Origin of the sequence: Mesorhizobium sp. M8A.F.Ca.ET.202.01.1.1, assembly GCF_004791595.1 — a bacterium.
In the GTDB taxonomy this organism is placed as follows: domain Bacteria; phylum Pseudomonadota; class Alphaproteobacteria; order Rhizobiales; family Rhizobiaceae; genus Mesorhizobium.
This window is the reverse complement of the sequence record NZ_SRUN01000003.1, coordinates 1-229,154: the sequence shown is the minus strand read 5'-3', so window position 1 is coordinate 229,154 and position 229,154 is coordinate 1. Positions and strand designations below refer to the sequence as shown.

Sequence of the window (229,154 nt, the reverse complement as noted above, 5' to 3'; positions counted from 1 at the left end):
ACCGCCGCCGAAGAAGGCCGCGAGGAATCCGCCGGATTTCTTGCCGCTGCCGCCAGCGCTGGCCATTTCGATATTCGGTGTGCCGGAACCCTTGCGCGACTTGTAGGAGGCGAGCGCCTGTTCATAGCCGGGCAGCGGCCGGCCGTCGCTCGGCACATGCAGCGTCTTGCCATTGGGGAACAGGCTGACCAGTTCCTGGCGGCTGATGCCGGGCCAGTGGCGCACATTGCCGACATCCATGTGGACGAATGGCGACCCGGAGGTCGGGTAATAGCCGACGCCGCCGCCCTGCATCTTGAGGCCGATGTTGCGCAGCTTCTTCAGCGGCACGCCGGGAATATAGAAATCCATCGCCTTGCCGAGCATATGCTGGCTCTTCTCGGCGACACCACGGCTGCGGCTGCGCAGCATCGAATTGGTCGACGGCGAACGGTAGCCGCAGACGACCTGGATATAGTCGGTGGCGCCGCTTTCGCGATACGCCTCCCAGACCAGATCCAGCAGACGCGGGTCCATCTTGGTCGGCTCGTTGCGGCGCCAATCGCGCAGGATGATGTTGATCTTCCTCAGGCCCTCGGGAACGTAGCGGCCATTGCGCTTGTAGACGATCTCGGCCTTCTCGTGCGTGTGGAGGTGGTAGAGCTTCAGCGAACGAACTTCGGCCTGGGCGCCCGTGGCGGCCGCGGCAACAAAACCAAATGCGACAATCACCGCCGCCAACCATCTCGGCCAGACGCTCAAATGATAGTGCCGCCCGTTTGTGAGTCGTTCGATTCTGTTCAAATCAAAAGGCCTTGCAGGCTGCCGTTTGTCCCCGGATTTGCCCAAACGGACGTGTCGTTTTCACATCCGAATATCGATCCTAATGGTTAATCATCGCTTATTGAAGCCAAAATGCGGTAACACCGTGGCGATATCCCGTCAAAAATTGTCCGCACGGTTTCTTGGTAAACCGCTGGTTTAGATCAGGATTCCGGCTTTGGCCGAACACGATCTGTTACCATTGGCCTCAATGCGTGAACAACACCCCATCGAGTGCCGCCTCCGACTCGCCATAGTCCGGGGAAGGCACTCTGTCAGCCCACATAATGACGAGGGAAACTGGTCCAGGCCTTGCGGTTCAGGAAGCAAGCCTGTCGACGCGGCCGGTTTCCGGGTCGATGCCGTATTCCTTGAGCTTGCGGTAAAGCGTCGAGCGGCCGATGCCGAGCCGGCGGGCGACCTCGCTCATCTGACCATTGTAGTGATCGATGGCGAGCTTGATCATTTCGAGTTCGACATCGGCCAGCGCACGCACATTGCCGCGCTCGTCGAGCGCCCGCAGCGTGCCGAAGCGGGGCTGCGCCCCGGCCGGATGCACAGGTGCCGGAGCGGCCTCGTCGGGGACAACGTCTTCATCGCGCGGCGCCAGCGCGGGGGCAGCCCCGCTTGCTTCTAACGTGTCGTCCGCTTCGAGTTTGACGGTGCCTTCCACCTGCGCCCGGATCTGCGGAAAGTCATCCGCGCTCAACACATCGCCTTCGCACAGCACCGAGGCGCGGAAGACGGCGTTTTCGAGCTGCCGGATGTTGCCGGGCCAGTCATAGGCTTGCAGCACGCCAAGCGCCGCCGCCGAAATGCCCTTCAGCCGATGGCGCGGGTCGGCCGGCGCCACCTTTTCCATGAAATGCGTGACCAGATGGGGAATGTCGTCGCGGCGGTCGCGCAACGGCGGCACGAAAATCGGGTAGACGTTCAGCCGGTAGAACAGGTCCTCGCGGAACTTGCCGTCCTTGACCTGCTGCAGGAGGTTGCGGTGCGTCGCCGAAATCAGCCGGATGTCGACCTTGACGGTCGAGCGGCCGCCGACCGGATCGACCTCGCCCTCCTGGACGGCGCGCAGCAGCTTGACCTGCACGTCGAGCGGCAGGTCGCCGATCTCGTCGAGGAACAGCGTGCCCGTATGCGCCTCGACGAATTTGCCGGTGTGCTTGTCGGTGGCGCCGGTGAACGAGCCTTTCTCGTGTCCGAACAGGATGGATTCCACCAGATTGTCGGGAATGGCGCCGCAATTGACCGTAACGAAGGGTTTCGAGCGGCGGTCGCCGCTGCCCTGGATCGCACGCGCCACCAGCTCCTTGCCGACGCCGGATTCGCCCTCGATCAGGATCGGAATGTGGGAAGCCGCCGCTTTCTGGCCAAGGCGTATCACCCTGTCCATGGCCGGACTATGGGTGATCATGTCCCTGAAGGTCAGCAGCCCGCCGCGTTTGCGCGACGTGCGCTTGACCTCGCCCTCGATCGCTTCGACCTTGAGCGCATTGGAGATCGAGGCCTGCAGCCTGTCGGGCGAAGCCGGCTTGACGACGAAATCGAAAGCGCCGTGGCGCATCGCCGAAACCACGGTTTCGATGCCGCCCTGCGCTGTCTGCACGATGACCGGCACGCTGATGTCGCGCTCGCGCATCGCCTTCAGCACGCCGATGCCGTCGAGACCGGGCATGACAAGGTCGAGGATCACAACCGAGACATCGCGGGCGCCAGGCCCGTCGAGAACTTCGAGGCCGGCGGCACCGCCATCGGCGACGATCGCGGTATGGCCGAACCGCGTCACCGCCGCCTCGAGCAGCCGGCGCTGCACGGGATCGTCATCGACTATGAGTATGGAACCTGTCATGACTGTCTTGGTCTGCCCGCGCCCGAATTCCCCATGGATCATCTTGGCACAGGGTTCTAAATAAGGTTTCAAAAAACCCGGTGAACGAATTCCTTAGGATTTGACCGGCTTCTCCATTCCCGTTGAGTCTGGCTCCCTAATTCCGGCCACTTGATTCAAAGCGGCCAGTCGATTCAAACAAGGCCGGTTGATTCAAAAGGCCAGTTGATTCAAAGAAGGTATGTCGATGCGCATGATGTTTGATCGGCGGATTGCGGCGCCAGCGTCCGGTCAGGGCGCGGCCAGGCTTGGCGATCTGCCGGAATGGAATCTCGCCGACCTTTATGCCGGCATGGAGGCGCCGGAACTGAAGCGCGACATTGCCGAAGCGGCCGCCGACGCCATCGCATTCGAGGCCCGCTGGAAAGGCACGCTCGCCGCCGAGGCCGGGCGCGGCAGTGCCGGCCGACTGGGCGAGGCGCTGGTCGCCTACGAGACGCTCGAGGAACTGATCGGCCGCATCGTCTCCTATGCCGGCCTCGTCTATGCCGGCAACACCGCCGATCCGCAGCGCGCCAAGCTCTATGGCGACATCCAGGAGAAGATGACCGACGCCAGCGCGCATCTGCTGTTCTTCGCGCTCGAGCTGAACCTGATCGACGATGCGGCGATCGAAGGCGCGCTGGCCAGCGACCCCGCCTTTGCGCATTACCGCCCGTGGGTGCTCGATCTGCGCATGGACAAGCCCTATCAGCTCGAGGACCGCGTCGAGCAGCTTTTCCACGAAAAATCGATCACCGGACGCGGCGCCTGGAATCGCCTGTTCGACGAGACGATGACCGATCTTCGCTTCGATATCGACGGCGAGGAACTGACGCTGGAGCCGGCCCTCAACCGCCTGCAGGATGCCGACGGCGAGGTCCGCCGGCGCGCCTCGGAGGCGCTAGCCACCACCTTCCGCAAGAACTTGCGCACCTTCACGCTGATCACCAATACGCTTGCCAAGGACAAGGAAATTTCCGATCGCTGGCGGGGCTTCGAGGACATCGCCGATTCACGCCACCTCGCCAATCGCGTCGAACGCGGCGTGGTCGATGCGCTGGCCACCGCCGTGCGCGAGGCCTATCCGCGCCTGTCGCACCGCTACTACGCCATGAAGGCGCGCTGGCTCGGCATGGAGGTGATGAGCCACTGGGACCGCAACGCGCCGCTGCCGGAGACGCCGCAGGCGGTGATCGGCTGGGACGAGGCCAGGAACACGGTGCTGTCGGCCTATCACCGCTTCTCGCCCGAGATGGCCGAGATCGCGCGCACCTTTTTCGACCGCAACTGGATCGACGCGCCGGTGCGCCCGGGCAAGTCACCCGGCGCCTTTGCCCACCCGACCGTGCCATCGGCTCACCCCTATGTGCTGCTCAACTACATGGGCAAGCCGCGCGACGTGATGACGCTGGCGCATGAACTCGGGCACGGCGTGCATCAGGTGCTGGCCGCCGGCCAAGGCGCGCTGATGGCCTCGACGCCGCTGACGCTGGCGGAGACGGCATCTGTCTTCGGCGAGATGCTGACCTTCCGTTCGCTGCTCGAGCGGACCACCGACCGGCGCGAGCGCAAGGCCATGCTCGCCCAGAAGGTCGAGGACATGATCAACACGGTGGTGCGCCAGATCGCCTTCTATGAATTCGAGCGCAAGGTGCATGCCGAGCGCCGCAACGGCGAACTGACATCCGACAGGCTCGGGCAGTTCTGGCTGGAGGTTCAGGCCGAAAGCCTGGGACCGGCGATCAAATTGCGCGAGGGCTACGAGGTATTCTGGACCTACATCCCTCATTTCATCCACTCGCCCTTCTACGTCTATGCCTATGCGTTCGGCGACTGCCTGGTGAACTCGCTCTATGCGGTCTACCAGAATGCCGAGCGCGGCTTTCAGGACAAGTATTTCGAGATGCTGCGTGCCGGCGGCACCAAGCATCATTCGCAGCTTCTGGCGCCATTCGGCCTCGACGCAACCGACCCCGCCTTCTGGCAGATCGGGCTCGGCGTGATCAGCGGCCTGATCGACGAACTGGAAACGCTGGACGATTGAGACGCCTCTGGCCGGCCAAGAACAGTTTAGCCGGAATGCATGTTTGGGCCTCGCTATTCTTGCCTTAAATATTTGTTCTTGAAGAACTCTCCACGGACGTTTTCCCATAGCTTTCCGCAAGCTCTATGGTAGCTTTCCTTTAAGCTCAGCCGGAGCGCATGCGGATCGGCGAGGGAAAGTCTCCGCCAGCCGTGCGCTCAGGCGAACGCGACAAGGCCGTTGGCCATGGGCAAGCAAAGCCGATCGCCGACAGCTCGAACCGAAGCCGGCTGTTCCGTGTATCAGCGGAACCATCATCGAGTAGTCCCTCGCCGAAGGTCATGACCCCGCGGCAGACGGATCTGACTGGAGAGAGACAATGGGCACTTTTTTCTACGTGGTCCTGGCGTTCCTGGTAGGCGTGTTGGTCGGCTGGTTCATCTGGGGGCGTCTGCGCGGAGAACTCGACAGCCTGCGCGGCGACCTCGATCGCACCCGCAGCGAGCGCGACAAGCTGCGCGCCGACAGCGACCGCCTGACCGGCGAACTCAATGCATGCGGCAAGACCCGCTCCGACCTCGAGCGCCAGCTGCGCGAAGCACAGGCCTCGTCGGGCGCCGGCGGAGCAAAGGCGTCAAGTCAGCCACCGGCAGCCCTGATGTCGACGCCTGCCGTTGGTAAATCCGCTCCGGCGACAGCCAAGCCAGCCGCGGCGAAGGCCGCGCCGGCAAAAGCGGCGCCGAAGCCCGTGGCGGCCAAATCCGCAACCGCTTCGGCACCGGCGGCCAAGGCACCGGCGGCCAAAGCTCCGGCGGCCAAGGCTCCGGCGAAGACCTCGGCCGCGCCCAAGGCAGCGCCCGCCGCCAAAAAAACGGCACCGGCAGCTGCCAAGCCGGCGTCGGGCAAGCCCGACAATCTGCGCCGGCTGATCGGCATTGGCCCGGTCAACGAAAAGCTGCTCAAGGCGCAGGGCGTCACCACCTTCGCCCAGATCGCCGCCTGGACATCCGCCGACATCAAGCGGATCGAGGACGTGATGAACTTCGACGGCCGCATCGCGCGCGAACGCTGGATCGAGCAGGCCAAGCTGCTTGCCGCCGGCAACGAGGCCGAATTCGCCAAGCAGTTTCCGACAGCCGGAACCGCCAGCAACACCTGAGCGGTGGATCCAGGGATCATGTGAGCGGCGGCGCCAAGGGCGCCGCCGCTTTCTTTTTTGCCGGCAAGGTTCGATCCGGCAAAGGTCGGCTTTGAGGGACAGGGTGCCGTTCCCTCGATTGCGCGCGCACGCCCCCCCATATAGAGCGATCGTCGGCTACATCGATCCCGGTTCCCATGTCCCTGCCCGCCGCAATTTTCCGCAACGACGAAAGCGCGCGCCAGCTCGTTTTCGAGCGGCCGGCCGATATCATCGTCGCGCATCAGGCCAAGGACTTTCCGGCGGCGTTGCAAGCGGCGCAGGCCGCGCACGACGCCGGCAAATGGCTGGCCGGCTATTTCTCCTATGAGGCCGGTTACCTGCTCGAGCCGAAACTCGTTCCCCTGCTGCCCGGCCGGCGCCGAGCCCCGCTGGTCTGCCTCGGGGTCTTCGATGCTCCTGATGAAGAAGCCGTGCCGCCGCCAAGCCCGCCCACCAATGGCCCGATCTTCGATGCAAGGGCGATGTGGTCGTTCGAGGATTACGAGAAGCGGTTCTCGCGTCTGCACCAGCACATCAGGCAAGGCGATTGTTACCAGGGCAACCTCACCTTTCCGGTGCACGCGCAATGGTCGGGCGACCCGCTCGCCGCCTTCGACGCGCTGACCGAACGCCAGCCTGTGAAATATGGCGCGCTGGTCGCGCTCGGCGATCCCATCGTTCTGTCGCGCTCGCCCGAACTGTTCTTCGAGATCGATGCGGCGGGGAGGATCGAGACGCATCCGATGAAAGGTACCGCACCGCGCGGCGCAACCAGGGACGAGGACGAGCGGCAGAAGAATTTCCTGCGTAACGACGAGAAGAACCAGGCCGAAAACCGGATGATCGTCGACCTGCTGCGCAACGACATATCGCTGATCAGCGAGGTCGGCACGCTGGAGGTGCCGGAATTGTTCCGCATCGAGACCTACCCGACCGTCCACCAGATGGTGAGCGACGTCAGGGCCAAGCTGCTGCCCGGCCTCGGCATACGCCAGATCTTCGCGGCGCTGTTTCCCTGCGGCTCGATCACCGGCGCACCGAAGATCCGCGCCATGGAGATCCTGCACGATCTGGAGGGCACGCCACGCGACGTCTATTGCGGCGCCATCGGCTGGATCGCACCCGGCGGCACGATGCGCTTTTCCGTGGCGATCCGTACCATCTCGCTCTTTGCCAGCGGCGAGGCCATCTACAATGTCGGCGGCGGCATCGTCTTCGATTCGGTCGCGGAAGAGGAGTACCAGGAGTGTCTGCTCAAAGCCCGCTTCGCGACGGGGACACCGCCGGTTTCGAGCTGATCGAGACCATGCGCTGGGAACCCGCCTCGGGTTTCCTGCGCCTCGATCGCCATCTTGCGCGCCTTTATGGCTCGGCGGTGGAGCTGGGCTTCAGCTATGATCCGCAAAAGGTCGGCGAGGCCCTGAGCGGCGCGGTCAACCGATCGCCCATCGCCATGCGCACGCGGCTCGCTCTGTCGCGCAATGGCGAGACCAACGCCTCTGCGCAACCGTATGAACCCCTTGCCGCCGACAAGGTGTGGACGCTGCGGCTGGCACGGACGAGGCTCGATTCGAGCAACATGCTGCTGCGCCACAAAACCAGCCGGCGGCAGCTCTACACCAATGCCCGCTCCGAATATCTCATCACCCAGGCCGATGAGGTGCTGCTCGCCAATGAGCGCGGCGAGATCTGCGAAGGCACGATCACCAATGTCTTCGCCGATTTCGGCAACGGCATCCTGGCGACGCCCCGACTCGATTGCGGCCTGCTGCCTGGCGTATTGCGAGCCGTGCTTCTGGATGAAGGCCGCGCCAGTGAAGCGATCTACAGCTTGGATGACCTGAAATCCGCCAAGGCGCTGTTCGTCGGCAATTCGCTGCGCGGACTGATCCCGGCAAGACTGATCTGAGGCATGACGTCCCTACCCGCCCACACGCCCTATGATGGCTCGTCGAAACTCTTCACCATCGGGCTGAAGCCGCTCGACCCCGCGAACTGGATCGAGGTCGACGGTCACCTGCTACCCTATCTCGCCGAGAAGCGCCGGCTCTATGCCGAGATCCCCGAGCGGGTTTTCGTCGAGGAGGGCGGCACGCGCGCCGCCCAGCAGGAGGTGCTCGAATTGCTCGGCGCCTACCTGCCGGAAAGATTCCCCGACATCCACCAGCGCGGCGACGCGGGCGTTGCGGTCGTGGGCGTGACGAGCCATCCCGCCATCTCTTCCAGCCTCGCCGGCGCGCCCTTGGTCGCGGCCTCGCTGCTCGTCCAGGAAGACCTCATCCTCATGCGCCGCGACGACAGCGGCTGGCGTCTGGCCGCGGGTTCGCTGTGCTTCCCCTCGTCCTGGGCGCTCACCGAAAAATTCGGTAAGCCGCTGCAGCAGATCCACGAGCCGGTGCCGGGCTTCGGCCCGGGCACAAGGCCGGCCGACCTCATCAACCGGATGTTCGATGGCCTGCAGGGCCAGGCGGTCGAGCGTTACAATTGGTCGATCCAGTCAGGGGACGCGCTCTACCATCCGCTGTCCAATGTCGAGCGCATCGACCGCGCCACCAGCCGGCCGACACGTTTCCCCGACGGTGACGTCAAGGCGCACGCCTTCATTCGGGTGGAGCGCCAGACGCTGCGCAAACTGCCCGCCTCGCGCGATATCCTGTTCACCATCCGCATCCATCTCGACCCGCTCGCCGTGCTGGCGCGGCACCCGGACCGGGCGACGCTGGCGGCGTCCTTCGCCGCCCAACTCGAAGCGCTCGATATCGCCCAGCTCGACTACAAGGGCCTGACATCGGATCGCGATCGGCTGATCGCTGTCCTTAACCACATGGCCAAGGACGCGTAGTCGCGGGTTGGCGCTTTTCGCTGGTTTATGACAATGATCTGTGATGTAGCGCATGGCCGTTGGGCGAAAATGCCCGGCTTTTGCACGGGGTTGCTCGGCTTTTGCACGGAGTTGCCCGGCTTTGCACGCAGTTGAAGGAGTGCTCGATAAAATGGCGAATGAAAACTGGCCCGTTTACGGTGAGATCACCGGCCCCGTGGTGATGATCGGCTTTGGCTCGATCGGACGCGGAACGTTGCCGCTCATCGAACGCCATTTCAAGTTCGACAAGTCGCGCATGACGGTCCTCGACCCGCGCGATACCGATCGCAAGCTGCTCGACGAGCGCGGCATCGCCTTCGTCCAGGAAGCGGTAACCGAGAAGAACTACAGGAAGCTTTTGACGCCGCTTCTGACGAATGGCGCAGGCCAAGGCTTTTGCGTCAACCTGTCGGTCGACACCGGCTCGGTGGACCTGATGCGGCTCTGCCGCAAGCTCGGCGTGCTTTACATCGACACCGTCGTCGAGCCCTGGCTTGGCTTCTATTTCGACGCCAAGGCCGACAATGCCAGCCGCACCAACTATGCGCTGCGCGAAGCGCTGATCAAGGAAAAGCACGACAAGCCCGGCGGCGCGACGGCAATCTCCACCTGCGGCGCCAACCCCGGCATGGTGTCCTGGTTCGTCAAGCAGGCGCTGGTCAATTTGGCCACCGATCTCGGCATGGAATTCTCCGAGCCCGCGCAGGACGACCGGGAGGGCTGGGCGAAACTCATGAAGAAGGCCGGCGTCAAGGGCATCCACATCGCCGAGCGCGACACCCAGCGCACCAAGAAGCCCAAGCCGATGGATGTGTTCTGGAACACCTGGTCTGTCGAGGGCTTCATCTCCGAAGGATTGCAGCCGGCCGAGCTCGGCTGGGGCACGCACGAGACCTGGATGCCGAAGAACGGCAAGAAGCACAAGCACGGTTCCAAGGCCGCGATCTATCTGGAGCAACCGGGCGCCAACACCCGCGTGCGCTCCTGGTGCCCGACGCCGGGCCCGCAGTATGGCCTGCTGGTGACGCACAATGAGGCGATCTCGATCGCCGATTTCTTCACCGTGCGCTCCAAGAAGGGCAAGGTTCAATACCGCCCGACGTGCCACTACGCCTACCATCCCTGCAACGATGCGATGCTGTCGCTGGACGAGATGTTCGGTGCCGCCGGCAAGCCGCAGCCGGTGCACCATGTGCTGGACGAGAACGAACTGGTCGACGGTGTCGACGAGCTCGGCGTCCTGCTCTACGGCCACGACAAGAATGCCTACTGGTACGGTTCGCAGCTGTCGCTCGCCGAGGCGCGCAAGCTGGCCCCCTATCAGAACGCCACCGGCATGCAGGTCACCTCGGCGGTTCTGGCCGGGATGGTCTGGGCGCTGGAAAATCCGGCCGCCGGCATCGTCGAGGCCGACGAGATGGACTACAAGCGCTGCCTCGACGTGCAGTCGCCCTATCTCGGACCGGTCAAGGGCTATTATACCGACTGGACGCCGCTCGACAGGCGCCCGGGCCTCTTCCCGGAGGACCTCGACCGCAGCGACCCGTGGCAATTCCGCAACATCCTCGTCCGATAGCATCGCGCGGACCCTATGCCATTGCCTTGCAATCGCCCGGAAATCGGGCGATTGAAGGGATGCGGCCTGGAGTGGCGAGTGCGTCCCGTTGGACGCATAAGCACACCCCAGCACTTTGGACGTTCGCGTCGCGCTTTCCAGAAATCGGCCCGATTTTTGGACCCGACGCGTTTGGAGAGGATTTTATATGACTATTGCGCGCAAAGTTCTTTCTATGGGCGTGGCGGGCGCCGTTGTCTCGATGCTCGCTGCCTGTACCACCAGCGGCCCCGGCGAGCCGCCGATGGCAACCACGCCGAAAGGCGTCGAGGGGTCCTGGATCGATGCCAAGGGCACCGGCCTGTCGACCTTCAACGGCGGCAAGTTCACGACCGTCGCTACCGACACCGGCCAGAAGCTGGCCGATGGCAGCTACACGATGACCGGCGCCACTTCGGTGCAGATCAACGGCACCTCGCTGATCCGCCAGACCGGCGTCAGCTTCAACTGCCTGCTGGTGTCGACCAGCCAGCTCAACTGCACCAGTTCGGGCGGCCAGAATTTCGTGCTGACGCGACGCACCTGAACCCCGCGAACATCCGCTTGCTCAAGGACGGCGGCCATTGGCCGCCGTTCTTTTTATGCCGGCAAAGCTCACCTGGATTTCTGCTTGCGTCGGCCGGAACGCGATGGGAACATGATCGAAACGCTGGCTGTTATATCCCAGTCAAGTAGGGGCGTTAGACGCCTCGGATCAGCCTGCCGGGAGACGAAGATGAAGAAGCTTGTCGCCATTGCCGCCCTTTCCGCGTCGACGCTTGGCCTGTCGGCCGGCGTATCCTTTGCCGACTACACACTGAACATCCTGCACATCAATGACTGGCACAGCCGCATCGAAGGCAACAACAAATATGAGTCGACCTGCTCGGCCGAGGAGGAGACCAAGGGTGAGTGCATCGGCGGCGCCGGTCGGCTGATCACCGCGATCGCCCAGGAACGCCAGAAGCTGGAAGGCCAGAACGTGCTGTTGCTCAGCGCCGGCGACAATTTCCAGGGTTCGCTGTTCTACACCACCTACAAGGGCAAGGTCGAAGGCGAGTTCCTCAACGACATGAAGTTCGACGCCATGGCGCTCGGCAACCATGAATTCGACGATGGCGAAACGGCGTTGGCGCCGTTCCTCGACATGATCAAGTTCCCCGTGCTCGGCGCCAACGTCAAGGCCAACGCCCAGTCCAAGCTCGGCGACCGCGTCAAGCCGTCGATCGTCGTCGAGGTCGGCGGCCAGAAGATCGGCATCATCGGCGCCGTCACCAACGACACGCCCGAACTCGCCTCCCCCGGCCCCAACATCACCATCGAGGACAACGTGAAGTCGATCACGGCGGAGGTCGACAAGCTCAAGGGCGAAGGCGTCAACAAGATCATCGCCGTGACCCATATCGGCTATAACAGGGAGCGCGACGTCATTGCCAAGATTCCCGGCATCGATGTCGTCGTCGGCGGCCACAGCCACACGCTTCTGTCCAACAGCGACCCGAAGGCGGCTGGACCCTACCCGACGATGGTCGACAACCCCGGCGGCTACAAGGTGCCTGTGGTGCAGGCGGCGTCCTATTCGAAATATCTCGGCGAGTTCAAGGTCGTGTTTGACGACAATGGCGTCGTCAAATCGGCGAGCGGCGACCCGATCCATCTCGACAAGTCGATCACGCCCGATCCCGCGGTGCTCGCCCGCATCAAGGAGCTGGGCGCGCCGATCGAGGCCTTGAAGAACAAGGAAGTGGCCGAGACCACCGACGTGATCGACGGCAGCCGTGAGAACTGCCGCGCCAAGGAATGCGCGATGGGCAACCTCGTCTCCGACGCCATCCTCGACCGCGTCAAGGGACAGGGCGTCGAGATCGTCATCTCCAACGGTGGCGGCCTGCGCGCCTCGATCGACAAGGGCACCGTCACCATGGGTGAGGTGCTGACCGTGCTGCCGTTCCAGAACACGCTGGCGACCTTCCAGATTTCCGGCAAGGACCTGGTCGCCGGGCTCGAAGGCGGGCTCAGCCAGATCGAGGACGGCGCCGGCCGCTTCCCGCAGGTGGCGGGCCTCAAATATTCCTTCGACAGGTCGGTCGCGCCCAATGCCGGCCGCGTCAAGTCGGTGGAGGTGATGGAAAACGGCGCCTGGACGCCGATCAATCCCGACAAGGACTATCTGGTTGCCACCAACAACTATGTCCGCCAGGGCGGCGACGGCTACAAGGTGTTCGCCGAAAAGGCCAAGAATGCCTATGATTACGGCCCCGGTCTCGAACAGGTGGTTGCCGACTATCTAGGCGCCCACCAGCCCTATACGCCGAAGCTCGACGGCCGCATCACCGAGATCGCGGCGACGGTCGCGGCGGCGCCTGCCGCCGAGCCGGCAAAGCCTGCCGAACCAGCAAAGCCCGCGGCGCCGGCACCGGCCGAGGCCGCCAAACCGGCTGAACCGGCAAAGCCCGCCGATGCCGCACCGGCGATGCCTGAACTGCCTGCCAACTCAGGCGATATCGCCAACACGCCGCCAGCCATATCGACGGAAAACGCGCCTCCCCCACCGGCCCCGCCGGCACCTGCCGAACCGGCAAAGCCTGCCGAGACTGCCCCAGCCGCTCCCGTCCCGGCGGCATCCGCGCCCGTCGAGCCGGCAAAGCCCGCCGAAGCCGCACCGGCCACTGGCAGCCATGTCATCGTGACCGGCGACACCTACTGGGATCTGGCGAAGAAGGCCTATGGCGACGCGACCAAGTGGAAACTCATCTATGAGGCGAACAAGGATCAAAGGCCGCATCGGCTTGTGCCGGGCGCAACCCTGACCATCCCGGCGAAGTAAGGTCATTTCGCTTTCGGCGCGGACACCCGCCGGGGAAACCTGGTGGGTGTTCGCGTTTCGGGCCGTAAAGGCGGTATGGTGCGGCCAGACGCAGCATTGAAAACCAGCGCGCCATCGCTAGTTTCACGCCGTGTCCGGAGAACCCTTATGACGCCTACCAATATTGTCGACCCCAAGACGGTCAAGCCGGTCGGCCTGACGACGGGGCACGCGCCGGCCAAGGCCGGCAAGGTCGGCGTCATGCTGGTCAATCTCGGCACGCCCGACGGCACAGAATTCAAGCCGATGTGGCGCTATCTGCGGGAATTCCTGTCCGACCCGCGTGTCATCGAGCTCAACAGAGCGATCTGGTATCCGATCCTCTACGGGTTGGTGCTGACCACGCGACCGAAGAAGTCGGGCGCCAACTACGCCAGGATCTGGAACCGGGAGAGGAACGAGTCGCCGCTGCGCACCTACACGCGCGCGCAATCCGAAAAGTTGACCGAGGCATTGCGCGGCCTGCCAGGCGTGGTCGTCGACTGGGCCATGCGCTACGGCAACCCTTCCACATCAAGCGTCGTCGAAAGGCTGGTCGCGCAAGGCTGCGACCGCATCCTTTCATTCCCGCTCTATCCGCAATATTCGGCGACGACGACGGCCACCGCCAATGACCAGTTGTTCCGGGCGCTGATGAAGATGCGCGCGGCACCTGCCGTCCGCAGTGTGCCGCCCTATTATGATGAGCCCGTCTATATCGAGGCGCTGGCCAGTTCGATCGAACGACACCTGGCGAGCCTCGATCTCGAGCCGGAGGTGGTCATCACCTCCTATCACGGCATCCCGAAACCCTATTCCGACAAGGGCGATCCCTACCAGGCGCATTGCCTGGAAACGACGCGGCTGCTGCGCGAAAAGCTCGGCTGGGACGAGAACAAGCTGATCACCACCTTCCAGTCGCGTTTTGGCGCGCAGGAATGGCTGCAGCCCTATACCGACAAGACGGTGGAGAAACTCGCCAAGGACGGCGTCAAGTCGATCGCCATCGTCAATCCCGGCTTTTCCGTCGATTGCATCGAGACGCTGGACGAGATCGGCCGCGAAGCTGCCGAGACCTTCCATCATGCCGGTGGCGAAAAATTCGCCCATATTCCTTGCCTCAACGACAGTCCGGAAGGCATGGCGGTGATCGAAGCGATGGTACGGCGCGAGCTGTCTGGCTGGGTCTGACGCCGGAACCACCGCCACTCCGGGGCGTTGACGCGCACCTTCCGGAGACGTGGATGCCGCGCAAACTCGACCTCAGAACCGGCCGGCCTGTCTGGTCGGCCTATCGCGCGCCCGCGGTGCCGACCGACAGTCTGACCCGGGACGTCAAGACCGATGTGCTGATCATCGGCATGGGGATCAGCGGCGCCATGATGGCCGAGGCGCTGACAGCGGACGGTCACTCCGTGGCGTGCATCGACCGCCGCGGACCGCTGAAAGGCTCGACGGCGGCAACCACGGCGCTGGTGCAGTTCGAAATCGACCAGCCGCTTTCAATTCTGTCGAGAATGATTGGCAAGGCCGAGGCACGGCAGGCCTGGCGACGCTCGCGGCTGGCCGTTTCCAATCTCGCCGCCCGCGTCACCGAACTCGGCATCACCTGCGGCCTGAGCCGAACCCAATCGCTCTATCTGGCCGGCACTGTGCTCGGCCCCCCGGAATTGCGTGAGGAAGCCGAAGCGCGCCGGCAAGCTGGCATCGCCGCGACCTATCTGACCCCTCGGCCGCTCGCCGAGGCGTTCGGCATCGACCGCGATGGCGCCATTCTCAGCCATGGCAACATCGCGCTCGACCCGCGCAAGTTGACGGCAGGACTGCTGCTCAAGGCGCTCGGGCGCAAGGCTCGTCTCTACACGCCCGTCGAAGCGACGGCGATCAAGGACAGTGCCGACGAGGTGGTCGTGGCAACCAGGGACGGCCCCACCATTACGGCGCGGCATGTCGTCCTGGCCACCGGTTACGAACTGGTCGACATCGTGCCGGCGGCGGCCCACCAGATCATCTCGACCTGGGCGATCGCGACGCGCCCACAGCCACGAAAGCTCTGGCCGTGTGCGACGTTCATCTGGGAGGCGTCGGATCCCTACCTCTATGTCAGGGCGACCACCGACGGCCGGGTCGTATGCGGCGGTGAGGACGAGGATTTCGTCGACGAGACACAGCGAGACGAACTCATCCCCGACAAGAGCGAACGGATTGCCGAAAAGCTTGGCAGGCTGTTGCCGCATCTCGACACCAGGCCCGAATTTGCCTGGACCGGCTCCTTCGGCACGACGACCACTGGCCTCCCTTGCATCGGCGCCATTCCCAGGCATCCGCGCATCCATGCCGTGATGGGTTATGGCGGCAACGGCATCACCTTCTCGCGCATCGCTGCCGAGATCGTTCCGGCCTCGATCCGCGGGCTTGAAGACACGGATGCAAGCCTGTTTGCCTTCAACCACTGAGTGCATACTCGCAAACAATCCCTCATCACCTAATTGTAACGTTGCTGAAACACACTTAAGTCTTTGGTGAAGTCGGCTGCGTGGGAATGGCTCGCGCGGCCTGCCTCTGAGGGAGAACCAAATGGATTACAGTGGTTTCGATATTGCGGTCGTTGTTCTGGTCGCGCTTGTCGTGCTGGTGCTGTTCAAGGGCATCAAAACAATTCCGCAGGGATACAACTATACCGTCGAACGCTTTGGTCGTTACACCAAGACACTGAGCCCCGGCCTCAACCTCATCACACCATTCGTTGACCGCATCGGCGCCAAGATGAACATGATGGAACAGGTGCTCGACGTTCCGAGCCAGGAGATCATCACCCGCGACAACGCCATCGTCGGCGTTGACGGCATCGCTTTCTACCAGATCCTCAACGCGGCACAGGCCGCCTATCAGGTTGCCGGCCTGCAGAACGCCATCCTCAACCTGACGATGACCAACATCCGTACTGTAATGGGCTCGATGGACCTCGATGAGCTGTTGTCCAACCGCGACGCCATCAACGAGCGCCTGCTGCGCGTCGTCGACGAAGCGGCGCATCCGTGGGGCATCAAGATCACCCGCGTCGAGATCAAGGACATCAACCCGCCGGCGAACCTGATCGAATCGATGGGCCGCCAGATGACCGCCGAGCGCAACAAGCGCGCGCAAATCCTGGCCGCCGAAGGCCTCAAACAGTCGCAGATCCTCGAAGCCGAAGGCCGCAAGGAAGCCGCCTTCCGCGACGCCGAGGCGCGCGAACGCTCCGCCGAAGCCGAAGCCCGCGCCACCCAGGTGGTGTCGGAAGCGATTTCCAAGGGCGACGTGCAAGCGCTGAACTACTTCGTCGCCCAGAAATACACCGAGGCCTTGACCAGGATCGGTTCGGCCACCAACAGCAAGGTCGTGCTGATGCCCCTGGAAGCCTCCTCGCTGATCGGCACGCTCGGCGGTATCGGCGAGATCGCCAAGGAAGTCTTCCGCAGCGAAGGCACGACCGGTGCGCAAAGGCAGGCAGCGCGTCCGCCTGTCGTCAGGCCCTCCGAAAACTGAGATAGGCCACGCTCATGATCGACCGCATCGTTTCTGAACTCGGCCCGTGGAACTGGATGGTTCTGGGCTTCGTGCTGCTGGTTGTAGAGGTCATCGCGCCGGGTTTCTTCATGCTTTGGATCGGCATCGCCGCCCTGATCGTCGGCGCGGTGTCGCTGCTGATCTGGGATGCCGCCATCTGGACATGGCAGGTCCAGGTGCTGCTGTTCCTCGTGCTGTCGCTGGTTTCAGCCTTTGTCGGCAAGAAACTCATGGGCGGACGCGACCAGCCGACCGACCAGCCCCTACTCAACCGCCGTGGTGCGCAGATGATCGGCAGGATGGCGACACTTGCCGAACCGATCCGCGACGGCCGTGGCCGCATCAAGCTCGGCGACACGCTGTGGCGCGTTTCCGGCCCGGACCTGCCCGCCGGCACCCAAGTCCGCGTCACCGCCGCCGCCGACACCGATCTGGAATTGACGGTGGAGCAGGTCTGAATTTCAGCTCGCCATTACCTGAATGCCGCCGACGCGCAGGTGTGCTGAGATTCAGGTCAGGGCGAGTCGAAAATGGCTGATGCCGAGAACCGGAGCGGAGCGTACTTTTCGTACGCGAGCTCAGTTCTACTGCGACGCAGTAGAACGGGGAAGCCCAGGGATCAGCCATTTGCAGGCCGACCTCACCTGAATATCAGCGCACCTCAGGCTGCGCCGATGCGCAGCAGGTCGTGAAAATGCACCACGCCCAGCGGCATGTTGTTCCTGGTCACCACCAGTGCGCCGATATTGTGCTCGTTGAGCAGCGCGATGGCCGTACCTGCTAGCGTCTGCGGGTCGACCGTCTTGGGTGTGCGGGTCATCACCTCGTCGACGATGACATCGGCCAGGTTACGGTGCAGGTTGCGCGCCACATCGCCGTCGGTGATGATCCCGGCCAATTCGCCATTCGCGTCGACGATCAGGACGCAGCCGACCTTCTTCTGCGACAACGTCATCACCGCTTCCGGCATCTTGGTGCCGACGACGGCCAGCGGCATCTGGTCGCCGACCCGCATGATCTCGGAGACCATGGTCAGGTTGGCGCCAAGCTGGCCGCCGGGATGGAAGGTGCGAAAATGGTCCGGCGTGAAGCCGCGCGCCTCGAGCAGCGCGATCGCCAGCGCGTCGCCGACGACCAGCTGCAGCAGCGTCGATGTTGTCGGCGCCAGGCCATGCGGGCAGGCCTCGGGGGTGCGTGGCAACAAAAGCACGACGTCGGCCGCGCGCGCCAGCGCCGACGTCTCTCCAGAGGTGACGGCGATGAGCGGAATGGAAAACCGCCGGGAATAGGCGACGATACCCATCATCTCCTTGCTCTCGCCCGACCACGAGATCGCGATGATGGCATCGTCCTTGGCGATCATGCCGAGATCACCATGATTGGCCTCGGCGGGATGGACGAAGAAGGCAGGCGTGCCGGTGGAGGCCAGCGTCGCCGCGATCTTCGAACCGATATGGCCGCTTTTGCCGACACCGGTGACGATGAGCCGGCCCTCGATCTTCGAGATCATGTCGACGGCATGGGCAAAGGGTGCCGCCAGTCCGTTCTCGAGCGCCTCGGCAAGGGCCGCGATCCCGGCCTGCTCGGTTGCCACCGTTCTCAGCGCCGATTCGATCGACGCTTGCCTGTCCAGGGGCTTCTTATCGAGAGGTCTCGCATGCATGGCTGATGCGCTTAGCGCTTTGCCGCCCGCCTGTCCAACAGAAATGGCCTTCCGCATGACGGCTGAATGTGTGCGGCAATTTGGGACAACGACAAGGATCAAAACGGAAGGCACGACGCGGACCCGCATTGTCGCCCGCGGAAATCGCGTTTGAACCGGGGACGCGCGCGGCCTCAACCCTCCGTTAACCATCCCCATTTACGGTTCGGTAAGTATGGCGCGCATGCGCCGCGCGAGCAGTGGTGGCGATGTCCGGGGTCCAGCCAGAAAAATCGAGAGGACGACGGGGCAACGCGGTCTGCGCCTTGCTGCTTGCGACCAGCGTCCTTGCCTTGCTGCGTCCTGCGCCACTCCAGGCCCAGGAAACGGAACTGCGTGGAGAAGTGTCGGAATCGGCGATCCTGTCCGACCAGCAGCGCAAGGCAAGAAACCTTGTTCTTGCCCAGCAAGCGGCGGCCAATGCTGCCGCGCAGGACGATGCGTCGGCGCGCACCTATCTGCCGGCCAGCGCCGGTGCCGTGCCTGACGATACCGACGCCGCGAACTCGACCACCAGCGTCTTCGACCCGCCCCAGGCCAGTGACGATATCTCCGCCGACGCACCGACGCCGCCCAAGCCGCGCCGCACTTCGGCCGCCAGGCAGAACGCGGCCGACAAGGCAAAGGACAAGGCTGCCGACAAGTCCAAGAAGAAAAAGGGCACCACGGCGGCTACGGATCCAACCACCACCGCCACGGCGACCACCACGGCGAGGACCGACGATACCGACAACACCGCGGCGGACCAGGAAGCGGCCAACCGCCGTGCACTCACCATCGACAGTGTGGACAGGCAGAAACTCGACGCCGGCGCCGAGCGCACCGCTGCGATCGAAGGCCAGAACAAGAAGCCCGAGGACGATCCGTTCGCCGCCACCGGTGTCAAATGGGGCTCCTTCGTCATCCGGCCGACCATCGAACAGGGGCTGACGGCGACGACGAACGGCGATTCGAGCAGTGCCGGCACGTCGGCGCTGCTGTCCGAGACGGCGCTGCGCTTTACCGCCGCTTCCGACTGGCGCGAAAACTCCGCGACCATCGACGGCTATGGCAATTTCCGCGAAACCGTGTCGGGCTACCCGGTTCACGATGCGCAGGGCCGCATCGAAGGCCAACTCAATGTCGACCTCGACAAGGAATTGCGCGCCATCGCCAAGCTCGGCTACGAAGCCGTGCCGGAATCGGCGTCTTCGCCCGATGCCATTGCCGGCGTCAGCACCCAGCCGCTGCGGCAGACGATCGATGGCAGCATCGGCGTCGAGAAGGCCGTCGGCAAGATGCAGTACACGTTGACCGGGGCGGTCTCACACGACTTCTACGGTGACGCCAAGCTCGCCGACGGCACCTCGCTGTCGCAGAAGGATCAAGACAACACGCTCTACACGGCAACCTTGCGCACCGGCTACGAGATTTCCCCGGCGCTCACGCCCTTCACCGAAATCGAGGTCGGCCGCCGGGCCTATGACCAGCGCATCGACGATGAAGGCTTCGAGCGCTCCTCGACGCGCCTCGGCGCCCGCGCGGGCCTGCAAGTCGACATGGGCGAGAAGCTGTCGGGTGAATTCTCGGCCGGCTGGCTCAGGGAAGCGATCGACGACAAAAGCCTTGAAGCGATTTCGGGTGCCACCGTCGATGCCGATCTAAAATGGTCGCCCGAACGCGGCAGCACGATCGGCCTGACTGGCAAGACCACTGTCGAGACCACGACCACATCAGGCGAAAGCGGCGATATCCTCTACTCCGGACGCCTGACGGGCGAACGCGTGATCCGATCCAATCTCACCGCGAATGCGGCACTGGGCCTGGACTGGCGCGACTATGTCGGCATCGACGGCCATGACAGGATCTTGAGCGCCGAGGCCGGCCTGACCTGGTGGCTGAACCGCTATGCCGGCCTCACCACCCGCGTAAGAACCGAAAAGCTGACCAGCAACCTGCCCGGCCGCGACTACACCGCCAACAGCATCTACCTCGGCATGAAAGTGCAGCGCTGAACGCGTATGCACTTCGTCATCCTGGGGCGTAGCAAGGAGCGAAGCGACCCGGCGCAGACCCCAGGATCCATGCAGCGACTTATGGGTCGCCTCTGCGGTGATAGGCCTGGAGCATCTCTCTGGCTCCTGCTTCGCCGAGGATGACGAAAGTATGGGGCTTAAAACGCTGCTCCGCGCCGTTCTGATGGCTTCATCTCGTCGAGAAGCGTGCGGATCACGCCGGCCATGCTCTGGTTCATGTCGTTGCGCCACAGCGCGAAGGCGACATTGGCCTCGACAAAACCTTCCGGCGAGCCGCAATCGAAGGTGCGGCCCTGATAATGATAGCCGTAGAAGGCTTGCTGCTTTTCCAGCTTCAGCATCGCGTCGGTGAGCTGGATTTCGTTGCCGGCGCCCTTCTCCTGGCCTTCGAGAATTTTGAAGATCTCCGGCTGCAGGATGTAGCGGCCGTTGATGTAGAGGTTGGAGGGCGCTGTGCCGGTCTTCGGCTTTTCCACCATCTCGGTGATGCGGAAGCCGTGATGGGTGTCTTCGCCGCGGCCGACAATGCCGTATTTGTGAGCCTCCGCCGGGTCGCATTCCTGCACGGCGATGATGTTGTTGCCGGTTTCCTCGTAAAGTTCGACCATCGCCTTCGTGCAGCTCTTCTCCGACTGCATGATCATGTCGGGCAACAACAGCGCGAACGGCTCGTCGCCGACCAGTTCGCGCGCGCACCAGACAGCATGGCCGAGACCCATCGGCACCTGCTGGCGGGTGAAGCTGGTCTGGCCCGGCGCCGGCTGCAGCCGCTGCAGGCGGGCAAGCTGCTCGTCCTTGCCGCGCTGTGCCAGCGTGTCATAGAGCTCGAACTGGATATCGAAATGGTCCTCGATGACCGCCTTGTTGCGGCCGGTGACGAAGATGAAATGCTCGATGCCCGCCTCGCGCGCCTCATCGACGACATACTGGATGACCGGCCTGTCGACGACGGTCAGCATTTCCTTGGGAACGGCCTTGGTGGCCGGGAGAAACCGGGTGCCGAGGCCGGCGACCGGGAAAACTGCCTTGCGAACTCTCTTCATGCTTCCAATTATCCGTTTGCTGGCCGGCTCCGCAATCCCGTCTCGCGACATTTTCACGCCGGAATTGAAGATTACTGGAGCGGCTGAGGGAAACTTCCACCGGTTAAAGCATCGAGGTGTCTTTTCGTTCCAGGCGACGCCTATGGTAAACTAATTCCTAACCCGGTTCGGCGATGAATGGTCTTTCCTGAGACAAAGAAGGAGGAAAAGATGTCCGTTCGCAATGCCGCAAAACGTTTCAGCAGCGTCATGACGGCCGCAAGCCTCTCGCTCGCTTTGCTCATTCCCACCGGGCCGGCCTTCGCCGACGCCGGGTTCCGGCAATGGGTCGCCGGCTTCCGCGCCACCGCCGTGGCCGGCGGCGTTTCCGCCGCCGTCTACGACCAGGCCTTCCGGGGGATCAACGAGCCCGATCCGGTGGTGCTGGAAAAGGCCCGCACCCAGCCCGAATTCACCGCACCCGCCTGGGATTATTTCGACAACCGCGTCCATGACCAGTCCGTCGCCGTCGGGCAGCAGATGGCGAAAAAGTGGAAACCTTGGCTGGACAGGATCGAGGCGAGGTTCGGTGTCGACCGCTACGTGCTGTTGGCCATCTGGTCGATGGAATCGAACTATGGCGAGATCCTCAAGCGCGACGACATCATGCGCAATGTCGTCCGTTCGCTGGCGACTTTGGGATATGGCGACCCGAAACGTTCGAAATACGCCCGCACCCAGTTGGTCGCGGCGCTGAAGATCCTGCAGAGCGGCGACATCGACGAAAGCCACCTGATGGGCTCCTGGGCGGGTGCCATGGGCCAGACCCAGTTCATCCCGACCAGCTACCAGCATTATGCCGTCGACATGGACGGTAACGGCAAGCGCGACATCTGGAATTCCATTCCCGATGCGTTGGCGACATCGGCTAACCTGCTCAAGAAGAATGGCTGGCAGGCTGGCAAGACCTGGGGCTACGAAGTCACCTTGCCGGCAGGCAAATTGCCGGGCGGATCGAAGACGCTGGCGCAATGGCAGGCGCTCGGCGTCGCCAGGGCCAGCGGCAAACCGTTCAAGACCCTTACCGACAAGGCGACGCTGAAAGTGCCGGACGGCCGCGGCGGACCGGCCTTCCTGATGATCAGGAATTTCTCGGTCATCAAGGCCTACAACAATGCCGACAAATACGCGCTCGCTGTCGGTCTGCTTGCCGATGAGATCGCTGGCGGCAACGGCCTGGTGCAGGACTGGCAGCGACCTTTCACCAAGCTCAGCTTCGAGGAAAGGCAGGAGTTGCAGAAGCGACTTTCCCAGCATGGCCTTTATGATGGCAAATTCGACGGCAAGATCGGTGACGGCTCGAAGACGGCCATCATGGCTTATCAGGCGAAGGTTGGCTTGGCCCAGGATGGCTATCCGAGCTTGGAAGTGCTGAAATGGCTCAGGCAAAAATAAAACCTGGCGTAGTTGAGTAGGGAGGGGGCGATTGGTTTGGCCTGCGCGCATCGGGACGGTCGTTCGTCGCACGCCGGTGCTGATTCTGGCCTTCGCCGTGCTCGCCATCGCTGTGGCCGGCGCCGTCCACGCCCCAGCCATGGCGCAGGAGCAGCCGCAGCAGAGCCGCGGCTGGTCGTTGCGCGACCTTCTGTTTCCGCGCCGCAGCGAGCGGGTAGAGCCGCCACTGGACATCCAGAAGGCGATACCCAAGCCGAAGAAGAAACCTCGTGCGCCTCGCCCACCCGAGGAGCCTGCAACGCCCGTGGCCGAAAAAGCGCCGGACGCCCGCACCGTCCTTGTGGTCGGCGACTTCATGGCGGCGGGTCTGGCCGAGGGTCTGGACGAAGCCTTCGCCGAGAATACCGGCGTCAGGATCGTTGACCGCAGCAATGGCTCGTCAGGCTTCGTGCGCGATGATTTCTACAACTGGCCCGAACAGATCAAATCGCTGATCGAAACCGAAAAGCCCGCCGCGGTGGTCGTCATGCTAGGGTCTAACGACCGCCAGCAGATGAAGGTCGGGGACGTACGCGAGCAGCCTCGTTCCGAAAACTGGACCAAGGAGTACGAACACCGTACCGATGAGTTCGGCAAGGCAATCGCCACCGCCAAGGTGCCTTTCCTATGGGTGGGCATGCCGGCCTTCCGGGTGCCGAAGATGACCTCGGACATGCTGGCCTTCAACGACATCTACCACAAGGCGGCCGAAAGCCACGGCGGCGAATTCGTCGATGTCTGGGACGGTTTCGTCGACGAGAACGGGGCCTTCATTACCAGCGGCCCCGACATGAATGGCCAGCCCGTGCGGCTGCGCGCCGATGACGGCATCAACGTGTCCAAGGCAGGCAAGCGCAAACTCGCCTTCTACACCGAAAAGTCGCTGGTGAAGATCCTTGGACTGGCCGCGCCGGGAAGCGTGGCACCGACGGCGGCGCCGGCGGGCGCACCGGTCGAGGCGCCCGGTTCGGCCGCCGCCCCCATCGTCATCGATCGCACCCAACCCATGCTGCTCAGCGATCCCGCGCTCGACGGCGGCACCGAATTGCTCGGCGCCGCCCCACTGCCGAAGGCCGATCCAGCTCTTCCCGGGGAAAGGTTGGTGATCGAGGGCAAGGCGCCGGAAGCTTCGCCCGGACGCGCCGACGACTTTTCCTGGCCGCCGAAGGCAAGTCCGGCAGCCGCGGCCGCGGCCGCCGATACCACGACGGCGATTACCCCTTAACGCGGCAGGACGGTCGTCCCCATCAGCGCCTCGTCGATCGAGCGTGCCGCCTGGCGGCCTTCGCGGATCGCCCAGACGACCAGCGACTGGCCACGGCGCACGTCGCCCGCCGCGTAGAGCCGGTCGACGCTGGTCCTGTAGTCGCGGTCATTGGCCTCGACATTCCTGGAACGGCGGCTGTCGGTGGTGATCTTCATCTCACCCTCCAGTTCCGCCGCAACGCCTGCCGTCGCCGGTCCGGCAAAGCCGATGGCGATGAAGGCGAGATCGGCGCGGATGACGAATTCGGTGCCGGCGATCGGCTTGCGCTTCTCGTCGACCTCGCAGCATTTGACGCCCGTAAGCTGGCCTTCCTCGCCGATGAATTCGAGCGTCGCCACCTGGAATTCGCGCTCCGCGCCCTCGGCCTGCGAGGACGAGGTGCGCATCTTGGTTGCCCAGTAGGGCCAGACGGCGAGCTTGTCTTCCTTCTCGGGCGGCTGCGGGCGGATGTCGAGCTGGGTGACGCGCACGGCGCCCTGGCGGAAGGCGGTGCCGACGCAGTCGGAGGCGGTATCGCCACCACCGACGACAACGACATGCTGGCCACCGGCGATGATCGGATGCGACGGCCATGCCACGGACTGGATCGGCTCACCGCCGACGCGGCGGTTCTGCTGCACCAGATAGGGCATCGCGTCATGCACACCGCCGAGATCATCGCCGGGTATCCCGGCGGCGCGCGGCGTTTCCGAACCGCCGCAATAGAGCACGGCATCATGTTCTGCGAGGAGTTCAGCCACGGGCTTGTCGACGCCGACATTGACGCCACAGTGGAAGGTCACCCCCTCGCCCTGCATCTGTTCGATGCGCCGGTCGATATAGTGCTTCTCGATCTTGAAGTCGGGAATGCCGTAACGCATCAGCCCGCCTGGCCGGCTCTCTCGCTCATAGACATGCACGTCGTGGCCGGCGCGGCCGAGTTGCTGGGCGGCCGCCATGCCGGCCGGGCCGGACCCGATGATGGCGACCCGCTTGCCGGTCTTCCTTTCCGGCGGATAGGGCCTGATGTGGCCGGTCTCATAAGCCTTGTCCGCGATCGCCTGCTCCACCGTCTTGATGGCGACAGGAATGTCCTCGAGGTTCAGCGTGCAGGCTTCCTCGCAAGGTGCCGGACAGATGCGGCCGGTGAACTCCGGGAAGTTGTTGGTCGAGTGCAGGTTGCGGATCGCGTTGTCCCAGTCCCTGTTGTAGACGAGGTCGTTCCAGTCGGGGATCTGGTTGTGGATCGGGCAGCCGGTCGGCCCGTGGCAGAACGGAATGCCGCAATCCATGCAGCGCGCGGCCTGTTTCTCGACCTCCTTGTCCGACATCGGCAGCGTGAATTCGCGGAAATGCCGGATGCGGTCGGAGGCCGGCTGGTACTTGTGCACCTGCCGGTCGATTTCGAGAAAGCCTGTTACCTTGCCCATAGTCCAGTTCCTGCTGTCCAGATGGTGCGGTTTTCGCCGCACCCGTTAACCTCTTGAGGCAGCCATGGCAACCTTGAGCCCGAGGTCAAACTGTCGATGAAGGGGCCGGGAAGCCTGGGCTCCCCGGCAATTCTCAATAATCTATTCGGCCGCGACGCCCATGCGCATGCGTTCCATCTCGATCAGCGCGCGGCGGTATTCGACCGGCATGATCTTGCGGAATTTCGGCCGGAACGTCGCCCAGTCGTCGAGGATCTCGCGGCCGCGCACCGAACCCGTATAGTGCACGTGGTTCGAGATCAGCTGGTAGAGCCGTTCCTCGTCATGGCTGGTCATGTCGCCGGAGACGTCGACGCGGCCCTTGTGGTCGAGGTCGCCGCCATGGTGCAGCAGCTTTTCCATCAGGTCGTCTTCTTCCGGAACCGGCTCCAGCTCGACCATGGCCATGTTGCAGCGCTCGGCGAAATCGCCCGCCTCGTCCAGCACGTAGGCGACGCCGCCCGACATGCCGGCGGCGAAGTTGCGGCCGGTCTTGCCGATGACGACGACGACGCCGCCCGTCATGTATTCGCAGCCATGATCGCCGACGCCTTCGACGACGGCCGCCACGCCCGAATTGCGCACCGCGAAGCGCTCGCCGGCGACCCCGGCGAAATAGGCCTCGCCCTCGGTCGCGCCATAGAGCACCGTATTGCCGACGATGATGGAGTCGGCCGCGACGATCCTGGCTTCTTGCGGCGGCCGGATGACGATGCGGCCGCCCGACAGGCCCTTGCCGACATAGTCGTTGCCGGCACCGACCAACTCGAAGGAAACGCCGCGTGCCAGGAAGGCGCCGAAGGACTGGCCGGCGGTTCCGGTGAGCTTGACCTGGATCGTGTCCTCGCGCAGCCCCTTGTGCTTGAAGCGCTTGGCCACCTCACCCGACAGCATGGCGCCCGTGGAACGGTCGACATTGCGGATGTCCACCTCGATCTTGACCGGTTGCTTGGCCTCCAATGCGGGCTTGGCCAGTTCGATCAGCTTGCGGTCGAGCACATCGTCGATCGGGTGCTTCTGCCGTTCCGTCCAATGCACTGCTTCATGCGGCGCATCCGGCTTGTAGAACATCTTCGAGAAGTCGAGCCCGCGCGCCTTCCAGTGCTGGATCACGTCGCGCTTTTCCAGAAGGTCGGCGTCCCCGATGATCTGGTCGATATGGGTAAAGCCCATTTCGGCGAGCAGCGCCCGCACCTCTTCCGCCACGTAGAAGAAGAAGTTGATGACGTGCTCGGGCGTGCCCTTGAAGCGCTTGCGCAGCACCGGGTCCTGCGTCGCCACACCGACCGGACAGGTGTTGAGATGGCACTTGCGCATCATGATGCAGCCGGCCGCGATCAGCGGCGCGGTCGAGAAGCCGAACTCGTCGGCGCCGAGCAGCGCGCCGATGATGACGTCGCGCCCGGTGCGCAGGCCGCCGTCGACCTGCAGCGCCACGCGTGAACGCAGGCCGTTCAACACCAGCGTCTGATGCGTCTCGGCAAGACCCATCTCCCACGGGCTGCCGGCATGCTTGAGCGAGGTCAGCGGCGAGGCGCCGGTGCCGCCATCATAACCCGAGATGGTGATGTGGTCGGCGCGCGCCTTGGCGACGCCGGCGGCAACCGTGCCGACACCGACTTCCGACACCAGCTTGACCGACACGTCGGCCGCCGGATTGACGTTCTTCAGATCGTAGATCAGCTGCGCCAAATCCTCGATCGAATAGATGTCGTGATGCGGCGGCGGCGAGATCAGGCCGACGCCCGGCGTCGAGTGCCTCACCTTGGCAATGGTCGCGTCGACCTTGTGGCCGGGCAATTGGCCGCCCTCGCCGGGCTTGGCGCCCTGCGCCACCTTGATCTGCATGACATCGGAATTGACGAGATACTCGGCCGTCACGCCGAACCGTCCCGAGGCGACCTGCTTGATCGCCGAGCGTTCCGGGTTCTTGCCGCCGCCAGGCAGCGGCAGATAGCGGTCGGCCTCTTCGCCGCCCTCGCCGGTGTTCGACTTGCCGCCGATCTGGTTCATGGCGCGCGCCAGCGTGGTGTGCGCTTCCCTGGAGATCGAACCGAACGACATCGCCCCGGTCGAGAAGCGCTTGACGATCTCGGCTGCCGGCATGACGTCGTCGAGCGCGACCTTCTTGCGCCCGCTCTCATCCGCCAGCTTGATCTTGAACAGGCCGCGGATGGTCTGGGCGCGGGCCGTCTGGCTGTCGATCTGCGTCGAATACTCCTTGAACGTGTCCCACGAACCCTGGCGCACGGCGTGCTGCAAGGTGGCGACCGCGTCGGGCGACCACATATGCGCCTCGCCGCGCATGCGGAACAGATACTCGCCGCCGACCTCCAGGCTGTTGCGCAGCACCGGATCGCTGCCGAAACCGTCCGTGTGGCGGCTGACGGTTTCGCCTGCGACCTCATCAAGTCCGACGCCTTCGATCAGCGTCGCGGTGCCGGTGAAGTACTGCTGCACGAAATCGGTCTTCAGCCCGATGGCATCGAAGATCTGCGCGCCGCAATAGGACTGATAGGTCGAGATGCCCATCTTGGACATCACCTTGAGGATGCCCTTGCCGATCGACTTGATGTAGCGCGACACCACTTCATAGGCGTCGACCTCTTCCGGCAGCTCGCCGCGCTTGTGCATGTCGAGCAGCGTGTCGAAGGCCAGATAGGGATTAATCGCTTCCGCGCCATAGCCGGCAAGGCAGCAGAAATGATGCACCTCGCGCGGCTCGCCGGATTCCACGACCAGGCCGACCGCGGTGCGCAGGCCCTTGCGGATCAGATGGTGGTGCACGGCGGCCGTCGCCAGCAGTGCCGGAATGGCGATGCGGTCCGGCCCAAGCTGGCGGTCGGACAGGATGATGATGTTGTAGCCGCCGGCGACCGCTGCTTCGGCCCGCTCGCACAGACGTTCGACGGCGCCCTGCATGCCGGCAGCACCCTCGCTCGACCCATAGGTGATGTCGATCGTCTTGGTGTCGAAACGGTCCTCGGTATGGCCGATGGAGCGGATCTTTTCGAGATCGCCGTTGGTCAGGATCGGCTGGCGCACCTCGAGCCGCTTGCGGCGCGAATTGCCGACCAGGTCGAAGATGTTCGGCCGCGGTCCGATGAAGGACACCAGGCTCATCACCAGCTCCTCGCGGATCGGGTCGATCGGCGGGTTGGTGACCTGGGCGAAATTCTGCTTGAAATAGGTGTAGAGCAGCTTCGACTTGTCCGACATCGCCGAGATCGGCGTGTCGGTGCCCATCGAGCCCACTGCTTCCTGGCCCGTGGTCGCCATCGGCGACATCAACAGCTTGGTGTCTTCCTGGGTGTAGCCGAATGCCTGCTGGCGATCGAGCAGGCTGACGTCCTTGCGCAGCGCGCGCGGCTCCACCGGCTTCAAATCTTCCAGGATGAGCTGCGTGTTGGAGAGCCAGGTCTTGTAGGGGTGCCTGGTCGCGATCTCCGACTTGATCTCCTCGTCGGGGACGATGCGGCCCTTGGCCAGGTCGATCAGAAGCATGCGGCCGGGCTGCAGCCGCCACTTCTGCACGATCTTCTCCTCCGGCACCGGCAGCACGCCGGCTTCCGAAGCCATGATGACGCGGTCGTCATCGGTGACGATGTAGCGTGCCGGACGCAATCCGTTGCGGTCGAGTGTAGCGCCAATCTGGCGGCCATCGGTGAAGGCGACCGCCGCTGGCCCATCCCACGGCTCCATCAACGCCGCATGATACTCGTAGAAAGCTTTGCGGTCGGCATCCATGAGCTTGTTGCCGGCCCAGGCTTCCGGGATCAGCATCATCATGGCGTGGCTGAGGCTGTAGCCGCCCTGGAACAGGAACTCGAGTGCATTGTCGAAGCACGCCGTATCCGACTGGCCATCGTAGGAGATCGGCCAAAGCTTCGAGATGTTGTTGCCGAACAGTTCGGAATCGACCGACGCCTGGCGCGCCGCCATCCAGTTGTTGTTGCCGCGCACCGTGTTGATCTCGCCATTGTGGGCGACCATGCGATAGGGATGCGCCAGCTTCCACGACGGGAAGGTGTTGGTCGAGAAGCGCTGGTGGACGAGGATCAGCGCGGTTTCGAAACGCGGGTCCTTGAGGTCCTTGTAGTAGGCGCCGACCTGATAGGCCAGGAACATGCCCTTGTAGACGATGGTGCGCGCCGACAGCGACACGCAATAGGCGCCGATGTCCTTGTTGTCGTTCTCGGCGTAGATGCGGCCCGAGATGACCTTGCGTAGCAGATAGAGCCTGGCCTCGTATTCCTCGTCATCGATGATATCGGCCGTGCGGCCGATGAAGACCTGGCGGTGGAACGGCTCGGACGCGACGATGTCAGGCGCCTTCGACAGCGACGAATTGTCGACCGGCACGTCACGGAATCCGAGCAGCGGCAGCCCCTCGGACTGCGCCGATTCGGCGATGATCTCTTCGATATGGGCACGAAGGATGGCATCCTGCGGCATGAACCAGTGTCCGACGCCATACTGACCGACCGGTGGCAGTTCGATACCTTGGGCCGCCATCTCCTCACGGAAAAAAAGATCCGGAAGCTGTACCAGCACGCCGGCGCCATCGCCGACCAGCGGATCGGCGCCGACGGCGCCGCGATGCGTCAGGTTCTCGAGCACGGCAAGCCCGTCCTTGACGATCTGATGCGACTTCACGCCCTTCATGTTGACGATGAAGCCGACGCCGCAGGCGTCATGCTCGTTGCGCGGATCGTAGAGCCCCTGAGCGGTGAGGCCGCCGGTAGTCGCGCGATTTTTGATGGAGGTATTTTTGACGGCGGCCGCTTTCGTCTGCGCGGCCTGGCCGTTCGTCGCAGAGAGCGTCAATTCCGTCATCGTTCTATCCTCCGTTCCGCGCCACGTGGCATTGGCCTGCGGGCGCTGGTTTGCCTTGGCGAGCACTTGGGCTCGCCCTTCATTCTTGCGGCACGTCTTGCGAAATCGCCGAACCAGGCGGCGCGCCGCTGGTTCCTATCCGGTATCGTACAGGCCAGAGCTGGTCCGTCCACCTGTCGCTCGCGGCAAAAGCCGGAGTGGCCTAAACGATACGCCAATCCAGCCAGTTTTGTGCGACAAAATAAGACAGCACTACTGTCCTAAATTTTTATGACAGAAATCCAGAACCCATACAAGACCGATTCACAAAAAACTTGGCCGCGTCGCGACACAAAATTTCGTGAGGTGGCTGCAAAACGTAAGCTTCGGTCTGTGAGGGCGCCGCCGGCCCGACACTGGCTTTACCCGTTTTCTGGTGGCTGGCTCTTGCGGGCGGACCATGAAACCGGTCAAGGTCCCGGCGATTTTCCCAACACAGGCAGACGCATGTTCTTCGCTTCCGACAATTGGGCAGGCGCCCACCCAAGCATTGCAGCCGGCCTCTCGGCCCATACCGCCGGCTTTTCGACCGCCTATGGCGACGGTGCGCTCGACCAGGCCGTCTACCGGCGCTTCAGCGAGATTTTCGAACGCGAGGTGGCCGTGTTCTTCGTGGCGACCGGCACCGCCGCCAATTCGCTGTCGCTGACGACCTATAACAAGCCAGGCGGCATTTCCTTCGCGCACCGCGAATCGCATGTTATCGAGGACGAGTGCGGCGCGCCGGAATATTTTTCCGGCGGTGCGCGGCTACACGCGGTCGACGGCGCCCTGGGCAAGATCGAACCACACAATCTGGACAGGGCTATCGGCCGTTTCGCCGGCGAGGTGGTCCATTGGGGCCGGCCGATGGCCGTTTCGATCACCCAGTCGACCGAGGTCGGCACAATCTATGGCCTGGCCGAGATCGAAGCGATCTCGGCGATCGCCAAGCGCCATTCTGTGCCGCTGCACATGGACGGCGCCCGCTTTGCCAATGCGCTGGCCGCGCTCGACACCACGCCAGCCGAAATGACGTGGAAACGCGGCGTCGACATCCTGTCCTTCGGCGGCACCAAGAACGGCTGCTGGTGCGCCGAGGCGATCGTGCTGTTCGATCTCGACCGCGCTGGGGAATTGGCCTTTCTGCGCAAGCGAGCGGCACAGCTGTTTTCGAAGTCGCGTTTCGTCGCGGCGCAGTTCGAAGCCTATTTCAAAGACGGGCTGTGGCTCGACACCGCAAGGCATGCCAACGCCATGGCAGCGCGCCTCGCGGCGGCGATCGAGGATTCGGCCTCGGCCAAGCTGGCGTGGCTGCCGCAGGCCAACGAAGTCTTCGCTGTGATCAAGAAAACGCAAGCCGAGAAACTGCAAGCGGCCGGCGCGGCCTTCTACGACTGGCACAGGCCGCACGGCTTCGACGGTCATATCGGCGAGGACGAGCTGCTCTATCGCTTCGTCACCAGTTTTGCGACGACCTCGGAGGAAGTCGACCGCTTCGGCCAGTTGATCGCCGGCTAACCGGTGTCCCGGGCAACAAAAAAGCGGCGCCTTTCGGCGCCGCTTTCCGTCTCGGGAGGAGACTTTAGACTTTAGGCAGCGGTCTTGGCCTCGATCTGCTTGGCCTTGGCCGGAGCCGAGGTGATCGCGATCTTGCGCGGCTTCAGCTCTTCGGGAATGTTGCGCTTGAGGTCGACGAAGAGCAGGCCGTTCTTCAGCGCGGCGCCGACGACTTCAACGTGATCGGCAAGCTGGAAGCGGCGCTCGAAGGCCCTGGAGGCAATGCCGCGATAGAGCAGCTCGGAGCCTTCGCCGGTGCCCTCGTCCTTGCGCTCACCCTTTACGGTCAGCACGTTGCGGTGGGCTTCGATCGAGATCTCGTCATCCGAGAAGCCGGCAACCGCCATCGAGATGCGGTAGGAATCCTCACCAGTGCGCTCGATGTTGTAGGGCGGATAGGTCTGCGCGCCATCGGGCTGGGCGAGCGAATCAAGCATCGTGAAGAGACGGTCGAAGCCGACGGTCGAACGATAAAGCGGGGAAAAATCAACGTGACGCATGAGGTGTTCTCCTGTTGAGCAACATGGTTTGCGTATGGCCGGTGCGAAACCCGTGAGCGGCGTTTCGGGAGGACCAGCGGCCCCGACATTGGCGGCCGCAATCCACATCTGGGGAGCGCTTGAAAGCATTTCAAGTTTCGTTTGACCGGAAAAGAATGAGGCGGCCAGCCTTTGATGAACGGCAGATGAACCGGCGCTTCGGCGCCCGTTCAGACAGCCGCCGCTAAAGTGGCTCTCAAGATCAAGGATTGGCGGCGCCGGTTTTCCAGAGGTGCCGCAACGAGGCCGAACCGGGTGTTAACGTCCCTTCCTCCCGGATCGACAGGGGCCGGAAGCGCGCTCAAAGCCGCTTCCGGCCTTCCCCGTTGCGGTCCTCCACAAGCCGGATTTGCTTTGCTTTTGACGTATTGGCGTCTATCACCTTGACGAGGCCAGCCGCGACAGGCTGGCGCGCAAAGACGCCGAGCACAAAGCGCCGAATGACGGATCTTTTCCACGACGCCCCTCTTTTTCACGAAGTTGAAGGCAATCCGCGACCGGAAAACGCCACAGGCGGCTTTTTCACCACGCGCGACGGCAAGAAGATACGTTACGGCCTGTTCGCAGCGGTGGCGCGTCCAATGCGCGGCACCGTTGTGCTGCTTGGCGGCCGCAACGAGTGCATCGAGAAATATTTCGAGACCATCCGCGACCTTGCCGCGCGCGGCTTCGGTGTCGCCACCCTCGACTGGCGCGGCCAGGGCGATTCCGACCGGTTGATCCGCGATCGTCAGCGCGGCTATGTCAGGTCGTTCCGCGACTATACGGCCGACTTGGAGCAGTTCTTCGAGGAGATCGTGCTGCCGGACTGCCGCGGACCCTACTACATCCTTGCCCATTCCGCCGGCGCTGTGATCACGCTGCTTGCCGCGCCGTCGATGGTCAACCGCGTGCGGCGCATGGTGCTGATCGCGCCATTCCTGACATTGCCCGACCTGCCGGTCTCGATACGGACGGTGCGCCGGGTCTGTTCGCTTTTCTGCGCCCTGGGGCTCGGCAGGCTCTATGCCGCGTGGGGTCCACGGCCGAGACACACCCTACCCTTCGAAGTCAACAAGGTGACGTCGGATCCACAGCGCTATCGCCGCAACACGCGCATCTATGAAGAATATCCGCAACTGGCGCTTGGCGGGCCGACGATCCGCTGGCTGCAGGCGGCGGCGAAGGCCTCTGAAGCCATCAGCGACCCCGACTTCATGGCCCGCATCCAAGTGCCTCTGCTGATCATCGCCGCCGGCGCCGACCAGGTCGTCTCGACCAAGGCGGTGGAAAAATACGCCAGAAGCCTGAGGCTCGGTTCGCTGTTGATGATCGACGGCGCCAAGCACGAGATCCTGCAGGAAGTCGACCTCTACCGCGAACAATTCCTCGCCGCCTTCGACGCCTTCGTCCCCGGCTCGGACGATCCGACGGCCTGACCAGTGCCTTAGGTCTCTTCGAGATAGCCTAGCTGACACCCCGTTGTCAGGAGGAGCGCACAGGCCAGGTCCCCAGTAGGCAAACTGCTAAAGATTCTGACAGTCCGCGGCAGCTCCGGAATGCTCATCTGCATGCGTGGAATTGAAAGCTATGGAGATGAGATCATGACCGAGAAAACCTGCGCTGCCTGCGATTGCCAACTGGACGCCAACCCGATCCGCGTGAAGGTCGGCGGCAAGACCGTCGAGGTCTGCTGCGAGGAATGCGCGCAGGCGCTGAACGAAGCCGGCGCCTCGGCGGCCGGCACGGGCGAGGATTGAGCGATGCGCCCCGACCACACAACCGTACACGGCCTTGCCGGCCGGGCGCCGGCAGTCCGCGCAGCGACCACCAAGCAGTCATTGCGTGCCCACTGTATTGCGGCGGCAAGATGGTTCGGCCGCCAGATGGAGAAACGAAGGAGCCGCCTTGCCTTGCTCGAAATGAGCGACGAACAGCTCAAGGACATCGGTCTTTCGCGTGGCCAGGCCTATGCGGAATTCAGGCGCCGCTAAGCGCCTGTCGAAAGTCTCCTGACAGGACTGGGCAGTCCGTCTGCGTAAAGTGGTCTCCGCAATTCCGGACTCGTTTCCGGCGCGAGGAAAGAGCGCAACGGACATGTCGCAATTCACGGTGCAGCCGCTTCTCGACACCGGCACCGTCAGGGTCAGGGACGTCGTCTGCGGCGGCGAGTGCCGGCACAGGAGCGATGAGGAATGCACCGCGGCCACGCATCTGGTGTTTCCCTATCGCGGTGTCTTCGTGCGCCATGTCGGCCGCAACGACGCGGTGGCGGAAGCCAATCAACTGCTGTTCTTCAATGAAGCCGAGCCTTATCAGGTCAGCCATCCCATCGAGGGCGGCGACGCCTGCCTCGACCTCGTCATCGAGGACGGTCAATTGCGGGAGCTGGCGCCGAAGGATCAGCTTCGCTCCGGCGGCACGCTGGCGTTTCGTCGTCAGCGCCGGCGCATCGACCCGCGCGCGCAGGCGCTGGTGGCGCTGCTGCGCCACAGCCTGAGCCGCAAGGTCGCCGAAACGCTGGAGGCCGAGACGCTCGCCCTGACACTGGTACGGCGCTCGCTTGGCGAGCGCACCTCGCATGTCGCGGGCGCCAGCCCTGGCCGGCAGAAACTGGTCGACCGCGCCAAGCTCGTGCTGTCGTCGGACCTGTCACGGCGCTGGACGCTGGCCGGGATTGCCGTCGAGGTCGGCGTTTCGCCGGTCTACCTGACGCAGGTGTTCCAGCAGGTCGAAGCCATGCCGCTCTACCGCTATCATCTGCGCCTGCGGCTGGCGCGTGCGCTTGACCTGCTTGGCCGTTACGACAATCTGACCACGCTGGGCATGGATCTCGGCTTCTCCAGCCACAGCCATTTCAGTGCCGCGTTCAAGCAGGTCTACGGGCGTACGCCGGCGGAATTCCAGCGTTCGATACGGTCGCGCTGACCGCAGGCGATGTCAGCCGCGCAGGGCAGCCATGGCGGCGGCATGAAGCTCCGGTGTCGCCGCCGCCAGCACATCACCGCCATTCTCCGCCGGCCCGCCGTCGAAGGTGGTGACGACACCGCCGGCCTTCTCGATGATCGGGATGAGCGCGACGATGTCGTAAGGCTTCAGGCCGGGATCCGTGACGATGTCGACGCTGCCCGAGGCGATCATGGCGAAGGCATAGCAGTCGGCGCCGTAGCGGGCGAGTTGGACCTGTTTCTCGAACGCGTCATAGCGCGTGCGCGCTTCGCCCTTGAACAATGCCGGCGTGGTGGTGAACAGCGTCGCCTCATCGAGTTTTGTCGTCTTGCGGGTCGACAGTTTTCGCGGACCGCCCGGTCCCTCGTAATGCGAGCCGGATCCATTGGCGTAGAACAGCTCGCCGGTGAAGGGCTGCGCCATCATGCCGGCAACCGCGTCGCCGTCGACCGTCAACCCGACCAGCGTCCCCCACACCGGCAGGCCGGAGATGAAGGCGCGCGTGCCGTCGATCGGATCGATAACCCAGACATGCCGGCTGGAGATGTTCTCGCTGCCGTGCTCTTCGCCCAGGATACCGTGATCGGGATACTCGGCCGATATCAGCGCCCGGATGGCGCGCTCGGCCTCGCGGTCGGCCTCGGTGACCGGATCGAAACTGCCCTTTTCCTTGTTGGCGACCGCGCCTTGGGCGCGAAAGCGCGGCAAGGTCTCAGCCGCTGCCGCTTGCGCGATACGGCGCATGAAATCGACGCTGATGTCCAACTGATTCTCCCGCGTTGCAGCATGCCCAGACAGTCGTTTGCCGTCACTTTCGTGCCAAAACAAGGGTGTTCGAGAATTTTCCGGCAGCGACACCTGTTGCTGAAATGTCACGTTTCTGTCAACGAAACGCAATTTCCACATCACTCTGAATTAAAAAAGCCTGAACGTCGCTTGACATTTGTGCGCTGCACAATACCCTCATTCTCGGATAGGGTTTCCTGTCCATGCCCTCCTTGGGCGTTTCCTCCCTAGACTTCGACCGTATCGTGCAAACGATGCGGTCTTTTTTTCAGCCGCTCCCGAAGCGTACCGCCCAAAACCACACGAGGGATCTTCGGGCAGTCGCACGCATGGAACAAGGCGTGATCTTCACTCCGCGGCCAGCGGCAGGTCGATGAAATGGTGATCCGGCATCGCCATCAGGTCGGCCGAAAATCGCGTCAGATCGTCGGCCAGCGCGTCGAAGCCGGCGGCTTTCTCGAATGTCCGCTCATTCATGTAGAGCCCGCGATTGACCTCGATCTGCAGCGCATGCAGATGACGCGCCGGGCGGCCGTAATGTTCCGTGATGAAACCGCCGGCATAAGGCTTGTTGTGAGCAACGGTATAGCCCATCGCGGTCAATAGGCCGATCGCGGTTTCGGTCAGGGCCGCGGTGGCCGAGATGCCGAAACGGTCGCCGATGATGAAATCCGGCCGCAGCCCGTTGTCGCCGACACGGATGCTCGCCGGCATCGAATGGCAGTCGATCAGCACGGCAAAGCCGAAACGGGCGTGGGTCCGGGTCAAAAGCCGCTTCAGCGTTTCGTGATAAGGCTTGTAGACGGCTTCGATGCGGGCAACCGCCTCGGCGAGCGGCAAGCGGCCCGCATAGATGTCGAGCCCCTCGCCCACCAGCTTCGGCACGGTGCCGAGCCCGCCGGCCACGCGCGCGGAGCGGATGTTGCAGAAGGACGGCACCGGCTCGGCGAACATGCGCGGGTCGAGTTCCCATGGCTCGCGGTTGACATCGAGATAGGCACGCGGAAAATTTGCCGCCAACATCGGCGCACCCAGCGCCACGGCGCCGCCGAACAGCTCGTCGACATAGCAATCCTCCGAGCGGCGGATGGCGTTGCGATCGAGCCTTGCCATGGCAAGGAAGCGTTCAGGATAGTAGCGGCCGCTATGCGGTGAATTGAAGAGGAAGGGGACGCGCTGCTCGGCGCCCGACCGGATTTCGAAGGGTGGAAAGACCGAAAAATCCTCGGCTGCCGTCTTCAATTTGAACGAACCCGAAAACACCAGTGCATCATGGCATGAAACTGCCACCTTGCTGGCCGCATGTCCAGCATTTCAGCCGTCGTGCCGCTTGGCAAATGTGGGGCAAGCGCGTCGGTGTTCACTTGATGTTTACTCTCACCTCCTCATATACAGGATGGTTAACGGGCCTGCCCCTCGGCAGTCTCGGCGGGTGATTCGGACGGGACAACATGGCACGCATTCTTCTGGCGGAAGACGACGACGATATGCGTCGGTTCCTCGTCAAGGCGCTGGAGCGCGCCGGTTATCAGGTCAGCGATTTCGACAACGGCGCCAGCGCCTATGAGCGGCTGCGCGAAGAACCATTCTCGCTGCTTCTGACCGACATCGTCATGCCGGAGATGGACGGCATCGAATTGGCGCGCCGCGCCACCGAGATCGACCCCGACCTCAAGGTCATGTTCATCACCGGTTTCGCCGCCGTCGCGCTGAACCCGGATTCCAAGGCGCCGAAAGACGCCAAGGTGCTGTCCAAGCCCTTCCACCTGCGCGACCTCGTCAACGAGGTCGAGAAGATGCTGCACGCGGCCTGAGCCGCCTTCCGCAAGCCGCCGGGTCAGTCCACAGCCGCGGCGAGACGACGTGTTTTTCCTCTTTTCCTGCTATTGACGCGCCTGACCAAAAATGGTGTATGCGCGGCTTCGGATGGGCGTGTAGCTCAGCGGGAGAGCACTGCATTGACATTGCAGGGGTCACAGGTTCAATCCCTGTCACGCCCACCATCCAGATCCAAACCAGCTGAGTCGAAGAGATAGGGCGTAAGGCCTGGCCGCCGCTGCGTGCCCTGATTCCCCCACTGCCCTATTCCCTCATCGAATCATTGCGGTGTCGGGTCAGGCTATTCCCAGGCCTGTCAGCGAGTTTTGCGAAGGGGCAAGCCACAACACTCGAGTTGGCGGCCGCGGCCAACCTGTGTGCCACTCAGACGCCCGCGACGGCGCAGAGGCTCTTCATCCTGGCAACCGCCATCTCCGGGTCGGCCAGCAATCCAGCCTGATCGGCAAGGCGGAAGACTTCGGCATAATGGCGGATGCCGCGCGCCGACTGCATGCCACCGACCATCGCGAAATGGTCCTGGTGGCCGTTCAGCCAAGCCATGAAGACAATGCCGGCCTTGTAATATTCGGTCGGCGCCTCGAAGATTTTTCGCGACAGCGGCACGGTCGGCGCCATCAGCGCGTCGTAGCCGGCACGGTCGCCGTCAGCCAGCTTCGCCAGCGCCGCATTGGCAACCGGCGCGATCGCGTCGAAAATGCCGAGCAGCGCGTGCGAGTGGCGCTTGCCGTCTCCGGCGATCAGTTCGGGATAGTTGAAGTCGTCGCCGGTGAACATGACGACGCCGTCCGGCAGCCGGTTCCTAAGCGCCACCTCCTTGCCGGCGTCGAGCAGCGAAATTTTTATCCCTTCCACTTTTCCGGCGTGGCGTTCGATGATGGCGACGACGGTGTCGAGCGCGGCCTCGAAATTCCCGCTGCCCCAATAGCCTTTCAACGCCGGGTCGAACATGTCGCCCAGCCAGTGCAGGATGACCTTGCCGGAGGCCTGAGACAGGATGCGGTCGTAGACACGCGCATAGTCGTCCGGGCCCTTGGCGACGGCGGCCAGCGCGCGGCTGGCCATCATGATCGCCTTGCCGCCTTGCCCTTCGATGAAAGCGAACTGCTCCTCATAGGCGGCGATCACATCATCCAGTGTCCTGGCCGACGCCGGCGCCAGATGGTCGGTTCCGGCGCCCGAGGCGAGGTCGGCGTCAGCGACGGTCCTCGCCTCCGCGATTGATCGGCGGATCAATTCCCTCGCGCTCCGCCAATCGAAACCCATGCCGCGCTGCGACGTGTCCATCGCCTCGGCGATGCGGAAGCCGAGCCGCCAAAGATGATGGCGAAACGCCATCGTCCTATCCCAGTCGACAACCGGCCGCGACCATGGATCGGTCATTTCCAGGGGATCGGCGACGACATGCGCGGCGGCATAGGCGATGCGCGGGAACCGTGCGCCGATCACCGGCTGGACCGGCTGTCCGACAAGCGCGTAGCGTGTGCTGCGGCCACCCGCGCCGGGCAAGGCAATGTCCATCGATCTCTCCGTTTTCGGCATTTACTAAATGGAACGTTCCAATAAATCAAGAACCTTTAAGATTCGAAAGCGGCCGCCGACCAATGCTGCGTTGCAACACATGAAGCCTTGAATGGTATATCGTTGGACCACGTATGATCGCCTCGCTGGATCGAGAAAAAATCCCGATTGACTCATCCACGGAGCAGGGATTAGAACGTTCCAATAAATTCGATTGAGAAAACCGGGAGGAGACATCTGGATGGCCAGCCGCGCCAAGGCGACGATCTTCGACATCGCCCGCGAGGCAGGCGTGTCCAAATCGACGGTGTCGCTCGTGCTCCAGGGCAGCGGGCTGATCCGCCCCGAGACCGCGGTCAAGGTTCGCAAGGCGATCGAGGATGTCGGCTATGTCTACAATCGCGGCGCCGCCAATCTGCGCAAGGCCCATTCCAACGTCATCGGCATGGTCATCAACGATCTCACCAATCCGTTCTTCGCTGAACTGGCAGTGGGCATGGAGCGCGTCTTCCAGTCGGCCGGCATCGTGCCGTTCATCGCCAACACGGCGGAGAACCCGGTGCGCCAGGAAGAAGTGTTGAAATCGCTGATGGAGCAAGGCGTCGCCGGCCTCATCGTCTCGCCGGCGCGCGGCACCACGCCGGGTGCCTTCCGGCGGCTGGAGATGGCGGGCGTTCCGGTCGTCTTCGCCATGCGCCGCTTGCCGGAAAGCCGCATCCCGGTGATCACGCCCGATAATCATCGTGGCGCCTATCTCGCCACCGCTCATCTCGTCGGCAAGGGGCATCGCCGCCTGGCCTTCTTCGGCGGCTCGTCCGACCTCATCGTCTATCATGAGCGCTTGGGCGGCTTTCGCGAAGCCTGCGAAACGCTTGGCATAGACCCCCGCGACGCGCTCATCATCGAGGGCGAGACCAACCGCAAGGGCGGCATGGCCTGCCTGGAGACGTCGCTCGCAATGGCCGAGCCGCCAACGGCGGCGCTCTGCTTCAACGATGCCGTCGCCTTCGGTGTCATGCTGGCGCTGCGCAAACGCGGACTTGAGCCGGGCGCGGATTTCGCCGTCGTCGGCTTCGACGATGTGGTCGAGGCCGAACATTACATGCCGGCGCTAACCAGCGTCGCGGTGGACTCCGCCGGTCTCGGCGAACGCGCGGCCCACGTCATGATCAAGATGATCCAGTCGCGCACCACGCGCGCCGAGGACCATATCGGCGCCGTCAATCTCGTGGTCAGGGAAAGCTGCGGCCCAGATCGCCGCACGCGAAACAGGCCCGCGGCAACGGGAGCCGCAAGATGAGCATCAAATGGGGGCTGATCGGCGCCAGCACGATCGCCCGGCAATTCATGATCGACGCCGTTCGCGCGCAAGCCGATGGCGAGATCGCGGCTGTAATGAGCTCCAGCGAGGAACGCGCCGCGGCCTATGCAAGGGAAAATGGCATTCCGGCCGCCGTATCAAACCTCGATGCCTTGCTCGGATCCGACATCGACGCCGTCTACATCTCGACCACCAACGAACTGCACCTCGAACAGGCACTCGCCGCGATCGAGGCAGGAAAGCATGTGCTGTGCGAGAAGCCGCTGGCGCTGACCAGCGACGACGCGCGTAGAATGGTCGCCGCGGCCAAGGCCGCGGGCATTGTGCTCGGCACCAATCACCATCTGCGCAATGCCGGGGCTCACCGGGCGATGCGCGAGGCGATTGCCGCCGGCCGCATCGGCCAGCCCATTGCCGCGCGGGTCTTCCATTCCGTCTACCTGCCCGAGAACCTGCAGGGTTGGCGCATCGCCAGGCCCGAGGCCGGCGGCGGCGTGGTGCTCGACATCACCGTGCACGATGCCGACACGCTTCGCTTCGTGCTTGGCGACGATCCGGTCGAGGTTTCCGCGTTCACGCAATCGGCCGGCATGGCCGGCAGCGGGTTGGAAGACGGCGCCATGTGCATCTGGCGCTTCAAGTCGGGCCTCATCGCGCAATCGCATGAAGGCTTCACCACCAGATTTGCCGACACCGGTTTCGAGGTGCACGGCTCGCAGGGTTCGCTGATCGCCCGCAATGTCATGACGCAGAAACCGGTCGGCACGGTGACGCTGCGCACCGCGGGTGGCGAGGAAGAATTGAGCTTCGACCGCGACAACCTCTATGCCAGGTCGGTGGGCCGGTTCCATGCCGCGATCCGTGGCGAGGACCAGCCCTCCGCCACCGGCGAGGACGGCATCTGGTCGCTCACAGCGGCCGAGGCGGCATTGCAGTCGGCCAATTCCGGCAGAGCCGTCAAGATCGACCCGAAACTCGGGAGCATGAATTGAGCAAGGTCGTTTCATCGGCGCAGGCAGCCAGCCTGATCAAGGACGGCATGGTCGTCTCGGTGTCCTCGTCGAGCGGTCTTGGCTGTCCGGACGCCGTGCTCGCCGCCATCGGCGAACGCTTCGACAGCGAAGGCCATCCGAAGGACATCACCACCCTGCATCCCATCGCCGCCGGCGACATGTATGGCATCAAGGGCATCGATCATCTGGCCAAGCCCGGCCTGTTGAAGCGCACGCTGTGCGGCTCCTATCCGTCGGGGCCCTCCTCGGCCGAACCGCCGCAGATCTGGAAGATGATCGGCGACAATTCCGTCGCCGCCTATAACGTGCCGTCCGGCATCCTGTTCGACATGCACCGCGAGGCCGCCGCCAAGCGGCCGGGCGTGCTGACCAAGGTCGGCCTCGACACTTTCGCCGACCCGCGCCACCAGGGCTGCGCCATGAACGCCGCCGCCGGCGAACCGATCGTCTCGGTGCAGCAATTCGACGGCGAGGAATGGCTCTATTTCCGCGCCATCGTGCCGCAAGTCTCGATCATCCGCGCCACCACGGCGGACGAGCGCGGCAACCTGACCTACGAGCATGAGGGCGCCTATCTCGGTGGGCTGGAACAGGCGCTCGCCGCCCGCAACAATGGCGGCATCGTCATCGCGCAGGTCAAGCGCGTCGTCGAGAACGGCACGCTGAAGCCGCATGATGTGCGCGTGCCGGGCGTGCTGGTCGACCATATCGTCGTGGCGCCCGACCAGTTACAGACGACGCTGACGCCTTACGATCCGGCGATTTCGGGTGAGATCTTCCGGCCGCTGTCGACCTTCCGCAACGCGGAGATGAACGTCCAGAAGGTGATCGCGCGCCGCGTCGCCATGGAGCTGCGCGACGGCATGGCCGTCAACATAGGCTTCGGCATCTCGGCCAACGTGCCGCGCATCCTTCTGGAAGAAGGCCAGCACGGCAAGGTCACCTGGGTGATCGAACAGGGTGCCGTCGGTGGCGTGCCGCTGCTCGACTTCAAGTTCGGTTGCGCCTCCAATGCCGAGGCGATCATGCCCTCGCCGCACCAGTTCATCTATTTCCAGGCCGGCGGCTTCGACGCCTCGCTGCTCTCCTTCCTGCAGATCGACCGCCACGGCTCGGTCAATGTCTCGAAACTTTCGGCGCGGCCGCATGTCACCGCCGGCGCCGGCGGCTTCGTCGACATCACGTCACGGGCGAAGAAGATTGTTTTCTCTGGCTTCTTCAACGCCGGGGCAAAGCTCTCGCTGGCCGATGGCGGCATTCGCATCGATGCGGAGGGCAAGGTCAAGAAAGTCGTCAATGAGGTTGAGCATATCTCCTTCTCGGGCAAGCGTGCCGTCGCTCAAGGGCAGGACATCACCTATGTCACCGAGCGCTGCGTGATGAAGCTGACGCCCGATGGGCTGATGGTGACGGAACTGGCGCCCGGTATCGACCTCGAGCGCGATGTGCTGGCACAGGCCGAGATCCCGCTCAACGTGGCCAATGACCTCAAGGTGACGCCGGCCGCGCTCTACCAGGATCGGCCGATCGGCCTGTCACTCAATGGCGGCGCCTCGCTTGGAGGCGCGCATGGCTGAGCGCCTCGTCACCTTCGAGCGGGATGGCGCGATCGGCATCGTCACCTTGCGCCGGCCCGAAAAATTCAACGCGCTCGACATCCCGATGCTGCGCGCGCTGGAGGCGGCTCTCGATGAGGCGGAAAGCGCCGAAGATGTCCGCGCCGTCCTCATATGCGGCGAAGGCAAGGGATTTTGCGCCGGCGGCGATGTCGAGGCCTGGGGCGGCATGAGTGCCGCAGATTTCCAGGTGCAATGGGTGCGCTACGGCCACCGTGTCTTCGACCGGCTGGCACGGCTGCGGCAGCCGACCATCGCCGTTCTGTCCGGCCATGCTCTCGGCGGCGGGCTGGAACTGGCTGTCGCTTGCGATTTTCGCGTCGCCGAAACCCAGGTGAAGCTCGGCTTCCCCGAGACCTCGATCGGTGTCGTCCCCGGCTGGTCCGGCACGCAACGCGCGGTGCGCCGCTTCGGCGCCCAGACGGTGCGTCGCATGGCTGTCGGTGGCGAGATTTTTCTGGCGGCTGAAGCGCTCGTGCTTGCCATCGTCGACCGCGTCGTCGAAACCGGCAAGGCGTTAGACGAAGCCAAGGCCTGGGCTGGGAAAATCGCCGAACGCGGGCCGCTGGCGACCGAAGCCGCCAAGCTGATGATCGCCGTTGGCGAAGGCGAGGAAAGCGCTGCCGCGACCGAAGCCCTGGCCAGCGGTTTCATAGCGCTCACCGGCGATCTCAAGGCCGGCGTCGGCTCCTTCAAGACCAAGCAGAAGCCCGTGTTTTCGCGTTCCTAGGACAGAGTGGAAATCACATGAATGCACCTCTGAAGATTTCCATGCCCGCCGAGGCTTCCGCCGCGCCCAAGGCGTACAAGCTGCTGATCGACGGCAAGCATGTCGATGCCCGCGACGGCCGTATGCTGGAACGCAAGAGCCCCGGCCACGGCTTCACCGTTTCACACTATGCTCAGGCAGGGGCTGCCGAAGTGGAAGCCGCGATGCAGGCCGCGCACAGGGCGTTCGAGACCGGTCCTTGGCCGCGCATGAAGGCGGCCGAGCGCGCCGCGATCCTGCTCAAGGCGGCCGACCTGATCGAGGCCCGGCTGGAAGACATCGCCCGCCTCGATGCGCTGGAATCCGGCAAGCCGATTACCCAGGCGCGCGGCGAGATTGGCGGCGCCGTCGACATCTGGCGCTATGCCGCCTCGCTTGCCCGCACGCTGCATGGCGAGAGCTACGCCAATCTCGGCGACGCCATGCTGGGCGTCGTGCTGCGCGAGCCGATCGGTGTCGTCTCGATCATCACGCCGTGGAATTTCCCGTTCCTCATCGTCAGCCAGAAACTGCCTTTCGCGCTGGCCGCCGGCTGTACGGCCGTGGTCAAGCCGAGCGAGATGACGTCGGCCTCGACCTTCGTGCTCGGCGACATCCTGATGGAGGCTGGCCTGCCCGCCGGCGTCGTCAACATCCTCGCCGGTCTTGGCGCCGATGTCGGCGCGCCAATGGTCAGCCATCCCCTGGTCGAGATGGTGTCGTTCACCGGTTCCACCCGCGTCGGCAAGATGACCATGGCGGCGGCCGCGAATTCCCTGAAGAAGGTTTCGATGGAACTCGGCGGCAAGAACGGCCAGATCGTCTTCCCCGATGCCGATCTCGAGGCGGCCGCCGATGCAGCGGTGTTCGGCGGCTTCTTCAATGCCGGCGAATGCTGCAATGCCGGCAGCCGGTTGATCGTGCACGAAGCGATCGCCGACGATTTCCTGGCCGCCGTGAAGGCGTTGACCGCAAAGGTAGCCGTGGGCGATCCACTCGATATCAGGACCAAGGTCGGTGCGATGATTTCCTCCGACCATCTGGCCAAGGTCACCGATTACATCGCGGCCGCCGCGAGTGACGGGGTCCGCATCTACAGCGGCGGCGGGCAACTCCCTTCCAATGCCGGCCAATATCTCGATCCGACGATCTTACGCAACGTCACCGAAAACATGGCCGTCGCCCGCGAGGAAGTGTTCGGGCCGGTGCTCTCGGTGCTGACTTTTGAAACGATTGAAAAGGCGTTGCACATCGCCAACAACACGCCCTATGGTCTGTCGGCGGGTGTGTGGAGCGCCAGCATCGACACCTGCATGTCGGTGGCGCGGGGCGTGCGTTCGGGGACGGTCTGGGTGAACACGTTCATGGAAGGTTATCCAGAACTGCCGTTCGGCGGCTACAAGCAGTCGGGCCTGGGCCGCGAACTCGGCAAGCGCGCCGTCGAGGACTATACCGAGGAAAAGACAATCCAGTTTCATCGCGGCCAGCGCACCGGTTGGTGGGTCGGCTGAGTTGGGAGACCCCGGCGGCATCCGCCGGTCACGTGAGTTGCAACAAGGGAGGAAGTACATGTTGCGCAAACTGCTTATCGGAACGGCTCTCGCTTCGGGCCTGGCTTTCGCGGCCCATGCCGAGGACGTCAAGGAAGTGCAGATGCTGCATTGGTGGACGTCGGGCGGCGAAGCGGCTGCCCTCAACGTGCTCAAGCAGGATCTGGCCAAGGAAGGCTATGCCTGGAAGGACGTGCCGGTGGCCGGCGGCGGCGGCGATGCCGCCATGACCGCGCTGAAGGCGATGGTCGCGGCCGGCAACTATCCGACCGCCTCGCAGATGCTCGGCTATACCGTGCTCGACTATGCCGCGGCCGGCGTGATGGGCGACCTCACCGAGACGGCGAAGAAGGAAGGCTGGGACAAATCGGTTCCGGCCGCCCTGCAGAAATTCTCCGTCTATGACGGCAAGTGGGTCGCCGCTCCGGTCAACGTCCACTCGGTCAACTGGCTGTGGATCAACAAGGCGGTGATGGACAAGATCGGCGGCGCCGAGCCGAAGACCTTCGATGATTTCATCGCCCTGCTCGACAAGGCCAAGGCGGCCGGCGTCACGCCGCTCGCGCTTGGCGGCCAGAACTGGCAGGAAGCCACCATGTTCGATTCCGTCGTGCTGTCGACCGGCGGGCCGGAGTTCTACAAGAAGGCGATGAACGACCTCGACGACGCCTCGCTCAAGTCCGACACGATGAAGAAGTCGTTCGACAACCTCGCCAAGCTCGTCACCTATGTCGACCCGAACTTCTCGGGCCGCGACTGGAACCTCGCCACCGCCATGGTCATCAAGGGCGATGCGCTGGTGCAGGTCATGGGCGACTGGGCCAAGGGCGAGTTCCACGCCGCCAACAAGACCCCGGGCACCGACTTCCTCTGCTACCGCTTCCCGGGCACAGACGGCTCGGTGATCTACAACTCCGACATGTTCGGCATGTTCAACGTCCCCGACGACCGCAAGGCGGCCCAGGTCGCTCTGGCCACAGCCACGTTGTCGAAGAGCTTCCAGTCGGCCTTCAACGTCGTCAAGGGTTCGGTTCCGGCCCGCACCGACGTGCCTGACACCGACTTCGACGCTTGCGGCAAGAAGGGTATCGCCGATCTGAAGAAGGCCAATGAAGGTGGCACGCTGTTCGGCTCGCTAGCCCAGGGTTATGGCGCGCCTCCGGCTGTCGCCAATGCCTACAAGGACGTCGTCTCCAAATTCGTCCACGGTCAGATCAAGACCTCGGACGAGGCCGTGACCGAACTGGTCAAGGCAATCGACGACGCCAAGTAAGCATTACGCACAAAAACACCTTCCCCGCTCCGGCGGGGAAGGCTTCCGGTCCGTGAGGCCGGTCGGCCGGACGCCGACGGGAGGAACCCCATGAGCACAGTTGCGACAACCCAGATCAAGCTGACGCCGGAGCATGCCCGCCCGCGCACCTCGGTGCGCGGGCGCCTGCAGGACGCCTTGCCCAAGATCGTGCTGGCGCCGAGCTTCGCCATCACCGTCGTCTTCGTCTACGGCTTCATCCTGTGGACGATCTACCTGTCCTTCACCAACTCCAAGACCTTTCCGTCCTACGCCATAACCGGCGCGCGCGCCTACCAGCGGCTGTGGAACTGGACCTTCGACACCGATCCGCCGTCGAGCTGGTACACATCGATCACCAATATGGGCATTTTCGGCTTTCTCTACATCTTGATCTGTCTGGCGCTCGGCCTGTTCCTGGCCATCCTGCTCGACCAGAAGATCCGCGGCGAAGGCGTCTTGCGTCCCATCTACCTCTACCCGATGGCGCTCTCATTCATCGTCACCGGCGTCGCCTGGAAATGGTTCCTCGACCCTGGCCTCGGCCTCGAGCAGACGCTGCACCAATGGGGCTGGACGAGCTTCCATTTCGACTGGATCAAGAACAAGGATTTCGTCATCTACACGGTGGTCATCGCCGGCGTCTGGCAGGCCTCCGGCTTCATCATGGCGATGTTCCTGGCCGGCCTGCGCGGCATTGACGGCGAGATCATGAAGGCGGCGCAGATCGACGGCGCCACCACCTTCCAGCTCTATCGCCGCATCGTCATTCCGCTGCTGCGGCCGATCTTCCTGTCGGCCTTCATCGTGCTCGCGCACCTTGCCATCAAATCCTACGATCTGGTCGTGGCGCTGACCAGCGGCGGTCCCGGCGGCTCGGCATGGCTGCCATCCAATTTCATGTATGAATACACCTTCAAGCGCAACGAAATGGCCGTCGGTTCGGCAAGCGCCGTGATCATGCTGATGACCATCGTCGCCATCATCGTGCCCTATCTCTATTCGGAATTGAGGGAGAAGCCGCGATGAGCGCCGTGACCACTCCCGCCCGCCAGGCCAGCGGCGGCATGAACGTCAAACTCGTCAACCGCATCGTCATCTACGGACTTCTGGCGCTGTTCGCCCTGTTCTATCTGATGCCGCTGTTCGTCATGCTGGTGACCTCGTTCAAGACCATGGACGAGATCCAGAACGGCAACATGCTTTCGCTGCCCAAGGCGCCGACCTTCGATCCCTGGCTGAAGGCCTGGGGCGAGACCTGCGTCGGCCTCACCTGCGCCGGCATCAAGGGCTATTTCTGGAACTCCATCAAGATGGTGGTTCCCGCCGTGCTGATCTCGACCATGCTCGGTGCGCTCAATGGCTACGTGCTGACCAAATGGCGTTTTCGCGGGGCGACGCTGGTGTTCGGGCTGATGCTGTTTGCCTGCTTCATTCCGTTCCAGTCCGTTCTGTTGCCGATGGCGACGATCCTGGGCAGCGTCGGCCGCTTCGGCGTGACGCTGCAAAACTCGATCGGCACCAGCTTCGGCCTCGGCAATTCGACGGTCAATCTGGTCTTCGTCCACGTCGTCTACGGCATCGGCTTCACCACGCTGTTCTTCCGGAACTATTACGAGGCGTTCCCGACCGAACTGGTCAAGGCCGCCCAGGTCGACGGCGCTTCGTTCTTCCAGATCTTCCGGCGCATCATGCTGCCGAACTCGATGCCGATCTTCGTCGTCACCGTCATCTACCAATTCACCAACATCTGGAACGACTTCCTGTTCGCCTCCGCCTATGCCGGCACCGGCGATGCGATGCCGATGACGGTGGCGCTCAACAACGTCGTCAACACCTCGACCGGCGTCGTCGAATACAACGTCAACATGGCGGCGGCGATGATCGCCGCACTCCCCACCCTTCTCGTCTATGTGCTCGCCGGCCGCTATTTCGTGCGTGGCCTGATGGCGGGCGCGGTCAAAGGATAACCCAATGGCTTTTCTGGAAATTGATGGTCTGAGGAAGCGTTTCGGCCAGGTCGAGATCCTGAAAGGGATTAACCTCGAGCTGGAAAAAGGCGGCTTCCTGGTGCTGGTCGGTCCTTCCGGCTGTGGCAAGTCAACCTTACTCAACACCATTGCCGGACTGGAGACGATCACCTCTGGCGATATCCGCGTCGACGGCCGCACCATCACCGATCTTCATCCGTCCAAGCGCGATATCGCCATGGTGTTCCAGAGCTATGCGCTCTACCCCAACATGACGGTCGCCGGGAACATCTCCTTCGGCATGGAAATGCGCGGCGTGCCGGCCGACGAGCGGCAGAAGGCGATCGACAAGGTGGCCAAGATCCTGCAGATCGGCCATCTGCTGCAGCGCAAGCCGAGCCAGCTCTCCGGCGGCCAGCGCCAGCGCGTCGCCATGGGCCGGGCGCTGGTGCGGGACCCCAAGCTGTTCCTGTTCGACGAGCCGCTGTCCAACCTCGACGCCAAGCTGCGCGTCGACATGCGCATTGAGATCAAGCGCCTGCATGCCACCACGGGTACAACGATCGTCTATGTCACCCACGACCAGATCGAGGCGTTGACGCTGGCGACCAAGATCGCCGTCATGCGTGACGGCGAGGTGCAGCAATTCGGCACGCCGGCCGAAATCTACAACAACCCCAGCAATGTCTTCGTCGCCGACTTCATGGGGTCGCCGGCAATGAATCTGATCCCGGCCACCATCGGCGGCAATGGCGGCGATCTGGCCGTCGTGCTCGATCGCGAGGCACGCCAGCCGATCACCTTGCCGATGGCCAACGCGCCGGCCGGATTGTCGGCATTCAAGGGCAAGCCGATCATCTTCGGCGTCCGCCCGGAGGCGCTTACCGATCCCGAAGGCGCGGAACGCAACGCCTCGCAAATCGCCACCGCCGATTGCCATATTGAGGTGGTGGAACCGGCCGGTTCCGACACTTTCGCCGTCACCAATCTCGGCGGCAAGGGCGTGGTGGCACGGCTGCGCGCCGATGCCAACATCCAGCCGGGCACCAGCACGCCACTGGCCTTCAACCTGACCAAGGCGGTGTTCTTCGATCCGGCGACCGAGAACCGTATTCGCTGATGCGTCTCGCCAAAAGTGGATCCGGTTTTGGGGCAACGACATGCATCAAAACAAAGGACCTGAAGCGCGTCGCATGTGTCAATTCAATCGCGGCGCGCTTTAGGTGATGGCAAACCCCGATATCGTCATCATCGGTTCCGGCATCGGCGGCGCCACGATCGCTGCCGGTCTGGCCGGCAGCGGCGCCTCCATCCTGATGCTGGAGCGCGGCGAACCCTTGCCGGCGACCCCGCATGCGCGCGACACGCGCTCGATCTTCGTCGACGGCCACTACCGGCCGAAGGAGATGTGGCGCGAGGCCGGCGGCGGCGCCTTCAACCCAGGCAATTACTACTATGTCGGCGGCAACTCGAAATTCTTCGGCGCGGTGCTGATCCGCTATCGCAAGCAAGACTTTTCCGACATGGAGCACTTTGGCGGCGTGTCGCCGGCCTGGCCGTTTTCCTATGACGAATTCGAGCCATGGTATTCGAAAGCAGAGCAGCTTTTCCGCGTGCGCGGCGCGCTGGGCGAGGATCCAACCGAGCCATTTCATTCGGTTCCCTATGCCTTCAAGCCGGTGCCCGACGAGGCGCCGATCGCGCGTGCCCGCGCCGAGCTCAAGGGACTGGGCCTGCATCCGGCCTCCCTGCCACTCGGCGTCGACATAGAGACATGGCTGAAGGAGGGCAGGACCGGCTGGGACGCCTTCCCAAACACGGGCCAGGGAAAGATGGACGCGCAGACCGCACCGCTGGCAGCGGCATTGACCGATCCGAACATCAAGCTCGAGACCGGCGCCTATGTCGAATATCTCGAGACTGCCCCGGACGGCAAATCCATATCCGCCATACATTATCGCCAGAACGGCGAGCTGAAAAAGCTGTCGCCGAAACTGGTCATCCTGTCGGCCGGCGCGGTCAATTCAGCGGTCATCCTGCTACGCTCGCCCTCACCCGGTAATGGCAAGGGGGGCGACAAGGGCCTGGCCAACCGCTCCGACCAGGTCGGGCGCAATTTCATGAACCACAATTCGAGCGCCATGCTGGCGATCGATCCGCGCCGCAGGAATGATGCCGTCTACCAGAAGACGCTGATGCTGAACGACTACTATTTGTCCGACGGCAAGGGCGGCAAACCGCTCGGCAATGTCCAGCTTCTCGGCAAGATCGACGGCAACATGCTAAGGGCCAATGTGAAGCGGGTGCCGAAATTCGCGCTCGATTACATGGCCAGCCATGCCGTCGACTGGTACCTGATGTGCGAGGACCTGCCCGATCCCGAAAGCCGCATCATGGTCGACGGGAAGGACATCGTCATGCAGTGGCGGCGCTCCAACATGCAGTCGCTCGATGGGCTGACCAAGGTGATGCGCGCGAATTTTCGCGCCTGCGGTTATCCCATCGTGCTGTCGCGCCCTTTCGACAAGCGTACGCCCTCGCACCAGTGCGGCACGGTGAAAATGGGCGACGACCCGGCGACATCGCCGCTCGACCCCTTTTGCCGCGCCTTCGATCACCAGAACCTGTTCGTCGTCGACGCCAGTTTTCTGCCGAACTCGGCGGCGGTCAATCCGGCGCTGTCGATCGCCGCCCAGGCGCTACGGGTGGCGGACCATATCCGCAAGAGCGAACTAGCATGACCGGTTTGCGCCGCCCCTCATCCGCCTGCCGGCACCTTCTCCCCGTGAAGGACGGGGAGAAGGGACCTGGCCGCAACGCCGGCGACCTTTTTGCAGCGCTGGCGATTGGCGAAAGCGGCGATGACAGCGTCCTTCTCCCCGTCACTATACGGGGAGAAGTGCCCGGCAGGGCGATGAGGGGCAGCGCTAGCATTCGCAAGGCTAGCGCCCCATGACGCGCCCTGCCGCCATAGTCACCGGCGGTGCACGCGGCATTGGATTGGCCTGTGCCGAGGCGCTCGCCGACGCAGGCTTCGATATTCTTGTCGCAGACCTAGCCGACCAAGCGCCGGCCAATCTCGCCGCCAATATCACCGCGCGGGCTGCAAAATTCGCCTATATCAGATGCGACATCGCCAATCTCGAAAGCCACGCCGACCTCGTCGATATCGCCATGCGTGCCTTCGGCCGCATCGACTGCCTGGTCAACAATGCCGGCATCGGCGCCGTCGTGCGTGGCGACCTGCTGGATCTCAAACCCGACAATTTCGACCGCGCGCTCGGCATCAACCTGCGAGGCACCGTCTTCCTCAGCCAAGCCGTCGCCAAGGCGATGCTCCGCCAGCCCGGCGATCATGCGAAATCGATCATCACCATCACATCGGTCAGCGCCGAGATGGCCTCTCCAGAACGCTCCGAATATTGCATGTCGAAGGCAGGGCTTTCCATGTGGGTGAAGAACCTCGCGCTCAGGCTCGCCTCGGAAAACATCGGCGTGTTCGAGCTGCGGCCGGGCATCATCCGCACCGACATGACGGCGGGCGTGACCGCCAAATATGACGCGCTGATCGAAGGTGGATTGGTGCCGGCGAAACGCTGGGGCGAAGCCTCCGACATCGGCGCCATGGTGGCGGCGCTCGCTGCCAGCAGACTGGGCTTTTCGACCGGCTCGATCATTAATGTCGACGGCGCGCTCTCGGTGCCGCGGCTGTGAACGGATGAGACAATGACCGACTATATCATCGTGGGCGCCGGTCCGGCCGGCTGCGTTCTGGCCAACCGGCTGAGCGAGGATCCCTCCAATTCCGTGCTGCTGCTCGAAGCCGGCGGCAAGGACTGGCACCCCTATATCCACATGCCGGCGGGTTTCGCCAAGATGACCAAGGGCATTGCCTCCTGGGGCTGGTCGACCGTGCCGCAGAAGCACATGAAGGATCGCGTCTTCTGGTACACGCAGGCCAAGGTGGTCGGCGGCGGCTCCTCCATCAATGCGCAGATCTACACGCGCGGCAATGCCCGCGATTACGACGCCTGGGAGAAGGAGGAAGGGCTGGCCGGCTGGGGCTACCGCGACGTGCTGCCCTATTTCAAGCGCGCCGAGAACAACCAGCGTTTCGCCAACGATTTCCACGGCGACCAGGGCCCGCTCGGCGTGTCGAACCCGATTTCGCCGCTGCCGATCTGCGAGGCCTATTTCCGCGCCGGCCAGGAGATGGGTATCCCTTTCAACCCGGATTTCAACGGCGCTGCCCAAGCAGGCGTCGGCTATTACCAGCTGACCCAGAAGGATGCCCGGCGCTCTTCCGCCTCGGTCGCTTACTTGAAGCCGATTCGCGCCCGCAAGAATCTCACCGTCAGGACCGACGTGTTGGTCACCCGCATCGTCGTCGAGAAAGCCCGCGCTGTTGGCGTCGAGGTTGTAGATAAGCCGGGGGGTGAGACAAAAATCCTGCGCGCCGACCGCGAGGTGATCGTCTCGTCCGGCGCCATCGGCTCGCCGAAGCTGTTGATGCAGTCGGGCATCGGCCCGGCCGACCATCTGAAATCGGTCGGCGTGACGCCGGTGCACGATCTGCCCGGCGTCGGCTCCAACATGCAGGACCATCTCGACCTGTTCGTCATCGCCGAATGCACCGGCGATCACACCTATGACAATTACGCCAAGCTGCACCGCACGGCCTGGGCCGGCCTGCAATATCTGCTGTTGAAGAAGGGTCCGGTGGCTTCCAGCCTGTTCGAGACCGGCGGCTTCTGGTACGCCGACCCGACCGCCGCCTCGCCCGACATCCAGTTCCACCTGGGTTTGGGATCCGGCATCGAGGCCGGCGTCGAGAAATTGAACAACCCGGGCGTCACCTTGAACTCGGCCTTCCTGCGCCCGCGCTCGCGCGGCACGGTGCGGCTGAAAAGCGCCAACCCCGCCGACCATCCGCTGATCGACCCCAACTACTGGTCCGATCCCTATGACCGCGCCATGTCGCTCAAGGGACTGCGGCTGGCCCGCGAAATCATGCGGCAGGAGGCGCTGGCCCCATACGTGCTGCGCGAGGTGCTGCCCGGCCCATCGCTCGCCGGCGACGATGAACTGATCGACTATGCCTGCCGCACGTCCAAGACCGACCACCATCCGGTCGGCACCTGCCGCATGGGCCATGACGAGATGGCGGTGGTGACGCCGGATCTCAGGCTGCGCGGCATCGACGGCTTGCGTGTCTGCGACGCATCGGTGATGCCGCGTGTGCCTTCTTCCAACACCAATGCGCCGACCATCATGGTTGGCGAAAAGGGTGCTGATCTGATCCTTGGCCGCGAGCCGCTGGCGCCGGCGGTGTTTTCCGGCAATCACGCTGCTTAGGGAGTGGTAAAATGATCAGACACTGTGTTTTCGCCAGATTTCGTAGCGATGTGTCCCCGACCGAGCGCACGGCCATCCACGCCGACCTCGAGGCCTTGCGACAGGTGATCGAAGGCATGGAGACGGTTCATTTCAGCGCCAATGCCAGTCCGGAGCCTTTCGCACGGGGTTTCACCCATGGCTTCACCATCGACTTCCGCGATGCCGCGGCGCGCGACGCCTATCTGGTGCATGAGGCTCATCAGCGTGCCGGCGCCCGGCTGGTCGCGGCCCTCGAAGGCGGCACGGACGGATTGATGGTCTTCGATCTCGACCTTACGAAAAAGTGACCGCCGACCTTTCGAAAGCCGGCTGATCGCTGTTCTCTTTTGCCGACAAGGCGACATATCGTTCCTTTGGGGGCACCAAAGGAGGATGCCTTGAATCTCACTGCCGAGCAGAAGAAAACCGTTCTGGCCTCGTTCCTGGGCTGGACGCTCGACGCTTTTGATTTCTTCCTTCTGACATTCCTGCTCACCGATATTGCGAGTGAATTCCAGACCGATGTCCCGGCAGTCTCGAAGGCACTGTTCCTGACCTTGGCGACGCGCTTCATCGGCGCGTTCTTCTTCGGCATGCTCGCGGACAGATACGGTCGCAAGCCGATCCTGATGCTCAACATCGTCAGCTACTCGGTGATCGGGGCGCTGGCCGCCTTCTCTCCCAATCTCGGCATTTTCCTGGCGTTGCGTGCCCTGTTCGGCATCGCCATGGGCGGCGAATGGGGGCTCGGCTCCTCGCTCGCCATGGAGTCCATTCCGCCGAGCGCGCGCGGCATGGTCTCGGGTATCCTGCAATGCGGCTATCCCGCCGGCTACCTGCTGGCGGCGGTAGTCTATGGCTTGCTCTACCAGCAGACGATCGGTGGCTATACGATCGGCTGGCGCTTCATGTTCCTGCTCTCCTTCATCCCGGCGCTGATCGTACTCTTCATCCGCTCGCACGTCCCGGAATCACCCGCCTTCGTCGAGGCGCAGAAATCCGTCAAGCCGGGGCTTCTGGAGACGCTGCAGAAGCACTGGGGCGTCGCGCTCTATGCCGTGGTGCTGATGATGTTCTTCAATTTCTTCAGCCATGGCACGCAGGATCTCTACCCGACCTTCCTGAAGAAGCAGCATGGCTTTGATCCGCATACGGTGAGTTGGATCACCATCGTCGCCAATATCGGCGCCATTGTCGGCGGCCTGGCGTTCGGCGCGCTGTCGGAGAAGATCGGCCGCATCAATGCCATTACTTTGGCCTGCATCATCGCCCTGCCGGCCATCCCGCTATGGGCCTACAACTCAACGCCCTTCATGCTGGCCATCGGCGCCTTCATCATGCAGGTCGCGGTCCAGGGCGCCTGGGGCGTCATCCCGGTGCATCTCAACGAGCTTTCGCCCGGCGCGGTGCGCGCGACCTTGCCCGGCTTCATCTACCAGGCCGGCAATCTCGCCGCCTCTTATGGCGGTCCCTATCAGGCGGGGATCGCCGAGGCGCCCGGTGGCAGCTATGGCTACGCGCTGGCGCTGTTCGCCGGCGTGGTCGCCGTCTGCATCATCGTCGTCATCCGCTTCAGTCCGGAGCGGCGCGGCCAGGTGATGACCGTGCTGGGTTGAGGACGCTCACCCCAGCCGGAGCGCGATCACTCCGGCGACAATGCTGAGCGCGGCCGCACCGCGCCAGCCCGTCATCTTCTCGCCGAGCGCGTAGACCGAGATCATCATGGCGAACAGGATCGAGGTCTCGCGCAATGACGCCACCGAGGCGATCGGCGCCTTGGTCATGGCCCACATCACGATCCAGTAAGCCGCGCCGGAAAGCACGCCGGTGAACAGCCCGGTCTTCCAGTCGCGCGCCAACACCGGCAACGCCTTGGGCCCCCGGAAAACGAGGCACAGCACCAGCGCCCCAAGCGCATCGCAGATGAACAGCCAGGCGGCATAGCTTTGCGCGGTTGCCGCCAGCCGCGCGCCGCTGCCGTCGGACAGGGTGTAGCTGGCAATGAACACCGAGGTGCCGAAGGCGAAGCCGACCGCCCGCAGGTTCAGCTTCTCCAGATGCGCGCCGCCGCGAAACGACATCACCAGCGTGCCGGCCGACAACAGCAGGATGCCGACAATGGCGAGCGGCGCCGGCACCTCGGCGACGACGAACATGCCGCCGACCGCGGCCAGCAGAGGGGCCGTGCCGCGCGCCAGCGGATAGGTCTGGGCGAAATCGCCGGCCTGGTAGGCACCGATGAGGAAAGTGCGGTAGCCCATGTGGAAGATCACCGAGGCGATGATATAGGGCCAGACTTCCGCCTTCGGCACCTCGACAAAAGGCAGCACCACGAGGCCCGCGACCCCCATGCCGAGCGTCATCAGCGTGATCGACAGGAAGCGATCGAGATGCACCTTGACCAGCGCGTTCCAGATCGCATGCATGGCGGCGGCGGCAAGCACCGCGAAGAAGACGAAAAGCGTCATATGGGGCTCATCGACCTCCCGGGCCGAATGGCGTTTCGAGATCGATGTCGACCCGGACCGGGAAGTGATCGGACGCCACCTCGCCGATATCGGCGCCGATCGATTTCACCCGCCCGGCCAACATACCACCGACGAAGCAATGGTCCAGCCGGCGCTTTGCCAGCCTGCCGTCGATGATCTTCTCATGCGTGTGGAAATCACCAGCCGGTTCGACCGCCACGGCTGCGGCATCGACGAAGCCGCCAAGATAGGCAGCACCCCGATGGTAGGGCGTGCTGCCGACGATGCGGCGGTGTTCGGCGCTGCCCGGCTCCATGTTGAAATCGCCCAGCCAGATCGCCGCCGGTGGATTTTCCGGCTCTGATTCTCCATGCGTCCAGTTGCGCGAAGGCTCGTCATCGGTGCCGCTCCACGGACCGCCTTCCGATGGCGCCCGGCGGTGCTCGGCCAAGAGATAATCAATCTGCTCCAGCCGCTCTTCCGCCGCGATGTGCGCGAGATGCAGCGAAAGCACCCTGACCGGCCCTGCCGGCGTGCGGATCATGCATTCGAGCGCGGCGTTGCGCGTGTTGAGCGGACGCAACGTGCGGCGCATCGGCAGCGCGTGCAACCGCGACCAGACAATCGGCAGTTTCGACAGAACCATGGTGCCGAACTGCCGGCGCCGGTTGACCAAATGGCCGTCCCGCCATTCGCTGGCATCCATGTCGAAGGCCGGGCCATACACCCAGTGATAACCAGGCAAAAGGCGTGAAAGCATTTCCGCCTGGTCGTCGAAATTGCTGCGCTGCCAGTGCCGCTCGATCTCCTGCAAGGCGATGATGTCGGCGCCGGCGACAAGGCGCGCCGCGCGCGAAAGATCGTAGCGCGTGTCGCTGCCGAACCCGTACTGGATGTTGTAGCTGACCAGCTTCATTGCTTATCCGGCTCACTTCTCGGCGTTGGCAGTAACGGTTCGGTCGATTGCTTGCAATGTGCAGGAAGACGGACGGGGCTTGGGCCAGCAGGGCGGTTGAGACTCGGTATCTGCTAGTCGGTGGTCAGCGGCTGGAAGCGGCCGGCGGGCGACGCCGCCAATTCCGCCCAGTCGATCTCTTCCTCCAGCCGGTGATAGGCCTCGTCACCGATCGTGCCATTGCTGCGCAGTTCCTCCAGCGTGTCGCGCTGGCGGTTGATGGCATAAAGGCGCAGCCGGTCGTATTCGGTCGCGGCCTGCGCGTCGTCGGGGTTTTCAGCGATCACACGCTGAGCCTCATACTGCTCGCGCACGACGGCGGCCGCCGCCGAGGTCTTGCGGTTCAGCACGTCCAGCGCTGCCTGCATGATGGCGACGCGCGCCTTCGCCACCTCATTGTCGACGGTTCTGTCCTTGTCGAAGTTGATCCAGCGCAGCAGCGGCTTTAGCGTCATGCCCTGCAGCACCAGCGTGCCCAGAACCACCGCGAAGGCGGCGAGCACGATCGGATCGCGGCCGGGAAAATTGGCCGGCAGCGCAATGGCCACGACCAGCGTCACCAGCCCGCGCATGCCGCACCAGCCGACGAGAACGGCGCCTCCGAAAGTCGGCAACTCCCGCCTTGCCTCTTTGCCGCCGAAGCGGGCAATCCATCGGATGATCGCGACGTAACTCGCCACCCAGGCAAGACGTGCGACGATAACGACGACCAGCACCGTTGCGGCGAAAAGGAATGCTTCGCCTTGCCCGTCTCCGGCCAGCCTGCCGACGATCGTGCGTGCCTGCAGGCCCATCAGCACGAACGCCAGCACATTGAGCACGAACACCGCCGACTCCCAGACCGAATAGGTGCTGACGCGGCGTCTCGCCGACGAGTGGCGCGGTCCCCTGCGTGCAATGGTCATGGCATAGACGACAATGGTGATGATGGCGGAAAGACCGAGCTTGTCGGCGATGATCCAGACGGCAAAGGTTCCGGCAAACTGGACCACGGTGCTGCTCGCCGCATCCTCGATGCGGGTGAGCGCCAACAGCGACACGCGGCCAAACAGATAGCCCGCGACAAGACTGCCAATCGTCGCCAGCAGGATCACCGGAATGGCGTTGCTCAGCATGATCGATCCCAGCGCTGCCGAAACCGCCAGCCGATAGATCAGCAGCGCCGTTGCATCGTTGAGCAGGCTCTCGCCCTGCAGTATGGCGGTGATGCGGTGCGGCACCTTGAACTGGCCGAGCACCGCCGATGCCGCCACCGCATCCGGCGGCGCGACGATGGCGCCAAGCGCGACCGCCGCCGCGATCGGCAGTCCGGCCATCTTCCAGCCGACGAAGGCAACCACGACGGTGGTGAAGACCACAGCGCCGAGCGCCAGCAGCACCAGCGACAGCCGGTAGCGCTTCAGGTCGCGCAGCGACGTGTCAAAGGCGGCATCGAGCAGCACCGGCGCGATGAACAGGGCAAGCGCCAGTTCCGGATCGATCTCGATCACTGGGGCGCCCGGCACGAAGGCAATCGCGACGCCGGCCAGGGCCAGCAGGGACGGATAGGGAATCTCCAGCCGTCGCGACAACGCCGTCAGCGCGACGGCGGTCAAAAGCAGGACGAGGGTCAGTTCAAAAAGAGCCATGGGCGGTTACTTCTGGAGACCGGATTGCCGACGCGGATATTCCCGCAAGATGCGGTGGATTGGCCATCAAACTCAAGCCCTCTGGCCGCACGTCTCAAACCGCCTCCTGCCCCGCATGATCCTCGTCGGCTGCTCGGGATATCATGGACGCCGCGAAAGGCATCGTCGAAAAACATCGCCGGGCTGTAACACGCATGTAAACGGTGGCCCTCTGTGAGCGTGACGGGCCTCCATGAAAGGCCGCACGCCCATCAGAAAGCGTGGCACCCTGATGTGGATCGGTTCCGCTGGGGCGAAATGACGCCCTAAGAGAGGCGTTGGGACCCCTTGCGGCGCGCTTGATGTTGTATCTGGGTACGAGCAGCGCACTCGTTGGCACGTTGTTTGGAGGGGTTGGAACTGTTATGGTCCGTACCGAGGCTCGGCCCAGCGACCACACACAGCAAGGCAGCATGCAGACCGCCGGAAGGACCCTTACGCGGCGCACGCCGAAGCAGCAACGCTCGCGGCAGACCGTCGACGTCGTGCTAGAGGCGGTACAGCTTGTAGCCAAGCGCCACGGGACACTGGCGATTACCACCAATCGCATTGCCGAGGCCGCCGGCGTCAGTGTCGGATCGCTGTATCAGTACTTCCCCGACAAGCGCGCGATCTTCACAGCTCTTCACGACCGGCACGTCGATGAGGTGCGGCGGGTCATCAAGCAGACGATCACCGACTGCGCCTCGGCTTCGCTGGAGGAATTCGCGCGCGAACTCGTCCTGGGCCTGGTGAACGCGCACGCGGAAACTGCCGAACTGCACGACGTTGTCGCGTCCGCTGTTCCGCACAGCGCTCTCGGCTTCAAGAATGCGCTGCATCAGACCTTCGGACAAGTCCTGTCACGCGCCGAGGACCCGGAGCGGTACAGCCTCGACGAGACGGAGCGGATGCTTTTTGTCCTACCTCGCATGGTGGAAGCGCTCGTGCACGGAGGACAGCACGCGCCCCTCTCGCGCGATGGTGCAAGGAGCGAGGCAATCCGCACCGTACTGGTCTACGTGAATTCCTTTCAGGGCAGCGCTCCGAAAGACTACTGAAACGACGCGGTATTCTCGGTGGCCCACTGGTCGAACGGGATTGGTTCCCGTCCGGTTATCTGCTTTACGCCATCCGTCACTGTATCAAGCCGGCCCTCGCGCACCGCCCGCCAGATGTCCACGAGCGCATCCGCATAGGCGCCTTTCCCGGCCCATTCGACCGTGCGTGCGTATGCCTGACCGTCCGTTATTTCCTCGAAGCGAACGGGCCTGCCGATGGCTCTACCGATCGTATCCGTCATCTCCCCATACGACAGCGCCTCAGGGCCGGTGATCACAAGTGCCTGGCCGTCGTAGTCGCGTGTGGTCAGGGAGGCTGTGGCGACGGCAGCGATGTCGTCTGGATGGATGAATGCGATCTTGCCCCCACCCGTGGATGAGCGCAGCACGCCCTCTCGGCGGATGGACTCCGACCAACCGAAGGCGTTGGACATGAATCCGGCTGCTTGAATGAATGTGAACGCCACCCCGCTCTCCCGAACGGCATTCTCGCCCCGTGCATGCCACGGACCGGTGCCGATTCCGGTTCGCACGTCTAGCGTGGAGAGCTTGACCACATGTCGGACGCCTGCGCGGTTGGCAGCGAAGGAGACCGCGCGATCTCGCTTCTCGAGATCCAATCCATCCGTGACGAGGAATATCCCGTCGACTCCAACCAGCGCCCTGCCCAACGAGGGACCTGGATTCTCGAGGTCTCCGACATGAATGTCGACCTGGTCGCAGAAAAGGGCTTTGGCCCTCTTCGTGGAGCGGACAAAAACGGACGGGCGTGCCCCCGCATTAATGAGGCGCTGAACTACCCGGGCGCCGATGTTTCCCGTAGCGCCGATGACCAGGTATTTCACTTGAGTTTGCTCCAGCCACGGATCACCTCGAACGCCATTTGCTTCTGGCCAGCCAAGGTGAAATGCAGACCGTCGCTTATGAGGAAGTCCGAAGGAGGCGGGCTCCCCAAAATAGAGAAGGCGTCGATGACGGGCCCGTCGCCGTCGCGAATAATCTTGGCGACTCGCTCAAGATCTTGGTTGCGGAACCGAACCCCGAACCTGGCAAGGCCCGGATGCGTCGCGACCTGCGCTTCGTTGACCGCTGGCGGGGTGATCCAAACGCAGCTCGCCTTGGTCTCTCGGGAAACGCGCTGGCGCAACTCCGCGATGTTGCGCGCGGTCTCCTCGTGATGGACGAGTGTCTTGGTGGGGTGTGGGCCCTGCGTGCGCGCATCATTGGTACCGAACAGGAAGAGGATCCAGTCGGGCCGGGCATCGGTAATCTCTCTGACACGCACAAGACCGTGCGTGGTCGTCTCGCCCGCCACCGCGCTGATGGTCAGCGAAATCTCCTCGGCACCTCGGCGCATCGTCAGCATTTCCCTCAGGATCACCGCCCAGGACTGGGGCTCGGATGTCAAGCTGTCGCCGAACACCACTACTTTGGCCCCTCTGCGAAGCGGAAGGCGATCGACCATCGATGCCACGGCCTGGTCCGCAAGCAGGGCGCTAGCCGCTTCCGAGGCCTCCTTTTGCATGCGGCCAAGTTCGGCCGCGTAAACCTCGACCGGAAGGCCAAGTAGCGCTGCATGAGCGTCCTGGCCGAAATTCGCACCTCCGGGGAGGGAGGCCAGACTCCGCTCGGGTTGGATGACCTTCAAAAGCCAGTTCACCTGTTCATTCGACATCGATTCACCTCGCACCTGAATTCATCCGCACAGGTGATAGATAGCCGCGTCCCAGGAACGCCGCTACTCGCGTTATCGGGTCGATAAGGATTTGAAAATACTGATAAATTTTGCAACATCCGGAGTCTTCATCAGGTTCCAGCTCCTGCGGACACCGCTCGCTTTCACCGCTGACAGCCGACAACCAGGGGGACTTCATCGACCCGTTGCACGACATCGCGTACTCACAAACGACATTCGCGCCCGCGAAGTAGAGACCTGGAAGTGTTGGCGAGCCAGGTGAACGGATCGACGCCGCTCATCTTGGCGGCCTGCAGGATCGTGGCGATCGTCGACCCTGTCTGCCACCGCCATCAGACCCGGCGAAGACCGCATTCTTGCGTTTGATTGTGTGGGGCCGAATGGCGCGATCCACCGTGTTCGAACCGATGTCGAGACAGCCGTCGGCGACGCTCATCCCGGGCTGGTTTCGCTGGCGGGCTCCTAGCGGGAGGCCGGCAATTGCAGGCCGGCTCACCTGAATATCCGCTGAGCTTAATGCAGCACCAGCATATCGCTCGACGAGAACGAAATCTCGGCCTTCTCGCCGACTGCGGGCGGCGGGGTGGCGGAGTTGTTGAACGTGTCGAGCGACACCATGTTGCCGCCGATGCCGACGCGGACCCGGATCACCGAGCCGAGAAAATGCACTTCGGAAATCTCCCCCGTGAGGCTGGAGTCGCGGCCCGGCTGGCGGCCGAGCGAAATCGCCTCGGGCCGCAGCGCCAGCGACAGCATGTCGCCGGACTTCGAGCCGTTGAGCTTGCCCTTCAGTTCGACTTCCTGGGTGTTGACTTGCACCTTGCCGGACGCGGCGTCGGTGACCTTGCCCTCGAGCACGTTGAGCGTGCCGACGAAATTGGCGACGAACTTGGTCGCCGGCCGGTTGTAGATCTCGAACGGCGTGCCGACCTGCTCGGCCTTGCCGCCATACATGACCGCGATGCGGTCGGAGATCGACAGCGCCTCTTCCTGGTCATGGGTGACGAAGATTGTGGTGATGCCGAGCCGCTTCTGGATCGAGCGGATTTCCTCGCGCAGCGACACGCGCACCTTGGCGTCGAGCGCCGACAGCGGCTCGTCGAGCAGAAGCAGCTTCGGCTTCGGCGCGATCGCGCGCGCCAGCGCGATGCGCTGCTGCTGGCCGCCCGAGAGCTGGTAGGGGTAGCGGTCCGCCATCTGCGGCAGCTTGATGATGCCGAGCATCTCGGCGACACGGGCATCGATGTCCGCCTTGGGCATGCCCGCGACCTTCAGCCCGAAGCCGATGTTCTGCGCCACGGTCAGGTTCGGGAACAGCGCATAGGCCTGGAACACCATGCCGACATTGCGCTGGTTGGGCTTCAGCCTTGTGATGTCCTTGCCGCCTACGACGATCTTGCCGGCGCTCGGCTCCTCGAAGCCGGCCACCATGCGCAGCACCGTTGTCTTGCCGCAGCCGGATGGCCCGAGGAAGGAGACGAATTCGCCGCGCTCGACATCGAGATTGAAATCCTCCACGACCGTGGTGGCACCGAAGGATTTTCGAACGTGCTGGATGGAGAGGAACGGGTCGGCCATGGCTTTTTCTCTCAGGTCAATTCGGGCGGTTCGCCGATTTCGGCGCGAAGTGGGACAGGATCTGGATCAGCGACATGCAACCCCAGGTGATGGCGAAGGCAATGATGGCAAGGGCTGCCGGCTCATAGGCCCGGTTGGCGCCGATGTTCTGCAGATACGGGCCGAAGGCCGGCCGGTTGAGCAGGCTCGCCATGGTGAATTCGCCGATGACGATCGCGAACGTCAGGAACGCGCCCGACAACACGGCGATCAGCACGTTGGGCAGAATGACGCGGCTTATGATCGTACCCCAACCTGCGCCCAGGATCTGCGCCGCTTCCGTTAGTGTGCGCACATCGATGGTCCGGAGGCCCGTATCGACAGCTCGATACATATAGGGCAGCGCCAGCGTCGCATAGCCGATGACCAGCAAGGCATTGGTGCCCGTGTCGGTAGCCAGGAACGGCAGCGGTGAATTCGAGCCATACATCCTGATATAGCCGAAGACGATGACGATGGCCGGGATCACCAGCGGCAGCAGCGTGATGAATTCGACGATCGGCCGGAGCTGCGGCAGGCGAAGCCGTATCCAGTAGGCAGCCGGCACCACGATGAGCACGCCGAGGACGATGGTGAAGACGGCGGCAAGCACCGAATAGCCGAACGTCGCCTGGAAGCGTGCGTCGCCCAGTACAACCTTGTAGGCGTCAAAGGAATAAACGCCGCGCCGCATGCGCATGGAGAACTCCACCGTCGCGATCAGCGGAATGAAGAAATAGGCCGCGCCCAGCGCAAAGACGACCCAGGCCCAGAACCTGCCAGCCTTCATTTGAGCCACCTCTCGGAGCGGGTGCGGAACCAGATGTAAAAGACATTGGCAAGACCGGTAATCAGGATCATGCCGAAGGCTATGGCATAACCGAGATGGGCATTGTGCAGCACGTCGCCACGGATCTGCGCATAGAGCAGGATCGGCACGATGTTGAGCGACGAGCCGGTCAGCGCATAGGCGGTGGCTATGGCACCGAAGGCGTTGGCGAACAACAGGATCACGGTGCCGAGGAAACTCGGCCAGATGACCGGAATGACCACCATGCGCCAGTACTGCGACATGGTCGCGCCCAGCGTTGCGGCGGCTTCGCCCCATTCCTTCTTCAACCCATCTATGGCCGGCACGATGATGACCACCATCAGCGGAATCTGGAAATAGACATAGGTCAACGTCAAGCCCCAGAACGACAGGATGTTGAAGCCGTGTGCGTAGATGTTGAGGCCGAACAGGGTGTTCAGGATCACCGTCGCAAGGCCGAGCCGGCCAAGCGTGGCGAGGAAGGCGAAGGCCAGCGGCACGCCGGCAAAATTCGAGGCGACGCCGGAAAACGTGAGTGTCGCCGAGCGAATCCAGTCTGGCAGGCCGCCGCGCACGATGGCGATGGCAATCGCCAGCCCAGCAAAAGCGCCGATCAGCGACGAGGCCAGGCTGACCTTGATCGAAATCCAGTAGGCGGCGACGATCGACGGCTGCGCCAGTTCCGCAATATTCTCGAAGGTGAACTCACCTGCATCGTTCTGGAACGCGCCCAGCATCAGGTAGAGCGTGGGCAGGATCAGGAACATGATGGCGAAGATGAAGAACGGCGCGACGCCGAGCCATTGCGTCGGCAGCTTGAGGCTACGCGCCTCGGCGGGAGGCGCGGTCTTTCCGGCAACAGCGTGATCGGAAAATGAGAGATCGGTCATGCGCCGGCTACCGTCTTCAAGAGGAAAAACCGGGCAGCCGTGAAGCCGCCCGGTGGATTTCAAGTCTTACTTTACATTGGCGCCGACAACGGCGTCCCAGTTCTTGGTGATGGCTTCCTTGGCCTTGCCCTGCTCGTCGAGCGTCGGGAACACCGCGGCCGCATAGGACTCGGCCGGCGGCAACTTGGCCAACACGTCCGCCGGGATCTTGCCGTTCTTGGCAAGATCGTTGAAGCGGATCGGGTGGCAATAGCCCTTCAGCCAGGCGACCTGGCCTTCGTCGGAATAAAGGTATTCCAGCCAGAGCTTGGCCGCGTTCGGATGCGGCGCGAAGGCGCTGATCGCCTGCACGTAGACGCCGGCGACCACACCGGTCTTCGGCACGACGACGTCGACGGGCGGGTTGCCCTTCAGTGTGTCACGGCCGGCGAGCGCGTTGTAATCCCAGGTGATCAGGATCGGGGTCTGACCCTGGGCGAGCGTGGCGGCCTTGCCGATGACCGGCACGAAATTGCCGGCGGCGTTAAGCTTCTTGAAGAAGTCGAGGCCGGCGGTCCCGGCAGCTTCACCAGCGGCCGCACCAGACGACAGACCAGCGGCATACACCGCCTGGATGGCCTGGTTCGAGGCGCGCGGGTCACCGGCAAGGGCTACCGAGTTGGCGAATTCCGGCTTCAGGAGGTCGGCCCAGTCCTTCGGCGATTCCTTGATCAGATCCTTGTTCACCTGGAAGGACAGCACGCCGTAATAATCGCCGGTCCAGAACCCTTCCGCATCCTTGGCGCTGTCGGGGATCGAGTCCCAGGTCGACACCTTGTAAGCCTGGATCAGACCATCCTTCTTGGCCGACGGGCCGAAGGAGAGGCCGACGTCGATGACGTCGGGAGCCTGCGGGCCCTTGTTGTCCTTGTTGGCCTTGATCGCCTCGACCTCGTCGCCGGAGCCGGCATCGGGGTTGAGCTCGTTGATGGTGATTTCCGGATACTTCGCCTTGAAGCCGGCGATGACGTCGCCGTAGCCGCACCAGTCATGCGGCAGCGCGATGGTGGTGAGCTGGCCTTCAGCCTTCGCGGCCTTGACGAGATCGTCCAGCGAAGCCGCGGACGAAATCACCGACGACACCATCAGGGTCGCGGCCGAAAGGGAAAGTACTTTCCCCGTGAATTTGAACATGTGTCCTCTCCGTTGAACTGGCGCCGTTGGACGCCTGCGATGCGGTATCGTTTTCGTGTGACAGCCAGATGAAAGCTTTGTGAAACCAGCCGCCAGCAGCACGAAAAGTTAACTCTTTTTAACCGGCTGTAGCAATTAGCCACCCCTTAATTTTCCGGCTAATCATTAATGCGCCTGTCTTTCCCCGCTTCCCCTTTCCTTTCCCCTCGTTTCCCAACCAAATTTCCGCATCCCGAAACCGGCCTCAGACCGTCCCGGCGATGGCGTTTTCGAGCAAGGTCAGCGCCGCCTTCTTGGTCAGCTTGACCGGGTTGCCGCCGGCCGTCGGATCGACCACCGCCATGTCGGCGATCAGCCCCTTTCGTTTCTTGTCCATGTCCAGCCCCTTGATCAGGCCCGGCAGCGCGTGCGGCACCTTCAGTTCCTTGCGCAGCTTGATGACAGCCTTGGCGAAGCCGTCGAAACCACCCTTGATGCCGCAATAGGCAGCGAGCCGGCCGATGCGCTCCTCGATGGAGTCGCGGTTGAAGGCGAGCACATAAGGCATGAACACCGCATTGGTCATGCCGTGATGGGTGTCGTAGAGCGCGCCGATCGGGTGCGACAGCGAGTGGATGGCGCCCAATCCCTTCTGGAAGGCCGTGGCGCCCATGGCAGCGGCGCTCATCATATGCGCGCGGGCGACGAGGTCCTTGCCGTTGGCGAAGGCCTTGGGCAGGTTCTCGAACACCAGCCTGATGCCTTCGACGGCGATGCCGTCGGCCATCGGATGGTAACCGGGTGCGCAATAGGCCTCCAGGCAGTGGGCGAGCGCGTCCATGCCGGTGCCGGCGGTGATGAAGCCGGGCATCCCGACCGACAGCTCCGGATCGGCGATCACGATCGCCGGCAACAACTTCGGATGGAAGATGACCTTCTTGGTATGCGTCTCCTCATTGGTGATGACGCCGGCGCGGCCGACTTCCGATCCGGTGCCGGCGGTGGTCGGCACCGCGATGATCGGCGCGATCGCGTCGGAATTGGCGCGCGTCCACCAGTCGCCGACATCCTCGAAATCCCACACCGGACGCGTCTGCCCCGCCTGGAAGGCGATCAGCTTGCCGAGGTCGAGGGCCGAGCCGCCGCCAAAAGCGATGACACCGTCATGCCTGCCCTTCTTGAACACGGCGATGCCGGCGGTGAGGTTGGACTCCACCGGGTTCGGCCTCACTTCCGAAAAGACGCCGTAAGGAACCTTGGCGTCGTCGAGAATCCTGAGCGTCGAGGCGACGACCGGCAGTTTGGCCAGCCCCGGATCGGTGACGAACAGCGGCCGCTTGATGCCGGTCGCCGCCAGCACTTCAGGCAATTCCGCGATACGCCCGGCGCCGAAGCGAACGGTGGTGGGGTAGTTCCATTTGGAGATGAGCTTGGACATTTTTTGTCTTTCGAAAATCAGATGGCTTCACGCAGATGGAATGATTTCGGCCTCGTCAGATTGTCGTAGCCGATGGCCGACAGCCCGGCGCCCTTGCCGGTATCCTTGACGCCGGTCCAGACCAGCGCCGGATCGAGGTAGTCGCAACGGTTCATGAACACCGTGCCGGTCTCAACGCGGTCGCCGATCGCCACCGCGTGCTCGGTGTCGCGCGTCCAAATCGAGGCCGTCAGCCCATAGGCGCTGTCGTTCATGAGCGCGATCGCCTCTTCGTCGTTGCGCACCTTCATGATGCCGACGATCGGGCCAAAACTTTCCTCGCGCATGACGCTCATCTGGTGGTCGACTCCGGTCAACACCTCGGGCGCCAGATAGGGCGAGCCGGGCTGGTCGTTGGCCACCTTCATGTTGATGTGCGCCACCGCACCCTTGCGCAGCGCCTCGGCCTTCTGCTCGCGGATCAGATCGGCAAAACGCGCCTGCGCCATCGGCCCCATCGTGGTTGCCTCGTCGAGCGGATTGCCGACGACATAGTTCCTGGTCTCGGCGATGAAGCCCTCGATGAACTCGTCATAGACCTTTTCGTGCACATAGACGCGTTCGATGCCGCAGCAGCACTGGCCGGAATTGAAGAAGGCGCCGTCGACCAGATTGGCCACCGCATGGTCCATCTTGGCATCGGGCAGTACATAGGCCGGATCCTTGCCGCCGAGCTCGAGGCCAAGCGTCATGAAGGTACCCGCCGCCGCCTTCTCGATGGCGCGGCCGCCGCCGACCGATCCGGTGAAATTGACATGGTCGATCTTGCCCGAACCCAGCAGCTTTTCGGTCTGGGCGTGATTGAGAACGACGTTCTGGAACACGCCCTTGGGCAGCCCGGCCTTGTCGAAAGCCTGTTGGAAGCGCTCGCCGACCAGCAATGTCTGCGCCGCATGTTTCAGGATGACGGCATTGCCGGCCATCAGTGCCGGCACGATGGTGTTGACGGCTGTGAGATAGGGATAGTTCCATGGCGCGATCACCATGACCACGCCCAGCGGATCCTTCTTCACATAGCGGCGGAAGCCGTCCTTGGGATTGGAAGCCGGCACGGATTTCAGCGCCGCCTCGGCGATCTCGACCATATAGGTGGTGCGCTCCTTGACGCCGCCGAACTCGCCGCCATACCGAACCGGACGCCCCATCTGCCAGGCGATCTCCGGCACGATCTCGTCTGATTTCGCAACCAGCGCTTCGAGCATCGCCAGCATGTACTTGCCGCGCTCGACGATCGGCGTCTGCGCCCACTTCTCCTGCGCCGCCTTGGCACGCTCGACCGCGGCATTGATCGCCTGGTCCGTCGCGACCGGACGCTCGGCATAGATCGAGCCGTCGATGGGAGATTTCAGTTTGACCGTTTCGGTCATCGTTTAAGTCCTCGCACTTCTGTAACAATCGAAAAATCACATGGCTTGGCGCTGCCCCTCATCCGCCTGCCGGCACCCTTCTCCCCGTGTAGCGACGGGGAGAAGGGAAACGCTCCAGCGCTGGCATCCCTCTCTCACCGTTCTTCACGGGGAGAGGGTAAGGGTGAGGGACGGCGCTAACGTCGTGGCAATCTAGTACCGCTCGAACCCCCTGTGCAGTTCCCAATCCGTGATACGGCGGTCGTATTCGAACTGTTCCCACTTTGCCGTGTGGACATAGTGTTCGAGCACATCCTCGCCGAGCGCCTGCTTCAGCATCTTCGACTTGGCCAGCGTCTCGGTGGCATCGCGCAGCGTCTTTGGGATCTCCGGCAGGCGCGAAGCCTGGTAGGCATCGCCGACGAAAGGTTTTTGCAGTTCAAGCTTCTCGTCGATGCCGGCCAGACCGGCCGCGATCAGGGCTGCAAAGGCAAGATACGGATTGAGGTCGGCGCCGCCGATGCGGCATTCCATGCGGATGCCCTTGGTGCCCTCGCCGCATAGGCGGAAGCCGGCGGTGCGATTGTCCTCGCTCCACATGATCTTGGTCGGTGCGAAGGTGCCGGCCTGGAAGCGCTTGTAGGAGTTGATGTAGGGCGCCAGGAACCAGGTGAATTCCTTCGCATACTTCAACTGTCCGGCCGCCCATTGCTGGCCGAGTGTCGACAAGGTCCAGTCGGCTTGTCTGTCGAAGAACAGCGGCGTCTTGCCGTCGGCGCTCCACAGCGAATTGTGGATGTGGCTGGAATTGCCGGCGAGGCCGTAATTGTACTTCGACATGAAGGAGATCGCCTTGCCTTCGGACTCGGCGATCTCCTTGGCGCCGTTCTTCAGGATGACGTGGCGGTCGGCCATGTCGAGCGCTTCGGCATAACGCACGTTGATCTCTTCCTGGCCCGGACCCCACTCGCCCTTGGAATTCTCGATCGGAATGCCGGCGGCTTCCATCTCGTTGCGAAGCCGGCGCATGACGCCTTCTTCCTTGGTGGTGATGCCGATCTGGTAGTCGCCGATATAGGGCGACGCGGTGTCGAGACCCTGCCAGTGCTTCTTGCGGGCGGAATCGTAGGTCTCGTTGAACAGGTAGAATTCGAGCTCGGAAGCGAAATAGCCGATATAGCCACGCTCCGTCAGCCGCTTCACCTGCTTCTTCAATATGGCGCGCGGCGAGTGCGGCAGGTCGTCATGGGTATGGTGGTCGAGCACGTCGCAGATCACCAGCGCCGTCTTTTCCAACCAGGGAATACACCGCAGCGTCGCAAGGTCCGGCTTCATGACGAAATCGCCATAGCCCTTCGACCAGCTTGCTGCCTTGTAGCCCGGCACCGGCTCCATATCGATATCGGCCGCCAGCAGATAGTTGCAGCCATGCGTTTCGTCATGTGCGGAATCGACGAAGTACTGCGCCAGGAATCGTTTTCCCGCCAGTCGGCCCTGCATGTCGACGATGCATGCCAGCACCGTGTCGATCTCGCCATTGGAGACCGCTTTCTTCAACTGATCGAACGAGAAATTTCCGGCCATTCCTTTGGCACTCCAGCGCTTGGTCGTTTCGGGCTTGTCATATTGAACGAGTGCAAAAGCCGTGGCGAGAGAACCCGCCACGGTTTGATTGGCTGTTTAGGCGGATTCGCCGACGGCCTTTTCAGCGGCTGCGATGGTCGCCCTGCGCTTGGCGAGTGCCGCCTCGCCAATGGGCGGCCCCTGGAAGCGGCGATTTTCAACGGCGAACCACAAGACGACGAGCAGAATGATCAACCCAATCGCATAATTGATCAGGATGTCGAAGGGCGGCTGGATGCCGGCATACATCAACACCAGGACACCAAGCACGGTGATGATGGCGAACGGCTTTGACCAGATGCCGAGCCGGAATGGTCCGAATTCGGTCCAGCTCTTTCCTTCCGCAAGAAGTCCGGCTGCGATCGGCATGGCATAGGAGACGTAGAGGAAGAGAGCGCAGCCGGCTGCAAGCGCCGCGAAAGCCGGCGAATAGAGCGTGGCGGCGATCGACAGCACGACGCCGAGCCAGATAGCCGGAACTGGCGTGCGCCAGGTCGGCGAAACCTGCTTCCACAAAGACGACCCCGGCAGACCCCCGTCACGCGAAAAGGCGAAGATCATACGCGATGTCGAAGTGAGGCCGGCCAGCGCGCACAGATAGTTCGACAGCACGATGGCGATGCCGAGCAGAGCCTTGAGCCAGGTTGGCGCCGGCAGATTGTTGAACAGGTTGAACCAGGCATTGCCGCCGTCCTTGGCGGTCGCCACGAGATCGGGGCTCGCAAGGACGAAGGAGACCGCCATGACGAAACCGAAGACGAGAGACCAGAGGACCGCGTGGATCATGCCCCTGGGCACCGCAACGCGGGCATTGTGTGTCTCCTCGGCAGTGTGCGCCGAGGCGTCGAAGCCGGTGATCGTGTAAAGCGGGTAGAGAAGGCCGATCAGGAAGGCCACCAGCGCCGTGCGGGCCGTCGGAACATAGCCGCCCCCGAGATCGCCGGTCGTGTTGACGAAGGTCGTCAGTCGCGAAAGGTCGAAACCATGCGCGCCCCAGATCAGGAAGGTCAGCGTCAGCACAACCGCAACGACGAGGATGAGGTAGCCGGAAAAATCGGTCAATCTCGTTGTCGTCTTGATGCCGAGATGATTGAACAGACCTTGGGTGACGGTAATGATCACGACAGCCACCGTCTGCTGCCAGAAGCCCCAGGTCGATGTGTCCCAGCCGAAGATCGGACCTGCGACGAGCCCTTGAAACAGCAGGTAGACGCCGACATTCACCGAGGCGACCACGAAGATCAGGCCGAGCAGGTTGATCCAGGCCGTGGCCCAGCCCCAGCCGCGACCGCCCAGGATCGACGACCAGTGATAGAGGCCGCCGGCGGTAGGATAGGCCGAGCCGATCTGGCCCAGCGAAGCAGCGACGACAAGGGCGAAGACGCCCCCGATGAGCCAGCCGATGGTCGCCTCGAAACCACTGCCGGTGGCCATCGCCAGCGGGAAAGACGTAATGCCGCCCGCCAGGATGCAGATAATCGAGAAGGAAATGGCGAAGTTGGAGAAGCCGCTCATGCGGCGAGCCAATTCCTGGGCGTAACCCATACTGTGAAGGATTTTTGTGTCCTCCGACTTGTCGGAGTGATCAGGTGTTGTCATGTCAGAATTCCCCTCTTGGTTCTTAGCTGGCCGATTGAACTGACTTTCCGACTGCGCTTCGTCGAGAGCCCTTGGCCTCCTCTGGCTCCAGATTCAAAAAAATGCCCGCAAGCAAATCCGCCCATTTCCGCTGCCCGGTTTCGCCGGAGATTTCATCGTTGCGGATTTCGATCATCGCGCAGGACAACCCGCGCGAGCGCGCATGCCGTTCGAGCGTGAAATAGACGCGGTCGGCAGGCGAATAGGGTTCGTTGACGCCGACGGTGACGCCGGCAAGCCGCTGCAGTGCGCCGATCAGCGGCGCCGCCAACCGGCGATCCTCGTCATGGATGATGCCGATATGCCACGGCCGGTTGCGGCCCTTGTAAACCGGCGTGAAGGAATGCACGGAGACTAGCCGGGTCTCCTGGCCGCGCGCCAGCCTGTCTTCGATAATTCCCGCAATCGTGTCGTGGAATGGCTGCCATGACAAGGCGACGCGCTGCGCACGCTGCTTGTCCGAAAGGCCTGCATTCCCCGGTATGGCTGTGGTTTCGCTGACCGGCGGCACCAGGTCCGGCGCATCGAGCGGCCGGTTGCAGTCGATGATCAACCGCGAAATGCGGGTTTCGACCAGCGTCGCGTCGAGCGCCTGCGCCATGCGCAGCGCAACCGGCAGCGCGCCGGGATCCCAGGCGATGTGGCGCGACAGGTCCTCGGTCGCGAGGCCGAGCGTGCCGAATTCGGCCGGCAGGAAATTGGAAGCGTGGTCGCAGGTCAGTACGAAGGGGCTCGATCCGCCGGGATTGGTCACCCCCACGGTATCAGACGATGCAAGGCTGGCGGGCCGTGCTTTCTCCATACTCTGCCGTCCCCGGGGAGCGCTGTATCGTATGTTACGTATTTTGCCTCATTGCGTCCCTACGGATGATTTCATACAGTTTGTCCGGCTTTGTCAAATGCGATCTGGGGAAAAGACCATCGGCCGGGCCAAGGGTGGGGAAAACCATGATTTCCAACATTGCCGAATTGATCGCCGACCGCATCGGCACCATGCCCGCCGGCGAACGACGAGCGGCCCAGACGCTGATCGCGAGCTATCCGATGATCGGCCTGAAGACGGTCGCCGAATTCTCGGCCGCGGCCGGTGTCTCCTCGCCGACGATCCTGCGCTTCGTGGCCCGGCTCGGCTTCCAGAACTATCCGGAATTCCAGTCGACCCTGCAGGACGAACTGGCGGCGCAATTGCAATCGCCGGCGATACGGACCCTCAACCCGCCCTCGCCCGGCGGCGGCACGGTCTCTCCGATGCTGGAAGCGACGCTCGACAATATGCGCGAGACCTTCCGCCACCTCTCCGACAGGCAGCTTGCCGATATCGCGGCGCGGCTTGCCGACCGGCGTGGCAAGACATTTCTGATCGGCGGCCGCTTCACCGACCCGCTGGCACGTTACATGGCCGCCCATCTTGCCGTTATCCAGCCCGATGTTTTTCACCTCGCCGGCCAGGAGAGCATGTGGCGCGACCGGCTGATCGACATGGGCAAGCGCGATGTGCTGGTGATCTTCGACATCAGGCGCTACCAGGACAGTCTCGTCCGCTTCGCCGAGAAGGCGCACCAGCGCGGCGTCCAGATCGTACTGTTCACCGATCAATGGCTGTCGCCGATCGCCCGCTTTGCCCGTCATGTCATCGCCGGACGAACCGCCGTGCCTTCCGCATGGGATTCTTCGGCGGCGCTTTTCGTCGTCGCCGAAACGCTGATCGGCGCCGTCACAAGACAACTCGAGGCCGACGGCGCCCGGCGCATCCGCGAGATGGAAGGCCTGCGTTAGGCGGATCCCGGCCAAATCGCATCCGTCCCGACGGGGTGTCCCGACTTCACGTTACCGAGATTTAATGTGCACGATCGCGTGATAATTGCCATAAACCGCTGATATGCGAGGTGCGGCGTGGCCGGATTTCGCCGCCCGCCCGTACCGTCGCTGTGCCGCTCCTTCGGGAAGGGGCTGACGATTCCTGGAAACCGGAGTGTCGATGCGCACCTCAAAGCAAATTGTCGTTGCGCTTGTGATCGTGGTCGTCGCTGCGGCTGCCTGGGCGCGCTTCTATCCCGGAGCTCCCGAAGTGCTGGCGCGTTGGGGGATAGACTGGGCCTATGCGGCGACGCCTCCGGCCGGAAACAGTGCGGCCGGCGCGAGACAGGCTGGCAATCGCAATAGCCCCCGGCAGGTCGACGTCGTCGCCTTGCCTGCCGGCACGGCCACCATCAACGACCGCCTGCAGGCGATCGGCACCGGCCGCGCCAACGCCTCGGTGACCGTCAATCCCTATAGTTCGGGCCGCCTTGCCGATCTGCTGGTCGAATCCGGCAGCCATGTCGACAAGGGGCAGATCATCGCCACGCTCGATTCCGAGACGGAGATCATTGCCCAGAACCGGGCCAAGCTCGCCCTGCAGGACGCACAAGCCAAGCTCGACCGCGTCAAGTCGCTGCGCGCCTCCAACGCCGCCACGCCGGTCGCGGTCGCCGATGCCGAAGTGGTGCTGGCCGGCGCCAAGCTGGCGCTTCAGGATGCCGAGCTTGCGCTGCAGCGTCGCTCGATCCTGGCGCCGATATCGGGCACCGTCGGCATCCTGCCGATCTCGGCCGGCAACTACGTGACCAACCAGTCGGCGATCGCCACGCTGGACGACCGGTCCTCCATCCTGGTCGATTTCCAGGTGCCCGAACGCTTCGCCGCCGCCGTCAAGGTCGGCGCGCAATTGACGGCGACGCCGATCGCCAATCAGAGCAACGCCTATACCGGCACGGTGTCGGCGATCGACAATCATATCGACGAAAAGAGCCGCACCCTCCTGGTCAAGGCCAAGATCGCCAACCCAGCCGACTCGCTGCGCGCCGGCATGTCGTTCTCCATCACCATGAAATTCCCCGGCGAGACCTATCCCGCCGTCAGCCCGCTGGCGATCCTGTGGGGATCGGACGGTGCTTATGTCTGGCAGGTCGAGGACGGCAAGGCCAGGCGGTTGCCGGTTCGCATCATCCAGCGCAACACCGAAACCGTGCTGATCGACGCGGAGATCAGCCGCGGCGACATGGTTGTCACCGAGGGCACCCAAAATGTCAGCGAAGGCGGCGAGGTTCGCATCGCCGGCCAGGAGCAGCGCGCCGCCACCGCCGCGGAAGGCTCATGACCGGACCCGTCAACGCCGGCAGCGATACCGGCTTCACCGCCCTGTTCATCCGCAGGCCGGTCATGGCCTTCGTGCTCAACGTCCTCATTGCGGTTGCCGGCCTTGCGGCCTTCTACGGCGTCGAGATCCGCGAATTGCCCGACGTCGATCGTGCCGTGGTCACGGTCTCCACCACCTTCGAGGGGGCGGCGGCCGAAACCGTCGACCGCGAATTGACCGACACGATCGAGGGCGCCGTCGCTCGCGTCTCCGGCGTCAAGTCGATTTCATCATCCTCCTCATTCGGATCGAGCCGTGTCACCATCGAGTTCAACGACGGTGTCGACCTCAACGTCGCCGCCTCGGATGTGCGCGATGCCGTCGGCCGCGTTGCAAACCAGATGCCGGATACGGCCGATCCACCGCGCATCGTCAAGGCCGACGCCAATTCCGACGCGGTGATGCGGCTGGCGGTGACTTCGGACACCATGTCGATCCAGGACATGACGGTGGTGGTACAGGACCAGATCGAGGACGAATTGGCCGCCGTCCCGGGCGTCGCCGACGTCCAGGTCTATGGCGACCGCGACAAGATCTTCCGCATCGACGTCGACCAGAACAGGCTCGCCAGCCTTGGCTTCACGGTCGCCGACCTCAGGGCGGCGCTCGCCTCCGTCGCCTTCGATTCCCCGGCGGGGTCGATCACCACGACCAACCAGGACCTGATCGTCCGCACCACGGCCGACGTGACGACGCCTGCGGAATTCGAAAACATCATCATCGGCGGCACGACGCGCATCCGCGATGTCGCGACCGTCACGCTCGGCCCCGATGTCGGCCAGACCACGCTGCGTTCGGACGGCAAGACCGGCATCGGCATCGGCATCATCCGGCAGGCGGAATCGAACACGCTGGACATTTCGACCGGCGTCCAGGCCGCTGTCGCCAAGCTGCAGGCGAACCTGCCCAACGGCATGTCGATCAAGATCACCAGCGACGACGCCGTCTTCGTCAAGGGTGCCGTGCACGAGGTCGAGATCGCGCTCGGCCTGTCGGTCACCATGGTGCTGATCGTCATCTACGTCTTCCTGCTCGACTGGCGCGCCACGCTCATCCCGGGCCTGTCGATGCCGGTCGCCATGATCGGCACCGTAGCCGCCATCTATCTGGCCGGCTTCTCGATCAACATCCTTACGCTGCTCGCTTTGGTGCTGGCCACCGGCCTTGTCGTCGATGACGCCATCGTGGTGCTGGAAAACATCGTGCGACGGCGCAATGAGGGCATGGGGCCGCGCGCGGCCGCCGTGCTCGGCGCACAGGAAGTGTTCTTCGCCGTCGTTGCCACCACGCTGACGCTGGTCGCGGTCTTCGTACCGATCTCGTTCCTGCCGGGACAGACCGGCGGCCTGTTCCGCGAATTCGGCTTCGTGCTTGCGATGTCGGTGCTTCTGTCCTGCGTGGTGGCGCTGACGCTTTGCCCGATGCTTGCCTCGCGGATGCTGACCAGCGCGTCGCTTCACCACGAAGGTGGCCACGGCATCGGCGCGCGCATCGGCGGCGTCCTCAATGCCGGCTACAAGCGTGCGCTCCATGCATGTCTCGACGCGCCGTGGATCGTGGTTCTGGTCGCGGTGCTGTTTGCCGGCATCGCCTTCACGCTGTTCGGCACGATCCGCCAGGAACTGACGCCCACCGAGGATCGCGCCGCCGTGCTGTTGCGCATCAACGCCCCGCAAGGCGTCAGCCTCGACTACACCACGCAGCAGATGCAGAAGATCGAGCGGCTGATCCAGCCGATGCGCGATTCCGGCGAGATTCGCTCGACCTTCGAGAACGCCGGCCAGAACGGTTCCTACAACTCGGGCTTCATGGTGATGACGCTGGCGCCGTGGGACGAGCGAAGCCGCAGCCAGCAGGAGATCATGGGCGAGATCAGCCAGCTGACCAAACAGGTGCCCAGCGTGCGCATCTTCCCGGTCCAGCCCAACAGTCTCGGCATCCGCGGCGCCGGCAACGGCCTGCAGTTCGCTCTGGTCGGCAACGATCGCAAGGCGCTCGGCGATGCGGCGGTCAAGATCATAGCCGAGATGCAGAAGGATCAGCGCTTCCAGACGCCACGCCTGTCGATCGACCCGACCCAGCCGCAGCTGGCCGTGGCCATCGACCGTGAGCGCGCTTCCGACCTCGGCATCGACATATCCGGGCTCGCCAACACCATGCAAGCCATGCTCGACGGCAACGACGTCGTCGATGTCTACATCGCCGACCGCAGCTACGGCGTGAAGCTGGTCTCGACCACCAATCCGATCAACGACCCGACCGATCTGGAAAATGTCTTCCTCAAGACGGCGGATGGCCGCTTCGTGCCGATGTCGACCATCGCCACGCTGACCGAACGCGCCGTGCCGCCGTCGCTGTCGCGCGAACAGCAGCAGCCTTCGGTGGCAATCACCTCCAACCTCTCAGGCAATTTCGCGCTTGGCGATGCGCTGACGCGTGCCGAGGAGATCGCCACGCCGCTCCTGCCGCCCGGCAGCCGCATCCTGCCGCTGGCCGAAGCCGCCACATTGGGCGAAACCAACAGCGCCATGGTCACCATCTTCGGCTTCGCCCTGATCATCATCCTTTTGGTGCTGGCCGCCCAGTTCGAGAGTTTCGTCAGTGCCGTCATCATCATGGCGACAGTGCCGCTCGGCCTTGCCTGCGCCATTTTCGCGCTGCTGCTGTCGGGCACCAGCCTCAATGCCTACAGCCAGATCGGCCTGGTGCTTCTGGTCGGCGTCATGGCCAAGAACGGCATCCTGATCGTCGAATTCGCCAATCAGCTGCGTGATCGCGGCCTGGGCGTACGCGAAGCGATCGAGCAGGCCTCCACCATCCGCCTGCGGCCGGTGATGATGACGATGATCTGCACCATACTTGGCGGTGTGCCGCTTGTGCTGGCCGCCGGCGCGGGCGCGGAGGCACGCGTGGCGCTCGGCTGGGTGATCGTCGGCGGGCTTGGCCTGGCCACCGTCTCGACGCTGTTCCTGACACCGGTCGCCTATCTCCTGCTTGGCCGCTTCGTCACGCCGAAGACCCATGAGGAAGCGCGGCTGAAGCGCGAACTCGAGGAAGCCGCCTACACCAATGTGGAACCGGCGGAATAGAGATAGCTATTTCAGCAGCCGACCTTCGATCGACCAGCGCGCGGCAAGGAAGTTCAGCACAGCCGCCACGATGACCCCGCCGATCTTTGCCGGCCACACGCCGGTGATGCCGGCGAAGAGTGCGATCGACAGGCTGGAGACGCCGAGCGAAATCAGCGCCCCGGCCGTGACAAACCGCAGGAAGGCGTCATGCAGCCGGATGGCGTGATTGCGCTCGAACGACCAGAAGCCATTGGCCACGAAAGAGAAGATGACGGCGATCGACCACGAGAGGACGTTGGCGGCAAGCGGTGGGACGTGCAGCTTGAGCAGCAGGGAAAAGCCGGCAAGGTCGATGGCCGTGTTCACCAGTCCGACAAGCGCGAAACGGGCGATCTTGCTGCCGGTTGAACGCTGGGGTCGATCGGCTCCGCTCATCCCTTGCCGTCCATGATCTCGACACCGGCGCGGGCCAGGCTCGCGCCGAACGCATCCGAGGCCAGCACCCCGAATTCCACTTCGCGCACGCCTTGCATCGGGTCGCGCGCGCGCAGTGTTTCGTCGACATGGCCGGGGTGGCACATGAACAGCCCATGGTCCGGCAACGCTTCGACCGCGGCCTTCAGCAATGGCGCAAATTTTTCGGGTTGCCGCCAGTCGTAGATGCCGGCGAGCGGCTTCCAAACGGCAAAGCCGGCGCGCTGCATCGATTGATTGAAGCCGGCGGCCACGGCAGCGATTGCCGCGATCTTCGAAGCGACGGCGGCATCGCCAAGCGCCGGAGCGCCGCGCAGCACCGGCCTGCCGGCGGCGTCGGGAAAATACGCCCGCAGCCATCCGCGCACGACGGGCAGGAAATGCACGTGCTGATGACCATCGATGAAGTCGGGCTTGCGGCCGACCGCCTCGACGAACCGACTGTACTGCGCGTCGAGTTCGGCATGGACATCGCGCTTGTCGATCCGGCCGCGCAGGACCGGCAGGGCGAGCGAACGAAGCGGCGGCAGCCGGCCCTCGGGCGCCAGGCTCGACTTGCCTGTGACGGCCGGCTGATCCGTAAGTGTCAGGTGCAGCCCGATCGCCGCATGGCCGCACAACGGCCTGATACGCGCCGCCGCCCCGGCCCATTCCGGAAAACCGGTCATGCAGCTGGTGCCGGTCAGCCGTCGCCGGTCGAGCAGGTCTAGAATTCCGGCGCAAACCCCTGGCGCCAGGCCGTAGTCGTCGGCGATCAGGCGAATGCGCCGCGTCATATGCCGGACGCGCCTGGCGGCCTGTCCGAGACGTCGCTGCGCACGACATCGCGCACGATGTAGACCGGCCGGTCCTTGCTCTCCGACAGCGTGACCCAGACATATTCGCCGATCAAACCAAGCAAGGTCAGGTTGAGGCCACCCAGCAGGACGACGGCGACCATCAGGCTGGGATAGCCAGGCACGGCGATGCCGTAGAACATCACTTCGAAGAACACCTTGGCGCCGTAAACGATGCCCGCCAGCGCCGCCAGCATGCCGCTCAGGCTGATGATGCGCAGCGGGATGACGGAAAACGACGTAAAGCCTTCCAGCGAAAAGGCGATCAGGTTGAGCCGGCTCCATTTCGACGTGCCGACAGCCCGGTTTTCCGGCGAATAGGGTATGGCTTTCTGGCGGAAGCCTGCCCAGGCGAACAGGCCCTTGTTGAAGCGCCGCTTGTCGCGCAGGCTGGTCAGCGCGCGCGCGACGGTACCGCGCATGACGCGAAAATCTCCCGCGTTCTCGGGGATATCGAAACGCTGGCTGCTGTTGATCAGGCTATAGAACAGCTTCGCCAGCTGGCTGCGCCGCCAGCTGGCCTCGCGCCGGTCGTTCTGGGCGTAGACGACGTCGATATCGGGATGCTTCACCAACTCGGCAATCATCTGCAGGCTGATGTCCATGGAATGCTGCAGGTCCGAATCCATGATCAGCACCATGTCGCCGCGCGACTGGTCGAGGCCGGCGAGCACCGCGACCTCCTTGCCGAAATTGCGGCTGAGGCGAACGATCTCCCAGGAGCCCGACAGCGCCAGCGAAAACCGTTCGGCGCCATCGTCGCGACTGCCGTCGTCGACCAGGATCTTGTGGACGGCCATGCCGAAACGGCTTGATACCGCTTCCTCGAGCCTGTCGAGCAGCGCGGCAAAGGCCGACGCCGATTGCGCCTCGTTGAAGAAGGGCGCCACGATATCGAGTTTCTGACGCAACTCAGCCATGTGCGACGGGTCCGACATTCGCCATCTTTTCGCTCGCCTTGGCCCAGAACCACCAGATCAGCGGACAGACGATGAAGGTGACCGCGAGCGGCCGGAACCAGGGGAAGAAGAAATCATGCATGTGGCGCTCGACGCCCGTCAAACCTGTGACGAACAATACCATCGACAGCACCGAAGCCAGGACGCCGCCACGCTCGTCCCGCCACAGTGTGGCGATAGCGAGGCCGGCAGGCACCGCGATCATGGCGTAGGTATTTGGCTCGACGCGCGGATTGAAGACGCACATGTAGAAGGCGGCCGTCAGGAAGATGGCCAGTCCCGCCATTCCAGGCTGGAGCTTGCGGTCGAACCAGAGAACGGTCGATAGCGTAAGCAATGCCACGACGACACGCACGATCGTGGCGGCGAATTCAGGCATGGGTAGGCCTGCCGACGTGAAAGGCGCCGTGAAGTCGGTGGGCACAAAATGGCCGGACTTGTCGACCGCCATGGAGGTCAGCATGCTGGCGAAATCACCGTACTGCTCGTTGAGGTAGCCGGCAGGTGCGAAAGCATATGGAATGGCGAGCACGAACAGCACCGCCAGCACGAGCACGGGTATCAGCCGCAGGCGCAGGGCTCCCACCAACAAAAGCATGATGATCGCGGTCGGTTTGGCAATGATGGCGACCGATGCCCAGAAGAAGGTCTCGGCGCGCCGCCCTTCGAGCGCCGACAGGGTCAGGAGCCAGCAGGCGCCGGTCAGGAGGATCGTCGCCTGGCCGTTGCGGATCGCACCCAGCGCCATCGGCAAGGCAAGGAAGAGCCCGAAGGAGAGCAGCCACGTCAATTCCCCGCCACCGAGCTTGCGCACCTGGCGCATCGCGGCGAAGGTGAGCACCGCAAACCCCAGTACGTGCCACACCAGTCCGCCCAGATGCGGACCGAGCTTCAGCACCGGAACATAGAGCGCGGCAAAGGCCGGCGCGTATAGATAGCCCATCTCGGACTGGAGATTGTACAGTGGCTGGCCGCTGAGGAACGCCTCGCTGCCAAATCCGTAGGCCTGCATCACCGTGCGCGTGTAGGGCGACCATAGCACCATCCCGAGGACGACCAGGAATGCCCCGACCCACAGGCTCAGCCCCAAACGGTCGAAAACCGGCTTGGAAATCGTCATCAATACACCCCGCACGCCATTGGGGGAGACGCCTCAGCCTGGCGTCGTCCCGGCATTCGATGGCGGCGGCATATCACGGACAAAGCGGCGCGGCATAGGGGGGTCGATGGCGCAAGCGGCGATCCGGCCGGTCCGATGGCAGCCGGACACGTGAATGTGTCGACCATCGAGAGCAAGGTCACCGTTTCAAGGCCGGATGAAAACCTTGCCGTTGGGCTTGGCCAGTTCCGCCGGCAAGCGCGCCATTGTCTCGGCCAGCGGAATGACCGCCGTCACGTCGGTCGACCAGCGTCCATCGGAAAACCGCTTCTGCGCCTCGAGAATCGCCGGACCACGGCGATCGCGGAACTGACGCATCCATTCGCTCAGCCAGAAGCCCTCGATGTGCTTGTGCTGGAAGATCAACTGGCCGGGCTCGCGGATGACCGTGGCCTCGGGATCGAGCCGGCCGTAGATGATCCAGCGCGCCCGTTTAGGCATCGCATTGAAGATCGCCGAAGCCAGCGGCCCGGTGACCGCATCGAGGAAGATGCGCGGCTGTTCGGCCTTCATCACCTCGCGCAGGGTGGTCTCGAAATCCGGCGCCTTTTCGTTGAGGACACGCGCCGCGCCAAGCTCTTTCAGCAACGCGATCTGCTCGTCGCGGCGCACGGTGACAACAGGCCGGAACCCCTCCTCCCTGGCCAGGCCGATGATCAGCTTGCAGAGCTGGCTGGCGCCTGCGGTCATGATGAAGGCCTTCTCGCCTTCCTGTTTGACGATGTCGAACATGGCAATCGCGGTCAGCGGATTGACGATCATCGCGGCGCCATCCTCGTCGCGCACCGTATCGAGGAGCGGAATGCAGGCCGCCGCCTCGGCGACCGCATATTCAGCCCACGAGCCCCAATTGCTGAGACCGGTGGCGAAGGCGACCCGCTTGCCGATGAGACTCCTGGGATAGGGCTCCTCCCCGCCCGCGACGACTGTGCCGACACCTTCGAAGCCCGCCGGCTGGCCCTTGGCGCGCGGCTGCCCGTACTGGCCCTTGATGAAGGCGACATCCGATGGATTGATCGAAGCCAGACTGACCTTGATCAGCACCTGGCTCGGTCTGGGCGCCGGCACGGCGATGCTTCCCGGCTCGAGATACGGCTCCATCGCCTCGAGCGCACTGCCGCTCGGTGTCCTGGTATAGCCGTCGCCGACCAAGAGCAGCGCCTTCATTTCGGAGGGGATTGTCATCAGTGAGACTCCTTGGTTGCCGCGGGAAGAACCGTATGTGGCCAGCCTAACTGCCGCTCAGACCTTCTCCTGCGTGTATTTCTTCAGCTCCGTCCGCGCCACCTGGCGGCGATGGACTGCGTCAGGTCCGTCGGCGAGGCGCAGCGTCCTCAGATGTGTCCACGAGCGCGCGAGAGGCGTGTCCTGGCTGATGCCTTTTGCGCCGAACATCTGCACCGCCTCGTCGGTGACCTTGAGCGCCACGCGTGGCGCGATGACCTTGATCTGGCTGATCCAGGGGGCCGCGGCCCGCGCGTCGCCCTGGTCGATCATCCACGCCGCCTTGAGGCAGAGCAGCCGGGCCATTTCGATCTCCATCCGGCATTCGGCGATGATGTCGAAATTGGCGCCGAGTTTCGCCAGCTTCTGGCCGAAGGCCTCGCGGCGCACGGAACGCTGGCACAGCATTTCCAGGGCCATCTCGGCCTGGCCGATGGCGCGCATGCAATGATGGATCCGGCCCGGCCCGAGCCGGCCTTGCGCGATCTCGAAACCCCTGCCCTCCCCGAGGATCAGGTTCGACGCCGATACCCGCACATTGTCGAAGCGAAGATGCATGTGGCCGTGCGGCGCGTCATCGTCGCCATAGACCTGCATGGCGCGGACCTTGGTCACGCCTTTCGTGGCCGAGGGTACCAGGATCATCGAATGGCGGCGATGCTGCGGCTCTTCATCGCCGCCGGTCCGCACCATGACGATATAGATGGCGCAGCGCGGATCGCCGGCGCCCGACGCCCACCATTTCTCGCCGTTGAGCACATAGTCACCGCCCTGCCGCTCGCAGCGCATGGAAATGTTGGTGGCGTCGGAGGAGGCGACATCCGGCTCCGTCATCAGATAGGCCGAGCGGATTTTTCCGTCCAGCAGCGGCTCGAGCCACTCCAGCTTGTGCTCGGCCGAGCCGTAGCGTTCCAGAACCTCCATATTGCCGGTGTCGGGCGCGGAGCAGTTGAAGGTTTCGGCGCCGAGATGTGCCTTGCCCATTTCCTCGGCCAGATAGGCGTATTCGACGGTGGACAGGCCGTAGCCGCGTTCCGAACCGGTCAGCCAGAAGTTCCACAGGCCGCGTTCCCGCGCGGTCTTCTTCAGCCCTTCGAGAATCTCGCTCTGGCGCTTGCTGTAGACCCAGCGGTCGCCGGCCTTGCCGACTTCGCCGAGGAACTCCTTGTCAAGCGGCATGATCTCGTCGCGCACCATGGCCGCGACGCGTGCGTGGATCGGCTTCAGCCGCTCGGTCATGCCGAGATTCATCTGCGTCATCGGTCGCTAACCCTTCATGCACGCCAGGCATTTTATCCGTGGCAAGGATGACCGTACTTCGGATAGCCTTGTCAACGCGAACTGTTTTGCCCGCGGGCGGGGCAACGGTGCGGAGAATTTGGATGAGCCACCTGGACGAGCTGTTTTCGGTTGCCGGCAAGACCGCGCTGGTAACGGGAGCGGCGACCGGCATCGGTCGCATGGCGGCAACCGCGCTGGTCAAGGCCGGCGCCAGCGTGATGATCGCCTCGCGCAAGGGCGAGGACTGCATCAAGGTCGCCGGCGAACTGAACGGACTTGGCGCCCCGGGCCGGGCGGAAGGCTTTGCCGGGGACGTTTCCAGCGAGGCTGGCATTGCCGCCCTGGTCGGCGAGGTCAGGGCGCGGACCAAAGAACTGCATATCCTGATCAACAATGCCGGCGTGTCCTGGGGCGCGCCGCTGGAAAGCTTTCCCTACCACGCCTGGGCCAAGGTGTTCGGCGTCAATGTCACCGCCGTCTTCCATCTGACCCGCGAATTGCTGCCGCTGCTCGATGCTGCTGCCAGCGACGCCGATCCGGCCAGGGTGATCAATCTGGGCTCGGTGATGGGCACGCAGCCGCTGGCCGACGACGCCTATTCCTACACCGCCTCCAAGGCCGCGGTTCACCATTTGACGCGCATGCTGGCGCTCGAATTCGCCGGCCGCCGCATCACCGTCAACGCCTTCGCACCAGGCCCCTTCCAGAGCCGCATGACGGCCTTCGCCACCGGCACGGACGAACAGGCCAGGCATGTCGGCAGCCATGTCCCGATCGGCCGCATCGGCACACCGGATGACATTGCCGGCGCAACGCTCTATTTGTGCAGTCGTGCAGGCAGCTATGTCACTGGCGCCATTCTGCCGATCGACGGCGGGCAGTCGGTGCAGCATGGGTTGACCTTGTTCAAGGAATGACATTTTCCGGCCGCAGAAGCCGGAGGTGAACTGGAGGACATGAGCGTGGAACCGATCAGTCTCGATGTGCTTCTGGCCAGTGTCGGCAAGGAGGTCGGCGTTTCACCCTGGCGGGTGGTCACGCAGCGCATGATCGACCAGTTCGCCGACGCCACCGACGACCATCAGTTCATCCACTGCGATCCGGAACGGGCCAAGCGCGAAACGCCGTTCGGCGGCACCATCGCGCATGGCTTCCTGTCGCTGTCGCTGCTGTCGGCCATGACCTTCGAGACCATGCCGCCGCTGGAAAACGGCAAGATGGGCGTCAACCATGGCTTCGATTCGCTACGCTTCCTGGCGCCGGTGAAGACCGGCGCGCGCATCCGCACCCGTTTCGTGCTGGCCGACGTCAAGGTCAGGCCGTCGGGCTGGGTGCAGACGGCGCACGACGTGACCATCGAGATCGAAGGTTCGAAGAAACCGGCGCTGACCGCCCGCTGGCTGACGCTGACCTTGATTGAACGCCAGCCCGAGACGGCATGAACGAACCGAACGCGCTCGACCAGGCGGCCCTCGCGCCTTACCTCGAGGCGCACATCCCGGGCTTTTCCGGGCTCGCGGCAATCGAAAAATTCAAATCCGGCCAGTCCAACCCGACCTATCTCCTGACGGCTGAAAGCGGCCGTTACGTGCTGCGCGCCAAGCCGCCAGGCCAACTCTTGAAATCGGCGCACCAGGTCGACCGCGAATTCCGGGTGATGAAGGCGCTTTCGGACACCGCCGTGCCGGTGCCCGAAATGCTGCATCTGTCGGCCGAGGACTCGCCGATCGGCCGCATGTTCTACGTCATGGATTTCCTCGACGGCCGCATCTTCTGGGATCCGGCGCTGCCCGAGGCCCGCGGCAACGATGAGCGCGCCGCGATCTACGATGCCATGAACGCCACGCTTGCCGCCCTGCACGACGTCAACGCCGAGGCCGTGGGCCTCGGCGATTTCGGCCGCCCCGGCAATTACTTCGAGCGCCAACTGGCACGCTGGACCAGCCAGTACCGCGCCTCGGAAACCAGCGCGATCGGCGACATGGACCGGCTGATCGAATGGCTGGAAACCCATATGCCAGCCGATGATGCCAGGGCTGCGCTGGTGCATGGCGATTACCGGCTGGACAATCTGATCTTCGCGCCGGACCAGCCTAAGGTGCTGGCGGTACTCGACTGGGAACTGTCGACGTCAGGCCACCCCTTCGCCGACATCGCCTATCAATGCATGCAATGGCGCCTGCCGCATGCCTCGGGTTTTCGCGGCCTGGGCGGCATCGATCGCTCGGCACTCGGCCTGCCCTCCGAGAAGGACTATGTCGCCGCCTATTGCCGGCGGCGTGGGCTGACCGGCATCGGCAACTGGACGTTCTTCCTCGCCTTCTCTTTCTTCCGGCTGGCGGCAATCTGCCAGGGTGTCTACAAGCGCGCGCTCGACGGCAATGCTTCCAATCCGGAGAAGGCCAGAACCTACGGCGAGGCGGTGAAATTGCTCTCGCATCTCGCCGCCAAACTGATCGACAAGCAGGCGTAAGAGGGAGACGGGATGGCCGCTTCGAAGGAGGAACGGTGCTGATCACGGGTGCCGCCGACCCGGCCACTCCCTCACGACCGGCATGACGCCTGCCGCTTGGGAACCCGTGGCGCCCTTGTTCGTTTCCGTACAGCGTATATAATTTAGCCAGGCACCAACCAGACAAGGGCAACAGACTTGCCGCTGAGCGTCCAGAAGCGCCGCGAGAAACAAAAGGCCGAACTGCGCTCGGAGCTTGTCGAGGCCGCACACAAGCTCGTCCAGGAAGAAGGCTATGAAGGCCTGACCATCCGCAAGCTGGCCAAGCGGGTCGGCTATGCGCCGATGTCGGTTTATTCCTACTTCGCCGACAAGCAGGACATCCTCTTCGCGCTGGCCGAGGACGCGTTCGAAACGCTCGCCCGTCGCATCGAGGAGCACCCGTCCGACGATCCGATCGAGGCCTTGCAGGCGGTGATGACCGAATATGCCGCCTTCGGGCTCGGCAATCCCAATGAGTACCGCACCGTCTTCATGACCGAAAAGACCAAGCTGCCGGAAGGCAGGAGCTACGAAGACATGGAGGAAGGCAATCCGGCGATGAAGGTGCTGATCAGCAGGGTCGAGGCCTGTGTCGCCGCCGGCAAATTGCACGGCGATCCGCGCGCCATTGCCACCATGCTGTGGGCGGTCGGCCATGGCACGATCTCGCTGTTGATCACTTTCCCCTTCTATCCCTTCGGCGACGCGCAGGCTTTCGTGAAGCGGATGTGCGACTTCACCCTTGCCACGCTCAGCACGCAAGACGTGCCGCCGTTGACCGAAAAACCGGTCAACTGCTGAGCGCCCGCCCTTTCGGTTTCGCAGATTTCCGCGCCGACCTGGCACCCAAATCGGCGTCGAATTTCTTGGTTAACAAAAAACTACCGTACGTGTACGATTCTCCCTTGAACTTCGCGATCGACGGACGTATTTGTACGAAGTAACGTACATGTACGGAACAAATTCGCCCGTCGAACACGGAGACTGACCATGAAAAAGACACTCCTCACCCTCGCCGCCGTGCTGGCACTTTCGGGTTCGGCTTTCGCCGCCGGCACCAGCCAGCCGGTCAAGCACCCGACAGCGGCGACCTGCGTCGACACCAAGACCAATGTGAAGCTCGATTGCGCTTCGACCGGTTCGGTCGACAAGAAAGCTTCCACGGAAGCCACGACCAGCGGCAAGGGCCCGCGGCTCGGGATCACGGTGAACCCGTGGATCATGCCGAGCGCCTACTGAGATTTCGGCCTACCAAGATTTCGGAAAGTCGGTTCTGGCCGGCCCAGCCGGGCAGATGGTGATTCAGGCGATCGAGACCGGCAGCTTGGTCGCTGAACTTTCGAAGGCCGCATCGATCAGCTTCTGCATCTCGGCGGCGCGCCGGAACGACGGATCGCCGTTTCGTCCCGTGTCCAGCGCATCGGCGAAGCGCTGGGCATTGTGCTTGACGTCAGGCGGCGTCAACGTCCGCCAACGGTGCAGATCGACGTCATCACCCAGGCAAGCGGACAGCCGCGAAACCTTGCCGTCGGTCTCGACCTTGATCGCGCCCTTGGTGCCGTGCAGGGCCAGCGACAAATCATTGCCATGGCCTGTCGTGTAGCGGCTGGCCATGATCGTGGCCAGCGCGCCTGAGCTGAGCCGCGCCGTTATCGCCAAGCTGTCATTGACGTCGAGCACATAGTCGCCGACGCGGTCGCCCTCGGCCTTCGGAAACGTCACCAGATCGGCATGCAGGGAGACGATATCCTCGGCCGCCCCATAGGTCGCGAAGTCGAGGATATGGATGCCGACATCGCCCAGCACGCCTGTCGAACCGTGCCGGCTCGACAGGCGCCACAGCCATTTGTCGTCGACCCGCCAGTCGCCCCAGAACTTGCTGACCAGCCAGCTTTGCCTGTAGCTGGCCTCGACGTGGCGCAGCTCGCCGATCTCACCGGCCCGCACCATGCGCCGCGCCTCCTGGATCACCGGCGTGTTGCGATAGGTCAGGTTGACCATGTTGACGAGCCCGGCCGCCTCGGCGGCTTCGCTCATCGCAAGCGCATCGGCATGGTTCGGCGCCAGCGGTTTTTCGCAGAAGACATGTTTCCCGGCGGCCAGCAGGGCCAGTGTCGTCGCCTTGTGAACCTGGTCCGGCGTCGCGTTGATGGCGGCATCGAACTCGCCCCAGGCGATCGCCGCTTCGAGGCTCTCGAAGAAAGTGCCTATTTTGTTGGCGGCGGCGAACGCTGCCGCGCGGCCCGGCAGACGATCGACGCAAGCGACGATGGTGCAGCCCGGGACCTGACCGAACTCCTCGATATGGTGTGCGGCGATCCAGCCGGTGCCGAGCAGAAGCAGGCGGTGCATCAGCTCAACCCCTTGTCACCGTCGGCATGCAGGCGCAGGCCTTTCTGGACGATCTTCTCCTTGGCCTTGTCCGTCGGCACATTCGGCGCGTTGGTGATGCCGGCCCAAGCCGGGGCCGGATTGTGTGCCCAATGCACCGCGTTGCGCAGCACCTGCTGAACGCCTTCATTGTGATAGATCGGATAGGTCTCGTGGCCCGGCGAGAAGTAGAAGATCTTTCCGGCGCCGCGCTGATAGGTCAGGCCGGAGCGAAACACCTCGCCGCCCTCGTACCAGGAGATGAACACCGTCTCCAGCGGCTCGGGCACCGCGAACGGCTCGCCATACATTTCCGTCTCGCCGATCTCAAGGCATTCGCCGATGCCTTGCGCGATCGGATGGCCGCGATTGATCGCCCAGACCCGCTCGCGCTCGCCCGCCTCGCGCCATTTCAGCGAACAGGGCGTGCCCATCAGCCGCTTGAAAATCTTCGAGTAGTGGCCCGAATGAAGCACGATCAGCCCCATGCCTTCCCAGACCCTCTTCTGGACGCGCTCGACGATCTCGTCTCTGACCTCGCCATGCGCCGCATGCCCCCACCACAGCAGTACATCGGTGGCGGCCAGCCGCTGCTCGCTCAGGCCGTGCTCAGGCTCCTGCAAGGTCGCGGTGGTCGCCTCGATGCCCTTGTCCTGGTTGAGCGCCGCGGCGATCGTGCCGTGCATGCCCAGCGGATAGAGGTCGCGCACGGCGGCATTGCTCTGTTCATGGACGTTTTCGCCCCAGACTATGGCTTTAACAGGCATTTTTCCTCTCCAAAGCGCTTTGAATATCGCATCTTCGGAGGTGTTGGGAAGATGCCTTCAACCGGAATCTGCTAAATCAGGGCTTGCGGGTTTTGCGTCCGGCCACCGTCTTGGCCTTGCCGGGCTTGGCGGGTGCACCGGGGATCGCCGAACTGGTGATGGACACCGGATCACTGGCAGGGAACGTATCCTCGAGGCCTTCCTCGAGTTCCTCTTCGGTGTCGGCCTCTTGATGCCGCTCATGTTCGAGCGAACGGACCGCCGCGGTTTTCGGAGATTTCGGCGCGGACTTCGACGGCATCGGCATTTCTCCCTCGACTTGTCGCCGCACAACGGACGTGGGCGGCAAACGTTCCGAGGTCAGCCGGCGGCGTCGCGGGCTCCCTCGGACAGGAAAGTAAAGACATAGTCCGAGAAGGAACGCCAGCACTCGACCCTGAAGGCGTCCTCGGCCGTGCGCAACAGCACGATCTCGGCCTTGCCCAGGATGGTGCGCGAAGCGGCGCCCACCGGGAAGGCCTCGAGCGACAGATCCTGCGGGCAGCCCGAATTGATCGCGGCTTCCGCCGCCGGACCGGTGACGGATATCGCGATGTTGCGATGTGAGATACCGACCGACGAGTGCAAGGCGGAAACCTCCGCGCAATCGGCGAGCGGGTCCTTGCCGGCCTCGTCGATGACAAGCCACTCGTCCGGCCCAAGCCACAGCGCCGTACGCCCGCCTTTCGACGCCGAGGTTTTCGGCTGCTTCGGCAAGGTCACGCCGAGCGCCTTCGACAGGGCGGGGACCGAAGCCTCCGGCGCACGCAGCGAAATGCGCTCGGCCGGTGGCAGCACTTCGACCTTGGCACCTGTTGCGGAGACGGTGCGCCCGGCCAATGCCGAACGCCGCTCTGCCGAGGGCGAAGCCGTCGCGGCCGTCCTTGCAGCAGCCTTAGCCATTGAGGCGCCCTCCCGTCTCGTCAAAGAACACCATCCCGGTAACCTCCACTTCGATCACCCCGTTCGGCATCGGCACGTAGAGCGTATCGCCCATCCGGTGACGTCCGCCGGCGACCAGCGCCAGTGCGATGGAACGGCCGCAATTCTGCGACCAATAGCTCGAGGTGACGTGGCCGATCATCTTCATCGGAATCGCCTGCTTCGGGTCCTCGACGATCTGGGCACCCTCTTCCAGCACCACCTTGGGGTCCTTGGTCTTGAGGCCGACCAGTTGCTTGCGGCCCTTGGCCACCAGATCCGGCCGCGCCATGCCCCTGATGCCGACGAAGTCGACCTTCTTCTTGCCGACCGCCCAGTCGAGACCGGCATCGTTTGGCGTGACCGTGCCGTCCGTATCCTGGCCGACGATGATGTAGCCCTTCTCGGCGCGCAGCACATGCATCGCCTCAGTGCCGTAAGCGGTGGCGTCATGCTTCTGGCCCTCGGCCCACAACGCTTCCCAGACCGCCTGGCCATAGTCGGCCGGCACGTTGACCTCGAAACCGCGCTCGCCGGTGAACGACATGCGGAACAGCCGTGTCGGCACGCCGCAGATCTTGCCTTCGCGCACCGACATATGCGGCAGCGCCTCGTCAGACATGTCGATGCCTTCGACCAAAGGCGCGATGATGTCGCGCGACTTCGGCCCTTGCACCGCAATCACCGCCCACTGTTCGGTGATCGAGGTCAGCCAGACATTGAGATGCGGGAACTCGGTCTGGAGGTAATCTTCCATGTGGTTCATGACACGCGGCGCGCCGCCGGTCGTCGTCGTCACATGGAAGCGGTCCGGCGCCAGCCGGCCGACGACACCGTCATCATAGATGAAGCCGTCCTCGCGCAGCATGATGCCATAGCGGCAGCGGCCTGGCTCCAGCTTCTCCCACGGGTTGGTGTAGAGCAGTTCCATGAACTTGGCCGCATCCGGGCCGACCACTTCGATCTTGCCGAGCGTCGATGCATCGAACAGCCCGGCCTGGTTGCGGACGGCGACGCATTCGCGGTCGACCGCCGCATGCATGTCCTCGCCGGCTTTCGGGAAGTACCAGGCGCGCTTCCACTGGCCGACATCCTCGAACACCGCGCCTTGCGCCTCGGCCCAGGGATGGATCGCGGTCTTGCGGGTCGGGTCGAAAAGCGGGCCGCGCGCATGGCTGACGATCGCGCCGAAGGTGACAGGTGTGTAGGGCGCGCGGAACGTGGTCAGCCCAACCTCGGGGATTGGCTTGCCCAGCGTCTCGGCGGCGATCGCCAGGCCGTGCATGTTGGAAGTCTTGCCCTGGTCGGTCGCCATGCCGTTGGTGGTGAAGCGCTTGACGTGCTCGATCGAGCGCATGCCCTCATGCACCGCCTGGCGGATGTCCTTGGCGGTGACGTCGTTCTGGAAATCGACGAAGGCCTTGACCGTCGTGTCCGGCCCGGCGCCGGGTGCCGCACCCAGCATGCCGCGCGACCAGCTCTCCGAGGCATCCACCTTCGGCTTGGTGCCCTTGGCTGTCTTGGCGCCGGCATCCTTGGCCGCCTTGGCGCCAGCCGCATAGGCCTCGTCGACCGTTGCCGACAGCCCGTCGGTGCCGTTGCAGGCGCCGACCGAAATGCAGTCCTGCGCGTAAGTGCCCGGCACGAAGCGCTTGGTCTCGTCATTGAAGGCGACCTTGCCGCGCGACTGCGAGAACAGATGCACAGACGGCGTCCAGCCCGCCGACATCAGGATCGCATCGACGGGAACAGTGCGTTCGCCGCCGCCATTCTTCGGCTGCACCGTCATCGACGACACGCGCAACTTGCCGCCGGCGCGGATCACCGCGCGACCGAAATTAATCTCGATGCCGAGCGCCCTCGCCTCGTCGATCACCGGGCCGGTCGGGTTGTCGCGCAAATCGACGATCGCCGCCACGTTGACGCCGGCCTTCTTCAGGTCGATCGCGGCCGCATAGGCCGAATCATTGGCGGTGTAGACGCCGACATTCCGTCCTACCGCGACACCGTAGTGGTTTAGGAAGGTGCGCGCCGCGCCCGCCAGCATGATGCCGGGCCGGTCGTTGTTGGCAAACACCATGTGGCGCTCGATGGCGCCGGAGGCCAGCACCACGCGCTTGGCGCGGACCTGCCAGAGCCGCTCGCGCGGCAGGTCGTGGCCGGGGGCCTTCAAATGATCGCTGACGCGCTCGACCAGGCCGACGAAATTCTGCGCGTAATAGCCGAACGCCGTCGTGCGCGGCAGCACGCGGACATTGTCCATCGCCCTCAGCCTGGCGATCGCCGCTTGCGCCCAGGCAAAGCCGTCCTGGCCGTCGATCTTGGCGCCGCTCTCGAAGCGCAGGCTGCCGCCGAATTCGGCCTGTTCGTCGGCGAGGATGACGCGCGCGCCGGTCTCTGCCGCGGCAAGTGCCGCCGCGATACCGGCCGCACCGCCGCCCAGCACCAGCACGTCACAATGCGCGTAGCGCGAGGAATAATGGTCGGGATCGGGCTTGTCGGGCGAAACGCCAAGGCCGGCGGCTTCGCGGATCTTCGGCTCGTAAAGGCTCTTCCAGGCGGCCTTCGGCCACATGAAGGTCTTGTAGTAGAAGCCGGCCGAAAACAGCGGCGATGCCAGGTCGTTGACGGCGCCGACATCGAAGGACAGTGACGGCCAGCGGTTTTGCGAATTGGCAGCGAGCCCGTCATAGAGCTCCTGCACGGTGGCGCGCACGTTAGGTGTCTTGCGCGCGTCATCACGCACGATCTGCACCAGCGCGTTGGGCTCTTCCGCGCCGGCCGACAGAATGCCGCGCGGGCGGTGATACTTGAACGAACGGCCGACCAGATGCACGCCGTTGGCCAGCAACGCCGAGGCCAGCGTGTCGCCCTCGATGCCGGTGTAGGACTGGCCGTCGAAGCTGAAGCGGGCGGTCTTGGCCTGGCTGAGGCGCCCGGCGCCGGAAATGCGCAACGCGCCGCTCATTTCGCAACTCCCGGCAGCTTGGAAGGCTTGGGCTCGCCGGCCTTGTAGGTCATGACGAACTTGTCGGTGACGGTGTCACGCACCGCGTTGAAGAAGCGCGCGCAGCCGTGCATGTGCCGCCAGCGCTCATAGATGATGCCCTTTGGGTTCGACCGGATGAAGAAGAACTTCTCGAAGTCGTCATCACTCTCGCCTGATATGTTGGCCGAGCGCGCTATATGCGCCTCGCCGGCGTTGCGGAATTCGAGCTCCGGGCGCTCTTCCTCGCAATAGGGGCAGCGGATGAGAAGCATCGTGTTTGATCCTACAATTCGCCGTGGCCGACGCGCGCGCCGGCGGGTTGATCGCAAAGCTTTTGGCCCATGGCCATGAACGGGGCGACGAGCCGCAGCCGCTCCTCGACGCTTGCCGCGGCACGAAACAGATCGCGGTTGGCCATGTTGCCGAGCGTCAATTGCAGCGGGTCGGTGGTGACGATCACGCCACGCGGCGTGAAGTCCTCGTCCTCATCCAGCTCGGGCGGCCGGCCTTCGAAGAACATCACCACTTTCTGGCCGCCACTCCAGACGCAGGTGAGCGTCCCCTCATCGACCGAAAACGGCCATCCGGCTTCGTTGCCGGCGCGCGCAATCGGCTGCAGCCGCACCTCCGCCACTGTCGGAAAATGGAACATGCCTTGTTCCCCCGCCAGCATCAGCGGCATAGCGACAGCCATCTGCGCCATCATCAGTGCGCCACCGCCGCCGCCGCCGCCTCGTCGATGAGGCGGCCGGTGCGGAAGCGTTCGATGGTGAAGGGCGCATTGATCGGATGCGGATCGTCCTTGGCGATGGTGTGGGCAAAGACATGGCCCGAGCCCGGCGTCGCCTTGAAGCCGCCCGTGCCCCAGCCGCAATTGACATAGAGGCCCGGCACCGGCGTCTTGGCCAGGATCGGCGAGCGGTCGGGCGTGACGTCGACGATGCCGCCCCACGAGCGCAGCATCTTCATGCGCGTGAAGATCGGGAACATCTCGCAGATGGCGTCGAGCGTGTGCTGGAGAATGTGAAGCCCGCCGGTCTGCGAATAGGAGACATACTGGTCGGTGCCGGCGCCGATCACCAGTTCGCCCTTGTCGGACTGCGAGATATAGGCGTGCACCGTGTTCGACATCACCACGCAAGGCACGACCGGCTTGATCGGCTCCGATACCAGCGCCTGCAGCGGATAGCTTTCCAGCGGCATGCGCACGCCAGCCATGTTCATGATGACGGAGGAATGGCCGGCGGCGACCACGCCGACTTTCTTGGCGCCGATGAAGCCGCGCGTCGTATCGACGCCCATGACCGCGCCATTGGCGGCCCGCTTGACGCCGGTGACCTCGCAGTTCTGGATGATATGGACGCCGCGAGCCGAAGCGCCGCGCGCATAGCCCCAGGCGACCGCGTCGTGGCGCGCCGTGCCGCCGCGGCGCTGCAAGGCGGCCCCGACGACCGGATAGCGCGCGTCCTTCGAGGTGTTGAGCGGCGGGCAGAATTCCTTGGCCTGCTCCGGCGTCAGCCATTCATTGTCGATGCCGTTCAGCCGGTTGGCGTGGACATGGCGCTTCAGCACCTGAATGTCGTGCACATTGTGCGCCAGCATCATGACGCCGCGCGCCGAATACATGACGTTGTAGTTGAGCTCCTGGGAGAGCCCGTCCCACAGCTTCAGCGCATGGTCGTAAATGCCGGCGCTCTCGTCATAGAGATAGTTGGAACGGATGATGGTGGTGTTGCGCCCGGTGTTGCCGCCGCCCAGCCAACCCTTTTCCAGCACCGCGACATTGGTGATGCCATGCACCGTGGCGAGATAATAGGCGGTGGCCAGGCCATGGCCGCCCGCGCCGACGATGATGACGTCGTATTCCTTTTTAGGCTCAGGCGAGGACCATTGCTCCTCCCATCCCTTGTGGCCGCGCATGGCCTCTCGGGCGATGGCGAATACAGAGTATTTCTTCACGGTCCAGCCTCGCAAATGGCAGCCGGGCGTTCATCATCAAGCCCCGGCGCGCGAGGTGTATCACTAGCGAAACGGCGCTGCTATCCTTGCGCTGTTTGCGACGGCGCTTGCCGTTTTGCGCCGCGCTGAAAAAGAGGTATCCCGCCTGGCTCCGATGATTGCCTTCAGTAACACTTCTCCCTGCCGGGGATTCGGAGAATGATGATGGGCAGCGCCTGGTGGAATCTGACATTGCGTTTCCTGCTGGAGATGGCCGCCCTGCTCGGCCTTGGCATGGCGGGCTGGCATTTCTCGGACGGAGCGTGGCGTTGGGTCCTGCCCATTGCCTTGCCGCTCGCCGCAGCCGCGGCATGGGGTACCTTCGCGGTCCTCAATGATCCGAGCCGTTCAGGCCGGGCACCGGTGCCTGTGCCGGGCGCTGTCAGGCTGGCGCTGGAATTCGTCGTCCTGTTCGGCGGCGCGGCGGGTTTCCATCTGGCAGGCCATGCCGCCACGGGCATCATCATGGCCGTGCTGATCGTCATCAGCTACGCGTTCTCGCTAGACCGTCTGGCATGGCTGCTTCGGCAATAGTTGGTGCAAACCTCTGCACGTATCGGGTGGCTGCTGTACCGCCAACCTGCGATCAAGCATCCGATCGCCGGCAAGGCTGGCGCGAAGGACAGGGATGCCCAGACATGCTCGCACTTTCCAACAAGATCGCCATCGTCACCGGTGCCAGTTCCGGCATCGGCCGCGCCACCGCCAAACTGTTCGCCGAGGAGGGCGCCAGGCTCGTCATTTCCGCCCGCCGCCAAACCGAGCTTGATGCGATCGCCGCCGAAATCGAGGATGCCGGCGGCACGGCCGTCGCTCTCGCCGGGGATGTCACCGACGAGACCTACGCGAAAGCCCTCGTCGAGCTGGCGGTCGGCAGCTTCGGTGGACTCGACATCGCGTTGAACAATGCCGGCCCTGTCGGACTGATGGGACCAGTCCCCGACATGTCGGCACAGACATGGCACGGGACGATAGACACCAATCTGACCAGCGCCTTTCTCGGCGCGAAGTATCAGATACCGGCCATGCTGGAGCGCGGCGGCGGCTCACTGATCTTCACGTCGAGCTTTGTCGGTTACACCGCCGGCATGCCGGGCATGGCCGCCTACGCCGCCGCCAAGGCAGGTCTGATCGGATTGACGCAGGTGTTGGCCGCCGAATACGGACCGAAGGGACTGCGCGTCAACGCGCTGCTGCCGGGCGGCACCGACACACCAGGCGCGACGACGACCACGCCCGAGGCACGCGCCTTCGTCGAGGGCCTCCATGCCCTGAAGCGCATGGCGCAACCGCAAGAGATCGCCCGCTCCGCGCTTTACCTGGCCTCCGACGCCTCGAGTTTCACCACGGGAACCGCGCTTTTTGCCGATGGCGGCGTGTCGATCAGCCGGACGTGAAGGATTTTTACGGGAACAGGCCTGTTCGTCGTTGTGACGCAGGCCGCCGGTCTTGCTTTTTCGGCGCGATTTGGCGATTCCGTTTCCTGTCGAAACGGGTCTTCTTGCCAAGACGGGTCCTGGAACCATGATGCTGATCCGAACCTATGTCGCGCAGAGCGCAATCGAAGGCGTCGGCATGTTCGCCGCCGAGCCGATCCGCAAGGGCGCCTCGATCTGGCGCCTCGATCCGGATTTCGATCGGCTGATCCCGATGGAAAAATACGAGGCGGCCTCGCCGCCCCTGAAGGAACTGCTCGACCGTTACGCCTATCCGAGCCCGGACAAGCCCGGCTTCATGGTCTATGAGGTCGACAATGGCCGCTTCATGAACCATTCGGCGACCCCGAACACCGATTTTTCGCGCTATGGCGGCGCCACCGCGACTCGGGATATCGCCGTCGGCGAGGAGATCACCTGTGATTACGGTGAGTTCTTCGAGGATTTCGAGCGGTTGCACCTGGCCACGGCGTAACGGCGCCCTATCTCCAGGCGACCGTGGCAATTTGGCTGCCGTCCGTCATTTCGACTGTGGACAGCGAGGCTTGATTCTGCTATCAGCCGCCACAATTCGTGGTGTCGAGCGCCGCGGAGGCTTGTGGCTATGGCTGCTTGCCTGTTGATATCAAACCCGAAAGACAGGATTGCCCGTGCAGGTACTCGTCCGCGACAATAACGTTGATCAGGCGCTTCGCGCGCTGAAGAAGAAGATGCAGCGCGAAGGCATTTTCCGCGAAATGAAGATGCGCGGCCACTACGAGAAGCCTTCCGAGAAGCGCGCCCGTGAAAAGGCCGAAGCCGTTCGCCGCGCCCGCAAGCTGGCCCGCAAGCGCGCACAGCGCGAAGGCCTGCTGCCGATGACCCCGCGTCCGGTTGCTGCTGGCGGTGCCGCCGGCGCAGCGCGTCCGCCGCGCTGATTATCGCCAATATTTCGTCCTTTTCGAAGGATACCAGGGTGGCGCGATGCGGAATCGCCGCCACCCTTTTATTTTGATTGTGACCCGGCCCGGAGGGGGAACCGGACCTGAACGACGGCGCAAGTGAGGACAGGGCAGACATGAACGCAACAAGCGTGGAGCGCGGAACCGCATTGCGTGGTTTCGCCCTGACAGCGGCCCTGCTTTCCGGACTGGTACTTGCCGGCTGCCAGACATCGGGCCCGGCCGGCGAATTCAACAACATCGACAAGGCGCAAGGGTCGAGCGAGAACATCTCCTCGCTGTCCGCTGTCATCCAGCGCAATCCCCAGGATCCCGAAGGCTACAATGTTCGTGGTTCGGCCTATGGTCGCGGCGGCCAGTACCAGGCGGCGCTCAAGGACTTCAACCAGGCCATCCAGCTCAATCCGAATTTCTATCAGGCCTATTCGAACCGCGCGCTGATCCAGCGCTTCCTCGGCAACCAGGAAGCGGCGCTGGCGGACTACAACCGCTCGATCCAGATCAACGGCAATTACGACGCCGCCTATATCGGCCGCGGCAATCTCTACCGCAAGGCGGGCCGCACCCAGGATGCCTTCAACGACTTCCAGAAAGCGATCCAGCTCGACACGACGGACGCCCGTGCCTACCACAATCGCGGCCTGATCTATCAGAGCCAGGGCCAGCACAAATTCGCCATCGAGGATTTCTCGACCGCCATCTCGCTGGCGCCGGATGCCGCCGAGCCCTACAACGGCCGTGGCCTCTCCTATCTGGCGACCGGCGACGAGGACAATGCCTTCTCCGACTTCAATATGGCCATCAAGCTCGATGGCCAGAACGCCGAGGCCTGGGCCAACCAGGCGCTGATCTACGAACGGCGCGGCGACAAGGCCAAGGCGGCGAAGGCCTATCGCGAGGCCGTGCGCCTCAACCCCAGCTACCAGCCGGCCAAGGACGGCCTCGCCCGCGTCAGCTGACACTGGCTCCGCAGGCCCGCGCCAAGCGCCCCACTGCATCATGTGCGTGTCCGAAAGGACACGCGGCGCGTCGGATCGCCATCAAACCGGCAACCCTGTGTTAACCGCGGTGGCAAGCCGTTAACCTTTGCCTTGTTCGCGCCAAGTTTTCAGCGGAACGGTCGCGGGACCCGAGACGTTATTGAAGACTGACTGCGAAAGGACCCTCCCATGATCAAGAAACTCGTCTGCGCCGCCGCCCTTGCAACGACCGTATTCGCCGCCGCCCCGGCCAGCGCCGGCAGGCTGCAACTCGGCACGCTCGACTGCACCATCGATGGCGGCACCGGCTATATCGTTGCGTCCAACAAGGGCGTGTCCTGCGTCTTCCGGCCCCATCATCACGGGCCGTCGGAAATTTATACCGGCGTCATCTCGAAGCTCGGTGTCGATGTCGGCAAGACGCACCAGGGCCAGCTCGTCTGGGCGGTTTTTGCCGCGACGCGCGACCGTGACGCGGGCGACCTTGCCGGTAGCTACTACGGCGTCAACGCCGAGGCGAGCGTCGTGACCGGCGGCGGCGCCAACCTGCTGGTCGGCGGCTTCGACAGCGCCTTCATGCTGGAGCCGCTCAGCGTCCAGGCGCAGACCGGCGTCAACCTCGCCGTGGCGGTGACCTCGCTGGAACTGATCCACTCGCTCAAATAAGAGGTTTGGAGCCTCGGCTCCAGACCCTTCACTCTACGGCGCGGAACCGGATAGGATGGTTCCGCGCCGTTTGATTTTTGGGGGACGCCATGCCGAGGACAGCCATCGCCGCTGCCATGATCGCAACCATGCTTGCCGGCACGGCACAGGCGCAAGACCAGGGCGTGGAGCTCGGCACGCTTGAATGCGCCATATCAGGCGGCACCGGCTTCATCTTCGGCTCGAGCAAGGATTTGAGCTGCACCTTCACCCCGGCCGACAAGAGCTTCGCGCCGGAAGCCTATTTCGGCGCCGTCAACAAATATGGCCTTGACATCGGCACGACCAAGCAGGCGGTGATGCGCTGGCTGGTGCTGACGCCGCTGAAGAACATCTACGCGCCGGGCGCATTGGCGGGTGACTATGTCGGCGCCAGCGCCGAAGTGACCGCCGCCGTCGGCGCCGGCGCCAATCTGCTGGTCGGCGGCTCCTCGCAGGCCTTCACCCTGCAGCCGCTCAGCCTGCAGACGCAGACCGGCATCAATCTCGCCATCGGCGTCAGCCAGTTCCAGCTGCGCAGCACCGAGAACTGATCGCCAGCGATCCATCCAGGACGACACTGGCCCAAACATATCTCGAAAAAATCGCTTGAGCTCAACTGAGGTTGAGGTTCTACAAGCCCGTCCCGTGCAAGGCCGCGTCTCGACGCGGCGCGCATGGTCCTGCCGGAAGCCTCGCGCTGGCCTCTGGCACCATGCGGCTGCAGCAAGATATGCAAAGCAGGGATGGACATGACTGAAATCAGCACAAAGAAGGTCGATTGGCGCGCCTTGTGGGCGAGCGGAGACCTCGCGCGCTTCTGCTTCATCAGCCTCGGCATCCTGCTGCACGCCACCAATGAGACGATGGTGGCGACGGTCATGCCGGCCATGGTCGGCGAACTGGCCGGCGTGCAACTCGTCGGCTGGTCGCTGGCGATCTACGAACTCGGCGCCATCGTCGCCGGTGCCGCGGCCGGACGGCTGGTCAGCTATGTGGCGCTGCGCACCAACATGGTGGTCGCTGCGCTACTTTACGCCGCCGGGGCGCTGATCTGCGCCGCCTCGCCTTCGATGCAATTGTTCCTGGCCGGCCGTCTGATCGAGGGGCTGGGCGGCGGCGCGCTGGTGTCGCTGGCCTTCGTCTCGGTCGAGCGGCTGTTTTCGCGTGCCATCTGGCCGCAGCTTTTCGGCATCATGTCGGCGATCTGGGGCGTCGCTGCCTTCAGCGGTCCCCTGCTCGGCGCTGTTATGACCGAATTGCTGTCGTGGCGCTGGGCCTTCGGCATCTTCACTCTCGGCGGCACCGCCATGGCGCTGGCAAGCTTCCTCGTGCTCGACACACCGGAAGCGACAAGGCCCAGCACCGGAGCCGGCAAGGCGCCGCCCTTCCCGTTCATGGCGCTTGGCTGCCTTGCCATCGCCGTGGTGCTGATTGCCTCGGCCGGCGTCGACATCGCCCTGTTGCGTTCCTCGCTGCTGATCGTGCTGGGCCTCGCCGGGCTGGCGTTGTTCTTCTACATCGACGCGCTGAAACCGCGCTCCCGGCTTTTCCCGGCGCGGCTGTTCTCGTGGCGCACGCCAGTGGGCGCCGGCATGACCATGGTCGCCGCCTTTTCCATCGCGACCTGCTCCTTCGGCGTCTACGGACCGCTGCTGCTGACCAGCCTGCACGACATTCCGCTGCTGACCACCGGCTACATCATCGCCGCCGAATCGATCGCCTGGTCGATCCTGTCGATCCTCGTCGCCAACGCGCCGCCGCGGCGCGAAAGGCTGATCATCGTCTGCGGCGCACTGATGATCGCGGCGGGCATCGCCGGCTTCGCCTACACGATACCGCTGGGCTCGATCCCGCTGATCCTGGTCTGCGCCCTGTTGCAGGGCGGCGGCTTCGGCATTTCCTGGCCGTTCCTGACCCGCGTCATCGTCGCCTCCGCCCCGGACGACGAGCAGACCATTGCCTCGGCCGCGGTGCCAACCATGCAGCGCATCGGCTATGCCGTGGGTGCCGCCCTTGCCGGCATCGTCGCCAATGCCAGCGGTTTTTCGCAGGGCCTCACCCATGACGCGGCCGCTGATGTCGCGAGCTGGCTGTTCCTTGCCTTCGTGCCGCTCGGCATTCTTGGCTGTCTCGCCGCCTTGCGGACATCGGCGGCGGCAAATCGGCCGCTCGCGGTCATCGGCTGACGCCGGTTCCGGCGGACGGGTTGTTCACTCGACGCGCAGGCGATAGCCGACACCGGTTTCGGTGGTGATGTAGCGCGGCTGGTCGGGGGTTTTTTCGATCTTCTGCCTGAGCTGGCGCACATAGACCCTGAGATACTGCACGTCGGTCGAATCGTCCCAGATCTGCTTCAGGATGAAGTGGTGGGTGAGCACCTTGCCGGCGTGCTGCACCAGGATGCGCAGTATGTCGTACTCCTTCGGCGAGAGCTTCACCTCCCGGTCCTCGACCCTGACGATGCGCTTGACCAGATCGACGCTGAGGTCTCCACTCTGGAAAACGGGCTTCTCGCCCTGTTGCTGGAACTTGTGCCGCAACGCCACGCGGATGCGGGCCACCAGTTCGTTCATGCCGAACGGCTTGGTGACATAATCGTCGGCGCCGAGTTCGAGCGCGCTGACGATGCCGGCCTCGTCGGTGCGGCTGGAGAGGATGACGACAGGAATGTCGATGCCCCCGTCACGCCATTGGCGCAGGAGGTCATGCCCCCCCATGCCGGGCAGGCCGAGATCGAGCAACACCAGGTCGGGCTTTTCCTGTTCGATCAGCTCGATCGCCACCTTGGCGTTCGGCGCCTCGCTGACCGCGTAACCCTGGCTGGCGAGGCCGACCCGCAGCAGCTTGCGGATCGGCGGCTCGTCATCGACAACCAGTATCCTGACATTGGAATTGGTCATCGAGGCTGATCCTCGCCGGGCTCGTCGCCGCCATTGCCGACATCGGGCAATTCCGCCGGCACCGGCATCCGGATGGTGAAGGCGCCACCGGAGCGGTCGGTCCGGTTGGCGGCCGTGATCGTGCCGCCCATCGCCTCGACGAAGCCACGGCAGATCGACAGGCCGAGCCCGGTGCCGGCGCGCACCTGATCACCCTTGCGCACCCGGTAGAAAGTGTCGAACACGCGTTCAAGGTCCTGCGCCGGAATGCCCGGCCCCTCATCCATGATCTGCACGACGACGGAGCCATTGTCGGTCCATCCCTGGACGCGGATCGTCGAGCCGGGCGGCGAATATTTCGAGGCATTGTCGAGAAGGTTGAACAGGACCTGCTCGAACAGCACGGGATCAAGCCTAAGCATCGGCAAGTCGGGCGGAATATCGACCTCGATCTTGTGTTCGCTGGTGATCTTGCGGGCGCGGTCGAGCGCCGTGCCGACGATATCGCCGAGATAGTGGAGGGCGTAGTTCGGCTCCATCGCACCGGACTCGATCTTGGTCATGTCGAGCAGGTTGGCGATGAAGCGGTTCAGCCGTTCCGATTCGTCGATCACCGCCGACAGAAGCTCCACCCTGTCCTGCTCGGGCAGATCAGGCGCGAACTCCTTGAGTGTGCCGGCCGCTCCCATGATGGCCGCGAGCGGCGTCTTCAGGTCATGCGAAATCGAGGTCAGCAGGGCCGAACGCAACCGGTCGGCTTCGGCGGCGAGCTTGGCGCGGTCGACATCGGCGACGAGCTGGACGCGTTCGATCGCCACCGCCGCCTGATCGGCCAGCGCGTCGAGCAGCCGCTGCTGTTCGGGCGTCAAAAGCGGACCTTGCTTGTCATTGTCGAGGCCGACGACACCGATTGCCGTGCGCCCCGTGCGCAAGGGGAGATAGAGGCGCTTGGCGCCGGGCAGCGTGTCGGCGCCGCGTCCCGCGGCACGGTTGTGCTCCCAGGCCCAGCGGGCGGCGGCGATGTCGGCCTCGGCCAGCGTGTCGTCGGGCGGATAGCCTGCCTTGACCGTGATCGTGCCGTCTTCCGGCAGCAGCAGCACCACGCGCAGCTTCAGCATCGAGGCGATCTGGAAGGCGGTGGCCCAGAGCACGTCGTCGAGCGTGCCGGCGCCGGCGAGCTTCTTGGAGAAGAGATAGATGTCCTCGGTTGCCCGCGCTCGCGAGCGGGCGGCGGCGGCCTGACGCTGCACGCGCGCGGTGAGATTGCTGGCGATCACCGCGACGGCAAGGAAGACGGCGAGCGCGACGATGCTCTCCGGATCCCGGATCGTCAGCGTGTAGCGCGGCTCGAGGAAGAAATAGTTGAAGGCCAGCGCGCTCAGGAAGCAGGCATAGAGCGCCGGCCACAGGCCGCCCGCCACCGCCGACGTCAGCACTCCGAGCAGGAAGACGATCGCCAGGTTGCGGACATCGAGAAACTGGTCGAGCGCCGTGGTGACCGCCAATGAACCGGCGACATAGGCGGTGGCGAGCAGATAGGGCCAGACCTGGAACTGCCTCTGCTCGGCCGCCGCCTTGACCCGCCTTGCCGACGCCTCGGTTTCGCGCTCGGTGCCCGAGATGACATGGACGCTGATGTCGCCGGCGTTGCGGATCAGATCATAGGTGAGCGACCCCTCGATAAGTTCCCGCCAGCGCGACCGGGTCGGCCTGCCGACGACGATGTGGGTGAAATTGTTCGCCGTCGCATGGCGCACGATGTCCTGCGCGACGCTCTGTCCCGGAATGGTCGTCACCTCGGCGCCGAGCTGCTCGGCGAGGCGCAGGAGCGTGGCGAGCCTGTCCTTGTCGTCCTCGGACATGCCGGCCGAGCGCGGCGTGTCGACATGAAGCGCCGTCCATGGCGCACGAAGCCTGTCGGCCAGCCTGCGTGCATAGCGAATGCGGGCTGCCCCGCCTGGACGCGCATCGACGCAGACGAGCACCCTTTCGCCCGCCGCCCACGGACCCTGGATGGCGTGGGACTGCATGTGGTTGAGCAACTGTTCGTCGACGCGCTGGGCGGTACGGCGCAGCGCCAGTTCCCGCAACGCCGTCAGATTGCCTGGCGAAAAATAGTTCTCGACGGCACGCTGCGCCGTGTTGGGGAAATAAACCTTCCCCTCCTCCAGCCGCTTGATCAGGTCGTCGGGCGTCAGATCGATGATTTCAACATCGTCGGCCCGGTCGATGATGGAATCGGGAACGGTCTCGCGCACCCGGACCCGGGTGATCTGGGCGACGACGTCGTTCAGGCTTTCGACATGCTGGATGTTGAGCGTCGTATAGACGTCTATGCCCCGCGCCAGGATTTCCTGGACGTCGAGGTAGCGCTTGGGGTGGCGGCTGCCGGGCGCATTGGTGTGGGCGAGTTCGTCGACCAGGACCAGCGCCGGACGCCGGGCAAGGATGGCGTCGATGTCCATCTCGTCGAGGACACGCCCCTTATAGTCGACCTTGCGGCGGGCAATGACTTCATACCCCTCGACCAGGGCCTGGGTTTCCTTGCGGCCATGCGTCTCGACCACGCCGATCACCACGTCGACGCCGTCGGCCAGCCTGGCACGGCCCGACATCAGCATCTCGTAAGTCTTGCCGACACCAGGTGCCGCGCCCAGGAATATGCGCAGACGGCCGCGCCCTTCCCGCTCGGCATGCTCGAGCAGCGCGTCGGGGGATGGTCTGTTTTCGACGTTGCTTCTGTCGTCCGGCATCGGGTCCGATCATGAATGGCGCCGGGGACCGTGTCGATCCCCGGCGCCTGCCATCAACTATTTCGCTGCATCCAGCGCCAGGTTGAGAGCCAGCACATTGACCGCCGGCTCGCCGAGCACGCCCAGTTCCCGGTCCTCGACCTGGCCGTCGACGAGCGCCTTGACCTTGGCCTCGTCGATGCCCCTGGCCTTGGCCACGCGCGGAACCTGGAAATAAGCGGCCTGCGGGCTGATCTGCGGATCAAGGCCGCTGCCGGATGTGGTCACAAGGTCCATCGGCACCGGCGCGTTCGGATTTTCCGCCTTCAGCTTCTCGGCATCGCCCTTGATGCGCTCGATGAGCTTCGGGTTGGTCGGGCCGAGATTGGAACCGCCTGAGGCGCCGGCATCATAGCCATTGCCCGCGGCCGAAGGCCGTCCGTGGAAATATTTGTCGCTGGCGAAGGCCTGGCCGATCAGGTCGGAGCCGATTACCTTGCCGTCCTTCTCGACCAGGCTGCCATTGGCCTGGCGCGGGAACAGCGTCTGGGCGATACCGGTCATGCCGATGGGATAGACGAGCCCGGTCAGCACGGTGAAGAAAACGATCATGATGATCGCGGGTCTGATTTGCTTGAGCATCGGAACGATCCTTATGCAAGGCCAAGGGCGGTGACCGCCATGTCGATTATCTTGATGCCGGCGAACGGCACGACGATGCCGCCGAGGCCGTAGACGAGAAGATTGCGGCTGAGCAGCGCACCGGCGCCGATCGCCCGGTACTTCACACCGCGCAGCGACAACGGGATCAGCGCGATGATGATCAGCGCGTTGAAGATGATGGCCGACAGGATGGCGCTCTGCGGCGTCGCCAGGTGCATGATGTTGAGCGCCTGCAGCGGGCCGGTCGTCTGGCCGGGCGCGACGTAGAAGACGGCGAACATGGCCGGGATGATGGCGAAGTACTTGGCGACGTCATTGGCGATGGAGAAGGTCGTCAGCGAACCGCGCGTCATCAACAGCGCCTTGCCGATTTCGACGATCTCGATCAGCTTGGTCGGATCGCTGTCCAGATCGACCATGTTGCCGGCCTCGCGGGCGGCGACCGTGCCGGTGTTCATGGCCACGCCGACATCGGCCTGCGCGAGTGCTGGCGCGTCGTTGGTGCCGTCACCGCACATGGCGACCAGCTTGCCCTTGGCCTGCTCGTCACGGATCAGCTTCAGCTTGTCCTCGGGCGTCGCCTGGGCGAGGAAGTCGTCGACGCCGGCTTCCGCCGCGATGGCTGCCGCCGTCATCGGATTGTCGCCGGTGATCATCACCGTGCGGATGCCCATGCTGCGCAGTTCGGCGAAGCGCTCGCGGATACCGCCCTTGACGATATCCTTCAGGTGGACGACGCCGAGCAGGCGCCCGTCCCGCTCGACCGCCAACGGCGTACCGCCCGATTTGGCGACCTCGTCGGCGATCACCTGCAGGTCGCGCACGGTATCGCTTCCGGGCCGTATGCCATGCGTGGCCGATGTCGGCTGGCTGACATAGGTCAGGATCGAATCGACCGCGCCCTTGCGTACCGAAGAGCCTTCTATGTCAACGCCGCTCATGCGGGTCTGCGCCGTGAAAGGCACGAACGTGGCATGCAACGTCGCCATGTCGCGGGCACGGATGGCATATTTCTCCTTGGCCAGCACCACGATCGAGCGGCCTTCCGGCGTCTCGTCGGCGAGCGAGGCAAGCTGTGCCGCGTCGGCCAGTTCCTGCTCGCTGACGCCCTTGACCGGGCGGAATTCCGTCGCCTGGCGATTGCCGAGCGTGATCGTGCCGGTCTTGTCGAGCAGCAGCGTATCGACATCACCGGCGGCTTCCACGGCGCGGCCCGACATGGCCAGCACATTGAAGCGCACCAGGCGGTCCATGCCGGCAATGCCGATGGCTGACAGCAGCGCGCCGATCGTGGTCGGGATCAGCGTCACGAACAGGGCGACGAGCACGGTCACCGAAATGTAGCCACCCGAGTAGGAGGCAAAGCTCGGGATCGTTGCGGTGGCCAGCACGAAGATCAGCGTCATGCCGACGAGCAGGATGTTGAGCGCGATCTCGTTCGGCGTCTTCTGGCGCTCGGCGCCTTCGACCAGCGAGATCATGCGATCGAGGAAAGTATGGCCGGCGGCGGCGGTGATGCGCACGCGGATCCAGTCGGACAGCACCTGCGTGCCGCCGGTGACCGCCGAGCGGTCGCCGCCGGATTCGCGGATCACCGGCGCGGACTCGCCTGTGATCGCCGCCTCGTTGACCGACGCGACGCCTTCCACCACCTCGCCGTCGGACGGGATGATGTCGCCGGCCTCGACCAGCACGATGTCGCCGACCTTCAGACCGGTGCCGGGCACCAGCTTGAACCTGGTGCGATCCTCGCCCGTCAAAAGCTTGGCCTGGGTTTCCGTGCGCGCCTTGCGCAGCGAATCCGCCTGCGCCTTGCCGCGCCCTTCGGCGACGGCCTCGGCGAAATTGGCAAACAGCACCGTGAACCACAGCCAGATGATGATCTGCAGCGTGAAGCGCAGATCGCCGCCGCCGGTGACGAGGTCCTTGACGAACAGCACCGATGTCAGCGCCGACACGACGGCGACGACGAACATCACCGGATTGCGCGCCAGCGTGCGCGGATCGAGTTTGCGGAAGGCACCGCCAATGGCAGGCCACAGGATGCGGGCATCCATGATGCTCGCTGATTTTGACTGGCTCATTTTGAAGCTCCGGCTTCAGTGTTGGTGTGCGGCGCCGATTGGTCGGATGCCGAAAAAAGATGGGGAAGCCCGTAGGCCAGCAGCCAAAGCGCGATCATGGCGCCGGCAAGTCCGAGAAAGGTCGACATGGTCGGGAAAGGAGGCGGCAGCCCCTCCTTCCCCGGTTCGGGCCGATGCCTGACATGGCGGCGCTTGTTGCTGAACCAGGACATGGCTACCTCAGAATGTCTGTCCATGGATCATCGCCAGGTGCTCGACAACAGGTCCGACGGCAAGGGCCGGGAAGAAAGTCAGTCCGCCGACGATGACGATGACGCCGACCAGCAGCCCGACGAACAGCGGACTATCGGTCGGGAAAGTGCCGGCCGAGGCGGGCACGGTCTTCTTCGCCGCCAACGCGCCGGCGATGGCGAGCGCCGGGATGATGACCAGGAAACGGCCCATTAGCATGCCGATGCCGATGGTGATGTTGTACCAGGCCGTGTTGCCGGTGAGGCCGCCGAAGGCCGAGCCGTTATTGGCCGCCGCCGAGGTGTAGGCGTAGAGAATTTCGGAGAAGCCGTGCGGCCCGCCATTGGCGATCGAGGCCACCGCGCTCGGCAGCACCACCGCGATGGCCGTGAAGACCAGCATCGCCAGCGGCAGGCACAGTATGGCCAGCATCGCCATCTTGACCTCCTTGGCCTCGATCTTCTTGCCGAGATATTCGGGCGTGCGGCCGACCATCAGGCCGGCGACGAAGACGGCAATCAGAATGAACATCAGCATGCCGTAGAAGCCGGCGCCGACACCGCCGACGATGACCTCGCCGAGTTGCATGTTGATGAGCGGGATCATGCCGCCAAGCGCGGTGAACGAGTCATGCATGGCGTTGACCGCGCCGCAGGAGGCGGCCGTGGTGATGACGGCGAACAGCGCCGACAAGGCGATGCCGAAACGGGTCTCCTTGCCTTCCATGTTGCCGCCGTCGATGCCCAGCGCGTGCACCAGCGGATTGCCCGCGGCTTCCGCCCAGTAGCAGACGGCGACGCCGGCGATGAACAGCACGCCCATCGAGGCAAGGATCGCCCAGCCCTGGCGCTGGTTACCGACCATGCGGCCGAAGACGTTGGTCAAGGCAGCGCCGACGACGAAGATCGACAGCATCTGGATCAGGTTGGAGATGGCGTCGGGGTTCTCGAAGGGATGTGCCGCATTGGCATTGAAGAACCCGCCGCCATTGGTACCGAGCATCTTGATGGCGACCTGCGAGGCGACCGGGCCGAGCGCGATCGTCTGCCTGGCGCCTTCGAGCGTGGTGGCATCGACATAAGGCCCGAGCGTCTGCGGCATGCCGAGCCAGACATAGACAAGGGTGAGCACGATGCAGAGCGGCAAAAGCACGTAGAGCGTGGCGCGCGTCATATCGACCCAGAAATTGCCGATCGATTTTCCCGAAGCGCGGGCAAATCCACGGATCAGCGCGATGGCGATGGCGATGCCGGTGGCCGCCGAAACGAAATTCTGGACCGTCAGGCCGGCCATCTGCACGAGGTAGGACATCGTGCTTTCGCCGCCGTAGTTCTGCCAGTTGGTGTTGGTCATGAAGCTGGCGGCGGTGTTGAAGGCGAGCGCCGGGTCGACCGCGCTCATGCCGGCCGGATTGTAGGGCAGGCTGCCTTGCATGCGCTGCAGGAAGTAGAGCACCAGGAAGCCCGCCAGGTTGAACAGCAGCAGGGACACCGCATATGTGGTCCAGTGCTGTTCCTCACGATCGCTGGTTCCGCAAATGCGGTAGAGTCCGCGCTCGAGCGGGCCGAGGACCGGCGAAAGCGGCGTGCGATCGCCGTTGAAGACGCGGTGCATGTAGCCGCCGAGCGGCTTCACCAGCAAAACGAGGATCCCGCAGAAGATGAGGATCTGTATCCATCCGTTTATGGTCATGATGTAGCTTCCGTGCACCGGTGGACTAGAAACGCTCTGGGCGAATGAGGGCGTAGGTCAGGTAAGCGAGCAGGAACAAGGTGACGCCGCCACCGAGGATGTAGTCGACAAGCATGGTTCGATCCTTCCGCTTAAATTCTGCCGCAGGCTCTGACGTAGGCGAGGGACACGGCGAAGAACAAAACTCCGATCCCGAGCATGATAATGTCCATTTTGCCTGTTCCTTGTGCTTTGTACTTCGTGCCTTCCTGGAAAGGCTCGCAATACCATGACAACCCCCGCCGCATGTTCATTGACGTGGCACCAAATCTTGGTCGTGCGAATATGGACCCGATCGCCATAAAGGTTCGAGACGGCGCGGGGCGCAAAGAAATAGGAATTTTATAAAGGTTTCCCGCGCGGGCTCGATTGCCCGGCCGGGGTCTGTCGGCAGTGGGCGGCCTCAGCGAGAGCAGGCGCCCCGCGACCACGGCGCGCCCGGAAAGCTTGCCCTTGTTTGTTGGAACTCCTGACCGGCCCACATCAGGTTCCCGGTCCACCAGTCATGGCCGCCGGTCAGTGCTTTTGCCAACAACACCGTGGCTTCCTGTTTCAGCTCGGATCGTAAATTCTCCCAGCCTTGATGCCGATCAAGGGGGCTCGCGGCCTTCTCCGCTATCAAACCGTGATGATCGAGAACTCAACCTCTCCAACGTGGCGTGGCCGGGGCCAGCCCTACTGGTCGCGACCGGCTATCGAGGCGCTGCAGGAATGCCGCTCTCGGCCTGCCGGGCTGACTTCGACCGAGCCGCGCAACGAGGATGCCCGCTCGGTTGCTCACCGACAGGGTGCGTCGGCCTTATCGGCTGGGCCGGAGATGGAGGCGACGGAGGCGCACCGAAGGTGAGCGGCATTTTCACGACAATTGCGCGGCGCTTCACCCCGTTTAAGCCGATGGCCGACGCGATACGCGCTGGCGAGAAGTTTCCCAATTTTGTCCGGCGCGCCAGCGGCATGCATCAGGTCTATGTCAGCGTGATCGCAATCTCGGTTGCCTTGGCTAACTTTATCCCCATCGACCTGCAGAGACGGGTCGTCGATGGGGCGATTGCCGACAAGAACGTACGGGCGCTCCTGATGCTCGGCGGCCTGTATCTAGCGGCTATACTCCTGCATGCGGGGTTGAAATACGCACTGATCGTCTATCAGGGCTGGCTCGGAGAGAGCGTGGTGAAGACGGCGCGCGATCAACTCGCTCTCGTCGCCACGCAAAGGTCAGCGCGCGAGCACGCAAGGAGCGGTCAGACCGCCAGCATCATCGGCAACGAGATCGACTATGTTGGCGGATTTGTCGGCACCAGCATCTCTGAATGCGTGGTCAACGTCACGATGATGATCTCCGTCGTATCTTACATGATCTACATGCAGCCGGTGATTGCTCTGGTCAGCGGCGTATCACTCCTGCCGCAGATCCTGCTTGCGCTTTACATGCAGAAGGACCTGAACACACTCGTGGAACGGCAGGTCGTGCTGGTCCGAAGGCTTGGCAACCAGGCAGTCAATTCCTTCGCCAGCCACTCGACGAAGCGCCGGGCAGCCTTTCGCACCATACGCACCATCTTCAGCAACCGCCTTGAATTCTATTTGTTGAGATTCGGGCTGAAGACGTTGCTGAACATAGCCAACGCGGCTGGGTCCCTGATGGTCCTGATCGTTGGCGGCTATCTTGTCATCCGCGGGCAGACGACGATCGGCACCGTCGTCGCCTTCATTTCGGGCTTCCAACGCTTGTCGGAACCCACGGGGGAACTTCTCGACTTCTATCGCGCGTATTGGCAAGCGAAAGTGCAATTCCGGATGATCGTCCAGTGGGTCGACGGCAATCATCCCTCGCAAACCGGACATTCCAGCGCACAGCCGGAATTGAATCGATGATCTAGTTAGCCTGGCCAGCGGCTGGTGCTCCGCAGCACAAGCCGAACGCATAGTGAACTTATTGGCGAAGCACCATATGAAGCACGTCTGAGCGCGCCGTGTAGGAGAGCCCATTCGGCATGTCGCAGGTGAAGCCGCCCTCCGCATCCGGGCGGCTACATCTTGACGGACGACCCAAATTTCAAGCGAAATACACCACGACGGTTTTCCCACAGACCAAAGGGGAATTTGTGGTCGACCTGGAAGGGACCTTCAAGGCGATGGCTGTGGGCCGCAAGGGCCTGTCCCGCAACTGACCTACAGCCGCCGGTGCAGCCGACCGGATAAGTCGCATCGACGGCAAGGTCTAAGCGTTCCTTGAAAGACCATCGAGGGCGACGCGATCGAACGCCGATTGATCTCGCGCAATTTGCGCTTAAGCCATACCTAATACAATCGTCCTGCTATCGACTTTGCGCAAAGGACGCATCTTTGACCGCCAGGCCTTCATCGCCTTCGTACAGAAATGGGCAACTTGGCCCTGACGACCTTCCCAGCGCCGCCTGTCGTCTGCCGGCGCAAGCGGACAGGCTCGCTCCCGGCTGGCTTCCCACGGGCAGCCGGAGCGTCCGATGAGCAAAGCACTGCGCACTCGAATTTGTATTCTGCTGTCGGCCGGCATTGCGATTTTCTTTTGGGCACTGCTTGGAACCTCCTTGGCACAGCAGTCTCCGGCCGGCTTGCCGCCTGAAAAGGCACGGCAGTTCCTCAACCTGCTGTCCGACCCTGAGGTGAAGCAATGGCTCGAAGGAAAGATACCGGCAGCCGCCGAGGAACCGCCTGCCGCATCGCTAGAAGGCACGATCGCGAGTTGGGAGGGAGCCGTTCGCACACGTCTCGCCGCGCTCGCGGATGCCATTCCCCGCATCCCGCAGGAGTTGGCCAACGCCGCCGGCGTCGTCTCGCGCGACGTGAATTCAGGCAGGCCCGGCCTTGTGGTCCTGATCCTGGCAGTTCTGATTGTCGTCGGCTTCGGCGCCGAGTGGCTGGTCCGCCGGGCTTTGGCGCCGGGCACTTCCGAGGCAACGATTGACCCCGGAAAGGCGGTTCTGTCCGAGGTCGCTGCCTTGCTGACATTTGCCCTAGCCAGCATCGGCTCGTTCCTCGCGTTCGAATGGCCGCCGCTTCTGCGCAAGATCGTGCTGACGCTGCTGCTCGCCTTCATCATCTTTCGCGCTATCCGCGCGATAACAAAGTCTCTGCTGGCGTTGGGGTCTCCCATTGAGGGTGACCCTAGCGATCAGCGGGGCGGCAGCCGCGAGGCGGGTCAACGCTTCTGGCAGCAACGCGTGAGCGCGGTCGCCGGGTTTTTTTTCTTCGGCTGGGCGATTGTCAGCATCATGCCGGCCCTTGGCTTCTCGCCCGACATGCTGCGGCTCGTCGCGCTCTCGTTCGGGCTTGGCCTGCTGGCCGTCGGCTGCGACACCGTTTGGCGGCGGCCTAGCACGCCAGCCTCACCGATCAAGAATTGTCTGCTTACGCTCTATCTGGTTGTACTTTGGCTAGTCTGGGTCGCGGGGCTGCTCGCATTGCTGTGGATCGGTTTGTACGCGCTGCTCCTGCCTAGCGTGGTGCGCGGCGTCGGTAATGTCTCGCAAGCGGTCGCCGGCACCGCCAAGCGCAGTGGCGCCGTCGGCGTGGCGCTCAACGTATTTATCGTCAGAGGCGCTAGGGCGGGGGTCATTGCAGCGGCGATCGTTTGGCTCGCCTACCTCTGGCGTCTTAGAGCAGTGGCCTTTGCTCACGACGAGATGGGCGCTCGCATCATATCCGGATCGCTTAACGCCATTGTCATATTGATGGTCGCGGATCTGTTCTGGCAGCTCGCCAAGGCCCTAATCGCCTATAGAATTGAGGCATCGAGTCTGGCCAGTACGGATCCCCATCATGCGGCACCCCAGGCGGATCCGCACGATGCAGCACGTGCAGCCCGCCTGCGAACTCTCTTGCCGATCTTTCGCAACGCGCTCGCCGTCCTCATCGGCGTCGTGGCAGTACTAAGCATCCTGGCCGGGTTAGGCGTGCAGATCATGCCTCTGATCGCTGGCGCAGGTGTGTTCGGCGTGGCCATCGGCTTCGGCTCGCAGACGCTTGTGAAGGACATGCTGAGCGGAGTGTTCTACCTGATGGACGATGCGTTCCGGGTGGGGGAGTACATCCAGAGCGGGTCATACAAGGGGACGGTCGAGTCCTTCAGCCTGCGCTCGGTCAGGCTGCGCCACCACCGCGGCCCCGTCTATACCGTTCCGTTCGGCCAGCTCGGCGCGATCCAGAACATGAGTCGCGACTGGGTGATCGACAAGATAACGATCGGCGTGACCTACGATTCCGACGTCGAACTCGCGCGCAAGCTGGTTAAGAAGATCGGACAAGAGCTGGCGCAGGACCCCGAATTCGCGGCCGACACGATCGAGCCGCTGAAAATGCAGGGCATCGACGCGTTCGGCGATTTCGCCGTCCAGCTCAGTATGAAGATGACGACCAAACCGGGAACGCAGTTCCCGATCAAGCGCCGGGCCTTCATGATGATTAAGAAGGCCTTCGAGGACAACAACATCAAGATCGCGTTCCCGACGGTGCACGTCGAGGGCGGCGATGCCGCCACCGCTGCCGCCGCACAGCAGCAGATCGCCAAAATGAGCCAGGCTGAAGCAGCGGCCTGTCAGGCCTAGACCACGCACGGCATTGACTGTCGATCCTGAGGGTTAAGTCGGATCCCGAAACGAGGCCGGTTCATCTTTGCCCAGGCACGCCAGCGAGTAGGACGAATCGACGCGAGCTCCGGTCACCACATTCCTCCACCCCATCGACCCCTTCTCACACGGAATCACAAGCGGATGCACGCCGTCCTTGTCCCTGTTTAACCTGCCTGGGCTTCTTCGCATCAAGATCACGACGGATCGCCGCAATCAGCTCGTCCAGTGAGAGGGGCAGTTCATTTTCCGACAGCGTTGCTGCGTTTCTGCAGTACATCAAGTCGGTGGCTAGTCGGTTGTTCGAGGATTGATCCGGTGCCAGATGACGCTTGCAATCAAGGTGAATACACCGGAAGCCGCATTGATCTTGTCAATATATTACAACATCGTCAATTGCCGTTATCCACGCCGGCGGCGTCAAAATGGTGGACGCGTCGCGCTATCTGAAAAGACGTCAGGTCTCTTTTTCTACGTCATTGTTGGGAATGCTCTAATTTAGTATCTTCGCTGTTGGTCATCAGCCCCGCGGTCGTTGAAAAGCCCGAACTTCTGATACGATCTTGGCTTGTGGGCGCCGACTGGCATTGGCCGCTCCGGCGGCGGCGATTTCACACGCTGGCGCTCTGCGTTAAAACTCTGCGGCTGCAGCCAATGGCCGAGATGGGGAATATTGCCCAGCGGGCGGTCACTGCGCGAGGCATTTGCGGCCCATTGCCATTGCCTTGTAAGTCCCCTTCAGATCGACAACGAAGGTCCCCTTGGTTTCCGGAAACACGATCATTTCATATTGCTTCGCTACGTCGCGCTTGAAATTCGGGTCGTCTGTCAAGATGTAGCCACCAGAATATCCGCCCTTGAGTTCGCCGCTCGTGGTGATGGCCACACCACTATAAAGATGGCCAGCGATGGAGACGAAGATTTCCGACTGGGCCCCGTTCTGAAGGCCGATATCCGCCTTCGTGAACACGCCGAGATACCCGACCTCCTGATTTGCGGTAACGCCCATTTGCACCGAACTTGGCCCATCCTGGCGCACGATCAAGCAATCTCCGCGGGTTTGATTTGCATAGACCGTCCAGCCCTCCACGTCGTCCCCGTATCGGACAAGCACATCGCTGGCCTTGGGAAGGGGATTTTGTGTTTGTGCGTAGGCTGCCATCGCAGACAAAAGTGCTACTGAAGTTGCCGTGATAAGTGTCATTAAATTTCGCATGGAAGTGCCTTTCCTTTATCTGCCGTTCTCTGCTCATGAACGTCCGCGCTGGCGTCTCAGCATGGGGCTTTTCCCTTCGCGGACTGCAATTCGGCTGGTGTCTCAAAGGGCTTGTATATCGCGTGAGCCCAGAGGCAGTCGGTAAGTTACGTGGGCAAGCATGTAGATTTGCGGACCACTAGTTGGACAGGCCCGTTAGCTCGTTGGCTTAGATCGTGGTCCATTTTTGGTCCTGCGCTGAGCAACCCCGGTTGAGCATGATCGCCTGTCCTCGACTATCGAAGCGTAGACCTTCTCCTAGTCATCGATCATGCGGGACGCGCTGAAGGCACATTGTTGTCGCTCCTCTGCACTGATTGACGCGAAGGTTAGCGGACGTGGCGCGCGCACGCGCGTAGCATCTGGTAACCTACTCCCGGAACAGCCACACCATGCACCATGGTGCCTTGAGACTTGCCGGTGATCAGACGAGTTCCATCGACATACTGCAAGACTTGTCTGCCGGGCCGAATAACAGTCTTTGCGAGTGCTGGCGTCAGGCGACGACAGCGTTTGATGAAAACGGTATCAAACTCGCGAAATCCGTACTGGCTCAGAGCTCTGCCGGACCGCAACAGGAAGCAGTGGTCAGTGCGGCTGCGACGCAACAGACCGTCACCGCGCAACGGAAGGAGGCGGCGGCGTGATACTTTGGATCGCCGCGCGATGTAGCATCTGGTATATTCGGTGCGGCCAAGGGCTGCTCCGCTTTGCGAGGCCCCAGCCAGCCATTCAGCAGCTTTCGTTCACTACTGACTTTTCGGCCGCTGGGCCGGGAGCGGGATACTGGCGGCTGTATCCAATATTGCTTCGATCTCCTTGGCCAGGTCGTTGACCAGCGCTAGGTATTCGGCGCGACGCTCATCACGCTTTGGTGTGTCGGAATTCTCCCAACGCAGGGCCGCTCTTTCGGCGTCAGCAAAATCGATACACAGCGAGCGGAAATCCTCATCGCGGACGGCGAGGTCCTCGATCGCGCGCTTTCGCAAGGGAAAGCGCCGTTGGGCCGCCTCGATTTTTTGATCCATATCAATGACGCCCATTCCGCCGTCGGTGCAATGGAGTATAGGCGTGCCGCAGCAGTTGCGGGCGTAGGTTACTGTAGCCGACGCCGGACCATATGGAATCGTACATAGTCTTGGACGGAATGGAATGCGGGGAGTACTCTACTTAAGCAGTTTCTAATTTACCTCCAAAGCCGATGCCCTACGGCAGGTCGGGACGGCCCTCAAGGTGGGGCAAGAGGGGTTCTGGAATGAACGTCTTTAATCCTGGGGTTGCAGCGCTAGCCCTGACTTCGGCACTCCGACTGCCACCCTCTCCGGAGGAGGTCCGCGCCGAGCTTGAGCGCATTCTCTCAAGTCCTGAGTTTTCGGTGCCGGCGCGCGCTTGTGCTTTCCTACGCTACGTCGTGGAAGAAACGCTCTCTGGGCGCGCTACGCGGCTCAAAGGTTATTCGATCGCCATCGAGGTTTTCGACCGGGACGAAAACTTCTCGCAGGACGATCCGGTGGTGCGGATCGAGGCGGGTCGGTTGCGCCGCGCGCTTGAGCGGTATTACCTGCTGTCCGGATGCACCGATCCGATCCGCATCGAAATCCCCAAGGGCGGGTACGTTCCCGTTTTCAGCTGGAACGTCTCGAACGCAGTCGAACTCACGCCAGTCGGGCCTGCAGCGGCTCCCGAGATTTCGAAAGCGGCTTCGTTTTCATGGGAACGCGTGCATTGGCTCGCCACGGCAACGCTCGCAGTCGTCGTCTGCCTCACCTTTGCATATTGGGCCTCCAGCCAGCTGGTGTCGCAGACCTCCCTGCCCTCGGCGCGGGCGGCCGATCCCGAGGGACCAACGCTGGTGGTCGCGCCATTCGCCGATCTCGGCGGAGGACCGGAAGCCAAGCTATATGCGATGGGGCTTACCGAGGAATTGCTGAGCATCCTGCCGCACTTCAAAGAACTCACGGTGTATGGCCGCGAGACCTCAGAGGCTTTGCCACCGCAAGTCGCCCCCTCGCACATCCAGCAACTCGGAGCCAGTTACCTTCTGACCGGCGGGGTGCAAATCTCCGGCGCGCGAATCCGCGTCACAGCCCGTCTGATCGAAACCGAAAACGGCGCGATCCTGTGGTCTCAAACCTACGACGACGATTTTCGTTCCCGCGATATCTTCGCCATTCAATCCGATGTCGCCGCCCAGGTTGCAACAGTAGTAGCTCAGCCCTACGGCGTCATCTATCAGGCCGACATCGCGAACGGCCCGCCCGATGATCTCGATGCCTACCGTTGCACGCTTCAATTTTACGCCTATCGCACCGAGTTGAGTGTCGAACGGCATGCGGCCGTCCGCGACTGCCTTGAGAGCGCCGTCGCGCGCTTTCCATCCTACGCTACCGCCTGGGCGATGCTGTCGATTGCTTACGTCGACGAGGACCGGTTTGGCTTCAATGCACGAAAGGGCGCGCCCACATCGGCTGAACGTGCACTCGCTGCAGCGCGTCGGGCGGTCGAGCTGAACTCGGACAATATGCGCGCACTTCAGGCGTTGATGACGGCGTTGTTCTTCAATCAGCAATGGGCTGAGTCGATGGAGATCGGGGAACGGGCACTGGCACTCAATCCCAACGATACCGAGTTCCTCGGCGAATTCGGCACACGACTGGCACTTGGAGGGCAATGGCAGCGTGGGGCGGAGCTTGTGCAGCTAGCTCTTGACCGCAATCCGGGGGCCGGCGGGTACTACCACACGGTGCTCGCGCTCACAGCCTATATGCAGCATGACGACCAAAAAGCCGTGGCCGAGATCCGGCAGGCCGATCTCCAGAAACTCCCAATCTTCCATGTGGTAGCGACCGCCATCTATGCACAGGCGGGGATGATGGCGGAAGCAACCCGGGAGGGAGCAATATTTATGAAGATGAGCCCAGCGTTCATCCCCAACATCGAGGCCGAACTCATGAAGCGCAACATCCAGGCAGCGGATCGGGCGCGCATGATCGCGAGCCTTCGCAAGGCAGGCTTGCCCGTGCCGTCGGACGCGCCGTCAGGCTCCTCAGTGCCTGCCACAACATCTGATATGCCGTCGATCGAGTAAGTGCGGGCTGAGCGTCGATCTGCGTTCTCGCGCTGGTAGGCCGCCACGGCACAAAAGTAGCGACCATAACAGAACCTACCCGATGTTACGGGTGCTCCTCCGCTTCCTCAACTAATACTGAGGCACCTGGAAGGAGGCACTCACATGAAAAGAATACCACGAAAATCAAGGCGACTCGCCGCCGCATCTACAGCGGCGATGATCTTGGCGATTGGGTGGGGAGCGCCCGCGACAGCGGACGACGCAGAGGCCAAGAGCATGCTCAAGGCGATGTCCGATTACATGGCGGGCGTGAGTTCCATTTCCTTTGGATACGACACCAACTTCGAGGTCGTCACCAAGGACCACCAGAAGCTTCTGTTCGCGAGTTCGGGGATGGTCGACCTCAGCCGGCCCGACAGGATCCGCGCCACCCGCAGTGGCGGTTTCGCCAATGTCGAGATGATCTTCGACGGCAAGACGCTGACGCTGCTGGGCAAGAACGCCAACCTTTACACGCAGGCCGAGGTGCCTGGCACCCTGGATCATCTGGTCGATGAGTTGCGGGACAAGTTCCACCGGCCTGTTCCCGGCGCAGACCTGCTTATGTCGAACGTCTACGAGGAGCTGATGCGCGACGTGACCGACGTCAAGGACCTCGGCAGCGGCGTGATCGGCGGCACCGAATGCGATCATCTGGCGTTTCGGACCAAGGAAGTAGACTGGCAGATCTGGATCGCCCAGGGCGAGCATCCCTATCCCTGCCTCTATGTCATTACCAGCAAGAAAGTCGATCAGGGGCCGCAATACAGTGTTCAGATCAGAGACTGGAAGACCGGCAGCGATGTCGCGGCCGATGACTTCGGCTTCAAGAACGGGACCAACGCCAAGAAGGTCGATGCGAAGGAACTGACCGACACCGATGAACTGCCCACACAGTTTTCACCAGAAGGGACCAAATAATCATGACAGCGAAACTGAAAAACATCCTGCTCGCCGCCACCGTCGGGCTGATCGGGCTCGGAGCCTCGGAACGGATGACAGTCACCGGTTCCCACACCCTTATGTCGACGGCCGAAGCCATCGTCGGGCGTCCGCTCACGCCGGTCAGTGTTGCCGGGGTTGCGAGGCGTACGGTGCGGCGCTGCGCGGTTGGTATGTATTACTGTTAAGTCGCGCCTGCTGCGCAACCTGAGGCACAGATTTCCAAGCTGGTCTCATAAGGGCGAGTCCGCGCACCAGGGCGGAACAGGTTTATGACGTCCTCCGGTGCCAGACCATCACTTCATCAGAGTTCGAGATGAAGGACGAGGCACCAACCCTCGCGTGCCGCAGGTCGCTTGGGCATGCTTCCCTCACAGAACATACCCGATGCTACGGGTGTGTTTCCACTTACAGACTACGATGTGGTGACGAGCTTTAACCGGAGGAACCACAATATGCGCAGTTCTGCTTTCAGGTCCATTCTTCTGAGTGCGACCATCCTCGGCCTGGCGGCACCGGCATTTGCTGATGATGACATTGGTGCGCTATCACCGGAGAAGGCAGCGAAGGTCTTTGCCGCGAAGCCGATCTATTCGCCCTATGCTGGCCGAAATTTCCCTACCCGGCCGTTCTTCGGCGACACGCACCTTCACACCGGAGCATCTTTCGATGCGGGTGCGTTCGGCGCGCGGCTGACACCGCGTGATGCCTATCGCTTTGCGCGAGGCGAGGAAATTACGGCGTCGAGCGGTCAGCCGGCCAAGCTGTCGCGACCGCTGGACTTCCTGGTCGTTACCGACCACTCAGACAACATGGGCATGTTTCCGGACCTGTTTGCCGGCAAGCCGGAAGTCATTGCCGACCCGCAAGCCAAGACCTGGTACGATATGATCAAGTCAGGACAAGGCGGCGACGCTGCGATCCAGATCATCCAGGCCTTCAGCGCGGGAACGATTCCGAAGAGCATGATGTATGGACCTGAAACCCGCCCCTACAAAAATGCGTGGCAGGATACGATAAAAGCGGCGGAGGAATACAACGATCCGGGCCGTTTCACTGCTGTCATCGGCTATGAATGGACGTCCAACACGGCGGGCAACAATCTGCACCGCAACGTGATCTTCCGGGATAACGGCGACAAGGCCGACCAGATCGTGCCCTACACGACTTTGAAGCCCCTCGGCAGCGACAATCCGCGCGATCTGTGGAAATGGATGCAGGCCTATGAGGACAAGACGGGCGGTAGCGTGCTGGCCATCGCCCACAACGGCAACCTTTCCAATGGCCGTATGTTCCCGCTAATCGAGTCCTTCACCAACAAGCCGGTGGACAAGGAATATGTGGAGCAGCGCGCAAAGTGGGAGCGGCTCTATGAGGCAACCCAGACCAAGGGCGACGGCGAAACCCACCCGACGCTTTCCCCAAATGACGAATTTGCCAATTTCGAACGGTGGGACTTTGGCAACCTTGATGGCAGCGCGGCGAAGACACCCGATATGCTGGAGTTCGAATATGCGCGCTCAGCACTGCGGAATGGTCTCAAGCTCGAGGCCGAGCTTGGCACCAACCCCTACAAGTTCGGCATGGTCGGCAGTTCCGATGCTCACACCGGCCTCTCCGCGCTGGAAGAGGAAAACTTCTTCGGCAAGACCACGCCACAGGAGCCGAGCCCGGAGCGCATGTTGAGTACATTCTTCACTAATCCAAAAACGAAGATAAAGGTCATGGACTGGCAGGTCAGCGCCTCGGGTTATGCCGCGGTCTGGGCGACGGAAAATACCCGTGAAGCTCTTTGGGACGCCATGCAGCGCAAGGAAACCTATGGCACCACGGGACCGCGCATGGCTGTGCGCTTTTTCGGCGGCTGGGATTTCGAGCAGGCAGATGCAGAGACCCGCAATCCGGGCGCTATCGGCTATGCCAAAGGCGTGCCCATGGGCGGCGACTTGACGGCAGCGCCAGAGGGCAAGGTGCCGACGTTCCTCGTCGCTGCACTTAAGGATCCGATCGGCGCCAATCTCGATCGTTACCAGATCGTCAAGGGATGGCTCGATGACAAGGATCAAACTCATGAGCAGGTCTATGACGTAGCTTGGGGTGGCGACCGCAAGTTAGGCGCAGATGGCAAGCTCCCATCGGTTGGCAGCACGGTGGATGTCGAAAACGCTACGTGGAAGAACACCATAGGCGCCTCGGAACTGATTGCGGTCTGGAAGGACCCTGCATTTGATCCAAAGCAGAAGGCTTTCTACTACGGTCGCGTCATCGAGATCCCGACGCCGCGCTGGACCGCCTACGACGCCAAGCGCTTTGGCACGAAGCCACTGGAGGGGACACAGATGACTGTGACGGAGCGCGCCTACACGTCGCCGATCTGGTACACGCCTTGAATGTCACTCTGGAGTTGACCTGAAAGTTCGGTGCGGCCGCCTACCGCCGCACCACCCTGCTTGTCCTTTGCCAGCGGAGCCAATCATCTTGCTGAAACGTCTGCTGAGAGAGCCATTAGCGCACTTCATCATTTTGGCTCTGGCCATCTTCTCGGTGTATGGCCTGCTCAACCGCGGGGGAGCGCAAGCGCCGGATCGCATCATCGTCACGGCGCCCAAGATCGAACAACTGACTGCAATCTTCGGCAAGACCTGGCAGCGACCTCCGACGGCCGAGGAATTTAAGGGACTGGTCGACGACTACGTCAAGGAAGAGATCTACGTCCGCGAGGCATTAGCCTTGGGGCTCGACAAGGATGACGCTGTCATTCGCCGCCGCCTAAGCCTGAAGATGGGGTTTATGAACGACTCCATCGTCGATGCACAAACGCCGACTAGTGGTGAGCTTGATGCCTATCTGAAGGCTCACCCCACCGTATTCGAGATCGAACCGATGCTGGCCTTCCAACAGGTTTTCCTCAACCCGGACCAGCACGGCGACAAGACCGGGCAGGACGCGGCCTCCATATTGAAGACATTGGCGACAAATCCCGCGACCGATCCGACGATGTTGGGTGACGTGTCGTTGCTTCCCGTGGAGCTGCCCCTGACAGGCAAATCATCGATAGGCCAGACTTTTGGGACGGATTTCGCCGAAGCGCTCGACAAGGCAACGCTAGGCCAGTGGACAGGTCCCGTCACATCAAGTTTCGGACTTCATTTGATCAAGCTGTCAGAGCGTAGACCGGGCCGCTTGCCCGCGCTCAACGAGGTGCGCGATGACGTGGTGCGCGAGTGGGCGAATGACAAGCGCAAGGAATTCGAAGAGCGCCGACTTGAGGAATTGCTGAAGCGATATGCGGTAGTGATCGAGTACCCCGCAAAAACGAGCGCCATCCGATGATTCGCTTCGCAGCGCTATTGACGGTTCTTCTGCAGCTGTTCCAATCCGCACCCGCAGCAGCACACGAGATGCGCCCCGCTTATCTCGAGATGCGGGAGACGGAACCCGATGTATTTGTGGCGGTATGGAAAGTGCCGGCCCTAGGCGACAGGCGGCTCAGCCTCTACGCGCGTTTGCCGGAAACATGCAGGGCGGAGAACGAGCCGACGAGATCCATCGATGGCGGTGCCTACATGGAGCGATGGACCGCCGCATGCGACGGCGGTCTGAAGGGCCATGAGATCACCATCGACGGCTTGCGCTCAACCCTGACCGACGCGCTGATCCATATTACCTACCGCGATGGGACGACGGAGATTGCCCGCCTCAAACCAGATATGCCGAGCACTGTCATCAAGGGCGCTCAGGCCAGCTTTGAGGTGGCGGAAACCTATTTCCGGTTGGGTGTTGATCACATCCTGTCCGGCATCGACCACCTTCTATTTGTGCTGGCTCTCATGCTGCTGATCCACAATCGATGGACGCTCGTGAAGACAATTACTGCCTTTACGATTGCCCACAGTATCACGCTTGCAGGGGCGGCTTTGGGTTACTTCAGCCTACCGCAGAAACCCGTGGAAGCCACCATTGCGCTTAGCATTGCCTTCGTGGCCAGCGAACTCACCAAGATCAAGCCAGCAGAAAGGCGGCTTTCCGAGACCTATCCCTGGATGGTGGCCTTCGCTTTCGGTCTTCTTCATGGCTTTGGCTTTGCTGGTGCGCTCAAGGAGATCGGACTTCCACAGGTGGATGTGCCGCTTGCTCTTCTCACCTTCAATCTGGGCGTCGAAGCAGGGCAAATGCTTTTTGTAGCGGCGGTACTAATCGCCTTCAGAATTGTTACCACCCGGATCACCATTCCGATTGTAGCTGCGCGGAGCACTGCCGCCTATCTGATCGGCACAATGGCTGCAAGCTGGCTCATCACACGACTTGCCGGCTTTGTGGTCTAGATCGGATGACTGAAACTGGTTCCGAACTCGGGTTAAGCGTCGCGTTGATTGGCGAGAAACGTCGCGAGCCCTCGGGGATCGGAGCGATCTTGGTCATGGCGATGTCGCGTCTCGGTCGTCCTGTGGATTTCCCGGATCAGAATGAGATGGCGGCCACTCCATGTCGGCACCGCTGAGAACCCCAGTCGAGAATTCCAAACGGAACGCAGCAGTTGGAGAACAGAATGAAACAGAAACAAGTTGAATGGGCTTCATGCGGACGTTGCTCTATGTGGCTGCCCAAACGCAGATGACTCCGCCCCGAGGTGGGAAATGGAGGTCTATGCAGGTCAGGCGAACGCTGGACCGTTGCGGGCGACCAAATCGGATGGCGTTTGGGGTCAAAACCCAATCACCTGAACTACCGAGTTCGACCCTAAACGGAAGCTCGTTCGCGCTCGGCCAGGAGCGAGAGGCCATCCGCTGAAGGCAGCCGGGCAGAGCCTCAGCCAGATCGCTGCTACCCTCACACGACAAGCGGACGCAGGACTGGCCTGCGCCCCGGCCGAAGCACTGCCCGGCCTATTTATTTGGAAACAGTAGTGTAATACCCGTGCGGAAGCCGAAACCATCTGGCCCATTGTCGGGGCTTTCCGCCCAGTAGCGCACACCGGCGAACAGGCTGATCGGCTGCTTGTCCATCACCACCAGCTTCGAGACTTGGAAGTTGATCGGGACCGACCATTGCTGCGCCTCCCAATTGTAGGTGCTCTCGGTGTTCAAGCTGAACGTCCAAGCGTCCTTCGTCGTGTAGGAGACGAAAGGCTGCAAGTAGGTGGCGTTGATGTCGCTGCGGTCGCCGTCGCCGGCAAACGACCAGATGTGGTTCGCCAACATACCCACCGTCCATCCGTCCTTTTGTTTCAACACGACGGCTGTCGGACCAGCTCCCCATTTTTCTCCACCAAGCAATTCGTCGGTCGCCGTCGGAAAGAGGAACACCGGGCCGACACCCCAGATGATCCCATTTGCGGTCGGTTTCTTGGGCGAGAAGAACAGACTCTGGCTGATGTCGCCGAGCCCGAACTGATTGCCGGAAGGCCCGGCAATATCGTGCTGGTAGGCGACGGGCAGGATGGTGCGGGAGATGACGTTCCAATCGTCGTTGAGCGAGAACGGAATGACCGGCTGGATGTTGACATAGCCCTTGTCGCCATCGTTGGGACCATAGCCCTGGTCCCAATTGAATTGGAACGGCACGCTGATCAGCGAGGCGATCGGGTTAGACAGCTTCTTGGCGAGATCCTGGGTATCCTCGGCCCAAGCGGCACTGCAGACGAGCAAGCCTGAGGCGAGCGTAGCCGCCAGCCGAATGGCCCATTCGGACTTCATTGACATCGGCAACCCCCTCTTCGCATGCCGACCAGCCTAAGGGGACCGACCCCGGATAGACAGTAGAACACCGTCAATGCTGGGTATGGTCCACACTTTTGTCGATGGGTGTGTTCCTCGAACGCCGCCCCGCAATCAATCGCTTGTCTTAGGTCGATGCAGGCGGCATGGAGCTTGCGACTGAAGCGCCGGTCATGAGAGCGGAACAGGGCGATCATGACCATGCTATGCGCTGGGCAAAGTTGGAACCAGATCGTTGAGGACATGGAGTGTTCCCGCGCCACGGTCAAGCCGGCCAAGCGGTTTAAGGAGGCCTCGGGGGCACAGTCTACCCCCCCCTCAGCCTCGCCACGTCACTCAGCTCACCTTCTTGACAGGCGGGATGGTCCACGAACCGTCAATGATCGAAGGGTCGCTCTCGTTTGGCCAGTAGGTCCGCATCATCAGGACGAACTTGCCCTTGGGCGCAGGCAGCCAGTTGGCCTCCTTGTCTGCTCCAGGGCTCTCGTTCTGGATCAGGATGTCAATGGAACCATCGTCATTGGCTTTCAGCGGCTGGCGGGCGCTGATAGAATAACGGTTGAGCGGGTTGTCGACGAAGAAGTAATCCGCGTCGTACATAGTCACTGACCAGAAGCCTGTTACCGGAGGGGTTAGACCCTTCTTGAAGGTCAGGACGTATTTGTCCGAACCCGAATAGGCCCTGTTGATCAAGTCGCCATGCGACTTCATGGAGGTCGGATAGATCGCGTCCTGCGGACGATTGGCGCCAAGGCCAATGGCGGTCACGAGCGCGCGCTGGATATAGTTCGTGCCGTAGATGCCGGTCTTGGTTGTGAAGCCCCAGCCATTGATTTGCTTCACGTCGCCGTCACTGAACTTGAAGTGCAGCATGATGCGGTCGAAGGCGATCTGCGGGACGCGCGTGGCGAAGGCAGGATTGAACTTCGTCTTGTCGAAATCCTGCCCCGGCACGATGCCGATTTGTGCCATTTTTTCCACCATCGGTGCGTCAGCCTCCGTCGGCGGATTGGTCTTCATCAGTTCGGCGAGCAGCGTGAAATACTCGACCGCATCCATCTTGTTGACTTGATCGCGGACCGCCGTTTTCATGTCGATCGACTGGTCGACCTTGCCGGGAGGCGGCGTCCATTCCTTGCCGTGGGCGCTCAGCGGATAGAGCTTTACCTCGTCCTGCACCTTGTGAACTGCCGCATAGTCCTCGGGCGTGCCTGTGCAATAGATGCGGCCGAGCAGCCAGACGATGCTGGTCGGCGATTTGTACTGCTTGACCCCGTCCGGCAGCGTGCCTTCCCAGCCAGGGCCGGTAACGGCAAAGGTCTGCGCGCCTGTTCCGGTGGTCCGCTTTCCCGGCACGTCGAAGACCGTCGTCCAGCCGTCGAGCATGGGGAACAAGGCGTAGCGGTCCTGCAAGTCCGGCAGGCTGACGACCCAAGGCTCCTTGCCGACGTCCAAGAAGGCCGTGGTGTACAGCGTGTCGGCGTTGGGAGCCGTCACATCCCGGAACTGTGCATTAGGATATTCGCGCACCTTGATAAGATTGCCCATCGGAGCCTTGGTTCCCTTGGGTTTGGCAACATTTGTTATAACCCGGCGAGTCATCTCCATCGTGACCAGCGGATAGCCGTAAGTGTAAGCCTCGACCGCGAGGCCGAAATCATCCGATCCTTCCATCAGATCTCCAACCAGACCCTCTGCGTGGCCACTCGTGGGCCTCTGCGAAGTTGCAGCAAGCAGACCTAAGCCGCCAAGCGAGACGGCGCGACGCGATATGTTCATAGCTGGCACTCCGAGTTTTGACGTGTGTTTGACGCTACGGCACCATGCATCGAGAAACTAGGTGCTGCATGTATCTTACGGGATCATACAGGCGTCGATTGTCGTGAAAGCAAACAAGGTCGCGCACCAGCACGTTAAGTGTCAAAAGCCGCGCAGGGAGAGTTCCCCGCCTGGCGCCGAAGCTCCTTGATGAGGCTGGCACAAGACCGTTGAATGCCGCTGGGGTCGCGCAGCTTACGCCTCGCGTACCAAGCGGTTGCTGAGGAAAGCCGGCTTCACGTCGACTGATCCACTGGCACGAGCTGCCCAGTCTGCACGTAGCATACAGTTAACTACCTTCCCCATAAGAGGGGAATGCTCCAGCATCGTGCCAAGGCAGAAGGTATTTGCCGGGACTGGCAGCACGACTCGCTGGCAGCCACCCTGAAATCGCTTGGAGGACGATAATGGAACGCAAGTTTCCGCGCAGGCGCGCCGGCGCCGGCATTGTGGCCGCTATTGCGCTTCTCGTCTGCTCCAGTCCCGCCTCCTTCGCGGCCGCCCAGAATAAGACAGTCGCCGCGGATAGCGGCACGGGCGCCCAATCTCCCGAACCGCTTGACGAGGATGAACTTGAAATCCTGGTAGCGCGCATCGCACTCTACCCCGATGAACTTGTCGCACTTATTTGTGAGGCGTCGCTGTACCGGCTGCAGATTGTAGAGGCGAGCCGGTTCCTGGATCAGGTGGCCAAGAAATCGGACCTGAAACCCAAAGAAAGCTGGGACGGCAGTGTAATCTCGCTGCTCAACTATCCCGAGATCATTAAAATGATGAGTGACGATCTGGATTGGACCCAGACGTTTGGCGACGCGTTAACGTATCAGCAAAAAGACGTACTGGTCGCGATTCAGCAGTTGCGCGACAAGGCGGAGGCCAAGGGCCGACGACAAGGTCACGGTTGTCGAAGAGAACAACAATGTCGTTATCCGGTCCGCGAGTACGGACACGATCTATATCCCGCGGTATGAACCGGCCATGCCGTACGCTACCGCTTATCCCCTTGCGCCGATTGCCTACTGGGCTAAAAGTCCCGACAGCGGACCCGACGGCTTCGGCTTCCGCACGGGAATTACCCTGCTGTTCCCGAAGTAGGCTCAACACTGTCCGTGACAGCCACGAGCAATGGACCGCTACGAATGAAGAACGACCGGAAGCCGATATCCATTAGCTGAGCCGCGCGAATACGTATATGTTGTCACTGCGGCGCAAGACGTTCGCATCGGACAAGAAGTAAAAGACGGATTTTAGAGGGGACTTCGATATGGGAATCATCCGAGCTCTCGTGCCGGCTTTGGCGGGGATAGCGGCAGTGCTGGTTGCGGCGCCGGCGATCGCGGCAGACCTTGCACCTCCCGAACCCACACCTGCACCCGCGCCGGTCTGGACCTTCACGGCAGAGCCCTATTTCTGGATGGCAGGCATGAACGGCAGGGTCGGCGTCAGGGGCCTGTCGCCGGCGGATGTCAATGTCGATTTCAGCCAGATTTTCAACCACATCGATTGGTCTCCCCCGCCGGTCATGCTTGCCGGTGAGGCGCGCAATGGCCGCTACGCTCTATTCACCGACTTCATATACCTGGGACTCGAGGCCGATGGCACATCGCCCGGCCCGTTGGCTGCTCTTTCGGCCGAAGCGAAGATGAACATGGTGCTGTGGACCTTCGGCGGCTCCTATCGGGTCGTCGACAATGGCACCGCGACCTTGGACGTTCTGGCCGGCGGACGGCTCTGGTACCTGGATACGGATTTGACCGTTACCGGCCCTCTCGCCACGAGGGAGGCCAGCGGTAGCAAGACTTGGGTCGACCCTCTGATTGGTGTGGCCGGCAATGTTGCTCTCGGCAACGGATTCGGCCTCCATGGCGAGGCGGATGTCGGTGGCTTCGGTGTCGGCGCCGACATCGATTGGCAGGTGCTGGGCACGCTTCAATACCGGTATAGCGATTCGGTCACGCTGGAAGCGGGCTATCGCTACCTTGCCGTAGACTACGACAACGACGGATTTGTATTTGACGTGGCAATGCAGGGACCAATCATCGGCGCCAAATTTCGGTTCTGATCGGATCGGTGATGGCAGGTCAAATAGATCGCGATCGCGTATTTGAGGTAAGGAAGCAAGAGCATCGCGAAGTTCGCTATGGCGGTTTCGTGCTGATCGTTTTCGCTCCCGGTAGCAGGGGCGGCCTTCTCGACCCGAGAACGCAATGTTCTGGTCGGTGGGAAGGAAGCTCCTCGTCTATGCGGGGCGCAAGATCACCACAAACTCCCTCGCGATGAAGTTTCATTTTAGCTAGGTGTGAGCTTTCAGGAGGTTGCTCATTCGGCCCCGACCGAGAAAGCGGAGATTGTCGAAGCTTCAGTGATTCTCGAAGGACGAATGAACATCCACAAGAATGCCCGTCTGACGCCGCTGCGTCGAGAGGAGATGGCCGCGACGTTGTTGAATGCCGTCTTTCCAAAGCCGATGCGGCGCAGACATACGGGGTGACGGCGAAGGTGGTGGCGCGCTGGGTGGAGCGCTTCCAGATCGGGGGAAGCGCCGGCATGCTCGACCATTCCTCGCGGCCCAAGACAAGTCCGAGGCGAGCCGTAGCCGCGGTGGCAGATGAGATTGTGCGCTGCGCGGGCAGCGCCTGACCGGCAAGCACATTGCTATGCAAACCGGCGTGTCCGAAGCGACGGTGGGGCGAGTGCTGGCACACGCCGGACTGTTACGGCTGAAAGACCTGGTACCGGCCGAGCCGGCGCGTCGCTATGAGCGCGAGCGTCAAGCCAATCAGCCTGTGCCCGGGAGTGGTGCTCTATTGGGCTGAGCGCTCGGGAGCGAGCCCTGACAGATTCAGTTTCCGCACCGTCGTTACACTCCTACTCGCAAAGAAATAAGTCCGAAGCCAACCAGCAGAGAATACCAGATGCTACGAGCGCCATGCATTTGCATCAAGTATCAAAGCGGGGCTGCTTTCGAGCCGTGCATTCGCTTGGGGACAACTTCGAAACGGGAGGGGAGTTTGGGAAATTGTTTTGTGAGCCTATCCAAAGTCAGGCATGTCAGCGGCGTTTTGTTGGCGTCGGCTTTGGCTGCCCTGTTCTGGGGGTGCGCGTCCCGTCCGACGAATGTGCTGTTGCCAGTGGCCGAAACGTCCCCTTCGGCTAGCAAGGTGGAGATGTTGGTGGCGACGACCCGCAGTCGTTCCTCCAATCCGGCTGAGATGTTTACGGGCGAGCGCGGATTGGCCCCCTCGTTCGCGGAGATTACAGTGTCGATTCCTCCGGCATCGGTTCGCAAGGTCGGCGAGGTCGCGTGGCCCAGGAAACTTCCATCAAACCCGGCAACCGATTTCGCGGTCGTTCAGACCGAAGATTTGACCGTCCAGACTGCGAAGGGATGGCTCCACGCGTCTGTCAGGAAAAGCCGGGACCATAGTGTTTTGGTCTTTATCCATGGTTTTAATAACCGATTCGAAGATTCGGTTTATCGTTTTGCGCAGATCTCCCACGATACAGGCACCGACAGCGTGCCCATCCTGGTCACCTGGCCTTCTCGTGGGAGCGCACTTGCCTATGGATATGACCGCGAAAGCACCAACTACACCCGCGACGGCCTCGAACTGTTGTTCCAGTTTCTCGCGCGCGATCCAGACGTAAAGGAAGTCTCGATCCTCGCTCATTCAATGGGCAACTGGCTTGCGTTGGAATCTTTGCGCCAGATGGCTATCCGCAACGGCGGCCTGCCGGCGAAATTCAAGAACGTCATGCTGGCTGCCCCTGACGTCGATGTCGACGTGTTTCGCACGCAAATTGCCGACATGGGCAAACAGCACCCCCAGTTCACCCTTTTTGTTTCGCAGGATGACCGCGCGCTGGCGATTTCAAAACGGGTCTGGGGCGATATCCCGCGGCTCGGTTCAATCAACCCGGAGCAGAGCCCATACAAAGAGGAATTCGCGAAAAACAATGTAGTGGTCATCGACCTGACCAAAGTCAAATCCGGAGACAAGTTGAACCATGGCAAGTTCGCCGAGTCACCCCAGACCGTCCAACTGATTGGGGCTCGAATTGCCGGCGGCCAGAATCTCACCGACAGTAGGGTTGGCCTGGGCGACACGATCATTCAGGCAACGACCGGGGCGGCAGCAGCGGCGGGCAGCGCGGCGGGGCTGGTGATCGCGGCACCCGTGGCAGTGATCGATCAGAACACCAGGGAGAACTACGGCCGTCAGGTCAACGCTCTCGCAGGTTCCCAGAACAGCCAGAAAGCGAAGGCTGGCAAGAATTGCGTTGTCTCCGCTCCGACTATCCAAGATTGCAGGAAATAGCCATTCGGCGAAGCCAAGTGGCAGTACTGAAGCCGATGAAGGACAGACCATACGCATCTGCAGGAACGGCGCTGCGTTCCGTCCGGCTGAAAAGGGGGGAATGAATGCGTGGCGTCGCGCGAATCTCAATTGCGATCATCCTTTCACTAGTCGTTACAATCTTGACCGCCTGGGCCGGCCTTGCGATGTGGTACCGCCTGCCTTTCGCGGAGCCCGGACGGGCAGTGGCCTGCATCCTGTTCATCTTGTTCGGCTTCACCATCATCATCGCGCTCTTCAGCCGGATCCGCTTCCGGGCGCTCGCAGTGTTTGTGGCTGCGTTTGCTGCGGTTCTGGTTTGGTGGAGCACCATCAAGCCTTTGGCCGACGCCGACTGGGCGCCCGATGTCGCCCGTCAGGTAACCGGCACCTACGACGGAAATCGGTTGACGTTAAAAGACGTGCGCGCCTTCGAATGGCGCAGCGACACCGATTTCACCGAACGCTGGACAACGCGGACGTACGATCTCTCCAGCATCCAGACCGTCGACCTCTTCATGTCTTATTGGTCTGGGACCAGAATCGCCCATGTCATCATGAGCTTCGGCTTTGCAGGAGGTGACTATCTTGCCTGGTCCATCGAGGTGCGGCGGCGTCGCGGTGGCGAGTTTTCGCCCATAGCAGACCTGTTCAAGAGCAATCCCCTGGTCATTATCGCGGCCGACGAGCGTGACGTGGTCGGCGTCAGGTCGAATGTCCGAGGAGAGGACGTCCAGATCTATCGACTAAAGGCGTCGCCTGACGCAGCCCGGACGCTCCTTCTGGAATATCTCTCTGACGCAAATGCGCTTTCCGCGGCTCCAAAATTCTACAATTCCATCACGACGAACTGTACGACGACGATCGTCAAGATGATGCGAGCGGTCGGTGACGTGGTCCCCCTCGACTGGCGCCTAATCGTCAACGGCTATCTGCCCGATTATGCCTATGCACGGGGTGCACTCGACACCCGCATGCCATTGTCAGACTTGAGAGCACTAGCCCACATCGACGACCGCGCGCGGAAGTCAGGCCTTTCGCCAGACTTTTCAAGACTAATCCGTATTGGCGTGCCGTCTCCGTCTCGAAGCGGGTACGCCCCTTGAAGTGCTATATCTCGATTGTCGAAACTGAATCAGTAGGCCAGATGTCGGCCTAAAGAAGCTGCTGAAGCGATGCGGAATCGCGTCCCCGCCGCAGGATACCGGAACAAAGTTCGTGTCGGAAAGAAGGTGCCCGCATTACCCAAGGCGCCACCGCGGCGGCCGCAAACGGGCGATCGGGACTAGAGCGCCGATGCTGGTGCCGCTGAGTGCCGACGAGCGCTGACTTCGTATCGGACCAGCCCACCGACGGGCGCCGCTTCCGCATCATGATCTCGATGAGTCCAAGATATCGTTTTATGATGGGAATGGCGCCCCGGCCGGATGTCTCATGCCGTCGCAGCTGCCTAAATCAATAGCATTCTGCATGATGGGCTCTTTGGCGGGTAAATTCTGAATTTCACTATAAGCTGTTGTTTTTGTTGATGGTATGGCGGAGAGAGCGGGATTCGAACCCGCGTTACGGTCTCCCGTAAACACACTTTCCAGGCGTGCGCCTTCAACCACTCGGCCACCTCTCCGTCCTTGCATTTTTCACGACGGCCGGTTTCGCCGCGCGGGTTGGGGACAATGCAGTCCCTTCAGGGAGCCGGTACGCGATATCAGCGCCGTGGGTGCCGCCAACCAGCAAGCACCTTCCCCTCGCACCTGAGCCGTCAAAGCAACAGGCGCGGGGCTCATCTAGTCGATCCCGCGCCGAATGCCAAGCCATAACGGCAGTCTATTCGCTTTGCCGGCCACACAGTGCTTCGCGAGGCCGCCGCGGCATCCGTTTCGAGGTGCCGACGCCCCGAATGATGTGCACAGGCAAGGCCGCAAGACCGGCCGCGCTTGACTTCGCCGCCGGCCACCTGTCGAGTGACGCTGAGGCTTTGCGGGGGCATCGTCCGGACATGACATCAAGCAGTGAACAACCGGGTAGCGGGCAGGCGCCAGTCGGGCGGCCAGGCAACGACCTGTCTTATGTCCCGGTGGGTTGGCTCATCTTCGTCATGGCGTGGTCGGTCTACGGCCTGGCCTCGGCCTGGTGGCTGACCGGCGACTCCGGCCTGCCGGACAGGATCTTCTATTTCCTCCTTGGCGGGCTTGCCGTCGACATCATCACCATCCTGTGGGGGCTTTACCTGCTCGGCCTTGCCTTTGGCCGCTCGGCGCGCTTCCCGCGCCAGTTCATCATCTGGCAGGCGGCGACCATCGTCTGGGTGCTGGCGAGGCAGGCCTATGTGCTTGCCGTGCCCGATTTCGTCTTCTCCGCCAGGAGCCAGTTCATCGGCGGCGCCGAAATCGCCATCGGCCTGCTCTGCATCTATCTGCTGCGCCGCGGCTCCGGCGCCGAAGGCGTCTATGCCAGGCCTCCGACCGAAGCGCCGTCGGTCTTCGTTTCCATCGTCGCTGCCTTGCTCGGCATCATCCTGGGCGCGGTCATCGGTGCGGTTGGCGGCTTCCTGGCTGGCTCGGTGATTGCCGATGTCGCCGAGGTCAGCTGCTTCGAGGGCGGCTGCGGCTACTTCGCCGCCTTCATCGGCTTGGCCGGGCTGGTGGTCGGCGCCATTGCCGGCGGCATTCTTGCCGTCTGGCTCGTTCACCGCCGCGGACGCAAGCCAGTCGCATAGGGTTCAGCAAGCGCGAACCTTCAAATTCGCGTATCGCGATTGCGGACAAACCGCACGCATTCTATTTCTGGTTCGGGACATGTGCCGGAGGCTCCTGGTCAGCTCCAGGATGAACCGGGGGAGAGCCTTGATGTTTCGCTTCGTCTTTCGTCTTGCGGCCATGGTCGCGCTGTCGGTTTCCGTCATCATGGCGGTGCTCGACACGACGCGCACGGTGGCAGCTTCGGCCCTCGTGCTGACCCCGCTCAACGCCAGCTGGCTGGCTGTCTCGCCGGACACGCGGGCGGCCTTCGAAACCTATGTTCGCGCCAAGGCCAGTCCGCTGCTGTGGGATGGCGCCATCGCCTGGGTGCTCAACCAGCCGGGCTTTGCCGTCTTCGCGGTGCTGGCCTTCCTGCTTTACGCCATCGGCTACCGGCGGCAGCGGCGCACGGGACAGTTCGCCGCGAACTGACCCATCGGCATCGCCCGCGCCATTCCGGCCACCTCCCGACGGCTTGCGAGCAAGGATCGGATCGCGGCGCGGCGTGCCCATGGCATGCTTTTCCAAAAGGTCAAAATTCCGCGTGAATTTTGTTTCGGGCCGTGCCAGATTGCCCGGGAGCGGGAGGGGAATACACTCCTGGCTAACGTCGTTTGCCTGCCGGAGAACCGGGCAGACAGGCGGTGCGTAACGGAAAAAATAACCGACAGGGTGTGGATCACATGAAACGTATCGTTCTCGGCCTCCTGGCCGCAACCGCAATGGTTCTTCCGGCTTTCGCCGCGGATGTCCAGCCGGCCATCCTCTATGATCTGGGCGGCAAGTTCGACAAATCCTTCAACGAGGCGGCCTACCACGGCGCCGAGAAATTCAAGACCGAGACCGGCGTTGCATATGTCGAGTTCGAAGTGTCGAACGCCTCGCAGCGCGAGCAGGCGCTGCGCCGCTTCGCCGAGGACGGCCGTAACCCGATCGTCATGGCCGGCTTTGCCTGGGAGGACGCCCTCAAAGCGGTCGCAAAAGATTATCCCGACCTGAACTTCGCCATCATCGACGATGCCGTCGACCTGCCCAACGTCCGTTCGCTGGTGTTCAAGGAGAATGAAGGCTCCTATCTCGTCGGCATCCTGGCGGGGATGGCCTCGAAGTCCAAGAAGGTCTCCTTCATCGGCGGCATGGACATCCCGCTGATCCGCAAATTCGAATGCGGCTATGTCGGCGGCGCCAAGGCGGCAGGCGCGACCGATGTCATCCAGAACATGACCGGCGACACGCCGGCTGCCTGGAACGACCCGGCCAAGGGCGGCGAGATCGCCAAGACGCAGATCGACCAGGGCTCCGACGTGGTCTACGCCGCGGCCGGCGGCACCGGCGTCGGCGTGCTGCAGGCGGCGGCAGATGCCGGCAAGCTCGGCATCGGCGTCGATTCCAACCAGAACGGCCTGCAGCCCGGCAAGGTGCTGACCTCGATGATGAAGCGTGTGGACGTCGCCGTCTACAATGCCTTCATGGACGGCAAGAACGGCACCTTCAAAGGTGGCGTGCAAAATCTCGGCCTCAAGGAAGGCGGCGTCGACTACGCCATGGACGACAACAACAAGGCGCTGGTGACCGACGAAATGAAGGCGGCGGTCGAAAAGGCCAAGGCCGACATCATCGCCGGCAAGATCCAGGTGCACGACTACACAGCCGACAACGCCTGCCCCTATTGATCGGCGGCACCATACGGCAATGACTGGAACCGCCGGGCAACGCCCGGCGGTTTTGTGTCGGCCTACAGCTTGCCGGCGAGATAACCCAGCGCGAAGGCCGCGATCAGTGCCATAGCGACCACGTACCCACGCTTGCCGCCCAGCGCGTGCACGCGAACGCCGTACGGCTGTCGGGACAGGCTTCGGATCACTGTCGGCGGTTTGGCATCGTTGCCGCCCAGGCCAACGCTGCGCATTTGCGGCAATTCGGCGAGGCGTTGCGTGACTAGCGCCCAATGATTGGCGCCGGCTGGTTTTTCGGCACGGTCGAAAACATGCATGCGTTCGGCGAGTTGCACCACCGCGTCGCGGAAGGCAGGGTCGATCTCGAGATCGCGCTCGGCCCGCTCGCGCTCGGCATCGTTCATCAGGCCCAGCACATAATCGCCGGCCCTTGCGATGCGGTCGCTTTCACCGGCCATGGCCAGGACCCTCCCCTTCTCCTCACCAGTGTGGCGGTTTGGTAACCGGCACATCCGGTGCCGCCTGCTCTTCAAGGGCCAGGAAGCGGTCGGTCAACGCATCGAGCTTGCGCTGCATGCGTTCGATCACCTTCCACTGCTCGGCAATCTGGCCCGACAGTTCCTCGATGGTCTTCTCCTGCTCGGCGGCGCGGATTTCCAGCGTCGTCAGCCGGTCGGCGGGCATGATCATGCAAAGTCCCCAGTTCGTACCGCGACACCTTGCGCCGCAACGTCAAATCGACCTCGCCATATTAGCGAATGCGAGAGCTTCGGCCACGTTCGAAATTGACAAGCGCGCGCGGATTTGTCGAGAGTGGACGCTGCTCCGGACAATTGGCATGGGCGGATGGTCATGCTAGGCATTTTGACCAAGCGATAAAAAAATAAGAGTGGGACAGGCTGCATGGCGCAAGCCGCAATCGAACTGACAGGCATCAACAAGAGTTTTGGCGCGGTGCGCGCCAACCGCGACATCAATCTGGAGATCGCGCGCGGCACTATTCACGGCATCGTCGGCGAGAACGGCGCCGGCAAGTCGACGCTGATGTCGATCCTCTACGGTTTCTACCAGGCCGACAGCGGCGAGATCCGTGTCGGCGGCAAGCCGGCGTCGATCAAGACCCCCAACGACGCGATCGCGCTCGGCATCGGCATGGTGCACCAGCATTTCATGCTGGTCGACAATTTCTCGGTGCTGGAGAACATCATCCTCGGCGCCGAAACCGATGCGCTTCTGAAGAGCAGCATCGCCAAGGCGCGCTCCGAGCTTGACCGGCTGGAACGCGAATACGGGCTGGAAGTCGATCCCGATGCGATCATCGAGGAACTGCCGGTCGGCCTGCAGCAGCGCGTCGAAATCCTGAAGGCGCTTTATCGCGGCGCCGAAATCCTGATCCTCGACGAGCCGACGGGCGTCTTGACCCCGGCCGAGGCCGACCACCTGTTCCGCATCCTCAGACAGTTGAAGGAACAGGGAAAGACGGTGGTATTGATCACCCACAAGCTGCGCGAGATCATGGCCATCACCGACACCGTGTCGGTCATGCGTCAGGGCACGATGGTGGCGACCCGGGAGACCAGGAAAACCACCGTCGAGGAGCTGGCCGAGCTGATGGTCGGGCGGCGCGTCTTGCTCCGGGTCGAAAAGGGCGACGCCGAGGCCGGTGCCGTCAAGCTCGCGGTCAAGAACCTGACGGTCAGGGATTCCCGCGGCGTCACCATGGTCGACGACGTCTCCTTCGACTTGCGCGCCGGCGAGATCGTCGGCATCGCCGGCGTCGCCGGCAACGGCCAATCCGAATTGCTCGAGGCGATTTCCGGCATCAGGCACGCCGTTTCCGGTTCCGTGATGCTCGAGGGCAAGCCGATCGATCTCACCGGCAAGGCCGATCCCGGCGAATTGCGTGACCGCGGCCTCGCCCACGTGCCGGAAGACCGCCATCATGTCGGGCTGGTGCTGGCTTTCGAGGAAAACGAGAATTCCATCCTCGGCTACCACGACGATCCCCGTTACCTCAGGGGACCGTTCCTCAACATCGACGCCATCATGGCCGATGCCAAGGACAAGATCGAGAAATACGACATTCGTCCCGGCAATCCGCGCCTGAAGACGGCCAATTTTTCCGGCGGCAACCAGCAGAAGATCGTGCTCGCGCGCGAAATCGAACAGGACCCCGGCGTGCTGATCGTCGGCCAGCCGACGCGCGGCGTCGATGTCGGCGCCATCGAATTCATCCACAAGCGCCTGATCGCCATGCGCGACCAGGGCAAGGCGGTGCTGGTGGTCTCGGTCGAACTCGACGAGATCCGTTCGCTCTCCGATCGCATCCTGGTGATGTTTGCCGGCCGCATCGTCGGCGAGCGCGGCCCCGAGGCGACCGAAGGCGAGCTTGGCCTGCTGATGGCCGGTGTCGAGCATCAGGAGGCCGCGCAATGAGCACGCCTTACGCCAAATTGCCGGCCTGGGCCGACTACGGGCTGATCCCGCTGATCAACCTGTCGGTCGCCTTCATCGTCGCCGGCTTCGTCGTCATGCTGGTCGGCGAAAACCCGTTCCGCGCCGCCGTCATCCTGGTCGAAGGCGCCTTCGGCAAGGGAACGGGCATCGCCTTCACCCTCTTCTATGCCACGACCTTCATATTCACCGGGCTTTCGGTGGCGGTGGCGGCACATTGCGGCCTGTTCAACATCGGCACCGAGGGCCAAGCCTACATCGCCGGCCTCGGCATCGCCATCGTCTGTCTTTCCTTCGACAGTACACTGCCCTGGTGGCTGACTTTTCCGCTGGCCATCGTGGCCTCGGCGCTCGTGGGCGCGTTGTGGGCGTTGATCCCCGCCTACCTGCAGGCCAAGCGCGGCTCGCACATCGTCATCACCACGATCATGTTCAACTTCATCGCCGCCTCGATCATGGTCTACCTGCTGGTCGGTCCGCTGAAACCGGCAGGGTCGCAGGCGCCGCAGACGCGCAACTTCCTCGCCGGCGCCGAACTGCCGAAGCTCAACTGGATCATCGAACTGTTCGGCGCCAAGATCCGCTCGGCCCCGCTCAACATCTGCTTCCTGCTGGCGCTGGCGATGGCCTTCCTGGTCTGGCTGCTGATCTGGCGCACCAGGCTCGGCTACGAGATGCGCACCTATGGCCACAGCCCGAAGGCGGCCCGCTATGCCGGCATTTCGGAAACGCGCATCATCATCACCGCCATGATGATCTCGGGCGCGCTGGCCGGCATGATGGCGCTCAACCCGGTGATGGGCGACCAGCACAATGTCGCGATCGACTTCGTCTCGGGCGCCGGCTTCGTCGGCATCGCGGTGGCGCTGATGGGCCGCCTGCATCCGGTCGGCATCGTGCTGGCGGCGATCCTGTTCGGCATGCTCTACCAGGGCGGCGCCGAACTCGCCTTCGAGATGCCGGCGATCAGCCGCGACATGATCGTCATCATTCAAGGCCTGGTCATCCTTTTCGCCGGCGCGCTCGAGCACATGTTCAGGCCCTATATCCAGGCTCTGTTCGCCTCGTTCAGCCCGAAATCGGTGGGCATGCAGGCTGTCAACGGGAAGGGCGCCTGAGATGGACATCTTCAACGCAATCATCCAGGTGCTGGACTCGACCATCCGCCTGTCGGTGCCGCTGCTGCTTGCCTGCCTCGCCGGCCTCTATTCGGAGCGGGCCGGCATTTTCGACATCGGCCTCGAAGGCAAGATGCTGGTCGGCGCCTTCGCGGGGGCTGCCGCGGCTTCCGTGTTCCACTCGGCGCTTATCGGTCTCGGCATGGCGGTCCTGATCTCTGTCGCTTTCGCGCTGGTGCACGGCTTTGCCTCGATCACCCATCGCGGCAACCAGATCGTTTCGGGCGTGGCGATCAACTTCGTCGCCGCCGGATCGACCATCATCCTCGGCCAGGCCTGGTTCCAGCAGGGTGGCCGCACGCCGGCGCTGCAACCCGGCGAGCGGTTCGAGGCGATCATCTGGCCTGGCGCCGACGCGGCCAGGGACGTGCCGATCATCGGCCCGATCTACGCCGAACTGATCTCCGGCCATTCGATCCTCGTCTATTTCGCCTTTGCGATGGTGCCGTTCACCTGGTGGGTGCTGTTTCGCACGCGCTTCGGCCTCAGGCTGCGCGCGGTCGGCGAAAATCCGGCCGCGGTCGACACGGCTGGCATCTCGGTCGCCTGGCTGCGCTATCGGGCGCTGATCTGCACCGGCATCCTGACCGGGTTCGCCGGCGCCTATCTTTCGATGGTGCAGAATGGCGGCTTCGTGAAGGACATGACGGCGGGCAAGGGCTACATCGCGCTGGCCGCGCTGATCTTCGCCAAATGGAAACCGGTCAACGCCATGTTCGCATGCCTGCTGTTCGGTTTCCTCGATGCGGCGTCGATCCGCCTGCAGGGGACACCGCTGCCCATTGTCGGCAAGGTGTCGGTGCAGTTCATGCAGGCGCTGCCTTATGTGCTGACCGTCATCTTGCTCGCCGGCTTCATCGGCAAGGCCATCCCGCCGCGCGCCGGCGGCGTGCCTTACGTCAAGGAACGCTAGGACAAGACTCCCCACGCCGGGTTTTGGACACGATCATCGGAGAGAACACCTGAATGTCGCATGATCTGTTCGAAGCGGCCAAGGCCGCCATGGCCAAGGCCTATGCGCCCTATTCGAAATTCCCGGTGGGTGCCGCCTTGCGCACCGAGGACGGGCGCGTCTTCACCGGCGCCAACATCGAGGTCGCCTCTTATCCCGAGGGCTGGTGCGCCGAGACCACCGCGCTTGGCCACTACATCATGGGCGGCGGCGGCAAGATCGTGGAAATCGCCGTCCTTGCCGAACGCATGGCCAAATGCTCGCCGTGTGGCGGCTGCCGTCAGCGGCTGGCCGAATTCTGCCGCCCGGAAACGAAACTCTACCTCTGCGACAACACCGGCGTGGCCGAGACCGTGACCATGGGCGACATGCTGCCCTATGGCTTTCGCGGCGATATCCTCAAATGACGCGTTGGCTCACATGCAAAGCTGGCTCAAATGAAGCGTAGGCCGAGATGACGGAAAAAGCGCTGGACCATCTTATCGAAAGGCTGGACGGCCTGGCGCCGTCGACCGCGCTGGTGCTGGGTTCGGGGCTGGGCGACCTTGTCGACCGGATCGAGGATCCCATCCGCGTCTCCTATGCCGCCCTGCCCGGCTTTCCCAGAAGCGGTGTCAGCGGCCATGCCGGCGAAGTGGTCGCCGGGCTGTTTGCCGGCGTTCCGGTGCTGATGTTGTCCGGCCGCGCCCACTACTATGAGCATGGCAACGCCGCGGCGATGCGGCCGGTGCTGGAAGTGCTTGCCGGCATCGGCATCACGAAACTGATCCTCACCAACGCAGCCGGCTCGGTCGATCCGGACATGCCGCCGGGCTCGGTGATGCTGCTCACCGATCACATCAACTTCTCCGGCACCAATCCGCTGATCGGCGAGCCGAGCGACCGCCGCTTCGTCGGCCTGACCGAAGCCTACGATGCCGGCATCCGCGACGCGATCGAACGCGCGGCCAAGGCGACAGGCACAGCGCTGCACAAGGGCGTCTATATGTGGTTCTCGGGGCCTTGCTTCGAGACGCCGGCCGAAATCCGCATGGCGCGCATCATGGGCGCCAACGCCGTCGGCATGTCGACCGTGCCGGAAGTCATTCTCGCCCGGTTCCTCGGTCTGCGCGTCGCCGCCTGCTCGGTCATCACCAATTTGGCCGCTGGCATGACCGGAGCCGAGCTTTCGCACCAGGAAACCAAGGACATGGCGCCGGTTGGCGGATCGCGGCTGGCAACGGTGCTGCAGCGCGTGTTCCGTGACGGGCTGCTGGAGAGCTGATGCTTCCACAGGAAATCATCCGTCACAAACGCGACGGCCACAGACTGGCGCCTCACGAGATCGCCGCCTTCATCGACGGCGTGACGTCGGGCACCGTAACCGACGGCCAGGTCGCGGCCTTCGCCATGGCGGTGTTCTTCAACGGCATGAACCGCGACGAGGCCGTGGCGATGACGCTTGCCATGCGCGATTCCGGCGACGTGCTCGACTGGTCGGATTTGCCAGGCCCCGTCACCGACAAGCATTCGACGGGCGGCGTCGGCGACAATGTCTCGCTGATGCTGGCGCCGATCGTCGCCGCCTGCGGCGCCTATGTGCCGATGATCTCGGGCCGAGGCCTCGGCCATACCGGCGGCACGCTGGACAAGATGGATGCCATTCCCGGCTACACCAGCCAGCCCGACATCGCGCTGTTCCGCAAGGCGGTGCTGGAAACGGGCTGCGCCATCATCGGCCAGACCGCTGATCTGGCACCCGCCGATCGCCGGCTCTACGCCATCCGCGACGTGACCGGAACCGTGGAATCGGTGCCGCTGATCACGGCATCGATCCTGTCGAAGAAGCTCGCGGCGGGCCTGCAATCGCTGGTGCTCGACGTCAAGGTCGGCAACGGCGCCTTCATGGAGAAATCCCGTGATGCGACCGCGCTCGCCAACAGCCTGGTCGAGGTCGCCGGCGGCGCTGGGCTGAAGGTCTCGGCGCTGATCACCGGCATGAACGAACCGCTGGCCTCGGCCGCCGGCAATGCGGTCGAGGTGCGCAATGCCGTCGATTTTCTGACCGGCCGCTTGCGTGACCGGCGGCTGGAGGATGTGACGCTGGCGCTTGCCGCTGAAATGCTGCAGTCGGCGGGGCTGGTATCGTCCAACCAGGACGGCATGCGTCGCGCCACCGAGACGCTGGCCAGCGGCCGTGCCGCCGCCACCTTCGCGCGCATGGTGACCGTGCTTGGCGGTCCGGCCGATTTCATCGAGAAGCCGGAAAAATACCTGCCCGAGGCGGCAACGGAATTCGCCGTCAAGGCGACGACAGAGGGTTTCGTCACGAATATAGCCACCCGCGACATCGGCCTCGCCGTGGTCGGGCTGGGCGGCGGGCGCACCCGGCCCGACGACAAGATAGATTCCGCCGTCGGCATCACCAGGCTGCTGCCCATAGGCGCGGAAGTAAAAGCCGGAGACGCGCTAGCGCTGATCCATGCCCGCTCACCGTCCGATGCCGAAGCGGCAGCCGCGGCGGTGCTTTCAGCCTATGCGATCGGTGCTTCGAAGCCGTCCGCCGACAAGTCGGTCATCCGGCGGATTCTGCCGCGCGGCTGACTGCACCCTACTGAACCAACAGCAGCGTGCCGTTCTCGGCCTGGTATTTGCCGAGCCGATTGAGAAAACTCATGCCGATCAGGTTGGTGCCCAGTGCCTTGTCGTCGAGCACGATCGCCTGCACTCCGTCGACGCTGATGCTGCCGATCTGCAGGCGGTCGATCATCACCACGGCTGCCTTGATGGTGCCGTTGGCGGTGTTGACCTCGTGGCTGAAATCGGAGGGATTGAGCGACAGCCCGATCCGGCGTGCCGTCGACATATTGACCGCCACCAGCGTCGCACCGGTGTCGATCATGCCGTCGACCTGACGGCCGTTGAGCCTGAAGGTGGACGAAAAGTGTCCGCGCCCGTCCGCCGCAACCACGACCTTGCGGCCGGTTGGCAGCGGCGCCACCGGCTTGTCGGGAGCGGACGCCAGGCTGACCTCGGGTTGCGTCTCGGCCCCAGGCTTGGCCGTTACCGTCGATCTCAGCAGGTTTTCGAATATTCGCGGATTCGACTGGTAGACAACCGGGATCGATGCCGACGCACCGGCAAAGAGGCTGAGGATAAGGAGCTTGCGCAGCATGGATCGGCCTCGCCGCATGACCCCGAAAATCGAGATCGATTTTCGGAAAGGCTCATGCGCAAAAACAAAGTGCTACAGCGTCCTTTTGTGCGTCCGAATGGACGCACGGCGCTGTAGTGAGAGCCGATTCATTAGCGCTGGATGGTGTTTGTCGCTTTAACGCGTGCCGAAACCGCGTCTTTGCGTAAACATTTGGTAAATCATACCAAGCACTTTGCTTGGTATTACTTCGTCCCGTACATGCGATCGCCGGCGTCGCCGAGACCAGGCATGATGTAGCCCTTCTCGTTGAGCTGGCGATCGATGGACGCGGTGAAGACCGGGACATCCGGATGTGCCTTGGTAAAGCGCTCGATGCCTTCGGGCGCCGCCAGCAGGCACAGGAAGCGGATGTTGGTGGCGCCGCGCCCCTTCAGCTTATCGATCGCCGCGATCGCCGAATTGGCGGTCGCCAGCATTGGGTCCACGACGATCACCAGTCGGTCGGCGAGATCGCTCGGCGCCTTGAAGAAATATTCCACCGCCTCCAGTGTTTCGTGATCGCGGTAGAGGCCGATATGCGCGACACGTGCCGCCGGCACCAGGTCGAGCAGACCTTCGAGCAGGCCGTTGCCGGCGCGCAGCACCGAGGCGAACACCAGCTTCTTGCCCTCCAGCGTCGGCGCTTCCATCTCCTCGATCGGGGTCTCGATGGTGGTGGTGGTCAGTTCGAGGTTGCGGGTCACCTCATAGCCGAGCAGCAGCGAAATCTCGCGCAGCAATCGCCGGAAGCCGGCGGTCGATGTCTCCTTCTTGCGCATGATGGTCAGCTTGTGCTGGACAAGCGGATGGTCGACGACGGTGACGCCCTTCATGATGTTCTCCTGATGCGGTGTCGCCCGAAACCGCGCGCATGGACCCTTTCGGACCTGTCGCGCTTCAAGCTGCTTGGGCGAACCCTAGCGGTATTGGACCGGCCAAGGAACCGCTTGGCCCGCATCGACCACAGCTTTGTCGGAAGAAATCAGCGAGCGGCGCTGTTCAGCCGGCCAAGAAGCGCTGCTTTGGTCTTGCGGTCGACGAAAGCCGCCTCGATAGCCGTCCTGGTGACCGCGGCGAGCGCTTTCTCATTCATCGCGAAATGCTCGGCGGCGATGTCGTATTCGCGCTTCAGCGAGGTCCAGAAATAGGGCGGGTCGTCGGAGTTGAGCGTCACCTTGCAGCCGGCCGCCTGCAGGGCCGGAAACGGATGATCGGCGAAACTGTCGAACACCTTGAGCGCGATGTTGGAACCGGGGCAGCACTCCAGCACGACGCCCTCGTCGGCGATGCGCCGGACAAGGTCGGGGTTTTCGATGGCGCGCACGCCATGGCCGATGCGCGATGGGCGGATATGGTCGAGTGCCGCCTGGACGGTCTCCCAGCCCGTCAGTTCGCCGGCATGGATGGTGATGCCGAGCCCCGCCTCGCGGGCGATCTCGAACGCCCTGACATAGTCTTCCATGTCGCCCATGCGCTCGTCGCCGGCGACGCCGAAGCCGGTGACCAGCGGATGGCCGCAGCGCGCCGCGAAGCGTGCCGCCCGCTCTATCGATTCAACGCCGACATGGCGCACGCCGGTGACGATCATGCGGCCCTCTATGCCGGTCTTGGCCTTGGCGCGCAGCATGCCTTCGCCGAGCGCGTCGGTGTAGGCCTTGGGTGACAGCCCGGCTTTCGTCGCGTGGTCCGGCGAGGTGAACACCTCGGAGTAGATTGCCCCGTCGCGGGCCAGGCTGGTCAGATAATGGTCGGCCAGCCGCGCATAATCCTCCTCGGTCCGGAACAGGTCGGCGGAAAAGTCGTAGGCCGCCAGAAAGGAGGTGAAATCGTGCCAGACGAAGGAACCGTTCTGGATATAAAGCGAGGTATCCTTGCCGTATTTCTGCGCCTGCCGGATGACGAGCTCGGGCGCCGCTGCCCCTTCAATGTGGCAGTGCAGTTCCGCTTTCAAAGGCATTCAAACATCCCGTCGGTCAGTCCAGGTCTTGAAAACCCACCACCTGGAAGCGCGGCTGAACACCGCGCCTTAAACAATAGCGCCCGCATCATCGATCGGCTATGGTCCCGCCGGTTTTATGACGGATCAAAAAAATGTCAGTTGAGAGAACCACGGCCGCCGGCGGCATGGAAACCTCCTATGGTTTCAAGCGTGTAGGGGAAGGCGAGAAGCAGTCCCTGGTCAACGATGTTTTCCACAAGGTCGCCAACCGCTACGACCTTATGAACGACCTGATGTCAGGCGGCCTGCACCGGCTGTGGAAGGACGCCATGGTCGCCTGGCTCAATCCGCCCAAGCGCGCCGGCTGGCGCGTGCTCGATGTTGCCGGCGGCACCGGAGACATCGCCTTCCGCATCGTCGATGCCAGCCATGGCCATGCGCATGCCACCGTGCTCGACATCAACGGCTCGATGCTCGCCGTCGGCCGCGACAGGGCTGAAAAGAAGAGATTGTCCGGCAACACCGACTTCGTCGAGGCCAACGCCGAGGAACTGCCGTTCCCTGACGCCAGTTTCGACGCCTACACCATCGCGTTCGGCATTCGCAACGTCCCGCATATCGACGTGGCCCTGGGTGAGGCGTTCCGTGTGCTGAAGCCCGGCGGCCGCCTCCTGTGCCTGGAGTTTTCCGAGGTCGAGATGCCGCTGCTCGACAAGGTCTACGAAGCCTGGTCGTTCAATGCCATTCCCAAGATCGGCAAGATGGTCACCGGCGACGGCGAGCCCTATTCCTATCTGGTCGAATCGATCGCGAAATTCCCCAATCAGCAAAACTTCGCGGCGATGATTTCCCACGCCGGCTTCGAGCGCGTCTCCTTCCGCAACTATTCCGGCGGCATAGCGGCCCTGCATTCGGGCTGGAAGCTTTGAAGCCGTCGCCCATCTCCTGCACGCGACGCGCCTTGCTCCAGTTCGATGAACCGGTGGGGCGGACGCGGCCATGAGCACCGTCAGCGCGGGATTCCGGCTCATACGGGCCGGTTGGGTGCTGGTGCGCGAGGGCGTCGTCGCTGCTCTGCCCGGCGAGGAACTGTCCGGCCTGCCCAAATTCGGCTGGCGGCTGGCGCGGCTGTTCACCCGCCGCCGCGCGCTCGCCTATGAGCGCAGCGATCGGCTGGCGAAGGCGGTGGTCCGGCTCGGCCCTTCCTACGTCAAACTTGGCCAGTTCCTGGCGACGCGGCCCGATGTCGTCGGCAACGACATGGCGCTCGATCTCGCCATGCTGCAGGACAAAATGCACACCTTCCCGAAGGCCGAAGCGATCGCGGCCATCGAGGCCTCGCTCGGGCGCAAGGTGGGCGATCTCTATGCGCGGTTCGGCGATCCCGTTGCGGCCGCATCCATCGCCCAGGTGCATACCGCCGACACCATGCAAGACGGCGTGGCCACCCAGGTGGCGGTGAAGGTGATCCGGCCGGGCGTTCGCCGCCGCTTCTTCCACGATCTCGAAAGCTATTTTCTCGCTGCTCGCCTGCAGGAAAAATACATCCCTTCCTCGCGCCGGCTGCGGCCGGTCGAAGTGACCGAGACGCTGGCCCAGACCACCAGGATCGAGATGGACCTGCGCCTCGAGGCGGCGGCACTCTCCGAACTCGGCGAGAACACCAGGGATGACCCCGGCTTCCGTGTCCCAACCGTCGACTGGGAGCGCACCGGCCGCGACGTGCTGACCATGGAATGGGTCGACGGCATCAAGATGAACAACATCGCCGGCCTCGAAGCCGCCGGCCATGACCTGAAGGCGATCGCCGCCAACCTCATCCAGTCCTTCCTGCGCCATACGCTGCGCGACGGCTTCTTCCACGCCGACATGCATCCGGGCAATTTGTTCGTCGAGGCAAACGGCACCATCGTCGCCGTCGATCTCGGCATTGCCGGGCGCCTCGGGAAGAAGGAGCGCCGCTTCCTCGCCGAAATCCTCTACGGCTTCATCACACGCGATTATCTGCGCGTCGCCGAGGTGCATTTCGAGGCCGGCTATGTGCCGCGCCAGCACAATGTCTCTGCCTTCGCGCAGGCGATCCGTGCGATCGGCGAGCCGATCCACGGCCAGCCCGCCGAAACGATTTCGATGGCCAAGCTTTTGACGCTGCTGTTCGAGGTGACCGAACTCTTCGACATGGCGACGCGGCCTGAATTGATCCTGCTACAGAAGACCATGGTGGTGGTCGAGGGCGTGGCGCGCACGCTCGACCCGGCCTTCAACATGTGGAAGACCGCCGAACCGGTTGTCGGCGGCTGGATCGCCGGTAACCTCGGGCCGCGCGGTCTTATGGTGGATGCCCGCGACGGAACCAAGGCGCTGCTGGCGCTGGTGCGCCAGGCACCGGAGCTTGCGGCGCGCACTGACCGGCTGTCACGCGAAATCGACCTGATGGCGGAGCACGGGCTGCGCTTCGACGAGACCACCGCCCGCGCCGTCGGCAAGGCCGAGGCGCGCTACAGCCGATCCGGCCGCGTGGCGCTGTGGGTGATCGCGCTGACGCTGGTCTATATTGCCTGGAAGCTGCTTTAGGCCTCCGAGGGGGCCGGCGGCTTGCGGCAGTTTGATTGCATTGCTATCATCGCTATCAGGCAAGATGAGTAGAGTGCAATCATATGGCCAGCATCACCATCCGCAACCTTGACGATGAGGTCAAGGAACTGCTGCGCCGGCTGGCGGCGGAAAACGATCGCTCCATGGAAGAACAGGCGCGGGTGATGATCCGGGCCGCTGTCGACGGCCAGATCGGCCCGGTAGGCCGTCTCGACCAGATCGAGAAAGCCCTCCACGAACTGGCCAATTCGCAAGGCACCCCGGCGTCAGCCTTGGCAGGCAAGAGCTTGCCGCGAGGCACGCTTTCCAACAAACGCATTCTGCTGATCATCGGCGGCGGCATCGCCGCCTACAAGGCGCTCGACCTGATCCGCAGGCTGCGCGAGCGTGGTGCGGCGGTGCGGGTGGTCATGACGTCGGCGGCGCGGGAATTCGTGACGACGCTGTCGGTCGGCGCGCTCTCCGCCGACCATGTCTTCACCGACCTGTTCGACCGCAACGATGAACACGATGTCGGCCACATCAGGCTGTCGCGCGAAGCGGACCTCCTGGTGGTGGCGCCCGCCACCGCCGACCTGATGGCCAAGCTCGCCAATGGCCACGCCAACGATCTGGCCTCGACCGTGCTCATCGCCACCGACAAGCCGGTGCTGATGGCCCCGGCGATGAACCCGAAGATGTGGTCGCATCCTGCCACCCGCCGCAACCGCGCGACATTGGGCAAGGACGGCATCGCCTTCGTCGGCCCCGCCAAGGGTGAGATGGCCGAGAGCAACGAGGCCGGCGAAGGTCGCATGGCCGAACCGCTGGAGATCGTCGCAGCGGTCGAGGCGCTGCTCGATGCCGGCCCCAAGCCGCTAGCGGGGCGCAAGATCATCGTCACGTCAGGCCCGACACACGAGCCGATCGATCCCGTGCGCTATATCGCCAACCGGTCGTCCGGCAAGCAGGGCCACGCCATCGCCGCGGCATTGGCAAGGCTCGGCGCCGACGTGCGCCTCGTCACCGGCCCCGTCGCCATTGCCGATCCGGCCGGGGTGAAGACCGTCCATGTCGAACGGGCGCAGGAGATGCGCGACGCGGTGGAACAGCTTCTGCCCGCCGACGCCGCGGTGTTCGTCGCCGCCGTTGCCGACTGGCGCACCGAGAATTCGGCCGGCGAGAAGATCAAGAAGGCCGCGGGCGAAGGCCCGCCTATGCTGCGCATGGTCGAGAACCCCGACATCCTGGCGGGCGTCGGCCACCACAAGCAGCGACCAGGCCTGGTCGTCGGCTTTGCGGCCGAGACACAGGATCTCTTGCGCAATGCCGAGGCCAAGCTCAGGAAGAAAGGGGCCGATCTCATCGTCGCCAACGATGTGTCGCATACCAGCGGTATCGGTCCTTCAGGTGTGATGGGCGGCGATCGCAACCGGGTGCGGATCGTGTCGAAGGCCGGCGTCGAGGAATGGCCTGAAATGACCAAGGACGAAGTGGCGGCGCGGCTCGCCGCGCTCATCGCCGAGCGGTTGAAAACGATCATCGTCTGACAAGTGTCGGCGCAAGCATTTACCGCCAACACCCTGTCGCTTGCGGTGACGGTCTAAGCCGTCAGTTGGCCAAAAGCTCCGCGGTGCGGGCAAGCGCCCCACCGAAGCCGTTGAGCGGAATGGAAAAGCTTACGACTTGCCCCGTATCCGCCGCGAACGCATCGATCTTGAGCGTGGTGCCGTTCTTGAGCAGCGGCGTGACATTGGCATCGAACGCCACCGGCACGAGGCAGCCGACCACCTGGCAGGTGTTGAACGGCAGGCTGCCGTCGAGCTTCTGGTCGTCTATGGTCAGCGTGACGCCCTTGGCAAGCGCCAGGCCGAACGGCAGGGCAAGGGTTCCGGTCGCATCCTCGCCGGTCTTGCTCGACAGCTCGATCGCCAGCAGCCGCTGGTTGCTTTGCTTGTTGAACTGCTGGTGCGACAGGCTACAGACCTTGTTGGTGCCCGATATCTGGCAATTGACCGTCCAGTCGCCATGGGTTTCGGACAAGGCCGAAGCGCCGCCGGGCAGCTGCGGCGCGTCAGCCGCGGCGGGCGGCGTTGCCGTCACCTTGTCGCTCTTGGTTTGCGCCGCCATGGCCGGCAGGCCTGCGATACAGGCAGCACCCAGCACGGCTGCGAAATACGCGTATTTCCTCATCAAGATCTCTCCCGCCGGGCTCCGCCTCGAGCCAGTCTAGAAACTGACCTTGAGAGACGCGCTGACTGCATTCTGTTTGACCGTTTCCCCGAAGGCGCCACTATACCTGACGGACATGCCGACGCCATTGACGCCATTCAACTCGAGGCCGGCGCCGACCCGATAGAGCGGCGAATCGATCGCCTCCGTCAAGTGCAATGCCGGGTTGCCGGGCAGATTCTCCGCAGCCGCGAAGCGTCCTTCGATCTCCCACTCCTTGGTTGAAAACTCCACCCCAGCCTTTCCATAGAGGCGAAGGCTGGCAATGTCGCTGAGTGCGATGTCGGTTCCAATTTCGAGCGCCGGCGTCGCCGCATAGAAGGTGTCCGCCGATCCGTCGAAGTTGAAACCGGCAGCCGACCCCTCTTCCTTTCCCGAAACACGCAGCCAGCGCGCGTCGAACTGCAAGGTCGGCTGCAGGTAGAACGCGCCCATCTGTTGCGTGAAGCCAAGCCGTGCCGAGCCACCGAACTGAGCGGTCTTCTGCGTGTAGGTGACGCTGTTGCCGATCCCGGGCAGCATTTCCTCGTCCAGATAATCGCCGATCAGCGTTTCGCCGGGAATGAAGAATGCCGGATCGATATGGGTATCGCGTTCGCCCTTGAAGGAGCCGGTGCCGCCACCGAGCGCGAAGTCGATGAAGTAATTCTTGTCGGCGTACTTCGCCAGCGCATAGGCCTGCCAGGCCTCGCCGGTGGTTTGTGACAGCAGTTCGCCGTTGAAGTCGATTTTGGAGTCGAACTCCGTCCGGCCGATGGTGGCGCCGAGCGACCAGTTCTGGCCGACCTCGCCGATACCGCCAAGCGACATGGTCTTCAGGACATCGTCGCGGCTGGTGGTCCCGGCGCCTGAATCCCGGCTGTATTCGGCCTGCGGACTGATCGTCGCCCAGATGCAGCGGCCGTCGGGGTTCTTGTAGGCGGGCACGCCGGTGCACTCGCGCGCCGCTTCCAGCATCATGTCGGCTTCGCGGTTGATCATATCGAACGTATGCACCGCATAGTGCGGCGTCAGTCGCGTCAGCGCGGCGCCCAGTTCCTGCTCATTGGGCAGGAAGCGCAGCATGTTGATCAACCGTGCCATCGGATTGTCCGGGGTCGATGCCGCCTCGACCTCGTCGAGATACTGCGCCAACTGGAACACGCCCGGATCGGTGGTGCCGGAACCGGGATCCTGCGCCAGTTCGAGGAAGGTCGGATTGTCGGCGTAGAGAACGAGATCGGTGCCGTTATCCACCTTGAACTGGAAGTTGAAGCCCACTGCCGGATGCAGGGTTTTCGCCTCGATGCCGGAATCGGTCATCGCCGAACCTTTGGCCACCACATATTCGGTGAACAGCTTGTCGATCGTGAGGAAGTTCAACGGAGCCTCGCCGTTGAAGTCGCCAGCGCCTGTCAGCGCCAGCGCATCGGTGATCTGGTTGTTGAGGTCCACGTCGGTGACGAAGTCGCCGGAGAGAACCTGCTTGAAGCCGCCGCCGACATCCACTTTCGCAACCACGCCGATGCCCTGGTTGGTATAGAGCCCATCATTGGTGAACAGCCCGCCGCCGAGATCGATGGTCTTGAGGCCGACCATCGAGGAATCGGCGAAATTGTGGAAGCTGTTGGTGCCGCCGCCGAGATCGATGTTGCCGATGACGCGTCCCAACGTGTCGGCCGCCTTGGAATTGTCGACATGGTCATCGCCCGACGTGCCGGTGATGGCGAGCGGGCTGAAATCGTCCAGCAGCGATTCCAGGATCGCGTTTGTCGGCACCACCGGGCCGGGCGCAAGCAGGAAAGCCTGAAACGCCTGGAACTGCGCTGCCTGGATCTCGAAAGTCGGCGTCGCCCCCATAGCGTAGAGCAGGCTGTGGTTGGTCAGCGTGTTGTCGGCGCCGCCGACGAGCATCGCCGCGACACCGGTTCCGGCCCCACCGATCGTATATTGGCCATTGAGGTTGATGGTGATGTTGCCCTTGGCGCCCTTGGCCGTGCTCTCGCCATAGACAGCCACCGAATCCGCGCCTTGTGCGAACAGGCTGTCACCCGCCGTCAGGTCGACGGCATGGGCGTCGCCATCGCCGGTCGCGCTCTGCCCGAACATGGCATAGGCACTCGCGCCCTTCACCCAGACCCGGCTGTCGGTGCTGGCGGATGCCGCCGCGGCATCGCCGATGCCACCTTGCGAGCCGGCGGCCGACTGGCCCATGCCGAGCGAATTCGTGCCGCCGGCGCCACCGCCGCCACCAACCGCCTGGGCGACGATGCCGTGACCACGGTCGCCATCGGTCTCGATCGCGCCCGACTGGATGATGGTCACCTTGCCGCCGGTGCCCTTGGTGCCGCCGGGCGTGTTGAAGCCGATGGCATTTGGCCCGCCGCCATCGTCGTCGGCGCCAAAGCGGCCGAAGCCAGCACCACCGATGCCGCCGCCGCCGCCCACCGACTGTGCGATGATGGCGATCGAATCCTTGCCGGTCGTGGTGATCGTGCCGGTGCGGATGACGGTGACGTCGCCGCCATCGCCGCCTTTGCCGCCGACACCACCAATGGCCAACGCGTTCGAGCTTTTGCCCTTGGCGTCACCGCCATAGCCGCCACCGCCGCCGACCGATTGCGCGACCACGCCATGCGCGCGTTCGCCATGGGTGATGATGGTGCCGGAAACGGTGACATCCACTTGCCCGCCATTGCCGCCATTGCCGCCGAAGCCTCCAAGCTGCAGCGCGACCGATTCATCCCCCGCCGTGTCTGCCGACACCACGCCGCCATAACCGCCGCCGCCGCCGATGGACTGGGCGAAGATGCCGAGTGCGCCATCCTTCCAGGTCTCGATGGCGCCGTCATTGTTGACGATGACATGGCCGCCATTGGAGCCGTCGCCGCTTGGCAACGAGGCCGCGCCGCCGATCGTCATGTCGGCCTTCGAGGCGTTGGCCGCGGCACCCGATGCGCCGCCACCACCACCGACCGACTGCGCAAAAATACCGTGCGAGAGGTAGCCCAGGGTGGTGATCTTGCCGTGGTTGTCGACCGTCACGTCACCCCCGCGGCTGCCTACTCCACCCAGGCCGCCGATTGCCAGGGACACAGACGTCTCGGCGCTGCCCGTCTCGGTCGAACCGGCACCGGCGGCACCGCCGCCGCCGCCAATCGACTGCGCGAAGATGCCATAGGAATTGTCGCCCTTGGTCAGAATCTCGCCCGTGTCGAAGTTCGTGACATGAACGAAATCGCTCTTGCCGCCGTCGCCACCGGCTCCGCCGAGGCTGAGCGTAATGGCCACATTGGAGTCCTTGGCCGAAGTGCCGGAAGCGCCGCCGACGCCGCCGCTGCCGCCGATCGACTGCGCCATGATGCCGTGCGAATAGGCCGCCTCGGTGTGGATGTAGCCGCTGTTTTCGACGACGATCTTGCCGCCGTCGCCGCCGACCTTGCCCGATCCGCCGAGCGAGAGGTTGACGCTGACTTCCGAGTCATCGGTCTTTCCGGTGCTCTCGCCGGCACCGCCGGCGCCACCGCCGCCACCCACGGACTGCGCGAAGATGCCGATCGAGCGCTCCTGCTTGGTCCAGATTTCGGCCGTCCCAAGATTGAAAACGTCGACCTCGAAGCCACTGCCGCCGCCGCCGCCCGCCCCGCCGAGCGCGCCGCCGATGGCATATTTGCCGAGAACGCCCGATGTCGCCGAACCGCCGACGCCACCACCGCCGCCGATGGAGTTGGCTGAGATGCCGTAGGAATCGGCGCCGTCTGTGACGATCAGGCTCCGGTTGGTGACCGACACGGTGCCGCCATTGCCGGCGCCGCCGGCGGCAAGGCCGATGGCCGCGCCGATGCCCACGGATGTCTCGCCCTCGCTGCCGCCACCGACGATCTCCTCGTCGGTCGAGGCCGCTCCGCCGCCGCCGCCGCCGCCGCCGACCGACATGGCTAGTATGCCTATCGAATTGAAACCCTGGGTCCGGATCACGCCGGAATTGTCGACATGCACGCCGGCACCGATGACATTGCCGCCGCCATCAAGGCGGAACATCGCCGCATCGTTTCCGGACCCGCCTTTGCCGCCGATGCCGACATTGACGGTGACGCTCGTCTCGCTGGTGCCGCCCAGATGGAATGCCTTGGCGTTGCTCGCGCCGCCCATGCCGCCGCCGCCGCCCAGCGACTCCGCGACGATGCCCGAGGAGAAATCGCCCGTGGTCGTCAGGTTGCCGCTGTTGATCACGTCGACCGCGCCGGAAGTATTGCCTGTGCCCCCGCCGCCGCCGACACCGACATTGACCGCGACGTTGACCCCCTCGCCGCCGCCGAGATCGGCGGTCGCGCCATTGGTCGAGCCGCCATTGCCGCCGCCGCCGCCGATCGACTGAGCCATGATGGCCGCGCTCATGTCGCCGGCGGTTTGCACCGTCAAGGCGTTGTGGACGAGCACGTCATCGCTGACATTGCCGTCGCCGCCACCGCCGCCGATGCTGACCGTCGCATTGATGGCGACATCGTTGCCGTAACCGCCGGCCGCCCCCCAGGAATCGCCGCCATTGCCACCACTGCCGGCGACCGATTGGGCAAGAATGCCGACCGCCTGATAGCCACTGGTGACGATGCTGCCGCCACCGTTCAGGCCAGTGTCGACCGTCACCAGGTCGCTTCTGCCGCCATCGCCGCCCCAGCCGCCAACCGTAACACCCAGGCTGACACTGGCGTCGGTGCTGACAGCACCGGTGATTGTGGTCGCCCGCCCGCCATTGCCGCCGCCGCCGCCGATCGACTGCGCGACGATGCCGCCCGACCCGACCGCATCGGTATCGGCAATGATGTTGCCGTCCGCCTTGACCGTAACCTTGCCGCCAGGGCCGCCGTCGCCGCCAGTGCCGCCAATCGACACACCCACGGCGGCGGAGAAATAAAGACCGCCGCTGAAGGCGCCGGAATAGGCATTGCCGCCATTGCCGCCGCTACCGCCGACTGACTGAGCAAGAATGCCCTTGGAGCCGGCTCCCGCCACGTGAATGTCGCCCTTGTGGGTGACCGTGACCTCCTTGCTTAGATTCGCGTCGCCGCCACCGCCGCCAAGCGCCACGCCGGCCGCGCCGAACGCGCCAACGGCAACGGCCCCGGTGCTGCCGCCATTGCCGCCGCCGCCGCCGACCGACTGCGCCAGTATGCCATTCGAGAGCGCGCCCTTGGTTGTGATGTTGGCGTTGTTGATAACCTCGACGACGCCACCCGCGCCGCCACCGCCGCCCGCGCCGCCGATGCCGACGGCGGCGAAAAGCCCGCCGGCCACGGCAAAGCCGCCGTCGCCGCCGGACCCACCGACCGACTGCGCGAAGATGCCGTTGGACAGGTCGCCACCCGTATCGATCTTGCCGGAGTTGTTGACAAACACCTTTTCGCTCGTGCCCGCCGAGGCGCCGGTACCGCCCAGCGAGAAGGACGGGCCGCCCAAGGTGACGCTGAAGCCGCCAGACCCCCCACCGCCGCCGATCGATTGTGCCAGGATACCGTGCGACTGGTAGCCCCCGGTGCTGAGCGCGGCCGCGTTGATGACGTCGACCGTGCTGGAAACGCCGCCGCCTGCGCCCTTTCCGCCGATGCCGATGTTGACGCCGGCACCGAGCGCGACGACGCCGCCACCGTTGCCGCCGCCACCACCGATCGACTGTGCCACCATGGCCGAAGACCGCTCGCGTGTCGTGGTGACGGAGCCGCCATTGTCGGTGATCTTGACCGCACTGGCGTCGCCCGCAACGCCGCCGCTGCCGCCGATGCCGACAGACGCGGCCAAGCCGAGGCCACCGACGAAGCTGCCATTGCCGCCACCGCCGCCGATCGACTGGACAAGGATACCGATCGAATCGGCACCCGCGGTTTTGACGACGGAATTGTCCGTAAAGAAGCTGGCGGCCATGCCTTTGCCGCCGCCCGCGCCGCTGCCGCCCACGCCGACATTCACGCCCAGGCTGCCGCTGATCACCGCGCCGGCATTGCCGCCGCCGCCGCCAATGGACTGCACGATGATGCCGGCCGACCGATCGTTGGACGTTGTCACGCTGCCATTGGAATGCGCATCGACAACGCCGCCATCGCCGGCGGCGCCGCCACTGCCGCCAACGCCCACGGAAACGATGGCCGAGACGGCGATCGAAAAGCCGCCATTGCCGCCGCCGCCGCCAACCGACTGCACGATGATGCCGGCCGAATCCGCGCCATGCGTCGTCACATCGGACTGGGTGCCGTTGAAGGTGACCGCATCGCCGGTGCCGCCGCCGGCGCCTTTCCTGCCGATGCCGACACTGACGCCGGCGCTGCCTGCGACGCTGCCGCCGCCATTGCCGCCACCGCCGCCGATCGACTGCGCGATGATGCCGGCGGAGCGATCCTGGAATGTTTCGACGCTGCCGCCGGTCGTCATGTTGACCGTGCCGCCCTTGCCGCCCGGGCCGCCTTCGCCTCCGACGCCGACCGAGATAAGCGCGGAGATCGACAACGCAAACCCGCCATTGCCGCCGCCGCCACCCACCGACTGGGTCAGGATGCCGGTCGAGTCGGTGCCGTGCGTCGTCACATGCGAGGTGCCGACATTGTAGATGACGTTACCGCCGGCGCCGCCCGCGCCACCCTTGCCGCCGATCGAGGCCGAAACCGCTCCGCTGACCGTATAGCTGCCGCCCCCATTGCCGCCGCCGCCGCCCACCGATTGCGTCAGTATGCCGATGGCCGAGATTCCGCTCGTCTCGACCGTTGGACCGCCGGCGGTCTGCTGGACGTTGACGTCGCCGCCATTGCTGGCCGCACCGCCGGAACCGCCGACGCCGACCGCGACCACGGGGCCGCCGGCGATGGCGAAACCGCCATTGCCGCCACCACCGCCGATCGACTGGATGACGATGCCGATCGCGCCGTCGCCGCTGCCGTCGGCGCCGGTCTTGATCGAGCCCCCGAGATTGCCGAAGACACTGCCGCCCTTGCCGCCGCCGCCGCCGGATCCGCCGAGTGCGATCGATCCGATCGCGCCGCCGCCGTCGCCGCCACCACCGCCGACCGATTCAACCAGCATGCCGATGGCGCCGACGCCGTTGGTGGTGATGGAACCCATGTTGGTGCCGGTCGCTGTGCCGCCATTGTTTCCGTCTTGGCCCGAGCCGCCGCCGCCGAAGAAGCCGAAGGCTCCGCCGCCATCTCCGCCACCGCCGCCGACGGACTGGATGACCATACCGCTGGCGAAGTCGCCCATCGTGGTGATGTTTCCGGAATTCTTGCCATCCGCCGAGCCGCCGATGGTCGGTACGCCGCCATTGCCACCGCCACCGTTGATAATTCCGGTTCCCTGCGCTCCGTCGCCGCCGGAGCCACCGGCCGAACGAACCAGGATTCCCTTTGCAAAGGCACCTTGCGTGTGAATGTCGCCTGCATTGTCCGCCGACGCCGAGCCACCATTGCCGCCGGAACCGCCATCTCCACCTTTGCCGGATCCGATGCCGCCGACGGCGGTGCCGCCATTGCCGCCATTGCCGCCACTGGCGTTGACGGTGATACCGTTCGCCAGGTCCGCTGTCGTTGTGATGTTGCTGGTCGATGTGGTCGTCACGGTCGCGGTGCCGCCGTCGCCGCCCCTGCCACCGGTTCCACCGTTGATCAGCAGCAGATGGAAGGCAAATCCGCCATTGCCGCCATCGCCGCCGCTTGCATTTGCACTGATGCCGCTCGCGGAGGTGCCACTGGTCTGCAATTGGGCCGTATTCGTGATATCGACGACGCCACCCTTGGCGCCGTTGCCGCCATTGCCGCCATCGACCTCGAAGAAGGGAGGGACAATGGTTGGCTCGACGGTCGAGCCCCCATCGCCGCCCCTGCCGCCAACGGCGCTGCCGACAAAGGCGCTGCCGACGCTCGATTGCGGATCATTATTTGTGTAGTTGACCGGTCCGGTGGGTGGATGGCCGTCGTCCGCATCGGCATCGCCGATCACATTTGCGCCGTTGTCTCCGGGCGCACCGTCGTGATTGATCACGACCTGCGCATGGACCGGGCTTGTGTGGAGAAGGGCAAAACCGCTCAGAGCCGTGGCGCCAAGCAACAGGGTCAGCCGCGCTGCCATGACTGCCAGACGAGGGTTTCCGGCCACCGGAGATTCTGCAACCAGGGGAAGTCGGCTTCCCGCCAGGATCGGCATAAAGGAACGGCGTCCGACCGCTTCGCCGTCAAAATCCGCGCACTCAAAGTCCGCGCACTCAAAAGAGCGCCTTGAGAACAACGCCATGCACTTAGCCCCCTTAGAGCAGGCGCTCCCAATCCCTCCTTGAGTTAGGCGCCCCCGCCACGGTCAGTCCACGCAATAAAATGCCGGCACTTTGCAATAAGGTTCAATGCATTGAGGCCAGCAGTCCGCAGTCCCGCTTGTGAAGTACTGGCTCAATTAGAATACATAAACTTGCGCCAGAAGGAACCGAAAACTTACGTAAGGGACACTGACCAAAGCCATCTGCTTTTCATAGTCGTCATATGACGGCAATCTGCGTCCCGGGACTAGGTGGCAGTCAGTACTCGGGTGCGGTTGGTGTGAGGGCGATCACCATTCTCGCCATGGCATCGCCGGACAAACACCCTATATATCCGGCGTGATGAGATTTTTTGCAGGAATGGGCGGGTGTGCATGCGTCGTTCATCGATGATTTTCGCATTGGCGGTGCTGGCTGGGGCGGCTTCCGCTGGCTTTGCATCGCCCGCTTCCGCGCAGGTGATCAATCCAGCGGCCAGAAACAATGTGATCATCCAGCAGAATGATCTGCAGGCCTTGCAGAACCAGGTTCAGCGGCAGCAATTTCAGCAGCAGCAACAGCAGTATCGTGCCCAGGATCGCGTCATCGTCCAGCAGCCGCCGCCTGTCGTTCCGCAGGTCAGGCCGAGCTGCCAGACGCAGATAATCGGCAACACCGCCGTCAGCACCTGCCGCTGACAGACGGCACCTTCTTTTATTTAGCCGACTTACATGATAGGGCACTTTGGGTGCCCCCGCGGTCGTTTGGATTTTGCAAAGGCATCGCATCACGCTAAGGGGCATTGCAGCGACTGGATTGTTAAGATGGCAGCCACCAAGAAAAAGGCCGTACGCCAGGCCAAGAAAGGCGAAAGGATCCGCCAGGTGGCGGCGATTCCCTTTCGGCTGAACGCGCGCGGAGACATCGAGGTGATGCTGGTCACGTCGAGAACGACGAGACGCTTCATCGTGCCCAAGGGGTGGCCGATGAAAGGCAAGAGCGGGCGCAAGGCAGCCACTATCGAGGCGCTGGAGGAAGCCGGCGTGCGTGGCAAGACGCTGAAGCGGCCGGCGGGCACCTATTCCTACTGGAAACGCCTGGCCAACCGCTTTGTCCGCGTCGACGTCATCGTGTTTCTGCTGGAAGTGACGGAAGAGCTCGCCGACTGGCAGGAAGCCAAACGGCGGCAGCGGGCATGGCTGGCGCCGGCCGACGCCGCGATGCTCATCGACGAGCCCGATCTCTCGACGCTGGTGAGCACCTTGACGCTGCCCGAGCCCACGACGCTCGTGCGGCCATAAGCCTCAATTCTCGATGCCCTCGTCCCCAGGAACCGGCCGCGCCGGCGGGCCACTATAGGCCCACAGCCATTCGCGCGGCAGCGGCCCCTTGTTCCGCTCGGCCTGCTGCGATTGCTCCCAGGCATGCGCCAGGATGCCGACAGACCGCGACAGCACGAAGAGGCCACGCGTCAGCGGCGGCGGAAAGCCGAGTTCGCCGTAGATGACGGCGGTGGCGCCATCGATGTTGAGCGGGATTTTTTTGCCCTTGCGCCGCGCGACATCGGCCTCGACCGCCTCGGCGATGTCGGCGTACCGTCCATTGACGACGCCATGCGCGGCAAAATCTCTGACCAGTTCCAGCAGGCGCGGCGCGCGTGGATCGACAGGATGGAAGCGATGGCCAAGCCCCGGCACGTAGCCCTCTTCCTCCGCGAAGAACCGGTCGAGGCGTGCCGAGACCGCCTTATTGAGGGCAATGCCGCCCTCGAGCGCCACGGCAATATCGCCATAGATGGAAAGCGCCTGCTCGCCGGCTCCGCCATGCACGTCGCCAAGCACATTGATGGCAGAGGCCATGGCGCTGTTGATGCCGACGCCGCAGGTTGCCGCCATGCGGGCGATGGCGATCGACGGCGCCTGCGGCCCGTGGTCGACGGCCGCCCCCAAAGCGATGCCGAGCAGTGCCGCCTGGTCCTCGCTGGGCAGTTCGCCACGCAGCATCAGCCAGATCATGGCGGGGAAGCTGACACGACCGATCAGGTCCTGGATCTCGTAGCCGCGCAGCCGGATCATGCCGGGGCTCATCTCGATGATGCCGGTCCGCCACCATTCCTCACCGCGCTCGCGGCCTGTTTTCTTCTCCACGCCGCTCATGCCTTGGCCTTTGCCTTGGCGCGCGGCGGCAGGCCGGCGAACACCTCGTCCATGTGCTCGCCCAGCACCGGCGGCGGCCGTGTCGGCAACGGTGCCGTGCCGTCGACCATGAACCCGCCGCGCAGGACGGTGAGTGGCCCGTCCATGCCGGCCACATCCTCGAAACGAGCCGTCACCTGGCGCTCGAGCACTTGTGGTTCGGTTAGCACTTGCGGGATCGTCAGGACCCTGCCCGCCGGCACGCCGGCTCGATTGAGCGCCTCTTCCCAAACCGCCGCCGGCGCACTTGCCAGAGCGTCCTCGATCTCGGCCTTGAGCGCCGCGCGGTTCTTCTTGCGCGTCTCGCGCTCGGCAAAGCGTGGGTCCGATGCCAGGTCCGGCCGTCCGATCAGCCGGCACAGCGTCACGAACTGCTCCTGCTTGTTGGCGGCGATGTTGATGAGCCCGTCGCTGGTGCGGAAGGCGCCGGAGGGAGCCGCGGTCATATTCTCATTGCCCATCGGCTTGGGATCGACTCCTGCCGTCAGATAGTTGGAGACAGGCCAGCCAAGTGCGGAAAGCGTGCATTCGAGCATCGACACGTCGAGGAACGCACCCTCGCCCGATGTCTTCTGCCTGACCAGTGCGGCGGCGATGGAGAACGCCCCGACCAAGCCGCCCAGCGTGTCGGCAACGGGATAACCGACGCGCAGCGGCGCGGTTTCCGGCGTGCCGGTTATGCTCATGATCCCGGAAAGGCCCTGGACGATCTGGTCATAGGCGGGGTTGTCGCGCATCGGCCCGCTCTGTCCGAAACCCGATATCGCGCAATAGACGAGGCCGGGCCGCACAGCCTTCAACACATCGTAGCCGAGGCCGAGGCGCTTCATCACGCCGGGGCGAAAATTCTCGACCAGCGCGTCGGCGCTGGCGACCAGGTCGAGGAAGCGCTCGCGATCCGCCTCTTGCTTGAGGTCGAGCATGACGGACCGTTTGCCGGCGTTCTGCGCCAGGAACGACGCGCCCATGCCGGCGCCGTTGAGCTTTGGCGAACCGCCGAGCTGGCGCGCCAGGTCGCCGCCTTGCGGCCCTTCGACCTTGATCACGTCGGCTCCCAGCAAGGCCAGCTGATAGGCGCAGTAAGGCCCGGCGAGCACATTGGTGAGGTCGAGGACGCGGATACCGGAAAGCAGGTCTGTCATATCTTTTCAAATCGCTCAGGCATCGCCCGGCACATGTTCGGGCCCGCGCCGGCGCCGGTGCTCGATGAAGGCCCAGACATGCGCCCCGACAAGGCCGATGAAGGCGAGCGTCAGCAAGGTCAGCGACAGTGGATGCTTGTAGAACACCGACCAGTCGCCGTTCGATATGGTCATCGCGCGGCGGAACTGGGTTTCGGCGAGCGGCCCCAGGATCATGCCGATGATGACGGGCGCGGTCGGGAAGTCGAACCGCCGCATCAGAAAGCCCGCGGCCCCCAGGAGATAGAGGATGACGAGATCGATCGGCGACTGCGAGATGCCATAGGTGCCGACAGTGGCGAACACCAGAATCCCGGCATAAAGCTGCGGCGCCGGGATTTTCAGCAGCCGCACCCACAGCCCGATCAGCGGTAAATTGAGGATGACCAGGATGACGTTGGCGATGAACAGGCTGGCGATCAGGCCCCAGACAAGGTCGGCCTGTGTCGTCAGGAGCAGCGGCCCGGGATTGATGCCGTAGCTCTGGAAGGCCGACAGCATGATCGCCGCCGTCGCCGAGGTCGGCAGACCGAGCGTCAGCATCGGCACCAGCACGCCTGCCGCGGACGCGTTGTTGGCGGCCTCGGGCCCGGCAACGCCTTCGATGGCGCCGACCGTTCCGAATTCCTCCTTGTGCTTCGACAGTTTCTTTTCGATCGCATAGGACAGGAAGGTCGGGATCTCTGCGCCGCCAGCCGGCATGGCGCCGATCGGAAAGCCGATCGCGGCGCCGCGCAGCCAGGCTTTCCACGAACGCCCCCATTCGGCCGCCGTCATGTAGAGCGAGCCTTTCAGCGGCACGATCTCGTCCTTGCCGGCATAGCGGCGCGAGGCCATGTAGAGTGTCTCGCCGACCGCGAACAGGCCGACGGCGGCGATGATGACGTCGACGCCGTCGAGCAGTTCGGTCATGCCGAAGGTGAAGCGCGGCTGGCCCGTCTGCAGATCGACGCCGATCATGCCGATTACGAAGCCGGCAAACAGGCTGGTCAAACCCCGCACCGACGATGAACCAAGCACCGCCGAAACGGTGATGAAGGCCAGCACCATCAGCGAGAAATATTCGGCCGGGCCGAAGGCCAGCGCGAACTTGACCACGACAGGCGCCAGGAAGGCGACGCCCAGCGTGCCGAGCGTGCCGGCGACGAAGGAGCCGATCGCCGAGGTGGCGAGCGCGGCGCCCCCGCGGCCGGAGCGGGCCATCTTGTTGCCTTCCAGCGCGGTGACGATGGTTGCGCTCTCGCCTGGCGTGTTGAGCAGGATCGACGTCGTCGAGCCGCCATACATGGCGCCGTAATAGATGCCGGCGAACAGGATGAAGGACGCCTCCGGCGCCACCTGGTAGGTGATCGGCAAGAGGAGCGCGATGGTCAGTGCCGGCCCGAGGCCGGGCAACACGCCGATGGCCGTGCCGAGCGTGGTGCCGAGCAGGCACCACAAAAGATTTGTCGGCGAGAATGCGACCGCAAAACCGTGTGCGAGATGGCCGAGCGTTTCCATGGTCTCAGCCTCCCAGCGTGCTGGTGAAGGCGTCGATCACCGTATTCAACTGGTTCTCGATGAAGCCGGCGCCGATGTTGACGCCGAGCGCCTTGGCGAAGCCGAAATAAGCCGCCAGCGCCAGCACCAGCCCGGTAAGCACATCGCGCAGCGTGTGCCTGCTGCCGAAGCCGTAACAGACCAGAACGAACATGATGACCGATGCGGCGGTGAAGCCAAGCGGCTGGATGAGCAGCAGATTGGCCAGAAGACCGATGACGACGAAGCCCATCGCCTTCCAGTCGGTCGAAGTTTCCTTTTCCTCCTCCGGCTGCCAGCCGCCGCGAAGTGCGGCGAGGATGAGCAGCAGGGAGAGCACCACGAGGCCGACCATGGTGAGATAGGGAAAGACAGTCGGACCGACCTTGGAATAGAGCGGCGACACCGGGATCGCCAGCGTCTGCCAGGCGACAGCCCCGGCGCAGGCCAGAAGGCCGATGCCGATCGACAATTCCGGTACGGCAAGGCGTGGGGGCGCCGCCGGCTGGTTGATGGTGCTCATGAACGTCCTCCCCGTTATGGCCGAGACCGGCGGCAGCCCGCAGCCAGCCTGCACCGTACCTTCACCTTTAGACCGATCGCCTCCCTGCGGTCGGCTGCGATTGAAAAATGAGGGGCGGCGCGAGCCGCCCCTTGGGGAAAAATCAGGCGAGACCGAGATCCTTGAGGATGGCCTCGATGCGAGCCGAATCCTCGGCGACGAATTTCGCATAATCGTCGCCGGTGAGCAGGATGGACGTCCAGTTGCGGTTCTTGCATTCGCTCGCCCATGCATCGCTCTTGGCCATGGTCTCGACCAGCGTGATCATCGCCGCCTTGTCGGCATCGGAAACGCCGGGTGGCGCGAAGACGCCGCGCCAGTTGAACAGTTCCACATCAATGCCGGCTTCCTTCAGCGTCGGCGCGTCGATGCCGTCCTGGCGCTTGTCGGCCGAAATGGCGAGCAGCCTGAGCGCGCCGGCCTTGACCTGCTCGGAGAACTCGCCGAAGCCGGAAATGCCGGCCGCGACCTGGTTACCGAGCAACGCCGACAAGGCCTCGCCACCGCCCGCGAACGGCACGTAGGAAAGGCTGGGGGCCGGAACGCCGACCGTCTTGGCGATCAGGCCGAACAGGATGTGGTCAGAGCCTCCGGCGGAACCACCGGCGACTGGAACCTTCGTCGGATCGGCCTTGAGTGCCGCGACGAAATCGGCGGCCGTCTTGAACGGCGAGTCCGCCGGCACCACCAGCGCCTCGAACTCACCGGTGAGACGGGCGATGGGAGTGACTTGGGTCAGGTTGTTGGCTGCCTTGTTGGCGATGATGGCTCCCACCATGACCATGCCCGCGACCATCAGCGAATTGCCCTTGCCGCCCCACTGATTGATGAACTGCGGCAGCCCGACCGTGCCGCCGGCGCCCCCGACATTGGTGATCTGCGAGCCGGAGATGAGCTTCTCGCTGCGCAGCACCTGGTCCATCGTGCGCGCCGTCTGGTCCCAGCCGCCGCCGGGTGCCGCCGGCACGAAGACCTGGATCTGCGGTGCACCTTCTGCGAAGGCGGGTGAGAAATGCGATGCCACCAGCCCAGCCGCGCCTGCCGCCGCCGTACTCATCAAAAATCTGCGTCTGTTCAGCATGGGATTCCTCCAGATCACGACACCCCTCCGGTGCCTGCCAAAACGCGCCTGTTCACAGACCCGTGATCGAGTTCAAGCAGATTTTACCTCGTTCCGTCAACAGGAACGATATTCTGCTGGACAGAACGCTCCAGCGGCGCGACAGAGTGGTTCCGCTCGGGCTTCTCCGATTTGGAACCACAATGGACTTACCAGCCAACTCAGCTGATGCGGAAATCCGGCGAGCGTCCGCCGACGGTGTTGCCGCACTCGACCGGGCGATCGCCATCCTCGATGCTTTCACCACGGCCGACCGCTCGCTCAGCCTGGCTGAAATCGCGGCGCGCACTGGCCTCTACAAAAGCACGATCCTGCGGCTCGCCAATTCGCTGTTGCGCGGCCAACTGCTCGAGCGCCTCGACGATGGGCGCTACCGCGTCGGGCCCGCCGCCTTTCGGCTGGGCGCGCTTTACCAGCGCTCGGTCGTGGCGGTCGACATCCTGTTGCCGATCATGCGCGAGCTCTCCGAACGAAGCTGGGAGAGCGTTGCCTTCTACGTCCGCTCGGGAGACGTGCGCACCTGTCTCTATCGGGTCGAATCCAAGCATCCGATCCGCTACACGATACGCGAAGGCGACGTATTGCCTCTGCTGGCCGGCTCCGGCGGCCGCGTGCTGGCAGCATTTTCCGGCCAGCAGGGCGAACCCTACGAAACCATCCGAAAAAACTGCATCTGTCTCGCCGTGGGCGATCGCGACCCCGAGACCGCGGGCGTGTCGGCGCCGGTTTTCGGGCCGGGACACATGCTGCTTGGCGCGTTGACGCTGGCTGGTCCAAGCACGCGCGTCGACGCGGCCTTCCTTCAGCGCATGAAGCGCCCGCTGCTCGAGGCGGCGGCCCGTGCCACCCGTGCCTTCGGTGAGGATGCCTCCATGCTGGAGCAGGCGAGCCTAGCGGCGGACGCTCTGCCGTAGCCGCGCGGCTACGGCCGGAAGAGGGCCGCCAGGTTTCGAATACAAACTGATTCAACTTGAAGCTGTTACTTGACGCAGCGTAATATTCGGTCATTCCCGGCAGCCGGAAACTATTTATTTGCTGTTAAGCCCCTCATGATACCCGGATTGGTGTCGCCATCTGAGCGACATGAGGGAGCAACATCGTCTCAACCGGCGGATGAAACAGCCGGACGGACGCGCTGACAGGATCATGGCACGTCCATGAATTCGATGAAGCTGTCATCGATGGACGCAAGCCCCCGCCTTCTCGGGCTTGTGTGGCCGTTCCTCGCCGTCGTTCTCATTCAGGCGCTGGTCGCCAGCCTGAGCCTCTATACGCTTTCGGCGGTTCGCGCCTATGTCGGCGGCGAAAGCCAGTGGTCCAAGGGGCAAAAGCACGCCATCTATTTCCTCAGCCTCTACGCCGATACCGGCAATGAGGAATTCTTCAGCGAGTATCGTGCCGCGATCGCCGTTCCACTGGCCGATCGCTCGGCCCGTCTGGCCCTCGAGCAGTCCGAGCCCGACACCCAGGCTGCACGCGCGGGCTTTCTGCACGGCAGGAACCACCCGGACGACGTTGCGGGGATGATCTGGCTGTTCCAGAATTTCCGTAGCTTCAGCTATCTCGACGCCGCCGTGCGGCACTGGACGGCGGCCGATGTCATGATCCTCGCCATCCGGCAGCTCGGCGACGAGATGCACGACAAACTGAGCAAGGCCCCGGCATCCCTGGCCCAGATCAGCGCCTGGAAGACGCAAATCCATCAACTCGATCGAGAGATCAGCCCGCTCTCCAAGGCCTTCTCGGACAGCCTCGGCGAAGGATCGCGCTTCATCAAGATGCTGCTCACCTTTGCCAATCTCGTCACCGCCGCCTTGCTGATACTGCTCGCCGTCTGGCGCACCCGCAAACTTCTGGCGCAGCGCCAGGCCTTCCAGCTGGCGCTCAACGCCGAGCGCGAGCGCGCCCAGGTCACGCTGGCTTCGATCGGCCAGGCCGTCATCAGCACCGGCCCCGATGGGCGGCTGGACTACATGAACGCGGTTGCCGAGAAATTGCTGGCATGCCCGTTCGGCTCCGCCAGAGGCAAGCCGTTGGCGTCGCTGTTTCGGCTGGTGGACAAGGACACCAGCGTCGAAGAGCCTCAATTGATCGAACGCCTGCTGGCCGGCGAGCCACGCCGCTCCAGCGCCCGTCCGCAATTGCTGCAGCGGCCGGACGGCTCCGTTGTTCCGGTCGCGCTGACCGGCGCGCCGCTGCTCGTTTCCGGTGGGATCGTCGGCGCCGTGCTGGCCTTCCACGACATGACCCGGGAAGAGGATTATATCGAGCGGCTTTCCTGGCAGGCTTCGCATGACGCGCTGACCGGGCTCGCCAACCGGCGTGATTTCGAAAGCCGGCTGGAACGGACGATCGTCGAATTGCAGGACGGGGCCCGCCAGCATGCGCTGATGTATCTCGATCTCGACCAGTTCAAGCTGGTCAACGATACGTGCGGCCATGCCGCTGGCGACCAGTTGCTGCGCCAGATCTCCTCGCTGCTGATCAACGAGCTGCGGCCGGGCGACGTGCTGGCCCGGTTGGGCGGGGATGAATTCGGCGTGCTGCTGATCGATTGCGAGGCGGACAATGCGGCCGACATCGCCGAACGGCTGCGCGCCGCCGTGCAGGAGCTGCATTTCGCCTGGGATGGCCGGCCTTTCAACACCAGCGTCAGTGTCGGCATGGTGCAGATCGCCAATACGCATGTGACGATCGAGGAGGCACTGCGTGCCGCCGACGTCGCCTGTTACATGGCCAAGGAGAAAGGCCGCAACCGCGTCCAGATCCATAGCGACGGCGACGTCGCCTTGCGCGAGCGCTTCGGCGAGATGGCCTGGGTGCAGCGCCTGCACGCCGCGCTCGAAGAAGATCGCTTCAGGCTTCATGCCCAGGAAATCTGGCCGCTCAACGACGACGTCGCCGAGGCTGGAGCGCATATCGAGATTCTCTTGCGGCTGACCGATGAAGACGGCGGCTTCGTTACCCCGCAGAGCTTCATTCCCGCCGCCGAGCGCTACGGCCTGATGCCGTCGATCGACCGTTGGGTGGTGCGCAATACATTCCGCATCCTGGCGGCGCGGCAAGCCGATCAGCGCATGCCGCCGATTGCCACATGCGCCATCAATCTTTCCGGAGCGACGTTCGGCGACGAGACGTTTCTCGGCTTCCTGCGCGAGCAGTTCCTCGTCCATGGCATTTCGCCGGCCATGATCTGCCTGGAGATCACCGAAACCAGCGCCATCGCCAATCTTACCAGTGCCATGCGCTTCATGGCCGACCTGCGCGGGTTGGGCTGCCGTTTCGCGCTCGACGATTTCGGCTCCGGCATGTCGTCCTTCGCCTATCTGAAGCACCTGCCGGTCGACTACCTCAAGATCGACGGCAGCTTCGTCAAGGACATGCTGGATGACCGCATCGACCGCGCCATGGTCGAGATGATCCACCATATCGGCAAGATCATGGGCAAGCGCACCATCGCCGAATTCGTCGAAAGCGACGACATCGCCGCCGCTCTGAAGACCATCGGCGTCGACTATGCCCAGGGCTACGGGATCGCCAGGCCGACGCCGTTCGATGCCTCGACGGTGCTGCTGGGCCGGAGCGTCACGCCGGTCGCGCCGAGCGCCGATCCATGGGCCGACCTTGCTCGGAAACTGGGTCGCAAGGCCGGCTAAACGATCAGTTCAGTTTCACCAGAACCACCCGGCGGTTCTTGGCACGGCCCGCCTCGTCATCATTGCTGGCGACGGGCGCCATCATGCCGGCGCCGGCGGCGGTCAGCCGCTTGCCGTCGATGCCATATTTCGACACCAGCACCTTCTTGACCGCTTGCGCACGCCGCGACGACAGATCGATATTATAGTCGAAGGCGCCCTGATTGTCGGTGTGACCGACGACGATGACCGCCATATCGGGTTCGTTTGCCAGCAGCGTCGAAATCTCCTTAAGCGTTGGTTCCGATTCCGGCTTGATGACCGCCTTGCCGGTGTCGAAGAAGATGCCGTAGAGTGAAATGCTGCCGGTGGCGGAAATCGAATCCGCCATCTTGGCCGCCTCGACGACCACCATTTTCTTGTCGCGCGCCTTGGGTTCCAGCACCTGCACAACGGCAACGGTGCGGCCGTTGAGTTCCTTGCAGTAGAGATCGTCGGTCAACGAATAGGTCTGTACCGTGATATAGGCGTCGCCGCCGTCCTGTGGCACCTTGGCCGAGAAATAGCGCTGGTCGTTGATGCCGGAAGCCAACGCGCAAGCGCCATTGGAGAATGCCGCGTCCTTGAGATCGCTTTCGTGGAAGGAATACATCGTCAGGCTCATGTCGCCGCCGCCGCCGCTCGACGAGCGGTCGGCAGCGCCGCCACATTCCTCCTTCTTGCATTCGAACAGGACTTCGCCGCCTGCTGCCTTGATCACATCCTGATAATTGCGCAGCACCTCGAGCGGCGAGCGCTCGGCCGGCAGCACATAGGCGATACGGGTCAGGGCACCCTCCACCTCGGCCTTCTTGTCCGGCGCGAAAACGCGATTGTTCATGGCGTCGCGCGCGTCCGGATCTGCGCTTGGCTTCAGGGGCGACAGCGGTACGCTGAAGTCGGTAAAGGCAAGCTTTGCGTAGGACACGATGAAAGAGCCTTCGTAGCGCTTGGCCAGTTGATTGTCGGCGGCGCCCCCGATATCGGCGGTCGGCACCGTCGCGTCGGCTGCCGCGAGCCGCACTGTCAGCGCGAGAACAAGCCCCGCCCAGAAAAACCTCATGATTGTCGACTTTAATGCATGCATCGATCGATCCCCTCGCTTGATGATCGATGCTAGCAGAGCGGGTATGTCCAGTCGATGACGCCACTCAGGGCAGCCGCTCCAGCAGGATGGTCGGCGCATCGTGATAGAGGGTCTGCGTCAGCTCGGTATAGCCGCACTTCCTGGCGACGTTCAACGAGGCCGTATTTTCGGGATCGATGATGCAGACGGTTCTGGCACGTCCGAACGTCTGGTCGCCCCAGCCATGCACACGGCTGACGATCTCCGTGGCAAGGCCAGCGCCATGCGCGGCCGGAGCGAGCGCCCACCCCGCCTCGGGGATGCCTTCGATCGACGGCTCCATGTCGCGCTTCAGATCGTGGAACCCGGCCTCCCCGACGAAGCGGCCAGTCGCTTTCTCCTCGATGGCCCAGAACCCATAGCCCAACAGCGACCACAGGCCGGCGTGACGCAGGAAGCGCATCCAGCTTTCCTCACGCGTACGCGGCTTGCCGCCGATGAAACGGGTGACGACCGGATCGGCCCACATCGTGGCATAGGCATCGAAGTCGCCGAGCTGGTGTGGCCGCAGGATGGTTCGTGGCGTCTCGATGACGGGGGCGACAGTCGCTTGCGTCGGATTCATTGGATTTGCCTCGCGTTACGGCCTGCGGGTTAGCAAATCGACGGCGCCGTGCAAGAGCCAGGGAACCCAGGGACCGTCATCCAGGACGAAAGCGCGACGTCCGGCTGCCTTCACGACATCCGGGCAGCGCTTTGGGATTTTTGCGCGGCGGTGTTATTTTCGACGCGGGCTGATTCAGCAGCCCAAATTTTGAGGCGCCCAGTGCCGCCGATCCGAGGGAAACGAGCATGGACACCACCGACCTCGTGCTCGCCATCATCCACCATCTGCTGGTGTTCTCGCTGGCGGGGATCATCGGCGCCGAATTCGTGCTGATCCGTGGCGACCTGCCCGCCGCGACGCTCAAGCGGCTCGCCGGCATCGACCGCCACTACGGCATCATCGCCGCGCTCATCATCATCGTCGGCATCGGCCGTGTCGTCTGGGGGCTCAAGGGCTGGGAGTTCTACGTCCACAATTGGGTGTTCTGGGCCAAGATGGCGGCGTTCGGCATCGTCGGCCTGCTGTCGATCGTCCCGACCGTGCGTTTCATTTCCTGGAGCCGGCAGGCGAGTACCAATCCTTCCTTCGCCGTGCCTGTCGGCGAACTGGCCTCGGTGAAGACCTATATCCGCGCCGAGGCGTTCGTCTTCCTGCTGATCCCGGTCTTCGCGGCGGCGATGGCGCGTGGCTACGGCTACTGATCGTCGGCGGAAACCGTTTCAAGTGGAGCGATCGGCACCAGGGGTGCCGGAATGCTGGTCGTCTTCACCTCCGCCTTGCAGATATCGGCGATGACGCAGGCCGGACAATCCGGCTTGCGCGCCTTGCAGACATAGCGGCCATGCAGGATCAGCCAGTGATGGGCGTGGCGCATATATTCGTCCGGGATGATCCTCAACAATCCCTGCTCGACCTGTTCCGGGGTCTTGCCGGGCGCTAGGCCAAGCCGGTTGCCGATGCGCAGGATGTGCGTGTCGACCGCCATCGTATGTTGGCCGAAGGCCATGTTGAGCACGACATTGGCGGTCTTGCGCCCGACACCGGGCAGCTTGACCAGCTCATCGCGGTCGTCAGGCACCTCGCCGCCATGGTCGCGGATCAGCGCCTCCGACAGGGCGATGACGTTCTTGGCCTTGTTGCGCCAGAGACCGATGGTCCTGATAAAGTCGCCGACCCTGGCTTCACCGAGCGCCAGCATCTTTTGTGGCGTATCGGCAACCTTGAACAAGGCACGCGTCGCCTTGTTGACGCCCGCATCGGTCGCTTGCGCCGAAAGCACCACGGCCACCAGCAGCGTGAAGGCATTGACATGTTCGAGCTCGCCCTTGGGCTCAGGCCGCTGCACTGAAAGGCGCCTGAATATCTCGCGCACTTCCGTCGGGCTATAAATCGATCTGGACCGCGCGGGCCTGAGGCGCGGTTTGGCGTTCGCGCCGTCGCGCCGTCCGGGCAACAGTTCACTTTTGGGCAGGGACGAATCTTTGGACTTGGGGCGCGCCATTTCCCTCCTATAATAGTCTGTCATGAGCGACACAAACGCCTCGTTTCAGGCTGATGAGCCCTTCTTTCATGCATTGCTGACCCCACACCGGTCGCTGGGCAGGACGGGCTTCCTGATCCTGATGGGCGCCCTGACGTTCGGCTGGCTGGTGACGGGCGCGTTCTTCCTGTCCCGCGGCGCCTGGCCGGTGTTCGGCTTCTTCGGCCTCGACGTGATCGCCGTTTACATCGCCTTCCGCGTCAACTATCGGGCCGCCCGCGCCCGCGAGGAAGTGTCGGTCTCGCGAACCAGCCTCGATATCCGCAAGACGGCCCCCTCGGGAAAGTCGGAAGCGCACCGCTTCAATCCGTTTTGGGCTCGGTTTTCGATCGCCCGGCACGCCGAGATCGGCATCACCAGAATGACCGTGGAAGCACAGGGCCAGAACGTGCCGATCGGCGGCTTCCTCGATCCCGATTCCCGCGAGAGCTTCGCCACCGCCTTCGCGCGCGCTCTGGCGACCGCCAAGGCGCGCTAAGCAATTCCCAGAAAAGTGTGAAGCGGTTTTCCGTCCGCAATTGCGGCAAACAATGTGCTTCAGAAGCGATACCGCAGCAGCCTGCCGACCTTGCGCAGCGCCGGAATGTGTTTCCAAAGGCGGACGAACAGCTTGGCGGACCAGCCCATGCGGGCAGCGTGCTCGGGCTTGTAGGCCGAAATATCCTCGATGAACCGCAGCTTCGGAACCGCTAGTTCCAGCTCGTGCGGGTCGTCGATCGCCCAGTGGACCTCGGCGCCCGTCGCCTTGATCGTCGGATTGAGGCGAAGCAGCGTCAGGCCGAAACGGCTGTAGGCGTCGAAGATCAGTTCGCCGCCGGCAAGATGCGAGACAAGCCGTGAAAGCAGGCGCAGCCCTTCGTCGGCGGGGAGATAGGGCGTCAATCCCTCCGCCACCACGATGGCCAGGCGGTTGCGAGGCACGTCGGCCAACCAGCCGGGCTCGGTCACCGACGAAGCGATGAGGTGGTAATGGTCGCGGGACGGGTAGAGCTTGCGCCTGAGTTCGATCACTTCGGGATAGTCGATATCGAACCAGTCCACCCACGGTGGAGGATCGACCCGGAAGATGCGGGTATCAAGCCCGCAACCCAGATGCAGCACGATGGCGCCAGGATTTCTGGCCAGAAAATCCTCGACGCGGACGTCCAATGTCTTGGCTCGGATCGCCAGGCCGATGCCGAGATTCTCGTCGACCTTGAGCCTGGCGAAATCATAGTCGATCTTGCGCAGCGCCGCGTCGGCGAAATGGTCCCCGAGCAGCGACTGGGGCATCCTGCTCTCCAGCGCCTTGCCGTACAGGGTCATGAGCAAGGTCTCTTTTGCTCCCGTCAAATGTACTTTTTCGCCAACCATGAGCGGCTCCCGGGCTCGAATCCCCAGTCTATCTGGGCAGGTGCTGCAAGAAGGCAAGTTTCGGGTGGCGATCGGCGCCCCAAGGGGCGATATTCCCGCCCAAGGAGACAGGTCCATGAGCACACACACGGCAGTCCTCAAGAGGGACATCACGCCCAAGGGCAGCGACTACGAAATCGTGCGCCGCGCCATCGAGAAGATCAGCCTCGACTATCGCGACCAGCCATCGCTGGAAGAACTGGCCGAAGAGGTCGGCGAGACGCCGACCGGCTTGCAAAAACTCTTCACCCGCTGGGCCGGTCTGTCGCCCAAGGCCTTCCTGCAGGCGGTGACGCTGGACCATGCGCGCAAGCTGCTCGATTCCGGCATGCCGCTGCTCGAAACCTCTTTTGAACTGGGCATGTCCGGTCCCGGCCGGCTGCACGACCTGTTCGTCACCCATGAGGCGATGTCGCCTGGCGACTACAAGACGCGCGGCGCCGGCCTCACCATCCGCTACGGCTATCACCCCTCCCCATTCGGCACCGCCTTGATCATGGCCACGGACCGCGGGCTTGCCGGCCTCGCGTTCTCCGACGCCGGCGAGGAGCGCACCGCCTTCGCCGACATGTCGGGGCGCTGGCCCAACGCCCTCTATGTCGAGGACCGGGAAGCGACAGGCCCTTATGCCGCGCGCATCTTCGAGCCGACGTTGTGGCGCGCCGACCAGCCGCTGCACGTCGTCATGATCGGCACCGACTTCCAGGTCCGCGTCTGGGAAGCCTTGCTGCGGATCCCGATGGGCAAGGCCCGCACCTATTCCTCGATCGCCGCCAGCATCGGCGCGCCGAGCGCCAGCCGCGCGGTCGGCGCCGCCAACGGCGCCAACCCGCTCTCTTTCGTGGTGCCTTGCCACCGCGCCATCGGCAAATCAGGCGATCTTACCGGCTATCACTGGGGCCTGACCCGCAAGCGGGCCATCCTGGGCTGGGAGGCAGGGCAGATCTCATCCTGAAATGTCGATTTTTAATTCCGGTTCCAAGGAATATATGAATATTCGGATTTTAAAGTATTGGTGCGAATTCTTTTCGAAATTTCTGGATACAACCGGCTACAACCATCGGTTTCTTCTTGGCTATTGTTTCGACGCTTTATTTTAGTTTACGCTAAATTAACCATGCAAAAGCGATGATGACCCATATTAATTCGGGCGGTCCGACTTAATAGGAGGGTCTCGATGCCGTTGTTTCGCACCACCGTCGGTGCAGCCTTGCTTGTCGCGTGCCTGGGCCACGCCGCGATGGCCACAACGCAGAATGTCATTTTCAACGGCACGGTCACCGCGACCTGCACGCTCGTTGTCGGCTCCAACGGCACGATGACGGTGAGCCCCGACCTCCAGTCGCTGAGCTCGCACAACAGCGGCGGTTCGGCTGGAACAGTCACGCTCACCACCACCGGAGGTGTTTCGCTGAGCGTCGATCCGGTGACCCTCACCACCGTGCCGGCCGCCGACAGCACGGCCACCACCTGGACACCGACCTATTTGTCCAGCGGCGCCCACACGATCGCGGAAACGGGTTCCTCCACCGCCCTGACCGCCCCCGGCGCCGACCTTGTCTCGGTCCATCTCGCCGGCACCAAGGGTGGCAGCAACCGCTTCGCGAACGGCAACTATCAGGCAACCGTAACACTGCGCTGCGAATAGGCCGTCGCGAAGGAGGGATCCTTGAAACATGCTCTGAACGTGGCGGCGGCATTGGCCGCCGGATTGATGCCCATTGCCGCGGGCGCCCAGTCGATGTCGCCGATGCGGGGTGAGGTCAACAGTTTCACCGACGCCTTCGCGGTCCGCGTGTTCCCCGCCAATCCCTACGACCGGAAGATCAAGGTCGAAATCCACGTCTACGATCAGGATTTTCAGCCGGTGGACGCCAAGATCTCTCCAAGTGTCTTCCAATTGGGCTCGCAGGCTTCCCGCCCTGTCCTTGTGGTCGTGCCCTTCGGCGGCGCTGCCGAGCGTAAAGTGCGTATCTGTACCGAGAGCATCCCCTTTCCCAATCAACAGACGCAGATAAGGGCACAGATATGCGGAAAGTTTTTTGGGCACCGCAAGTCCTGACGCTGGCGCTCGCGGTTGCTGTGACCAGCACCGCTCCAACCCAGGCCCAGGAACAGATTTACAATCTCAACCAGAACGAGAACGGCTTCAACTTGCCCGGTGTCACTCTGCCCCAGGGCCAGGACGAGGTTCACGCCGCGGATGGCACCACTTGCCGTTCCGCCGTTTCCGGTTCCGGTGCCTATGTCGATCTCGGCGTTATCAGAGGCAACAGCCAGACGAACAATGGCGTCGCCACCTATGGCCGGGTGGTGATCCCGATCGGCCGGACGCCGAAGCGTCTCGACTGCAGCCGGCTCTATGAACTCGAGGTGCAGCGCCTTCAGATGGAGCTAAAGCTGTTGAAGATGGGCGTCAATGTCGACGGCGGCACGACCGCGAGCGTGGCCGCAAGCGCTCCCGCCACCGCTGCCGCATCACCTGGATGGGCCAACGAAGGCTGGAGCATCAGGACCGGAAACAGCGATGGCAAGAAAAAGAAGAAGAAATAACCGGGCGCTGCTTGCGATGGCCGCACTCGCCGGTTTCTGCCTTCCGGCGCAGGCGGCGATCATCGGCACCTGCACCATCATGGTCGGGGCATCGGGCACGATGACCGCAAATCCGGCCATCGGCATACTGGGCTCCAAGCAGGCAGGCGGATCGAGCGCCAATGCCACCGTGGTGGCTAGCTCCCTGCTGTGCTCGATACTTAACCTGCTTGACTGTTATTCTGTTTCAGCGCCCGCGCCTGCCGCGTTCTCGTCGGCGCCGAGCGGCGGCGGCACCAACGTGACCTTCGCCTCGGTCTACCGCCTCGATGGCTCGGGGGTCGACAACAATGGGGGCGTGCCGCAAAGGGTCGTCAACGGCACCCACGCCATGCAGATCGACCTCACCGCCACCAAATCGAGCGGTATCTTCCCCGCCGGCAACTATCAGGGCATCGTCACCGTGCGATGCGAGTGAGGCAGCAAATCGCGCTGGACCATTCGCGTGGTCTGGCATCGAACGGCCTGGCAGGGTAGCTTCCCGTGCGTTCAGCAGGAGGCACTTTCTTGATAGTCGTTGTCGGCTCGATCAACCTCGACCTTATCGCCAACGTCGACCGCTTGCCGAGCCCCGGTGAGACGGTAAGCGGTTCCAGTTTCTCGACGGCGCCTGGCGGCAAAGGGGCCAACCAGGCATTGGCCGCCGCGCGTGCCGGCGCTCAGGTGCGCATGGTCGGCGCCGTTGGCAAGGACAATTTCGCACCCGAAGCACTGGAGTTGCTGCGCGAGGCCAAGGTCGACCTGTCTGGCGTGGGAGAGACCTTTGCCTCGACCGGCACGGCGCTGATCATGGTCGGCGACGATGGCGAGAACATCATCGCCGTGGTGCCCGGCGCCAATGCTTCCGTGGTGCCCGGCGACCTCTCCAAGGCTTTTCTGAAGAAGGGCGACGTCGTGCTGCTGCAGCATGAGATTCCGCTCGCGACGATCGATGCGGCACTCGACCAGGCAAGGACGGCCGGCGCGGTCACTGTCCTCAACACCGCTCCTTTTCATGGCGAGGCAGCCGCCTTCCTCGGCAAGGCCGACTACGCGGTCGCCAATGAGACCGAGTTCGACCTCTATGGTGAAGCGCTGGCCTTGAAGGGTCGCGATCGTGCGGCACGCATGCGCGATTTTGCCGGGAAAACCGGACGCACCATCGTCGTCACCCTCGGCGGCGATGGCGTGATGGCGGCGACACCGAGCGATTTCCTGACTGTTCCCGCGCTGAAGATCACGCCGGTCGACACGGTTGGGGCCGGCGACACGTTCTGCGGCTATTTCGCCGCCGGCCTGTCGTCGGGCCTCACGCTCGAACAGGCACTTGCGCGTGCCGGCGCTGCCGGCTCGCTCGCTTGCCTCAAGCCCGGCGCCCAGCCGGCGATCCCGCTGGCGAAAGACGTCGAGCAGGCCTTGCAAGAGGCCCGTTGAAATGATGCGCCCCCGCACGAAGCATGCCGTACCCGCGGCCAGCGACATCTGCCGCCTGTCGGCTGTCGAACTCGCCGACGCGATCCGCCGAAAGAAACTCTCCGTGCGCGAGGTGGTGACGGCCTTCCTCGACCGCATCGATGCGGTCAACCCGCTGGTCAACGCCATCGTTTCGCTGCGCGACCGCGCCGACATCCTGCGCGAGGCCGACGCCGCCGATGTCAGGCGGACGGATGGAACCGGCGCGCTCTTTGGCCTTCCCATCGCCATCAAGGACCTTGCCTCCACAACGGGCCTCAGAACCTCGTTCGGCTCGCCGATCTTCGCCGATTTCGTGCCGCAAGAAGACGATTTCTTCGTCGAACGCATCCGCGACGCCGGCGCCATCATCATCGGCAAGACCAATGTTCCCGAATTCGGGCTCGGCTCCAACACCTACAACAACGTCTTCGGGCCAACGCTGAACGCCTTCGATCCGGCGCTGACCGCCGGCGGCTCGAGCGGCGGCGCGGCGGTGGCGCTGGCGCTGGACATGGTGCCGGTCGCCGATGGCAGCGATTTCGGCGGTTCGCTGCGCAACCCGGCTGCCTGGAACAATGTCTACGGCTTTCGGCCATCGCAGGGGCTCGTGCCCGGCGGTCCCGACTTCGAGGTTTTTCACGCGCAGATGGGCGTCGAGGGGCCGATGGGCCGCAACGTCGCCGACATGGCGCTGTTGCTCGACGTGCAGGCCGGTTACCATCCGCAAGCGCCTCTCTCCTATGAAAAGCCGGGATCCTTCCTCGAAGGGCTCGCGCCACCGGCGACCGGCGGCCGCGTCGCCTGGCTCGGCGATCTCGGCGGCCATCTGCCGGTCGAGCCCGGCATCCTCGACCTGTGCGAGGCAGCGCTGGCACGGTTCACGGATGCATCCTTCCGGACCGAGCCCTTGCGTCCGGATTTCGATTTCGAGGCACTCTGGCAGGCCTTCGTGACGCTGCGCCAGGCCAGCAGCGGCTGCGCGCTGAAAGTGCACTATGACGATCCCGCCAGGCGCAGGCTGCTGAAGCCGGAAGCCGTCTGGGAGGTGGAAAACGCCATGCGGCTGACGGCGCCGCAGATTCGCGCGGCCTCGGTCATGCGCACGTCCTGGCACCGGATGCTACTATCGATCTTCGAACGCTTCGACCTCATCGCGCTGCCGACCGCGCAGGTCTTTCCCTTCGATGTCGGCACCCATTGGCCGCGCGAGGTCGCCGGGCGGGCAATGGACAGCTACCATCGCTGGATGCAGGTTTCAGCCTTCGCCACCTTGGGCGGTTGCCCGGCGGTCAATGTCCCGGTCGGCTTCGACGACAGGGGCCGGCCCATGGGCATGCAGCTGATCGGCCGGCCACGCGGCGACCTTGCCGTGCTGAAGGCCGCGGTCGCCTATGAGACGACCCTGCCCTGGCCGGCCGGCGCCTGAGCCACGTACGACGCGAGCCGGCTTGCTTCGCCCTCGCCGTCATGCATTGATTGTCGCCTGACAGGCCGCGACAGCGGCATTGCGAGGAAAAATCATGTCGCTGGAACTCTACGCCGCCTATGTTCTTGCCTGCATCGTCATCATTCTGGTGCCCGGTCCGACGGTCACCTTGATCATCGCCAACAGCATCCGCCACGGAACCCGTGCCGGCCTCGCCAACGTCGCCGGCACGCAGGCTGGCCTTGCCGTCATGATCGCCATCGTCGGCATTGGGCTTAACACGCTGATCGCGGGCATGGGCCACTGGTTCGAATGGGTCAGGCTGATCGGTGCGGCCTATCTGATCTGGATGGGCGTGCAGATGTTCCGCTCAAAGGGCACGCTGAACGCCGACGGAACCGCTCGGAAGCCCCGCGGTGGCTTCTTCCTGCAGGGCTTGGCTGTGGCGCTCAGCAATCCAAAGACGCTGGTCTTCTTCGGCGCCTTCTTTCCGCAGTTCATCTCTCCCGCCGGCAACTACCCGCTGCAGATCGTCATCATGGGCCTCACCGCCATGATCTTCGCCGCCATGTCGGATTCGACCTATGCGCTGGCCGCCGGCCGCGCCGGGCGCATGCTCTCGGCCAGCCGCATCAAGCTCCTGTCGAGGATCAGCGGCAGCTTCATGGTCGGCGGCGGCCTGTGGCTGGCGTTTTCAAGGTCGAAGTAACGGCAGCCGAGGCCGGCGCCGCGTTAAAGCTGCGTCGGCGGCTGATTGAAAGTCTACTTTCCAGCTACCACATGAATCGACATTGAGGGATTCATGTTTTCACCGTCGACTTATGAGGGTTTGAAGAGGAACGCGCCCAGCGTGGTCTTCTTCTCCGGTTTTTTTGCGATAATGTTCATATTAGCCCAGAGTAAGTGGGAGAATGACGCAACGCCGATTCGATCAATTGACCCGATCAACGCGACGATCGAAGGCGTTTACTGGCACTGGACCAGCACGTCTCAATATGGATTGTTCCTGGAGAACAACGCTCTGGTTTTCGTTGACGACGATCGACCCCGCCTGATTGGCTCCCGTGTCAAAATTGAGCGCGTTACCCGCGACAATGGCTCCGTCTTCTACCGGTTTGCCGATTGAGGGGCTGTTCGTCGTGTGCCGACACGCCATGAACTATCAGGTCAGACTGCTCAATCGCCGAGAAATGGGGCCCTAAAGCCGCCCCAACCTCGCCACCAGCAGCGCGAAAAACCCATCATGGTCGATGTCGCGCATGACCATGGCGTTCTTTTCCCGCTTGGTGACACCCCACCAGTCGACCACGGTCATGCCCATGGTCAGTTCCGAGGCGGTCTCCACGCTGACGTTGCAGTGGCGGCCCTTGAACAGCTCCGGCTTCAAGAGATAGGCGATGACGCAGGGGTCGTGCAGCGGCCCGCCGTCAGTGCCGTATTTGCCCTCGTCGTAGCGTTCGAAGAACTCCAGCATCTCGGCGGTCGCGGTGCCGACCTTGGTGCCCAGTGCGCGAAAAGCCTGTATGCGCTTGGTGGTGGTCAGCGCCTTGTGGGTGACGTCGAGCGGCATCATCACGATCGGGATGCCGGACTTGAACACCAGGTCGGCGGCCTGCGGATCGACATAGATGTTGAATTCGGCCGCGGGCGTAACGTTGCCGCCCTCGAAGAAGCCGCCGCCCATCAGCACGATTTCCTTGATGCGCGGTGCGATGCGCGGTTCGCGGATCAATGCCAGCGCTATGTTGGTGAGCGGCCCGAGCGGGCAGAGCGTGATGGTGCCCCTCTCTTCCCGCATCAGCGTCTCGACGATGAAATCGACGGCATACTGCGCCTGCAGCTGCATCGTCGGTTCGGGCAGCTGCGGCCCGTTGAGGCCGGTCTTGCCATGCACTTCCTCGGCGGTGACCAGTTCGCGCGCCAACGGACGGATGGCGCCGGCATAGACCTTGACGTCCGGCCGACCGGCCAGTTCGCAGATCTTGCGGGCGTTCTTTTCGGTCAGTTTCAGCGGGACGTTGCCGGCAACGGCGGTGACGCCGACGATGTCCAGTTCGCTACTGCCGAGCGCCAGCAGAATGGCGACGGCATCATCCTGGCCGGGATCGGTGTCGATGATGATCTTGCGTGGTTGGGGCATTTGAATTCCTTGTTTAGCTGGCCATCAGCTCACCGGGCCGATCGTGCGCCCGAAAGACGCCAACCGGCTGCAAGCTGCCGAGCCGCTTGACGGGGAACGGTCCCGGCCTGCGCGCTTCTCGTTGCATCCGCGCGTCGTTTCAAGCGCCATGGCGATTATTCCTGTGAGTCCACGACCTGCTCTTTTTGGGCGGGTCTTTTGGTGGCTTGAACTTGGCCGCGGGGCGGACCATATCAAGACCATCGGGAAAAATGCCATCCGGGTTTTTCCAGTTTATGTCGCTCTTGAGAGGACAGTGTAACATGAGCCGAATGACGCCTTTCTCCAGCCCGCTTCTCCTGGGTTTCGACGCCATGGAAAAGACGCTGGAGCGCCTGGCGAAGTCCGGCGACAGCTACCCTCCCTACAATATCGAGCGCCTCAGCGGTGCCGACGGCAAGGCCGAAAGGCTGCGCATTACACTCGCCGTCGCCGGTTTCGCCGAAAGCGATCTCGATGTGACAACGGAGGAAAACCAGCTGGTCGTGCGCGGCCGTCAAACCGACGACACCGAGCGCGAATTCCTTCATCGCGGCATTGCCGCGCGCCAGTTCCAGCGCTGTTTCGTGCTGGCCGACGGCATGCGGGTGATCGCGGCGGAACTGAAGAACGGCCTTTTGTCGATCGACCTCGATCGGCCGGAGTCCGAACGGCTGGTACGGAAAATAAATATATCGGTGAAAGACTGATCTTCACTGATGGCTCTCATGCGGGATGGCCTTGAGCGGCGTCCTCGCGCCAAGGAGGCTTGAAATGACCAGAACTGACGAAATCATCACCATGACCAGCGGCGAGTTCGCCCATCTCGGCGAAGGCTCGGTCGCCTATCTGCGCAAGGTCTCGAGCGACGAACTGCTCGGCCGCTTCCCCAACATCGGTGAAATCGCGCCCGGCATGGAGCTGTGGGCCCTGTTTGGCGCCAACGGCCAGCCGATCCTGCTTTCCGATGCGCGTGACCGTGCTCTGGCCGGCGCCATGGAAAACGATTTGACCACCGTCGCCATTCATTAAGGCGGGACGGAAACGAAAGGGCCGCTCACGGCGGCCCTTGGGGTGATATCTTAAAGAAGATGACTTCAGGCCGCGTGCGAGGCCTGCGTGTCCGACAAAAGCGCATGGATCGCCGTGGCGTCACGCGTTCCCCTGATCTTGGCCACCGTGTCGGCATCGCGCAGCACGCGCGCGATGCGCGACAGCGCCTTGAGGTGATCGGCACCCGCCCCTTCAGGCGCCAGCAGCAGAAACACCAGATCGACCGGTTGGTCATCCAGCGATTCGAAATCGACGGGCGTTTCCAGCCGGGCGAAAACGCCGGCGATGCGCTTCACGCCGGCAAGCTTGCCGTGCGGGATGGCGATGCCGTTGCCGACGCCGGTCGAACCCAGGCGCTCACGCTGCAGGATGGTGTCGAACACCTCCCGTTCCGGAATGCCCGAAATCGCCGCCGCCCGCTCGGACAGCAATTGCAGAAGCTGCTTCTTGGAGTTCGCCTTCAACGCCGGCAAAATCGCCGGAACGCTGATAAGATCGCTCAGATCCATACTTGAAAATCCTTGTTCGCCTGCCGCGCCAGTCCCCACCCCTCGTGCGGCTGGCTTTTATCCCTGTGCGACTTTGGTCGTGGACGGATCGATCCAGCCGATGTTTCCGTCGGGCCGGCGATAGACGATGTTGAGATGGTCGGTTCCGGCATTGCGGAAAACAACCACCGGACTGTCCTTGGTATCGAGCTCGATGACGGCCGAGGCCACCGACATGGTCTTCAGCGTCATGGTTGATTCGGCGACGATGGCCGGTGCGAAATCCTCCGGGATTTCCTCATCGTCATCGGCAAGCGGTGCCATCACGGTATAGGCAATGTCGGTCAATTCGCCGTTGCCATTGCCCGAATTGTGCGATTTCAGACGGCGCTTGTAGCGCCGAAGCCGGGTCTCCAGCCGATCGGCTGCGGCCTCGAAGGCCAGCGTCGGATCCTGGGCATCGCCGGTGGCTTGCAGCGAGGCGCCTGAATCCAGCCGGATCATGCAATCCGCCGAATAGCGCGAACCCGATTTGATGACGGTGACGTGTCCCGCGAAGCCGCGATCGAAATATTTGCCGATCGCTTCACCGACCCGATCGTTGATGCGTGTGCGGAACGCATCGCCGATATCCATGTGCTTTCCCGATATGCGCAGATTCATCTGAAAACTGACCTTCCTTGCTCAGGCTTCAAACTGGCCCGAGTTTATACTCGTGATCCGTGCGCACAAGCTTTGCGGCGTCACTCGCGCCGATTTAAATCCGAACTTTCCGGTTGATCACAAGCCGCCTTCTTGACCGTCCCGGGGTCATGTCGTGACGGACCATCCGCTAGCGGGCATCAGGCCCGTCTCATGCGGGCGGGCTTCTAGCCACTTCACCGTGGCTTGTCAATGAAACTCGAAAACTGTGGAAATCGTGAGCGCATGGAGCTGTCCATCATTTCACGGAAACGCCGCTCCATCTCTTTGCCTTGGCGCAATTGCCAAGGGAAGCGCTATGCGCTTTTCCCGGGAAACCGCTTTACAATTTTCCTGGGCTTGCTCTAGCGGCCGGCGCTGGCGAGCGCCCGTTTCTCGCGCCGGCGCTGCACCGACGAGGGAATATTCATGCCTTCCCGGTATTTGGCGACCGTGCGCCGGGCGATATCGACGCCGCTTTCCCTGAGCATGTCGACGATAGCATCGTCCGACAGCACATCGACGGGCTTCTCCTCGTCGATCATTTGCTTGATGCGATCACGCACCGCTTCGGAGGAATGCGCTTCGCCACCGCCCGATGCCGCGATCGAGGCGGTGAAGAAATAGCGCAGCTCGAACACGCCGCGCGGGGTCAGCATGTATTTGTTCGCTGTGACCCGGCTGACCGTCGATTCGTGCATGCCGATGGCGTCGGCCACCGTGCGCAGGTTGAGCGGCTTCAGATGGCGTACGCCATGGACGAGGAAGGCGTCCTGCTGGCGCACGATTTCCGAGGCCACTTTGAGGATCGTCTTTGCCCGCTGGTCGAGGCTGCGCGTCAGCCAATTGGCGTTCTGCAGGCACTCGGCCAGGAAATCCTTCTCCGCCTGGTTCTTCGCGTGCGGCGACACCTGGGCGAAATAAATATGGTCGACCAGCACGCGCGGCAGCGTTTCGGCATTGAGTTCGACGGTCCAGCTGCCGTCATTGGCCGCCCGCACCTCGACATCGGCGACGATGGCGTCGCTGGCGCCGCCCGAAAAAGCCATGCCGGGCCGCGGGTCGAGCGCCCGGATTTCGGCCAGCATGTCGAGCAAATCCTCCTCGTCGACGCCGCAGAGCCGCTTCAGCGTCTGGAAATCGCGCCGTGCCAGCAGTTCGAGATTGGCGACCAGGGCCTTCATCGCCGGATCGAGCCGGTCACGCACGGCAAGCTGCAGGGAAAGGCATTCCGCGAGATCGCGGGCGAACAGGCCGGCCGGCTCGAAGGTCTGGCATACGGCCAGCACGTTGCCCACCGCCAGGCTGTCGATGCCGAGCCGCGCGGCGATCTCCGCCAGATCGGCCCTGACATAGCCGGTCTCGTCGAGCCCATCGGAAAGTTCTCCGGCGATCAGCCGCGCTACGGGATCGGTGAAGGCAAGTGCGATCTGTTCGCCGACATGGTCGCGCAGCGTGATCGCGCTCGCCGCCATGTCGCCGGCATCGAGCCCCTCGGACGAGGAGCCGCCGCCGCTGCCCGAAGCCGATTTCCATTGCGCCGTCAGGTCGGGCCCGAGCCGTTCGCTGGTGCCGGGATCATCGGGAAACAGGTTTTCCAGGGACGTATCGAGCTTTTCCGAGATCGCCTCGGCGCTCCATGCCGTCTCGTTCTCGAACCAGTCGCCGTCGGGGGCGGCTTGCGGCTCGGCCTCGAGCTTCTGCGCCTGATCGCTCGCGGCATCGTCCTGCGGCTCGGCGCGCTCCAGGAGCGGATTGCGCTCGATCTCCTCGTCGATGAAATGCTCGAGCTCGGCATGGGTGAACTGCAGCAGCCGAATCGACTGCATCAGCTGCGGCGTCATCACCAGCGACTGCGACTGTCGGAGCTGTAGTTTCGCCGCCAACGCCATGGCTCGGTTTCAAACGCCTCCTGAACGCGTCCGGACTTCCGGAATGAATTTCACGGCGGGCATAGAAACTGGCCCGGCTTTTGCTTGTCAAGGCAAAGCCTAGCAAAACCCGCTTACCGGAGCGTTATCCCGCGGCAAAACCGCGAAAAAACAGGCCGCACCGCCCAAAAAATCGTGTCAGGAAACAAATTTCACGCTCAGAGCAATTCCAAGAGCCGGGGAAAAAACAGCTTCCTGGCCGGAACTTCGTAAAAACAGACGCAGCGAAGCGGCGTGTAGGACAAGGAATTGCTCAGAGGGTAAAACCCTCGCCGAGATAAAGCCGCCGCACGTCGGGATTTGCCACCACTTCGTCGGCGCGGCCATGGGTCAGCACCTGGCCGGCGTGGATGATATAGGCACGGTCGATCAGGCCGAGCGTCTCACGCACATTGTGGTCGGTGATGAGGACACCGATGCCGCGCGCCGTCAGGTGACGCACCAACTGCTGGATGTCGGCGACCGCGATCGGATCGATGCCGGCGAAGGGTTCGTCGAGCAACATGTAGGCCGGACGCGTCGCCAGCGCGCGCGCGATTTCCAGGCGCCGCCTTTCGCCGCCCGAGAGCGACATGGACGGCGCCTTGCGCAGATGGCTGATGTGGAATTCCTCGAGCAGTTCGTCGAGGTTGCGCTCGCGGACCTTGCGGTCTTTTTCCACCACTTCGAGCACGGCGCGGATGTTCTGTTCGACATTGAGGCCGCGGAAGATCGAGGCCTCCTGGGGCAGATAGCCGATGCCGAGGCGCGCGCGGCGATACATCGGCATCGAGGTGACGTCGAAGCCGTCGATCTCGATCGTGCCTTCATCCACCGGCACCAGGCCGGTAACCATGTAGAAGCAGGTCGTCTTGCCGGCGCCGTTAGGGCCGAGCAGCCCGACGGCCTCGCCGGCGCGTACGCCCAGCGTGACGCCGCTGACGACCTTGCGGCCCTTGTAGCTCTTGGTCAGGCCCTTGGCGATCAAGGTTCCCTTGAACTTCGCCTTGTCGGCGGTGACCGTGGCCGGAGCCGAAAGCTTGCCTGCGGCCCGTCCCGGAAGACGCGCCGTCAGCGACGACAGGCTGGCCATCAGGGGTTCGTCGCTCCCGATTTCGACGCATCCGATTTCGGCGGCGGCGTGATCGACATCTGCACGCGCTGCCCAGCGCATGGATCGACCTGGGCCAGTCCGCTTTTCATCTGCACGGTAAGCTTGCAGCCGACCAGGACATTGTCGTTTTGCGACAGGACGACCTTTTTGCCCGAAAGCACCAGCACCTGGCTCTTCATGTCGAAACTGCCCTGATCGCCGGTAGCGACCTGCTGATCCGACTTGATGTACACCTTGTCGGAGATTTCGAGATGGTCGATGTTGGCCGAGCCGGTCATCGCAGCGCCCGCGGCTTCCGTGCCCTTGGCCGCGGCATTGGCATCCTTGATGTAATAGACCATCATCTTGCCGGCCTTCATCAGCGTCGGCCCCTGGACGACGGTGACATTGCCCGTGAAGATGGCGACATTCTCGGCTTGACGCACTTCCAGCTTGTCGCTTTCGATCTGGATCGGCTTGTCACCGGCCAGTTTGAGGCCTGACACCTGACTGGCGGCAGACGACTGCGCCAGCGACGGCGCCAGGCTGAGCAGGAGCAGCGCCGAAGTTGCGGCCGCAAGCCGTGTCGAACTATTGAGCCACATTCGCTTCTTCGCCCTTTGCCTCAGCCGCCTTCAGACTGGCGGCATCAATGTTGACGCGCACCCTATTCTCGAACACCAGGATCTTGCCATTGTCCTGGACCGACAGGGAATTCGCTGTGATCTGCGACCCGCCACGGCTGACATCGACGGGATCATCCGTCTTCATAGTGCCTTTGCCCATGTCGAGGAAGACCGATTTGAACTTGGCCTGCATGCCGTCGGTCGTGGTGATGGTGACGTCGCTGTCCAGTTTCATCGTATTGCCGTCGCGATCATAGGTGCCACGCGAGGCTTTTACCGCCGCGACATTGTCGGGAGCGATCGGCACCTTGGCGTCGATGCCCTCGAGCTCGATGATGCCTTGCGTGCTCACATCCTGTATCGCCCGCAGCGCCGTCATCGAGTAGGGCTGCTTCTGCTTGGTGAAGCCATTGAGTTTGGGATTGGCCATCACCAGCTTGCCGTTGGAGAAGGCGGTGCCTTCCGCCTGCACCGCGACGGAAACGGGGGCGGCGAGATACGAATAGATCGGGAAGGCGACGGCGATCAGCGCCGCGGCCAAGGGCACGGCGAATTTGAGCACGCGCACGCGGCGCGAGTGACGCTGAGCGCGGTCGAAAGCCTCGTCCCGCGTCCAGCCATCCTCCGGGGGAGCCAACTCCGTCTCCGGGCTGGCCGGTTCATTCGGTCGCGCTAACATGACTGCTTTCTTCTAAAACCCGCCCCCGGGGAGCACCGCCTATAGGTGGGACGCCAGCGTCCTCACGCAAGCACAAGCCGACGAAAACCGCAAAAATGTGACAGCTGCCATTGCACAAACGAAACCCGGGTCAGCGCAATAGCCAGTGCTTCATAGCAGAAATAGTCGCCCTTGCGTCTTTTTTCATCACCGAAGTTCTTCCCACTTACCTTGCGTCCCCCGCACAGACCAGTCACAAAACAGACAGCATAAGGACCGTCGCGCGCGGATTGCCGCGCCATGTGCGGGATGGAACTGCTTCCCGATGGAGACATCATGGTCTAAAAGCGTCTCTTCCCGCTGACTGTGAGGCTGACGATGGCATTGAGAGCCGACGACCTGATCGACCGCCGCCGCTTGCGGCGCAAGCTGACTTTCTGGCGTGTCGCGGCCTTTGGCATCGTGGCGCTCGGGGTGATTGCGCTGTCGGCCTGGTTCTATGGCGACGATTTCGGCGGCTCCACCGTCGACCACATCGCCAAGGTCAGGATCGAAGGCACCATCACCGAGGACGACGAACTGATCAAGCGGCTGGAGACCATCCGCCAGTCGTCGAAAGTAAAAGGCGTGATCCTGGTGATCGATTCTCCCGGCGGCACCACCGTCGGCGGGGAATCGATCTACGAGGAGGTGCGCAAGCTCGCCGCCGACAAGCCGGTCGTGGCCGAGGTCGGCACGCTCGCCGCGTCGGCGGGCTACATGATCGCAAGCGCCGCCGACCATATTGTCGCCCGCAAGACCTCGATCGTCGGCTCCATCGGCGTGCTGATCCAGTATCCTGACGTCAGCGGCCTGATGGACAAGCTCGGCGTCAAGCTGGAGGAGGTGAAATCCTCGCCTCTGAAAGCCTCGCCCTCGCCCTTCAAGCCGACCAATGACGACGAACGCGCCATGGTCCGCAAGCTCATCCTCGACAGCTACGACTGGTTCGTCGGCATCGTCGCGGAACGCCGCAAGATGACGCACGAACAAGCACTGGCGCTCGCCGACGGTTCGATCTTCACCGGCCGCCAAGGTGTTGCCAACGGGTTGATCGACGCCGTCGGCGGCGAGTCCGTGGCCATCGACTGGCTGGCGACCAAGGGTGTCGATGCCAAGCTCAAGGTGGTCGAATGGAAGGACACGGAACGGCGCGGCGGCTTCCTGTTCTCGAAGGCGATGGCACGCACGATCGCCGGCGCGCTCGGCTTGCCGGATTCCGGCGGCGACGTCATCCATGAACTTGGCGCCAACCGCTTGTTTCTTGACGGTCTCGTTTCCGTCTGGCACCCTTGAGACGCGTTGGGACAGCTGAAAAAGCAAATAAAATCATCCTGATAATTTTGGCCGAACTGCTTTCACGGGGACCCGTCTGATGATCAAGTCCGAGCTTGTGCAGATTATTGCCACGCGCAATCCGCATCTTTTCCTGCGCGACGTCGAAAACATCGTCGGCGCGATCTTCGATGAAATCACCGACGCGCTTGCCGAGGGCAACCGGGTCGAATTGCGCGGCTTCGGCGCTTTTTCGGTGAAGAATCGACCCGCCCGCACCGGCCGCAACCCGCGCACCGGCGAGTCCGTCGAGGTCGAGGAGAAATGGGTGCCGTTCTTCAAGACCGGCAAGGAACTGCGTGAAAGGCTGAACGGCGGCAAGTAGCCGGACTGCCTTGTCCGGCCGCTTGCAACGGAAAACATCATGCTCAATCGCTTCATGCTCATCGTGGTCTTCGTGCCCCTGGCGATCATCTTGATCGCCTTGGCCGTTGCAAACCGCGAACTCGTCGCCTTCACGCTGGATCCATTCAATCCCGGCAATCCCAAGCTGACGCTGACCTTGCCGCTGTTCATCTTCCTGTTCCTGGCGCTCGCCATCGGCATGATCGTCGGCAGCCTGGCGACCTGGGTAAAGCAAGGCCGCTACCGCAAGCTGGCGCGCCAGCGCGGCGCCGAGGCGGAAAACCTGCGCCAGGCGGTCAGCCGCGCGCCCTCAGTGCCCCAGGGGCCAGTCCAAGGGTCGGTCCAAGGGTCGGCCCAAGGACCGGCCCAAGGACCGGCATTGCCGAAGCCGACCACTTGAACCGCAGGCCGGCGCATTTCTTTTCACGGAGCTTTTCATGCTGACCATTTCGGCTGCGGAGGTCGATCGTGCGCTGACCTTTCCTGGACTGGTCGAGACGCTGCGCACTGCTTTTCGCGAGGGCGCGGTGCAGCCGGTCAGGCATCATCACGCGGTCGAGAGGCCTGATGGCGCGGCGTCGACCCTGCTTCTGATGCCGGCCTGGACCGATTTTCACGCCGCCGGCGGTTCGGCCGGCGGCCATATCGGCGTCAAGATCGTCACCGTCTCGCCCGACAACAACGCCATCGGCAAGCCAGCCGTGATGGGGCTCTATCTCCTGCTCGATGGCGGCACCGGCGAACCGGAAGCCCTGATCGACGGCCAGCGGCTGACGCAGTGGCGAACGGCCTGCGCCTCGGCGCTCGCGGCGTCCTATCTCGCCCGCGACGACGCCTCGCGGCTGCTGGTGGTCGGCGCCGGCGCGCTCTCACCCTTCCTCGCCAAGGCGCACAGCGCCGTGCGGCCAATCAAGACAATCCGCATCTGGAACCGTACCCCGGCCAACGCCGAGAAAGTCGCGGCCGATCTGTGCGCCGAGGGCTTCGCGGCCAGCGCCGCGACCGATCTCGATGCCGAGCTTGGCCAGGCCGACATCGTCTCCTCGGCGACAATCACCACCAAGCCGCTGGTCAAGGGTACGCTGCTGCGGCCGGGAACCCATGTCGATCTGGTTGGCGGCTTCACCCCGACGATGCGCGAAAGCGATGACGACGCGATCATGCGCGCCCGCGTCTATGTCGACACCCGCGCCGGCGCCACCAAGGAGGCCGGTGACATCGTCCAGCCACTGGCCTCCGGCGTCCTGAAGCCGGAAGCCATCGTCGCCGACCTGCACGAACTGGCGCGCGGCCAGAAGCAAGGCCGCGGCAGCCCCGACGAGATTACGCTGTTCAAGTCGGTCGGCGCGGCACTCGAGGATCTTGCCGCCGGCATTGCCGTCTACAAGGCACTCAGGGGCTAGTCGAAGCCAGTTTGGCGCCCATCGCCCCTGCGATTAGGGCAAAATCGGTCGCGCTGATCGGAAACAGGCCAAAGCGCAGCTGGTAACCCCAGTTCGATTTGCCTGCGGTGAATTCCAGCCTCTCAAGCAATGGCTTGATCGGCGTTTCCCCGGCCTGCGCCCAGCCGACATCACGGCGGAACGGCGTGAAGCCGCCGCCCATCTCGCCTTGATAAGGTTCTCCTTCCCGCACCGTGCCGATCGCCGTGAACGCCTGCAGACCGTCTTTCTCCCCCAAAACGGTGGTTGGCGAGTAATAGACGATGCCGTCGCCGGGCCTGACGCGGCGCAGAGGTGCAGCCTTGCCGTGGTTAACCTGCAGGAAGCCGCCCTGCCGGCCGCGCCGGACATGCTGCGCCGACGCCACCGCGATCCAGCAGGCGTTCATGCCTGTCCTCCCGCGTTCAGCCAGTAAACACGCAAACGGTGATTGTCGGGATCGAGCGCAACGAAAGTGCGGCCGAAATCCATGTTCGTCGGCGGCTGCAATATCTTCAGGCCGCGCCCGGCCCAGTCGGCATGAGTGGCGTCGACCGCGTCGGGTGTCTCCAGGGCAAAGACGATCTCGGCGCCGCCGCCCACGGCAGTCGCGGCCGGCTCGACCGTATGACGCGACCACAGCCCGAGCTTGAAGCCCGCATCGAGCACGAACAGCACGAAGGTCGGTGCGCTTTCGACCGGCTCGCGTCCCAGCAGCGCGCTGTAGAAGGCGCCGCTCTCGAGCGGCTGATCGACATAGAGGATGACAAAGTTCGGGGTGGTCATGTCTGTTCTCCAAGGGGCGGTGTTTCGATTTGGAGACCTTAGAACAGGCTACTGTCAGATTCTGGCAGTATCCGTTAGGAGCCGCGAGGCCTGTCGAACGTTGCCCGCCATTCCTTGAGCATCGCCTGGCGCCGACGTGGATAGCGTGTGTCGATTGGCTTCAGCTCCGCGATGCGGTCCGTGCGAAAATGCCGGAAATCCTGCCGCGTCTCGCACCACGCCACCACGACCCGCACCTTGTCGAAGAAGCCAAGCGCAAACGGCCAGACGACACGTTGCGAGGCGGCGCCGCCAGCATCGCGGTAGTGGAAAGCGAGCTTGCGTTCGTTGCGGATGGCCTGCCGCACCAGGCCGAGATCAATACCCTCGATGACTTCCGCCGGCGGCCCGACCAGCAGCGTCGAGGCATCGAGATCCTCACGCAAATCGTCGGGCAGCACGGCCGCGATCTTGGCCAGCGCGTTGGCGGCAGCAGCCGAAAGACGCCGGTCCGGCTGCTTGGCGACCCAGCGCGAACCAAGCACAATGGCTTCGATCTCCTCGTCGCTGAACATCAGCGGCGGCAGCATGAAGCCGGGCTTGAGCACATAGCCAAGTCCCGCCTCGCCCTCGATCGGTGCGCCTTGCCCCTGCAACGTTACGATGTCGCGGTAGAGCGTGCGGATCGAAATCCCTAGTTCATCGGCCAATGCTTGCCCGCTCACCGGCCGGCGGTGCCGGCGCAGCGACTGAATGAGGTCAAGCAGGCGTTCGGAACGGGACATTGGCGGCAATCCGGAAAGGGCCAACGATAGGGCCGGAGCGCAGGCGACCACAAGCTGGGGAACAGCCGTGGCCCGGAAGCGTTCAGTCACCATGCAGATATATGGTTTCCTGCTGTTCTGGTCCGCCTTGACCGCCCTGGTCGGCGCGCTCAGCCTCGGACCGTCCTTCGCCCATGTCCTGGAATCGCTGCCGCGGCTTTCGCATTGGCCGCCGGTCCTCTGGCGCGAGACGACGGTTTTCAACGGTCAGTTCCTGCTCTTTGCCGTCATCGGCGCACCGCTGGATATCGCGGCGATCGCCTGTCCGGCATTATTGGCATGGCTGATCCATGAGGATCGCCGGGCATTCTGGTTCGCATTTTCCGCCGCCCTGCTCTATGCACTGTCGCTGATATTCTGGATCGTACTCGTCAAGCCGGCCAACGATGTCCTTGCCACCTGCGTGCCAGGCCCGATTCCCGATGATTTCGAAGCCATCCGCCTGCGTTGGGAGACCGGCCATATGGTTGTCACGGCGTTCAAGGCCGCAGGCTTCGTCTCACTGGTCCTGGCCCTGCTTACGATCAGGCGCTGAGCTTTCCGGCAAGGCAATGTCGCGCGCGTTTGTTGCGCCAATGGGCGTAGCTGTGGCAGAAGCGGGCCAGACCGCCGGAGACGATGCTTCTTGAAATCCTTCCGCGACAAACGCCGCGACGATCGCTCGCACCAGCCGGCGAAGGGTGGGGCCGCGCAATCGCGCACGCCAGAGAACCGCGCGGCCGTGCGGCCTGATTCCCGGCCGCGTGAGCAGCAGGCCGCCAGGGCCGAGGATCGGACCGAGCCGAAGCCAGCGGCGCGCATCATCGCTCGACGCGACGGCGCCCTGCCCGCCGAGCAACTCCCGGTAATCCTGGAAGTCGCTCCCAACGCCGATTATGCGTTGCTCGACAGCGGCGCGGGACAAAAACTCGAACAATACGGTCCCTACCGCATCGTCCGGCCTGAGGGCCAGGCGATCTGGCAGAAGGCTCTCCCGGCAAGGGATTGGGAGCGCGCCGACGCCATCTTCACCGGCGACACCGACGAGGAAGGCATCGGCCGCTGGCGCTTCCCCAAGACGCCGCTCGGCGAAACCTGGCCGATGAAGCATGACGGCATTGACTATCTCGGCCGTTTCACCTCGTTTCGCCATGTCGGCGTCTTTCCCGAGCAGGCTTCGCACTGGGATCATATGGCAGGGCTGATCGCGGCGGCCAGGCGCCCCGTCAAGGTGCTCAACCTGTTCGGTTATACCGGCCTTGCCTCGCTGGTGGCGGCGCGCGCGGGCGCCGAGGTCACCCATGTCGACGCCTCGAAGAAGGCGATCGGCTGGGCGCGCGAAAACCAGGAGATGGCCGGCCTTGGCGGCAAGCCGATACGCTGGATCGTCGATGACGCGGTGAAGTTCGCCGAGCGCGAGGAGCGTCGCGGCAGCCGCTACGACATCATCCTGTTCGATCCGCCGGCCTATGGCCGCGGCCCCAAGGGCGAGGTCTGGCAATTGTTCGAGGACCTGCCTGATTTGACGGACCTCTGTCGCTCGATCCTGACCCCAAAACCGCTCGCCGTGGTGCTGACCGCCTATTCGATCCGTGCCTCCTTCTTCGCCATCCACGCCCTGATGCGCGACACCTTCGCCGGCATGGGCGGCAAGGTTGAATCGGGCGAGTTGATCATCCGTGAAAAGTCCGCCGGCCGGGCGCTTTCGACTTCACTGTTTTCGCGCTGGGTGGCCTGACATGAACGAACGGCACGCCGGCGCACCCGGCCAGGTGAAGGAAGTCACCAGTCTTGCCAATCCGCTGGTCAAGGACATCAAGGCACTCGCCTTGAAGAAATTCCGCGACCAGCAGAACGCCTTCATGGCCGAAGGGCTGAAGCTGGTCATCGATGCGCTCGATCTGGGCTGGCAGATCAGGACGCTTGTTTTCGCCAAGGCCGGACGCGGCAACGCGGCCGTGGAAAAGGTCGCGGCGCGCACGGTTGCCGCCGGCGGCACCGTGCTCGAAGTATCGGAAAAAGTGCTTGTCGCCATCACCCGCCGTGACAATCCGCAAATGGTGGTCGGCGTCTTCTCGCAGAAATTCCTGGCCCTGAAGGACATCAGTGCCGACAATGGCGATGTCTGGGTCGCGCTCGACCGGGTGCGCGATCCCGGCAATCTCGGCACCGTCATCCGCACCGTCGATGCCGTCGGCGCCAAGGGCGTCATTCTGGTCGGCGACACCACCGATCCGTTTTCGGTGGAAACGGTGCGCGCCACCATGGGTTCCATTTTCGCCGTGCCAGTGGCGAAGGCAACGACCGAGGCATTCCTTGCCTGGCGCGGCGGCTTTTCAGGTCTCGTCGCGGGCACCCATCTGAAAGGCGCGGTCGACTACCGCTCGGTCGATTTTTCCCGCGGGCCGGTGTTGCTGATGATGGGCAACGAGCAGCAGGGACTGCCCGAAAGCCTGGCGGCGAGCTGCGACAGGCTGCTCAGGATTCCGCAGGCAGGCCGTGCCGATTCGCTCAATCTCGCAGTCGCCACCGGCATTATGCTGTTCGAGATCAGGCGCGGCGCGCTGAAACTCGAACCAATCCCGGACCAGCAATGAAGGTTGTCCAATCGTGAAATCATGGTCTCCCTACGCGCTGCTCGTCATCGTGGCCATCGCGCTCGACCAATGGATAAAGTCAGTTGTCGAGGCCAGCCTGCCCTTTCAGGAGAAGCTCGACCTGCTGCCCTTCCTGGCGCTGTTTCGCACCTACAACACCGGCATCGCCTTCTCGATGTTCTCCTCCTTCGGCGACACCGGCCTCGTGGTCATCGCCGTGCTGGTCGTCGCTTTCGTGCTTTACCTCGCCACGCGCACGCCATCGGGCCATGTCATCGCCCGTACCGGCTTTGCTCTGATCATCGGCGGCGCTCTGGGCAATCTGATCGACCGTGCCGTCTACGGCCACGTCATCGACTACATCCTGTTCCACACGCCGGTCTGGTCCTTCGCCGTCTTCAACCTTGCGGACGCCTTCATTTCCGTGGGTGCGGCACTGGTCGTGTTCGACGAACTCATCGGCTGGCGGCGTGAACCCAAACCTTCGAACGCCAAGCCTTCCAAAGATTGACCCCGCGCGGCCATCGCCGCACAGTCAGACGCCAAGCAAGTTCGCGGAGAGAAAGATGACCGAAACGTTCAAAGCCATCCTCGTTTCGCGCGACGCCGAGAAAAAACAGTCGGTCGCCGTGACTGATCTCACCGACGCCGATCTGATGGAGGGCGACGTCACCATCGCGGTCGAGGCGACGACGGTGAACTACAAGGATGGACTGGCCATATCGGGCAAGGCGCCGGTGATCCGCCGATGGCCGCTGGTGCCGGGCATCGACCTTGCCGGCACTGTCATCTCCTCTTCCAATCCCGACTGGCGCAAGGGTGACAAGGTCATCCTGAACGGCTGGGGCGTTGGCGAAACCCATTTCGGCGCCTATGCCGGGCGCGCCCGCGTGAAGGGCGACTGGCTGGTGCCGTTGCCGGAGAGCATGAGCGCGCATGATGCCATGGCTGTCGGCACCGCCGGCTACACGGCCATGCTCTGCGTCATGGCATTGGAGCGGCACGGCATCCTGTCTGATCGCGGCCCTGTCGTGGTGACGGGCGCTGCCGGCGGCGTCGGTTCGGTCGCGGTCTCCATCCTGTCCAGCCTCGGCTACCATGTCGTCGCCTCGACAGGCCGCAATGCCGAAAGCCCTTATCTGATCAATCTTGGCGCCGCCGAAGTGATATCGCGCGACGAGCTCAACCAGCCCGCCAAGCCGCTGGCCAAGGAGCGCTGGGCCGGTGGTATCGATTCGGTCGGCAGCCACACATTGGCCAACGTTCTGTCGATGACCTCCTATGGCGGGGCGGTCGCGGCCTGCGGCCTCGCCGGTGGCATGGATCTGCCATCGAGCGTGGCGCCCTTCATCCTGCGCGGCGTCTCCCTGCTCGGCATCGATTCAGTGATGGCGCCGAAGGCCGTGCGCCTCGAAGCCTGGCGGCGCATCGGCTCCGATCTCGATGTGGACAAGCTCGCCAGCCTGTCCACGACCATCGGCTTCGACGGCATCATCGGTGCGGCACACGACATCGTCGATGGCAAGATCCGCGGTCGCGTCGTCGTCGACATGTGACCGGACTGAGGGATCGCAGGCCGGACGGAATTGCCACATCGGGCGGCAAATCGGTCTTCGCCGGGGCAAAAACCCCGATCCGCTAAAATTCGAACGATCCCCCGCAATTTTCCATAATGTCTGTCTGGCAAGGATTTCGCATGATCGCGGAATCCGACAGCCAACGGGCCGACCCTGGCGACGACATCGTTGCGGCACCGGCGCAAGCGCCGGCAATGGCGCGGCGGTTTATCGCCGCGCCGCCGCTGGTGCCCGATCAGCAACCGGCCAAGCGCGAAGGCCTGCCGATCCTGACCTTCGTTGTCATGGTGCTGGCCGGCCTCTCCTACCTGACCGGAGCGCCGGTCTTCATCAGCCTTGCGTTGCTGGCAACAGGCCTTGCCGGCCTGGCCATGCACCTGCACGCCAGGCGCAGCGTACGCCGCAGTACGGTCCTGCTCGACGAAACCACCGCCCGCAACCGCGCCGAGATCGAGACGCTGGCCGACCGCATGTGGGAGATGCAGGAAAGCGAGGAGCGCTTTCGCGGTCTCATCGACGCGCTCGGCGATCTCGTCATCCATCGCGACCGCGACGGTTACATCGTCTATGCCAACAAGGTGTTCGCCGACCTTGTCGAAACCGATCAGCGCGACCTTGCCGGCAAGACGCTGGCCGAACTCGGCATCGAGGTCGGCATCGTTCCCGATGCCGCTTTCTCCGACCATGAATGCCTGAGTTCCACCGACGTCGCCATCCGCACGCCCACCGGGCCGCGCTGGTTCTCCTGGATCGAGCTGTCCGTGCGCGACAAGGACAGCGATGCCGTCTCGCATCGCGCCATCGCCCGCGACATCACCGCACGCAAGCGCGCCGAATCGTCCATGATCACGGCGCGCGAACGGGCCGAGTTCGCAAGCCAGGCCAAGTCGCGTTTCCTCGCCACTGTCAGCCATGAGATCCGCACGCCGATGAACGGCATCATGGGCATGGCCAAGCTGCTCGCCGACACCAGCCTGTCGCCGGAACAGCAGACCTATGTCGGCGCCATCTCGACCTCGGCCAGCGCCTTGCTTGCCCTGATCGAGGATCTGCTCGACTATTCCAAGATCGAGGCCGGACGCTTCGATCCCGAACCGCAGCCCATGTCCGTGCGCGAGATCGCCGACAACATCATCGAATTGATGGCCGCGCGCGCCTTCGCCAAGAATATCGGCCTCGGCTGCCATGTCGAACCGGATGTGCCGCAATTGATCACCGCCGATCCGGGCCGGGTCAGGCAGGTGCTGCTCAACCTCATCGGCAACGCCATCAAGTTCACCGACAGCGGCGGCGTGCTGGTCAGCGTCGCGCGCGCCCGCACCGAGACCAGCGACCGCATCTGCTTCACCATCGCCGATACCGGCCCCGGCCTGCGCGACGAGGACATGGAGCGCATCTTCGAGGAGTTCGAGCAGGCCGACGGCACCTCGACGCGCACGCATGGCGGTGCCGGACTGGGGCTTGCCATCTCCAAGCGTCTGGTCACCGCCATGGGCGGCACGATTTCGGTATCCAGCCGGCTAGGCCAGGGATCGGAATTCGTCTTCGAGATTCCGGCCATATCGGCTACCGAGCCGCCGCAGGGCCGGCTGAACGCGCTTGCCGGCCGACGCGCCGTGATCCTGTCCAAGAACACCGTCGAGGCCGACGCCATCGCCCGCACCATCCGCGCCAATGGCGGCGCGGCCGGCATCGCCACCACCGTGGCCCAGGCCGCATCCTTTGCCGACGGCTGTGACGTGCTTCTGGTCGACGCGGCCCTGGAAGAGAGTGACGGGAAGCTGCTCAAGCGGCTTCGCCAGCATGGGTTCACCGATTGCGAAGCCGTCACGCTGATCGCACCCACCGACCGCGGCATGCTTGGTGAGTTTCGTGCCAGCGGCTACGCGACATTCCTTGCCCGGCCGGTGCGCGGAGGAACACTTTTGCGTGTCCTTTTGAGCAGCCAGACGCCGGTCCTCGCCCCGCCGCGGCCGGAAAAACGCCGCGCACCGGCGCTTCGTGCCTCAGGCGAACGCCAACAGGGCCTGTCCGTGCTGATCGCCGAGGATAACGACATCAATGCCATGCTGGCCCGCGCAACGCTGTTGAAGGCCGGGCATCGCGTCAAGGTGGTCGGCAACGGCAAGGCTGCCGTCGAGGCGGTCACCGGCGCCGGCCACAAGCACCGCTTCGACGTGGTGCTGATGGATCTGCATATGCCGGTCATGGACGGATTGGACGCCATTGCCGCGATCCGCCGCCACGAGGAGGAAGCCTCCGTACCGCCGGTGCCGATCATGGTGCTGTCGGCCGACAGCCAGGAAAAGACCCGCCATGCGGTGCTCGCCCACGGCGCCAGCGGCTTCGTCACCAAGCCGCTCGACCCCGACGCGCTGGTCAGCGCCGTCGAGGGCCAGGTCGCCGCTTGAGCCGCCTTTTCACGGTGCATGGCAGACGAAGCCCGCCAAAAAAAGCAGCCCGGTTTCGGGCGCCCGCGAAGCCAACGCGCGTAGGCTCTTGTGCCGCAACATAGCCGGTTGACCGTTTTCGCCAGCCGACGAAGTATTGCCCGCGACGCTGTATCACGGTACTGTCACAATCCTGTTGCACCTACACCGTATCCCCGTGCCAAGAGGGATGGCTCGAAGGAGAATCACTCGTGCATACAGTTATGCCGGAATGTGACACTCGGCCGAACGCCAGCAGCGCCTTGCTCGCCGGACGTAATGTCGATTCCGTCATAAAAGGCGCAGCGCTCGGCCGTATCGGCAATCTCGAAGTGCGGCTCGCCCGCAACGAGGCCGAGATCGCGGCCGCGCAGGAAGTGCGCTACCGTGTATTTTATGACGAGCTTGGCGCCAGGAAGGATCTGTTCCAGGCGCAGGACCGCCGCGACGCCGATCGCTTCGACCCGCTCTGCGACCATCTCCTCGTCCTCGATACCTCGCTTTCCGGCCCTGAGCACCGCCGCATCGTCGGCACCTATCGCTTGCTGCGGCAAGAAATCGCGGCAACCGCCGGAGGCTTCTATTCCGAAGGCGAATTCGAGCTGACCAAGCTCATCGCCCGTCATCCCGGCCAGCGTTTCCTGGAACTCGGCCGCTCCTGTGTGTTGCCGGAATACCGTTCGAAGCGCACCATCGAGGCGCTGTGGCAAGGCATCTGGGCTTACATCAATCACTACGAGATCGGCGTGATGACCGGATGTGCCTCCTTCCACGGCACCGTGCCGGCCGCGCACGCCGAGGCGCTCACCTATCTCGCCCATCACTGCCGCACCAACTCGGCCTGGGACGTGCGCGCTGTGTCCGGACGCTACTGCTCCATGGACCTGATGCCGATCGAGGCGGTCAACACCAAGGCGGCGATCGCGGCGATGCCACCACTGGTCAAGGGCTATCTGCGGGTCGGCGCCCGCATCGGCGATGGTTGCGTCATCGACCGCGAATTCTCGACCGTCGACATTTTCGTGGTGATGCCGGTCAAGGAGATCGGGGCCCGCTACGTCAACTATTATGGCGGCGAAGCGCAGCGCTTCGCGGCGTGAGCGAGTAGACAGTAGGCAGTGGGCAGTGGGCAGTGGTGAAGACGCCACGATTCACGCTTTGGCGACTACTGACAATTTCCCTACTCCCTACTCCCTCTCTTCAGGGAATGTCTTCAGGCCGCCGGCCGGGCCGGCTTTTGTAGGCTGGAAACGTCCAGCCGAAACGGAGCGCACCGCCGCGCACCGCGAACGCCGCGGCGAAGCCGGCCAGTTCTGAAACGATCGGCGGCAATCCTGTGACGTCGCCAGCCGTGAAGATTGCAGCACCTGCGAGAGCGGCCGTAACGTAGATTTCCGGCCTCAGCAGCACCGAGGGCTCGCCGGCCAGCAGATCACGCAGGATGCCGCCTGACGTGGCGGTGAGCACGCCGGTGATGACGGAGACGACCGGCGAACCGGTAATGGCCAGCCCCTTGGCCGCCCCCATCACCGAAAAAGCGGCCAACCCGATGGCGTCGAGCCAGAGCAGCCATTTCCAGCGGGATTCGACACGGTGCGCACCAAAGAACACCAGCACCGCAACCGCCGCGCAGATCAGCACATAGCTGGAGTTGGCGACCCAGAAAACTGGCAGATTGAGGATAACGTCGCGAAGCGTGCCGCCGCCGATACCGGTGACGCTGGCCAGGAACAGAAAGCCGATAATGTCGAGCTGCTTGCGCGACGCCGCCAACGCCCCGGTCGCCGCGAAGACGGCAACGCCGGCATAGTCGAGGAGGGCGATGGGGTTCATGAATTATGCGGTTAAGGGAGCAGGGGAGTAGGGGAGTAGGGGAGTATGTTTAGCACGAAGCCGCATGATTCATACGGCTTCCTGTTTTCCTGCCCTACTCCCCTATTCCCTAATCACGCATCCTTTTCGGCCTGCTCATTGACCGGCCCTGGCTCGACCGGTGCGTCGGCGACAATTTTCGGGCCGCCCTTGGCGACGCCGACCATGGCCGGGCGCAGCACCCGCTCGCCGATCGAATAGCCCGGCTGCACGACCTGGACCACGGTGTTGGCCGGCACATCGGGATTGGGCACTTCGAACATTGCCTGGTGGAAATTGGGATCGAACTTTTCGCCTTCCGGCGCGAGTTTCTTGACCCCGTGCCGTTCCAGCGCCGACAGCATGGCGCGCTCGGTCAGGTCGACGCCTTCGATCAGTGCCTTGAAGCCGGCGTCCCCCGACGCCTTGGCCTCGGCGGGAATGGCATCCAGCGCGCGGCGCAGATTGTCCGACACCGACAGCATGTCGCGGGCGAAATTCGCCACCGCATAGGTTCGCGCGTCATGCACGTCGCGCGCGGTGCGGCGGCGCAGGTTCTCCATCTCGGCCGCGACGCGCAGCGCGCGGTCCTTCAGTTCTTCGTTTTCCTTCAGCAGTCGTACAAGCGCTTCATAGTCGCCATCGATGCTGCCTTCCGTGCGCTCGGCATTGGCCTCGGCCGCCTCGGCTTCACTGGGCGCGCGTTCGTCTTTTGCCTGGTCGCTCATCGCCGTTTCCCGTCATCTTGAATGGTGTGGATTTTGTGCCCGATATCGAGGTTCGCAGGCCAAAAATCAAGGGGAAAGCAACCGCAAGGCCCTTTGAAGACGCCGGGACGATGCTGCGATTTTAATTCAAATTTTACCGTACTTGCCGGCTTTGCTTGCCTCAGGGGCGTGATGGGGGAACCATTCCCTTGCTGGAGGAGTTTCGGAGCCGACGCAGGATTTTGAGATGATGACCCGCAAAAAGCTTGAAAAGGGCGAAAGGCTCGCCGCGGAGGTCCGGCGCCAGCTCGGTGCCGAGACGATGGCGCGCTTTCTGCGCACCTTGCCAGCCTTCCACACGGAGACCGACATCCCCGATCGTTTCAGGCAATTGCTCGACCGCCTTGACCGGGTCGAGAATGGCGACGCCTGGCGGCGGCAGTAGGCGCCTCGTCCGGCCTTACGCGACAATTACGCACAGTAACTTTACGTGAAGGCCGGCTTGCGGCGGCGGCGCACCCTGCCTATGCTTCCTGATGAACATGATTTCCCCGGAAATGGCGGCGAGTAGCAAGCGCGCCTGGCTCAAGATTCTGGCACGCTACAAGAAGCCCGACAGGCGGCGCAGCGCACTCGAACTCGCCATTACCCTCATTCCTTTCGCCTCGCTGTGGGCTCTGTCTTCCGCCGCCTATGCCTACGGCCATTGGTGGGGGCTGATCCTCATCCTGCCCGCGGCCGGGTTCCTGGTGCGGATCTTCATGATCCAGCACGATTGCGGCCATGGCTCGTTCTTCGCCAATCGCATTGCCGACGACTGGATCGGCCGAGCGCTCGGTGTCCTGACGCTGACGCCCTACGATTGCTGGCGGCGTGCCCACGCCGTGCATCATGCCAGCGCCGGCAATCTCGATGAGCGCGGCATGGGTGACATCAGGACGTTGACCGTCGCCGAGTACCGGCGCCTGTCCTGGCGCGGGCGCCTGGCCTATCGCCTCTATCGCCATCCGCTGGTGATGTTCGGGCTCGGGCCGATCTGGTTGTTCATCTTCTCGCAAAGGCTGCCCATCGGTATGATGCGCGGCGGCTTTACGCCCTGGGTGTCGTCGATGACCACCAATCTCGCCATTGCGCTTGCGGCGGCATTGCTTATCTGGGCCGTCGGTCCCGGCGCGTTCCTGATTGTCCATCTGCCGATCGTCATCCTCGCCGGTTCGGCCGGCATCTGGCTGTTCTACGTCCAGCATCAGTTCGAGGAGACCGAATGGGCGAAGGACGAGGAATGGCAGTTCCAGCATGCCGCCCTGCACGGCTCGTCCTACTACGACCTGCCGCCGGTTCTGAACTGGTTCACCGGCAATATCGGCGTCCACCACGTCCACCACCTCTCCGCCAAGGTGCCCGGCTACCGGTTGCAGGAAGTGCTGCGAGACTATCCGGAACTGCGCGGTATCGGCCGCGTCACGCTGCTCGACAGCCTGCGCTGCGTCAAACTGGCCTTGTGGGACGAAAGCCGCAGCAAGCTGATATCGTTCCGAGAGGCACACGCGGCGCTGTAGCGCTTGTCTTGCTTCCCATCAACGGAGAGGTGAAGTGCGGTCCGCGCAGCGGACGAAAAGCCAATTGCCTGGCTTTTCGAACAATGCCCAAGGGCCGCATGAGGAAGCAGCGCAAAGCTTTCCAACCTGAGTTGAAAGCGTAGAAGAGCAGCCGGTTCTCAGAGCCTCAGGCCGCCTGCCGCTCGTCGCGCATCAGGATCTCGCCATGGCGGATCTCCGTGCCCAGCACCTTCAGGCATTCGCGAATGAAATTGGACAGGCCCGGCCAGCCCTTGGCAGATACGAGATTGCCGTCGACATGGGCTCCGTTCGGCGCGACGTCGATATAGATACCGCCGGCCAGCGTCACTTCCGGCTCGCAATAGTGAAGCGCCGCCACTTCCCTGCCCCGCACCACGCCGTCGACCGCGATCAGGATCTGCACGCCGTGGCAGATGGTGAAGATCGGCTTGCCGGTCTCATGGAAGTGCCGCACCAGCGCCTGCACGCGCTTGTCGATGCGGATGTATTCGGGACCGCGCCCGCCCGCCGCGTAGACGGCATCGTACTGGCCCGGATCCACCTCGGAAAACGTCTTGTTAAGGATGTAATCGTGGCCGAGCTTTTCGGTGTAGGTCTGGTGGCCCTCGAAATCGTGCAGCGATGTCTTCAGCACATCGCCCGCCTTCTTGTCCGGGCACACGACATGCACGGTGTGGCCGACGGCATGCATGGCCTGCTCAAAGACGAAAATCTCATATTCCTCGCTGAACTCGCCAACGAGCATCAATATTTTCTTACCAGCCATTCCCGGTTCCTCCCTTTGTGGCCATTTATTTCGGATGACGAAATAATCGACTTATCGTAAGGGCAGGACGGTGAAAGGGGAAGCGGAAATCGCCCTATTGGTAAGACCAGTTTTCGGAGACGGGCACGATCACCAGCAAATTCGATTCGTTAAAAAGGCCAAAATGGAATCATTGGTTCGACCAGACTACGGTCAGGCAACCGCCTTGATCATGTCCGCGGCCTTCTCGGCGATCATGATGGTCGGCGCATTGGTGTTGCCGCCGATCAGCCTCGGCATCACCGAGGCGTCGACGACGCGCAAGGCTTGCATGCCGTGGACACGCAGTTCCGGATCAACCACCGCCATATCGTCGATGCCCATCTTGCAGGTGCCGGCCGGGTGATAAATCGTGTCGGCGCGGGCACGGATATGGGACATAAGCTCCGCGTCGCTCGACACGCCGGCAGTGTAGATTTCCTTGTGGCGGTATTTGGCCAGTGCCGGCGCCTCCAGGACACCGCGCATCATTCGAACACCCCTCAGCAGAAGCTCGCCGTCACGTTCGTCCGATAGAAAGCGCGGGTCGATGCGCGGTGCCGCCAGCGGATCCGCGCTCGACAGCCCGACCTCGCCCCGCGAATATGGCCGCAGCACGCAGACGTGGCAGGAAAAACCGTAACCCATATGCAGCTTGCGGCCGTGATCGTCGACGATGGCGATGCAGAAATGCAGTTGCAGGTCGGGCCGGTCGATCGCTGGGTCGGATTTGAGGAAGGCGCCGCCTTCCGCGTAGGGCGTAGCGATCATGCCGCCGCCATCCCTGCGCCAGCGCAGCATATGCCGCAGCAGGCCAGGCAGACCGCGCACACCGATGCCCATCATGTCGGCGTCCTTCGACGTCCAGCCCAGGATGAAATCGAGATGATCCTGCAGGTTCTTGCCCACTCCGGGCAGTTCGTGAGCAACCGGAATACCGTGCACGGCAAGTTCGGCGGCGGGGCCAATGCCCGATAGCAACAGCAGTTGCGGCGAACCGAAAGCGCCGCCGCAGACAATGACCTCGCGCCCGGCTTGTGCAATCGCTTCGCTGTTGCCCTTGCGATAGCGAACGCCGGTCGACCGCTTGCCGTCAAGCACGATGCCCGTGGCTTGTGCTCCGGTGATGACGGTAAGGTTGGGCCGGCTCATGACCGGATGCAGATATGCGGCAGCCGCCGAGCATCGTTCGCCATTGCGGCGCTCGCCCCAGAACTGGGTCACCTGATAGAGCCCGGCCCCTTCCTGCTCCGGTCCGTTGAAATCGTCGTTGCGGCGTATCTGGTTTTCGCCGCAGGCCTCGACGAAGGCCCTTGAGAGCGCACGCGGCTCCTGCTGTTCGCCGACCCGCAGCGGTCCTTCACTGCCATGTAGTGCGTCTGCACCGCGCTGATTGCCTTCGGCACGCCGGAAATAGGGCAGCACGTCGTCCCACGACCAGCCCCGGCAGCCGAGATCGGCCCATTCGTCATAGTCGCCACGGTGCCCGCGCGTGTAGAGCATGGCGTTGATGGCACTGGAGCCGCCGAGCGTCTTGCCGCGCGGCTGGTAACCCTTGCGGCCGCCAAGCCCAGGCTGCGGCACCGTCTCGAACGCCCAGTTGTTGATCTTCGGCCGGCCCGGCAGCAGCGCGATGACGCCGGCGGGTGCGCGGATCAGCAGATCCTTGCCGGCTCCTCCCGCCTCGATCAGGCAAACTGTTTTCGAGGGATCTTCGGAGAGCCGCGCGGCAAGCGTGCAGCCGGCGGACCCGCCACCGGCGATGACATAGTCGTAGCGCATGAGACCCCTCCCAGATCGTCAGGCGGATATTTCTATCCGGAGGATCAGAGAAGGCCCGATCGCGGGCGATGTAAAGACGCGTGGACCTACCGCCGCGTCAGTTGCCGCGGGCCCGCCGCCAGGAATATTTCGGACCCTTGGGCTCCGCTATGGCGGCCGGCTGGTAGTAAAGCCCCAACCCGCCGGTACGGCCCTCTTCCAGGCGCTTCAAGAGCACTGGATTCGAGATCTCGAACTCGTCGAAACCAAGCCGCAGCATATGCGGCAACGGGTCGACCAGGATCTGCCCGGTGGCACGCAGCGCGCCCGTGAAATGATAGCGGTTGCGCAGCAGTTCGCCCTTGGTGAAAGACCGGCCGTCGCCGAAAGCCGGGAAGGCCAGCGCCACCAGCGACAGCTGGTCGAGCAGGTCGGCGATCTTCTCGAGTTGATCGCCGGGCTGCAGCACGACGCCAAGCCGCTCCTTCGCCGAGCGGCGCACCTCCGGGTCAAGATCGAGGAATGCCTGCAACGGCAGGATGAAGCGGCCATTGCCTGCCAGCGCGTCGGCGCTTTCGGCATGGGTCCACTCGTCCTCGCGAAACCCTTCAGGGGTCCAGAGCCGGGTCTCCGGTGTCGTCGGTTCAGTCATCAAAATTCCTAAAAATTCAAAGAGCTCAAGGGTGTGCTGAAATTCAGGTCAGGCCGCTTCGAAAACGGTTGCTTCCGAGAACCGGAGCGGAGCGTACTTGAAGTACGTGAGCCCCGGAAGCGCAGGAAGCCGCCGTTTGCAGGCCGGCCTCACCTGAATTGCAACATACCCTATAGTGATGCGTCGGTCAGCGACACTTCCAGTCCCGACAGGTGAATGCCGCACTCGGTCTTGGCGTGACCGGCCCAGCGGCCGCTGCGCGCGTCCTCGCCCGGCTGCACCGGCTGCGTGCACGGAAAGCAGCCGATCGACAGATAGCCATAGGCGACCAGTGGATTTTCGCGCAGCGCATGCGAACGCATGTAGTCGGCCTGATCCGACGTCGTCCAGTGCGCCAGCGGATTGATGCGGATGCGCGGGCCGACCGCCTCGAACACCGGAAGTGCGGCCCGTGTCGAGGCCTGGAAGCGCTTGCGACCTGTGAACCAGGCACGGAAGGGGGCGACGCCACGTGCCAGCGGCTCGACCTTGCGCACGTCGCAGCAGGCATCGGTGTTGTTCTGATGCAGATTGCCGGTCGGGTCGATCCGTTCGAGCGCCGCCTCGTCGGGCTTGACCACCCGGATGTTGGTCAGCCCGAAATCGGCGACCAGCGCGTCGCGATAGCCGAGCGTCTCCTCGAAATGCTTGCCGGTATCGAGGAAGATGACCGGTAGCGTGCGGTCGATCTCCGCGATCATGTGCAGCAACACCGCCGAATCCGCGCCGAACGAAGACACGGCGGCGATCTCGTCGTGGAACAGGTCCCTGGCCGCACGTTCGATGATCTCAAGCGGCTTCAAATGGCCATAGAGCGCATCGAGGCCCGCCGCCTTGGCGGCGGCGCCGTCCTCGACGTCGGCAATACGGTCAAGCGGCCTTGGCTTCGCCAGCATAGAGCGCCTCCTTGAACGGCGCGGGACCGACACGGCGGTAGGCGTCGATGAATATTTCCTGTGGGTTGAGCCGAAGGCCGAGATAGGTATCGACGATCGTCTCGATGGCGTCGGTGATCTCTTCCGACGAGAAGCCGCGGCCGATGATCTCGCCGACGGAGGTGTTTTCGTCGGCCGAACCGCCGAGCGTCACCTGGTAGAGCTCGGAGCCTTTCTTCTCGACACCGAGGATGCCGATATGGCCGACATGGTGGTGGCCGCAGGCATTGATGCAGCCGGAGATCTTGAGCTTCAATTCGCCGATCTCGCGCTGCCGCTCCAGCGAGGCGAAGCGTTGCGAGATTTCCTGCGCGATCGGGATCGAGCGCGCCGTCGCCAGCGCGCAATAATCGAGGCCCGGGCACGAGATGATGTCCGAGATCAGGTTGGAATTGGCCGTCGCCAGCCCGATGTCGACCAGCGCGTCATAGACCGCCTTGAGGTCGGCGCGCGCCACATGTGGCAGGATCAGGTTCTGCTCATGGCTGACGCGCAACTCGTCGAAGGCGTATCTTTCGGCGATATCGGCGACGGCTTCCATCTGGCTGTCCGATGCGTCGCCCGGTACCTCGCCGATGCCCTTGAGCGAAATCGTCACCGCGGCATAATCGGGATGGCGGTGCGTCACCACGTTCTGGTCGAGCCAGTCCGAGAAGCCCTTGGAATCCAACCGCGCGAGCTTGACGGCCTCGTCGCCTTCCGGACGTCCGGCCAGCGCCGGCGGCGCGAAATAGGCCTCGATGGCGCGGATGTCCGCCTCAGGCAGCTTCAGTTCCGCATCCTTCAACTCCTGCCACTCGGCCTCGACCTGGCGGGTGATTTCCTCGGCGCCGGTCTCGTGCACCAGGATCTTGATGCGCGCCTTGTACTTGTTGTCGCGGCGGCCATAGAGGTTGTAAACGCGCAGGATCGCCGTGCAGTAGGACAGAAGATCGGCTTCCGGAAGGAAGTCGCGGATCTTGCGCGCCACCATCGGCGTGCGGCCCTGGCCACCACCGACATAGACGGCGAAGCCGAGTTCGCCGGCGGCGTTCTTCTTCAGGTGCAGGCCGATGTCATGCGTCTGGATGGCGGCGCGGTCACGCTCGGCTCCCGTCACCGCGATCTTGAACTTACGCGGCAGGAACGAGAATTCCGGATGCACCGACGACCACTGCCGCAGGATTTCCGCATAGGGGCGCGGATCGGCGACCTCGTCGGCGGCAGCGCCGGCAAAATGGTCCGCGGTGACATTGCGGATGCAGTTGCCGCTGGTCTGGATGGCGTGCATCTCGACGCTGGCCAGGTCCGCCAGGATCGCCGGAATGTCCGACAGCGCCGGCCAGTTGAACTGGATGTTCTGGCGCGTGGTGAAATGGCCGTAGCCCTTGTCGTATTTGCGGGCGATGTGGCCGAGCATGCGCAACTGCTTGCCGTTCAGCGTGCCGTAGGGCACGGCGATGCGAAGCATATAGGCGTGCAGCTGCAGGTAAACGCCGTTCATCAGCCTGAGCGGCCGGAACTGGTCCTCGGTGATCTCGCCGGACAGCCGGCGCTGGACCTGGTCGCTGAACTCGGCGACGCGGGCCTGGACAAAATCGTGGTCGAACTCATCGTAACGGTACATGCTTCGTCTTTCAGGGCGCGTCCGCCCACTTTCACTTTCAGTCTGGCTTACGCCGCCCGTATAGCCTGCTTGCCGAGATCGCCACGAATAGTGGGACCGGCGGCGCGGATCTTCTCGCGCAACCGCACCGGCTCGACGACGCCGTCGACGACTTCCGCGTCGATCAGATTGACGTCGACCACTTCATTGTCGGCATAGGCCTTGGCGCCGATCGCCTCCAGCCGATCCTCGGCCGCCTTGTCATGGGCAAGGTCTGCATGGTCCACCGTCTCGGCCCAGCCGCCATCGGCGTACCAGACGGCGATGCCGTCGCCGAGGCGATTGGCGGTCAGTATCTTCATGGCTGAACTCCCTCGGTGGCCGCTACGGGCGCATGCCTGTGAGCCGCGAGCGGCTCGGACCGCTCGAAATTGGCCCCGGCGACAGCGTCGCCGATGATGGTCATGACCGGTCCCGACAGATCCGCGCGCGCTTCCAGCGACGGCAGGTCGGCGAGTGTGCCGTGGAAGCGTCGGCGATTGGTCAGGCTGGCATTCTCGACCACGGCGACCGCCGTGTCCGGCGACAGGCCGGCCTCGATCAGCCGGCCGGCAACTTCGGCCGCGACCGAGCGGCCCATATAGACGGCGACGGTAGCACCGGAAATGGCGAGCTTGGCCCAGTCTGGCAATGAATTGCCCTTGAGATCGTGGCCGGTGGTGAACACCATCGAGGAGGAAACGCCGCGCAGCGTCAGCGGCAGCTCGAAATCGGCGGCAGCGGCGAAGGCCGCGGTGACACCCGGAACCACCTCATAGGCGATGCCGGCATCGCGCAGCGCCGCCATCTCCTCGCCGGCGCGCCCGAACACCAGCGGATCACCCGACTTCAGCCGCACGACGCGCTTGCCCGCACGGCCGAGCTCCACCAGCAATGCATTGATTTCGGCCTGGCTCTTGGTGTGGCAGCCCTTGCGCTTTCCCACCGGCAGACGCTCGGCATCGCGGCGCCCCATGGCGACGACCGCCTCCGGCACCAGCGCGTCATGGACGATGACGTCGGCTTCCATCAGGAGACGATGCGCCCGCAGGGTCAGGAGATCCTCGGCGCCGGGACCGGCGCCCACCAGGGCGATGTGGCCGCGAACGGGCGCGTCGGACACCAGCAGATCGGCGGCGGCTTCGCGCGCCCGCGAAAATTCGCCAGCCTCGACCGCGCGCGCCGGCGCTCCACCGAAGAAGTCGCTCCAGAAACGGCGACGTATATTGCCCCTGGGCAATCTCTCGGCGGCATTGCGGAACGAGGCGGCAAGCGCCGCCAGCGCGCCAAGCGACGGCGACAGCATGCGGTCGATGCGGCCGCGCAGCATCTGCGCCAGCACCGGGCCTGCGCCTTCGGTGCCGATGGCAATGGCGACCGGCGCGCGGTTGACCAGCGCAGGCGTGAAGAAATCGCAGAGGTCCGGCCGGTCGACCGCATTGACCGGAATGCCCAGCCGGCGCGCGTCGGCGGCCACGCGACGATCGAGCGTCTCGTCGCCGCTGGCGGCAAACACCATCACGGCGCCTTCGAGCCGTGAGGCGTCATACCCGGCGGCCACATGGTTCGCGCCGGTCTCGGCGATGAAGGCCAACAGCTCCGGTTCGGCATTTGCGGCGATGATGTACAGAACCGCGCTCGACTGGGCGATCAGCCGCGCCTTGGCCAGCGCCTGCTCGCCGCCGCCGACAATGGCCACGGCTTCGCCCTCGACCCGCACGAAGACGGGAAAGGCATTGAGCTTGGTGGTGGCTTGCGGCATCAGAAAAGCAATCCGGGAACAGTTTCGCAGTTTTACGCCCAGGCATAAAAAAGCAGAAGCAAAGCACTCGCTCATCCGGTGATGGCAGGCAATCGCTTTTTCGCAACCGCGAAGAGCAGGAGAAAAATATTCCACGCCCATGTCCTGAGCACACCAGGGCCGTCGAAACAGGCCTTGATTTCAGGCACTTTTAGCTGCCGGCGACCTGTCCCGCAAAATAGTTTTTTCTAAATTCTACCAATTCAGTAGATTAAAGTCGTGCAGAGGCGATTTCATGTTCGCCGCCCGTCTTCGCGACCGCTCGGTCCGCCGTTTCAGTGGAACGTGACCGGCCAGAAAGCGTTCCCGGAATAGCCACCACTCAACAAGGAGCGTTTTCATGAACACGATCATTTTGAAGCATGGCATTTGGGTTCTGGTGGCCGACGGTGAAAAGGCGCTCCTGCTCAAGAATGCCGGCGACACCAAATTTCCCAACCTTGAAGTGGTGCAGGTGATGGAACAGGAAAACCCGCCCACCCGCGAACAGGGAAGCGACAGCCCGGGCCGATACAATGATGGCCCATCCGTACACCGCAGCGCGGTCGAGGAGACCGACTGGCACCGTATCGGCAAGGAACGCTTCGCCCAGGAGATTGCCGCGCGGCTCTACAAGCTTGCCCATGACGGCGAGTTCGACAGCATCGTGCTTGTCGCCCCACCGGTGGTGCTCGGTGCCATGCGCAAGAAGCTGCATAAGGAGGTTGGTGACAAGGTGACGGCCGAGATCCCGAAGACCATGACCAACCACGACATTTCCGAGATCGAGGCCTTGCTGCAGGCAGCCTGATCGCCGGCAACAGGGCGAATACCGTCGCGGGCTCGAACAGATCGGCGGCATCCGTTCGCCGGTCCGGCATTTTGTCGCCGCGCCGTCGCTTTTCGCACCCTTGCGGGTTGCATCATCGTTACCGCTTCCACCATATTGCAAGACAGGCGACGGCTTCGGGCGGCGCATATCCGACATCGCTAGCTTGAAAGGCGCTCCATAGACAATGCCGCATGACACGCCCCTTATCGCCACCATCGTCGCCGGTCTGGGGCTGGCTTTCGTCTTCGGCGCTCTCGCCAATCGTTTCCGCATTCCGCCACTGGTCGGCTATCTCGTAGCCGGCGTGCTGGTCGGGCCGAACACGCCCGGTTTCGTCGCCGACGCCGGGCTTGCCAACGAATTGGCCGAAATCGGCGTCATCCTCCTGATGTTCGGCGTTGGCCTGCATTTTTCGCTCAAGGACCTTCTGTCGGTCCGCGCCATCGCCGTGCCTGGCGCCATCGTCCAGATCGGCTTTGCCACCGCGCTCGGCGCCGGGCTGTCCTGGATGCTCGGCTGGTCGATGGGCGCGGGCCTGGTGTTCGGCCTGGCGCTGTCGGTCGCCTCGACCGTGGTGCTGCTGCGCGCACTTCAGGAACGCCGCCTGATCGAGACCGAGCGCGGCCGCATCGCCGTCGGCTGGTTGATCGTCGAGGACCTGGCCATGGTGCTGGCGCTGGTGCTGCTGCCGGCGCTTGCCGGCGTGCTCGGCGGCCAGGAACAGGCCGATGCCCATTCGAGCGGCCTGCTGACGCTGCCGGCCAGCTATGGCATCTGGGGTGTCGTCGGCATCACGCTGGCCAAGGTTGCCGCCTTCGTCGTCGTCATGCTGGTGGTCGGCCGCCGGGTAATTCCGTGGATCCTGCACTACGTCGCCCATACCGGGTCGCGCGAGCTGTTCCGTCTCTCGGTGCTCGCCATTGCCCTCGGCGTCGCCTTCGGCGCGGCAAAATTGTTCGGCGTCTCGCTGGCGCTGGGCGCCTTCTTCGCCGGCATGATCATGAGCGAATCCGAGCTCAGCCACCGAGCGGCGGAAGAATCGCTGCCGCTGCGCGATGCCTTCTCGGTGCTGTTCTTCGTCTCCGTCGGCATGCTGTTCGACCCGTTCAGCCTGATCAGCAACGGCCTGCCGATCCTGGCGACGCTGGCCATCATCGTCATCGGCAAGTCGCTGGCGGCGTTCGTCATCGTCGTCGCCTTCGGCTATCCCCTGGCCACGGCCTTGATGATTTCGGCCAGCCTTGCCCAGATCGGTGAATTCTCCTTCATCCTGGCCGAACTCGGCGTCGGGCTGAAACTTCTGCCCGAACAGGGCCGCGACCTCATCCTTGCGGGGGCCATCCTGTCGATCGTGCTCAACCCGCTGATGTTCCTGGTCATCGACTGGATGAAGCCTTGGCTGGAGGCCCGCGCCACCAGGACGGCACCGCCGGTGGACGCCAAGCCGGTTGGTCCGGCGACGGAACCGGGTCAGGTGGCCTCCGTTGCCGCAATGGCGAAAGCCGAAGACGGTCCGCCGCCGAAGACGAGCCTCACCAACCACACAATCCTGATCGGCTACGGACGGGTCGGCGGCCTTGTTGGTGCCGCACTGAAACAAGCCTCCCTACCCTTCCTCGCCATCGAGGATGCCGACAAGACGCTGGCCAGACTGAAAGCCGACGGCATCGAAACCATCGCCGGCAATGCCGCCAATGCCGAAGTGTTCGCCGCCGCCAATCCTGAAGGTGCAAAGCGGTTGATCCTTGCCATCCCCAATGCCTTCGAGGCCGGCCAGATCGTGCTGCGGGCACGCACCGCCAATCCCAACATCAACGTCGTCGCCCGCGCCCATTCCGACGCCGAGGTCGAGCATCTGAAGGGGCTCGGCGCCGATACGGTGATCATGGGCGAACGCGAGATCGCGCGCGGCATTGTCGAAGAGGTGCTTGGCCACAAGCCGCGGGCCGCTGAACCGTCCGCTGCCTGAACCGACGTGCCACAGGCGCGCTGATCATGCCACGAATGCCGAACCGCCGTTTTGCGCGACGCTGCCGAGGTATTTTGCCGGAGGCTTGCCAAGCGCCTTCCTGAACATGGTGATGAAGGCGGTGACCGAGCCATAGCCGAGATCGCCCGAGACCTGCTGCACACTCGCACCCGAGGCCAGCTCCCGAATGGCGACGATCAGGTGCAATTGCTGGCGCCAGCGCCCGAAGCTCAAGCCAGTCTCCTTGACGACGAGACGCGCCAGACTGCTTTCGCTGAGCGCGACGCGGCTGGCCCATTGTGCCAGCGTGCTGCGATCGGCGGGGTCCTGCGCCAACGCCTCGGCGATCCGCCTCAATCGCGGCTCGGCTGAAATCGGCAGATGCAGTTGCTGGACAGGCATGCGCGGCAGTTCGGCAAGCAGGGTCCTGGTCAGGAGCTCATCCCTTGCCTTGTCGTCCTGCACGCTGTCGGACAGCTCGACGATCAGTTCGCGCAGCAGCGGCGAAATTGAAAGCGTGCAGCACCGGTCCGGCAATTCGGCGGCTCCCGGCTCGATATAGACGAAGAAGATCCGGGCATTGGCCGTCGCGATGTTGCTGTGCTCCATGGAACCGGGGATCCATACCCCGCAATGCGGCGGCACCATCCACAGGCCGCTCGGAACGCGGCATGTGACGCCGCCTCCGAGCGCAAAGACGAGCTGGCCCTTGCGATGCCAATGAGCGGGAACCTCTGCACTGGTTTCGGTGACGTCGACACGAACGGCGATGGCTGGCGCCAGCACGTCATCGACATCGAAATTGAGCCATGGGTAGCGAAGAGGCTGTCTCATGATCGACCGCTTTTAGCGATTAAATGCCATGATAGCTAAATTCTTCAAGCTGCGAAGCCGGTAAGGTCCAGCGTCCAGCAAGAAGGTACGCACCCATGCTCGCCTTAGTCATATCTTCCGACAGCGCCACGCGGCTCAGGCTGGCCGAGGTGGAAGAACCTCGGCCCCTCGCGGACGAAGCGCTCGTCTCCGTCCACGCAACCTCGTTGAACCGGGGTGAATTGCGCCTGCTCACCATCCGTCCGAACGGCTGGAGACCCGGCCAGGACATCGTTGGAATTGTCGAGCGCGCGGCCGCCGATGGCTCCGGGCCGGCTGCGGGCACCCGGGTCGCGGCCTTGGTCGACCAGGCCGGCTGGGCCGAACGGGTCGCCGTTTCAACCGACCGTCTCGCCGTCCTGCCGGATGAGGTCGGCTTCGTCTCGGCAGCCACGCTCCCCGTGGCGGGCACGACGGCGCTCAGGACTTTGCGCCATGGCGGTGACCTGGCCGGCCTACAGGTCCTGGTCACCGGTGCAAGCGGTGCCGTCGGTCGCTTCCAGATCCAGATCGCCCGCGAGCAGGGTGCTTCAGTGACCGCCATCGCCGCCGGCCGGCACCACGAGGATCTGCGTGGGCTGGGAGCCGAGCAGATCGTCGAGTCGATCGAGCAGGCCAAGGGGCCGTTTTCGCTGATCACCGAGTCGGTCGGCGGCAAAAGCCTCGCACATGCGATCGAACGCGTCGCGCCCGGTGGGACAATCGTCATCTTCGGTTCGAGCAGCGGCGAACTCACGCCGGTTGGATTCCGCCAGTTCGTTCCGGGTCACGAAGGGGCGAGGCTTCAGACGTTCGCCTACTACACGTCCGGTTCCGCCATCGGCGCTGACATCGCCGCGCTGCTCGCCCTGGTCGCCGCCGGACGGCTGGAAACCCGCGTGGCTATGACCGCGCGGTGGACGGAGATCGGACAAGCCCTGGACGCGCTGCGCCAGCGCAGCTTCAGCGGCAAGGCCGTTCTCACCCTGGCCGGATGAGCAGGCCTTGGCTCGACCAGTTCAAACGTGCTGGCCGCCATTGATGTGGATTTCCGAGCCGGACACATAGGAGGACTGGGCCGAGCACAGGAAGAAGATGATGTCGGCGACTTCCGCCGTGGTACCCAGGCGCCTGAGCGGGATGGTCTCGACGATCTTGTCCGTGCCCGGCGACAGGATCGCCGTGTCGATCTCGCCCGGTGCGATGGCGTTGACGCGGATGCCGTGCGGGCCGAAATCATGCGCCATCTCGCGCGTCAGCGAGCCAAGTGCGGCCTTCGACGTCGCGTAGGCGGTGCCGGCGAAGGGATGCACGCGGGTGCCGGCGATCGAGGTGACGTTGACGATCGAGCCTTTTGCGGCCGCCAGTTCCTTGAACAGGCCGCGCGCCAGCATGATCGGCGCGAAGAAATTGACCTGGAACACGTCGCGCCAGACATGCATCGGCGTGTCGATCGAGTTCATGCGGCTGTTGCCATCCCTGAGCTTGGGCGAAATCCCGGCATTGTTGACCAGCGCATTGAGCTGGCCGCCATGCGCTTCGAGCCGATGACGGATCTCCGACACGGCAATACCGACATCTTCCTGATCGGCGAGATCGACCTTGATGTGGTCCTCGGGACCGGCAGGCCACGGGCAATCCTCGGCGAAGGCCTGGCGCGAGCAGGTGATGACGCGCCAGCCCTCGCGCGAAAAGCGCTTGACCGTGGCATGGCCGATGCCTCGGCTGGCGCCGGTCAGCACGATGGTTTTTCTGGTGTCGAGTTCAGCCATGTCGCGGTCTCCGGCCGGAGGTGTAGCCGAACACCGTGGCGCTGGCGAGAGGCGGATTGACGCTCAGCCGCCACCGAGAATGTCGAGGATCGAGGTCCGCTTCTTCTTCAACGGACCGCCAACGCTGCCCGGAGGGACCGGATGCCCGACCGAGGCGGTCGTGCCATTGTCAGCCGGCATGTCAAAACCATCGGCATCGACGGTCTGGGCGGGTCGCGCCGCGCGGACCGGCGCTGGCCTGGCCGGTGCCGTCGCCTGCGCGATCGGCGCTTGCTGTCCGACCGAAGCCGACGGAACCGGTGCCGGCTGGTTGTTGTCGGCCGAGGGAATGTCGTCGGGCACAATGGTATCCGGCGGCGTCGACTTCCAGGTGCCGGGCAGCGGCCGCACCGGCACGCCCTCATGCGCCGCGACCATGAATTCGTGCCAGGCCTGCGCCGGCAGCGCGCCGCCGGTGACCTTCTTCATCGCCGTGCCGTCATCATTGCCGAACCACACGCCGGTGGTGAGATTGGCGGTGTAGCCGACGAACCAGGCGTCGCGCGAATTCTGGCTGGTGCCGGTCTTGCCGGCCGACGGCCAGGCGAAGGCCGCCTTCTTGGCGGTGCCGACCTCGACCGTACCGGTCATCATCGAGTTCATCATGCCGACGATCTCGGGCTTGATCACACGCGGCGCGCTGCCGCCGGCGCTGTCATAGAGCACCTTGCCGTCGGCTGTCGTCACGCGGCGGATGAAGTGGATGTCGGGCTTGTAGCCGCCATTGGCGAAGGGCACATAGGCCGAGGTCAGCTCCAGCGGCGTCACTTCCGAGGTGCCAAGCGCGATCGAGGTGTTGGCCAGCAGATCGGACTGGATGCCCATGCGGTGCGCGGCTTCCACCACCGCGTTCGGCCCGACCTCCATGGTCAGCTGCGCCGCCACCGAGTTCAGCGACTTGGCCAGCGCCGTCGCCAAGGTGACTTTGCCAAAGTACTTGCCGCCGTAATTGTCGGGCGTCCAGTTGCCGATCTTGATCGGCGCGTCGTTGCGCACGCTGTCGGGCGTACGGCCGGCCTCGAGCGCCGCCATGTAGACGAACGGCTTGAACGCCGAGCCAGGCTGCCGGCGCGCCTCGGAGGCGCGGTCGAACTGGCTGGTCGAATAGTCATAGCCGCCGACCATGGCGCGCACCGCGCCGGAATCGTCGATCGATACCAGCGCGCCCTGGGTGACGTTGAGCTTCTTGCCGCTGTCGTCGATCAGCCGGCGGATCGACTGTTCGGCAAGCTTCTGCAGGTTCAGGTCGACGGTGGAGTCGATGACGATATCGCCGCGCACGTCGCCGATCAGGTCGGGCAGTTCTTCCATGATGGTGTCGGCGACATAGTTTTCCGAGCCGGTCCAGTAGGACGGCGAGCGCGTCGCCGGCGCGCTCAGCGCCGTCTTCAGCTCCTTCTCGCTGATCTTGCCCTCCTCGCGCATGGCGGCGAGCACCAGTTGCGAGCGCTCCTCGGCGGCCTTGGGATCGCGCGCCGGCGACAGCCGCGAGGGCGCCTTCAGCAGGCCAGCCAGGAGTGCGGCTTCCGACAGGGTGACGTCGCGCGCGCTCTTGCCGAAATAACGCCGCGAGGCCGCCTCGACACCAAAGGCACCGGAGCCGAAATAGACCCGGTTGAGGTACATTTCGAGGATCTGGTCCTTGGTGTGTTTGTGCTCCAGCCACAGCGCCAGCAGCACTTCCTGCACCTTGCGTTCCAGCGTGCGGTCGGGCTTCAGGAACAGGTTCTTGGCCAATTGCTGCGTCAGCGTCGAACCACCTTGCGAGAAGTGCCCGCCGGCGAGATTGGTGACCATGGCGCGCGACAGGCCGATCGGATCGACGCCGAAATGCGAATAGAAACGGCGGTCCTCGATGGCGATCACCGCCTCGGGAATATAGGGCGACATTTCGTGCAGGCCGACCGCTTCGCCGCCACTCATGCCGCGATTGGCCAGCAGCTGCCCGTCGGCCGAGACGATCTTGATATTGGGCGCGCGGTCCGGGATCGACCAGGTCGTGGCCGCGGGCATCTTGGCGCCGTAGTAGACAACGACGCCCGCGACCGCGATGCCGCCCCATATGGCGAGCACGAAGCACCAGTAGACCAGCCGGCCGAGCACGCCGAACAGGCCGCGCCCGCTTCCACCGCGCCTCCCCCGGGCCGATTTCCCCTTCGATGATTTGCGTTTGGCGGAGGCTTTGCGGTTGCTCGGCACGACGCGGTCCTCCTCGCTCACCGAAAGACCCGTCTGGGATTTCGCCCGTGGCGGTCCCTCGAAGCTGGGCTCGATGCGGCTGTCTCTGCGGTTCGCCATGCGCTGCGCTGATATCCCCGGTGCCAATGGCGCTCGGGTTGAAGAGTAGATGCGGCGATTTAAGGGCGGGTTAAGCAGGCCTTCGGCCAAGCCTTTGAATTTCGTTAGGAATTTGTTAATCCTGTTGCCGCCGGTCTTGGTGGCCGGATGACAGCCGGCTTATGCGATGCGAAGCCTCTGCTGGACCTCTTGGCCGCAACGCGCGCCTTATTTGCCTTCCCTACGTTTTTCGATCTCATAGGTCAGCCATCGGCAGAACATGCCGGCAATCGAAGCCGCCGCGCCGACAAGCAGACATGTGGTCAGCAGCGGGCTTTTGGAAGCGCTCGACCAACTGACGATGGCCAGCAGCACAACGCTCAGGGTTGAGATCAGATAACCCACGCCCTTGAGCAAGTGCAAAGAAGCTTTTGTCATGCCCTGAAATCTCCTCGGCCTGCTCTTGGGAACATTCATTGCGCCTTGGAGTTCCATCCCGGATCAACCCGGAACGCGACAGAGGCGCCTCATGCCCGACTACCTCAAGCTGCCGACGACGACGAAGGGCCTTGTCAGGGTCGTCATCGAAACTCCGCGCGGTGCCGCGGCCAAGGTAGCCTATGAGCCGGCTATCCAGGTATTCGGCTATGTCCGCCCTTTACCGGTCGGAATGACCTACCCCTACGATTGGGGTTTTATTCCCTCCACATTGGGGGACGATGGCGATCCCCTGGATGGGCTAGTCATCCATCAGGCCGCCACGGGTCCCGGCACCGTCATCAAATGCAACCTCTTGGGTGCGCTGCGGGTCAAGCAGAAGGATCACGGCGGCGAGGCCCTGCGCAACGACCGTTACGTCTTCTGTCCTCACAAGGAGGACGCTGAGGACGAGCCCGTGGCCGCCGACCGCGTGCCCGAGCATCTCAGGCGCGAGATCGAACAGTTCTTTCTGTCGTCGGTGCTTGGCACCGGCAAAACCATCAAGTTCAAAGGCTGGCAGGATGCCGGTGAAGCGCGCAGGGCAATCAAGAAGGGCATGAAGGCCTTTGCCGCCAGGCTACGCAAGTAAGCATGGCCATTTTCCGGTGCGTTGTTCCGATCGATCAGGCGCTTAACGGCGCGCCACGCCCGGCTCGATCCCCGACCTTGTTGTTCCGATAATCGACGCCAGCGGATAGAAGGCCAGCGCCTGCTCCTCGCAAGTGACCGCAACGACGTTGTTCGAGCGGTCGATGTCGAGACCCTTCGGGCCGCCTTCCTCGGCACTGGCCCTGCCTCGCAGAAAGGTCTCCTCGTCGAGCACGGTCACCGAGGCCGCGGGTGCTCGCTGGCCCCTCCAATCGCCGTCGCCGCCATAGACATGCACCATACGGCTGCCCGCGTCGGCGACGAGGATGTGCCGATCATCCGCTGTAAAGCGCACGCCGTGCGGATAGCCGGCGTGCTGCAGGACGCCGGCGGGTTCGCTGTCAGGCCCAAGCGAGGAGGACATGCGGTAGAGTTTTACATCCTGGGTGCCGTGGCTGCTGACGGCGATCCAGCCTCCGTCATGGCTGAGCGCAATGCCGTCGGGTATGTCGAGACCACGTTCGAGCAGCCGCTGGTTGCTCGTCGTGCGATAGCCGAGCCACCGGTTGACCACATGCCGGGTGACCAGATGCGTATAGTTGTTGCAGACCAGCAGGCTGACGCGGCCGCGCGACTCCGGCCTGACGGCAATCGAGCCCGGCGAATTCAGTTTGCAAGGCCGCCGGCCCTTTACCCGCCGAATGGCCGATATCTCGCGACTCTGGCCGGCTGGTTGCTCTCGAGGCAGGTTGAATATGGCGACCAGTCCATCGCGGTTGCCAATCGCCAGGGTGCGGTCATCGATGAAATCCAGGCCATGGATTTCGCCCATGTCGCCTGATGTCAGCTCCATGAAACCATGGATCGTGACATCGGGACCATCCGATCCGGCCTCGACGTCGATGCGCAGGACCAGCAGGCGCTTGCGCGCATAGCCGGCGATTGCCAGCAATCGATTGTCCGGTGAAAAGCGCAGGTCCTCCGTACGTCCGATCGCCGAAAGCGCCGCCCTCACCGCCGCGCTGGCCTTGAAAGCGATCCCCGGGATCATTTGCGACCCGCCCAGCGGATCGAACGCTGGAAGGGATCGAGAACCGTCCAACTGCTCGCTGTCCATTGACGACTGTCTGCCCCGCTTTGATGTCGCCGACTAAGCCCGATCGCGCGCTCGACGGTCAAGCGCAATGCAGGGGTTCCAGGCCATAACGGTTGGATATCCGCCGCCTTTGCGCTGACGCTGGTGCCCGATCCGCCATATGGTTGATGTCGCCGCCCAATCGGCGGCAGGCTCAGTTCTGCTGGATCGAAATGCCCTTGTCGTCGATCTTGAGTTCGACGCCTTTCGGCCTGGTCTGCTCGCGGTAGACGTAGACGCCCAGCGCGACGACCACGACGATGAGCGCGCCAATGATGAGATAGAGTGTGTTCTGCTTCATGGCGCGCCCTTTGTCGTGCCGAGCCTCATGCTCGTTTCAGGACCTTGACCAGAACCAGAAGGATGATGGCGCCGATCGTGGCGTGGATGATGGAGGCGATGATGCCGCCGCCGATCGAGAAGCCGATCCGTGGGAACAGCCAGCCGGCGATGAACGCGCCGACGATGCCAATGATGATGTTGCCGATCAGGCCGAAGCCGAAACCCGAAACGATGAGACCGGCGAGCCAGCCGGCGATGGCACCAATGATGATGAAGACGAGAAGGCTTTCGACACCCATAGCGGTTTCCTCCGAGCAAGAGGGCGAGCGCGGAGCGGAAGGCTCCGAATCGGCCTCGATATCAACGGCTTCAGGCTATGCGAAAGCACCCGGCCTAGCCAGCGGCGCGCTCACTGGTCGTCGTCGTCGCCGGCAGTGGGCCGCCAGCTGGTCGGCTCGACCTTCTTCTGGGTGTAGCTGTCGGTGTAGACCCACCAGCCGCCGTCGCGGTATTGCGCTATGGATTCATTGAGGACGCCGTCGCTGTCCTTCCAGGTGACGGTGACCTTGGAGCCGTCGGTCGGCGCGGTCGATATCGGCTTTCTGTCAGCCATCTCATCCCTTTTTCAGCTGTGGGCGAAGATATCCTCTTCGGCCCAGCCCATCAGGTCAAGCTTGGACCGGGTCGGCAGAAAGCGGAAACAGGCGTCCGCCTCCTTCGTGCGCCCCTCGCGCGCCAGCCGTCCGGCCAGCACGTCGCGCAACCGATGCAGATAGAGGACGTCCGAGGCGGCGTATTCGAGTTGCTCGGGCGACAGCGTTTCGGCCGCCCAATCCGACGATTGCTGCGCCTTGGACAAGCCTACGCCGAGAAGCTCGAAGCAGATGTCCTTCAGCCCGTGCCGGTCGGTGTAGGTGCGCGTCAGCCGCGAGGCGATCTTGGTGCAGAAAACCGGCTCGGGCATTACGCCAAACGCATTGTAGAGCACGGCGAGATCGAAGCGACCGTAGTGGAACAGCTTGGTGATGGTGCGGTTTCTCAACAGGCTGACAAGGTTCGGCGCCTTCTTCTGGCCCGGCGCGATCTGGATGACATCGGCGCTGCCGTCGCCAGGCGAAATCTGCACCACGCAGAGCCGATCGCGGTGCGGGTTGAGGCCGAGCGTTTCCGTATCGATGGCCACCGCCGCGACATTGTAGTGGGAGAGGTCAGGCAGATCGTTTTTATGGAAGCGGATATCGCTCATCGTCTTCTCCGGGTCGCGGCCTTCGGCGTCGCGCCTCCATCGAAGAAGCGCACACGCGCTCCAACACATTGCGCTGTCGACCCGTCCTCGCCGTGATCGGCGGAAAAATCAACAGAAAGTTGATTTTTCCGCTGTCCAGGGTTGTCCGCCTTACCGTGTCAGAGCATCCAGAATGCGCGCCCATGAGCGCTGCCCCTTGTGGAAGGAGCTGAGCTCGTATTTCTCGTTGGGCGAATGGATGCGGTCGTCATCGAGGCCGAAGCCGACCAGCAGCGATTCCATGCCGAGATAGGTCTGGAAGTCGCCCACCACCGGAATGGAGCCGCCGCTGCCGGTCGTCACCGCGGGCTTTGGCCATTCGTCCGAGAGCGCGATCTTGGCCTTGGCCAGGAAAGGCGAGTCATAGGAAAGCTGGATTGCCGGTGAACCGCCATGGGCGTGGAATTCGACCGAACAATCGGCCGGGATACGCTCCTCGACGAATTTCTGGAAAGCCGCGCGGATCTTCTTTGGATCCTGCTTGTGAACGAGGCGGAACGAAACCTTGGCCGAGGCTTCCGCCGCGATGACAGTCTTGAACCCCTTGCCGGTATAGCCGCCGATGATGCCGTTGAACTCGGCGGTCGGCCGTGCCCAGGTCAGTTCCAGCACCGAGCGACCTTTTTCGCCCGACGGGATCGACAGGCCGACAGGTCCGAGGAATGTCTCGGCCGTCTCGCCCAGTGTCTCCCATGATTTCAGCACCTGCGAGGGCGTTTCCTCGACACCGTCATAAAAACCCGGAATGGTGATATGACCGTCCTTGTCGTGGATGTCGGCCAACACCTTGGCCAGGATGCGGATCGGGTTGGCTGCAGCCCCGCCATAGAGGCCCGAATGCAGGTCGCGGTCGGCGGCCTTCACCGTGATCTCCTCGCCGACCAGACCGCGCAGCCCGACGCAGATCGACGGCGTGTCTCGGTCCCACATGCTGGTATCGCAGACCAGCGCGAAGTCGGCCTTGAGTTCCTCGGCATTGGCCTCGAGGAACGGCTTCAGCGAGGGCGACCCGGATTCCTCCTCGCCTTCGAACAGGATGGTGACGCGGCACGGCAGACTGCCGTGCACCTGTTTCCACGCACGGCAGGCTTCGACGAAGGTCATCAGCTGGCCCTTGTCGTCGGCCGAGCCGCGCCCGGTGATGACCTTGTGACCAGGTCCGATCTCCTTGATCGCGGGGGCGAAGGGGTCGTTTTCCCACAGTTCGATCGGGTCGACCGGCTGCACGTCATAATGGCCGTAGAACAGCACATGCGGCGCGCCCGCCGGCCCGTCATGATGCGCAACCACCATCGGGTGTCCAGGCGTGTCGCGCACGCTGGCGTCGAAGCCGATCAGCTTGAGTTCCGCCACCAGCCATTCCGCCGCCTTGCGGCAGTCGGCGGCATAGGCTGGATCGGTGGAGATCGACTTGATCCCGAGCAGGCCGAAGAGCCGTTCCAGGCTTTGATCGAGATTCTTGTCGAGGCGGTCGAGGACAGGGGAAACTGCGGACATGTGCATAGCCTTTCGATTCAGTGCCGGAACCGTAAAGGCAGAGCGGCGAAACGAAAAGCCCGGGACAATTGGACCACGGCCCGCGCCGGCGGCCGCGGGCAAAAAAAGACCGCCGTGGTGGAGGGGGAACCACGGCGGTCTTGTACTCGAAACGATGCGGCAGCCCGGAGAGGGGGGATAGGCTGCCGCAGTTGTCCGGTATAGGCGGGGGACGGGCCTTGCTCCGGACTTCGGCGAAAACTGCCGATGACGTGTATTTGGGTCTCTGAACATGGCGATTCAAGGGCGTTAACGTTACACTTTTGTAACGTACCCGTGAGCGGCCCTGTATAACCCCGATCTGTCAGGGTTCCCGATCTGTCAGGGTGTTGACGGAACCTATGTCTGGCGATGTCTTTGGCATGGACCAAGCCATCGCGCCGCGCTATCCCTGCCGGCATGAAAAAAGGCGATCATCTCTTCCTCATTGACGGCTCTGGCTACATCTTCCGGGCCTATCACGCACTGCCGCCGCTGACCCGCAAGTCCGACGGCCTGCCGGTCGGTGCCGTTTCCGGCTTCTGCAACATGCTGTGGAAGCTGATGCAGGATGCCCGCAACACCGATGTGGGCATTGTGCCGACGCATTTCGCAGTCATCTTCGATTATTCCTCGAAAACCTTCCGCAACGACCTCTATCCCGAATACAAGGCCAACCGTTCGGCGCCGCCCGAGGATCTGATCCCGCAATTCGGCCTGATCCGCCAGGCAACCAGGGCGTTCAACCTGCCTTGCGTCGAGATGGAAGGCTTCGAGGCCGACGATCTTATCGCCACCTATTGCCGGCTGGCCTGCGAGGCCGGCGGCGACACCACCATCATCTCCTCCGACAAGGACCTGATGCAACTGGTTGGCGACACGGTGGGCATGTACGACCCGATGAAGGATCGCCAGATCGGCATCCCCGAAGTCATCGAGAAATGGGGGGTGCCACCCGAAAAGATGATCGACATGCAGGCGCTGACCGGCGACTCCGTCGACAATGTGCCTGGCGTGCCCGGCATCGGGCCAAAGACCGCGGCGCAACTGCTCGAGCAGTTCGGCGATCTCGATGGATTGCTCGCCCGAGCCGGCGAGATCAAGCAGGAGAAAAGGCGGGAATCGATCATCGCCAACGCTGACAAGGCACGCATCTCGCGCCAGTTGGTGACGCTGAAGAACGACGTGCCGGTGGCCGAGGGACTGGACGATTTCGTGCTGCATGCTCCCGACGGGCCGAAGCTGATCGGCTTCCTCAAGACCATGGAATTCACCTCGCTGACCCGCCGCGTGGCGGAAGCGACCGGCACCGAGGCCGGCGACGTCCAGGCCGTCGCGGTGACCGTCGAACGCGCCGACAACGCACATGGCCCCGACGTCGGGGCCGGAACGCCGCCCGTCGCCCGAAACGGGGCGGCCACCGAGCCGGGCCAGGCCGCTGAAGCCGAGACGGAGACGCCAAAAAAAGGTGACACCCCTTCCCTCCTGGCCGCATTGCGGCTGGAGGGCGCGGCGACCGCCAAGATCGATACTTCGGCCTATCAGTGCATCCGCGATATCGCGACGCTGAAAGCCTGGGTCGCCGAGGCGCGGGAGGCCGGTATCGCGGCCTTCGACGTCAGGGCCACCTCGACCGATCCGATGCAGGCCTCACTGATCGGCATGGCAATGGCCACGGCGCCCGGCCGCGCCGCCTACATCCCCTTCGCCCACAAGAGCGGCAATGGCGACCTGCTCGGCGGCGGCATGCTCGAAAACCAGATCCCGCTTCGCGAGGCGCTGGCGGTGCTCAAACCACTGCTTGAGGACGGATCGGTCCTCAAGATCGCACAGAACCTGAAATATGACCTGGTCATCATGAGCCGCTACGGCGTCGATGTCGCACCCTTCGACGACACCATGCTGATCTCCTACGTGCTCGACGCCGGCACCCCCCATGGCCACGGCATGGATGCCCTTGCCGACAAATGGCTTGGCCATACCCCCCTTCAACTCAAGGACGTGACCGGTTCCGGCAAGAGCTCTGTCGGTTTCGACCAGGTCGACATCGACAGGGCGACCGCTCACGCCGCCGAGGATGCCGACGTGACGTTGCGGCTGTGGCTGGTGCTGAAGCCGCGGCTTGCCGCCAAGGGACTGGTCTCGGTCTATGAACGCCTGGAGCGGCCGCTGGTGCCGGTGCTGGCGCGCATGGAACAGCGCGGTATCTCGGTCGACCGGCAGATCCTGTCCCGGCTGTCGGGGGAACTGGCGCAAGGTGCGGCCCGGCTGGAAGAGGAAATCTACCAGCTCATCGGCGAGCGCATCAACATCGGCTCGCCCAAGCAGCTCGGCGACATCCTGTTCGGCCGCATGGGGCTGCCCGGCGGCTCCAAGACCAAGACCGGCCAGTGGTCGACCTCGGCGCAGCTGCTCGAAGATCTCGCCGCCGAAGGTCACGAACTGCCGCGCAAGATCGTCGACTGGCGCCAGCTGACCAAGCTGAAATCGACCTACACCGATGCGCTGCCCGGCTTCGTCAATCCTGACACCAAGCGCGTCCACACCTCCTACGCGCTTGCCGCAACGACGACCGGCCGTCTGTCGTCCTCCGACCCGAACCTGCAGAACATTCCGGTGCGCACGGCTGAAGGGCGCAAGATCAGGACCGCCTTCATCACCGACAAGAGCCACCGGCTGGTTTCAGCCGACTACAGCCAGATCGAACTGCGCGTGCTCGCCCACGTCGCCGAAATCCCGCAATTGCGCCAGGCCTTTGCGGATGGCGCGGACATCCATGCCATCACCGCGTCTGAAATGTTCAACGTGCCCGTGGAGGGCATGCCATCGGAAGTGCGCCGCCGCGCCAAGGCGATCAATTTCGGCATTATCTACGGCATCTCGGCCTTTGGCCTCGCCAACCAGCTGTCGATCCCGCGCGAGGAGGCGAGCGCCTATATCAAGAAATATTTCGAGCGCTTCCCCGGCATCCGCGACTATATCGAGGAGACCAAGGCCTATGCCCGCGAGCACGGCTTTGTCGAAACGATCTTCGGCCGCCGCATCCACTATCCCGACATCAGGTCGTCGAACCCGTCACTGCGCGCCTTCAACGAGCGCGCCTCCATCAATGCCCGCCTGCAGGGCACCGCCGCCGACATCATCCGCCGCGCCATGATCCGCATGGAGGAAGCCTTGGACAAGGCCAAGCTGTCCGCCCGCATGCTCCTGCAGGTGCATGACGAACTGATCTTCGAGACGGTCGAGGCGGAAGTCGAGGCGACGATCCCGGTCGTGCGCCACGTCATGGAAAACGCCGCGATGCCCGCGGTCTCGATGTCGGTGCCGCTGCATGTCGACGCCCGTGCCGCCAACAACTGGGACGAGGCGCATTGAGGTGGACATATACCTCACCTATCGCGGCCAAATCCCCTCGAAAGCAAGCAGTCTTGATGCGGTCTGGAACATGCGAAAGAGCTTTCACCGGCAATTGGAGACACTATGGGGCAAAGAGCCATTTGCGGTTCTGAAAAGATGGGAAGATTCAAATTTCGCAGCACAGGCACCAAATTTTTTACGCTCGATCGGTGACCAGGTATTCGTCCCATTTTATGGGGAGGCGGTCGGCGTAGGTGTAAGATTGGAGATCAAACTACTGACAGGCTTGCCCCAGCAGGCAGTCATAAGCAGCGGCGATTTGGACAATCGGGTAAAGCGAATAATCGACGCATTACGCCCACCCACTCAAAAAGGTGAGATTGTAGCGAACCTGGAACCAAATTCGCGATGGTACTGCGTTATGGATGATGACAGCTCTGTAAAAGAAGTAACTGCGTCGCTGGCACCATACTTGGACTCCAACGACCCGAGCGAATCTTTCGTGTTCGTTAGAGCGTTTCATGTTTTGACGGAAGCGTATCCGGCGTTTTCGAAGTAGTTCTTGCATTCGGCTGCCTCGATGGTTTCGACGAGGTGGCCGATGTGGCGCCAAGTTTCCTCGACGGTGCGTTTCTGAGCCTGGCGCATCCAGTGTTTGATCTTGGCGAAGGCCTGCTCAATCGGATTGAGGTCCGGAGAGTAGGGCGGCAGATACCAAAGTCTGGCGCCGGCAGCCTTGATCATCTGCCTG

General features: G+C 63.4%; 207 protein-coding genes, 2 tRNA genes and 4 pseudogenes (1 of these 213 running past the window's edge). 116 read left to right on the top strand and 97 right to left on the bottom strand.

The annotated features are described in order from the left end of the window. On the bottom strand, positions 1–711 hold the start of the coding sequence (locus EN845_RS09040; protein WP_245464298.1) for a DUF882 domain-containing protein. It extends 1,104 nt beyond the left edge of the window; 711 of the gene's 1,815 nt are visible here — the first part of the coding sequence; it begins with the start codon at positions 709–711; its stop codon lies off the left edge, out of view. A gap of 409 nt (positions 712–1,120) precedes the next feature. Next, positions 1,121–2,656 carry a sigma-54 dependent transcriptional regulator gene (locus tag EN845_RS09035; RefSeq protein WP_127276956.1) on the bottom strand — a complete coding sequence of 512 codons (1,536 nt, stop codon included), beginning with the start codon at positions 2,654–2,656 and terminating at the stop codon, positions 1,121–1,123. Between the two features lie 226 nt (positions 2,657–2,882). Between EN845_RS09035 and EN845_RS09030 the strand changes: the two genes are divergently transcribed. The 12 genes from EN845_RS09030 to EN845_RS08975 all read left to right on the top strand — a co-directional run bounded on the left by EN845_RS09030 (position 2,883) and on the right by EN845_RS08975 (position 17,189). Then, positions 2,883–4,721, top strand: a complete 1,839-nt coding sequence (locus EN845_RS09030) for a M3 family oligoendopeptidase (RefSeq protein WP_167531299.1) — start codon at positions 2,883–2,885, stop codon at positions 4,719–4,721. 358 nt (positions 4,722–5,079) lie between these two features. Next, positions 5,080–5,859 carry a proton-conducting membrane transporter gene (locus EN845_RS09025; RefSeq protein WP_127276958.1) on the top strand — a complete coding sequence of 260 codons (780 nt, stop codon included), beginning with the start codon at positions 5,080–5,082 and terminating at the stop codon, positions 5,857–5,859. A 176-nt stretch (positions 5,860–6,035) separates the two neighbouring features. After that, positions 6,036–7,178, top strand: coding sequence for an aminodeoxychorismate synthase component I (locus tag EN845_RS09020; RefSeq protein ID WP_127276960.1), 1,143 nt, complete (start codon positions 6,036–6,038; stop codon positions 7,176–7,178). Beyond that, entirely contained in the window at positions 7,127–7,789 is a 663-nt protein-coding gene (locus tag EN845_RS09015; protein WP_127276962.1) for an aminotransferase class IV family protein, read from the top strand. The genes EN845_RS09020 and EN845_RS09015 overlap by 52 nt, the downstream gene beginning before the upstream one ends. Positions 7,790–7,792: 3 nt before the next feature. Beyond that, positions 7,793–8,722 carry a DUF3445 domain-containing protein gene (locus EN845_RS09010; RefSeq protein ID WP_127276964.1) on the top strand — a complete coding sequence of 310 codons (930 nt, stop codon included), beginning with the start codon at positions 7,793–7,795 and terminating at the stop codon, positions 8,720–8,722. A 151-nt stretch (positions 8,723–8,873) separates the two neighbouring features. Next, entirely contained in the window at positions 8,874–10,319 is a 1,446-nt protein-coding gene (locus EN845_RS09005; protein ID WP_127276966.1) for a homospermidine synthase, read from the top strand. A gap of 187 nt (positions 10,320–10,506) precedes the next feature. Beyond that, positions 10,507–10,884, top strand: coding sequence for a hypothetical protein (locus EN845_RS09000; protein WP_127276968.1), 378 nt, complete (start codon positions 10,507–10,509; stop codon positions 10,882–10,884). Positions 10,885–11,073: 189 nt separating this feature from the next. Next, positions 11,074–13,164, top strand: a complete 2,091-nt coding sequence (locus EN845_RS08995; RefSeq protein WP_127869903.1) for a bifunctional UDP-sugar hydrolase/5'-nucleotidase — start codon at positions 11,074–11,076, stop codon at positions 13,162–13,164. 147 nt (positions 13,165–13,311) lie between these two features. Next, complete coding sequence (gene hemH, locus EN845_RS08990) at positions 13,312–14,373, top strand: ferrochelatase (RefSeq protein ID WP_127278881.1); 1,062 nt, start codon at positions 13,312–13,314, stop codon at positions 14,371–14,373. A 53-nt stretch (positions 14,374–14,426) separates the two neighbouring features. After that, positions 14,427–15,638 (top strand): FAD-dependent oxidoreductase, encoded by a 1,212-nt coding sequence (locus EN845_RS08985; protein WP_127278882.1) that lies wholly within the window; start codon positions 14,427–14,429, stop codon positions 15,636–15,638. A 121-nt stretch (positions 15,639–15,759) separates the two neighbouring features. After that, positions 15,760–16,710 carry an SPFH domain-containing protein gene (locus EN845_RS08980; RefSeq protein ID WP_127869904.1) on the top strand — a complete coding sequence of 317 codons (951 nt, stop codon included), beginning with the start codon at positions 15,760–15,762 and terminating at the stop codon, positions 16,708–16,710. Positions 16,711–16,724: 14 nt separating this feature from the next. Next, positions 16,725–17,189 (top strand): NfeD family protein, encoded by a 465-nt coding sequence (locus EN845_RS08975; protein WP_127278884.1) that lies wholly within the window; start codon positions 16,725–16,727, stop codon positions 17,187–17,189. Between the two features lie 203 nt (positions 17,190–17,392). Here EN845_RS08975 and EN845_RS08970 read toward each other — a convergent pair whose 3' ends face one another. After that, the gene (locus tag EN845_RS08970; RefSeq protein WP_127278885.1) at positions 17,393–18,394 is read right to left on the bottom strand and encodes a KpsF/GutQ family sugar-phosphate isomerase; all 1,002 of its coding nucleotides are present in this window, start codon (positions 18,392–18,394) and stop codon (positions 17,393–17,395) included. Positions 18,395–18,642: 248 nt separating this feature from the next. Here EN845_RS08970 and EN845_RS08965 point away from each other — a divergent pair, with 248 nt between their 5' ends. Then, on the top strand, positions 18,643–20,427 hold the full coding sequence (locus EN845_RS08965; protein WP_167531298.1) for an outer membrane beta-barrel protein: 1,785 nt from the start codon (positions 18,643–18,645) through the stop codon (positions 20,425–20,427). Positions 20,428–20,585: 158 nt separating this feature from the next. Here the strand turns inward: EN845_RS08965 and galU are convergent, their stop codons facing one another. Further along, positions 20,586–21,500, bottom strand: coding sequence for a UTP--glucose-1-phosphate uridylyltransferase GalU (gene galU / locus EN845_RS08960; RefSeq protein ID WP_189343710.1), 915 nt, complete (start codon positions 21,498–21,500; stop codon positions 20,586–20,588). A gap of 201 nt (positions 21,501–21,701) precedes the next feature. On the opposite strand from galU, the gene EN845_RS08955 reads away from it, so the two are divergent. Further along, positions 21,702–22,925, top strand: a complete 1,224-nt coding sequence (locus tag EN845_RS08955) for a lytic murein transglycosylase (RefSeq protein ID WP_127869905.1) — start codon at positions 21,702–21,704, stop codon at positions 22,923–22,925. Positions 22,926–22,956: 31 nt separating this feature from the next. Next, positions 22,957–24,189: a DUF459 domain-containing protein gene (locus EN845_RS08950; RefSeq protein WP_127869906.1), complete on the top strand. Its 1,233-nt coding sequence runs from the start codon at positions 22,957–22,959 to the stop codon at positions 24,187–24,189. Here EN845_RS08950 and EN845_RS08945 read toward each other — a convergent pair. Both EN845_RS08945 and gltB read right to left on the bottom strand, forming a co-directional pair. Then, on the bottom strand, positions 24,186–25,640 hold the full coding sequence (locus EN845_RS08945; protein ID WP_127869907.1) for a glutamate synthase subunit beta: 1,455 nt from the start codon (positions 25,638–25,640) through the stop codon (positions 24,186–24,188). The two genes, EN845_RS08950 and EN845_RS08945, sit on opposite strands and share 4 nt — an antisense overlap. Positions 25,641–25,781: 141 nt before the next feature. Continuing rightward, entirely contained in the window at positions 25,782–30,515 is a 4,734-nt protein-coding gene (gltB, locus tag EN845_RS08940) for a glutamate synthase large subunit (protein WP_127869908.1), read from the bottom strand. A gap of 486 nt (positions 30,516–31,001) precedes the next feature. Between gltB and EN845_RS08935 the strand changes: the two genes are divergently transcribed. Continuing rightward, on the top strand, positions 31,002–32,054 hold the full coding sequence (locus tag EN845_RS08935; protein WP_127278509.1) for a low specificity L-threonine aldolase: 1,053 nt from the start codon (positions 31,002–31,004) through the stop codon (positions 32,052–32,054). Between the two features lie 71 nt (positions 32,055–32,125). Here EN845_RS08935 and EN845_RS08930 read toward each other — a convergent pair whose 3' ends face one another. Then, positions 32,126–32,593 (bottom strand): Hsp20 family protein, encoded by a 468-nt coding sequence (locus EN845_RS08930; RefSeq protein WP_027142918.1) that lies wholly within the window; start codon positions 32,591–32,593, stop codon positions 32,126–32,128. A gap of 479 nt (positions 32,594–33,072) precedes the next feature. On the opposite strand from EN845_RS08930, the gene EN845_RS08925 reads away from it, so the two are divergent. The 4 genes from EN845_RS08925 to EN845_RS08915 all read left to right on the top strand — a co-directional run bounded on the left by EN845_RS08925 (position 33,073) and on the right by EN845_RS08915 (position 35,539). Then, positions 33,073–34,050 carry an alpha/beta hydrolase gene (locus EN845_RS08925; protein ID WP_127278508.1) on the top strand — a complete coding sequence of 326 codons (978 nt, stop codon included), beginning with the start codon at positions 33,073–33,075 and terminating at the stop codon, positions 34,048–34,050. Between the two features lie 165 nt (positions 34,051–34,215). Continuing rightward, the gene (locus EN845_RS35420) at positions 34,216–34,371 is read left to right on the top strand and encodes a hypothetical protein (RefSeq protein ID WP_167531297.1); all 156 of its coding nucleotides are present in this window, start codon (positions 34,216–34,218) and stop codon (positions 34,369–34,371) included. A gap of 3 nt (positions 34,372–34,374) precedes the next feature. Continuing rightward, complete coding sequence (locus EN845_RS08920; RefSeq protein ID WP_127278507.1) at positions 34,375–34,605, top strand: DUF1127 domain-containing protein; 231 nt, start codon at positions 34,375–34,377, stop codon at positions 34,603–34,605. A 103-nt stretch (positions 34,606–34,708) separates the two neighbouring features. Further along, positions 34,709–35,539 carry an AraC family transcriptional regulator gene (locus EN845_RS08915; RefSeq protein ID WP_127278506.1) on the top strand — a complete coding sequence of 277 codons (831 nt, stop codon included), beginning with the start codon at positions 34,709–34,711 and terminating at the stop codon, positions 35,537–35,539. Positions 35,540–35,551: 12 nt separating this feature from the next. Here EN845_RS08915 and hisN read toward each other — a convergent pair whose 3' ends face one another. Together hisN and EN845_RS08905 are read right to left on the bottom strand one after the other, a co-directional pair. Then, positions 35,552–36,325 carry a histidinol-phosphatase gene (gene hisN / locus EN845_RS08910; protein ID WP_127869909.1) on the bottom strand — a complete coding sequence of 258 codons (774 nt, stop codon included), beginning with the start codon at positions 36,323–36,325 and terminating at the stop codon, positions 35,552–35,554. Positions 36,326–36,694: 369 nt separating this feature from the next. Further along, positions 36,695–37,636, bottom strand: a complete 942-nt coding sequence (locus EN845_RS08905) for an N-formylglutamate amidohydrolase (protein WP_127869910.1) — start codon at positions 37,634–37,636, stop codon at positions 36,695–36,697. A gap of 161 nt (positions 37,637–37,797) precedes the next feature. On the opposite strand from EN845_RS08905, the gene EN845_RS08900 reads away from it, so the two are divergent. Both EN845_RS08900 and EN845_RS08895 read left to right on the top strand, forming a co-directional pair. Then, a complete protein-coding gene (locus tag EN845_RS08900; protein WP_010911372.1) occupies positions 37,798–38,160 on the top strand; it encodes a response regulator in 363 nt (120 codons plus the stop codon). Between the two features lie 114 nt (positions 38,161–38,274). Next, positions 38,275–38,349: transfer RNA gene (locus tag EN845_RS08895), tRNA-Val, on the top strand. Between the two features lie 199 nt (positions 38,350–38,548). On the opposite strand, the gene EN845_RS08890 is transcribed toward EN845_RS08895, so the two are convergent. After that, positions 38,549–39,703: a dihydrodipicolinate synthase family protein gene (locus tag EN845_RS08890; protein WP_127280118.1), complete on the bottom strand. Its 1,155-nt coding sequence runs from the start codon at positions 39,701–39,703 to the stop codon at positions 38,549–38,551. Positions 39,704–39,944: 241 nt separating this feature from the next. Between EN845_RS08890 and EN845_RS08885 the strand changes: the two genes are divergently transcribed. The 14 genes from EN845_RS08885 (at position 39,945) to EN845_RS08815 (ending at position 56,204) form a co-directional block, all read left to right on the top strand. Beyond that, the gene (locus EN845_RS08885) at positions 39,945–41,003 is read left to right on the top strand and encodes a LacI family DNA-binding transcriptional regulator (protein ID WP_127869911.1); all 1,059 of its coding nucleotides are present in this window, start codon (positions 39,945–39,947) and stop codon (positions 41,001–41,003) included. After that, on the top strand, positions 41,000–42,016 hold the full coding sequence (locus EN845_RS08880; RefSeq protein WP_127279787.1) for a Gfo/Idh/MocA family oxidoreductase: 1,017 nt from the start codon (positions 41,000–41,002) through the stop codon (positions 42,014–42,016). Before EN845_RS08885 ends, EN845_RS08880 begins: the two co-directional genes overlap by 4 nt. After that, entirely contained in the window at positions 42,013–43,614 is a 1,602-nt protein-coding gene (locus EN845_RS08875; protein WP_127279786.1) for an acyl CoA:acetate/3-ketoacid CoA transferase, read from the top strand. Before EN845_RS08880 ends, EN845_RS08875 begins: the two co-directional genes overlap by 4 nt. Then, complete coding sequence (locus tag EN845_RS08870) at positions 43,607–44,383, top strand: enoyl-CoA hydratase/isomerase family protein (RefSeq protein ID WP_127869912.1); 777 nt, start codon at positions 43,607–43,609, stop codon at positions 44,381–44,383. The genes EN845_RS08875 and EN845_RS08870 overlap by 8 nt, the downstream gene beginning before the upstream one ends. Before the next feature lie 17 nt (positions 44,384–44,400). Then, positions 44,401–45,912 carry an aldehyde dehydrogenase family protein gene (locus EN845_RS08865; RefSeq protein WP_127279784.1) on the top strand — a complete coding sequence of 504 codons (1,512 nt, stop codon included), beginning with the start codon at positions 44,401–44,403 and terminating at the stop codon, positions 45,910–45,912. Positions 45,913–45,970: 58 nt separating this feature from the next. After that, positions 45,971–47,224: an ABC transporter substrate-binding protein gene (locus tag EN845_RS08860; RefSeq protein ID WP_127869913.1), complete on the top strand. Its 1,254-nt coding sequence runs from the start codon at positions 45,971–45,973 to the stop codon at positions 47,222–47,224. A 90-nt stretch (positions 47,225–47,314) separates the two neighbouring features. Then, positions 47,315–48,271 (top strand): sugar ABC transporter permease, encoded by a 957-nt coding sequence (locus tag EN845_RS08855; RefSeq protein WP_127869914.1) that lies wholly within the window; start codon positions 47,315–47,317, stop codon positions 48,269–48,271. Further along, complete coding sequence (locus tag EN845_RS08850; RefSeq protein WP_127869915.1) at positions 48,268–49,212, top strand: carbohydrate ABC transporter permease; 945 nt, start codon at positions 48,268–48,270, stop codon at positions 49,210–49,212. The genes EN845_RS08855 and EN845_RS08850 overlap by 4 nt, the downstream gene beginning before the upstream one ends. A gap of 4 nt (positions 49,213–49,216) precedes the next feature. Continuing rightward, positions 49,217–50,332 (top strand): ABC transporter ATP-binding protein, encoded by a 1,116-nt coding sequence (locus tag EN845_RS08845; protein WP_127869916.1) that lies wholly within the window; start codon positions 49,217–49,219, stop codon positions 50,330–50,332. A 106-nt stretch (positions 50,333–50,438) separates the two neighbouring features. Continuing rightward, on the top strand, positions 50,439–51,953 hold the full coding sequence (locus EN845_RS08840; RefSeq protein WP_127279213.1) for a GMC family oxidoreductase: 1,515 nt from the start codon (positions 50,439–50,441) through the stop codon (positions 51,951–51,953). Between the two features lie 211 nt (positions 51,954–52,164). Then, positions 52,165–52,926: a 3-ketoacyl-ACP reductase gene (locus tag EN845_RS08830; protein WP_127279214.1), complete on the top strand. Its 762-nt coding sequence runs from the start codon at positions 52,165–52,167 to the stop codon at positions 52,924–52,926. Positions 52,927–52,938: 12 nt separating this feature from the next. Then, on the top strand, positions 52,939–54,567 hold the full coding sequence (locus EN845_RS08825; protein ID WP_127869917.1) for a GMC family oxidoreductase N-terminal domain-containing protein: 1,629 nt from the start codon (positions 52,939–52,941) through the stop codon (positions 54,565–54,567). Between the two features lie 11 nt (positions 54,568–54,578). After that, positions 54,579–54,896: a Dabb family protein gene (locus tag EN845_RS08820; RefSeq protein ID WP_127281047.1), complete on the top strand. Its 318-nt coding sequence runs from the start codon at positions 54,579–54,581 to the stop codon at positions 54,894–54,896. 90 nt (positions 54,897–54,986) lie between these two features. Further along, positions 54,987–56,204, top strand: a complete 1,218-nt coding sequence (locus tag EN845_RS08815) for an MFS transporter (protein ID WP_167531296.1) — start codon at positions 54,987–54,989, stop codon at positions 56,202–56,204. A gap of 6 nt (positions 56,205–56,210) precedes the next feature. On the opposite strand, the gene EN845_RS08810 is transcribed toward EN845_RS08815, so the two are convergent. The 3 genes from EN845_RS08810 to EN845_RS08800 form a co-directional block, all read right to left on the bottom strand. Next, positions 56,211–57,056, bottom strand: a complete 846-nt coding sequence (locus EN845_RS08810) for an EamA family transporter (protein WP_127869919.1) — start codon at positions 57,054–57,056, stop codon at positions 56,211–56,213. A gap of 7 nt (positions 57,057–57,063) precedes the next feature. Further along, on the bottom strand, positions 57,064–57,972 hold the full coding sequence (locus EN845_RS08805) for an endonuclease/exonuclease/phosphatase family protein (protein ID WP_127280172.1): 909 nt from the start codon (positions 57,970–57,972) through the stop codon (positions 57,064–57,066). 113 nt (positions 57,973–58,085) lie between these two features. Next, positions 58,086–59,639, bottom strand: a complete 1,554-nt coding sequence (locus tag EN845_RS08800) for a sodium:proton antiporter (protein ID WP_127280171.1) — start codon at positions 59,637–59,639, stop codon at positions 58,086–58,088. 404 nt (positions 59,640–60,043) lie between these two features. Here EN845_RS08800 and EN845_RS08795 point away from each other — a divergent pair, with 404 nt between their 5' ends. After that, positions 60,044–60,718: a TetR/AcrR family transcriptional regulator gene (locus EN845_RS08795; RefSeq protein ID WP_210235352.1), complete on the top strand. Its 675-nt coding sequence runs from the start codon at positions 60,044–60,046 to the stop codon at positions 60,716–60,718. Here the strand turns inward: EN845_RS08795 and EN845_RS08790 are convergent. From EN845_RS08790 to EN845_RS08735, 12 genes and pseudogenes are all read right to left on the bottom strand, one after another. Further along, positions 60,712–61,563: an SDR family oxidoreductase gene (locus EN845_RS08790; RefSeq protein ID WP_127869920.1), complete on the bottom strand. Its 852-nt coding sequence runs from the start codon at positions 61,561–61,563 to the stop codon at positions 60,712–60,714. The genes EN845_RS08795 and EN845_RS08790 overlap by 7 nt on opposite strands. Beyond that, complete coding sequence (locus EN845_RS08785) at positions 61,560–62,393, bottom strand: SGNH/GDSL hydrolase family protein (RefSeq protein WP_127869921.1); 834 nt, start codon at positions 62,391–62,393, stop codon at positions 61,560–61,562. Before EN845_RS08785 ends, EN845_RS08790 begins: the two co-directional genes overlap by 4 nt. Positions 62,394–62,665: 272 nt before the next feature. After that, a pseudogene (locus EN845_RS08780) lies at positions 62,666–62,844 on the bottom strand (transposase); the annotation flags it as partial. Positions 62,845–62,927: 83 nt separating this feature from the next. Continuing rightward, the gene (locus EN845_RS08775; protein WP_127869922.1) at positions 62,928–63,992 is read right to left on the bottom strand and encodes an ABC transporter ATP-binding protein; all 1,065 of its coding nucleotides are present in this window, start codon (positions 63,990–63,992) and stop codon (positions 62,928–62,930) included. Between the two features lie 16 nt (positions 63,993–64,008). Then, a complete protein-coding gene (locus EN845_RS08770) occupies positions 64,009–64,800 on the bottom strand; it encodes an ABC transporter permease (protein ID WP_127869923.1) in 792 nt (263 codons plus the stop codon). Beyond that, positions 64,797–65,711, bottom strand: coding sequence for an ABC transporter permease subunit (locus EN845_RS08765; protein ID WP_127869924.1), 915 nt, complete (start codon positions 65,709–65,711; stop codon positions 64,797–64,799). Before EN845_RS08765 ends, EN845_RS08770 begins: the two co-directional genes overlap by 4 nt. 66 nt (positions 65,712–65,777) lie before the next feature. Continuing rightward, the gene (locus EN845_RS08760; protein WP_127869925.1) at positions 65,778–66,884 is read right to left on the bottom strand and encodes an ABC transporter substrate-binding protein; all 1,107 of its coding nucleotides are present in this window, start codon (positions 66,882–66,884) and stop codon (positions 65,778–65,780) included. Positions 66,885–67,128: 244 nt separating this feature from the next. Beyond that, entirely contained in the window at positions 67,129–68,301 is a 1,173-nt protein-coding gene (locus EN845_RS08755) for an iron-containing alcohol dehydrogenase (protein WP_127869926.1), read from the bottom strand. Between the two features lie 17 nt (positions 68,302–68,318). After that, a complete protein-coding gene (locus tag EN845_RS08750) occupies positions 68,319–69,707 on the bottom strand; it encodes an aldehyde dehydrogenase family protein (RefSeq protein WP_127869927.1) in 1,389 nt (462 codons plus the stop codon). A gap of 192 nt (positions 69,708–69,899) precedes the next feature. Further along, positions 69,900–71,270: a glutamine synthetase family protein gene (locus tag EN845_RS08745; RefSeq protein WP_127869928.1), complete on the bottom strand. Its 1,371-nt coding sequence runs from the start codon at positions 71,268–71,270 to the stop codon at positions 69,900–69,902. Between the two features lie 96 nt (positions 71,271–71,366). Then, positions 71,367–72,908 carry an amino acid permease gene (locus EN845_RS08740; protein ID WP_127279066.1) on the bottom strand — a complete coding sequence of 514 codons (1,542 nt, stop codon included), beginning with the start codon at positions 72,906–72,908 and terminating at the stop codon, positions 71,367–71,369. Between the two features lie 22 nt (positions 72,909–72,930). After that, positions 72,931–73,749 carry an N-formylglutamate amidohydrolase gene (locus tag EN845_RS08735; protein ID WP_127869929.1) on the bottom strand — a complete coding sequence of 273 codons (819 nt, stop codon included), beginning with the start codon at positions 73,747–73,749 and terminating at the stop codon, positions 72,931–72,933. 146 nt (positions 73,750–73,895) lie between these two features. Here EN845_RS08735 and EN845_RS08730 point away from each other — a divergent pair, with 146 nt between their 5' ends. The 3 genes from EN845_RS08730 (at position 73,896) to EN845_RS08720 (ending at position 79,214) form a co-directional block, all read left to right on the top strand. Continuing rightward, a complete protein-coding gene (locus EN845_RS08730; RefSeq protein ID WP_127869930.1) occupies positions 73,896–74,723 on the top strand; it encodes a MurR/RpiR family transcriptional regulator in 828 nt (275 codons plus the stop codon). Positions 74,724–74,925: 202 nt separating this feature from the next. After that, entirely contained in the window at positions 74,926–76,086 is a 1,161-nt protein-coding gene (locus EN845_RS08725) for an efflux RND transporter periplasmic adaptor subunit (RefSeq protein ID WP_127869931.1), read from the top strand. Next, complete coding sequence (locus EN845_RS08720) at positions 76,083–79,214, top strand: efflux RND transporter permease subunit (protein ID WP_127869932.1); 3,132 nt, start codon at positions 76,083–76,085, stop codon at positions 79,212–79,214. Before EN845_RS08725 ends, EN845_RS08720 begins: the two co-directional genes overlap by 4 nt. Before the next feature lie 6 nt (positions 79,215–79,220). On the opposite strand, the gene EN845_RS08715 is transcribed toward EN845_RS08720, so the two are convergent. From EN845_RS08715 to EN845_RS08690, 6 genes are all read right to left on the bottom strand, one after another. After that, positions 79,221–79,631, bottom strand: coding sequence for a GtrA family protein (locus EN845_RS08715; protein WP_127869933.1), 411 nt, complete (start codon positions 79,629–79,631; stop codon positions 79,221–79,223). After that, complete coding sequence (locus EN845_RS08710) at positions 79,628–80,446, bottom strand: ChbG/HpnK family deacetylase (protein ID WP_127869934.1); 819 nt, start codon at positions 80,444–80,446, stop codon at positions 79,628–79,630. The genes EN845_RS08715 and EN845_RS08710 overlap by 4 nt, the downstream gene beginning before the upstream one ends. Then, a complete protein-coding gene (locus tag EN845_RS08705; protein ID WP_127279544.1) occupies positions 80,443–81,426 on the bottom strand; it encodes a glycosyltransferase family 2 protein in 984 nt (327 codons plus the stop codon). Before EN845_RS08705 ends, EN845_RS08710 begins: the two co-directional genes overlap by 4 nt. Continuing rightward, positions 81,419–82,585, bottom strand: coding sequence for a glycosyltransferase 87 family protein (locus tag EN845_RS08700; RefSeq protein WP_127279543.1), 1,167 nt, complete (start codon positions 82,583–82,585; stop codon positions 81,419–81,421). Before EN845_RS08700 ends, EN845_RS08705 begins: the two co-directional genes overlap by 8 nt. Positions 82,586–82,771: 186 nt before the next feature. Beyond that, on the bottom strand, positions 82,772–83,809 hold the full coding sequence (locus EN845_RS08695) for a zinc-binding dehydrogenase (RefSeq protein WP_127869935.1): 1,038 nt from the start codon (positions 83,807–83,809) through the stop codon (positions 82,772–82,774). 57 nt (positions 83,810–83,866) lie between these two features. Beyond that, on the bottom strand, positions 83,867–85,108 hold the full coding sequence (locus tag EN845_RS08690; RefSeq protein ID WP_127869936.1) for an acyl-CoA dehydrogenase family protein: 1,242 nt from the start codon (positions 85,106–85,108) through the stop codon (positions 83,867–83,869). 122 nt (positions 85,109–85,230) lie between these two features. Between EN845_RS08690 and EN845_RS08685 the strand changes: the two genes are divergently transcribed. From EN845_RS08685 to EN845_RS08665, 5 genes are all read left to right on the top strand, one after another. After that, positions 85,231–86,046, top strand: a complete 816-nt coding sequence (locus tag EN845_RS08685; protein WP_127869937.1) for an SDR family oxidoreductase — start codon at positions 85,231–85,233, stop codon at positions 86,044–86,046. A gap of 39 nt (positions 86,047–86,085) precedes the next feature. Beyond that, entirely contained in the window at positions 86,086–86,571 is a 486-nt protein-coding gene (locus EN845_RS08680; RefSeq protein ID WP_019861112.1) for a MaoC family dehydratase, read from the top strand. Next, positions 86,568–87,602, top strand: a complete 1,035-nt coding sequence (locus tag EN845_RS08675) for a phosphotransferase (RefSeq protein ID WP_127869938.1) — start codon at positions 86,568–86,570, stop codon at positions 87,600–87,602. The genes EN845_RS08680 and EN845_RS08675 overlap by 4 nt, the downstream gene beginning before the upstream one ends. Positions 87,603–87,779: 177 nt before the next feature. Further along, positions 87,780–88,424, top strand: coding sequence for a TetR/AcrR family transcriptional regulator (locus EN845_RS08670; protein ID WP_127869939.1), 645 nt, complete (start codon positions 87,780–87,782; stop codon positions 88,422–88,424). 189 nt (positions 88,425–88,613) lie between these two features. Further along, a complete protein-coding gene (locus EN845_RS08665; protein ID WP_127869940.1) occupies positions 88,614–88,862 on the top strand; it encodes a DUF680 domain-containing protein in 249 nt (82 codons plus the stop codon). A 63-nt stretch (positions 88,863–88,925) separates the two neighbouring features. Here the strand turns inward: EN845_RS08665 and EN845_RS08660 are convergent, their stop codons facing one another. From EN845_RS08660 to EN845_RS08625, 8 genes are all read right to left on the bottom strand, one after another. Further along, complete coding sequence (locus tag EN845_RS08660; protein ID WP_127869941.1) at positions 88,926–89,975, bottom strand: Gfo/Idh/MocA family oxidoreductase; 1,050 nt, start codon at positions 89,973–89,975, stop codon at positions 88,926–88,928. Beyond that, a complete protein-coding gene (locus EN845_RS08655) occupies positions 89,975–90,760 on the bottom strand; it encodes a ThuA domain-containing protein (RefSeq protein WP_127869942.1) in 786 nt (261 codons plus the stop codon). The genes EN845_RS08660 and EN845_RS08655 overlap by 1 nt, the downstream gene beginning before the upstream one ends. A 76-nt stretch (positions 90,761–90,836) precedes the next feature. After that, entirely contained in the window at positions 90,837–91,067 is a 231-nt protein-coding gene (locus tag EN845_RS08650) for a hypothetical protein (protein ID WP_348631094.1), read from the bottom strand. A gap of 53 nt (positions 91,068–91,120) precedes the next feature. Continuing rightward, positions 91,121–91,702, bottom strand: coding sequence for a sarcosine oxidase subunit gamma (locus tag EN845_RS08645; RefSeq protein WP_127279072.1), 582 nt, complete (start codon positions 91,700–91,702; stop codon positions 91,121–91,123). Continuing rightward, entirely contained in the window at positions 91,695–94,688 is a 2,994-nt protein-coding gene (locus tag EN845_RS08640; RefSeq protein WP_127869943.1) for a sarcosine oxidase subunit alpha, read from the bottom strand. The genes EN845_RS08645 and EN845_RS08640 overlap by 8 nt, the downstream gene beginning before the upstream one ends. After that, positions 94,685–94,981 carry a sarcosine oxidase subunit delta gene (locus EN845_RS08635; RefSeq protein ID WP_015315781.1) on the bottom strand — a complete coding sequence of 99 codons (297 nt, stop codon included), beginning with the start codon at positions 94,979–94,981 and terminating at the stop codon, positions 94,685–94,687. The genes EN845_RS08640 and EN845_RS08635 overlap by 4 nt, the downstream gene beginning before the upstream one ends. Before the next feature lie 11 nt (positions 94,982–94,992). Then, positions 94,993–95,415, bottom strand: a complete 423-nt coding sequence (locus EN845_RS08630) for a hypothetical protein (protein ID WP_127279075.1) — start codon at positions 95,413–95,415, stop codon at positions 94,993–94,995. Then, positions 95,415–96,668, bottom strand: a complete 1,254-nt coding sequence (locus tag EN845_RS08625; RefSeq protein ID WP_127869944.1) for a sarcosine oxidase subunit beta — start codon at positions 96,666–96,668, stop codon at positions 95,415–95,417. Before EN845_RS08625 ends, EN845_RS08630 begins: the two co-directional genes overlap by 1 nt. A gap of 198 nt (positions 96,669–96,866) precedes the next feature. Here EN845_RS08625 and EN845_RS08620 point away from each other — a divergent pair, with 198 nt between their 5' ends. The 8 genes from EN845_RS08620 (at position 96,867) to EN845_RS08585 (ending at position 102,937) form a co-directional block, all read left to right on the top strand. Next, entirely contained in the window at positions 96,867–97,241 is a 375-nt protein-coding gene (locus EN845_RS08620; protein ID WP_245511690.1) for a YrdB family protein, read from the top strand. A gap of 104 nt (positions 97,242–97,345) precedes the next feature. Beyond that, positions 97,346–98,104, top strand: coding sequence for an SDR family oxidoreductase (locus EN845_RS08615; RefSeq protein ID WP_127869945.1), 759 nt, complete (start codon positions 97,346–97,348; stop codon positions 98,102–98,104). Positions 98,105–98,231: 127 nt separating this feature from the next. Beyond that, complete coding sequence (locus EN845_RS08610; protein ID WP_127275460.1) at positions 98,232–98,618, top strand: SET domain-containing protein-lysine N-methyltransferase; 387 nt, start codon at positions 98,232–98,234, stop codon at positions 98,616–98,618. Between the two features lie 175 nt (positions 98,619–98,793). Continuing rightward, positions 98,794–99,060 carry a 30S ribosomal protein S21 gene (gene rpsU / locus EN845_RS08605; RefSeq protein WP_010911429.1) on the top strand — a complete coding sequence of 89 codons (267 nt, stop codon included), beginning with the start codon at positions 98,794–98,796 and terminating at the stop codon, positions 99,058–99,060. A 140-nt stretch (positions 99,061–99,200) separates the two neighbouring features. Next, a complete protein-coding gene (locus EN845_RS08600) occupies positions 99,201–100,043 on the top strand; it encodes a tetratricopeptide repeat protein (protein WP_127275461.1) in 843 nt (280 codons plus the stop codon). 210 nt (positions 100,044–100,253) lie between these two features. Next, positions 100,254–100,730, top strand: a complete 477-nt coding sequence (locus EN845_RS08595) for a DUF992 domain-containing protein (protein WP_127275462.1) — start codon at positions 100,254–100,256, stop codon at positions 100,728–100,730. Between the two features lie 89 nt (positions 100,731–100,819). After that, entirely contained in the window at positions 100,820–101,302 is a 483-nt protein-coding gene (locus EN845_RS08590) for a DUF992 domain-containing protein (protein ID WP_127275463.1), read from the top strand. Between the two features lie 198 nt (positions 101,303–101,500). Beyond that, on the top strand, positions 101,501–102,937 hold the full coding sequence (locus tag EN845_RS08585) for an MFS transporter (protein WP_127869946.1): 1,437 nt from the start codon (positions 101,501–101,503) through the stop codon (positions 102,935–102,937). A 24-nt stretch (positions 102,938–102,961) separates the two neighbouring features. Here EN845_RS08585 and EN845_RS08580 read toward each other — a convergent pair whose 3' ends face one another. The 7 genes from EN845_RS08580 to kdpF are packed head-to-tail and all read right to left on the bottom strand — an operon-like array spanning position 102,962 to position 111,147. After that, the gene (locus EN845_RS08580; protein ID WP_127869947.1) at positions 102,962–103,651 is read right to left on the bottom strand and encodes a response regulator transcription factor; all 690 of its coding nucleotides are present in this window, start codon (positions 103,649–103,651) and stop codon (positions 102,962–102,964) included. Continuing rightward, a complete protein-coding gene (locus tag EN845_RS08575; RefSeq protein ID WP_127869948.1) occupies positions 103,648–106,383 on the bottom strand; it encodes a sensor histidine kinase KdpD in 2,736 nt (911 codons plus the stop codon). The genes EN845_RS08580 and EN845_RS08575 overlap by 4 nt, the downstream gene beginning before the upstream one ends. 57 nt (positions 106,384–106,440) lie before the next feature. Further along, the gene (kdpC, locus tag EN845_RS08570) at positions 106,441–107,004 is read right to left on the bottom strand and encodes a potassium-transporting ATPase subunit KdpC (protein ID WP_127869949.1); all 564 of its coding nucleotides are present in this window, start codon (positions 107,002–107,004) and stop codon (positions 106,441–106,443) included. Between the two features lie 11 nt (positions 107,005–107,015). Beyond that, positions 107,016–109,109 (bottom strand): potassium-transporting ATPase subunit KdpB, encoded by a 2,094-nt coding sequence (gene kdpB, locus EN845_RS08565; RefSeq protein ID WP_127869950.1) that lies wholly within the window; start codon positions 109,107–109,109, stop codon positions 107,016–107,018. Continuing rightward, positions 109,106–109,345, bottom strand: coding sequence for a hypothetical protein (locus tag EN845_RS08560; protein WP_245511688.1), 240 nt, complete (start codon positions 109,343–109,345; stop codon positions 109,106–109,108). Before EN845_RS08560 ends, kdpB begins: the two co-directional genes overlap by 4 nt. Beyond that, positions 109,329–111,032 carry a potassium-transporting ATPase subunit KdpA gene (gene kdpA, locus EN845_RS08555; protein WP_127869951.1) on the bottom strand — a complete coding sequence of 568 codons (1,704 nt, stop codon included), beginning with the start codon at positions 111,030–111,032 and terminating at the stop codon, positions 109,329–109,331. Before kdpA ends, EN845_RS08560 begins: the two co-directional genes overlap by 17 nt. Before the next feature lie 25 nt (positions 111,033–111,057). Beyond that, complete coding sequence (gene kdpF, locus EN845_RS08550) at positions 111,058–111,147, bottom strand: K(+)-transporting ATPase subunit F (RefSeq protein WP_015315765.1); 90 nt, start codon at positions 111,145–111,147, stop codon at positions 111,058–111,060. A 767-nt stretch (positions 111,148–111,914) separates the two neighbouring features. Between kdpF and EN845_RS08545 the strand changes: the two genes are divergently transcribed. The 3 genes from EN845_RS08545 to EN845_RS08540 all read left to right on the top strand — a co-directional run bounded on the left by EN845_RS08545 (position 111,915) and on the right by EN845_RS08540 (position 115,657). Further along, positions 111,915–112,946, top strand: coding sequence for an ABC transporter ATP-binding protein (locus EN845_RS08545; RefSeq protein WP_167531295.1), 1,032 nt, complete (start codon positions 111,915–111,917; stop codon positions 112,944–112,946). 119 nt (positions 112,947–113,065) lie between these two features. Further along, a complete protein-coding gene (locus EN845_RS35415; protein WP_167531294.1) occupies positions 113,066–113,242 on the top strand; it encodes a hypothetical protein in 177 nt (58 codons plus the stop codon). Between the two features lie 315 nt (positions 113,243–113,557). Further along, complete coding sequence (locus EN845_RS08540) at positions 113,558–115,657, top strand: mechanosensitive ion channel family protein (RefSeq protein ID WP_127869953.1); 2,100 nt, start codon at positions 113,558–113,560, stop codon at positions 115,655–115,657. Positions 115,658–116,366: 709 nt separating this feature from the next. Here EN845_RS08540 and EN845_RS08535 read toward each other — a convergent pair. Continuing rightward, entirely contained in the window at positions 116,367–116,894 is a 528-nt protein-coding gene (locus tag EN845_RS08535) for a hypothetical protein (protein ID WP_127275473.1), read from the bottom strand. 431 nt (positions 116,895–117,325) lie between these two features. Here EN845_RS08535 and EN845_RS08530 point away from each other — a divergent pair, with 431 nt between their 5' ends. Continuing rightward, positions 117,326–117,580 carry a hypothetical protein gene (locus tag EN845_RS08530; protein WP_127869954.1) on the top strand — a complete coding sequence of 85 codons (255 nt, stop codon included), beginning with the start codon at positions 117,326–117,328 and terminating at the stop codon, positions 117,578–117,580. A 102-nt stretch (positions 117,581–117,682) separates the two neighbouring features. On the opposite strand, the gene EN845_RS08525 is transcribed toward EN845_RS08530, so the two are convergent. Beyond that, positions 117,683–117,976: a hypothetical protein gene (locus tag EN845_RS08525; RefSeq protein ID WP_335930832.1), complete on the bottom strand. Its 294-nt coding sequence runs from the start codon at positions 117,974–117,976 to the stop codon at positions 117,683–117,685. Between the two features lie 212 nt (positions 117,977–118,188). On the opposite strand from EN845_RS08525, the gene EN845_RS08520 reads away from it, so the two are divergent. The 6 genes from EN845_RS08520 (at position 118,189) to EN845_RS08495 (ending at position 125,309) form a co-directional block, all read left to right on the top strand. Then, positions 118,189–120,021 (top strand): adenylate cyclase, encoded by a 1,833-nt coding sequence (locus EN845_RS08520; protein ID WP_127869955.1) that lies wholly within the window; start codon positions 118,189–118,191, stop codon positions 120,019–120,021. Positions 120,022–120,165: 144 nt separating this feature from the next. After that, on the top strand, positions 120,166–120,963 hold the full coding sequence (locus tag EN845_RS08515; RefSeq protein WP_127869956.1) for a DUF2092 domain-containing protein: 798 nt from the start codon (positions 120,166–120,168) through the stop codon (positions 120,961–120,963). Between the two features lie 2 nt (positions 120,964–120,965). Continuing rightward, positions 120,966–121,172, top strand: a complete 207-nt coding sequence (locus EN845_RS08510) for a hypothetical protein (RefSeq protein ID WP_127869957.1) — start codon at positions 120,966–120,968, stop codon at positions 121,170–121,172. 267 nt (positions 121,173–121,439) lie between these two features. Next, positions 121,440–123,374, top strand: coding sequence for a DUF3604 domain-containing protein (locus EN845_RS08505; RefSeq protein WP_127869958.1), 1,935 nt, complete (start codon positions 121,440–121,442; stop codon positions 123,372–123,374). Positions 123,375–123,462: 88 nt separating this feature from the next. Further along, positions 123,463–124,317 carry a peptidylprolyl isomerase gene (locus EN845_RS08500; protein WP_245511687.1) on the top strand — a complete coding sequence of 285 codons (855 nt, stop codon included), beginning with the start codon at positions 123,463–123,465 and terminating at the stop codon, positions 124,315–124,317. Next, the gene (locus EN845_RS08495; protein WP_127869959.1) at positions 124,314–125,309 is read left to right on the top strand and encodes a HupE/UreJ family protein; all 996 of its coding nucleotides are present in this window, start codon (positions 124,314–124,316) and stop codon (positions 125,307–125,309) included. The genes EN845_RS08500 and EN845_RS08495 overlap by 4 nt, the downstream gene beginning before the upstream one ends. A gap of 561 nt (positions 125,310–125,870) precedes the next feature. Here the strand turns inward: EN845_RS08495 and EN845_RS08490 are convergent. Together EN845_RS08490 and EN845_RS08485 are read right to left on the bottom strand one after the other, a co-directional pair. Beyond that, entirely contained in the window at positions 125,871–126,680 is an 810-nt protein-coding gene (locus EN845_RS08490; protein WP_127870030.1) for a transporter, read from the bottom strand. 357 nt (positions 126,681–127,037) lie between these two features. Continuing rightward, a complete protein-coding gene (locus EN845_RS08485) occupies positions 127,038–128,480 on the bottom strand; it encodes a DUF1254 domain-containing protein (protein WP_127869960.1) in 1,443 nt (480 codons plus the stop codon). 446 nt (positions 128,481–128,926) lie between these two features. Between EN845_RS08485 and EN845_RS08480 the strand changes: the two are divergent. From EN845_RS08480 to EN845_RS08455, 6 genes and pseudogenes are all read left to right on the top strand, one after another. Then, a pseudogene (locus EN845_RS08480) lies at positions 128,927–129,614 on the top strand (DUF3300 domain-containing protein). Positions 129,615–129,831: 217 nt separating this feature from the next. Beyond that, positions 129,832–130,581, top strand: a complete 750-nt coding sequence (locus EN845_RS08475) for a hypothetical protein (protein ID WP_127278206.1) — start codon at positions 129,832–129,834, stop codon at positions 130,579–130,581. A gap of 318 nt (positions 130,582–130,899) precedes the next feature. Further along, positions 130,900–131,287, top strand: a pseudogene (locus EN845_RS08470) (leucine zipper domain-containing protein); the annotation flags it as partial. 294 nt (positions 131,288–131,581) lie between these two features. Further along, entirely contained in the window at positions 131,582–132,838 is a 1,257-nt protein-coding gene (locus EN845_RS08465; protein WP_245511699.1) for an alpha/beta hydrolase, read from the top strand. A gap of 104 nt (positions 132,839–132,942) precedes the next feature. Next, positions 132,943–133,962, top strand: a complete 1,020-nt coding sequence (locus EN845_RS08460; protein ID WP_127869962.1) for a DUF4105 domain-containing protein — start codon at positions 132,943–132,945, stop codon at positions 133,960–133,962. Between the two features lie 145 nt (positions 133,963–134,107). After that, positions 134,108–134,231: pseudogene (locus EN845_RS08455) on the top strand (IS3 family transposase); the annotation flags it as partial. Between the two features lie 159 nt (positions 134,232–134,390). Here EN845_RS08455 and EN845_RS08450 read toward each other — a convergent pair. Then, positions 134,391–134,480: transfer RNA gene (locus EN845_RS08450), tRNA-Ser, on the bottom strand. Positions 134,481–134,852: 372 nt separating this feature from the next. Between EN845_RS08450 and EN845_RS08445 the strand changes: the two genes are divergently transcribed. The 3 genes from EN845_RS08445 (at position 134,853) to EN845_RS08435 (ending at position 137,267) form a co-directional block, all read left to right on the top strand. Then, positions 134,853–135,572: a DUF2569 domain-containing protein gene (locus EN845_RS08445; RefSeq protein ID WP_245511686.1), complete on the top strand. Its 720-nt coding sequence runs from the start codon at positions 134,853–134,855 to the stop codon at positions 135,570–135,572. A 130-nt stretch (positions 135,573–135,702) separates the two neighbouring features. Beyond that, a complete protein-coding gene (locus EN845_RS08440) occupies positions 135,703–136,026 on the top strand; it encodes a hypothetical protein (protein WP_127869964.1) in 324 nt (107 codons plus the stop codon). 251 nt (positions 136,027–136,277) lie between these two features. After that, on the top strand, positions 136,278–137,267 hold the full coding sequence (locus tag EN845_RS08435; RefSeq protein WP_127280664.1) for a BMP family ABC transporter substrate-binding protein: 990 nt from the start codon (positions 136,278–136,280) through the stop codon (positions 137,265–137,267). Between the two features lie 62 nt (positions 137,268–137,329). Here the strand turns inward: EN845_RS08435 and EN845_RS08430 are convergent, their stop codons facing one another. Together EN845_RS08430 and EN845_RS08425 are read right to left on the bottom strand one after the other, a co-directional pair. Next, positions 137,330–137,728 (bottom strand): hypothetical protein, encoded by a 399-nt coding sequence (locus EN845_RS08430; RefSeq protein WP_127280663.1) that lies wholly within the window; start codon positions 137,726–137,728, stop codon positions 137,330–137,332. Between the two features lie 22 nt (positions 137,729–137,750). Continuing rightward, positions 137,751–137,957: a SlyX family protein gene (locus tag EN845_RS08425; RefSeq protein ID WP_123151274.1), complete on the bottom strand. Its 207-nt coding sequence runs from the start codon at positions 137,955–137,957 to the stop codon at positions 137,751–137,753. 216 nt (positions 137,958–138,173) lie between these two features. Between EN845_RS08425 and EN845_RS08420 the strand changes: the two genes are divergently transcribed. The 6 genes from EN845_RS08420 to deoA are packed head-to-tail and all read left to right on the top strand — an operon-like array spanning position 138,174 to position 144,437. Next, positions 138,174–139,706 (top strand): ABC transporter ATP-binding protein, encoded by a 1,533-nt coding sequence (locus tag EN845_RS08420; protein ID WP_127869965.1) that lies wholly within the window; start codon positions 138,174–138,176, stop codon positions 139,704–139,706. Further along, positions 139,703–140,842, top strand: a complete 1,140-nt coding sequence (locus EN845_RS08415; RefSeq protein ID WP_127280035.1) for an ABC transporter permease — start codon at positions 139,703–139,705, stop codon at positions 140,840–140,842. Before EN845_RS08420 ends, EN845_RS08415 begins: the two co-directional genes overlap by 4 nt. A gap of 1 nt (position 140,843) precedes the next feature. Beyond that, on the top strand, positions 140,844–141,815 hold the full coding sequence (locus EN845_RS08410) for an ABC transporter permease (protein WP_127280034.1): 972 nt from the start codon (positions 140,844–140,846) through the stop codon (positions 141,813–141,815). Positions 141,816–141,868: 53 nt separating this feature from the next. Further along, positions 141,869–142,261, top strand: coding sequence for a cytidine deaminase (gene cdd, locus EN845_RS08405; RefSeq protein WP_127280033.1), 393 nt, complete (start codon positions 141,869–141,871; stop codon positions 142,259–142,261). 47 nt (positions 142,262–142,308) lie between these two features. Beyond that, the gene (locus tag EN845_RS08400; protein WP_127869966.1) at positions 142,309–143,118 is read left to right on the top strand and encodes a purine-nucleoside phosphorylase; all 810 of its coding nucleotides are present in this window, start codon (positions 142,309–142,311) and stop codon (positions 143,116–143,118) included. Next, complete coding sequence (gene deoA / locus EN845_RS08395) at positions 143,118–144,437, top strand: thymidine phosphorylase (protein WP_127869967.1); 1,320 nt, start codon at positions 143,118–143,120, stop codon at positions 144,435–144,437. The genes EN845_RS08400 and deoA overlap by 1 nt, the downstream gene beginning before the upstream one ends. Before the next feature lie 7 nt (positions 144,438–144,444). Here deoA and EN845_RS08390 read toward each other — a convergent pair whose 3' ends face one another. From EN845_RS08390 to EN845_RS08380, 3 genes are all read right to left on the bottom strand, one after another. Further along, the gene (locus tag EN845_RS08390) at positions 144,445–145,008 is read right to left on the bottom strand and encodes a TIGR02281 family clan AA aspartic protease (protein ID WP_127869968.1); all 564 of its coding nucleotides are present in this window, start codon (positions 145,006–145,008) and stop codon (positions 144,445–144,447) included. A gap of 224 nt (positions 145,009–145,232) precedes the next feature. Further along, on the bottom strand, positions 145,233–145,862 hold the full coding sequence (gene upp, locus EN845_RS08385) for a uracil phosphoribosyltransferase (protein WP_095199484.1): 630 nt from the start codon (positions 145,860–145,862) through the stop codon (positions 145,233–145,235). Positions 145,863–146,011: 149 nt separating this feature from the next. After that, positions 146,012–146,986 (bottom strand): adenosine deaminase, encoded by a 975-nt coding sequence (locus EN845_RS08380; protein WP_127869969.1) that lies wholly within the window; start codon positions 146,984–146,986, stop codon positions 146,012–146,014. Between the two features lie 134 nt (positions 146,987–147,120). Between EN845_RS08380 and ubiE the strand changes: the two genes are divergently transcribed. From ubiE to coaBC, 3 genes are all read left to right on the top strand, one after another. Beyond that, the gene (gene ubiE, locus EN845_RS08375) at positions 147,121–147,897 is read left to right on the top strand and encodes a bifunctional demethylmenaquinone methyltransferase/2-methoxy-6-polyprenyl-1,4-benzoquinol methylase UbiE (protein ID WP_127869970.1); all 777 of its coding nucleotides are present in this window, start codon (positions 147,121–147,123) and stop codon (positions 147,895–147,897) included. Positions 147,898–147,967: 70 nt separating this feature from the next. After that, the gene (ubiB, locus tag EN845_RS08370) at positions 147,968–149,542 is read left to right on the top strand and encodes a 2-polyprenylphenol 6-hydroxylase (protein WP_127869971.1); all 1,575 of its coding nucleotides are present in this window, start codon (positions 147,968–147,970) and stop codon (positions 149,540–149,542) included. A gap of 83 nt (positions 149,543–149,625) precedes the next feature. Continuing rightward, positions 149,626–151,092: a bifunctional phosphopantothenoylcysteine decarboxylase/phosphopantothenate--cysteine ligase CoaBC gene (coaBC, locus tag EN845_RS08365; protein ID WP_210235193.1), complete on the top strand. Its 1,467-nt coding sequence runs from the start codon at positions 149,626–149,628 to the stop codon at positions 151,090–151,092. 61 nt (positions 151,093–151,153) lie between these two features. Here the strand turns inward: coaBC and EN845_RS08360 are convergent, their stop codons facing one another. Together EN845_RS08360 and EN845_RS08355 are read right to left on the bottom strand one after the other, a co-directional pair. Beyond that, positions 151,154–151,735, bottom strand: a complete 582-nt coding sequence (locus tag EN845_RS08360; protein ID WP_127869972.1) for an invasion associated locus B family protein — start codon at positions 151,733–151,735, stop codon at positions 151,154–151,156. A 36-nt stretch (positions 151,736–151,771) separates the two neighbouring features. Next, positions 151,772–159,862 carry an autotransporter outer membrane beta-barrel domain-containing protein gene (locus EN845_RS08355; protein WP_245511685.1) on the bottom strand — a complete coding sequence of 2,697 codons (8,091 nt, stop codon included), beginning with the start codon at positions 159,860–159,862 and terminating at the stop codon, positions 151,772–151,774. A gap of 570 nt (positions 159,863–160,432) precedes the next feature. On the opposite strand from EN845_RS08355, the gene EN845_RS08350 reads away from it, so the two are divergent. After that, positions 160,433–160,720, top strand: coding sequence for a hypothetical protein (locus EN845_RS08350; protein ID WP_245511698.1), 288 nt, complete (start codon positions 160,433–160,435; stop codon positions 160,718–160,720). 126 nt (positions 160,721–160,846) lie between these two features. Further along, the gene (locus tag EN845_RS08345) at positions 160,847–161,323 is read left to right on the top strand and encodes an NUDIX hydrolase (protein WP_127869974.1); all 477 of its coding nucleotides are present in this window, start codon (positions 160,847–160,849) and stop codon (positions 161,321–161,323) included. A gap of 3 nt (positions 161,324–161,326) precedes the next feature. On the opposite strand, the gene EN845_RS08340 is transcribed toward EN845_RS08345, so the two are convergent. From EN845_RS08340 to EN845_RS08320, 5 genes are all read right to left on the bottom strand, one after another. Continuing rightward, positions 161,327–162,178 carry a citryl-CoA lyase gene (locus EN845_RS08340; protein WP_127281283.1) on the bottom strand — a complete coding sequence of 284 codons (852 nt, stop codon included), beginning with the start codon at positions 162,176–162,178 and terminating at the stop codon, positions 161,327–161,329. Further along, entirely contained in the window at positions 162,175–163,359 is a 1,185-nt protein-coding gene (locus EN845_RS08335) for a CoA transferase (RefSeq protein ID WP_127869975.1), read from the bottom strand. The genes EN845_RS08340 and EN845_RS08335 overlap by 4 nt, the downstream gene beginning before the upstream one ends. 15 nt (positions 163,360–163,374) lie before the next feature. Continuing rightward, entirely contained in the window at positions 163,375–164,898 is a 1,524-nt protein-coding gene (locus EN845_RS08330) for a tripartite tricarboxylate transporter permease (protein WP_127869976.1), read from the bottom strand. A gap of 4 nt (positions 164,899–164,902) precedes the next feature. After that, positions 164,903–165,439 (bottom strand): tripartite tricarboxylate transporter TctB family protein, encoded by a 537-nt coding sequence (locus EN845_RS08325; RefSeq protein ID WP_127869977.1) that lies wholly within the window; start codon positions 165,437–165,439, stop codon positions 164,903–164,905. 142 nt (positions 165,440–165,581) lie between these two features. Beyond that, on the bottom strand, positions 165,582–166,559 hold the full coding sequence (locus EN845_RS08320; RefSeq protein WP_127277127.1) for a tripartite tricarboxylate transporter substrate-binding protein: 978 nt from the start codon (positions 166,557–166,559) through the stop codon (positions 165,582–165,584). Positions 166,560–166,741: 182 nt separating this feature from the next. Here EN845_RS08320 and EN845_RS08315 point away from each other — a divergent pair, with 182 nt between their 5' ends. Together EN845_RS08315 and EN845_RS08310 are read left to right on the top strand one after the other, a co-directional pair. Further along, positions 166,742–167,512, top strand: a complete 771-nt coding sequence (locus EN845_RS08315) for an IclR family transcriptional regulator (RefSeq protein WP_127869978.1) — start codon at positions 166,742–166,744, stop codon at positions 167,510–167,512. A 243-nt stretch (positions 167,513–167,755) separates the two neighbouring features. Next, positions 167,756–170,254: an EAL domain-containing protein gene (locus tag EN845_RS08310; protein ID WP_127869979.1), complete on the top strand. Its 2,499-nt coding sequence runs from the start codon at positions 167,756–167,758 to the stop codon at positions 170,252–170,254. Positions 170,255–170,258: 4 nt separating this feature from the next. On the opposite strand, the gene EN845_RS08305 is transcribed toward EN845_RS08310, so the two are convergent. Next, positions 170,259–171,335: an OmpA family protein gene (locus EN845_RS08305; RefSeq protein ID WP_127869980.1), complete on the bottom strand. Its 1,077-nt coding sequence runs from the start codon at positions 171,333–171,335 to the stop codon at positions 170,259–170,261. Positions 171,336–171,423: 88 nt separating this feature from the next. After that, positions 171,424–171,963, bottom strand: coding sequence for a GNAT family N-acetyltransferase (locus tag EN845_RS08300; RefSeq protein WP_127277115.1), 540 nt, complete (start codon positions 171,961–171,963; stop codon positions 171,424–171,426). A 227-nt stretch (positions 171,964–172,190) separates the two neighbouring features. Between EN845_RS08300 and EN845_RS08295 the strand changes: the two genes are divergently transcribed. Next, complete coding sequence (locus EN845_RS08295; protein WP_127277113.1) at positions 172,191–172,646, top strand: DUF2214 family protein; 456 nt, start codon at positions 172,191–172,193, stop codon at positions 172,644–172,646. Here the strand turns inward: EN845_RS08295 and nth are convergent. Further along, a complete protein-coding gene (nth, locus tag EN845_RS08290; RefSeq protein ID WP_127869981.1) occupies positions 172,640–173,446 on the bottom strand; it encodes an endonuclease III in 807 nt (268 codons plus the stop codon). The two genes, EN845_RS08295 and nth, sit on opposite strands and share 7 nt — an antisense overlap. A 22-nt stretch (positions 173,447–173,468) precedes the next feature. On the opposite strand from nth, the gene EN845_RS08285 reads away from it, so the two are divergent. Then, on the top strand, positions 173,469–173,963 hold the full coding sequence (locus EN845_RS08285; RefSeq protein WP_127277108.1) for a DUF2244 domain-containing protein: 495 nt from the start codon (positions 173,469–173,471) through the stop codon (positions 173,961–173,963). 59 nt (positions 173,964–174,022) lie between these two features. Here the strand turns inward: EN845_RS08285 and EN845_RS08280 are convergent, their stop codons facing one another. After that, positions 174,023–174,838: a class I SAM-dependent methyltransferase gene (locus EN845_RS08280; protein WP_127869982.1), complete on the bottom strand. Its 816-nt coding sequence runs from the start codon at positions 174,836–174,838 to the stop codon at positions 174,023–174,025. A gap of 115 nt (positions 174,839–174,953) precedes the next feature. Between EN845_RS08280 and EN845_RS08275 the strand changes: the two genes are divergently transcribed. From EN845_RS08275 to EN845_RS08235, 9 genes are all read left to right on the top strand, one after another. Beyond that, positions 174,954–175,832: a bifunctional helix-turn-helix domain-containing protein/methylated-DNA--[protein]-cysteine S-methyltransferase gene (locus EN845_RS08275; protein WP_127277104.1), complete on the top strand. Its 879-nt coding sequence runs from the start codon at positions 174,954–174,956 to the stop codon at positions 175,830–175,832. A 222-nt stretch (positions 175,833–176,054) separates the two neighbouring features. Then, complete coding sequence (locus tag EN845_RS08270) at positions 176,055–176,525, top strand: hypothetical protein (protein WP_127869983.1); 471 nt, start codon at positions 176,055–176,057, stop codon at positions 176,523–176,525. Between the two features lie 21 nt (positions 176,526–176,546). Continuing rightward, the gene (locus tag EN845_RS08265; RefSeq protein WP_127869984.1) at positions 176,547–176,939 is read left to right on the top strand and encodes a hypothetical protein; all 393 of its coding nucleotides are present in this window, start codon (positions 176,547–176,549) and stop codon (positions 176,937–176,939) included. Further along, a complete protein-coding gene (locus EN845_RS08260; protein ID WP_127277098.1) occupies positions 176,906–177,430 on the top strand; it encodes a hypothetical protein in 525 nt (174 codons plus the stop codon). The genes EN845_RS08265 and EN845_RS08260 overlap by 34 nt, the downstream gene beginning before the upstream one ends. Further along, entirely contained in the window at positions 177,405–177,887 is a 483-nt protein-coding gene (locus EN845_RS08255; RefSeq protein ID WP_127277096.1) for a hypothetical protein, read from the top strand. Before EN845_RS08260 ends, EN845_RS08255 begins: the two co-directional genes overlap by 26 nt. 89 nt (positions 177,888–177,976) lie before the next feature. Next, positions 177,977–178,882, top strand: coding sequence for a ribokinase (locus EN845_RS08250; RefSeq protein WP_127869985.1), 906 nt, complete (start codon positions 177,977–177,979; stop codon positions 178,880–178,882). 1 nt (position 178,883) lies between these two features. Beyond that, a complete protein-coding gene (locus EN845_RS08245) occupies positions 178,884–180,329 on the top strand; it encodes an amidase (protein WP_127869986.1) in 1,446 nt (481 codons plus the stop codon). A 94-nt stretch (positions 180,330–180,423) separates the two neighbouring features. Further along, positions 180,424–181,038 carry a LysE family translocator gene (locus tag EN845_RS08240; RefSeq protein WP_127869987.1) on the top strand — a complete coding sequence of 205 codons (615 nt, stop codon included), beginning with the start codon at positions 180,424–180,426 and terminating at the stop codon, positions 181,036–181,038. Positions 181,039–181,131: 93 nt separating this feature from the next. Continuing rightward, entirely contained in the window at positions 181,132–181,455 is a 324-nt protein-coding gene (locus EN845_RS08235) for a hypothetical protein (RefSeq protein WP_127869988.1), read from the top strand. 72 nt (positions 181,456–181,527) lie between these two features. Here the strand turns inward: EN845_RS08235 and EN845_RS08230 are convergent, their stop codons facing one another. Next, on the bottom strand, positions 181,528–182,469 hold the full coding sequence (locus EN845_RS08230) for a nucleoside hydrolase (protein WP_127869989.1): 942 nt from the start codon (positions 182,467–182,469) through the stop codon (positions 181,528–181,530). A 302-nt stretch (positions 182,470–182,771) separates the two neighbouring features. Here EN845_RS08230 and EN845_RS08225 point away from each other — a divergent pair, with 302 nt between their 5' ends. Together EN845_RS08225 and EN845_RS08220 are read left to right on the top strand one after the other, a co-directional pair. Beyond that, a complete protein-coding gene (locus EN845_RS08225) occupies positions 182,772–183,197 on the top strand; it encodes an Hsp20 family protein (protein WP_013893014.1) in 426 nt (141 codons plus the stop codon). A gap of 64 nt (positions 183,198–183,261) precedes the next feature. Continuing rightward, complete coding sequence (locus EN845_RS08220) at positions 183,262–183,519, top strand: DUF1150 family protein (protein WP_127869990.1); 258 nt, start codon at positions 183,262–183,264, stop codon at positions 183,517–183,519. Between the two features lie 65 nt (positions 183,520–183,584). Here EN845_RS08220 and ptsN read toward each other — a convergent pair whose 3' ends face one another. The 6 genes from ptsN to lptC form a co-directional block, all read right to left on the bottom strand. Continuing rightward, on the bottom strand, positions 183,585–184,049 hold the full coding sequence (gene ptsN / locus EN845_RS08215) for a PTS IIA-like nitrogen regulatory protein PtsN (protein ID WP_010911486.1): 465 nt from the start codon (positions 184,047–184,049) through the stop codon (positions 183,585–183,587). 57 nt (positions 184,050–184,106) lie between these two features. Further along, complete coding sequence (gene raiA, locus EN845_RS08210; RefSeq protein WP_127279801.1) at positions 184,107–184,691, bottom strand: ribosome-associated translation inhibitor RaiA; 585 nt, start codon at positions 184,689–184,691, stop codon at positions 184,107–184,109. A gap of 383 nt (positions 184,692–185,074) precedes the next feature. Further along, positions 185,075–186,601: an RNA polymerase factor sigma-54 gene (gene rpoN, locus EN845_RS08205; protein ID WP_127869991.1), complete on the bottom strand. Its 1,527-nt coding sequence runs from the start codon at positions 186,599–186,601 to the stop codon at positions 185,075–185,077. A gap of 292 nt (positions 186,602–186,893) precedes the next feature. Then, complete coding sequence (lptB, locus tag EN845_RS08200; RefSeq protein ID WP_127279799.1) at positions 186,894–187,712, bottom strand: LPS export ABC transporter ATP-binding protein; 819 nt, start codon at positions 187,710–187,712, stop codon at positions 186,894–186,896. Then, positions 187,712–188,317, bottom strand: coding sequence for an LptA/OstA family protein (locus EN845_RS08195; RefSeq protein WP_127279798.1), 606 nt, complete (start codon positions 188,315–188,317; stop codon positions 187,712–187,714). Before EN845_RS08195 ends, lptB begins: the two co-directional genes overlap by 1 nt. Beyond that, a complete protein-coding gene (lptC, locus tag EN845_RS08190; protein ID WP_127279797.1) occupies positions 188,304–189,017 on the bottom strand; it encodes an LPS export ABC transporter periplasmic protein LptC in 714 nt (237 codons plus the stop codon). The genes EN845_RS08195 and lptC overlap by 14 nt, the downstream gene beginning before the upstream one ends. A gap of 357 nt (positions 189,018–189,374) precedes the next feature. Here lptC and sppA point away from each other — a divergent pair, with 357 nt between their 5' ends. From sppA to EN845_RS08170, 4 genes are all read left to right on the top strand, one after another. Then, positions 189,375–190,331: a signal peptide peptidase SppA gene (gene sppA, locus EN845_RS08185; RefSeq protein WP_127869992.1), complete on the top strand. Its 957-nt coding sequence runs from the start codon at positions 189,375–189,377 to the stop codon at positions 190,329–190,331. A 79-nt stretch (positions 190,332–190,410) separates the two neighbouring features. Beyond that, on the top strand, positions 190,411–190,695 hold the full coding sequence (locus tag EN845_RS08180; protein ID WP_006200394.1) for an integration host factor subunit beta: 285 nt from the start codon (positions 190,411–190,413) through the stop codon (positions 190,693–190,695). A 39-nt stretch (positions 190,696–190,734) separates the two neighbouring features. Beyond that, the gene (locus EN845_RS08175) at positions 190,735–191,115 is read left to right on the top strand and encodes a LapA family protein (RefSeq protein WP_127279749.1); all 381 of its coding nucleotides are present in this window, start codon (positions 190,735–190,737) and stop codon (positions 191,113–191,115) included. A gap of 37 nt (positions 191,116–191,152) precedes the next feature. Beyond that, the gene (locus EN845_RS08170; protein WP_127279748.1) at positions 191,153–192,118 is read left to right on the top strand and encodes an ornithine cyclodeaminase family protein; all 966 of its coding nucleotides are present in this window, start codon (positions 191,153–191,155) and stop codon (positions 192,116–192,118) included. Here the strand turns inward: EN845_RS08170 and EN845_RS08165 are convergent. From EN845_RS08165 to EN845_RS08155, 3 genes are all read right to left on the bottom strand, one after another. After that, positions 192,108–192,545 (bottom strand): EVE domain-containing protein, encoded by a 438-nt coding sequence (locus EN845_RS08165; protein WP_127869993.1) that lies wholly within the window; start codon positions 192,543–192,545, stop codon positions 192,108–192,110. The genes EN845_RS08170 and EN845_RS08165 overlap by 11 nt on opposite strands. Then, positions 192,542–192,922: a VOC family protein gene (locus tag EN845_RS08160; protein ID WP_127869994.1), complete on the bottom strand. Its 381-nt coding sequence runs from the start codon at positions 192,920–192,922 to the stop codon at positions 192,542–192,544. The genes EN845_RS08165 and EN845_RS08160 overlap by 4 nt, the downstream gene beginning before the upstream one ends. Positions 192,923–192,996: 74 nt before the next feature. Further along, positions 192,997–193,686: a YafY family protein gene (locus EN845_RS08155; RefSeq protein ID WP_127869995.1), complete on the bottom strand. Its 690-nt coding sequence runs from the start codon at positions 193,684–193,686 to the stop codon at positions 192,997–192,999. 91 nt (positions 193,687–193,777) lie between these two features. Here EN845_RS08155 and EN845_RS08150 point away from each other — a divergent pair, with 91 nt between their 5' ends. The 7 genes from EN845_RS08150 to EN845_RS08120 all read left to right on the top strand — a co-directional run bounded on the left by EN845_RS08150 (position 193,778) and on the right by EN845_RS08120 (position 201,407). Further along, positions 193,778–194,260: a DUF1772 domain-containing protein gene (locus EN845_RS08150; protein ID WP_127869996.1), complete on the top strand. Its 483-nt coding sequence runs from the start codon at positions 193,778–193,780 to the stop codon at positions 194,258–194,260. A 90-nt stretch (positions 194,261–194,350) separates the two neighbouring features. Beyond that, entirely contained in the window at positions 194,351–195,442 is a 1,092-nt protein-coding gene (locus EN845_RS08145) for a class I SAM-dependent rRNA methyltransferase (RefSeq protein WP_127869997.1), read from the top strand. A gap of 1 nt (position 195,443) precedes the next feature. Then, positions 195,444–196,301, top strand: a complete 858-nt coding sequence (locus EN845_RS08140) for an RNA methyltransferase (protein WP_127869998.1) — start codon at positions 195,444–195,446, stop codon at positions 196,299–196,301. Positions 196,302–196,314: 13 nt separating this feature from the next. Beyond that, a complete protein-coding gene (lspA, locus tag EN845_RS08135) occupies positions 196,315–196,812 on the top strand; it encodes a signal peptidase II (RefSeq protein ID WP_127869999.1) in 498 nt (165 codons plus the stop codon). A 55-nt stretch (positions 196,813–196,867) separates the two neighbouring features. Then, positions 196,868–197,857 carry an MDR family oxidoreductase gene (locus EN845_RS08130; protein ID WP_127870000.1) on the top strand — a complete coding sequence of 330 codons (990 nt, stop codon included), beginning with the start codon at positions 196,868–196,870 and terminating at the stop codon, positions 197,855–197,857. Positions 197,858–197,997: 140 nt separating this feature from the next. After that, positions 197,998–200,289, top strand: coding sequence for a PAS domain-containing hybrid sensor histidine kinase/response regulator (locus EN845_RS08125; RefSeq protein ID WP_127870001.1), 2,292 nt, complete (start codon positions 197,998–198,000; stop codon positions 200,287–200,289). 242 nt (positions 200,290–200,531) lie between these two features. Then, on the top strand, positions 200,532–201,407 hold the full coding sequence (locus EN845_RS08120; RefSeq protein WP_167531310.1) for a GNAT family N-acetyltransferase: 876 nt from the start codon (positions 200,532–200,534) through the stop codon (positions 201,405–201,407). A 100-nt stretch (positions 201,408–201,507) separates the two neighbouring features. On the opposite strand, the gene EN845_RS08115 is transcribed toward EN845_RS08120, so the two are convergent. Both EN845_RS08115 and grpE read right to left on the bottom strand, forming a co-directional pair. Beyond that, positions 201,508–202,140, bottom strand: coding sequence for a trimeric intracellular cation channel family protein (locus EN845_RS08115; RefSeq protein WP_127870002.1), 633 nt, complete (start codon positions 202,138–202,140; stop codon positions 201,508–201,510). Between the two features lie 113 nt (positions 202,141–202,253). After that, positions 202,254–202,886 carry a nucleotide exchange factor GrpE gene (gene grpE, locus EN845_RS08110; protein WP_127870003.1) on the bottom strand — a complete coding sequence of 211 codons (633 nt, stop codon included), beginning with the start codon at positions 202,884–202,886 and terminating at the stop codon, positions 202,254–202,256. 226 nt (positions 202,887–203,112) lie between these two features. Here grpE and EN845_RS08105 point away from each other — a divergent pair, with 226 nt between their 5' ends. Together EN845_RS08105 and EN845_RS08100 are read left to right on the top strand one after the other, a co-directional pair. Continuing rightward, positions 203,113–203,310: a hypothetical protein gene (locus tag EN845_RS08105; protein WP_127280461.1), complete on the top strand. Its 198-nt coding sequence runs from the start codon at positions 203,113–203,115 to the stop codon at positions 203,308–203,310. 91 nt (positions 203,311–203,401) lie between these two features. Further along, on the top strand, positions 203,402–204,424 hold the full coding sequence (locus tag EN845_RS08100; RefSeq protein ID WP_127870004.1) for a fatty acid desaturase: 1,023 nt from the start codon (positions 203,402–203,404) through the stop codon (positions 204,422–204,424). 166 nt (positions 204,425–204,590) lie between these two features. Here the strand turns inward: EN845_RS08100 and EN845_RS08095 are convergent, their stop codons facing one another. The 7 genes from EN845_RS08095 to cysG form a co-directional block, all read right to left on the bottom strand. Beyond that, positions 204,591–205,211 carry a DJ-1/PfpI family protein gene (locus EN845_RS08095; RefSeq protein WP_127280673.1) on the bottom strand — a complete coding sequence of 207 codons (621 nt, stop codon included), beginning with the start codon at positions 205,209–205,211 and terminating at the stop codon, positions 204,591–204,593. A gap of 192 nt (positions 205,212–205,403) precedes the next feature. After that, entirely contained in the window at positions 205,404–207,011 is a 1,608-nt protein-coding gene (locus EN845_RS08090; protein ID WP_127870005.1) for a GMC family oxidoreductase N-terminal domain-containing protein, read from the bottom strand. Positions 207,012–207,108: 97 nt separating this feature from the next. Beyond that, positions 207,109–207,642 (bottom strand): DUF934 domain-containing protein, encoded by a 534-nt coding sequence (locus EN845_RS08085; protein ID WP_127870006.1) that lies wholly within the window; start codon positions 207,640–207,642, stop codon positions 207,109–207,111. Positions 207,643–207,812: 170 nt separating this feature from the next. After that, complete coding sequence (locus tag EN845_RS08080) at positions 207,813–208,577, bottom strand: phosphoadenylyl-sulfate reductase (protein ID WP_127870007.1); 765 nt, start codon at positions 208,575–208,577, stop codon at positions 207,813–207,815. Next, positions 208,552–210,222 (bottom strand): nitrite/sulfite reductase, encoded by a 1,671-nt coding sequence (locus EN845_RS08075; protein WP_127870008.1) that lies wholly within the window; start codon positions 210,220–210,222, stop codon positions 208,552–208,554. Before EN845_RS08075 ends, EN845_RS08080 begins: the two co-directional genes overlap by 26 nt. A 47-nt stretch (positions 210,223–210,269) precedes the next feature. Then, the gene (locus EN845_RS08070; RefSeq protein WP_127281321.1) at positions 210,270–210,563 is read right to left on the bottom strand and encodes a DUF2849 domain-containing protein; all 294 of its coding nucleotides are present in this window, start codon (positions 210,561–210,563) and stop codon (positions 210,270–210,272) included. Next, positions 210,560–212,002, bottom strand: a complete 1,443-nt coding sequence (cysG, locus tag EN845_RS08065) for a siroheme synthase CysG (protein ID WP_127870009.1) — start codon at positions 212,000–212,002, stop codon at positions 210,560–210,562. The genes EN845_RS08070 and cysG overlap by 4 nt, the downstream gene beginning before the upstream one ends. Positions 212,003–212,381: 379 nt before the next feature. On the opposite strand from cysG, the gene EN845_RS08060 reads away from it, so the two are divergent. Together EN845_RS08060 and EN845_RS08055 are read left to right on the top strand one after the other, a co-directional pair. Then, entirely contained in the window at positions 212,382–212,831 is a 450-nt protein-coding gene (locus EN845_RS08060) for a host attachment protein (RefSeq protein ID WP_127870010.1), read from the top strand. Between the two features lie 205 nt (positions 212,832–213,036). After that, positions 213,037–214,821 (top strand): cation:proton antiporter, encoded by a 1,785-nt coding sequence (locus EN845_RS08055; RefSeq protein WP_127870011.1) that lies wholly within the window; start codon positions 213,037–213,039, stop codon positions 214,819–214,821. Positions 214,822–214,845: 24 nt separating this feature from the next. Here EN845_RS08055 and EN845_RS08050 read toward each other — a convergent pair whose 3' ends face one another. Beyond that, positions 214,846–215,655 carry a helix-turn-helix transcriptional regulator gene (locus EN845_RS08050; protein ID WP_127870012.1) on the bottom strand — a complete coding sequence of 270 codons (810 nt, stop codon included), beginning with the start codon at positions 215,653–215,655 and terminating at the stop codon, positions 214,846–214,848. Positions 215,656–215,750: 95 nt separating this feature from the next. Between EN845_RS08050 and EN845_RS08045 the strand changes: the two genes are divergently transcribed. Next, complete coding sequence (locus EN845_RS08045; protein WP_127870013.1) at positions 215,751–216,671, top strand: zinc-binding dehydrogenase; 921 nt, start codon at positions 215,751–215,753, stop codon at positions 216,669–216,671. A 21-nt stretch (positions 216,672–216,692) separates the two neighbouring features. Here EN845_RS08045 and EN845_RS08040 read toward each other — a convergent pair whose 3' ends face one another. The 3 genes from EN845_RS08040 to EN845_RS08030 form a co-directional block, all read right to left on the bottom strand. Beyond that, complete coding sequence (locus EN845_RS08040) at positions 216,693–217,445, bottom strand: SDR family oxidoreductase (RefSeq protein WP_127870014.1); 753 nt, start codon at positions 217,443–217,445, stop codon at positions 216,693–216,695. Positions 217,446–217,508: 63 nt separating this feature from the next. Next, the gene (locus tag EN845_RS08035; RefSeq protein WP_127870015.1) at positions 217,509–219,782 is read right to left on the bottom strand and encodes a transglycosylase domain-containing protein; all 2,274 of its coding nucleotides are present in this window, start codon (positions 219,780–219,782) and stop codon (positions 217,509–217,511) included. A gap of 207 nt (positions 219,783–219,989) precedes the next feature. Then, entirely contained in the window at positions 219,990–220,199 is a 210-nt protein-coding gene (locus EN845_RS08030; RefSeq protein WP_127277475.1) for a hypothetical protein, read from the bottom strand. Between the two features lie 91 nt (positions 220,200–220,290). On the opposite strand from EN845_RS08030, the gene EN845_RS08025 reads away from it, so the two are divergent. Beyond that, positions 220,291–220,830 carry an inorganic diphosphatase gene (locus tag EN845_RS08025; RefSeq protein WP_127277477.1) on the top strand — a complete coding sequence of 180 codons (540 nt, stop codon included), beginning with the start codon at positions 220,291–220,293 and terminating at the stop codon, positions 220,828–220,830. 42 nt (positions 220,831–220,872) lie between these two features. Here EN845_RS08025 and EN845_RS08020 read toward each other — a convergent pair whose 3' ends face one another. The 6 genes from EN845_RS08020 to EN845_RS07995 all read right to left on the bottom strand — a co-directional run bounded on the left by EN845_RS08020 (position 220,873) and on the right by EN845_RS07995 (position 225,034). Beyond that, a complete protein-coding gene (locus tag EN845_RS08020) occupies positions 220,873–221,880 on the bottom strand; it encodes a hypothetical protein (protein WP_127870016.1) in 1,008 nt (335 codons plus the stop codon). Between the two features lie 238 nt (positions 221,881–222,118). Beyond that, complete coding sequence (locus EN845_RS08015; protein ID WP_127277481.1) at positions 222,119–222,265, bottom strand: hypothetical protein; 147 nt, start codon at positions 222,263–222,265, stop codon at positions 222,119–222,121. A 25-nt stretch (positions 222,266–222,290) separates the two neighbouring features. Then, a complete protein-coding gene (locus EN845_RS08010; RefSeq protein WP_127277483.1) occupies positions 222,291–222,545 on the bottom strand; it encodes a GlsB/YeaQ/YmgE family stress response membrane protein in 255 nt (84 codons plus the stop codon). A 110-nt stretch (positions 222,546–222,655) separates the two neighbouring features. Next, positions 222,656–222,859 carry a hypothetical protein gene (locus EN845_RS08005; RefSeq protein WP_127277485.1) on the bottom strand — a complete coding sequence of 68 codons (204 nt, stop codon included), beginning with the start codon at positions 222,857–222,859 and terminating at the stop codon, positions 222,656–222,658. 12 nt (positions 222,860–222,871) lie between these two features. After that, positions 222,872–223,492: a ribonuclease D gene (locus tag EN845_RS08000; RefSeq protein ID WP_127277487.1), complete on the bottom strand. Its 621-nt coding sequence runs from the start codon at positions 223,490–223,492 to the stop codon at positions 222,872–222,874. Between the two features lie 150 nt (positions 223,493–223,642). Then, positions 223,643–225,034 carry a M20/M25/M40 family metallo-hydrolase gene (locus EN845_RS07995; protein ID WP_189522174.1) on the bottom strand — a complete coding sequence of 464 codons (1,392 nt, stop codon included), beginning with the start codon at positions 225,032–225,034 and terminating at the stop codon, positions 223,643–223,645. Between the two features lie 432 nt (positions 225,035–225,466). Between EN845_RS07995 and polA the strand changes: the two genes are divergently transcribed. After that, entirely contained in the window at positions 225,467–228,421 is a 2,955-nt protein-coding gene (gene polA, locus EN845_RS07990) for a DNA polymerase I (RefSeq protein WP_167531309.1), read from the top strand. 501 nt (positions 228,422–228,922) lie between these two features. Here the strand turns inward: polA and EN845_RS07985 are convergent. Then, positions 228,923–229,154 (bottom strand): transposase (locus EN845_RS07985; protein WP_189587420.1); only part of this gene is annotated, 232 nt, incomplete at its 5' end.

What these genes read in the sequence shown, in the direction of transcription:
- EN845_RS09035 (WP_127276956.1), bottom strand. Translation starts at nt 2,656, where the DNA reads ATGACAGGTTCCATACTCATAGTCGATGACGATCCCGTGCAGCGCCGG.
- EN845_RS09030 (WP_167531299.1), top strand. Translation starts at nt 2,883, where the DNA reads ATGCGCATGATGTTTGATCGGCGGATTGCGGCGCCAGCGTCCGGTCAG.
- EN845_RS09025 (WP_127276958.1), top strand. Translation starts at nt 5,080, where the DNA reads ATGGGCACTTTTTTCTACGTGGTCCTGGCGTTCCTGGTAGGCGTGTTG.
- EN845_RS09020 (WP_127276960.1), top strand. Translation starts at nt 6,036, where the DNA reads ATGTCCCTGCCCGCCGCAATTTTCCGCAACGACGAAAGCGCGCGCCAG.
- EN845_RS09010 (WP_127276964.1), top strand. Translation starts at nt 7,793, where the DNA reads ATGACGTCCCTACCCGCCCACACGCCCTATGATGGCTCGTCGAAACTC.
- EN845_RS09005 (WP_127276966.1), top strand. Translation starts at nt 8,874, where the DNA reads ATGGCGAATGAAAACTGGCCCGTTTACGGTGAGATCACCGGCCCCGTG.
- EN845_RS09000 (WP_127276968.1), top strand. Translation starts at nt 10,507, where the DNA reads ATGACTATTGCGCGCAAAGTTCTTTCTATGGGCGTGGCGGGCGCCGTT.
- EN845_RS08995 (WP_127869903.1), top strand. Translation starts at nt 11,074, where the DNA reads ATGAAGAAGCTTGTCGCCATTGCCGCCCTTTCCGCGTCGACGCTTGGC.
- hemH (WP_127278881.1), top strand. Translation starts at nt 13,312, where the DNA reads ATGACGCCTACCAATATTGTCGACCCCAAGACGGTCAAGCCGGTCGGC.
- EN845_RS08985 (WP_127278882.1), top strand. Translation starts at nt 14,427, where the DNA reads ATGCCGCGCAAACTCGACCTCAGAACCGGCCGGCCTGTCTGGTCGGCC.
- EN845_RS08980 (WP_127869904.1), top strand. Translation starts at nt 15,760, where the DNA reads ATGGATTACAGTGGTTTCGATATTGCGGTCGTTGTTCTGGTCGCGCTT.
- EN845_RS08975 (WP_127278884.1), top strand. Translation starts at nt 16,725, where the DNA reads ATGATCGACCGCATCGTTTCTGAACTCGGCCCGTGGAACTGGATGGTT.
- EN845_RS08970 (WP_127278885.1), bottom strand. Translation starts at nt 18,394, where the DNA reads ATGCATGCGAGACCTCTCGATAAGAAGCCCCTGGACAGGCAAGCGTCG.
- EN845_RS08965 (WP_167531298.1), top strand. Translation starts at nt 18,643, where the DNA reads ATGTCCGGGGTCCAGCCAGAAAAATCGAGAGGACGACGGGGCAACGCG.
- EN845_RS08955 (WP_127869905.1), top strand. Translation starts at nt 21,702, where the DNA reads ATGTCCGTTCGCAATGCCGCAAAACGTTTCAGCAGCGTCATGACGGCC.
- EN845_RS08945 (WP_127869907.1), bottom strand. Translation starts at nt 25,640, where the DNA reads ATGGGCAAGGTAACAGGCTTTCTCGAAATCGACCGGCAGGTGCACAAG.
- gltB (WP_127869908.1), bottom strand. Translation starts at nt 30,515, where the DNA reads ATGACGGAATTGACGCTCTCTGCGACGAACGGCCAGGCCGCGCAGACG.
- EN845_RS08935 (WP_127278509.1), top strand. Translation starts at nt 31,002, where the DNA reads ATGTTCTTCGCTTCCGACAATTGGGCAGGCGCCCACCCAAGCATTGCA.
- EN845_RS08930 (WP_027142918.1), bottom strand. Translation starts at nt 32,593, where the DNA reads ATGCGTCACGTTGATTTTTCCCCGCTTTATCGTTCGACCGTCGGCTTC.
- EN845_RS08925 (WP_127278508.1), top strand. Translation starts at nt 33,073, where the DNA reads ATGACGGATCTTTTCCACGACGCCCCTCTTTTTCACGAAGTTGAAGGC.
- EN845_RS35420 (WP_167531297.1), top strand. Translation starts at nt 34,216, where the DNA reads ATGACCGAGAAAACCTGCGCTGCCTGCGATTGCCAACTGGACGCCAAC.
- EN845_RS08920 (WP_127278507.1), top strand. Translation starts at nt 34,375, where the DNA reads ATGCGCCCCGACCACACAACCGTACACGGCCTTGCCGGCCGGGCGCCG.
- EN845_RS08915 (WP_127278506.1), top strand. Translation starts at nt 34,709, where the DNA reads ATGTCGCAATTCACGGTGCAGCCGCTTCTCGACACCGGCACCGTCAGG.
- EN845_RS08900 (WP_010911372.1), top strand. Translation starts at nt 37,798, where the DNA reads ATGGCACGCATTCTTCTGGCGGAAGACGACGACGATATGCGTCGGTTC.
- EN845_RS08890 (WP_127280118.1), bottom strand. Translation starts at nt 39,703, where the DNA reads ATGGACATTGCCTTGCCCGGCGCGGGTGGCCGCAGCACACGCTACGCG.
- EN845_RS08885 (WP_127869911.1), top strand. Translation starts at nt 39,945, where the DNA reads ATGGCCAGCCGCGCCAAGGCGACGATCTTCGACATCGCCCGCGAGGCA.
- EN845_RS08880 (WP_127279787.1), top strand. Translation starts at nt 41,000, where the DNA reads ATGAGCATCAAATGGGGGCTGATCGGCGCCAGCACGATCGCCCGGCAA.
- EN845_RS08870 (WP_127869912.1), top strand. Translation starts at nt 43,607, where the DNA reads ATGGCTGAGCGCCTCGTCACCTTCGAGCGGGATGGCGCGATCGGCATC.
- EN845_RS08865 (WP_127279784.1), top strand. Translation starts at nt 44,401, where the DNA reads ATGAATGCACCTCTGAAGATTTCCATGCCCGCCGAGGCTTCCGCCGCG.
- EN845_RS08860 (WP_127869913.1), top strand. Translation starts at nt 45,971, where the DNA reads ATGTTGCGCAAACTGCTTATCGGAACGGCTCTCGCTTCGGGCCTGGCT.
- EN845_RS08855 (WP_127869914.1), top strand. Translation starts at nt 47,315, where the DNA reads ATGAGCACAGTTGCGACAACCCAGATCAAGCTGACGCCGGAGCATGCC.
- EN845_RS08850 (WP_127869915.1), top strand. Translation starts at nt 48,268, where the DNA reads ATGAGCGCCGTGACCACTCCCGCCCGCCAGGCCAGCGGCGGCATGAAC.
- EN845_RS08845 (WP_127869916.1), top strand. Translation starts at nt 49,217, where the DNA reads ATGGCTTTTCTGGAAATTGATGGTCTGAGGAAGCGTTTCGGCCAGGTC.
- EN845_RS08840 (WP_127279213.1), top strand. Translation starts at nt 50,439, where the DNA reads ATGGCAAACCCCGATATCGTCATCATCGGTTCCGGCATCGGCGGCGCC.
- EN845_RS08830 (WP_127279214.1), top strand. Translation starts at nt 52,165, where the DNA reads ATGACGCGCCCTGCCGCCATAGTCACCGGCGGTGCACGCGGCATTGGA.
- EN845_RS08825 (WP_127869917.1), top strand. Translation starts at nt 52,939, where the DNA reads ATGACCGACTATATCATCGTGGGCGCCGGTCCGGCCGGCTGCGTTCTG.
- EN845_RS08820 (WP_127281047.1), top strand. Translation starts at nt 54,579, where the DNA reads ATGATCAGACACTGTGTTTTCGCCAGATTTCGTAGCGATGTGTCCCCG.
- EN845_RS08810 (WP_127869919.1), bottom strand. Translation starts at nt 57,056, where the DNA reads ATGACGCTTTTCGTCTTCTTCGCGGTGCTTGCCGCCGCCGCCATGCAT.
- EN845_RS08805 (WP_127280172.1), bottom strand. Translation starts at nt 57,972, where the DNA reads ATGAAGCTGGTCAGCTACAACATCCAGTACGGGTTCGGCAGCGACACG.
- EN845_RS08800 (WP_127280171.1), bottom strand. Translation starts at nt 59,639, where the DNA reads ATGGCTCTTTTTGAACTGACCCTCGTCCTGCTTTTGACCGCCGTCGCG.
- EN845_RS08795 (WP_210235352.1), top strand. Translation starts at nt 60,044, where the DNA reads ATGGTCCGTACCGAGGCTCGGCCCAGCGACCACACACAGCAAGGCAGC.
- EN845_RS08785 (WP_127869921.1), bottom strand. Translation starts at nt 62,393, where the DNA reads ATGTCGAATGAACAGGTGAACTGGCTTTTGAAGGTCATCCAACCCGAG.
- EN845_RS08775 (WP_127869922.1), bottom strand. Translation starts at nt 63,992, where the DNA reads ATGGCCGACCCGTTCCTCTCCATCCAGCACGTTCGAAAATCCTTCGGT.
- EN845_RS08770 (WP_127869923.1), bottom strand. Translation starts at nt 64,800, where the DNA reads ATGAAGGCTGGCAGGTTCTGGGCCTGGGTCGTCTTTGCGCTGGGCGCG.
- EN845_RS08765 (WP_127869924.1), bottom strand. Translation starts at nt 65,711, where the DNA reads ATGACCGATCTCTCATTTTCCGATCACGCTGTTGCCGGAAAGACCGCG.
- EN845_RS08760 (WP_127869925.1), bottom strand. Translation starts at nt 66,884, where the DNA reads ATGTTCAAATTCACGGGGAAAGTACTTTCCCTTTCGGCCGCGACCCTG.
- EN845_RS08755 (WP_127869926.1), bottom strand. Translation starts at nt 68,301, where the DNA reads ATGTCCAAGCTCATCTCCAAATGGAACTACCCCACCACCGTTCGCTTC.
- EN845_RS08750 (WP_127869927.1), bottom strand. Translation starts at nt 69,707, where the DNA reads ATGACCGAAACGGTCAAACTGAAATCTCCCATCGACGGCTCGATCTAT.
- EN845_RS08745 (WP_127869928.1), bottom strand. Translation starts at nt 71,270, where the DNA reads ATGGCCGGAAATTTCTCGTTCGATCAGTTGAAGAAAGCGGTCTCCAAT.
- EN845_RS08740 (WP_127279066.1), bottom strand. Translation starts at nt 72,908, where the DNA reads ATGACAACACCTGATCACTCCGACAAGTCGGAGGACACAAAAATCCTT.
- EN845_RS08735 (WP_127869929.1), bottom strand. Translation starts at nt 73,749, where the DNA reads ATGGAGAAAGCACGGCCCGCCAGCCTTGCATCGTCTGATACCGTGGGG.
- EN845_RS08730 (WP_127869930.1), top strand. Translation starts at nt 73,896, where the DNA reads ATGATTTCCAACATTGCCGAATTGATCGCCGACCGCATCGGCACCATG.
- EN845_RS08725 (WP_127869931.1), top strand. Translation starts at nt 74,926, where the DNA reads ATGCGCACCTCAAAGCAAATTGTCGTTGCGCTTGTGATCGTGGTCGTC.
- EN845_RS08720 (WP_127869932.1), top strand. Translation starts at nt 76,083, where the DNA reads ATGACCGGACCCGTCAACGCCGGCAGCGATACCGGCTTCACCGCCCTG.
- EN845_RS08715 (WP_127869933.1), bottom strand. Translation starts at nt 79,631, where the DNA reads ATGAGCGGAGCCGATCGACCCCAGCGTTCAACCGGCAGCAAGATCGCC.
- EN845_RS08710 (WP_127869934.1), bottom strand. Translation starts at nt 80,446, where the DNA reads ATGACGCGGCGCATTCGCCTGATCGCCGACGACTACGGCCTGGCGCCA.
- EN845_RS08705 (WP_127279544.1), bottom strand. Translation starts at nt 81,426, where the DNA reads ATGGCTGAGTTGCGTCAGAAACTCGATATCGTGGCGCCCTTCTTCAAC.
- EN845_RS08700 (WP_127279543.1), bottom strand. Translation starts at nt 82,585, where the DNA reads ATGACGATTTCCAAGCCGGTTTTCGACCGTTTGGGGCTGAGCCTGTGG.
- EN845_RS08695 (WP_127869935.1), bottom strand. Translation starts at nt 83,809, where the DNA reads ATGACAATCCCCTCCGAAATGAAGGCGCTGCTCTTGGTCGGCGACGGC.
- EN845_RS08690 (WP_127869936.1), bottom strand. Translation starts at nt 85,108, where the DNA reads ATGACGCAGATGAATCTCGGCATGACCGAGCGGCTGAAGCCGATCCAC.
- EN845_RS08685 (WP_127869937.1), top strand. Translation starts at nt 85,231, where the DNA reads ATGAGCCACCTGGACGAGCTGTTTTCGGTTGCCGGCAAGACCGCGCTG.
- EN845_RS08680 (WP_019861112.1), top strand. Translation starts at nt 86,086, where the DNA reads ATGAGCGTGGAACCGATCAGTCTCGATGTGCTTCTGGCCAGTGTCGGC.
- EN845_RS08675 (WP_127869938.1), top strand. Translation starts at nt 86,568, where the DNA reads ATGAACGAACCGAACGCGCTCGACCAGGCGGCCCTCGCGCCTTACCTC.
- EN845_RS08665 (WP_127869940.1), top strand. Translation starts at nt 88,614, where the DNA reads ATGAAAAAGACACTCCTCACCCTCGCCGCCGTGCTGGCACTTTCGGGT.
- EN845_RS08660 (WP_127869941.1), bottom strand. Translation starts at nt 89,975, where the DNA reads ATGCACCGCCTGCTTCTGCTCGGCACCGGCTGGATCGCCGCACACCAT.
- EN845_RS08655 (WP_127869942.1), bottom strand. Translation starts at nt 90,760, where the DNA reads ATGCCTGTTAAAGCCATAGTCTGGGGCGAAAACGTCCATGAACAGAGC.
- EN845_RS08650 (WP_348631094.1), bottom strand. Translation starts at nt 91,067, where the DNA reads ATGCCGATGCCGTCGAAGTCCGCGCCGAAATCTCCGAAAACCGCGGCG.
- EN845_RS08645 (WP_127279072.1), bottom strand. Translation starts at nt 91,702, where the DNA reads ATGGCTAAGGCTGCTGCAAGGACGGCCGCGACGGCTTCGCCCTCGGCA.
- EN845_RS08640 (WP_127869943.1), bottom strand. Translation starts at nt 94,688, where the DNA reads ATGAGCGGCGCGTTGCGCATTTCCGGCGCCGGGCGCCTCAGCCAGGCC.
- EN845_RS08635 (WP_015315781.1), bottom strand. Translation starts at nt 94,981, where the DNA reads ATGCTTCTCATCCGCTGCCCCTATTGCGAGGAAGAGCGCCCGGAGCTC.
- EN845_RS08630 (WP_127279075.1), bottom strand. Translation starts at nt 95,415, where the DNA reads ATGATGGCGCAGATGGCTGTCGCTATGCCGCTGATGCTGGCGGGGGAA.
- EN845_RS08620 (WP_245511690.1), top strand. Translation starts at nt 96,867, where the DNA reads ATGATGATGGGCAGCGCCTGGTGGAATCTGACATTGCGTTTCCTGCTG.
- EN845_RS08615 (WP_127869945.1), top strand. Translation starts at nt 97,346, where the DNA reads ATGCTCGCACTTTCCAACAAGATCGCCATCGTCACCGGTGCCAGTTCC.
- EN845_RS08610 (WP_127275460.1), top strand. Translation starts at nt 98,232, where the DNA reads ATGATGCTGATCCGAACCTATGTCGCGCAGAGCGCAATCGAAGGCGTC.
- EN845_RS08600 (WP_127275461.1), top strand. Translation starts at nt 99,201, where the DNA reads ATGAACGCAACAAGCGTGGAGCGCGGAACCGCATTGCGTGGTTTCGCC.
- EN845_RS08595 (WP_127275462.1), top strand. Translation starts at nt 100,254, where the DNA reads ATGATCAAGAAACTCGTCTGCGCCGCCGCCCTTGCAACGACCGTATTC.
- EN845_RS08590 (WP_127275463.1), top strand. Translation starts at nt 100,820, where the DNA reads ATGCCGAGGACAGCCATCGCCGCTGCCATGATCGCAACCATGCTTGCC.
- EN845_RS08585 (WP_127869946.1), top strand. Translation starts at nt 101,501, where the DNA reads ATGACTGAAATCAGCACAAAGAAGGTCGATTGGCGCGCCTTGTGGGCG.
- EN845_RS08580 (WP_127869947.1), bottom strand. Translation starts at nt 103,651, where the DNA reads ATGACCAATTCCAATGTCAGGATACTGGTTGTCGATGACGAGCCGCCG.
- EN845_RS08575 (WP_127869948.1), bottom strand. Translation starts at nt 106,383, where the DNA reads ATGCCGGACGACAGAAGCAACGTCGAAAACAGACCATCCCCCGACGCG.
- kdpC (WP_127869949.1), bottom strand. Translation starts at nt 107,004, where the DNA reads ATGCTCAAGCAAATCAGACCCGCGATCATCATGATCGTTTTCTTCACC.
- kdpB (WP_127869950.1), bottom strand. Translation starts at nt 109,109, where the DNA reads ATGAGCCAGTCAAAATCAGCGAGCATCATGGATGCCCGCATCCTGTGG.
- EN845_RS08560 (WP_245511688.1), bottom strand. Translation starts at nt 109,345, where the DNA reads ATGGACAGACATTCTGAGGTAGCCATGTCCTGGTTCAGCAACAAGCGC.
- kdpA (WP_127869951.1), bottom strand. Translation starts at nt 111,032, where the DNA reads ATGACCATAAACGGATGGATACAGATCCTCATCTTCTGCGGGATCCTC.
- kdpF (WP_015315765.1), bottom strand. Translation starts at nt 111,147, where the DNA reads ATGCTTGTCGACTACATCCTCGGTGGCGGCGTCACCTTGTTCCTGCTC.
- EN845_RS35415 (WP_167531294.1), top strand. Translation starts at nt 113,066, where the DNA reads ATGTCGCAGGTGAAGCCGCCCTCCGCATCCGGGCGGCTACATCTTGAC.
- EN845_RS08540 (WP_127869953.1), top strand. Translation starts at nt 113,558, where the DNA reads ATGAGCAAAGCACTGCGCACTCGAATTTGTATTCTGCTGTCGGCCGGC.
- EN845_RS08535 (WP_127275473.1), bottom strand. Translation starts at nt 116,894, where the DNA reads ATGCGAAATTTAATGACACTTATCACGGCAACTTCAGTAGCACTTTTG.
- EN845_RS08530 (WP_127869954.1), top strand. Translation starts at nt 117,326, where the DNA reads ATGCACCATGGTGCCTTGAGACTTGCCGGTGATCAGACGAGTTCCATC.
- EN845_RS08525 (WP_335930832.1), bottom strand. Translation starts at nt 117,976, where the DNA reads ATGGGCGTCATTGATATGGATCAAAAAATCGAGGCGGCCCAACGGCGC.
- EN845_RS08520 (WP_127869955.1), top strand. Translation starts at nt 118,189, where the DNA reads ATGAACGTCTTTAATCCTGGGGTTGCAGCGCTAGCCCTGACTTCGGCA.
- EN845_RS08515 (WP_127869956.1), top strand. Translation starts at nt 120,166, where the DNA reads ATGAAAAGAATACCACGAAAATCAAGGCGACTCGCCGCCGCATCTACA.
- EN845_RS08510 (WP_127869957.1), top strand. Translation starts at nt 120,966, where the DNA reads ATGACAGCGAAACTGAAAAACATCCTGCTCGCCGCCACCGTCGGGCTG.
- EN845_RS08505 (WP_127869958.1), top strand. Translation starts at nt 121,440, where the DNA reads ATGCGCAGTTCTGCTTTCAGGTCCATTCTTCTGAGTGCGACCATCCTC.
- EN845_RS08495 (WP_127869959.1), top strand. Translation starts at nt 124,314, where the DNA reads ATGATTCGCTTCGCAGCGCTATTGACGGTTCTTCTGCAGCTGTTCCAA.
- EN845_RS08490 (WP_127870030.1), bottom strand. Translation starts at nt 126,680, where the DNA reads ATGAAGTCCGAATGGGCCATTCGGCTGGCGGCTACGCTCGCCTCAGGC.
- EN845_RS08485 (WP_127869960.1), bottom strand. Translation starts at nt 128,480, where the DNA reads ATGAACATATCGCGTCGCGCCGTCTCGCTTGGCGGCTTAGGTCTGCTT.
- EN845_RS08460 (WP_127869962.1), top strand. Translation starts at nt 132,943, where the DNA reads ATGCGTGGCGTCGCGCGAATCTCAATTGCGATCATCCTTTCACTAGTC.
- EN845_RS08445 (WP_245511686.1), top strand. Translation starts at nt 134,853, where the DNA reads ATGACATCAAGCAGTGAACAACCGGGTAGCGGGCAGGCGCCAGTCGGG.
- EN845_RS08440 (WP_127869964.1), top strand. Translation starts at nt 135,703, where the DNA reads ATGTTTCGCTTCGTCTTTCGTCTTGCGGCCATGGTCGCGCTGTCGGTT.
- EN845_RS08435 (WP_127280664.1), top strand. Translation starts at nt 136,278, where the DNA reads ATGAAACGTATCGTTCTCGGCCTCCTGGCCGCAACCGCAATGGTTCTT.
- EN845_RS08430 (WP_127280663.1), bottom strand. Translation starts at nt 137,728, where the DNA reads ATGGCCGGTGAAAGCGACCGCATCGCAAGGGCCGGCGATTATGTGCTG.
- EN845_RS08420 (WP_127869965.1), top strand. Translation starts at nt 138,174, where the DNA reads ATGGCGCAAGCCGCAATCGAACTGACAGGCATCAACAAGAGTTTTGGC.
- EN845_RS08415 (WP_127280035.1), top strand. Translation starts at nt 139,703, where the DNA reads ATGAGCACGCCTTACGCCAAATTGCCGGCCTGGGCCGACTACGGGCTG.
- EN845_RS08410 (WP_127280034.1), top strand. Translation starts at nt 140,844, where the DNA reads ATGGACATCTTCAACGCAATCATCCAGGTGCTGGACTCGACCATCCGC.
- cdd (WP_127280033.1), top strand. Translation starts at nt 141,869, where the DNA reads ATGTCGCATGATCTGTTCGAAGCGGCCAAGGCCGCCATGGCCAAGGCC.
- EN845_RS08400 (WP_127869966.1), top strand. Translation starts at nt 142,309, where the DNA reads ATGACGGAAAAAGCGCTGGACCATCTTATCGAAAGGCTGGACGGCCTG.
- deoA (WP_127869967.1), top strand. Translation starts at nt 143,118, where the DNA reads ATGCTTCCACAGGAAATCATCCGTCACAAACGCGACGGCCACAGACTG.
- EN845_RS08390 (WP_127869968.1), bottom strand. Translation starts at nt 145,008, where the DNA reads ATGCTGCGCAAGCTCCTTATCCTCAGCCTCTTTGCCGGTGCGTCGGCA.
- upp (WP_095199484.1), bottom strand. Translation starts at nt 145,862, where the DNA reads ATGAAGGGCGTCACCGTCGTCGACCATCCGCTTGTCCAGCACAAGCTG.
- EN845_RS08380 (WP_127869969.1), bottom strand. Translation starts at nt 146,986, where the DNA reads ATGCCTTTGAAAGCGGAACTGCACTGCCACATTGAAGGGGCAGCGGCG.
- ubiE (WP_127869970.1), top strand. Translation starts at nt 147,121, where the DNA reads ATGTCAGTTGAGAGAACCACGGCCGCCGGCGGCATGGAAACCTCCTAT.
- ubiB (WP_127869971.1), top strand. Translation starts at nt 147,968, where the DNA reads ATGAGCACCGTCAGCGCGGGATTCCGGCTCATACGGGCCGGTTGGGTG.
- coaBC (WP_210235193.1), top strand. Translation starts at nt 149,626, where the DNA reads ATGGCCAGCATCACCATCCGCAACCTTGACGATGAGGTCAAGGAACTG.
- EN845_RS08360 (WP_127869972.1), bottom strand. Translation starts at nt 151,735, where the DNA reads ATGAGGAAATACGCGTATTTCGCAGCCGTGCTGGGTGCTGCCTGTATC.
- EN845_RS08355 (WP_245511685.1), bottom strand. Translation starts at nt 159,862, where the DNA reads ATGGCAGCGCGGCTGACCCTGTTGCTTGGCGCCACGGCTCTGAGCGGT.
- EN845_RS08350 (WP_245511698.1), top strand. Translation starts at nt 160,433, where the DNA reads ATGATTTTCGCATTGGCGGTGCTGGCTGGGGCGGCTTCCGCTGGCTTT.
- EN845_RS08345 (WP_127869974.1), top strand. Translation starts at nt 160,847, where the DNA reads ATGGCAGCCACCAAGAAAAAGGCCGTACGCCAGGCCAAGAAAGGCGAA.
- EN845_RS08340 (WP_127281283.1), bottom strand. Translation starts at nt 162,178, where the DNA reads ATGAGCGGCGTGGAGAAGAAAACAGGCCGCGAGCGCGGTGAGGAATGG.
- EN845_RS08335 (WP_127869975.1), bottom strand. Translation starts at nt 163,359, where the DNA reads ATGACAGACCTGCTTTCCGGTATCCGCGTCCTCGACCTCACCAATGTG.
- EN845_RS08330 (WP_127869976.1), bottom strand. Translation starts at nt 164,898, where the DNA reads ATGGAAACGCTCGGCCATCTCGCACACGGTTTTGCGGTCGCATTCTCG.
- EN845_RS08325 (WP_127869977.1), bottom strand. Translation starts at nt 165,439, where the DNA reads ATGAGCACCATCAACCAGCCGGCGGCGCCCCCACGCCTTGCCGTACCG.
- EN845_RS08320 (WP_127277127.1), bottom strand. Translation starts at nt 166,559, where the DNA reads ATGCTGAACAGACGCAGATTTTTGATGAGTACGGCGGCGGCAGGCGCG.
- EN845_RS08315 (WP_127869978.1), top strand. Translation starts at nt 166,742, where the DNA reads ATGGACTTACCAGCCAACTCAGCTGATGCGGAAATCCGGCGAGCGTCC.
- EN845_RS08310 (WP_127869979.1), top strand. Translation starts at nt 167,756, where the DNA reads ATGAATTCGATGAAGCTGTCATCGATGGACGCAAGCCCCCGCCTTCTC.
- EN845_RS08305 (WP_127869980.1), bottom strand. Translation starts at nt 171,335, where the DNA reads ATGAGGTTTTTCTGGGCGGGGCTTGTTCTCGCGCTGACAGTGCGGCTC.
- EN845_RS08300 (WP_127277115.1), bottom strand. Translation starts at nt 171,963, where the DNA reads ATGAATCCGACGCAAGCGACTGTCGCCCCCGTCATCGAGACGCCACGA.
- EN845_RS08295 (WP_127277113.1), top strand. Translation starts at nt 172,191, where the DNA reads ATGGACACCACCGACCTCGTGCTCGCCATCATCCACCATCTGCTGGTG.
- nth (WP_127869981.1), bottom strand. Translation starts at nt 173,446, where the DNA reads ATGGCGCGCCCCAAGTCCAAAGATTCGTCCCTGCCCAAAAGTGAACTG.
- EN845_RS08285 (WP_127277108.1), top strand. Translation starts at nt 173,469, where the DNA reads ATGAGCGACACAAACGCCTCGTTTCAGGCTGATGAGCCCTTCTTTCAT.
- EN845_RS08280 (WP_127869982.1), bottom strand. Translation starts at nt 174,838, where the DNA reads ATGGTTGGCGAAAAAGTACATTTGACGGGAGCAAAAGAGACCTTGCTC.
- EN845_RS08275 (WP_127277104.1), top strand. Translation starts at nt 174,954, where the DNA reads ATGAGCACACACACGGCAGTCCTCAAGAGGGACATCACGCCCAAGGGC.
- EN845_RS08270 (WP_127869983.1), top strand. Translation starts at nt 176,055, where the DNA reads ATGCCGTTGTTTCGCACCACCGTCGGTGCAGCCTTGCTTGTCGCGTGC.
- EN845_RS08260 (WP_127277098.1), top strand. Translation starts at nt 176,906, where the DNA reads ATGCGGAAAGTTTTTTGGGCACCGCAAGTCCTGACGCTGGCGCTCGCG.
- EN845_RS08255 (WP_127277096.1), top strand. Translation starts at nt 177,405, where the DNA reads ATGGCAAGAAAAAGAAGAAGAAATAACCGGGCGCTGCTTGCGATGGCC.
- EN845_RS08245 (WP_127869986.1), top strand. Translation starts at nt 178,884, where the DNA reads ATGATGCGCCCCCGCACGAAGCATGCCGTACCCGCGGCCAGCGACATC.
- EN845_RS08240 (WP_127869987.1), top strand. Translation starts at nt 180,424, where the DNA reads ATGTCGCTGGAACTCTACGCCGCCTATGTTCTTGCCTGCATCGTCATC.
- EN845_RS08235 (WP_127869988.1), top strand. Translation starts at nt 181,132, where the DNA reads ATGTTTTCACCGTCGACTTATGAGGGTTTGAAGAGGAACGCGCCCAGC.
- EN845_RS08230 (WP_127869989.1), bottom strand. Translation starts at nt 182,469, where the DNA reads ATGCCCCAACCACGCAAGATCATCATCGACACCGATCCCGGCCAGGAT.
- EN845_RS08225 (WP_013893014.1), top strand. Translation starts at nt 182,772, where the DNA reads ATGAGCCGAATGACGCCTTTCTCCAGCCCGCTTCTCCTGGGTTTCGAC.
- EN845_RS08220 (WP_127869990.1), top strand. Translation starts at nt 183,262, where the DNA reads ATGACCAGAACTGACGAAATCATCACCATGACCAGCGGCGAGTTCGCC.
- ptsN (WP_010911486.1), bottom strand. Translation starts at nt 184,049, where the DNA reads ATGGATCTGAGCGATCTTATCAGCGTTCCGGCGATTTTGCCGGCGTTG.
- raiA (WP_127279801.1), bottom strand. Translation starts at nt 184,691, where the DNA reads ATGAATCTGCGCATATCGGGAAAGCACATGGATATCGGCGATGCGTTC.
- rpoN (WP_127869991.1), bottom strand. Translation starts at nt 186,601, where the DNA reads ATGGCGTTGGCGGCGAAACTACAGCTCCGACAGTCGCAGTCGCTGGTG.
- lptB (WP_127279799.1), bottom strand. Translation starts at nt 187,712, where the DNA reads ATGGCCAGCCTGTCGTCGCTGACGGCGCGTCTTCCGGGACGGGCCGCA.
- EN845_RS08195 (WP_127279798.1), bottom strand. Translation starts at nt 188,317, where the DNA reads ATGTGGCTCAATAGTTCGACACGGCTTGCGGCCGCAACTTCGGCGCTG.
- lptC (WP_127279797.1), bottom strand. Translation starts at nt 189,017, where the DNA reads ATGTTAGCGCGACCGAATGAACCGGCCAGCCCGGAGACGGAGTTGGCT.
- sppA (WP_127869992.1), top strand. Translation starts at nt 189,375, where the DNA reads ATGGCATTGAGAGCCGACGACCTGATCGACCGCCGCCGCTTGCGGCGC.
- EN845_RS08180 (WP_006200394.1), top strand. Translation starts at nt 190,411, where the DNA reads ATGATCAAGTCCGAGCTTGTGCAGATTATTGCCACGCGCAATCCGCAT.
- EN845_RS08175 (WP_127279749.1), top strand. Translation starts at nt 190,735, where the DNA reads ATGCTCAATCGCTTCATGCTCATCGTGGTCTTCGTGCCCCTGGCGATC.
- EN845_RS08170 (WP_127279748.1), top strand. Translation starts at nt 191,153, where the DNA reads ATGCTGACCATTTCGGCTGCGGAGGTCGATCGTGCGCTGACCTTTCCT.
- EN845_RS08165 (WP_127869993.1), bottom strand. Translation starts at nt 192,545, where the DNA reads ATGAACGCCTGCTGGATCGCGGTGGCGTCGGCGCAGCATGTCCGGCGC.
- EN845_RS08160 (WP_127869994.1), bottom strand. Translation starts at nt 192,922, where the DNA reads ATGACCACCCCGAACTTTGTCATCCTCTATGTCGATCAGCCGCTCGAG.
- EN845_RS08155 (WP_127869995.1), bottom strand. Translation starts at nt 193,686, where the DNA reads ATGTCCCGTTCCGAACGCCTGCTTGACCTCATTCAGTCGCTGCGCCGG.
- EN845_RS08150 (WP_127869996.1), top strand. Translation starts at nt 193,778, where the DNA reads ATGCAGATATATGGTTTCCTGCTGTTCTGGTCCGCCTTGACCGCCCTG.
- EN845_RS08140 (WP_127869998.1), top strand. Translation starts at nt 195,444, where the DNA reads ATGAACGAACGGCACGCCGGCGCACCCGGCCAGGTGAAGGAAGTCACC.
- EN845_RS08130 (WP_127870000.1), top strand. Translation starts at nt 196,868, where the DNA reads ATGACCGAAACGTTCAAAGCCATCCTCGTTTCGCGCGACGCCGAGAAA.
- EN845_RS08125 (WP_127870001.1), top strand. Translation starts at nt 197,998, where the DNA reads ATGATCGCGGAATCCGACAGCCAACGGGCCGACCCTGGCGACGACATC.
- EN845_RS08120 (WP_167531310.1), top strand. Translation starts at nt 200,532, where the DNA reads ATGCCGGAATGTGACACTCGGCCGAACGCCAGCAGCGCCTTGCTCGCC.
- EN845_RS08115 (WP_127870002.1), bottom strand. Translation starts at nt 202,140, where the DNA reads ATGAACCCCATCGCCCTCCTCGACTATGCCGGCGTTGCCGTCTTCGCG.
- grpE (WP_127870003.1), bottom strand. Translation starts at nt 202,886, where the DNA reads ATGAGCGACCAGGCAAAAGACGAACGCGCGCCCAGTGAAGCCGAGGCG.
- EN845_RS08105 (WP_127280461.1), top strand. Translation starts at nt 203,113, where the DNA reads ATGATGACCCGCAAAAAGCTTGAAAAGGGCGAAAGGCTCGCCGCGGAG.
- EN845_RS08100 (WP_127870004.1), top strand. Translation starts at nt 203,402, where the DNA reads ATGAACATGATTTCCCCGGAAATGGCGGCGAGTAGCAAGCGCGCCTGG.
- EN845_RS08095 (WP_127280673.1), bottom strand. Translation starts at nt 205,211, where the DNA reads ATGGCTGGTAAGAAAATATTGATGCTCGTTGGCGAGTTCAGCGAGGAA.
- EN845_RS08090 (WP_127870005.1), bottom strand. Translation starts at nt 207,011, where the DNA reads ATGCGCTACGACTATGTCATCGCCGGTGGCGGGTCCGCCGGCTGCACG.
- EN845_RS08085 (WP_127870006.1), bottom strand. Translation starts at nt 207,642, where the DNA reads ATGACTGAACCGACGACACCGGAGACCCGGCTCTGGACCCCTGAAGGG.
- EN845_RS08080 (WP_127870007.1), bottom strand. Translation starts at nt 208,577, where the DNA reads ATGCTGGCGAAGCCAAGGCCGCTTGACCGTATTGCCGACGTCGAGGAC.
- EN845_RS08075 (WP_127870008.1), bottom strand. Translation starts at nt 210,222, where the DNA reads ATGTACCGTTACGATGAGTTCGACCACGATTTTGTCCAGGCCCGCGTC.
- EN845_RS08070 (WP_127281321.1), bottom strand. Translation starts at nt 210,563, where the DNA reads ATGAAGATACTGACCGCCAATCGCCTCGGCGACGGCATCGCCGTCTGG.
- cysG (WP_127870009.1), bottom strand. Translation starts at nt 212,002, where the DNA reads ATGCCGCAAGCCACCACCAAGCTCAATGCCTTTCCCGTCTTCGTGCGG.
- EN845_RS08060 (WP_127870010.1), top strand. Translation starts at nt 212,382, where the DNA reads ATGAACACGATCATTTTGAAGCATGGCATTTGGGTTCTGGTGGCCGAC.
- EN845_RS08055 (WP_127870011.1), top strand. Translation starts at nt 213,037, where the DNA reads ATGCCGCATGACACGCCCCTTATCGCCACCATCGTCGCCGGTCTGGGG.
- EN845_RS08050 (WP_127870012.1), bottom strand. Translation starts at nt 215,655, where the DNA reads ATGAGACAGCCTCTTCGCTACCCATGGCTCAATTTCGATGTCGATGAC.
- EN845_RS08045 (WP_127870013.1), top strand. Translation starts at nt 215,751, where the DNA reads ATGCTCGCCTTAGTCATATCTTCCGACAGCGCCACGCGGCTCAGGCTG.
- EN845_RS08040 (WP_127870014.1), bottom strand. Translation starts at nt 217,445, where the DNA reads ATGGCTGAACTCGACACCAGAAAAACCATCGTGCTGACCGGCGCCAGC.
- EN845_RS08035 (WP_127870015.1), bottom strand. Translation starts at nt 219,782, where the DNA reads ATGGCGAACCGCAGAGACAGCCGCATCGAGCCCAGCTTCGAGGGACCG.
- EN845_RS08030 (WP_127277475.1), bottom strand. Translation starts at nt 220,199, where the DNA reads ATGACAAAAGCTTCTTTGCACTTGCTCAAGGGCGTGGGTTATCTGATC.
- EN845_RS08025 (WP_127277477.1), top strand. Translation starts at nt 220,291, where the DNA reads ATGCCCGACTACCTCAAGCTGCCGACGACGACGAAGGGCCTTGTCAGG.
- EN845_RS08020 (WP_127870016.1), bottom strand. Translation starts at nt 221,880, where the DNA reads ATGATCCCGGGGATCGCTTTCAAGGCCAGCGCGGCGGTGAGGGCGGCG.
- EN845_RS08015 (WP_127277481.1), bottom strand. Translation starts at nt 222,265, where the DNA reads ATGAAGCAGAACACACTCTATCTCATCATTGGCGCGCTCATCGTCGTG.
- EN845_RS08010 (WP_127277483.1), bottom strand. Translation starts at nt 222,545, where the DNA reads ATGGGTGTCGAAAGCCTTCTCGTCTTCATCATCATTGGTGCCATCGCC.
- EN845_RS08005 (WP_127277485.1), bottom strand. Translation starts at nt 222,859, where the DNA reads ATGGCTGACAGAAAGCCGATATCGACCGCGCCGACCGACGGCTCCAAG.
- EN845_RS08000 (WP_127277487.1), bottom strand. Translation starts at nt 223,492, where the DNA reads ATGAGCGATATCCGCTTCCATAAAAACGATCTGCCTGACCTCTCCCAC.
- EN845_RS07995 (WP_189522174.1), bottom strand. Translation starts at nt 225,034, where the DNA reads ATGCACATGTCCGCAGTTTCCCCTGTCCTCGACCGCCTCGACAAGAAT.
- polA (WP_167531309.1), top strand. Translation starts at nt 225,467, where the DNA reads ATGAAAAAAGGCGATCATCTCTTCCTCATTGACGGCTCTGGCTACATC.